Below are 219,480 nucleotides of genomic sequence, written 5' to 3' on the forward strand. Positions count from 1 at the left end.
GGCCATCCGCGCGACCTTGCGGCACTGGTCGCGCCGCACGAAGCCGTGTACTACGCCCGCGACGGGCAGGTCTCGCCCTGGCGTTTTCGCGAGGGCGACACGGAGGTGGAGGCCGCGCTGCCCTCGCGGTTGCGCTGCGACAGCGCCGAGGTGCTGCTGGAAGCCGCCATCGGCGGCATGGGCCTGGCGCGGTTGCCGGCCTGGCTGGCGGCCGACGCGCTCGCGGCCGGCACGCTGGTGCGCGTGTTCGACGAGCCCGAGCCCTTCGGTTTTCCGCTGCACGTGATCCGCACGCCGAGTCGCTACCTGCCGCTGAAGACGCGCGTGGTGATCGACTGGCTGGTGGAACATCTGCCGCCGCTGCTGGCGGCGCGCTGACCTCAAGCACCCAAGCCGGCGCTATCCTGCGCCTTCATACAACGTCGAACAACGAGGAGACCCGCCCATGCCTTCATTCGCCCCCCGGCACACCGTGCGTGCCCTTGCCACCGCCAGCCTGGGCACGGCGCTCCTGCTCGGGGCGTCGCAAGCCGCCGCGCAAGGCACCGTCAACGCGCTGTGCAGCACCGACGCGGGCTGGTGCGAGGCGGCCGCCACGGCCTTCACGCGCGAGACCGGCATCAAGGTGCAGCAGGCCCACAAGGGCACCGGCGAAATCGGTGCGCAGCTGCGCGCCGAAGCCGCCAACCCCAAGACCGACCTCTGGTGGGGCGGCACCGGCGACCCGTTCCTGCAGGCCGCCGAGCAGGGCCTGCTCGAGCCGTACCGGCCGGCCTACATCAACGACCTGCACGACTGGTCGGTGCGCCAGTACGCCATGTCGCAGAACATGGTGGGCGGCTTCTACACGAGTGCCATGGGCTTCGGCTTCAACACCGAGCTGCTGAAGAAAAAGAAGCTCGCCGAGCCCAAGTGCTGGGCCGACCTCATCAAGCCCGAGTACAAGGGCGAGATCGAAATTTCGCACCCCGCCACCAGCGGCACGGCCTACACCGTCATCGCGGGCCTGGTGCAGCAGATGGGCGAGGAGCCCGCGTTCGACTACCTGAAGAAGCTGCACAAGAACGTCACCAGCTACACGCGCAGCGGCCAGGCCCAGGCGCCCAACGTGGCCAAGGGCGAGGTGGCGATCGGCGTGAGCTTCATCTTCGGCTTCGAGCGCTGGCGGCACGACAAATTTCCGGTGAAGACCGCCGCGCCCTGCGAGGGCACGGGCTTCGAGATCGGCGGCATCGCGCTCGTGAAGGGCGCGCGCAACAAGGAGAACGCCAAGCGCTACTACGACTGGCTCATGAGCCCCGCGGGCCAGTCCATCGGCGCCAAGGCCGGCAGCCTGCAGTCGCCGGCCAACAAGACCTTCAAGCCCGATCCGCGCATTCCGTCGATGGAGAGCGTGAAGCTCATCAAGTACGACTTCGAGAAATACGGCAAGGCGGCCGAGCGCAAGCGGCTCATCGACCGCTGGACGCGCGAAGTCGAATCCCAACCGCGCTGAAAGCGCGGCGCTGAGCCGACAGCCGTGTGACAAAGTTCGCGCGGCCTTGCGCTCGTTGTTTTTTGGCGCGACAACCCCAGTTCATAAAGTTGGCAAGGCCGCCGCCCGTCGCGGGCGGCTCGCCTTAGAATTTTTTGGCTTCGATCCCTTTCTTTCCCATGGCTGATTCCTCCAATACCAAACTCCCGTTCCAGGCTGAAGTCGCGCAACTGCTGCACCTCGTCACGCATGCGCTGTACTCCAACAAGGAAATCTTCCTGCGCGAGCTGATCTCGAACGCGTCCGACGCGTGCGACAAGCTGCGCTTCGAGGCGCTCGACCACCCCGCGCTGTACGAAGACCAGCCCGACCTGGACGTGCGCCTGACGTTCGACAAGGCCGCGCGCACCCTCACCATCACCGACAAGGGCATCGGCCTGTCGCGCCAGGAAGCCATCGACAACCTGGGCACCATCGCCAAGAGTGGTACCAAAGACTTCATGAGCCGCCTCAGCGGCGACCAGAAGGCCGACGCACAGCTCATCGGCCAGTTCGGCGTGGGCTTTTACTCGGGCTTCATCGTGGCCGACAAGATCACGGTCGAGTCGCGCCGCGCGGGCCTGCCCGCCGACCAGGGCGTGCGTTGGGTGAGCGGTGGCGCCGGCGACTTCGAAGTGGCCGACATCACGCGTGCCGCGCGCGGCACCAGCATCACGCTGCACCTGCGCGACGATGCCGACGAATACCTCAACGCCTGGAAGCTCAAGCAGATCGTCGGCAAGTACTCCGACCACATCTCCCTGCCCATCCTGATGGAAAAGGAAGAGTGGAAAGACGGCGAGAACGACCAGCCCGGCGACATGGTGAAGACCGGCGAGTGGGAAACGGTGAACAAGGCCAACGCCCTGTGGAGCCGCCCCAAGAAGGACATCACCGCCGAGCAGTACGAAGAGTTCTACAAGAGCATCAGCCACGACTTCGAGGCGCCGCTGGCCTGGAGCCACAACCGCGTCGAAGGCAGCACCGAGTACACGCAGCTGCTGTACATCCCGTCCAAGGCCCCCTTTGACCTGTGGAACCGCGACAAGAGCGCCGGCGTCAAGCTGTACGTCAAGCGCGTCTTCATCATGGACGACGCCGAGGCGCTGCTGCCCAACTACCTGCGCTTCGTGAAGGGCGTGATCGACTCGGCCGACCTGCCGCTGAACGTGAGCCGCGAGCTGCTGCAGGAAAGCCGCGACGTGAAGGCCATCCGCGAAGGCAGCACCAAGCGCGTGCTGTCGATGCTCGAAGACCTGGCCAAGAAGCAGAAGACCGCGCCCGAGAGCGGTGAAGGCAAGGTCGACGTGGGCTCGGGCGAATCGGTGCCCGCCCCCGAGCCGACCGAAGGCGTGACCGACGTGGTCGACAAGAACACCACCCCCGCCGCCGAAGCTGCCGCCGAGTACGCCGACGAATCGGGCAAGTTCGCCAAGTTCTACGCCGAGTTCGGCGCGGTGCTCAAGGAAGGCCTGGGCGAGGACATGGGCAACCGCGACCGCATCGCCAAGCTGCTGCGCTTTGCCTCCACCACGAGCGACGTCGCGAGCGTGAGCTTCGCCGACTACAAGGCGCGCATGAAGGAAGGCCAGGACGCCATCTACTACATCACGGCCGACAACCTTGCCGCTGCCAAGAACAGCCCGCAGCTCGAAGTCTTCAAGAAGAAGGGCATCGAGGTGCTGCTCATGACCGACCGTGTCGACGAGTGGGCGCTGAACTACCTGAATGAGTTCGACGGCACGCCGCTGCAGAGCGTGGCCAAGGGCGCGGTCGACCTGGGCAAGCTGCAGGACGAAGCCGAGAAGAAGGCCGCCGAGGAAGCCGCCGAGTCGTTCAAGCCGCTGCTCGAGAAGCTGAAGGAGGCGCTCAAGGACAAGGCCGAAGACGTGCGCGTGACCACGCGCCTGGTCGACTCGCCCGCCTGCCTCGTGGTGGAAGACGGCGGCATGAGCACGCAGCTCGCGCGGATGCTCAAGCAGGCCGGCCAGCCCGCGCCCGACCTCAAGCCCGTGCTCGAAGTCAACGCCGAACACCCGCTGGTGAAGAAGCTCGAAGGCTCCGCGCATTTCGACGACCTCGCGAACATCCTGTTCGACCAGGCCCTGCTGGCCGAAGGCGGCCTGCCGGCCGACCCGGCCGCCTACGTGAGGCGCGTCAACGCGCTGCTGGTGTGAACGCCCGGCCGCGCATCGTTCGTCGCGCAGCGGCTGCCACCTCGGCGCTGCTGCTGTTGCTTCTGGTGGGCGGCTGTTCGCACTATCACATCGGCATTCCGCTGGTGCCCGGGCTCTCGCTCGGGCTCGGTGCCACGAAGGACGGCAATTTCTCCGTCGGCCTGAACACCGGCTGGGGCCCGCTCGGCGCGGGCGTGGCCCTGCACGACAACGGCGCCGTCACCGGCTCGGCCAGCGTCGGCGTGGGGGTCGGCGTCGGGCCGATCGGCACCGGCGTGGGCGTCGGCAAGAGCGTGGTGCTGCACAACCCGTACGAGACGGCGCCGGCAGCGCCCGGGCAGGCGACGCCTGGCGTGGTGGTGCCTGCTTCGGCAACGGCCACCGCGCCTGTCAGCGTCACCAAGGCCGGCGTCACGCGGCCCATGTCGCCGTCGCCACCGATCGCCGCCGCACCCGTGCCGGCGGCCCGCGTGTCCTACCGCCCCTCTGCTGCGAAAACGGCGGTCGTGGCCGGCGAAGCAGGCACGCCCGGCAATCCCATCGCGCCCTGATGGTCGCGCCCCTCCCACCCCTGACCGCGCCGCGGCCCGGCGCGAGGCTGCCCTTTCCATGAGTCTCAGTACCGAAGCCGTCCTCGCGCTCGCGCCGGACGACGCCTCCGCGAAGGCCGCCAAAGGCCTGCTCGCACCCGCCAAGTGGCCCACGCTCGGGCATTCCGACGACGCCGTCTGGGGCGAATGCCAGGGCAGCGGCAGCAAGCCGTACCAGACGCAGGTCGACCTGTCGGGCCCGGTGTTCCGCTGCTCCTGCCCGAGCCGCAAGTTCCCCTGCAAGCACGGCCTGGCGCTGATGCTGCTGCGCGCGCAAAGCGAAGCCATCTTCACCGCCGGCGCGCCGCCGCCGTGGGTGGCCGACTGGCTCGCCTCGCGCCGCGAGAAGGCCGAGAAGAAAGAAGCCCGCGCCGCCGAACCGGCGGCCGCGCCCGATCCCGCCGCGGCCGCCAAGCGCGACGCGCAGCGCTGGAAGCGCATCGAGGCCGGCGTGCAGGAACTCGCGCGCTGGCTCGACGACCAGACCCAGCGCGGCCTGGCCGCGCTCGGCAGCGAGCAGGCCGAAGGCTGGGCCGCCATGGCCGCGCGCATGGTCGACGCGCAGGCGCCGGGGCTCGGCCAGCGCATCACGCAGGCGGCCGAGCTGATCGGCGCCGGCGAAGGCTGGCCCGCGCGGCTGCTCGACCGGCTGGGCCGGCTGCAACTGATCGTCGATGCGGTGTCGCGCCGCGACAGCCTCTCGCCCGCCACGCGCGCCGACCTGCGCGCCGCCCTCGGCTGGCCGCAGGACCGCGAGGCGCTGCTGGCCGACGGTGAACGCGTGAGCGACCACTGGCTCGTGCTGGGCCAGTGCCTGGACGAGCGCGACACCAAGCTGGTCGAACGCCATGTGTGGCTGCAGGGCCGCGTGAGCGGACGCCGCGCGCTGCTGCTCGACTACTCGCACGGCGGACGCGGCTTCGAGACCGGCTGGGTCAGCGGCAGCGAACGCGCGGCCGTGCTGTGCTTCTATCCCGGCCACGCCTCGCAGCGCGCGGTGGTGGCCGAGTTGCCGGCCGAGGCCGCGTCGACCGCAGCGCCTGTCGCAGCCAATGACGAAGCCGGTGAATGGCAACGCATGGCGCAGCAGATCGCGGCGAACCCGTGGCAACCGCTGCTGCCCCTGGTGTGGGCCGATGCCGTGCCCGCGCGGCACGGCGACCAGTGGTGGCTGCGCCTGGGCGCCGCGTCGCAGGCCCTGCCGATGCAGCTGGCCGCGGCCGAAGCCTGGCAGCTGCTGGCGCATTCGGGCGGCGCGCCGCTGCGCGTCTTCGGCGAATGGGACGGCGAGCAGTTCGCGCCGCTCACGGCGTGGGCCGCCGAGGGCGCCGGCGCACCCGTCTGGACCCTGAGCGGAGCACGCACATGAGCCACTGGAACACCTTGCTGCAGACCGCCCTCGTCGGCACCGCACGTCAACCCATGCCGGCCGCCGACGGCATGGCCGGCGATTTCGGCGCGCTGCTCCAGGCGCTGCAACACCCTGCTGACAGCGCGCAGGGCGTGCTGCTGCGCGTCGCTGGGGCCGTGGCCGTGGGCCGGCGCGCAGGCTTCGTCGCGCCGGGCCTGCCTGCTGACGACGCACCGCCTGCCGCGAACGACACCTGCCCCGCGCTCGGCGACCCCGCCTTGCTCGCCGTGATCGCCGATGCACTCGCCAGCGGCCCGCAGCGCCTGCAGCACGAGGTGCTGGCCGTGCTCGCCACCGCCGGCTGGCGCTTGCCACCGAGCCTGCTGCCCGCCGCGCTCGATGCCGGCCGCCGCGACACTGCGCTGCGGCCCGCCGTCGTGCTCGCGCTCGGCGAGCGCGGGCGCTGGCTGGCCGCGCGCAACGACGACTGGCGCTACGCCGTCGGCGCCAGTGCGCAGGCCGACTCGCAGACCCGCTGGGACGAAGGCAGCATCGACCAGCGCCGCGCCGTGCTGGCCGAGCAACGCCGCGACGACCCGGCCGGCGCGCGTGAACGCCTCGCCGCCGAACTGCCGCAGCTGCCCGCCAAGGAGCGCGTCGAGCTGCTCGGCGCACTGGCCGAGAACCTCGGCCCCGACGACGAAGCGCTGCTCGAAGCCCAGCTGAAAGACCGCGCGCGCGACGTGCGCCAGACCGTGGTCGAGCTGCTGCAGCGCCTGCCGGCCAGCGCGCACGTGCGGCGCGTCGAAGCCTTCCTCGCGCCCTTGCTCTCATCGCAAGGCGCGACGTGGCAACTGAACGCCCCCGAGGCCGCCGACCCGCGCTGGAAGGACGACGCCATCGACGCCGCGCGCCCCACGCACGACAGCCTCGGCGAGCGCGCGTGGTGGCTCTACCAGCTGGTGCGCCAGATGCCGCTGGCCTGGTGGACCGCGCGCACCGGCCTGACGCCCGCTGCATTGCTCGACTGGGCCGCCAAGGGCGACTGGCACGACGCGCTGCTGCGCGGCTGGAACGAGGCCGTGCTGGCCGCGCCCGATTTCGACTGGTGCGACGCGCTGCTCGACCGCCCGCGCGGCCACCGCGGCGGCGTGGGCCCGCTGCTGGCGCTGCTTCCGCGCGAGCGCCGCGAGCGCCACTGGGCGACGCAGCTCGGCGATGCGGGGCAGGGCGTGCAGGACGTCGTCGCCTTTGCCGACCAGGCCTGCGCGCCCGGCGACACGCCCTCGGCCGCGCTGTCGCTGCGCATCGCCCAGGCGCTGCGCATGCGCGTCGAGCGCGGCGACCTCGTCAACGACTACGTGCTGCGCCAGGTGCTCGGCACCGCCGCCGCGCTGCTGCACCTGGATGCGCTGGCGCTGCTGGCCGACCTGCCGCGCGCGGCCGAGGAAAGCCCCGGCCTCGCCAACGCACTGGCCGACACCGCGCGCATCGTGCGCGCGCGCCGGCTGGTTGCCACGCTTCCTTCTTCTTCTTCTTCTTCTTCTTCACTTTCAACCTCTTCCCAAGGCCGTCCATGAGCAATGTCCTGCGCCAGCATGCCGAACAGCAATTCGCCGAAGAACTCGAAGCGCTCCAGAAGGTCGACGACCGCCAGCGCCCGGCCAACTGGAAGCTCTCGCCCTGGGCCGTGCTCACTTACCTGATGGGCGGCAAGCTGGCCAACGGCTTCGAGGTCAGCCCCAAGTACATCGGCAATTCGCGCCTGATGGAAATCGCCGTGTCCACGCTCGCCACCGACCGCGCGCTGCTGCTGTACGGCGTGCCGGGCACGGCCAAGTCGTGGGTGTCGGAGCACCTGGCTGCGGCCGTGAGCGGTGACTCGACGATGCTGATTCAGGGCACCGCCGGCACCAGCGAAGAACAGCTGCGCTACGGCTGGAACTACGCCGAGCTGCTGGCCCATGGTCCGTCGGAAAAGGCGCTGGTGCCGAGCCCGCTGGTGCACGCCATGCGCCTGGGCAAGATCGCGCGCGTCGAAGAACTCACGCGCATCCCGGCCGACGTGCAAGATTCGCTGATCACCGTGCTGTCGGAAAAGACCCTGCCCGTGCCTGAGCTCGGCACCGAGGTGCAGGCCACGCGCGGCTTCTCGGTGATTGCCACCGCGAACAACCGCGACAAGGGCGTGAACGAACTGTCGAGCGCGCTCAAGCGCCGCTTCAACACCGTGGTGCTGCCCGTGCCGTCGAGCGAGGCCGAGGAAGTGCAGATCGTCGTCAAGCGCGTCGGCGAGCTGGGCCGCGCGCTCGCGCTGCCGGCCGAGCCGCCCGCGCTGCAGGAAGTGCGCCGCGTGGTGCAGATCTTTCGCGAGCTGCGCAACGGCCAGACCGAAGACGGCAAGACGCGCATCAAGTCGCCCACCTCCACGCTCTCGACCGCCGAGGCCATCTCGGTCATCAACAGCGGCATGGCGCTGGCCGGCCACTTCGGCGACGGCGTGCTGCGCTCGGCCGACGTGGCCTCGGGCCTGATCGGCGCGGTCATCAAGGACCCGGTGCAGGACCAGGTGGTGTGGAAGGAATACCTGGAGACCGTCGTCAAGGAGCGGGCCGACTGGAAGGACCTCTACCGCGCCTGCCGCGAACAACTCTGACGCGAGCCAGCGCATGAGCACGAGCGCGGCGCCTTCGCCGCTGCACTACTTCGGCATCCGCCACCACGGCCCCGGCTGTGCGCGCAGCCTGCTGCGCGCCTTCGAGTCGCTGCAGCCCGACTGCATCCTCGTCGAGGGCCCGCCCGAGGCCGAGCCGCTGCTGTCCTTCCTGGCGCACGCCGACCTGCAACCGCCGGTGGCGGTGCTGATCCACGCGAGCGAGGACACCGGCCTGGCCGCGTTCTATCCTTTCGCCACCTTCTCGCCCGAATGGCAGGCGCTGCAGTGGGGCGCCGCGCGCGGCGTGCCCACGCGCTTCATCGACCTGCCGCAGGCGCACCGCATGGCGATCGAGCAGGCTGCGCGCACGGCCGATGAGGCCAAGGCCGCAGAGCCTGAAGACACACCACTCGGCGATGACGAGACCGACACGGTGCCCGTCGCCGAAACCGTCGACGAACCCGAGGAAGAACAGGCCGTCAACACGCTGCCCGACGACCCCTTCGACTGGCTCGCCCATGCCGCCGGCTATGCCGACGGCGAGAGCTGGTGGAACCACATGGTCGAGGAGCGCGGCGACGGCGAAGACCTGTTCGGCGCCATCGCCGAAGCCATGACCGCCGTGCGCGCCGAAACGCCCGAAGACCGGCGCGGCGTGCGCGCGATGGAACGCGAGCAGCGGCGCGAAGCCTTCATGCGGCAATCGATCCGCGAGGCCGTCAAGGCCGGCCACCAGCGCATCGCCGTCGTGTGCGGCGCCTGGCACGTGCCCGCGCTGCAGGGCGCGGCCACCGCCAAGGCCGATGCGGCGCTGCTCAAGGGTCTGCCCAAGCTCAAGGTGCTCGCGACCTGGGTGCCGTGGACCTACCGGCACCTCACGAGCGCCAGCGGCTACGGCGCGGGCATCGATTCGCCGGGCTGGTACGAACACCTGTGGCAGCAGGGGCACGAGGTGGCGGGGCGCAGCACCGGCTGGCTCGCCCGCGTCGCGCGCTTGCTGCGCGAGCACGACCTCGACTGCTCCTCCGCCCACCTCATCGAAGCCACGCGCCTGGCCGACACGCTGGCTGCATTGCGCGAGCGCCCCGCGCCCGGCCTGCCTGAGCTCGACGAGGCCGTGCGCAGCGTGATCTGCATGGGCGAGCAGGCGCCGCTCACGCTCATCCGCGAGCGCCTCACGGTCGGCGACCGCATGGGCCAGGTGCCGGCCGACGTGCCCACCGTGCCGCTGCAGCGCGACCTCGAACAGGCACAGAAGAGCCTGCGCCTGAAGCCCGAGGCCACCGCGAAGACGCTCGACCTCGACCTGCGCCAGCCCAACGACCTGGCACGCAGCCACTTGCTGCACCGCCTGCGCCTGCTCGACCTGCCGTGGGGCGAGGTCACCGCGGGCCAGCGCGCGAGCCGCGGCACCTTCCACGAGGTGTGGCAGCTGCAGTGGCAGCCCGAGTTCGCGCTGCGCGTCATCGAGGCCAGCCGCTTCGGTGCCACCGTGGCGCATGCCGCCAGCGCGCGCGTGATGGAAGGGCTCGCGGCCGAGACCTCGCTCACCGCACTGGCCGAGCAGGTCGACACCGTGCTGCTGGCCGACCTGCCCGTGGCCGTGCAGGCCGTGACCCGCGCGCTCGAAGACCGCGCCGCGCTCACCGGCGACGCCGTGCAGCTCATCGGCGCCGTGCCGCCGCTGGCCAACGTGTTCCGCTACGGCAGCGTGCGCCAGACCGACAGCGCGCTGCTCTCGCACGTGCTCGACAGCCTCATCGTGCGCGGCGCCATCGGCCTGCCGATCGCGTGCGGCGCGCTCGACGCCGAAGCCGCCGAGTCGCTGCGCACCCGCCTCATCGGCGCACACGACGCGGTGCGCCTGCGCGACGGCGAAGAAACGACCACCGCCTGGCGCAACGCATTGCGATCCATCGCCTTCGGCGAAACCGGCGCGCCGCTGCTGCGTGGCGTGAGCTGCCGGCTGCTGCTCGACGATGCGCAGATCGACAGCGATGGCGCCTCGCAGCAACTCGCGCGCAACCTCTCGGCCGGCGCACCGCCCACCGATGCGGCGGCCTGGCTCGAAGGCTTTCTCAACCGCAACGCGATGGTGCTGCTGCACGACGATGCCGTGTGGTCGCTGGTCGACGGCTGGCTCGCGGGGCTCGGCGAGGAGCACTTCGTGCAGGTGCTGCCGCTGGTGCGACGCAGCTTCGCGGACTTCTCGGGCGCCGACCGGCGCGCGCTCGGCGAACGCGCCAAACGCGGTGCGGTCGGCGGCACTTTGCCGTCCGCCGTGGCCGCCACCGACTGGGACGAATCACGCGCGGTGCTCGCGCTGCCGCTGCTGCGGGAACTGCTGGGAGTGAAGGCATGAGCGCGAATCCGATGGAAGACGACACCCTGCCGCCCACCGACCGCCTGCAACGCTGGCGCCTCGTGCTCGGCAGCGAGGCCAACGCCAGCTGCGGCGCCATCGAAGGCCGCGTGCGCGAGATCGACCAGGCGCTGGCCGCGCTCTACGAAGCCGACGGCCGGCGCGGCCTCGGCCAGGGCGGGCAGCGCGGCGGCCGGGGCGATTCGGCGCCCAGCGTGGCCCGTTGGCTCGGCGACATCCGCAAGTACTTTCCGAGCCAGGTGGTGCAGGTGATGCAGCGCGATGCGATGGAGCGCCTGAACCTGCGCCAGATGCTGCTGCAGCCCGAGATGCTCGAGAACGCGCAACCCGACGTGCACCTGGTGGCCAACCTCGTGGCGCTGGCGAGCGTGATCCCGGCCGGCACCAAGGACACGGCGCGCGCCGTGGTGCGCAAGGTGGTCGACGAGCTCATGAAGAAGCTCGAGGAACCGATGCGCAGCGCCGTGAGCGGCGCGCTCAACCGCAGCCAGCGCAACCGCCGCCCGCGCCATTCGGAGATCGACTGGCACCGCACCATCCGCGCCAACCTGCGCCACTGGCAGCCCGAATACTGCACGGTGGTGCCGCAGACGCTGGTGGGCTACGGGCGCAAGGCGCGCCAGCCGCAGCGCGAAGTGATCCTGTGCATCGACCAGAGCGGCTCCATGGCCGCGTCGGTGGTCTATTCGAGCATCTTCGGCGCGGTGATGGCGAGCCTGCCGGCGGTGTCGACCAAGCTGGTGGTGTTCGACACCGCCGTGGTCGACATGACCGAGCAGCTGCAAGACCCGGTCGACCTGCTGTTCGGCGTGCAGCTGGGCGGCGGCACCGACATCAACGGCGCCGTGGGCTACTGCCAGACGCTGGTGCGCGAGCCGCGCAACACCATCCTGATCCTCATCTCCGACCTGTACGAAGGCGGCGTGGAAGACGGCCTGCTGCGCCGCGCCCACCAGCTGGTGGAGGCGGGCGTGCAGTTCATCGCGCTGCTGGCGCTCAGCGACGAGGGCGCGCCCTCGTACGACCGCGACCTGGCCGCCAAGCTCGCGGCGCTGGGCGTGCCCTCGTTCGCCTGCACGCCCGATGCGTTCCCGGGCCTCATGGCCGCGGCCATCAAGCGCGAGGACGTGTCGACCTGGGCCGCGGGGCAGGGCCTGAAGACCAGCCGGGCCGCCCCGTGACGCCGCGCCGCCTGCCCGACCTGAAGCGACGGCGGCTGGCCGCGTCGCTGGGTCTGGTGGGTCTGGTGGCGGGCACGGCATGGGCGCAGCCCTCCGACGACACCGCGCGCCCGATCCGCTGGATCGTGCCCTTCCCGACGGGCGCGATTGCCGATGTCGTCGCGCGCGCCATCGGCGCCCAGCTCACCATCGACACGGGCCAGCCGGTGCAGATCGAGAACCGGCCCGGCGGCAACACCGCGCTCGCCGCCCTCGAGGCCGCGCGTGCGCCGGCCGACGGCCACACCGTGCTGTCGGCCGACAACGGCATGTGGGTGTTCAACCCGGCGCTGTACCGCAGCCTGAGCTACAGCCCGTCGCGCGATTTCACGCCGGTCACGCAGCTGGTGCGGCTGCCGATGGTGCTGCTGGTGGGCCCGGCCAGCGGCGTGCGCGATGCGCGTGCCTTCATCGAGGACGCGCGTGCCTTTCCGGGCCGCTTCAGTTTTGCGTCGGCCGGCAACGGCAGCGCGCAGCACCTCGCGATGGAATTGCTCGCGCGCGAGGCCGGGCTGGAGATGGTGCATGTGCCCTACCGCAGCGCCGGGCCCGCGCTGGTCGAGGTGGCGGGCGGGCAGTTGCCGTTCGCGATGGGCGAGCTCGCCACGGCGCGCCGCTTCATCCAGGGCGGCCGGCTGCGCGTGCTGGCGGTGGCGAACCCTGCGCGCCTGGCGCAATGGCCGGGCGTGCCGACCTTTGCGGAACTGGGCCTGCCGAAGGTCGAGGCTGCGATCTTCCACGGCCTCGTGGCGCCCGCGGGCACGCCGCCCGAGGTGGTGGCGCGGCTGCAGCGCGCGGTGGCCAGCGCCCTGCACAACCCGGCGGTGCAGCGCCGCCTCGCCGAGGCCGGCGTCGAGCCGGTGGGCGGCACGCCGGCCGAGTTCGAGACCCTGCTGGCGCGCGAGTCGGCGCGCTGGCACCCGCTGATCCGCGCGCTCAAGCTCTCGCTGGATTGAACAGGTCAGCGCGCTGCGCTGTCGTCGCTCGGCAGGAAGGAATCGCCCGGCGTCAGCGGCGCATGGCGGTAGCTGGCCGGCGTGCGGCTGAGCTTCACGGGCGCGCCGATGCCGCGGTAGCCGCCTTCCATCTCCACCACCATCTCGCGGTGCAGCGTGTGCGGATGCTGCAGCGCGGCCGCCACCGGCAGCACGGGCGCGGCGGGCACGCCGGCGGCCATCAGCTGGTCGACCAGCGTGCGGCCGTCGAAGGCGGCGAGCGCGGCTTCGAGTTGCTGCTTGAGGCCGTCGCGGTTCACCGAGCGCGCGCCGGCGGTGCGGTACAGCGGGTCGTCGGCCAGCGCGGGCAGGCCGATGCAGCGGCAGAAGCTCGCGAACTGGCGGTCGTTGCCCACGGCCACGAAGATCGGGTCGGTGCCCGTGGCCAGTGCGTCGTAGGGGTAGATGTTGGGGTGCGCGTTGCCGGTGCGGCGCGGCGCCGTGCCGTCCATGAACCAGTTGGCCGCGTGCGGGTGCAGCAGCGAGAGACCGCTGTCGTACAGCGCCGCCTCCACGAACTGGCCGCGTCCGCTGCGGTTGCGCTCCTGCAGCGCGAGCAGCACGCCGATCACCGCGTTCAACCCCGTCACCATGTCGACCACCGGCAGGCCCACGCGCAGCGGGCCGCCGTCGGCCTCGCCGTTGATGCTCATGATGCCGGTCATGGCCTGCACGGCGGCGTCGTAGCCCGGCAGCGCGCCCAGCGGGCCGTCGGCGCCGAAGCCCGACACGCGGCACCACACCAGGCGCGGAAAGCGCTGCGACAGCGTCTCGTAGCCGATGCCCCAGCGCTCCATCGTGCCGGTCTTGAAGTTCTCGATCAGCACGTCGGCCTCGGCCACGAGCGCCAGCAGCGCCTCGCGGCCTTCCTCGGTCGAGAAGTCCAGGTGCTGCACGCGCTTGTTGCGGTTCAGGCCGTGGTAGTACGAGGCCACGCCTTCCTTGAAGGGCGGGCCCCAGGTGCGCGTGTCGTCGCCCTGCGGCGGCTCGACCTTGAGCACGTCGGCGCCGTGGTCACCGAGGATCTGGCCGCAGTAGGGGCCGCCGAGGATGCGCGAGATGTCGAGCACGCGGATGCCCGCGAGGGCGCCGGTCGAAGAAGGGGCGGTGGTCATGGGGTGGACTCGGAAGAAGAGGGAGCGGTGCGCGGCACCAGCTTGAAGGTGCCGGTGGCCAGCGCGAGCAGCTCGCCGTCGGCGTTGCGCGCCTCGCCGCGCGCGAAGCACATCGCACGGCCGCGTCGCTCGCACACGGCGGCGGCGATCACGTCGCCGGCGCAGGGCGCGGTGTAGTGCACCGTGATGTCGACGGTGACCACGCCGAAGGCCGTGGGCGCGTGCGAGCGCACGGCGCTGGAGAGCGCGCAGTCGAACAGCACGGCGATCGCGCCGCCGTGCATGTCGCCGCGGCTGTTGGTGTGGTCGGCGCTGTAGGGCATGCGCACGCGCGCGCGCTCGTCGCCGATGGCTTCGCCGCGCAGCGCGAAGGCGCGCGCCATCGGCATGGGCAGGCCGAACAGCACGCCGGTCGGCTCGTCGATGAAAGCGGGGTCCTGCATGCGGCGCACTCCGTGATCAGTCGAGCAGGCCGCGCTGGCGCAGGCGCGCCACGCGCTCCTTCTCGCGCGCGGTGGTGGCCAGCGCGTAGCGGCGGTACTGCTCGGGGTCCATCGCGTTGGCCTGCTGGTTCAGCTGCTCCAGCACGCGCAGGCCGGCGGGCGATGCCAAGGCCTTGCGGAAGGCGTCGTGCACGGTCTTCACGCGCGCCGGGTCCATGCCGGCCGGGCCGGCGATGCCGTAGGGCGAATCGATGACCGCGTCCACGCCCTGTTCGCGCAGCGTGGGCACCTGCGGGTAGCGCTTGACGCGCTGCGGCGTGAGCATCACGAGGTAGCGCATCTTGCCCGCGTCGATGTGCGGCACGGCTACGCCCGAGAGCGGCGCGGCGTCGATGTGGCCGCCGAGGATGGCGTTGGTGACTTCGGCGTCGCCCTTGAAGGGCACCATGTTGAGCTGGACCTTCGCCATCTCGGCGGCCTCGTCCATCACGATGCGCGGCGTGCCGACCGCACCGGTGGCGCCCACGTTGAGCTTGCCCGGGCGGCGCGCGGCATCGGCCGCGAAGTCCTGCCAGGTCTTCCACGGTGCGTCGGCCTTCACGGCGAGGCCGAAGGTGTAGTCGGACAGCATCACCACGTACGAGAAGCTGCGCGCGGGGTCGAAGGCCACCTTGTTGATGAAGGGCTCGCGGTACACCGAGGCCGGCAGCACGGCCAGCGTGTAGCCGTCGGGCGCGGCGCGCACCAGCGCGGCGGCGCCGTTGGTGCCGCTCGCGCCGGGGCGGTTGTCGAGCACCACGGGCTGGCCGAGGGCCTTGCCGGCTTCTTCTGCCACGGCGCGCAGGTGCTGGTCGGTGGGGCCGCCCGCGGCGTACGGAACGATCAGCGTGACGGGGCGTTGCGGGTAGGTTTCGGCCATGGCGGCGCCGGCTGCGGTGAACAGCGCGGCGAGGGCGAGCAGGCGTGACAGCCGTTGCGTTTTCATCTTCTTGTCTCCTTATTTTTTCTTGTGCGTCGTGGCGGTCAGTCGAGCTGCGCGCCGGACTTCTTCACCACGTCCTTCCACTTGGCCGTTTCGCTGCCGATGAACTGCGCGAGCTTCTGCGGCGAGGTGTCCGCCGTGGCTTCCAGGCCCTGCGCGGCGAACATCTGCTTGACCTTCGGCGAGTTGAGCACCTCGGCGAACGCGTGGTTGAGTTTGGTCACGCGGTCGGCCGGCGTGCCGGCGGGCGCGACGATGCCGAAGAACACACTCACGTCGTAGGGCTTGTGCAACTGCTCGGTGAGGGTCGGCACCTCGGGCAGCGCCTGCGAGCGGGCCGAGGTGGCCACGCCGAGTGCGCGCAGCTTGCCGGCCTTGACGTAGGGCAGCGCGGTGAGGATGTCGGTGAAGGTCATGCTGACCTGGTTGCCCAGCAGGTCGTTGAGCGCCGGACCCGTGCCCTTGTAGGGCACGTGCAGCAGGTCGGTGCCGGCCACCGAGTTGAACAGCACGCCCGCCAGGTGCGACGAGGCGCCGTTGCCCGACGAGGCGTAGCTGAGCTTGCCCGGGTTGGCTTTGGCATAGGCGACCAGCTCGGCCACGTTCTTCACCGGCAGGGCCGGGTTCACCACCAGGATGTTCGGCAGGTAGCCGACCTGGATCACGGGCGCGAAGCTCCTGGTCGGGTCGTAGCTGATCTTCCGGTACAGGCTCACGTTGATGGCCAGCGGGCCCGAGGTGCCGAACAGCAGCGTGTGGCCGTCGGCCTCGGCGCGCGCCACGTAGTCGGCGCCGATGTTGCCGCCCGCGCCCGCGCGGTTCTCCACGATCATGGGCTGGCCGAGCTTGTCGCGCAGCTCGGCGGCCAGCGTGCGTGCCATCGCGTCGGTCGGGCCGCCGGGCGGGAAGGGCACGACCAGCGTCATGGGCTTGGTCGGGAAGGCGCCGGGCTGGGCCTGCGCGGCGGGCGTGGCTGCCAGCAGCAGCGCGGCGCAGGCGGTGCCCAGGAGGAGGCTGAGTCGTTGTCGCATGGGTGGTTGTCTCCGTTGTTCTCGAAAAAGGGGCTCAGGCGGCCGTGCGCACGAGCGCGGCATGCCAGTCGGCGGGCAATGCGTCGGGCGCCAGCGGATCGCGCGGCAGCACGCGGTGCAGCAGCACCAGCTGGGCCCAGCGCAGGCGCGCGGCGGAGCCGCCGGCCGAGGCCTCCCAGGCCATCGCGGCGGCGCTGGTGCAGTGGTACAGGGCCGAGGCGGCCTGGCGCGCGAGCACGTCGCCGCCTTCGCGCGCGGCGGTCTCGGCCAGGGCGCAGGCGCGCGCCATGGTGTCGCGCAGCGCGGCGGCAAAGGCCGGCGTGAGCTCGGTGGCGTTACTGATCAGTGACTCGACGTGCGCGCGCAGCACGGGCAGCGAGCCTTCGCGCTTCACGGCGCGGATCACGTCCAGCGCCACGATGTTGCTGGTGCCTTCCCAGATCGAGCCCAGGTGCGCGTCGCGCACGAGGCGCGGGTCGCTCCACTCCTCGATGTAGCCGCAGCCGCCGCGCACTTCCATCGCATCGCCCGTCACCTGGCGCGCATCGCGGCACGCGCGGAACTTGATGAGCGGCGTGAGGATGCGCAGCAGCGCATACGCATCGGGCTCGCCGGCGTCGGAGCGCGCGAGCGCCTGCGCGGTCTGGCAGACCATGGTGCGGGCCTGCTCGGACGGCACGCGCAGCTTGTCGAGCTGGCGCTGCATCAGCGGCATCTGCTCGAGCGCGCGCCCGAAGGCGCGGCGTTCGGAGGCGATGTACTCGGCCTCGGCCACCGCGCGGCGCATCAGGCCGGCGGAGCGCACGCCGTTGGACAGGCGCGAGTTGTTGACCATGTCGGCCATCTGCTGGAAGCCGCGGCCTTCCTCGCCCACGAGGTAGGCCACCGCGCCTTCGAGGCGGATCTCGCCGCTGGCCATCGAGCGCGTGCCCAGCTTGTCCTTCAGGCGGATGATGCGGTAGTGGTTGAGGCTGCCGTCGTCGAGTTCGCGCGGCAGCAGGAACAGCGACACGCCCTTCATGCCCGCGGGCGCGTCGTCGGCGCGCGCCAGCACCATCGCAAAGCCGGCGTCGGGGTTGGAGCAGAACCACTTGTCGCCGGCCAGGCGCCAGCTGCCGTCGGCCTGGCGCTGCGCGGTGGTGGCGGTGGCGGCGATGTCGGAGCCGGCGGCCTGCTCGGTCATGAACATCGCGCCCTGCGCGAGTTCGTCGAAGTCGAGCGAGGTCAGGCGCGGCAGGTACTTGGCGACCAGCTCGGGCGCGCCGAACTTCTTCAACGTGCGCGTGAGCGAGTCGGTCATCGAGACCGGGCAGCACAGGCCGAACTCGGCCTGCACGAACAGGTAGGTCAGCACGTACTTGACCAGCGGTGGCATCTTGCCGCTCCAGCCCAGCGTCTCGTCGCGGTGCGAGATGGCGGCCAGGCCGAACTCGCTGAGCGCCAGGCGCTCCATCTCGACATAGGCCGGGTGCTTGATGACCTTCTGCTCGTCGATGCCGGTGCGCGTGCGCTGCTTCAGCGTGGGCGGGTTGCGGTCGGCGGTGCCGGCCAGGTCGTCCAGCAGGCCGCCCGCCAGGCCGCCCAGGCGCTCGAAGTGCGGGCGCATGTGCGTGCGCAGGGCCTCGGGCAGGTACAGCGCGAGCAGCGTGTGCAGCTCGGTGTCGGTGGTGAAGAGGTTCTGGCCGTGGCGATCGGGGATCGGGTGCGCGGTGGGGTGCGCGGCGGCTGCGGCTGCGGATGTAGGCATGCGGGCGTCTCCTGGTTCGCCGCATTGTTGAGTTGGCAACGATCCGTGTCTAATATTGATTTGGTCTCGTACGATTTGATTTGACTATTCATGGAACTGCGGCACCTGCGCTACTTCTCCGTGCTCGCCGAAGAGCTGCACTTCGGGCGTGCCGCGCGGCGGCTGGCCATTTCGCAGCCGCCGCTGTCGGTGGCGATCCGCCAGCTCGAAGACTCGGTGGGCGCGCGCCTGTTCGAGCGCAACAGCAAGGAGGTGCGGCTCACGCCCGCGGGCGAGGCGCTGCGCGTGTCGGCGCGGCGCGTGCTGCTGCAGGCCGAAGAGGCCGCGCTGGAGGCGCGCGACGTGGCCACCGGCTCGGCGGGCCGGCTGCGCATCGGCTTCGTGGGCGCCATGCTCTACCGCGGCCTGCCGCCCGCGCTGCGCGCGTTCCAGGCGCGGCATCCGGCGGTGCGCATCACGCTCAGCGAACTCAATTCGGGCGTGCAGATCGCCGAGCTGCTGCACGACCGGCTCGACCTGGGCTTTGTCCACACCAGCCGCATGCCGGCCGAGCTGCAGCACCGGCTGCTGCTGTCGGAGCCCTTCGTGGCCTGCCTGCCCGCGGGCCATGCGCTGGCGCGCAAGCGCGTGCTGGCGCCGGCCGACCTGCGCGCGCAGCCCTTCGTGCTGTTCTCGCGCGAGGCCTCACCCGATTACCACGAGCGCATCCTGTCGATCTGCGCCGAGGCGGGTTTCTTGCCCGAGGTGCGCCACGAGGTGCGGCACTGGCTGGCCGTGGTGTCGCTGGTGTCGCAGGGCATGGGCGTGGCGCTGGTGCCGCAGGCGATGCGGCACTCGGCGCTGCGCGGCGCGGTGTTCCGCCCGCTCGACCGCGCGGTGGCGCAGTCGGAGGCTTACGGCGTGTGGCGCACCGGGCCGGTCAATGTGCTGGTCGAGCGGCTGCTCGAAGGCGTGGCGCAGAGCTTGGCCGCGAACGCCGCCGGGTGATCAGGCGTACAGGGGCTCTTCGGCCATCTGCTCGCACTGGTCTTCCAGCACGAGGATCTGGCCCTTCCAGTAGTCGCTGGAGCCGAACCACGGGAAGTTGATCGGGAAGATCGGGTCTTCCCAGCGCCGTGCCAGCCAGGCGCTGTAGTGGATGAGCCGCAGCGTGCGCAGCGGCTCGATGAGTGCCAGCTCGCGGCGGTCGAATTCGCGGAACTGCTCGTAGCCGTCGAGCAGGCCCGACAGCTGCGCCGTGCGCTGCGCGCGGTCGCCCGACAGCAGCATCCACAGGTCTTGCACCGCGAAGCCCGTGCGCGCGTCGTCCAGGTCGACGAAGTGCGGGCCGCCGCCGGGGCGGTCGGTGGGCGTCCACAGGATGTTGCCGGGGTGCACGTCGCCGTGCAGGCGCAGCTTGCGCGGCTTGAAGTCGGAGGCCGGCGGCTGCAGCGCCAGGGCGGTGGCGCGGACCATGTCCAGCGCCTCGTTGCAGATCTTTTCCCAGTCGCGCTGCATGTCGAGCGGGATCTTGTCGTTCTCCAGCAGCCAGTCGCGCGAGTCCAGCCCGAAGGTCTGCAGGTCGAGCGCGGGGCGGGCCTCGAAGGGCTGGGCGCTGCCCACCGTGTGGATGCGCGCCAGGAAGCGGCCCACCCATTCAAGCACCTCGAAGTTGTCCAGCTCGGGCGCGCGCCCGCCGCGGTAGGGGCTCACGCTGAAGGCAAAGCCGGCGTGGTGGTGCAGCGTCTTGCCGTCGAAGGCCAGCGGCGGCACGGCCGGCACTTCGCCGGCGGCCAGTTCGAGCGAGAAGGCGTGCTCTTCGAGGATCTCTGCCTCGCTCCAGCGGCCGGGGCGGTAGAACTTGAGCACCACCGCAGGATGGGGATTCGGGTCTTCCAGGAACACCTGGTAGACCCGGTTTTCATAGGAGTTCAGGCCGGTGAGGCGGCCATCGCCGTGCAGGCCGAGTGTCGCGAGCGCGTCGAGCACCACGTCGGGCGTGAGGCTCTCGTAAGGATGGGTGTTCGCGGGCGCGACAGAAGAAGGGGTCATGCGGCGATTGTCGCCACATGGGCCCCGTGCGGGTCAGCGAGCGCCCGCTTGTTTGTAAAGCGAAAGGATATGGCCGGTGCGCGGGTCGCCCTTGCCTGCCAGCACCTGCGCGTAGGCGGCCTGCACCGCCTCGCCGCCGTGGTGGTGCTCGGTGTGCAGCCAGGGGTTGCTGGTGTCGGTCACCGTGGCCAGGAAGCGGTGCCATGCGGCCACCATGCGCCGGCCGAACTCGTCGGCGCCCCATTCGGTGGTGCGCTTTTTTATCTGCGCCGGCGCAAAGAACAGCGTGGCGCGCGGGCCGGTCAGGCTCTTGCCCGCGCCCTTGGCGGCGAGCTGCTCCACGTGCGTGCCGCCGATCGAGCTGCTGTACTTGAGGTTCGTGAAGCGCTCGTGGATCGCGGTGCGCAGCTCGCCGTTGCCGGCGAAGTCGATGTACACGCACGGCGTGTCGGCCGCGATGGTGTCGAGCGCGTCGTAGGTCACCACGCGGTCGTAGCAGCCCAGGCTCTGGCAGAAGGCCACGTTGGCGGGCGAGGTGAGGCCGACCACCTCGATGCCGTCGCGCTGGTGCAGCTGGAAGGCCGTGCCGTAGGCCGTCTTGCTCGACGCGCTCGACAGCAGCATGGTGGTGGCGCCGAAGAAGTCGTTGTCGGCCATGAAGTCGTCGATCAGCCACGAGGTGATGAACAGCGGGCGCAGCAGCGCCTGCAGGTCTTCGGTGTCGGTGGTGTACAGCGGGTCGGCGTTGCAGCGGAAGTACTGGTTGTAGACCGCGGGCAGCTCGGCGCGGTGCGCCGCCGCGTCGGTGAAGCGCGAGGGCGAGAGCCGGTCGGGGCTGAGCACCGCGCTCGTGGACATCGGCCAGTAGCCGTAGATCCTTTCGCCCACGGCCACGCCCGGGTGCTGCGACTGCACCACGCTGGCGAAGCCCCACACCGGGATGCTGCCCCAGCCTTCTTCCTCGGAGGGAAAGAACTGCCAGTAGCTCATCGCATCGCCGAAGGCGGCGTAGGTGATGTTGTTGGAGGTGAGCGCAAAGCTGTCGATGCGCACGCGCACCTGGCCGTCGGCCAGCGGCCGGTCGGAGGTGTCGGTGTGCAGGCGCGTGGTGGCCAGCTGGTCTTTGCGGATCAGGAGGTGGGTGGTGCTCATGGGGTCGATCTCCACGGGTGTGTGTTGAAGACGGGGGGCGGGACGGGCGAGACGTGCGGCCACATTAGCCAAGCTTGGTGAAAGGCGCTATCTCGGCGTGCGTTTCGGCGTCACCCGTGAGACAGACATGAAAAAAGCGCCCGGGCTTGGGGCCGGGGCGCTTTCTTTCGTGAAACCGTCAGAGCGGAATCAGACGATGGTGAGTTCCACGTCGATGTTGCCGCGGGTGGCGTTCGAGTAGGGGCAGACCTGGTGGGCCGTGTCGACCAGCAGCTTCTTCTGTGCGTCGTCCAGGCCGGGCAGCGAGATCGCCAGTTGCACCGAGATGCCGTAGGCCGCGCCGCCGTTCGTCGGGCCGAGGGAGACCTTCGAGTCGATGGCGACTTCTTCCGGCACCTTGACGCTGATCTTCGGGCCGACGGCCTTCATGGCGCCGATGAAGCAGGCGGCGTAGCCGACCGCGAACAGCTGTTCGGGGTTGGTGCCGGGCTTGCCCGAGCCGGGCGAGCTCAGCTTGACGTCGATGGCGCCATCGCTGGACTTGCCTGCGCCGTCACGGCCGCCGACGGTGTGGGCTTCTGCGGTGTAGAGAACTTTGTCGAGCTTGGTGGTCATGGTGATTTCCTTTGGGCTTGGGGGGGTGAAAGGGCTTCCTGGGGAGGCCGGGGGAACTAACTCTGGCTGATTTGTGTGTCAGGCGGCTTTGCGGATGCGGTCGCGCAGGGTCTGGATCTGCTGCGTGAGGGCGATCAGCTCGGGGACGGAGCATTCGGCGGCGGCCATGAGGCACTCGGGGACGTTGGCAGCACGGGACTTGAGCTTGCGGCCTGCGGTGGTGAGCGTGATGTGGACGCGGCGCTCGTCTGCGACGTCGCGGACTCGGGCTACGTAGCCGTTGGCTTCGAGGCGCTTGAGGAGCGGGGTGAGGGTGCCGGAATCTAGCGAGAGACGCTCGCCTAGGGCGGAGACGGTGGGGCCGTCTTGCTCCCAGAGGGCGAGCATCACCAAGTATTGGGGGTAGGTGAGCTGGAGCTTTTCTAGCAACGGCTTGTAGAGACGGGTCATTGCCAAGGAGGCGGAGTAGACGGCGAAGCAGAGCTGGTTGTCTAGCTTGAGCAGGTCGTCTGTGTTGGGTTTCGTTGGCATGGGTTGAATTGTAGTTTGCAATTGAATTGTGTGCAATGTAGTTGTTTTGGATTGGTTTTGGGGGTTGCTTTCCGGGGCCGGGTCTCGCCCCGGCGGGCGACTCACTTTCTTTTGCTTCGCCAAAAGAAAGTAAGCAAAGAAAAGGCGACCCCACTGTCTGCGTCCCTCCGCTTCGCTACGGGCAACCTGCGGTGCTCGCGTTTCGCGGGGTCTCGCAGAACTCGCTTCGCTCAAACAGCTGCGAGCCCTGATCCGCGAAACGCTGCGCTCCTCGGCGCAGCCAGAGGGGCTTTGATACCGGGCGGGCCGTCGCTTCGCTCGGCCCGGGAATTTCCAACAGCCGGATGCAACGACTGTGCTCGTGCTCGTGCTCGTGCTCGTGCTCGTGGTGGCTGTGGCCGTGGTGGTGGGCACATCCGCATCTGTATGAACGCACACGCATGCGCTCATGCAAGGACCAACGCCATGACCAATCCCCGCCGCAGCAGGCGCGAAGCGCCTGCTGCGGCCCACTGGCCGAGCGAAGCGATGGCCCGAGGGGTTCCCCAATCCCTTCTGTATGCGCCGAGGAGCGCAGCGTTTCGCGGATCAGGGCTCGCCCTTGTTTGAGCGAAGCGAGTTTGGGCGAGACCCCGCGAAACGTGAGCACCGCAGGTTGCCCGTAGCGAAGCGGAGGGACGCAGACAGCAGGGTCGCCTTTCTTTTGCCTACTTTTCTTTGGCGAAGCAAAGAAAAGTAGGTCGGCCGCCGGGCCGAGACCCGGCCTCGGAACCCAAAAGAAACCCGACCCAACGAGCTACCCCCGAAACCTCTTCCGAGTCAAAGCCAACGCAATCCAGAAAGCCACAACCGCATACACAACCAACACACCCGCATGCACCCACCACCCTTCAGGCCACCGATCCATGAACAGTGGCCGCACCAAAGCAACAGCATTCGTCAAAGGCAACCAAGCCGCAACAGAACGCACCACAGAAGGCAACTGCTCCAGCGGAAAAAACACCCCACTCAAAAACATCATCGGCGTCATGAACAACGTGAAGTAGTACGTAAAAAAGTCATACCCCTTAGCCAACGCATTGAAGATCAACGCCACAGAAGAAAACGTGATCCCACACCCGATCAACACCATCCAGGCCACGATCAACTTCGGGCTGTGACTGATCCCAAGTCCAAGCATCACAAACAAGATCGCAGTCACAGTAAAAATCGACTTGAACGCCGCCCACAGCATCTCCGCAAGCACGATGTCATCCAGCCCCACCGGCGCATTCATGATCCCGTCCCAAGTCTTCTGCACATGCATCCGAGAAAACGCCGAATACAGCGCCTCGAAGCTCGCCGCATTCATCGCGCTCATGCAGATCGACCCACTCGCCAGGAACAGGATGTACGGCACCTGCGTGCCATCCACCGTCACCTGCCCGACGAGTGCGCCCATGCCGTAGCCAAACGCCACGAGCCAGATCAGAGGTTCCGCGATGTTCCCGATCAGGCTCGGCAAGGCAAGCTTGCGCCACACCAGCAGGTTGCGCAAAAACACCGGCCACCATCGCATCGACAGTTCAGGCGCGCGCCACACAGAGGGTGAAGGCGGCACAGGTGCCTCGGGAGAAACAGCAGCAGAAGAAGCAGTGGTTGTATTCATAAAGAAGGCCTAGCCATCCTGGCGAATCTGCCGGCCAGTGAGCTTGAGGAAAAGATCTTCCAGATTGGCCGGCCGATGGAAAGTGCGCAGCCCGCCGTGCTGCGTCAGCGCGTCGAGCAGACGCCGCGCATCCTGCGTATAGAAGAACACCGTCTCCCCGCTCACCTCCACGCGCGCAGCCAGCGCCTGCAGCTCGGCCGACCCCGCCAGCGACAGCGCCCCATTGCCGTACACCTCGACCACATCAGGCTCCAGGTGCTCGGCAATCAGGTCGCGCGGCCGGCCTTCGGCGATCTTGCGGCCATGGTCGAGCACCAGCAGCCGCGAACACAGGCGCTCGGCCTCGTCCATGAAGTGCGTGGTCAACAGGATCGACTTGCCCTGCTGCAACAGCACCTGCAACCGCTCCCACATCAGGTGCCGCGCCTGTGGGTCAAGGCCGGTGGTGGGCTCGTCGAGCAGCAACAACTTGGGATCGTTCACCAGCGCGCGCGCCAGCGACAGCCGCCGGCGCATGCCGCCCGACAGCTCGCCGGGCTTGGCGTCGGCCTTGTGCGAGAGCGCGGCGAACTCCAGCAGCTGCGGCACGCGTGCACGCACATGCGCCTTGCTGAAGCCGAAGTAGCGGCCGTACACCACGAGGTTCTCGGCGCAGCTGAAGTCGGGGTCGAGGGTGTCGAACTGCGACACCACGCCCAGCTGCGCCTTGATCGCCAGCGCGTCGCGCGGCATCTGCAGGCCCAGCGCGTCGATGCTGCCGCCGTCGGGCGCGGTGAGGCCCAGGCACATGCGGATGGTGGTGGTCTTGCCCGCGCCGTTCGGCCCGATCACGCCCAGGCACTCGCCGGGCGCGATCTCGAACGAGAGGTCGTCGACGACCGTGGTCTCGCCGTAGCGCTTGCGCAGCCCACGGACCTGGAACAACGGGGAAGATGACGAAGAAGAGGGCGAGGAGGGGGTGGTGTGGGATGGCACGCGGCCATTCTGACGCAGCCGGCCGATTGGCGCAGCAGCTACATGCGCAAGCCGCTGAACTCGCTTTTCATCCAGTCGATGAAGGCCCGCGTGCGCGCCGGCAGCAGCCGCGCGTTGGGGTAGATCACGCTCACGGGCCGGGGCGCGGGCTCGTAGTCTTCGAGCACCAGCTGCAGCCGGCCCTGCGCCACGTGCGGCAGCACCTGGTAGGAGAAGAAGGTGCCGAAGCCCATGCCCGCGGCGCAGGCCTCGATGGCGGGCGCGAGGTGGTTGAACTCCAGGCGGTTCTCGGGCGTCACGTGCACGGTCTTGCCGCCGTCGCGGAACGCCCATTGCGGCGGTGCGTCGATGCGCCCGCGCACGCAGGGCGCACCCGCCAGGTCGCGCGGATGACGCGGCACGCCGTGCTGCGCCAGGAAGGCGGGGCTGGCCACCACCACGCGGCGGATGGTGCCCAGCGTCTGCGCCACCAGCGACGAGTCTTCGAGCGGGCTGATGCGGATGCCGACGTCGATGCCCTCTTCGAGCAGGTTCACGGTGCGGTCGTGCAGCCGCACGCTGCAGCGCACCTTCTCGTGGCGCTGCATGAAACGCACGATGGCGGGCGCCACGTACATGTGGCCGAACAGCACCGGCGCGGTGATGACCAGCTGCCCGGCGGGCTCGCGCGCCTCGGCCTTCAGCGCTTGGTCGGCGGCGTCGGCTGCGAGCAGCACCTCGCGCGCGCTCGGCAGGTAGTGGCGGCCCTCCTCGGTGAGTGACAGGCGCCGCGTGGTGCGGTGAAACAGGCGCACGCCCAGGTGCGCCTCGAGCGCGGCGAGCGCGCGCACCACGGCGGGCAACGAACTGCCGAGCGCCTCGGCGGCGCGGGTCAGGCTGCCCTGGTCGGCAATCTGCACGAAGGTCTGCATGGCCTTGAAACGATCCATGGCGCGATTAAACCGGAAAACGCAGCAGTCAAATCCGGTAGAGGCTATTCATTCATTTGATGGAAGAGAGAAGAATCGAGGCCATACCCACCCGAAGGACTCTTCATGACCGAGAACACCACCACCGCCCGCCAGCCCGCCCGGCCCATCCAGCTCTTCGGCAGCGCCATCTCGGGCCACGTGCACCGCGTGCGCTTCTTCCTCTCGGTGCTGGGCCTGCCCTTCGAGATCGTCGAGCTCAACCTGCGCCAGCGCGAGCACCGCACGCCGGAGTTCCTGGCGCGCAACCCCTTCGGCCAGGTGCCGGTGATCGAGGACGGCGAGGTCACGCTGGCCGACTCCAACGCCATCCTCGTGTACCTCAACGAACGCTACGCCCCCGACCCGGCGCGCTGGATGCCGCGCGACCCGGTGGGCGCGGCGCGCGTGCAGCGCTGGTTCTCGGTGGCGGCCGGCCCGCTGGCCTACGGCCCGGCGGCGGCGCGCATCATGGTGCTGTTCGGCGTGGACGCCGACCGCACAGAGACCGTCAAGCGCTCGCACGCGCTGCTCGCGGTGATGGAGACCTGCCTGTCCGAGCAGCCCTTCCTCGCGGGCCCGTCGGCCACGCTGGCCGACATCGCGAACTACGCCTACGTGGCCCATGCGCCCGAGGGCAGCGTGTCGCTCGACGCCTACCCGCAGCTGCGCGCCTGGCTGGCGCGCGTGGAAGCCTTGCCCGGGTTCGTGCCGATGGTGCGTTCGCCGGTGGGCCTGGCGGTGGCGTCATGATCGCCGCGCCCTTCCACGCCGGCGAGCGCGCGCTGCAGTCGCTGGTGGGCGCGCGCGAGCAGATGGAGGCGGTGGGCCCGCGCGTGATCCGCGACTACATGCCCGACCAGCACCGCGAGTTCTTCGCGCTGCTGCCGTTCCTCGTGGTCGGCAGCCTCGACGCCGACCTGCAGCCGTGGGCCAGCATGCTCGCCGCGCCCGCCGGCTTTGCGCACTCGCCCGACGCGACCCACCTGCGCATCGATGCACTGCCGGGCGCCGGCGATCCGCTCACGGGCCAGCTCGCGCCCGGCGCCACGCTCGGGCTGCTGGGCATCCAGCCGCACACGCGGCGGCGCAACCGCATGAACGGCACGGTCGAGGCGCTCGACGCGGCGGGCTTCATGGTCGAGGTGCAGCAGAGCTTCGGCAACTGCCCGCGCTACATCCAGGCGCGCGAGCCGGTGTTCGCCGCACCGCCGGCCAACGAGCCCGCCGTGCAGTGGCTCGACACGCTCGACCTCGCGGCCGAACGGCTCATCGGCGCGTCCGACACGCTGTTCATCGCCACGGCGTACCCCGACGCGGTGGCGGTGGGCGACGCGGCCGATGCGCGCTCGCACGGCGTCGACGTGTCGCACCGCGGTGGGCGGCCGGGCTTCGTGCGCGTCGATGCGGGCGGCGTGCTCACGGTGCCCGACTTCAACGGCAACCGCTTCTTCAACACGCTCGGCAACCTGCAGGCGCACCCGCGCGCGGGCCTGCTGTTCGTCGACTTCGACACCGGCGAGCTGTTGCACCTGAGCGCCACGGCGGAGATCGTCACGGACGGCCCCGAGGTCGCGGCGTTCGAAGGCGCGGAGCGGCTCATGCGCTTTCACGTCACGCGCGCGCTGCGCCGTCCGGCCGCGCTGCCGCTGCGCTGGGGCGAGGCCGCGTTGTCGCCGCACCTGGCGGGCACGGGGCGCTGGGCCGCGCACTGACTAGTCGAAGACGGGAATGCGCCCGTTGACCGACGGGCGGTAGTGCCAGCCGAGCGCATCGAGGTCGGGCACGCGCTGCGAGTGCAGCAGTGCTTCGAGGCCCGCCGCAGCTAGCGTGCAGGCCAGCGCCTGTCCCGGACACGCGTGCATGCCATGGCCGAAGCCGAGCACGCGGCGTTGCGCACGCACGGGCATGAAGCGGTCGGGCTCGGGGTTGAACGCCGGGTCGCGCTGCGCCGAGGCCAGCAGCACCAGCACCGCGTCGCCCGCCGCCAGCGAGGTGCCGGCGATCTCGACGGGCTCGATCGCGAAGCGGCGCGTGTTCTGCACCGACGGGTCGTGGCGCGACGTCTCCTCCACGATGGCGAGCAGCCCGTCGCGCGTGCGTGCCAGCGGGCGCAGCGCGGGCTCGCGCACCAGCGCAACGAGGCTGTTGCCCAGCAGACCCGCCGTGGCGTCGCAGGTCTGCGAGAGCAGGCCCACGAGGTTCGCCAGCAGCGCGCGCGAGAGCGGCGCACTCGCCGCGCTTTCGGCCAGCACCGCCGCCAGCAGCGTGCCGTCGCGTGGTGAGGCGTTCGCGCTCAGGGCTTCGAAGCGGTTCATCAGCGCGCCGGCCGCCACGCTCGCCGCCTGCAGCTGGTCGGCGTTCGACAGCGGCGAAAGGCAGGCGACGAAGTCGCGCATCCAGCGGTCCACCTGCGGCAACGTCGCACCGTCGAACCCGAGCAGGTGCGCCATCGCCCGCACGGGCAGCGAGAACAACGCCTCGGACAGCGGCGCCTGTGCAGGCAGCTGTCGCGCCACGTCGAGCGCGGCGGCGTGCGCCGCCTGCAGGTCGAGCCCGGCCAGCGCGCGTTGCAACGCCGGCCGGTGCGCCTGGTGTGCGGGGCCGTCGTTCATGCGCACGAGGTGACCGAACACCTCGCCCGCCGGGCTGCCCACGATCGCGCGCGGCACGGGCTCGGCGGCGGGGCGCACGCGCAGCGCGCCGTGGGTCTGCAACACCTGCATGACGACATCGGCGCGGCTCGCGACCCAGACGCGCAAGCCCTCGTGCCACGCGAGCGCCGGGCCGTCGCGCAGCGTGGCGTAGTAGGGGTACGGGTCGGCATGCGTGGCGGCGGCGACCGGGTCGGCGGGATGAGTGAGCGTGGCGGTAGTCATGGCGCGCAGTGTGTGTTCGCAGGCGCCGGCACACTTCGGCCGCGAACGAAGTGTGGGATGCGGCGTCGCCTTAGGATGCCCGCATGGACGACACCACTGCTTCCGACTTCCAGCTCGCCCGCCTCGCCGGCGCCATCGCCGAACCGGCGCGCGCCCGCATGCTGAACTGCCTGATGGACGGCCACGCCCGCACCGCGACCGAGCTCGCCACGGTGGCCGAGGTGGCCGCCTCGACCGCGAGCGCGCACCTCGCGCGACTGAAAGAAGAGCGGCTGGTCGAGGTGCTCGTGCAAGGCAAGCATCGCTACTTCCGCCTGGCCAGCGACGACGTGGCCGCCGCGCTCGAAAGCCTCATGGTGGTGGCCGGCGCGCCGCGCCCTGCGGCCACCGCCTTCCAGCCCAACACACCGAGCCGCCTGCGCAGCGCCCGCACCTGCTACGACCACATGGCCGGCACCGCGGGCGTTGCGCTGCACGACCGGCTGCATGCGCAGGGCTGGCTCAGCGGCCTTGCGAGCGGCTCGTACGAACTCACGCCCGACGGCGCGATTGCACTGGAGAGCCTGGGCGTCGAGGTCGACGCCGTGCGCCGCTCGCGCCGCCGCTTCGCTTGCGCCTGCCTCGACTGGAGCGAACGCCGCCCGCACCTGGGCGGCGCGCTCGGGGCGGCGTGGCTGCAGCTGTCGCTACGGCGCGGCTGGGTGCGGCAGGAACTCGACGGGCGCGCGCTCACGCTCACGCTGAAGGCGCAGCGCGAGATGCCGGAGTTGTTCGCCTGAGGGCGAAGGCGATCAGGCCTTCAGCTTGAGCAGATAGATCAGCGGGCCGGCCATGGCGGTGTCGAGTTCGAGAAAGCTCTCGAAGTCCTTGCCCGCCATCCAGTACGGGTCCCAGTTGTTGCGCTTGATGGTCTTCTGCCAGAGGTCGTGTGTGGTGGCGCGCTGCACCGCTTCGAGCAGCTGGCCGCGGCGATAGGGCGGCACCTTCTTGCCGGTCATCACGCCGCGCCAGTTGGCCAGGTCGGCGTCCACGCCCTGCTGGCGCACCGAGGCGATCCCCTGGAACGGGTGCTTGGACGACACGCCGATGGCGCGCAGCTTGCCGTTGGCGATGTTCTCGGCGAACTCGCTGTAGCCCGAGATGCCGACCGCCGCCTTGCCCGTTTCGAGCGCCTCGACCACCTGCGCGCCACCCGGGTGCGGCTGGTAGTTCAGCGACGCCGAGGCGCCGGCCACGCGCGCCAGCATGCCGGCGAACATGTGGTCCACGCCGCCGGCCGATCCGCCCGCGATGACCGTGTTGGCGGCATCGGCGCGCAGCTGGGCGACGAGGTCCTTGGGGGTCTTGATGGGCGAGTCGGCCTTGACGGCGACCACCTCGTAGTCGCTGGTGAGGCGCGCCACGGGCGACACATGCGCCAGCGTGACGGCGGGCTTTTGCAGCGCCACCGCGCCGACCATCACCATGCCGCTGACCAGCAGCGCCTCGGGGTCGGCGTCGTACTTCTCGACGTACTTGGCCAACCCGATGGTGCCGCCCTTGCCGCCGATGTTCTCGTAGGTGACGGTGCCCACGGCGCCCGAGGCCAGCAGGGCGGCGCCGAGGGCGCGGCCGGTCTGGTCCCAGCCGCCGCCTTCGTTGGCGGGAATGACGATGCGCAGCTTGCTGCTCAGCGGCGCGTCGGCCGCGCGGGCGTTGCCGGCCCACAGCGCGGCCTGGCCCGCACCGGCGGCAGCGGCCGAGGCTGCCAGCCAGGTGCCGAAGCGGCGGCGGGACAGGGGAAGGGCGGCGGCAGGCGGCGAAGACGGGCGCATCGTGTTTCCAGTTGTGTACGTGACAGCCAATGATGTCCGCGAAACAAGGCAAACACGCCCTCGCCCGCACAGGGAGAAACCCTGAGGGGGAAAGAGGGGCGAAAGGCGTCGGAGCCTACTGGAAAGCCACTTCCGCGAAGCTTCGCAGCTTGCGGCTGTGCAGCCGGGTGGTGCCTTCCTGGCGCAGGATCTCGATGGCGCGCATGCCGATGCGCAGGTGCTGTTCCACGCGCTCGCGGTAGAAGTGGTTGGCCATGCCGGGCAGCTTGATCTCGCCGTGCAGCGGCTTGTCGCTCACGCACAGCAGCGTGCCGTAGGGCACCCGGAAGCGGAAGCCGTTGGCCGCGATGGTCGCGCTTTCCATGTCCAGCGCCACGGCGCGGCTCTGGCTGAAGCGGCGTTGCGGCTGGTTGCCGGGCAGCAGCTCCCAGTTGCGGTTGTCGGTGCTGGCCACGGTGCCGGTGCGCATGATCGTCTTCAGGTCGGGGCCCTCGCACTTCGTGACGTCGGCCACCGCCTGCTCGAGCGCCAGCTGGATCTCCGACAGCGCCGGAATCGGCACCCACAGCGGCAGTTCCTCGTCGAGCACGTGGTCCTCGCGCACGTAGGCGTGGGCCAGCACGTAGTCGCCCAGCTGCTGCGTGTTGCGCAGGCCCGCGCAGTGACCCAGCATCATCCAGGCGTGCGGGCGCAGCACGGCGATGTGGTCGGTGATGGTCTTGGCGTTGGCCGGGCCGACGCCGATGTTGGTCATGGTGATGCCGCTGTAGTCCTCGCGCACCAGGTGGTAGGCCGGCATCTGCGGCAGGCGCGGCGGCGCGGTGCCCTGGCTGCCGTCCAGCAGGTGGGCGAAGGTGTCGCTGTGGCCCGCGGCCAGCCCGCGCCGGCGCGTGATCACGTTGCCGGGCTCGATGAAGGCGATGTACTCGCTGTTCTCGTCGGCCATGGCCTCGTGGCCCAGGCGCACGAACTCGTCGATGTAGAACTGGTAGTTGGTGAACAGCACGAAGTTCTGGAACCACTCGGGCGCCGTGCCCGTGTAGTGGCGCAGGCGGTGCAGCGAGTAGTCGACGCGCGCCGCCGTGAACAGCGACAGCGGCTGCGGCTCGCCGGGCAGCGCCTCGAAGGTGCCGTTGGCAATGCCGTCGTCCATGGCGCCCAGGTCGGGCAGGTCGAACACGTCGCGCATGAGGGCGCGGCGCTCGGCGCTCATGGTGCCTTCGATGTGGTCGTTCTCGGCGAACGAGAAGTGGATCGGAATGGGCTGCGTGCTGGTGCCGACCTCGATCTCGACCTGGTGGTTTTCCAGCAGTAGGCGGAACTGGTCGAGGTAGTAGCGCGAGAACAGGTCGGGCCGCGTCAGCGTGGTCTCGTAGCGGCCGGGGCCGGCCACGAAGCCGTAGCTCAGGCCGGCGTTGGCCGGCGGCGTGTGGCGCGAGACGGTGTGCGTGTGCACCCGCACGAACGGGTAGCAGGCCCGCACCCGGCCCGGCAGCGCCTCGCCGGCGACAAAGCGCAGCATCGATTCGCGCAGGTGGGCCAGGCCGCCCTGGTAGATGGCTTTGACCTGGTCGAGCGCCTCGGCGGCGTCGGTGAAGCGGGCGGGAGCGACAAAGGTGGGCATGTAGGGCATGCCGTCATTGTGCAATGCGCCCGTGTCGATGGGGAGGCCAGACAGTCAGTCCAAAAGGCAGGCCAGCACCTTGGCCAGCATGTCGTCCACGTCCGTGGCCTGCACCGCGCCGGGCAGGGCGACGTCGCCGTGCATCACGAACACCGGCTTGCCCCATTTCAGGCCCATCGCCATCTCCGACAGCGTGCCCATGTTGCCGCCGATGGCGACCAGGCACACGCCGCTGCGCGCGATGATGCCGTTGCGCATCTCGCCCATGCCGGTGGGAATGGCCACGCTGAGCCATTCGTTGGCGTGGCGGTCGTCGTCCTCGGGCAGGATGCCCACGGCGATGCCGCCGGCTTCCACCGCGCCGCGCGAGGCCGCGGCCATCACGCCGCCGCGCCCGCCGCAGACCACCGCCATGCCCGCGCCGGCCAGCGCATGCGCCACCGCGTAGGCGGCCTCGCATTCGGCCGGGCCGCCGTCGCCCGGGCCGAGCATCGCCACCGGCTGGCGGTGGCGCTGCGGCCCCCACTGCCGTTGCGCCAGGCGCGTCAGCGCCTCAGTGACCGGCGCCGACAGCACCGCGCTCGCGCCTTCGTGTAAAGACATCGCCCACTCCCATCACGACCACACACACCACCATCAGCACCAGCGACAGGGCCGCCGCCACCGCGAAATCGGACCCGCCGTCGCCCACCTGCGCGAGCAGCATCAGCGGCAGGATGTTCAGCTGCGTGCCCACCAGCGCCAGCGCCGTGCCGTAGGTGCCCATGGCAATCGCGGCCACCATGCAGGCGTTCGACAGCACCGAGGGCAGCACCTCGGGCAGCACCGTGTCCCGGAAGGCGCGCGCCTTCGAGGCGCCCAGCGTGCGCGCCGCCTGCGCCGGGCGCAGGTCGAGGTTGGCGAACACGGGGTACAGCGACAGCGCCACGCGCGGGATCAGGTAGTAGGCATACGCCAGCCCCAGGCCCGACACGCTGTAGATCCAGCTGCCGATCACGGCCGGGTCGGCGCCCAGCCCCGCGAGCAGCTGCGTCACGAAGCCCGCGCGCCCGAACGCGAGGATGAAGCCGTAGGCGATCACCAGGCCCGAGAACGCGAGCGGCAGGCCCAGCAGCGTCATCATCCATTGGCGCCGGCCTTCGGGCTGGCGCGCCAGTTCGATGGCGATGCAGGTGCCCACCAGCGCCGAGATCGCACCCGCCGCCAGGCCCAGGCCCAGCGTGTTGCGCAGCGCGCCCAGGAACAGCGGGTTGCCGAACAGCCGCCCGAAGGCACTGCCGCCCTCGCCGAAGGCCTCGGGCAGCAGCGCCGCCAGCGGCACCGCGAAGAAGAGCGCCATGAAGGCCCAGGCGGGCCAGGCGCCAAAGCGTCGCATCACGGCCTCTTACTTGCCCAGCGCGGCCTGCGCCCAGAGCTTGTCGACCTCGGCCTTGCGCTCCGAGGCCTTCACCACGTCGAGCGGCTTGATCTGCGGCGCGGCCGGCATCTTGGCCGCGACGTCGGCCGAGAGCGGCGTGCCCGGCACGGCCGGTCGCACGAAGCCCTGCGCGAACAGCGACTGGCCGGCCTCGCTCATGATGAAGTTGAGCCACAGCTTGCCGGCGTTCGGGTTCGGGCCGTTCTTCACGAGGCTGATGGCGTACGGCGCGGCCACGCTGGCCTCCTTCGGGATCACGACCTCGACCGCATCGCCCATGCCGTCAACGTGCTTGGCCTTCAGGCCGTCGTTCTCGTAGCTGATCCACACCGGGATCTCGCCCTTGAGGAACTTGGCATACGGCGTGGTGCCTTCCACGCGCAGCACGTTGCCGGCCGCATGCAGCTTGCCCAGGTAGTCGGTGCCGGGCTGCACGTTGTCGACGCTGCCGCCGTTGGCGTAGGCCGCGGCAAAGGTCAGCACCTGGCCGATGCCGGTGGAGCGCGGGTCGAGGTAGACCACCGTGCTCTTGAACTCGGGCTTGAGCAGGTCGGCCCAGCCCGTGGGCACGTTCTTCACCAGCTTCTTGTTCACGAGGAAGGCGATGTTGAGCGTGTGGATGGTGAACCAGCGGCCCTCGGCCTCGCGGAACACCGGCGGCAGCTTGTCGAAGTTGACGGGCTTGAAGGGCGCGACCACGTCCTTCTTCGCGGCATCGACGGCCGAGGCGGCGAAGTAGTAGGCGGTGTCGGCCTGCGGGCGGCGCTTGGTCTTTTCGAGCGCGACCACGGTGGCGGCCGAGCCGATGTCGTTGTAGGTCAGCTCGATCTCGGGGTAGCGCTTCTTGAAGTCGCGGAACAGCGACTTCCAGTTGGCCCACTCGGGGCCGGTGTCGAAGGAGACGCACAGGCCTTCCTTCTGCGCTTCGGCGTACAGCGCCTTCTCGCCCGCGTAGAGCTCGGGGCCGTCGAAGGCGAAAGCGGTGCGCGCGAGCGACAGCACGGGCAGTGCGCCGGCGGCCTGGATCAGATGTCTGCGTTGCATGGAGGCTCCTTGAGAGGAAAGGTCAGTGGTCGAGCAGGCGAAGGTGTTCGGGGGCGATGGCAATCGCTTCGGCTGCCGGTGCGGCCGACTCGGCGAGGAAGGGCTTGCCCGCGCCCGCCACGTCGAAGTCGTAGCGCGTGAGCGCGCCCAGGTAGCGCTGCGCGCCGGTGCGGCCGGCCAGGCGGTTCACGCTGTCGGGCGCCGGGTCGGGCCGGATGTGTTCGGGCCGCACCAGCACATGCACCGCGGTGCCGAAGGGCCGGTTGCCGGTCTCGGCGAAGAGCTCGGCAAAGCCCATGTCGAGCCGGCCCGGCGACGCCACCTTGGCGGGCAGGATGGTCGAGAGCCCGACGAACTCGGCCACCGCGCGGCTGGCAGGGTGCTCGTAGATCTCGCGCGGCGTGGCGATCTGCAGCAGGCGGCCGTCTTTCAGCATCGCCACGCGGTCGGCCATCACCAGCGCTTCTTCCTGGTCGTGCGTGACCAGCAGCGTGGTCGCGTTGAAGCGCTGCTGGATCGAGCGGATCTGGTCGCGCAGGTGGCCGCGCACGCTGGCGTCGAGCGCCGAGAGCGGCTCGTCGAGCAGCAGCGCACGCGGGTCGATCGCGAGCGCGCGGGCCAAGGCCACGCGCTGCTGCTGGCCGCCCGAGAGCTGCGCCACGGCGCGCTGCGCGTGGTCGCCCAGCCCCACGATGTCGAGCAGTTCCTGCGCGCGCTGGCGGCGCGGGGCCGTGTCCACCTTGCGCAGCTTGAGCCCGTAGGCCACGTTGTCCAGCACGCTCAGGTGCGGAAACAGCGCATAGCTCTGGAACACCATGCCGATGTGGCGCTGGTGCACCGGCGTGCGCGACATGTCGTCGCCGCCGAGCACGATGCGGCCCGTGTGGCCGGTCTCCAGCCCTGCCACCAGCTTGAGCAGCGTCGACTTGCCCGAGCCGCTGGGCCCGATCACCGCGACGAGCTCGCCCGTGCGCACGTCGAGCGACACGTCGTGCAGGCCGTGCGCGCTGCCGGGGTAGTTGTAGCTGACGTTGTCGAGTAAGAGGCTCATGCGCGCTGCTTCACCAGAGAAGAGGAGAGAAGGGCCGACGCGCTCGCCAGCACGAGAAGGATGACGGTCGCCGCGCAGGCAAAGCCCGTCGCGCCGTAGAAGGCCTGCAGCAGCACCACCGGGTAGGTGCGGTTCTGGAAGCTCGTGAGCAGGTTCGACAACCCGAACTCGCCCACCGAGATGGCCGCCACCATCACCAGCCCGCTGATCAGGCTCTGGCGCAGGCTGGGCAGCACGATGCCGGTGAACTGCTGCCAGCCCGAGGCGCCGAGCGTGGCGGCGGCCTGCTCGAGCCGACCGAGGTCCAGGTGGCGCAGGTCGGTCAGCAGCGTGTTGGTGAGGTAGGGCAGCGTGAGGATCGCGTGCGCGGCGATCAGCAGCGGCATCGAGCCCAGCCACGGAGCGAGGTCGGTGTTGAACACGATCATGTAGCCGAAGGCCAGCGTGATGGTCGGCACCGCCACCGGCGTGGCGCTCACGATGCGCGCCGCGATGCTGCTGCCGCGCCGCGCGCCGTGGTACAGCGCATAGGCCAGCGGCAGCGCCAGCACCGTGTTGATCGCGCAGGCCGCCATCGCCACCACGAGGCTGCTCACGAAGGCCTTGCGGAACGAGGTGTCCAGCCACAGGTCGACATACCACTGCCCGGTGACGCCCGTGGGCAGCAGCGTGTTGGTCCAGTTGCCGCCGAAGCTGCCGATCGCCAGCAGGGCGATGGGCAGCAGCAGGTACAGGCCGTAGACGAGCGAGATGCCGCGAATCAAGGGGGTGTCTCCGAAGGTCTTGCGCACCCGGCATACTTTCCGGATGCTCTACTTTTTGCCCACGGCGGATTGCCGCGTTCCAGCGAATTCTAGGAAGCAGATGCACACTTATGGGTGAAAGTTGGATGACGACACTTGAGCAATCGGCAAGTGTTTTTCACACGACTTTCATCAACCGGAGCCAGGCATGAAACGCGACTGCCCCACCATCCAGGAACTGCTGGCCTTCGACGCCGTGGCGCGCCAGCAGAGCATCACGCTCGCGGCCGGCGCCCTGTGCATCACCGTGAGCGCCGTCAGCAAGCAGATCGCGGGGCTCGAGGCGTTCCTCGGCCGCGAGCTGTTGCAGAAGAACGGCCGCGGCGTGCAGCTCACGCCGCAGGGGCGCGTGTACTGGCAGAAGATCTCGGGCGGCCTGCGCGCCATCGAGACCGCGACCTTCGAGGCCCGCTCGGGCGATGCCGGCGCCGGCCTGCTCACGCTGGCCAGCGTGCCCACCTTCCTCACCAAATGGCTCATTCCGCGCCTGCCGGCCTTCAGCCAGAAGAGCCGCCACGTGATGCTGAGCTTCAGCCGCCACCTGGAGCCCAGCGACGGCATCCCGGCCGGCGTCGATGCCGCCATCCGCTACGGCCCTGACGGCTGGCCCGGTGTGGTGTCCGAATACATCGCGGGGCGCGAATTCGTGCTGATCGTGGCGCGGGCGCTGGTCGAGGGGCGCCACCGCATCGTGCAGCCCATCGACATCGTCGGCCACACGCTGCTGCACCACGAGGGCGCGCCCACCGCCTGGCGCCAGTGGGCCGCGCAGCACGGCGTGCCCGAGGTGCAGACCGTGGCCGGCCCGCGCTTCGCGCAGTACTCGGCGCTGATCCAGGCGGCGCTCAACGGGCTGGGCATCGGCCTCGTGCCCAAGCTGCTGGTGCAGGAAGAGCTCGCCGAAGGCGCGCTGCTGAGCCCCTGCGGCACGCCGGTGCGCGTGGACCAGGGCCACTACCTGTGCTATCGGCCCGACCGTCTCGACCTGCCGGCCTTCGCGGCGTTTCGCGAATGGATCATGGACGAAGGGCAGAAGTCGCGCGGCGTGGAGACCGAGGCATGAAACGGCCGTCTTCGCTACGCTCTGGCCACGGAACAACCAAGGAATCGAATCGATGAAAGTCGCAGTCATGGGTGCCGGCGCGGTCGGCTGTTACTACGGCGCCATGCTGGCGCGCGCGGGTCACGAAGTCGTGCTGATCGGCCGGCCTTCGCATGTGGAGGCGGTGCGTGCGAACGGGCTGCGGCTGGAGACCCAGGCCTTCGATGAACAGGTGCGCATCGAGGCCAGCACCGAAGCGGGCGCCGTGCAGGGCGCCGACCTGGTGCTGTTCTGCGTGAAGTCCACCGACACCGAATCGGCCGCCGCGCAGATCCAGCCGCACCTCGCGCCCGGCGCGCTGGTGCTCACGCTGCAGAACGGCGTCGACAACGACGCGCGCGTGCGCGCGGCGCTGCCGTCGCACGACGTGGCCGCCGCCGTGGTCTATGTGGCGACCGAGATGGCGGGGCCGGGCCATGTGAAGCACCACGGCCGCGGCGAGCTGGTGATCGCGCCCTCGCGCCGCAGCGACGAGGTGGCGCAGGCACTGATCGCGGCCGGCGTGCCCACGCAGATTTCCGACAACGTGCGCGGTGCGCTGTGGGCCAAGCTGGTGCTCAACTGCGCCTACAACGCGCTGTCGGCCGTGTCGCAGCTGCCGTATGGCGAGCTCGTGCAGGGCACGGGCGTGACCGACGTGATCCGCGACGTGGTCACCGAATGCCTCGCGGTGGCGAAGGCCGAGGGCGTGGTGATTCCGGGCGATGTCGATGCGGCGGTGCGCGGCATCGCGCAGTCGATGCCCTCGCAGTATTCGTCGACCGCGCAGGACCTCGCACGCGGCAAGCGCAGCGAGATCGACCACCTCAACGGGCTGGTCGTGCGACGCGGCGAGGCGCTGGGCGTGCCGACGCCGGCGAACCGGGTGTTGTTCGTGATGGTGAAGCTGCTCGAAGGAAAACAACAGCCTCGTTGATGACGTCTTCGCGCGGAACACCGCGGAACCGGCTTTGCCGGGCCGCTGGTGTTGCCCCCGGTAGGGGGTTGGCGAAGCGACACGAAGTGCGCGAAGACTGGGGGTGAGCCTTTATCCCGGCATCGGCTCGCGCATCGTCACGAACTCTTCGGCGGCGGTGGGATGGATGCCGATGGTGCTGTCGAACAGCGCCTTCGTCGCACCCGCGCGCATCGCCACCGCGAAGCCCTGCACCACCTCGCCCGCGTCCGCGCCCACCATGTGCAGGCCCACCACGCGGTCGCTCTTCTTGTCGACCACGAGCTTCATGAAGGTGCGCTCGCTGCGGCCCGAGAGGGTGTGGCGCAGCGACTTGAACTCGCTGGAGAACACGGTGACCTCGCCGAACTTCGCGCGGGCGTCGATCTCGCTGTAGCCGCAGGTGCCGATGTTGGGGTGGGTGAACACGGCGGTGGGAATGAACTCGTAGTCCATGCCGCGCTTGCCCTTGCCGAACAGCGCATCGACCACCACCATCGCCTCGGCCAGCGCCACGGGCGTGAGCTGCACGCGGGTCGACACGTCGCCCACCGCGTAGATCGACGGCACCGAGGTGCGGTAGTGCGCATCGACCGCGATGGCGCCCTTGTCGTCGAGCTTCACGCCCGCCGCCTCGAGGCCGAGGCCCTGCGTGTTGGGCACGCGGCCGGTGGCGAAGAGCACGGTGTCGGCCTCGATCTGCTGGCCGCGCGCGAGCGTGACCACGAGGCCGTCGGGGCCGCGCGCGATCGACGAGGCCTCGCAGTTCAGGCGCACGTCGACGCCGGCCTTGCCCATCTCGTTGGCCAGAAACTGGCGCACGTCGTCGTCGAAGCCGGTGAGCAGGTGGGCGCGGCGGTGCAGCTGCGTCACCTGGGAACCCAGGCCGTTGAAGATCGACGCGAACTCGCAGGCGATGTAGCCGCCGCCCACCACCAGCAGGCGCTTGGGGAACGGGTCGAGGTCGAACATCGCGTCGGAGGTCACGATGTGCTCGCGGCCTGGAATCTCGGGCACGAAGGGCGTGCCGCCGGTGGCCACCAGCAGGTGGCGCGCGGTGTGGCGCCTGCCTTCGATTTCCACCGTGTGCGCATCGACCAGCTGGGCCCAGCCGGTGACGAGCGTGACGCCTGAATTTTTCAGCAATGAGCCGTAGATGCCGTTGAGCCGGCTGATCTCCTTGGCGCGCTGGGCTTTGAGGTGCGCCCAGTCGAACTGCGGCGCCGACGGGAGCTTCCAGCCGTAGCCTTCGGCTTCCTCGAACGACTCGGCATAGCCGGCCGCATAGCTGTAGAGCTTTTTCGGGATGCAGCCCACGTTGACGCAGGTGCCGCCGAGCTCGGCGGCCTCGGCCAGCGCGACGCGCGCGCCGGTCTGCGCCGCCATGCGCGCGGCGCGCACGCCGCCGCTGCCGCCGCCAATGACGAAGAGGTCGAAATCGAATGGTTGCATGAGAAAGACGCTCCTTGCGGCCGACTGTAGCGGCGGGGCGGCGGCGGCGCTTTCGGCATGGGCATGGCCGTGAAGCACCGCGGCCTGCGAGGGTCTTTGGCGGGGGGGCGCTTGACCCTGAAGCTGCTTCAGGGAATCCACTGTCTGCAGGCCCGCGGGAATTCATCGCCATCGGCGACGTTGCCACTGGCCTGTTGCACGACGCAAGGGAGAAACACATGGGCATGCTGGAACGACTCTTCGGTGGACATGGCGGCGCGCGCCACGGCGGTGGTGGCGGGCACCACGGTTCGCAAGGCGGCTATGGGTATGGCCGCGACGCACCGCCGCCGCCACCCGGCGGCAGCGCCTGCCCGGCCTGCCGCGCGGTGAACACGGCCGGTGCACGCTTCTGCCAGCAATGCGGCACGTCGATGCTGCCCGCGGCCTGCCGGCAGTGCGGCACGGCGATGGCGCCCGGCGCGAAGTTCTGCGCGCAATGCGGCCAGTCGACGCAGGCGACGTAGCGCGGCTGACGCGAGAAAAAAGGGGCGGGCCGACAGCGAGAATTCGCGGTTGTCGGCAACAAGGCAGGGAGCCCCATGAAGAACGATTCCAACAGGCAGAAGAAAAAGGACGGCGCGGCACTGGCGTGGCTGCCGGTCCTGGCGCTGTGCGCGATGGCCGTCGCGCCGGCCGGCGCGCAGCTCGCGCGCAAGCCGTCGTACTACCAGCAGCAGAACCAGCCACAGCCCGAAGGGCCCGCCGCACAACTCGTGCCGCGCCCCGCCGTGCCCGCCTCGCTGCCGGCGCTGCGCAGCCAGGGCGATTTCGACACGCTGGCGCGCGTCTACGACGCCGGCACGCCGATGCAGCTGGCCCATGTGCTGTTCGCGATCGACCGGCAGGCGAAGCCGGCGCGCATGCACTACATCGACACGCCGCGCTTCCAGCTGCATGTGCGTTTTTTGCGCGACACGCGGCTCACGCCGAACACGGTCAAGCGCGAGATCGACCGCAACTACCTCGTGCCGGACCGCCGCTTCCTGTTCGGCACGCTGAGCTGGCAGCAGAACATCGGCACCTTCACCTACGAGTTCTGGGAAGGCGACCGGCTCACCGTGCCGCTGCTGCGCGAGGCCGAGGCGCAGGTGAAGGCCAGCTTCTTCGCGCCGGTGAAGTTCAAGACCAACTCCACGCTGCACGAGCGCATCGCGAAGGAGGCCGGCATCGACTTCGTGAGCCAGGAGGCGCTGATCCGCGAGCAGCCCTACCTGCCGATGAACCTGGGCACCGCCACCGGCCGCGTGCGCATCGTGAACGACGCCTCGGGCCTGAATGCGCTGTTGCCCGACGGCATCGCCGTACTGCGCGAGGTGCCGATCAACCTGCCGCCGGTGGCCGGCGTGCTCACCGAGCGGCCGTCCACGGCGCTGTCGCACGTCAACCTGCTGGCCAAGGGCTGGGGCATTCCGAACGCCTACGTGCGCGATGCCGCCACGGTGCTGAAGGCGCACGCGGGCCAGTGGGTGGCGCTGAAGGTGGCGGCCTCGGGCTACCAGCTGCGCCGCCTCACGCCGGAAGAGATCGCCGCGCTGCCGCCGCGCGCCGTGCGTGCCGCCGCCACCGGCGCGCTGCCCGGCAGCAAGGCCGCGAAGCCGGACCTGCGCGAGACGCGCCTGCTGCCGCTGGCCTCGCTGCGCGCGCGCCACAGCGTGCAATGCGGCTCGAAGGCGGCCAACCTCGGCGCCGTGCTGGCCGCGCGCATTCCCTCGACCACCGTGCCCGACGGCTTCTGCATTCCGTTCGCGCACTACGACCGCTTCATGCGATCGAACGGGCTGGCCGAGCGCATCGCGCGCATGCAGCAGCAGCCCGGCTTCGCCGGCGACCCGCAGGTGCGGCTGAAGGCGCTGGCGCAGCTGCGCGACGAGATCGTGCAATGGCCCGTCGAGCCCGCCACCGCGGCGGCCTGGCGCGCGGCGTGGCAGGCGCAGCTGGGCGGGGGCGGCGTGTTCGTGCGCAGCTCGTCCAACTCGGAAGACCTGCCGGGCTTCAGCGGCGCGGGGCTCTACACCACGGTGCCCAACGTGAAGACCGGCGACGCGCTCGAGCTCGCGGTGAAGAAAGTGTGGGCCTCGGTGTTCAACCCCGAGGCCTGGGAGGCGCGCAGCGCCGCGGGCTTCGGCGCCGAATCGGTGCTGATGGGCGTGTTCGTGCAGGCCGCCATCGACTCGACCAACGCCGGCGTGATGATCACGCGCGACCCCTTCGACGCGGGCCACCCGCACGTCACCTACATCTCGGCCAAGCGCGGCATCGGCATCCGCGTGGTCGAGGGCAAGCGCGTGGCGGAGCAGGTGATGTACTCGAGCTGGTCGAAAGCCATCCAGGTGCTCAGCCGCTCGGCCGAAGAGACGGCGCTGCAGCTGGACAAGGACGGCGGCGTGAAGGAAGTGCCCGTGGAAGTGGGCCGCCACGTGCTGACCGACGAGCTGGTGGTGCGGCTCGCGAACGTGGGCGCGGCGGTGAAGCGCACCTTCAATGCGGTCGACCAGGACATCGAGTGGGCGACCGTGGGCGACAAGATCGTGCTGCTGCAGGCGCGGCCGTATGTGGAGCGGCGGCGCTAGTTCACTGCGCCCTCAGCCCGGCGTGGCACGCGGGCGGTGGCCCGGCAGCGTGTTCAGCGGAATGCGCAGGTAGGCCACGCCGTTGTCGTCGGGCGGCGGCAGGCGGCCGCCGCGCACGTTGACCTGCATCGACGGCAGGATCAGCGTCGGCACTTCGAGCGTGGCGTCGCGCGCGGTGCGCATGCGCACGAACTCGTCTTCGCCGATGCCGTCGCGCACGTGGATGTTGTGGGCGCGCTGCTGCGCCACCGTGCTCTGCCAGCGCGGCTCGCGCGAGGCGGGCGGGTAGTCGTGGCAGACGTACAGCGTGGTCTCGGGTGGCAGCGCGAGCAGCCGACGCATCGAGCGGTAGAGCTCGCGCGCGTCGCCGCCCGGAAAGTCGGCGCGGGCGCTGCCCAGGTCGGGCATGAAGAGCGTGTCGCCGACGAAGACCGCGTCGTCCACGAGGTAGGCCATGTCGGCCGGCGTGTGGCCGGGCACGCGCAGGGCCTGCGCCTCGATCTCGCCGATGTGAAAGCGCTCGCCGTCCTTGAACAGGTGGTCGAACTGGCTGCCGTCGGGCAGGAAGTCGCGCTCCAGGTTGTAGAGGCTGCGGAAGGTGGCCTGCACCGTGCGGATGTGCTCGCCGATGGCGATGCGCCCGCCGGCCTGCGACTGTACATGGCGCGCGCCCGAGAGGTGGTCGGCGTGCGCGTGGGTCTCCAGGATCCAGTCGACCTGCAGCGCCTGCGCGCGCACGTACGCCAGCAGGCGGTCGGCCGAGGCGGTGTCGGTGTGGCTGGAGCGGAAGTCGTAGTCGAGCACCGGGTCGATGACGGCGGCGCGCTTCGTCGCACGGTCCCAGACCACGTAGGACACCGTGCCCGTCGCGGGATCGAAGAAGGCCTGGGTTGTGGCGCGTGGGGGCATGGGGGTCGGGGTCATCGGCGCTCCTTCTGCGGTGCCTGGAGGCCAGGCCGTCGTTCATTCAATCAAGCGACAAATATTATATGAATTAATATAATGTTATTTCGCGAACTGTCATTTCCCCATGAAGACCCCGACCCACGCCATCGACCCCCAACTGCTGCGCAGCGCCGCCGGCCAGGCCGTCGCCGTGCTCAAGCTGCTGGCCCATGAGGCCCGGCTGCTGCTGCTGTGCCAGCTCTCGCAGGGCGAGATGTGCGTGAGCGACCTCGAGAGCACGCTGGGCATCCGCCAGCCCACCCTGTCGCAGCAGCTGTCGGTGCTGCGCACCGAAGGCGTGGTGGACACCCGCCGCGAGGGCAAGAACATCTACTACCGCGTGGCCGATCCGGCCCTGCTCGAGATCCTGGCGGTGCTGTACCGCCTCTACTGCCCGAAGGAGAACTGAAGATGCCCACCATCGACTGGCCTCATTTCACGCCCTGGGCCGCACTGGCCGGCGGCGTGCTCATCGGACTTTCCGCCGCGATGTTCGTGCTGCTCAACGGCCGCATCGCCGGCGTCAGCGGCGTGCTGGGCGGCCTGCTGCGCCCCATGAAGGGCGACATGGCCTGGCGCGCGGCCTTCGTGCTCGGGCTGGTCGGTGCACCGCTCGTCTACGGGCTCTTCGCCGTGCTGCCCGCGGCGCAGATCGACGCGGGCTACGGCACGCTCGCGCTGGCCGGCCTGCTGGTGGGCGTGGGCACGCGCTACGGCGCGGGCTGCACCAGCGGCCACGGCGTGTGCGGGCTGGCGCGGCGCTCGCCGCGCTCGCTGGCCGCCACGGTGGCTTTCATCGCTGCGGGGGGCGCCACGGTGTTCGTGATGCGCCACCTTTTGAACCTGTCGTGAACCGGGAGATCTGCCATGTGGACCGCCATTGCTTCCTTGCTCGCCGGCCTTGTCTTCGGGCTCGGCCTCATCGTCTCCGGCATGGCCAACCCGGCCAAGATCCTGGGCTTTCTTGACGTGGGCGGCGCCTGGGACCCGTCGCTCGCCTTCGTGATGGCCGGCGCGGTGGCGGTGAGCACCATCGGCTTCCTGCTCGCGGGCCGTCGCAAGGAGTCGCTGCTCGGTGGGCCGCTCGCGCTGCCCAGCCTGCGCCACATCGACCGCCGCCTGGTCGGCGGCAGCCTGCTGTTCGGCGTCGGCTGGGGCATCGCGGGCTTCTGCCCCGGGCCCGCGCTGGTCTCGCTCGGCACGGGCGAGGTCAAGGCGCTGGTCTTCGTGGGCGCCATGCTGCTGGGCATGGGCCTGTTCGAACTGCTCGAGCGCCGCCGCTTCGCACGGCGCCCGGCCTCAGCCTGAGAAGGCGCGCGCGTTCAGCCGTACAGGTACTGCGGCAGCCACAGCGTCAGCCCCGGCCAGATGTACATGAACACCATGCACAGGATGACGATCAGCATGTACGGCATCATCCCCGCGAAGATCTGGTTGATCGTCACGTGTGGCGGCGACACCCCCTTCAGGTAGAAGGCCGACATCGCCACCGGCGGCGACAGGAACGCCGCCTGCAGGTTCACGAACACCAGCACGCCGAACAGCAGCGGATCGATCTGGAAGTGCGCCAGCAGCGGCAGGAAGATGGGCACGAAGATCACGATGATCTCGGTCCACTCCAGCGGCCAGCCCAGCACGAAGATGATCGCCTGCGACAGCAGCAAAAACTGCAGCGGCGACAGGTTCATGCTCAGCACCCACTCCTCGACGATGCGCTGGCCGCCCAGCAGCGCGAACACCGCCGAGAACAGCGCCGAACCCACGAACAGCCAGCAGACCATCGAGGTGGTCTTGAGCGTGAGGAACACCGCCTCCTTGATCTTCTTGAAGTTCAGCGTGCCGGCCTGCCATGCCATCAGGAAGGCGCCGGCCGCGCCGACCGCCGCCGACTCGGTGGCGGTGGTGATGCCGAACAGAATCACGCCCAGCACCACCAGCGTGAGCGTGGCCAGCGGCATCACCGACGACACCAGCATGCGCAAAATTTCGAACTGCTCCGCGTCCATGCGCCAGTAGTACCAGCCCAGCAGCGCGAGCGTGAAGAGGCAGGCCACCCAGAAGCCGGTGTAGAAGGCATCGGGCACCGCCGCGGTCTTGGGTGCCTCGACCGCGTCGCCCAGCTGCTGCAGGCCGCCTTCACCGGCAGGGGCGGCGGCGGGCTCGCTGCCCGGAGGCTCCTCGACGCCGCCGGGGGGCTCCTGCAGGCCGCTGCCTTCGGTGGTGTTCGCGGGTTCGTCGGTGCTCGGCGGCTCGGCCAGACCGGTGCCGGACGGCTCGGCGACGGCCGGCGCGGCGGCTGCGGGTTCGCCGGTCTTCTGCGTCGCCTGCTGCGTGGCCACCGGGGCGGCCGCGTTGTTGTCCTTTTGCGAGTAGATGGTCACGTACCACCACACCGAACCCAGCGTGACGGCGGCCAGCGCCAGCGGCACCAGCGCGCTCAGCAGGCCGCGCAGCAGCATCCACCAGCTCAGGCGCACGCCCTCGACCGCGCCGCGCAAGGCACGCCCCGGCGCCACCACGGCCGCGGCGAGCGCGGGCAGCATGCGCGGCGAGTAGCTGGCCGCGAGATGGGCCACCCACGGCGTGATGGGGGCACGCTGCTGGTCGATCGGCATCTTGGGCGCCACCTTCGGTTGCAGCACGGCCCAGCCGATCACGTAGATCAGGTACAGCAGGGCGAGGAAGAAGCCCGGGAACATCGCCGCTGCATAGAGCTTGACCACCGACTGCCCGGCCACGGCCGCGTACACGATGATCATCACCGAGGGCGGGATGAGGATGCCCAGCGTGCCGCCGGCCGTGATCACGCCGGCCGCCAGCCGCGTGTCGTAGCCCGCGTTGAGCATCGGGCGCATCGCGATCACGCCCATCAGCACCACCACCGCGCCCACCAGGCCGCTCGCGATGCCCCAGAAGGTGCACACGATGAGCGTGGTCACCGCCAGCGAGCCCGGCACGCGGCGGAAGGCGAGCTGCACGCTGTGGAACATCTTGTCGACCAGCGCGCCGCGCTCCATCACGTAGCCCATGAGCACGAAGAGCGGAATGGACAGCAGCGTCTCGTTGGTCATGGCCCCGAAGGCGCGCTGCACCATCAGGTCGAAGACCTTGTTGTCGAGCCAGGGCGAGGCGGGGTCGTAGAAGGCGATGAAGCCGAAGAACATGCCCAGCCCCATCAGCGTGAACGCCGTGGGGAAGCCGAGCATGATCACGAAGACGATCAGGCCCAGCATCAGCAGGCCGAGTGCCGGTTCGCTCATGCCGCGCCTCCCGTCGTGTCGCTCTTGCGCTGCTGCGCGGCCTGTTCGATGGCGTGGGCCTTCTCGATCACCTCGCGCTTGTCGGCCTCGTTCACGTAGCTGCTGCTGGCGAGCTGGTCGCCGACCACGTCCATTTCTTCCGCGTCTTTCAGGCGCGGCGTCCACACGCCGGTCTTCAGGCACAGCACGCAGCGCACCATCTCGGCGAGGCCCTGCACCAGCAGCACCGCGCCGGCCACGGGAATCACGAACTTGAAGGGGTACACCGGAATCGGGTCGGCGTTGAAGGTCTGTTCACGCATCGCGAGCGATTCACCGAAGTAGGTCCAGCCCGACCAGGTGAGTGCCACCACGCCGGGCAGGAAGAAAACCGCGAACAGCACGAGGTCGAGCGCGGCCTGCGTGCGCGGCTTCATGCTGCCGTAGAAGAAATCGCCGCGCACATGGCCGGCCTGCGAGAGCGTGTAGGCGCCACCCATCATGAACAGCGTGCCGTACAGCATGTTGTTGGCATCGAAGATCCAGGCCGTGGGCGCGTTCAGCGCATAGCGCTTGAACACCTCGCCGCACACCAGCAGCATCAGCGCGACGATGAGCCACGAGAAGGTCTTGCCCACCAGCATGCTGAACCGGTCGACGGCGTGGAGGAAGCGTTGGATGGTCATGGCGGCAGCAGCATGGGCGAGGCCCGTTCATGGAACACCGTGGCGCCAGCGATGCCGGGCCACCGGTGTTGCCCCCTGTGCGGGGGGAAGGCGCGCGCAGGAACGACGTGCGCGCCGACGGGAAGCATCAGCTCTTCTTTTTCCCGAAGTAGTGGTTGTAGGCCATCTTGAAGTCGACGCCATAGTCGTTCTGCCACTGCAGCGCACGCTCGGCGAACACGCGCTGCGACTCCAGCACCTTCTTGAAGAGCGGGTTCTCGCCGGCCTTCTTTTCCACCGTCTTGTCCCAGGCCGCGAGCTGCGCGCGCAGCACGGCGTCGGGCGTCTTGTAGAACTTGATGCCGGCCTTCTTCATGTCGGCGTAGTCCTGCGAGTTGCGCTGCACGGCCTTCCAGCTCATGTCGGCGCTGGCGGCCTGCACGGCGTAGTCGATGATGGAGCGCAGCTCCTGCGGCATGGCGGCGTACTTGCCCTTGTTGAACAGCACCTCGAACTGCTCGCCCGACTGGTGAAAGCTCTGCAGCATGCAGTTCTTCACCACGTCGGGAAAGCCCAGCACGCGGTCGCTCGAGGCGTTGTTGAATTCGGCCGCGTCGATCAGGCCGCGGTCCAGCGCGGGCACGATCTCGCCGCCGGGCAGCGGGTTCACCGCGGTGCCCATCTCGGTGAACATGTCCACGGCCAGGCCCACGGTGCGGAACTTCAGGCCCTTCATGTCCTCGACCTTGGCCACCGGCTTCTTGAACCAGCCCAGCGGCTGCGTGGGCATGGGGCCGTACAGGTACGACACCACTTCCATGTTCAGGCTCTTGTAGATCTCGTCGAGCAGCGCCTTGCCGCCGCCGTAGTTGTGCCAGGCCAGCACGGTGTTGGCGTCCATGCCGAAGCCGGGGCCCGAACCCCACAGCGCCAGCGCCGAGTTCTTGCCGTAGTGGTAGGCCACCACGCCGTGGCCGCCGTCGAGCGTGCCCTTGTTCACCGCTTCGAGCAGCTGGAAGGCGGGCACGACGGCGCCCGAGGGCAGCACCTCGATCTTCAGGCGCCCGCCGGCCATGTCGTTCACCTTCTTGGCGAAGTCGTTGGCGTACTCGTGGAAGATGTCCTTCGCCGGCCAGGTGCTCTGGAAACGCAGCGACGTGGTTTGGGCCATGCTGACCATCGGCGCGGACATCGCGCCTGCGGCCACTGCCGCGCCTTTGAGGAGGCTGCGACGGCGGGGCGATTTGCTGTCTGTCATGTGTCTCTCCATATAGTTCTCTGACCGGAACACCCAGGCCGTCGTCTTCACGTTATGGTTTCGACTGGCCGCGACCGCCATCTTTGGCGCGCCACACCTTGTGACAAACAGGGTTTTCACGAACCGGTGAAAAATTCCATCATCCGGCGTGCAGATCGATCGCCCCCAGCCGCCAAAGGCTCCGGGCTTACCCTAGAAATTCGAGAGAGAAAGCAACCATGAGTGAACCCGTTGGAGAAAAAGGCTACGCCGGCGACGTGACGCCCGAGCAGGCGGCGCAGTGGATGGCGAGCGGCGAGGCCGTGCTGGTGGACGTGCGCACCGACGCCGAGCGCGAGTGGGTCGGCTACGTGCCCGGCGCCGTGCCGCTGGCCTGGAAGCAGTGGCCGGGCATGGCGATCAACCCGGCCTTCGACGACGGCGTGCGCGCCGCCGCAGAGGGCGGCAAGAAGCTGGTGCTGCTGTGCCGCAGCGGCGTGCGCTCGATCGCCGCGGCGAAGCGGGCGACCGAGCTGGGTGCGCAGGCCTACAACATCCTCGAAGGCTTCGAGGGCAACCCGGACGAGAACGGGCACCGCGGATTGATCGGCGGCTGGCGCAAGCGCGGGCTGCCCTGGCGCCAGAACTAGAGCGCGCCGCGCGCCTCACTCGGCCGTGGCCGGGTCGATCACGCTGTACACCCGGTCCACGCGGTTGGCCGGGAAGCCACCGAGCTCCGCGTGCCGGCGCACGAGGGCCTCGTCGGTGGCCTGGTAGACGCAGTAGATCCGGTCGTCGGCCACGTAGCTGTGGATCCACTGGATGTCGGTGCCCATGCTGCTGAGCACGCCGCAGGATTTTTGCGAGATGGCTTTCAGGTCCGCCGCGGTGAACTGGCCGGCGCCGGGGATCTCTCGCTCGATGACGAACTTGGGCATGGCGGTACTCCTGTCTAGAATCGGTCGAAGGCGACCAGGACCTATGGTGCCGACGCGAAGCCGTCCTGTATTGCCCGTCTCGCCGGACTTGTTGTCCGGAACCCCGCCCTCGCTTGCCGGGAGGTGACCATGGATGTCTTGTCGGACGTGCTGCGGACCATCCGCCTGGAGGGCGCGCTGTTCCTGAACGGGGACATGTATGCACCCTGGTGCTTCAAGGTACCCAGGGGCGCGGACATCGCGCAAGTGCTCAGGCCCGGCGCGCAGCGCCTGGCCATCTGCCACCTCGTGCTGCAAGGCGAATGCTGGGCCCAGGTCGAAGGCGAGGCGCCGCTGCGCGCGCACGCCGGCGACGTGATCGCCGCGCCGCATGGCGATTCGCATGTGCTGGGCAGCGGCTTGCAGCATGCGGCGGTGGACATGTCGCATGTGGTGAGCCCGCGAGCGCCCGAACTGGCGCGCGTGCGCTACGGCGGCCAGGGCGACCGCACCTTGCTGGTGTGCAGCTGGTTCGCGTACGAAGGCGACGCGCCCAACCCCGTCATGGCGAACATTCCGCGCCTGTTCACCACGCCCTTGCGCAGCAGGCCGGCGGGCCCGTGGATCGAGCAGTCGGTCAATTTCGTGTTGGGTGATGCGGCTTCGCACACGCCCGGTTCGGAGATGGTGGCCGCGAAGGTGGCGGAAGTGCTGTTCACCGAAGTGCTGCGCGGCTACATCGAATCCATGCCCGCCAACAACCCGGGCTGGCTGGCCGGCCTGCGCGACCCCCACGTGAGCCGCTGCCTGGCGCTGATGCACGCCGAGCCCGCGCGCAACTGGACGGTCGATGCACTGGCGCAGGAAATCCACGTCTCGCGCAGCGTGCTGGCGGACCGCTTCACCGAACTGGTGGGCGCGCCGCCCATGCATTACCTGGCGCGCTGGCGCATGGTCCTGGCCGCCGGCATGCTGCGCAAGGACCAGGGCAACCTGGCGCGCATCGCCGAAGGCGTGGGCTACGAATCGGAAGCCGCTTTCAACCGCGCGTTCAAGCGCGAGTACGGCGTGTCGCCAGGGGCCTGGCGGCACAACGGCGCCTAGCGAGGCGCCGTTGCGGGGATCAGAGTGCCGGAATGCGCAGCTTCTGTCCCGGATAGATCTTGTCCGGGTGCGACAGCATCGGCTTGTTCGCTTCGAAGATCGCGTTGTACTTGTTGGCGTCGCCGTAGTACTTCTTCGAGATGGCCGAGAGCGTGTCGCCGCGCACCACGTCGTGGTACTGGGCGGGCGGTGCGGCCGGGGCGACGAGGTTGTTGTCCACGCTCGTCACGTTGGCCACGTTGCCCGCGGCGAGCGCGGCTTTCTCGCTGGCTTCCTGCGAGGGCGCCTGGCCCGCGAGGGTGACGACGCCGCTGCTGGCGGTGTAGGTCACTTCCAGTCCGGTGAGGCCGAGGTTCTGGGTCTCGATGTAGGTCTTGATGGCCGCGGCGGCTGCCGTGTTCGCATCGGGCGTGGCCGCCTGGGCCGACGAACCGCCGAACAGTTTTTCACCGGCTTCCTTGATGAAGCTGAGCAATCCCATGGTTTTCTCCTTGTGCCGTGGTGGATGGAAAAGGCGAATGTAGCGGCGGAACCGGGACGCTCCGCGTAGGCCCGCGCCGCGACTGTCAAAGAGGCGCCAGCAGGAATAACAACAAAGTCGCAATAATCGCGCGCATGTCTTCCCCCTTCCTCGCCATCGACATCGGCAACACCCGGCTCAAGTGGGCGCTTTACGAGGGGGCCTTCCCCGGTGCGGCACTGCAGGCCCATGGTGCCGAGTTTCTCGACCACATCGAACGCCTGGCCGATGGCCCCTGGGCCGAGCTGCCGGCGCCCGGTTCCATGCTGGGCTGCGTCGTGGCCGGCGACACGCTGCGGCGGCGCGCCGAAGAGCAGATCACCGAACGCTTCGACTGCGCTCCGCGCTGGGTGGTGTCGAGCGCGGGCGAGGCGGGCATCGTCAACGGCTACGACCATCCGACGCGGCTGGGCGCAGACCGCTTCGTGGCCATGATCGGCGCGCGCCACCGCATGCTGTCGCAGGGGCCCGAGCGGCCGATGGTGGTGGTGCTGATCGGCACGGCCGTCACCGTGGAGGCGATCGATGCCAGCGGCAAGTTCCTGGGCGGCCTGATCCTGCCGGGCCACGGCATCATGCTGCGCGCGCTCGAATCGGGCACGGCGGGCCTGCACGTGCCCACCGGCGAGGTGCGCGAATTTCCCACCAACACCAGCGACGCGCTGACCAGCGGCGGCACCTACGCCATCGCGGGTGCGGTCGAGCGCATGGTGCAGCACGTGCGCTCGCACTGCGGCGCCGAGCCGGCCTGCTTCATGACCGGCGGCGCGGGCTGGAAGATGGCGCCCGCCATGAACGGAGATTTCGAACTGGTCGAGAGCCTGATCATGGACGGCCTGCTCGTCATCGCGAAGGCACGGGCCCCGGCGGCGGCCGGCTGACCCGTCTTCCGTCTTCTCACCGCCTCATCAGGGCTCGGGCTTCATCAGCGCCTCGCCCATGGCCTGGAAGGCGGGCAGGGTGAGCGGGTCGTTGCCCGCGTTGGCGGCGATCGGGTGCGCGGCGTAGCGCACGATCACCATCTCGGCCTTCGGATCGACGTAGATGCTCTGGCCGTGGATGCCGCGCGCCATGTACGCGCCGTGCGGGTTGTGCGAGACCCACCACATGTTCCGGTAGCTCCAGCCCGGCAGCAGCGCGTAGCCGGCCTTCGCGAACTTCGCCGGATCGGCGCCGCGCTGGATGTCGTCGACCACCGCCTTGGCGATCGCCTGCTGCCCGTTGGGCGCGCGCCCGCCGTTGCGCAGCGTCTCGCCGAAGCGCGCGATGTCGCGCAGCACGGTGTTCAGGCCGCCGCCGCCCGACTCGGTGCCGATGCGGTCGACCATGAAGTACGCGTCCTGCTCGGCGCCGATGCGGCGCCAGATCTTCTCGCTCAGCAGGTCGGCCAGCGAGCGGTTGGACGCGCGGCGCACGATCCAGGCCAGCACCTCGGCGTTGACCGTCTTGTAGGCAAAGGCGTCGCCGTGCGTGCCTTCCTTCTTGAGCGTGGCCAGGAATTCGTAGAACGACTTCGGGCCCGCGTAGTTGGCGCCCTGCGTGAGCATGCCGCCGGCGCGCGCATAGTCCCAGACCTCGGCCTTCGGGTCGGCGTAGTTCTCGGAGTAGCGCACGCCGATGGTCATGTCCATCACCTGGCGCACGGTGGCGTCGCCGTAGGCCGTGTCCTTGAGCTCGGGCAGGTACTTGGTGACCGGCGCCGACGGGTCGAGCGTGCCTTCTTGCGCGAGGATGGCCGCCAGCGTGCCCACGAAGGACTTGGTGACCGACATCGCCAGGTGCGGCCGCTCGGGCGTGAGCGCGCCGAAGTACTTCTCGTAGACCACCTGGCCGCGGTGCAGCACCAGGATGCCGTCGGTGTAGGTGCGCGCGATCATCTGGCCGAAGGTCTGCGCCTCGCCACCGCCCATGGGCTGGAAGCGCACGGCCTCGATGTCGAACCGGGGCTTGGCCGCCGGCAGCGGGCTGGCGGCGCCGGGGCCGCGCCACACGTTGGCCGTGGGCACCGTCTCGCGCACGTGCGAGAAGCTCCAGCGGATGCGCGGGTACACGCCGCCGACCGGGTTGTCAAAGGTGATCTGCTTGTCGGGCGGCGGCGGAAAGCCCTGCATCCAGCCCAGCGCCTCGACCGAGGTGGCGGCGGGATCGGGCAGCGCGGGCGCCGGCGGGGTCTGGGCGAGGCTGGTGTTCACGGCAAGAAGGGTGAAGGCGGCGGCCAGCGCCGTGCGTTGAAAGAAGGGAAACGACGACACAGAAGAAGAGGGCATGCAACGGGCTCCAGTGGACGACAGAAACGGAACGGAAATCAACAGCCTCAGCGGCCGCTGAACCGCGCAGGCCGGCGCTCGATGAAGGAGCGCACGCCCTCGGCCGCATCCTCGCTGTTCGACAGGCGTTTCTGCGTCTCGATGAATTCCGCCACGGCCGCCAGCGGCCCGTGTTCGATCGCCTTGAGCACGTTGAGCCGCGTGGCCTGCACGGCCAGCGGCGCCTGGGCCGCGATGCGCTGCGCGATCTGCAGCGCCGCGTCGAGCTCCTGCCCGGCCGGCACCACCTTCTGCACGAAGTTCAGGCGATAGGCCTCGGCGCTGTCGAATTCGTCGGCCGTGAGCAGGTGCAGCATCGCGTTGCCCAGGCCCGCGCGCTCGGCCATGCGCAGCGTGGCGCCGCCCGTGGCCATGATGCCGCGCTGCACTTCCATCTGCGAGAAGCGGCAGTTGTCGGCCGCCACCACGATGTCGGCGCCCAGCATGAGCTCGATGCCCACCGTGAAGCAGATGCCCTTGACGGCCGCGACCATCGGCTTGGTGCGGCGGCGGTAGCCCTCCAGGCCGAAGTCGTGCGGCTCCACCAGCCCGGCCGGGATCGCCTTCTCGCCGCGCTTCATGTACTCGGTGACCGCCGGCAGGTCCAGGCCCGCCGTGAAGTGGTCGCCGAACGCATGCAGCACGCCCACGCGCAGGCTGGGGTCATCGTCCAGCCGCGTGTAGGCCTCGGCCAGCTGCTTGAACATCGGCGGCGTCCAGCCGTTGCGCTTGGCGGGGCGGTTGATGCCGATCAGCAGCACGTGGTCGAGCACCTGCGTGTCGATGCAGCCTTCGGCGGGCGGGATGGTGGGGGTCGCAGTCATCGGTCTTGTCTCCTTGTTGTTGTCGTCGTGGCGCTGCGGATCAGTAGGTGTAGACGCCGCGGCCCGTTTTACGGCCCAGCTGGCCGGCGGCGACCATTTCCTTCAGCAGCGGGCAGGGGCGGTACTTGGAATCGCCGAACTGCTCGAGGTACACCTCCATCACGGCCAGGCACACGTCCAGGCCGATCATGTCGGCCAGGGCCAGCGGGCCGATGGGCTGGTTGCAGCCCAGCTTCATGCCGGCGTCGATGTCCTCGGCCGTGGCCAGGCCTTCGGCCAGCACGAAGAAGGCCTCGTTGATCATCGGCACCAGGATGCGGTTGACCACGAAGCCCGGCGCGTTCTTCACCGTGATCGGCGACTTGCCCAGCTTCTCGGCCAGCGCCTTCACCGCGTCGTGCGTGGCGTCGCTCGTGAGGTAGCCGCGGATCAGCTCCACCAGCGCCATCATCGGCACCGGGTTGAAGAAGTGCATGCCGATGAAGCGGTCGGCGCGCGAGGTGGCGGCGGCCAGCTGCGTGATCGAGATCGACGAGGTGTTCGACGCGATGATCACCTCGGGGCCCACCAGCTCGTCCACCTGCTTGAGGATCTTGAGCTTGAGGGCGTGGTTCTCGGTGGCGGCCTCGATGACCAGCTGCGCGCCCTTCAGGTCGTTGTAGTCGGTCGAGCCCTTGATCAGCGCCAGCGCGGCGGCCTTCTGCTCGGCCGTGAGCTTTTCCTTCTTGATCAGGCGGTCGAGGCTGCCCGAGATGGTGGCGATGCCCTTGTCGACGGCGGCCTGGGCCACGTCGATCATCACCACGTTGACACCCGACACCGCGCAGGCCTGGGCGATGCCGTTGCCCATGGTGCCGGCGCCGATGATGCCCACAGTCTGAATCGTCATGAAAAATGCTCCTTGAAACAAAAAAAGAAAATCGGAGGCGAGGGCGGGCGCAAGGCCGCCGTCGCGCAATGGCGGTCATTGTGAATCAGCCCGGAGGGGCCGCCGTTCCCGTGGGCGACACCGGCCCGGGGTGGCTTACAGTGCTGCGATTGTTTTCAACCCCATTTTTTCGAGCCCTCGCATGACCACCCTCGGCACTCCCCTGTCCCCTTCCGCCACCCGCGTGATGCTGCTCGGCTCCGGCGAGCTCGGCAAGGAGGTGCTGATCGCCCTGCAGCGCCTGGGCGTCGAGACCATCGCCGTCGACCGCTACGAGAACGCCCCCGGCCAGCAGGTGGCGCACCACGCGCGCACCATCACCATGAGCGACCCCGAGCAGCTCAAGGCGCTGATCGAGGCCGAGAAGCCCACGCTGGTGGTGCCCGAGATCGAGGCCATCGCCACGCCCATGCTGCAGCAGCTGGAAGACGCGGGCGTGGTGCGCGTGATTCCCACGGCCCGCGCCGCCCGCCTCACGATGGACCGCGAAGGCATCCGCCGGCTGGCCGCCGAGACGCTGGGCGTGCCGACCAGCCCCTACAAGTTCTGCGACTCGCTGGCCGAGCTGCAGGCCGCGATCGACGCCGGCATCGGCTACCCCTGCATCGTCAAGCCCGTGATGAGCAGCTCCGGCAAGGGCCAGAGCAAGATCGACGGCCCGGCCGACGTGCAGAAGGCCTGGGACTACGCCATGGCCGGCGGCCGCGTGAGCCATGGCCGCGTCATCGTCGAGGGCTTCATCGACTTCGACTACGAGATCACGCTGCTGACCGTGCGCGCGAAAGACGCGGCGGGCGCCGTCGAAACGAAGTTCTGCGACCCCATCGGCCACGTGCAGGTCAGCGGCGACTATGTGGAAAGCTGGCAGCCGCACCCCATGGCACCGGCCGCGCTGCAGAAAGCCCAGCAGATCGCGCAGGCCGTCACGGCCGACCTGGGCGGGCAGGGCCTGTTCGGCGTCGAGCTGTTCGTGAAGGGCGACGAGGTCTGGTTCAGCGAAGTCAGCCCGCGCCCGCACGACACCGGCATGGTCACCATGGCCACGCAGTGGCAGAACGAGTTCGAGCTGCACGCGCGCGCCATCCTCGGCCTGCCGGTCGACACCTCGCTCAAGAGCCCGGGCGCCAGCGCCGTGATCTACGGCGGCGTGGACGCCACCGGCATCGCCTTCGACGGCGTGGCCGAGGCGCTGCAGGTGCCGGGCAGCGACATCCGCCTGTTCGGCAAGCCCGAGAGCTTCGTCAAGCGCCGCATGGGCGTGGCGCTGGTGCATGCGGCCGACACCGACACGGCCCGCAAGCTGGCCAAGGAAGCCGCTTCGCGCGTGAAGCCGCGCACGGCCTGAGCGTTCGAGTTCTCCGGGTGAACCCGCGAGCCGGGCCCCGGTAGCCAGTTTTCGCAAGCGACCCCGCAGCGGTGCGGGCATGGTGCGGGTCTTGTCGCCAGGACGCCGGTCGGGTGCGGGTGCATGCGGATAGCCCGCAGGCCCCCCGCCCTCCACACTGAGCGCTCCGTTCGATTCACCGGAGACACCATGCTGCATCCCCAGGCGCGCGCCTTGCTGGATTTCATCGAAGCGCGCGGCATTCCGCCGACCCACACCCTGTCGCCCGCCGACGCGCGGGCCTACTACCGCGAGCGCCGCACCGCCACGCAGCCGCTGCCGGCCGAGGTCGCCGAGGTGCGCGACCTCGCCGCCGACGGGCCGCACGGCACCATTGCGGTGCGGCTGTACAAGCCGCTCGGCGCAGGCCCGGGCCCGCTGCCCGTGCTGGTGTACTACCACGGCGGCGGCTGGGTCATCGGCGACCTTGACACGCACGACGTGCTGTGCCGCGAGCTGGCCAACGGCGCGGGCTGCGCGGTGGTCGCGGTCGACTACCGCATGGGCCCCGAGCACCGCTTTCCCACCGCCGTGGACGACGTGCTCGCCGCCACCCGCTGGGTGCGCCGCGAAGCCGCCGCGCTGGGGCTCGACGCGAGTCGCCTCGCGGTGGGCGGCGACAGCGCGGGCGGCAACCTCGCGGCCGTGGCGTCGATCGCCGCGCGCGATGCGGGCGACCTGCCGATCGTGTTCCAGCTGCTGATCTACCCGGCCACTGACATGCGCCGCGGCCATCCGTCGCACCAGGCGAACGGGCAGGGCTACCTGCTCACGCGCGACACGATGACCTACTTCCACGACCACTACATCACCGACGCGAAGCACGACCTCGACTGGCGCGCTTCGCCGCTGCTGCACACCGACCTGTCGGGCCTGCCGCCGGCGCTCGTGCTCACGGCCGGCTACGACCCGCTGCGCGACGAAGGCGCGGCGTATGCCGAGGCGCTCACGGCCGCCGGCAACCGCGCGAACTACGTGTGCTTCGAGCGCCAGATCCATGGCTTCATCACCATGGGCAAGGTGCTCGACGAGGCCCACACCGCCGTCGCGTTGTGCGCGGCGGAACTGCGCCGCGCGTTCGCGTCGGCCTAGGGAAAGTCCCCGCGCAAATGGATGCCGCGCGCAAGGCCCCCGCCGCTACGATCCAGCGAACACGACGCCACCCCCCGGTCGGACGTCGTCGACCGATGCAGGAGACAGACACCATGCAGCGAACCAGGACGTCGACGCCTTCGGGCGGCGATGCACGGCAGGGCGAACGCCTCATGTGGCTCACGCCGCAGCGCGTCTTCTACGCCGGGCTGCTCGGCGCCGCGGCCGAGCGCGCCATGGGCGGGCACGGCGTGTACGTGTCGCCCGCCGGTGCGCCGCCCAACCGCATCCGCATCGGCGGTGGGGCCTGGCAGAGCGGCGAATTCATCGTGGTGCCGCCGCACGTGCCGCACCAGGTCGAGAGCGCCTGCCCGCTGATCTTCAACCTGCTGATCGAATCGGAGTCGGTCGATCCCGCGCGCATGCCGGCCTTTTTGCAGCATTGCGGCCCGGTCGATGCGCCGGCCTTCGTGCAGCGCATGCGCGAGGTCCATGCCCACCTGCTGGCGGCCTCGGCGCGCGGCATCGACTTCGACGGCTTCGACTTCGACGCGCTGTTCTTCGACGGCCCGCTCGTGCCGCGCCCGCTCGACGCGCGCATCCGCAAGGTGGTCGACATGCTCGTGGCCGACCCGGCCGCGCCCGCTTCGGCGGAAGACTGCGCGGCCTCGGTGCACCTGTCGTTCTCGCGCTTTTTGCACCTGTTCAAGCAGGAGACGGGCATGGCCTTTCGCGGTTTCCGGGCCTGGAAGCGCGCGCGCAGCCTGCTGCGCTACGTGCACCAGAGCGGCACGCTGACCGACATCGCGCTGGACACCGGCTACCCCGACTCCACGCACTTCAGCCATTCGATCCGCCAGGTCTACGGGCTCAAGCCCAGCGACATCGTGGCGGGCTCGCGCCGCCTCGCGCTGCACGACGCGGCCGGCGGGTTCCGGCAGTAAGCGCAGGCGGGACGGCATCGCATGCAGATCCTCCAACTCCTGCTCTCGGGCATCGCGCAAGGGTGCATCTACGGCCTCATCGCGCTGGGCTTCGTGCTGATCTACAAGGCCACCGAAACGGTGAGCTTCGCGCAGGGCGACCTGATGATGCTGGGCGCGTTCGGTGCCTTCGCGGGCATGTCGCTCTTTGGCATGCCGTTCTGGCTTGCGGCGCTCCTGGCCGTAGTGGCCATGGCGGCCTTCGGCGTGCTGCTCGAGCTGGTGGTGATCCGCCCGATCCTCGGGCAGCCGCAGTTCTCGATCGTGATGCTGACCATCGGCATCGCCTACGTGGCGCGCGGCCTGATCACCATGGTGCCGGGCATCGGCACCGACACCCACACGCTGGCGGTGCCCTACAAGGACCAGATCTGGAAGCTCGGCGAGCTGGTGGTGAACCTGGAGCAGTTCGTGATCATCGTGGCCACCGCGATCCTGTGCGGCCTGCTGTACGCCATGTTCCGCTACAGCAAGCTGGGCATCGCGATGCAGGCCTCGTCGCAGAACCAGCTCGCGGCCTACTACATGGGCATTCCGGTGAAGCGGCTCAACGGGCTGGTGTGGGGGCTCGCCGCAGCGGTGGCCGCCATCGCCGGCATGCTGCTGGCGCCCATCACTTTCGTGCACGCCAACATGGGCTTCATCGGCCTGAAGGCCTTTCCGGCGGCGGTGGTGGGGGGCTTCGGCAGCCTGCCGGGCGCGATCGTCGGCGGGCTGGTGATCGGCATCGTCGAGTCGTTTGCGGGCTTTTACCTGCCCGACGGTTTCAAGGACACGGCGCCGTACATCGTGGTGCTGCTGATGCTCATGATCAAGCCGAACGGTCTGTTCGGCGAGAAGCTGCGCAAGAAGGTGTAAGTCTCATATGCGCTTCATCTTCAAGACCAGCTACGACCAGGACATCCGCCTTGCGCGGCACGGCGGCCACGTGCTCTGGTACAGCCTGCTCGTGGCCTTCCTGCTCGTCGCGCCGTGGGTCATCGACGAGTACTGGCTCGCGCAGCTGACCTTCGTGCTGATCTACGGCATCGTCGGCCTGGGGCTGATGCTGCTGGCGGGTTTCACGGGGCAGTTCTCCATCGGGCATGCGGCGTTCCTCGGAACGGGCGCGTACACGCAGGGCGTGCTGACGAACATGGGCGTGCCGTTCCCGCTCGCGCTGCTCGCGTCGGCCGCGCTGTCGGCGGCGGTGGGCGTGGTGGTGGCGATGCCGGCGCTGCGCGTGAAGGGCATCTACCTGGGCATCGCGACGCTGTCGTTCGGCTTCATCGTCGAGGAGGTGTTCGCGCGCTGGGAAAGCGTGACGGGCGGCAATGCGGGCCTGCATGTGAAGTCGCCGCAGCTGTTCGGCTGGTCGCTGGGCTCGGGCGAGGGCTTCTACTTTCTGTGCCTGGTGGTTGCGGTGGTGTCCACGCTGGGCATCCTGAACCTGCTGCGCTCTCCGACGGGGCGCGCCTTCGTGGCGATCCGCGATTCGGAGATTTCGGCGCAGAGCATGGGCATCCACCTGGCGCGCTACAAGACGATGTCGTTCGCGATCTCGGCCGCGCTCGCTGGCTTGGGCGGTGCGCTGTACGCGCACAAGCTGAGCTTCATCTCGCCGGACCAGTTCAACATCCTGCAGTCGATCGACCTGCTGCTGATGGTGGTGATCGGCGGGCTGGGCTCGGTGCACGGCGCGTTCCTCGGCGCCATCTTTCTCATCGCGATGCCGCAGCTGATCTCGATGGGCAAGGACTGGCTGCCGGCGGTGGTCGGCCAGGCGCCCGGCCTGCAGGGGCTGGTGTACGGGCTGGTGCTGATCGCCTTCGTGTTGTTCGAGCCGCTGGGGCTGTACGGGCGCTGGCTCAAGATCCGCACCTGGCTGCAACTCTTCCCGTTCTACCGCAAGGGGCTGTTCAAGCGGCAGAAGTCGTTCACCAAATCGGACCGGCTGAGATGAGCAACGACGTCCTTCTTTCCGCGAAAGACCTGAGCGTGCGCTTCGGCGGCGTGCTCGCGGTCAACAAGGTGAGCTTCGATGTTCGGCGCGGCGAGGTGTTCACGCTCATCGGCCCGAACGGCGCGGGCAAGACGACGGTGTTCAACCTCATCAGCCGCATCTACACGCCGACCACGGGCGAGATCACCTGGCATGGCGAGGCGGGCGGGGCGATCGCGCTCACGCAGCAGGCACCGCACGCGATTGCCGCACTGGGCATTGCACGCACCTTCCAGAACATCGAGCTGTTCGAGCATGCGACGGTGCTGCACAACCTGCTGATCGGGCGCCACACGCACCGGCAGACGGGCTTCTGGAGCGAGGTGTTCTTCACGCCGGCCACGCGCCGCGCCGAGATCGCGGCGCGCGAGAAGGCGGAGCAGGTGATCGACCTGCTCGACCTGCAGCACTACCGCGACTCGATGGTGGCGGGGCTGCCCTACGGCGTGCGCAAGGTGGTGGAGCTGGCGCGCGCGCTGTGCACCGAGCCCAAGCTGCTGTTGCTCGACGAGCCTTCCTCGGGGCTCAATGTCGAGGAGACGGCGGACATGGCGTTCTGGATTCAGGACATCCAGCATGAGCTGGGGGTGTCGGTGCTGATGGTCGAGCACGACATGTCGCTGGTTTCCAAGGTGTCGGATCGGGTGCTGGCGATGAATCAGGGCGAGGTGCTGGCTACGGGGTCTCCGCGTGAGGTGCAAGCCGATCCGCGGGTGATCGAGGCTTACCTTGGGACTGTGGATGACGTGAGCAGTTTGCGGAGGGTGGTGGCGTGACTTGCTTCTTCGTTACCCCTTTGGAGACGCCCGGTGCGCGGCACGGCGCGGTCGCCCCCACTGTGCCGGCCGCTTCGCGGCTCCCCTGCGGTGCTCGCGTTTCGCGGGGTCTCGCAGAACTCGCTTCGCTCAAACAGCTGCGAGCCCTGATCCGCGAAACGCTGCGCTCCTCGGCGGCACAGAGGGGGCGCCCACGCCGCACCGCACACCGGGCTTCGTGGTGGCGTGAGGGCTCTGGGCGTTCCGAATGTTGCGCCTTGAACCAGGGAGTGCGCGCATGAGCGACGTCGTACTCCAGCTGCTCAACGTCGAAAGCGCCTACGGCCCGATCAAGGCCATCCGGGGCGTGAGCCTGAAGGTGCGCAAGGGCGAGATCGCGACGGTGCTCGGCTCCAACGGCGCGGGCAAGACGACGATCCTCAAGACCATCTCGGGGATCATCGATCCGCGCAAGGGCAGCATCGAGTTCCAGGGGCAGGACATCACGGCGAAAGACCCGGCCTTCATCGTGCAGCAGGGGCTGAGCCACGTGCCCGAAGGGCGCGAGGTGTTTCCGCTGCTGTCGGTGAAGGACAACCTGCTGATGGGCGCCTACACGCGCAAGGACCGCGACGGCGTGGCGCGGGACATCGAGACCGTCTTCACCTACTTCCCGATCCTGCGCGAGCGCGCCACGCAGGACGCCGGCCTGCTCTCGGGCGGGCAGCAGCAGATGCTGGCCATCTCGCGCGCCATCATGGCGGCGCCGCACCTCATTCTTCTGGACGAACCCAGCCTGGGCCTGAGCCCCAAGCTCACCAAGGAAATCTTCGAGATCGTGGTGCGCATCAATCGCGAGCGCGGCACCACCATCCTGCTGGTGGAGCAGAACGCGAACATGGCGCTCAACGCCGCCGACCACGGCTACGTGCTGGAGAACGGCCGCATCGTGATGGAAGACTCGTGCGAACGTCTGCGCGAGAAGGACGACATCAAGGAGTTCTACCTGGGTGTCAAGGACGACGGCGTGCGCGGCGAGCGGCGCTGGAAAAAGAAGAAGACCTGGAGGTAGCCGTCGCCATGCAAGGACTCTGGGATCTGCGAACCATCGAACCCGGCCACGACATCCTCGTGCCCGGCGACACGCTCTCGGCCATGTTCTGGAACGCCGTGCGCCAGCGCGGCGACAACATCTGGATGCGGCAGAAGGAGCTGGGCATCTGGCGCAGCTGGAGCTGGCGCCAGACGGCCGAGGCCGTGCGCGAGATCGCGGCCGGGCTGCAGGCCATCGGCTTCACGCGCGGCGAGTGCGCGTCCATTCTTTCGAACACCGTCATCGAATGGGTGCTGGCCGACCTGGCCGTGCTCAGCTGCGGCGGCGTCTCCAACGGCATCTACCCGACCGACGCCGCCTCGCAGGTGCAGTACCTGTGCGAAGACTCGCGCACCACGGTGCTCTTCGTGGAAGACGACGAGCAGCTCGACAAGGCGCTCGAGGTGCGCGCCAGCCTGCCCGGCCTGCGCCGCGTGGTCGTGTTCGACATGGATGGCCTGCGCGAGCTCGATGACCCGGGCGTGATGAGCCTCGATGCGCTGCGCGCCCTCGGCCGCACGCACCTGGCGGGCGACCCGCAGGCGGTGGAGCGCAGCGTGGCGGCCTGCCGACCCGAAGACCTGGCGATTCTGGTCTACACCTCGGGCACCACCGGCAAGCCCAAGGGCGCCATGCACAGCCACGCGGGGCTGGTGTACACCGCGCGCGGCTACAACACGCTCATCGCGCAGGACGAGAAAGACGAGCGCATGTGCTTCCTGCCGCTGTGCCACATCGCCGAGCGCATGGGCGGCGAGTACTTCGCGATGTACACGGGCTCGATCCTCAACTTCGTCGAGAACCCCGAGACGGTGCCCGAGAACGTGCGCGAGATCGCGCCCACGGTGTTCACCGGCGTGCCGCGCGTGTGGGAGAAGTTCTATTCGGGCGTGATGATCGCGCTGAAGGAAGCCAGCCCGCTGCAGCAGGCCGCCTACCACTGGAGCATCGGCGTGGGCGAGACCATCGCCAACAAGGTGCTCGCGGGCCAGGAGATCGGCACGGGGCTGCGCCTGAAGTTCCGGCTGGCGCGGCTGCTGGCGCTGGACAACGCGCGCAAGCTCATCGGCATCCACCGCGCGCGCTTTCTCGTGACCGGCGCGGCGCCCATTTCGCCCGAGCTGGTCAAGTGGTACCTCGCGCTGGGCGTGCCCATGCTCGAGGTGTGGGGCATGACGGAGTCGTGCGGTGCCTCCACGGCCGTGCCCGTCACCCGCATCAAGCCCGGCTCCATCGGCCCGGCCACGGGCTACAACGAGGTGCGCATCGATCCGGCCACCAACGAGATCCTGGTGCGCGGCCCCAACGTCTTCATGGGTTACCTCAATCTGCCCGAGAAGACGGCCGAGACCATCGACGCCGACGGCTGGCTGCACACGGGCGACGTGGGCGTGATGGACGAGGACGGGTATTTCCGCATCACCGACCGGATGAAAGACATCATCATCACGGCAGGCGGCAAGAACGTGACCCCGAGCGAGCTGGAGAACGAGCTCAAGTTCAGCCTCTACATCACCGATGCCGTGGTGATCGGCGACAAGAGGCCCTACCTCACGGTGATCGTCATGATCGACCAGGAGAACGTCGAGAAATTCGCGCAGGACCACGACGTGCCGTTCAGCAACTACGAGAGCCTGACACGCACGCAGGAAGTGCAGGACCTGATCCAGGGCGAGATCGATCGCGTCAACGCCAAGTTCGCGCGCGTCGAGCAGATCAAGAAGTTCTTCCTGCTCGAGACGCAACTGAGCGCCGAGGACGAGGAGCTCACGCCCACGATGAAGCTCAAGCGCAAGCTGGTGCAGACCAAGTACGCGCAGCGCATCGACGCCATGTACCGCTGACCTCTTTTTTGCCAACCCGAGGAGACAACGCTATGACGAAGCTCAAGACATTGACGACGCTGGCCGTGCTGGGCTTGATCGCGACGCTCGCGTCCGCGCAGCAGCAGGGCGTGAGCAAGGACGAGATCCGCATCGGCACCATCCAGGACCTGTCGGGTCCGCTGGCGGGCTTCGGCAAGCAGGCGCGCAACGGCATGCAGCTGCGCGTGGACGAGCTCAACGAGCAGGGCACGCTCAACGGCCGCAAGCTCAAGCTCTTCGTCGAAGACTCGGGCTACGACCCGAAGAAGGCGGTGCTGGCGGCGCAGAAGCTGGTCAACCAGGAAAAGATCTTCATCATGGCCGGCCACATCGGCACGGCGCAGAACATGGCGGCGATGCCGGTGCAGTTCGACAAGAACGTCGTCAACTACATGCCCATCACGGCGGCGCGCGAAATGTACGAGCCGCTGAACCGGCTGAAGTACTCGTTCGCGGCCACCTATTACGACCAGATCCGCCTGGCGCTGCCCAAGATGATCAAGGACAAGGGCGCCAAGAAGGTCTGCACGATCTACCAGGACGACGAGTTCGGCCTCGAAGTGCAGCGTGGCGCCGAGGCCGGCCTGAAGGCCGCGGGCATGGAGCTGGCCGAGAAGACCTCGTTCAAGCGCGGCGCCACCGACTTCAGCTCGCAGGTCGCCAAGATGAAGGCCGCCAACTGCGACCTCGTGGTGCTCGGCACCATCATCCGCGAGACCATCGGCACGGTGGGCGAGTCGCGCAAGACCGGCTTCAACCCGACCTTCCTGGGTTCGAGCGCGGCGTATACCGACCTGATCCACAAACTCGGCGGCAAGGCCATGGACGGCGTGTACGCCACCATGACGGTGCAGAACCCCTACACCGACGAGCAGTCGCAGCCGCTGCGCTTCTGGGCCAACAAGTACAAGACCAAGTTCAACGAAGACCCGACCGTGTTCTCGGTGTACGGCTACGTGATCATCGACTCGTTCATCAAGGCCGCGACCAAGGCCGGCCCGAACCTGACGACCGACAGCTTCATCAAGGCGATGGACAGCATCACCTTCGAGCCCGACATGTTCGGCAGCCCGAAGAGCACCTACACCGCCACCAAGCGCCTGGGCAACGACCAGTCGCGGCTGTCGCAGATCAAGGACGGCAAGTGGGTCGTCGTCTCTGACTACGTGACGCCGTAAGCCAGCGCCGCCCCGGTACCGTGCTCGGGGCGAGCGGCTATATTCCGCGAAATCCCCTTCGCGAGACTGCCGCCATGCCCCAGTACTGGTTGATGAAATCCGAGCCCAACGAGGTCTCGATCGACGATGCCCTCGCCGCGCCCGATGCCACCGTGGCGTGGACCGGCGTGCGCAACTACCAGGCGCGCAACTTCATGCGCGACGGCATGAAGGTCGGCGACGGCGTGCTGTTCTATCACTCGAGCTGCCCCGAGCCCGGCATTGCCGGCATCGCGCGCGTGGCCTCGGGCATCCAACCCGACCCGACGCAGTTCGACCCCAAGTCGCCGTACTACGACGCCGGCGCGAAGAAGGAAGACCCGCGCTGGCTGCTGGTCGACGTGCAGGCGCTGCGCAAGACGCGGCTGCTGGCGTTGCCCGAGCTGCGCGCCAAGCCCGAGCTGGCCGATCTGGTCATCCTGCGCAAGGGCAACCGGCTGTCGATCACGCCGGTGGAGCCGGCGCACTGGAAGGTCATCGAGAAGATGCTGGCCTGAACCTGTTCAGGCGACTTTCGACAGGATCGGGAACAGCTTGCCGAGCCCGTCGGCCATCACCTCGACCGCGAGCGCCGCGAGGATCAGGCCCATCAGCCGCGTCATGATGTTGATGCCGGTCTTGCCGAGCACCCGCGCGATCGGCTGCGCGAGCGAAAACGCCAGTGCGGTCGCCAGCGCTACGACCACGCCATAGCCGACCAGCAGCCCCAGCTCCCACAGGTGCTGCGTCTTGTCGGCGTAGATCACTACGGTGGAGATGGCGGCCGGGCCGGTGAGCAGCGGAATCGTGAGCGGCACCACCGCGATGGAGGCGCCCATCGACGCCTTCACTTCGGTGGCGCGCAACTCATCGACGTTGGTCTTGCTCTCGGCCGGTTGCGCGTTGAGCATCGAGATCGAGCTCATGAGCAGCAGCAGCCCGCCGCCGACCTGGAAGCTCGCGATCGAGATGCCGAAGAAGGACAGCAGCTGCAGCCCGATGAGCGCGCTCACGGCAATCACCACGAAGGCGCTGAAGGCCGACATGCGCACCGTGCGCTTGCGCTGGGCGTCGGAGTAGTCCTGCGTGTAGTGGATGAAGAAGGGCACGATGGCCAGCGGGTTGACGATGGCCACCAGCGTGACCAGCGGCTTGATGAGGTCCATGGAGGTGCTCATGGCTCAGCGTCCTCCGGTCACGTCGAGCAGGGCCATGGTGGTATAGCTGGCCTCGGGCGAGAGCAGCCACAGGACGGCACCGGCAATTTCTTCGGCGGTGCCGCTGCGCTTCATCGGCACGCCTGGGCCCATCTCGGCGGCGCGGCCAGGCTGGCCGCCGGAGGCGTGGATGTCGGTGTCGATCACGCCGGGGCGCACCGCGTTCACGCGGATGCCTTCGTCGGCCACTTCCTTGGCCAGGCCGATGGTCAGGGTGTCGATGGCTGCCTTGCTGGCCGCGTAGTCGACGTACTGGCCGGGCGAGCCGATGCGTGCGGCGCCGCTGGAGATGTTGACGATGGCGCCGCCTTCGCCGCCGTGCTTCGTGCTCATGCGCTTCACCGCCTCGCGCGCGCAGACGAAGCTGCCGATCACGTTGATGCGGAACATGCGCTCCAGCCGCGCCACGCTCATCTCGTCGACGCGCGCCTGCACATCGACCACGCCGGCGTTGTTCACGAGCGCCGTGAGGCGCCCGAGCTTGGCGTCGACCTTCGCGAACATCGCGAGCACCTGGGCCTCGTCGCCCACGTCGGCCTGCACCGCCATGGCGGTGCCGCCGCCCGCGCGGATGGTGCGCACCACCTCGTCGGCGGCCAGCGAGTTGCTGGCGTAGTTCACGGCCACGGCATAGCCGCGCTTCGCGGCGAGCAAGGCCGTGGCGGCACCAATGCCGCGCCCACCGCCGGTGATCAAGAGCACCTGGTCCAAATCCCACCTCCTGCAGAGAAACTGTGCGTCAGTTAAAACCGACGGCCTGGATTACATCACCGAGGGCTGGCGCATGAGCACGAGCACCGCGCCGCGCCGCCCCAAGCCAGCTCGCACCGCAGTGCGCAGCACGGAGGTTACTGAATGCACAAGACCATCGACTATTACTTTGCGCCACAGAGCCCGTGGACCTATCTGGGGCATACCCGCTTTGCCGCCATCGCCGCGGCCGCCGGTGCCACCGTGCGCGTGCGGCCCATCGACATGGGCAGCGTGTTCCCCGTGTCGGGCGGGCTGCCGCTGGGCAAGCGCGCACCGCAGCGCCAGGCCTACCGGCTGCTCGAACTGGCGCGTTTCTCGAAGCACCTGGGCCTGCCGCTGAACCCGAAGCCGAAGTTCTTTCCGGTGGCCGGCGACGATGCGGCGCGGCTGATCATCGCGGTCGACATGCACGACGGCACCGAGGCCGCGATGCGCATCAGCGCGGCGGTGTTCGCGGCCGTGTGGGTGCAGGAGCGGAACATCGGCGACCCGAACCTGCTCGAAGCCCTGGTCGCGGAATGCGGGCTGCCGGCCAAGCGCGCCGAGCAATCGCAGAGCCAGGCGGTGCAGGAGCGTTACGAGGCTTACACGCAGGAAGCGATCGACATCCAGGTGTTCGGCGCGCCGAGCTACGTGATCGACGGCGAGATCTTCTGGGGCCAGGACCGGCTCGATTTCGTCGAGCGGGCGCTGCGCGCGTAACGGCGCAAGCCGACCCGCTTTTTCTTTTTCATTCCATCGTTTCAGGAGAACCCCATGGGCCAATTCATCGACCTCACCGCCAAGGATGGCTTCACCTTTCCCGCCTACGTGGCCGAGCCCGCGGGCACGCCGCGCGGCGCCGTGGTGGTGGTGCCGGAAATCTTCGGCGTGAACTCGCACATCCGCTCGGTGGCCGACGGCTATGCGGCCGACGGCTACCTGGCCGTGGCGCCGTCGACCTTCCACCGCGTCAAGCCCGGCGTCGAGCTGGGCTACAGCGACGACGACATGAAGACCGGCTTCGGCTACAAGACTGCGGTCGAGGCGCTGCCTGCGCCCGGCGTGCTGCAGGACCTCGAAGCCGCGATCGCCTACGCCTCGAAGGCGGGCAAGGTCGGCATCGTCGGTTACTGCTGGGGCGGCCTGCTGGTCTGGCGCGCCGCGGCCCTGCTGCCGGGCCTGGCCGCAGCCGCGCCCTATTACGGCGGCGGCATGACGACGCCGGAAGAAAGCGCGCGCCAGCCGAAGGTGCCGGTGCTCGCGCAGTTCGGCAACCGCGACCACTGGATTCCGCTGGACACCATCGAGGCCTTCAAGAAGGCGCACCCCGAGGTGGAAGTGCATGTCTACGAAGCCGACCACGGCTTCAACTGCGACCAGCGCGGCTCGTACAACGCCGAGGCGGCGAAGCCGGCGCGTGAGCGTGTGCTGGCCTTCTTTGCCAAGCACGTCGGCTGATCCGGCACGCTTCAAGCAAAAGCCCGGCAGTGCCGGGCTTTTTTCATTTCTATTTCTTGGCGCCGACCCGGGTCTGCAGGAAGTCGAGCAGCGCGCGCAGCGCTGCGCTGTTGTGGCGCCGCTGCAGGTAGGCGGCCGACAGCCACATGTCCTTGCGCGCATAGCCTTCGAGCACCGGCACCAGCTCGCCGCTGTCGATGTGCGACTGCACGAGCAGCGAGGGCAGGTAGATCACGCCGAAGCCGCGCATCGCGACGCGGATCAGCGGCGCGCCTTCGGTGCAGTCCATGCGGCTCTTGACCTGCACGTCCAGCGGCTGGCCGTTGTCATCGAAGCGCCACGCGGGCTGCGTGCCCAGCAGCGAATGGGTCAGCGCCTCGTGCTGGGCGAGCTCCTGCGGGTGCGCGGGCTTGCCGTGCTTCTTCCAGTAGACCGGCGAGGCGCAGACCACCATGTGGATGAGCCGCAGCTTGCGCACGATGAGGTTGGCGTCTTCCACCGGGCCGCTGCGGATGTCGACGTCGATGCCTTCCTCGGCGAGGTCGACGGTGCGGTTGGTCAGCTGCAGGCTGATGCTCACGTCGGGGTAGTGGCGCATGAAGTCGGCCAGCAGGTCGGGGAACTCGCCGTTGCCCATGCCGTGCGGCGCCGAGATGCGCAGCCGGCCGCCGGGCTGGCTGGCGCGCTCCTGCAACTCGGCCTGGGTGAGCTCGACCATTTCGAGCATCGGGGTGCTGCGCTCGAGCAGCAGCTGGCCGGCGTCGGTGAGGCTGACGGAACGCGTGGAGCGGTTGAGCAGGCGCACGCCGAAGCGGGTCTCGAGTTCGGCGACGTACTTGCTGACCGTGGCCTTCGACATGTCGAGCCGCTTGGCGGCCTGGGAGAAGCTGCCGTGCGAGGCGACTTCCCGGAAGGTTTTGATCAGATCGAGACTGTCCATGTCAGTGAAACCCGTTGTTTTTCGCGAGGGAGCGCGGTGTGTCGATTCTCGGGGGTTTTGCCGGATAGGACCGGCGCGGGGTTCTGGTGTAAGCCGGAAGCAGTCAGGCGGCGCGTGCCCGGTTTTTTTGCGTGCACGACTTTGTTGACTGATTGTTTCGCTACAGGAAACACCGTGTCTCTGAACCGAGTGTTTTCCCGAAGGAATTCCGGCTGACACTCGCCGCACAGGCGAGCCAACGTGCAAGCCTGGTGGACATCCCATCTAGCCGAACACAAGGAACAGACATGAAGACTTCGCACATTTTCGCAGCCGCCGCCCTGACCCTCCTGGCCGCCACCGGCGCCCAAGCCGAGACGTACCAAGGCGTGACCCAAGTGATCTCGTCCAAGAGCCGCGACGAAGTCAACGCCGAAGCCCAGCGCACCGCCGCAGCCCCGAACCAGAACGTCGTGCGCGGTTCGCGCGGCGCGGAAACCGTGGCCGTGTCGAAGGACCGTTCGATCGTCGAAGCCGAAGCCATCCGCACCGCCTACGCTCCCGACCAGAACGTGACCTCGGGTTCGCGCGTGAACAGCAAGGTCATCTCGACCATGGTGAACCCGATGGACGCACGCGTTCAAGCCCAGCAAGGTTCGGGCGCCGTCGCCAAGTAATTGGCCGCGAAGCCAGCCGCCTTCCGGGGCGGCCCGAGCTGATTAGAAAAGCCACGCATCTGCGTGGCTTTTTTCATGGGCGCTCGCGGGAGCGGGGAGGGCGCTCAGCGCGTGCGGGCCAGGTAGCGCTTGCGCCAGAAGATCAGGACCAGCAGCACCGCGATGACCAGCATGGCCGACATCGCGATCCAGAAGCCGTCCGCCTTGTGCACCAGCGGGATGAACTCGAAGTTCATGCCGAAGATGCCGGCGATGAGGTTGAGCGGCAGGAAGATGGCGGTGAGCACGGTCAGCACCCGCATGATGTCGTTGGCCCGGTGGCCCTGGACGCTGAAGTGCATCTGCACGGCGGTCTCGGCGTTCTGCTCGAGCCGGTGCACGTGGTGCACCACGCGCTGGATGTGCTCCAGCACGTCGCGGCTGCGCACCATGATCAGGTCGCGCTCGCGCTGCGCGGTCTCGCCCTGCGGCACGGGCAGGGTTTCGAGCGAATCGATCCAGTCCTGCATGGCGGCGCGCTGGTCTTCGCAGATCTCGTCGAGGCGGTGCAGCGACTGGCGCGCCTCCATCAGCGCGCTCCAGTTGGTGAAGCGGCTGCGCGGGTCGATGAGCTCGGTCTGCCAGTGGTCGAGCTGCTTCGTGAGCTCGCGCCGCATGTCGAGGTAGCCGTCGACGATCAGGTTGACGATGCGCAGCATCAGGTCGGCGGGGCTGGCCGGCAGGCGGGCCGAGGTGGCGCGCACGTCGAGCGCCGGCGTGCCGCGGTCGTCGGACGAGGCGGCCGCCAGCAGCCGGGCGGCGAAGGCGTCGCGCACCGTGCCGTCCTCGGGGTGCACCGAGAGCAGCACGCGGTCGAACACCGCGAAGCCGACGGGGCGGGTGTCGATGCGGCGCAGCACCGGCGGGCCGCCACGCGACGGGCGTTGCGGCAGCGAAGGCTCGCTGGTGTTGCCGGTTTCAGCGCCGTTGCCCGTGGCCAGGCGGCGGAACACCAGCACGTCGTACAGCGAGGTGTAGTCGTAGTGCGAGGGCAACTGGTCGTTGAGCAGGTCGGCCACGTGCAGGTCGACCAGCTGGGTCTGGCACAGCGTCTGCAGGATCTGCTGCACCTCGGGCTGGGCGGCGCGGAATTCGTCGCGCGTCAGCGAAATCCAGAGGTAGCTGGCGGCGGCGCAGGCGCCCGGCACGGCCAGCGGCGCCAGCGAGGCGTGCTCGCTGACCTGCGAGCGGCTGATTTCGAAGATGCGCATGGACACTCGCCCCCGGTGGTTCTTCTTCCACGCCAGAAGTGCCGTGGAGGTGCGGCAGGCATGCCGCAGTAGCTATTATTTTTGTAGCAACCGGGCGGCGTCAAGCGCGAAGTAGGTCAGCACGCCGTCGGCGCCGGCGCGCTTGAAGGCCAGCAGGCTTTCGAGCACCACGGCGTCGTGGTCGAGCCAGCCGTTCTGGGCCGCGGCCTTCAGCATGGCGTACTCGCCGCTCACCTGGTAGGCGAAGGTCGGCACGCGGAACTCGTCCTTCACGCGGCGCACGATGTCCAGGTAGGGCATGCCGGGCTTCACCATGACCATGTCGGCGCCTTCGGCGATGTCGATGGCGACCTCGCGCAGGGCTTCGTCGCTGTTGCCGGGGTCCATCTGGTAGACCTTCTTGTTGCTCTTGCCGAGCGTCGCGGACGAGCCGACAGCGTCACGGAAGGGGCCGTAGAAGGCGCTGGCGTACTTGGCGCTGTAGGCCATGATGCGCGTGTGGATGTCGCCTCGGGCTTCGAGCGCGGTGCGGATCGCGCCGATGCGGCCGTCCATCATGTCGCTCGGTGCCACAATATCGACGCCAGCTTGCGATTGTGTGAGTGCCTGCTTCACAAGCACTTCAACGGTCGCGTCGTTGAGGATGTAGCCGGTGTCGTCGAGCAGGCCGTCCTGGCCGTGGCTGGTGTAGGGGTCGAGCGCCACGTCGGTCATCACGCCCAGCTCGGGGAAGCGCGCCTTGAGGGCGGCCACCACGCGGGGAATCAGCCCGTCGGGGTTGAAGGCCTCGTCGCCCGCGGGCGTCTTGAGGCTGGCGTCGATCACCGGGAACAGCGCCATCACCGGGATGCCGGCCTGCACGCACTGCTCGGCCACGGGCAGCAGCAGGTCGAGGCTCAGGCGGTCCACGCCGGGCATCGAGGGCACGGCGTCGCGGCGCTTCTCGCCTTCCTGCACGAACACCGGGTAGATCAGGTCGTTCGTCGTCAGCGCATGCTCGCGCACCAGGTTGCGGGTGAAGGCATCGCGGCGCAGCCGTCGTGGGCGGCCGGCGGGGAACATCGCGAGCGGGGAAAATGGTGACGTCATATATCTAAAATTGTGCCTGAAGCGCGAAATCGCAGCCCAGCGCTGCTGGAGGCAAGTTGTCTGACAACTACGGAAATTAATAGAACTTAAGTTCTAGATTTTTGTTGTAAAAGTCAAAGAAACTGCCTCAATCGCTTGAAACCTTGTTTCGTCTTTGTTAAATTCTGAAGCGGGCGGCTTGCCGCTCCCCGCTTTTCCTCCCTGAGCGGGTGCCTTGATGTGTGACAGCAAAAGGGCTTCCCAGCCCGACGTGAAGACGTCGGGCTTTTTTTTGCCCGAAACCTTGGCAAAGGGCCCCGAAGAGGGGTCAGTGTGCAGCCACCACTAAACTGCCGCCATGCTCTGGGTCAAATCTCTTCACATTGTTTTCATTGCCAGCTGGTTTGCGGGGCTGTTCTATCTGCCGCGCATCTTCGTCAACCTGGCGATGGTGCCCCCCGAGTCGGTCGCGGAGCGTGAGCGCCTGCTCCTGATGGCGCGCAAGCTGCTGCGGTTCACCACCTTCCTGGCGGTGCCGGCGCTGGTGTTCGGCGCCTGGCTCTGGCTGGGCTACGGCATCGGGCGCGGCCCGGGCAACGGCTGGATGCACGCCAAGCTGGCCCTGGTGCTGGTGGCCATCGGCTACCACCATGGCTGCGGCGTGCTGCTGCGCCGTTTCGCGGCGGGCGGCAACCGTCGCAGCGACCGCTGGTACCGCTGGTTCAACGAGCTGCCCGTGCTGCTGCTGCTGGGCATCGTGATCCTGGTGGTGGTGAAGCCCTTCTGAGCCCGTGTCGACGGTAGACATGCCGCACAAGTCTGCCGCGCTCCCCCTGGCGCTGGCCTATGCGGCGCTGATCGTCTATGCCAGCCTGTACCCCTTCGCCGACTGGCGTGACCAGGGGATCGCGCCCTGGGCCTACCTGTCGGCGCCCTGGCCCAAGTACTGGACGGGTTTCGATTTCGGGGTGAACGTGGCGGGCTACGTGCCCTTCGGTTTTCTGTGTGCGCTGAGCGTGCTGCGCACGGGCAGCAGTCACAGTGTGTGGCGTGCGCTGTTGCGCGCCACGGTGGCAGGCGCGGCGATCGCCTTTGCCATGGAGACGCTGCAGAGCTATTTGCCGGCGCGCATTCCTTCCAATGTCGACCTGGGGCTGAACATCGCGGGCACGGTGCTCGGCGCGGTGCTGGCCGCGGCGCTGGAGCGGCTGGGGGCGATCGCCCACTGGAGCCGCGTGCGCTCGCAATGGTTCGTCGAAGACGCGCGCGGCGGCCTCGTGCTGCTCGCGCTCTGGCCCTTTGCGCTGCTGTTCCCCGCCGCCGTCACCTTCGGCCTCGGCCAGGTGTTCGAACGGCTGGAGGCGACGATTTCCGAGTGGCTGCTCGACACGCCCTTCATCGACTGGCTGCCGGTGCGCCAGTTCGAGCTGGAACCGTTGGTGCCGGCCGTGGAACTGCTGTGCGTGATGCTCGGGGCGCTGGTGCCGTGCCTGCTGGGCTACCTGGTGGCACGCAACGTGGTGCAGCGCGCGGTGCTGCTGCCGCTCATCCTGCTCGCGGGCGTCGCGGCCTCGGCGCTGTCGGCGGCCATGAGCTACGGCCCCGAGCATGCGTGGGCCTGGCTCGATCTGCCGGTGCAGGTCGGGTTGGCCGCGGCGGTGTTCGCGGGCGTGCTGCTGCTCTTTGCGCCGCGCCGGCTGTGCGGCGCACTGCTGCTCATGGGGCTCGTGCTGCAGCTGAGCCTGCTGAACCAGGCGCCCGAGAGCGCCTACTTCGCGCAGACCCTGGCCACCTGGGAGCAGGGCCGCTTCATCCGCTTCCATGGCCTGGCCCAGTGGCTGGGCTGGGGCTGGCCCTTCGCGGTGCTGGTCTACGTGGTGGCTGCGCTGTCGCGGCGCCGCCGTCCCGCGCTGCCCTGAGCACGCTCATAAAATCGGTCGATGCCCAGCACCACTCCCGCCGCGCCGTCCGGCTACTACGGCCGCCACATCTTCTTCTGCCTGAACGAACGCAAGAACGGTGAAGACTCCTGTGCCCTGCACAACGCGCAGGAAGGCTTTGACCGCTGCAAGGCCAAGGTGAAGGAGCAGGGGCTCGCCGGGCCCGGCAAGGTGCGCGTCAACAAGGCCGGCTGCCTCGACCGCTGCGCGGGCGGGCCCGTCGCGGTGGTCTATCCGGAGGCGGTCTGGTACACCTTCGTGGACGCCGAGGACATCGACGAGATCGTCGAGTCGCACCTGAAGAACGGCCAGGTCGTCGAGCGGCTGCTGCTACCGCCCGACGTCGGCCGCTGAACTTTCCTGCGGACCCCGTGCTCGTACCGTGCACGTTGCCGGCATCGCCGGCCCAGCCAACCCCAGCGCCATGAACTCCCAGACCGAAAAAATCAGCCTCCAGGGCGCCGCGGGCGTGATCGAGGTGCAGCGCGACCTGCCGTCCGGCGACGCGCGCGGCATCGCGGTGATCGCCCATCCGCACCCGCTGTTCGGCGGCACGATGGACAACAAGGTCGTGCAGACCCTGGCCCGCGCCTTCGTGTCCTGCGGCTGGACGGCCGTGCGCTTCAACTTCCGCGGCGTCGGCGCCAGCGAAGGCGCTCACGATGAAGGGCGCGGCGAGCTCGAGGACATGCTGCATGTCGTCGGCCAGCTCGCGCCCGAAGGCCAATTGGCCATTGCCGGCTTTTCCTTCGGTGCGTTCGTGGCCAGCTGCGCGGCCGAGAAGCTCTGGGCCGCGCGCGACGTGCGGCAACTGGTGCTGGTGGGCACGGCCGCCTCGCGTTTCTCGGTGGCCACGCTGCCGGCCGAGGCGCACGAGCGCGCGCTGGTGGTCCATGGCGAAGCCGACGACACCGTGCCTCTCGCCGCCGTGATGGACTGGGCGCGTCCCCAGTCACTCCCTGTCACGGTTATTCCCGGGGGCGGCCATTTCTTTCACGGACAATTGCCGCTGCTCAAAAGCCTGGTCGCCCGCCATCTGCGCGCGGGCACCGAATGAAAGCCTTTCAGGCTTGTTTCCGCCTCTTCCCACACTCTCCATGAATCGTTTTTTCACTGCGCTTCGCGCACTGGTGCTGACCGCTGCTGCCTCGGTTGGCGTGATCGCCGCCGCCCAGATGCCGGCCCCGCCTGAAATCGCCGCGCGCAGCTACCTGCTGCTGGACGTGACCGCGAACCAGATCCTGGCGCAGAAGGACATCGACAGCCCCGTCGAGCCGGCATCGCTCACCAAGCTGATGACCGCGTACGTCGCGTTCGATGCGCTGCGCGCCAAGAAGATCACGCTGACCCAGACCCTGCCGGTGAGCCCGCGCGCCTGGAAGATGCCCGGTTCGCGCATGTTCATCGATCCCAAGATGCAGGTGCCGGTGGAAGACCTGATCAAGGGCGTGATCGTGCAGTCGGGCAACGACGCCACGGTCGCGCTGGCCGAAGGCGTGGGCGGCACGGTGGAGCACTTCGTCGAGATGATGAACGCCCAGGCCAAGGTGCTGGGCATGAAGAACACCACCTACAAGAACCCCGAAGGCCTCACGGCGCCCGGCCACACCACCACCGCGCGCGACCTGAGCATCCTGGCCACGCGCCTGGTGCGCGACTTCCCCGAGGAAGCCAAGTACTACGCCATCAAGAAGTACCGCTACCCGGGCACCCCGTCGACCAACGACACCAACCGCAACCTGCTGCTGTTCCGCGACCCGACCGTCGACGGCCTGAAGACCGGCCACACCGACGCCGCCGGCTACTGCATGATCGCCACCGCCAAGCGCGATTTCCCGAACCTGACCGGCGGCCGCCGCCTGCTGTCGATCGTGCTGGGCGCCAGCAGCGAGGCCGTGCGCGCCAACGAGTCGCAGAAGCTGCTGAACTGGGGCTACACGGCCTACGACGCCGTGCGCCTGTTCGACGCCGGCCAGCCGGCCGCCACGCCCGCCGTCTGGAAGGGCAAGGCCAACGTGCTGAAGCTGGGCCGCCCCGAGGCCATCGTGGTCGCCGTGCCGACCGGTTCCGCCAGCAAGATCAAGACGCAGGTGTCGCGCCCCGATCCGCTGGTCGCGCCGTTCACCAAGTACCAGGCCGTCGGCTCGCTCAAGGTCACGCTGGACGACCAGCCCCTGGCGGACGTGCCGCTGGTCGCCCTGGAGCCGGTCGAGCAGGCCGGCGTCTTCGGCCGCGCCTGGGACGCTGTGCGTCTCTGGATCAAGTAAGAGGCGGGCAAAAAAGGCCTTGAAATGGGTGGTGGCGGGCGTCCAGGCGCCTGACATTGCCATTTCAGACCTGCCTGCTATACTCGTGGGCTTTTCGGAATTTTCCGAAGGGTTTCACGTTTTCGTTATTCCCGGCTTCCTTGAGTCACGACCAAGGGTGGTTTCACTACCAAAGTCGGGTTGTTTTGGGACTAATTCATTCATGCCAACCATCAATCAACTGGTGCGTCAGGGTCGAACGGTCGAAAAGATCAATTCGAAGAGCCCTGCCATGCAGAACTCGCCGCAACGTCGCGGTGTCTGCACCCGCGTCTACACCACGACGCCCAAGAAGCCCAACTCGGCGCTTCGTAAAGTTGCCAAGGTCCGTCTGACCAATGGCTTCGAAGTCATCTCCTACATCGGCGGCGAAGGCCACAACCTGCAAGAACACAGCGTCGTGCTGGTTCGCGGCGGTCGTGTCAAGGACTTGCCCGGTGTGCGTTACCACATCGTGCGCGGTTCGCTCGACCTGCAAGGCGTGAAAGACCGCAAGCAGTCGCGTTCCAAGTACGGCGCGAAGCGTCCCAAGAAGGCTTAAGCCTTTCTGTCAGAAAACAAGCGGTGTTCGATGGCCTTGGCGGGCTTGTCGAACGAAGTGACCCAATGTCGGGTCGAGTAAGTGAGAGTCCTGACTGGCTCTCGCGGTATCGGAAACGATGCCAACTGAAGCAAAGAGGTTAGAAAAATGCCACGTCGTCGCGAAGTCCCCAAACGTGAAATCCTGCCGGATCCCAAGTACGGCAATGTCGAGCTGTCCAAATTCATGAACGTGATCATGGAAGGCGGCAAGAAGGCTGTTGCCGAGCGCATCATTTACGGTGCCCTCGACTTCATCGAGAAGAAGAACCCGGACAAGGACCCCCTCGAAGCGTTCACCGTTGCCATCAACAACGTGAAGCCGATGGTCGAAGTGAAGTCGCGCCGCGTCGGTGGTGCGAACTACCAGGTGCCGGTCGAAGTCCGTCCTGTCCGTCGCCTCGCCCTGTCGATGCGCTGGATCAAGGAAGCTGCCCGCAAGCGCGGTGAGAAGTCGATGGCCCTGCGTCTGGCCAACGAACTGATGGAAGCCACGGAAGGCCGTGGCGGTGCCATGAAGAAGCGCGACGAAGTGCACCGCATGGCAGAAGCCAACCGCGCCTTCAGCCACTTCCGCTTCTAAAAAACACACGTCTCTTGAGCGTTGGGGGTTGAGTACCGGGCGAAATCGCCCGTACTCGACGCCCAGCGCTCAACGCATTTAAACCCGAAAGTACATCATGTCCCGCAAGACCCCCATCGAGCGCTACCGCAACATCGGTATCTCCGCGCACATCGACGCCGGCAAGACCACCACCACCGAACGTATCCTGTTCTACACGGGCGTGACCCACAAGCTCGGCGAAGTGCACGATGGCGCGGCAACGACCGACTGGATGGAGCAGGAACAAGAGCGTGGCATCACGATCACCTCGGCTGCCGTGACCTGCTTCTGGAAGGGCATGGACCACTCGCTGCCCGAGCACCGCATCAACATCATCGACACCCCCGGCCACGTGGACTTCACCATTGAAGTCGAGCGCTCGATGCGCGTGCTGGACGGCGCCGTCATGGTGTACGACTCGGTCGGCGGCGTGCAGCCCCAATCGGAAACCGTCTGGCGCCAGGCCAACAAGTACAAGGTGCCGCGTCTGGCGTTCGTCAACAAGATGGACCGCATCGGCGCCAACTTCTTCCGCGTTCGCCAGATGATGGTCGACCGCCTGAAGGCCAACCCCGTGCCGATCGTGATTCCGATCGGTGCCGAAGACAAGTTCCAGGGCGTGGTCGACCTGCGTCTGATGAAGGCGATCTTCTGGGACGAAGCCTCGCAAGGCATGAAGTTCGAAACGCGCGAGATCCCCGCCGAGCTGGTCGAGCTGGCCAAGGAATGGCGCGAGAAGATGGTCGAAAGCGCGGCCGAAGCTTCGGAAGAGCTGATGAACAAGTACCTTGAAGAAGGTGACCTGACGCTCGAAGAAATCACCCACGGTCTGCGCACGCGCACGATCGCCGGCGAAATCCAGCCGATGCTGTGCGGCAGCGCGTTCAAGAACAAGGGCGTGCAGCGCATGCTCGACGCCGTGATCGAACTGATGCCTTCGCCGCTGGACATTCCTCCGGTGCACGGCACGGACGACGACGAGCAAGACGTGACCCGCAAGGCCGACGACGGCGAGAAGTTCTCGGCGCTGGCATTCAAGCTCATGACCGACCCCTACGTCGGCCAGCTGACCTTCGTGCGCGTGTACTCGGGCGTTCTGAGCAAGGGCGACACCGTCTACAACCCGGTCAAGGGCAAGAAAGAGCGTATCGGCCGTATCGTGCAGATGCACGCCAACGAACGTCTCGAAATCGAAGAAATCCGTGCCGGCGACATCGCCGCTTGCGTGGGCCTGAAGGACGTCACCACGGGCGAAACCCTGTGTGACCCGAACGCCATGATCACGCTGGAACGCATGGAATTCCCCGAGCCCGTGATCTCGCAGGCCGTCGAGCCCAAGACCAAGGCCGACCAGGAAAAGATGGGCATCGCCCTGCAGCGCCTGGCTTCGGAAGATCCGTCGTTCCGCGTGCGCACCGACGAAGAATCCGGCCAGACCATCATCTCCGGCATGGGCGAACTGCACCTCGAAATCATCGTGGACCGCATGAAGCGCGAATTCGGCGTGGAAGCCAACGTGGGCAAGCCGCAAGTGGCTTACCGCGAAACGATCCGCAAGACCGTCGAAGAAGCCGAAGGCAAGTTCGTTCGCCAGTCGGGTGGTAAGGGCCAGTACGGTCACGTCATCCTGAAGATCGAGCCGCAGGAAGCCGGCAAGGGCTTTGAGTTCGTCGACGCCATCAAGGGCGGTGTGGTTCCTCGCGAATACATCCCCGCAGTGGAAAAGGGCGTTGTGGAAGCACTGACGCAAGGCGTGCTGGCGGGCTACCCCGTCGTCGACGTCAAGGTCACGCTGCACTTCGGTTCGTACCACGACGTGGACTCGAACGAAATGGCGTTCAAGATGGCCGCGATCTTCGGCTTCAAGGAAGGCGCCCGCAAGGCCAGCCCGGTCATCCTCGAGCCGATGATGGCCGTGGAAGTCGAAACGCCTGAAGACTACGCCGGCAACGTGATGGGCGACCTGTCCAGCCGTCGCGGCATGGTGCAGGGCATGGACGACATGATCGGTGGCGGCAAGCTCATCAAGGCTGAAGTCCCGCTGTCGGAAATGTTCGGCTACTCGACGACGCTGCGCTCGGCCACGCAAGGCCGCGCCACCTACACGATGGAGTTCAAGCACTACGCTGAAGCTCCGCGTAACGTCGCTGAAGCCATCGTGGCCGCTCGCTCGAAGTAAGTTTCAAGAATGTGGGGCCGCGCAGTGCGCGGCCCTTCTTGTCTGCGATCCGGTGCCGCCCTGTTCCCGTGCGGGGCGAACCAGCAATCGGATGCAGACATAAAACCAACACACGGGACATGCTCTTTCAAGGATTGAAAAATGGCAAAAGGTAAATTCACCCGCACCAAGCCGCACGTGAACGTGGGCACGATCGGTCACGTTGACCACGGCAAGACCACGCTGACGGCTGCGATCGCCACCGTGCTGTCGGCCAAGTTCGGCGGCGAAGCCAAGGCTTACGACCAGATCGACGCAGCGCCTGAAGAAAAGGCCCGCGGCATCACGATCAACACCGCGCACGTCGAGTACGAAACGGCCAACCGCCACTACGCACACGTGGACTGCCCCGGCCACGCCGACTACGNGAAGAAGCGCATCAAGGCCAGGGAGCAGACCCGCAAGACAGGCGCCAAGGCCGATCCAACCGACGCCACCGATTGACGACTACTGCTCGTAGCAAGGCGCTACGGGCTACGCCCTTCGCGCCTTATGAGTTCGATCACAAGAAGCGAAAGGAGGTCACAGAACAAGGCAAGACATACACTTATCCACAGTCGACCATTGCTGCGTCGGCTTCCACCCCTGGCTCACGATTCAAGCGGCGCGGTGGCTCAGTTCTACTTCGGCGCGGACAGCCTGCAGCCCTTCGGGTCCTTGCGCGATGGCGGTCACCACATGGATCATCGTCTCGCGTCGTTGTGCGACGGTAAGGAAATCGAAATTTCTCGTCGGCGAGCCGTTTCCTTCGGCATGTACCACCCGTTTTCTAATCGCGCTGACCAGCATGCGCAAGCCGTTGAAGAACAGGATCGAGTGCACGCCCTCGCGTGCACCCCAGCCGATGTAGCCGTCGCGACTGGCAGCGAGAAGCCGTGACGTCCACTCCGTCAGCAGCGGCTGGGCAGCGCTGGATGCCGTCTTGCGCAGATCGTGTCCGCAGGCGGGGCAATAGACGATCCGGTCTGGTCCAGGCACGAAGCCGTTGGGTCCGATGTCCACGCGATGTGGCGCGAGCGGGGCCGAGCACTCAGGGCAGGCGTCCAACAACTCCACCCCATGGCCAGGGCAGACCGTCGCGAAGGATAGGCGCCAGGTACGGCGAAAATACGGAATGCTATCGCTGGCCAAGCAGGCGGGGCAGTAGCTCAGGCCTGGACTCTTCCGAGTCCGGTGGTAGATGTGAAGGGGCACGACCCAGCAGCTGCCGCCTTGCGCGTTGAAGTAGTCGGAGATGTACCCTTCGAAGGAGTGCAGGCTCGCCGCATCCAGTTGGGCATCGGTGATGCCGGTCACTCGTTTGAGTGCATCCCTCAGGAGCGGGGACTGAAACTTGTCGACGTCCGAGTTCCACAGCCGGCGACCGCGGCCGAGCAGCATGGTGCACAGCTGCTCCACCTTGTAGCCGTGCGCGTGAGCCAGGCGTATGAGCCAGATGCTCAGCAGTTCATCTTCAAGTGGCTTGAAGTGAAATGGCCAGAGCGAGATCTGCACTTCGATTTCCGACATGTCCACATTGGCCCCCGCCCGTGTGACAGCGGCTCGGGCCGCTCGCGTTGGCTCCCTGAGGGGCGATCAGTCGGCGATGGTGTTCTCCTCGAGGCCATTTGTCCAACTTGGAGCCCGCCTCGCCGGCATCGCACGTCCTGAACGTGGAGCCGAGCCTAGTCTCTCGTAAACCGGCCAACTCATCTTGGTAGAGGCCGACTGACTGACCAGCATGGTGTCCACCAACGACCGACGGGTGGGTGCCATAGAAGACGCCCAGAAACTCAGCGTTCAGCCATGGCTTCCTAGAAAGGCTGAGGCTGTATGCGTCAGCGACAAGGTTGCAGGCATTTCCATGCCTCGCCCCTGCTTCGCCAGTTCACGGCACAATCTGGTGCAAATTGTTTCGCGCGGGGCTGCCCCGGATCGCGCCAAGGGAGAACGATCGATGGGGCTGCTAGACGTCTTCAGTTCGCTGTTTCAGGCGTTGCAGGCATCCGTCCCCACCTCGGGTTCCCCCGAAACGTCCCCCCGACCGTCACCGCACGCGGCTCGGAACTTGATGCCCGGCGACGTCCACAAGGGCACCGTCCGGTACGTCGGGTCGAAACATGCGAACATCGACGCCAGCGGCTTCCAGGCCGTGGTGTTCCTGGGCGAGATGGCGCCCCACTTCGTCCAGGACGCCACTGAAGTCGTGTCGATCGGCGACACCGTCGAGTTCGTGCTGATCTCGCCAAGCGACCGCGGTGGCTGGATCGCCAGCCTATCCGCCGTGGACGAGGCCCGCGTTCGCGAGGCCATGGCGCACCTGAAGCCGGGCGATGAACTGGACGGCACGGTGATCGCTCTGGAAGCCCGGCATGCGGTGCTCGCATGCGATGGTTTCAAGACCCATGTGCCGCTCGCGGAGATGTCGTGGGGCCGCGTCCGCCGGCCAGGCGACGTGTTGAGCCTGCACCAGTCGCACCGGGTGCGGGTGCTTGACGTGCGCATGCCGGACCTGTGGCTGAGCCATAAGAACGCGCGCAGGGCGCATGTCATCGCCAGCCTGCGGGACTGCCAACCCTGCCCCGAGTCACCTCGCATCCGGATGCCGTTCAGTGCACTACCCTTCCGGCTGTGGGCCGAACCCCGCAAGCCGCGCACCTGCGATCCAGCCATGCTGTACCTGCTGGACGAACTCGACCGGGGCACCCCCATGGCCGCGATCCGCGACTCGACCGGCCTGCTCGAGCGTGCACTGGCACGCATGCTCGCAGTGCTGGAGGGAGAAGGCCTAGTCAGCGGCGACCTGCTGACCGGGCGGGGGCGCGCGCTCGCTGCGTCGCTGGCCCGTGCAAGTTCGCACAACAGGAAGCCGCTGCGCGGCCTGTTCGTCAGCGCAGCACCCGGGCAGCAGCAATTCCTGCCGCCCGCCACGTCGACAGCGGAACCGGACTACCCCCGGTCGTGGCCCTGCCCGCCACATGCCCGCAGGTCCGAGGACGGCTTCCTCCAGTCCGTGGGCGATGCCCTGCCGGTGGCGTCCCTGCGCGCCGTGATCGACGCCCCCGCGCAGTCGCAGCTCGCGGTGCTACTGGACGATCACGGCCTCGTGGTACTTGCGCAGCGCGACGGCAGGAAGCCTTCACGAACTGTGTGGCTCGATGTGCCGGAACACTGGATCCTGGCAGGCCTCTGGTCCGCCTTCGAGCCACTCGGACCCACACCCTTCTGTCCCGCCGACGTGGCCGACCATGCCCACCAGCTGCTTATGGTGAAACTGACCGCTGCAGCGCCGGACGCGCCGATCGAGCGGACGGTGTATCTGGAGCCCTGGACCCGGACCTGCTGGACAAGGCGGCCGGACGGTCGCACACGCGAATTCGCACGCGACGGGACCGACTTCCCGCCGCTGCCCGAACCCTCTTTGCTGGGCGGCCACGTCTCTGCCTGCACGTGGGTCGTCCTCGAGATCAGATCATGACCACACCGACTCCAAAGCACGCCCTGCGGTTCATGGCCGGCATCGCACAGGAAGCGCAGAAGCTGGGCCTTCGCAAGGGGATGGGCGCCGCCGCAGCGAAGGCGAACCCAGTAGTCATGCTGCTCGAGGCGGTATCCGCCGTCGCCGGGGTCGTCGACTCGATCCTGCAGTACCGCACCGCCGTGGCGCACCGCGACGGGCTGCGCGACCTACTTCCGGCCGAAGCCGGGCGGCTGGAGGCCGAACGCGCGCAACTGAAGCTGCAGATCGAACGGGCCCAGGCGGACATGGCCCAACGCCAGCAGGTGCGGGACCGACTGGCGCAACTGGTCAAGGCCTGCGTCGGTGCCGTCCTGCTGACCTGGGACGAACTGGCCCGCCTGCGGGACCACGACTTGCCCGATCTCGACCGCATCGATGCGATGACCGCCGAACTCGACGACGTCTGGCGCCAGTTCCAGGCCGCGTTGGAATACCACCATCAGACCACCTACTGAATCAAGGAGCACCCATGGCCCCGCTCAAAATCAACTTGCCCGCGAACGGTACCTCTGCGTCAAGCCGTGACGGCGACCCCAAGATCGTCCTCGAGCAGATCAAGGCGGACGCCGCCCGCGACAAGGGCCGGCTGGACATCATCAAGGAAGCCATCGGCGTCGTGGACTCGATCTTCGGCGTGATCAAGTCGTACCAGGAACTGCAGAGCAAGCGGGTGGAGTGGATCGGACGTGTTGGCGTGGCCCGGTCAGACCTGACCAAGGCCGAACTCGAATTGAAGAAGGAGCAAGCCACGACGCTCCAGCATCTTGCGTCGCTGCAGACGATCAACAGGGCGCAGGAGAAACTGCTGGGCCTGTTCGATCTGCTGATGGCCGAATTGACGTCCGATCAGGTCGACGCGCAGGTGCGTCGGGACACCCGCCAGGATTTGCTGAGGTTGTCCGAGCAACTGGTCAAACTGAGCAAATGAGCGTCAGATGATCTGGCTCCTGCTCTCGACCGGCGTCACGCTGACGGCCACCGCCGTGTCCTGGTGGAACCACCGTCGCACCGCCGAAGTCGATGCGGAGATCGCGCGGCTGAACGGGCAGCATGCGCAACTGCAGCAAGTCGACGCGGCGGCACGCCGACAGTTGCTCGCGGGCTACCTCGAATCGTTCGCGCGGCTGGTCGCCAGCGAGCTAACCGTGCGCAAGACCGTAGAAGCCGACCTGACGCGGTGCCTCGAAAAGGCTCGTTCCGTTCGCCGACAACGCTTTGGTCCCCGGGAGGGTGTGCCCTTGCAGCGGGCCACGTTGGAGCTGGAGTTGGCGCTGGGGCGCGTGGCCGCAGAGCGGGTGCACCTGGAGGCCCTGCAAGGTTCGCTTGCAGACCATGACGATGCCGGCGGACTCCCGGACACAGACAAGCTGCAACTCCCTGGCAACTTTCCGCGGTGGGGCGCCTGCATCGACGCCGTTGACGGTGGCACGCTGCCTCGTTCGCTGCACGGCTACGCGGTCCGGACACTCGACGGCGAAGGCGGTGACCCGGGTCGCGCTATGGTGGTCGCCGTCGACCATGTCGCCCGCACCGTGGCACTGTCGACGCGCCGCCGACCGCTGCTGGAAGCCAATCTGTCGGATGGACGAGAGCCATTGAAGGCGGTGGTGCAACGCCGCGACGCCAATGACGTCTATCTGGAAGCCCACGGCGTACCGTTGCTGCTGCACGCCGGGCGCGATGTCGACGCGGCGGACCTGCTGCCTGGCCAGCAGGTCGATGTCTATCCGGAGGTGTGGACGCTCAGCGACCTGTGCCAGTCCGGCGGCGCACAGGCGCTCCACGTCCAGTTGAACCCAAGTGTCCATGGAAACCGGAGCCGCTGGTCGGAGATCCGCTTGGCAATCCAGCAAGCGCAACTCGCGCAGCTGACCGTGGCCTCCGAGCGCCTCGCGGCGCACCCGGAGACCGACCCGCCCTGGCGCCTGCATGAAATGGATTCTGGACGGCTCGCGTTCTCGATCGGCGACGTGACGCTGGAGACCGAACCCAGCCTCGCACTGATGGCCTTCGAGTTGAAAGCCGTCCACCTGCACGCCGAGCCCGCTCCGCCGCTGTCGATGCGTGTGCACGCGGAACTGTGTGCCTTTGTCTCCGGCACGGATGACGACGCCCAACTTGGTGGCTCGCAGTTCGTGCCGTTCCTCGACGCCATCCGCGACGAACTCGGCAGCTTGCAGTCGCGCACGTTGCAGCAGCGCACAGCGCTGCGACTGCGCAAGCTGTCCATGATCTACCAGGACCAGGAGGAACACCTGCGCACCAGCCGCTCCATCGGCGTGGTGGTGACCGAGCAGAAGCGCCAGGGCCGGCTCCTGACGGTACTTCTGGTGGGCGGAAAGACGCCTTCGTGGTTGTCTGCTTCGCTGCAGACCCCGGCCGGCTCCCGCTTGAGGGCCTGTCACTCGCACGCCGCCTGGGACGTGGCGTCAGCCCGATGGATCGACCCGAAGCTCGGGCTGCTGACGCTGGAACTATCGGTGCCGCCACAGGCCTCAATGCGCGAAGTCGCGCCGTTCGAAATTCACTGGCTGGAACTGGCCCATGAAGGGGCGCAACAGCAGACCCTGTCGCGTGCCCTGGAGCGCACGATCCAGGGACGCTTCGCATCGACGGGTGTCCACACCACGCTGATGGGGCTGCCCGGCGAGACGGTTCCCAACGAAACACTCGGCAGCGAGGCGGTCGCGCAGCTACTTGCGACGGACACCGACGTCGTGGCCATCTGGGGACCGCCTGGCACGGGCAAGACTACGACCCTCGTCAAGTGGCTGCTGTCTATCTTCCCGGAAGGCGACGAGTCCGCGTGGCCGACCATCCTGATGACCGCCCCCACGCACGTGGCGGTCACCAAGCTGCTCGGCGACCTGCTGGAGAAGGCGCCCTGGCTGGAGGCGGGGAGCGTACGCTATGCGGGGGTGGAGCGCATCCAGGGTTCGGGGCTCGAAACCATCTGGCACCAAGCCTTGATCGGTGCGCTCGATCCGGGCGCGCGTGGGCTGCCCACCGACGAGGGCCCGGGTGCGCGATGGGCCGCGGTGCTGCGCACGCCGGAAGGCCGGCAAGCCGCTTCGCGCTGGTTGCTGGGCTCACGCCATGTGCATGCGGTCACCTGCGTCGGCATGGCCCGGCGCGACTACGCGCTGTGGGACCGCTCGTTCGACATCGCCATCATCGACGAGACCGGCAAGGCCTTCGGTGCGGAGCTGATGATCCCGTGTTCCGTTGCACGCCGCGTGGTGATGGTGGGGGATCACAACCAGTTGCCGCCCACCGTGACCAGCGAAGCGCTGGATCCCCACATCGGCTACCGACTGCCTTTCGACGAAGTGAAGGACTTGCTGGCGCGCAACACCTTTCAGGATCTCTTTGAACAGCTGCCCGTCCACAAGAAGGGCATGCTGACGCAGCAGCACCGCATGCATGCCGACATTGGTGACCTTGTTGGCCACCTGTTCTACGAAGGCCGCCTTACCTCGGCGCGGCACGGCGGACGCTGGCGCCTGACACGTCGCCGGGTCATGTTCCTCGACTTCTCCCGCGTCCAGGACTACCGCCACGTTCAAGCCGAAGGGTCAAGTTCGCAGGAGAACGTCACCGAGCGCGAGGCGCTGCTGGCCCTGCTCCAGCGCCTGAGCGCGCTCAACCGGAAGCAGATTCGCCACGCCCTGGTCATCTGTCCCTACGAAGCTCAGCGCAAGGCAGTGCAGCATGCGCTGCAGGGCACTCGGCAAACCTTCGACTTGGAAGTCACCACAGTCGACGCCGTGCAAGGCGGCGAAGCCGACGCCGTGATCTTGATGATGACCCGCAGTGGTGGCGGGGTGCAATTCCTGCTTGACCGACACCGCCTGAACGTCGCGTTGTCGCGGGCTCGCGAGGCAGTGATCGTGCTGGGCCATCGACGGGCGTTGAGCCCGGGGCGCGGCGGCCCAGTCCACGCATTGATCCAGGAAGGCAAGCGTCGCGGAACTCTCGAATGTGTCGAGGTTCAATCCGACGACCCCGGCTGGCGCCGGCTTGCCGATTGGGTCATCTCCTGATCCTTTATCAGCTCGAGCCCACCACCAGCGCCGTTGCGTTGACTCCCATGCCCTCGCTCAAGCAGTTCAGGATGGCAACGCGGTCTTGGGTGGTGAGGCGATTCAGCAATAACGGTGGCAAAGAAGACGCCCAACCGGACCGAGCGAAAGGCGCGCTGAAGCTCGCCGCGAAGATGACGCCAGAGCAAAAGGCTGAGCGCGCCCGCAAGGGCGCGCTTGCTCGCTGGGGCAGGCTGCCCAGTGTCACCCACAAGGGCCGCTTCAAAGAAGACTTCGGCCTGGATGTTGATTGCTACGTTCTCGACGACCAGAGCAAGACCGCTGTCATGAGCCAGCGCGACATGGGGCCGCACTGGGCCTGACGACCAGTGGTCAATCGTTCATCCGCTTCACACCAGGGAAGACGATTGCTCCGTACCTTGGTGCTGGAGTGCGGGTGAAAATCGAAAATCCTCTTGAATATCAATGGGTTTCACGTGGTGCCGAAAAACACCCGCCGGGTGAATTCAACGGCTACGACGGTGCCGATGCTGACGCTTAACAGGCGCCTTCTTTGCCGCACTTACCTTGCGCCCGCTTTCCTCCCGTTTGATGGGGGCGGGCGCTGTGCTGGGCGCTGACCGGACCCTAGGCTCTCGATATAGCGGCGACGTCGGAGGCGGCCCGCAACAACCGGATCAGCGCATCGGCATGGCGGTCCGTGCCATCCCAGACTTCCGCGATGGTCTGGCGCAGTCGTTCGCTCGCTACCAGAGACGGGGGATCTTCCCTCAATGTGATATTTGCATATTTGCATAGACGTCGGTGCGTATTCGTAATGCGACGAGGCGCACGCAATGCGCGACTGAGTGTCGGCTGAGGAATGCCGGTCAATCGAGAAAGCTCTATCTGTGTGAGTCCGTGCTCATCCATGTAGTTCTCGATCTGCCGGACTGCAACATTGACGGTCATGCACTAAGTATTGCATATTGCATGAATGAACTACCTCTGCTCTTCGTACATGGGGCTGCCGCTGGATACGTGGTCCGTCGCCTCGGACTGCCAGTTGCGGGCGCTCTTGAAGCGAAGTGGGCTGATCGCCGCCGATGCTTTGGTCGTCGACGAGCTCTGCCTACCAGGCAACACGGTTCGAGCGGACCTTGCCGCGGCTGGAGAAGAGCTCGTGGGCTACGAGATCAAGGCCGGCGCTGACCGCCTGACGCGGCTGCCTCGCCAGATCGCAGGCTATGGCAAAGTATTCGCGAGGGTGAATATCGTCACAGTGCCTGCTCACTTCGATGCTGTGCTCGAGCTGGTGCCGGCGTGGTGGGGCGTTATGCTCCCGACGGGCCGTCGCACTGATCTGCAGTTGCACCAGGCCCGAGCCGCGGGGCTCAATCCCGATCGCAGCGTTCATGCCATGTGCTCTCTGCTTAGCCGCGAGGAACTGACGGCGAAGCTCAAACAAGGGGGCGCGGCGCGCGGGCTGAGCGGCTGGAGCAAGGCGGCGATGCTCGAGGCTGTCGTCAGCATGCTCTCCGTGGAGGAGGCGGATTCCTATCTGTGCGCCTGCCTAAGAGCGCGTACTCGCCTCGTTGCAAAGCCCGAGCCTCGGGAGCCAACCATCGACTGGAACCTCGCTCGCAAGAACTTCGGGCTGTCGTTGAATCCGATGTACTGAGTAGGGCGCATCGTTTGGTGATGGTTCTACGCCCAACGCGACAGACAAGGCGATATTTTCCATGGGCAGATGTTGGCGGTCTGCCTGCCTGGATCTGTGTCCGTGCGAATCCAGGCATGTTGTCGACGGGGGTGTTCGCGAACGTTGACGTTGTGCCTCTTCGCGATTGCCTCGACTAGTGCAAAAGCATATAAACAAGCGAGGCATAGTCGGAGGGGGACGCATGCACAAATTCAAGGCGCTTGGGTACAAGGCAAGAAAAATACTGCTGCATTTGGCGATGGGCTGTGGAGTGCTCGCTGGCAGTGGTCACGCGTGGGCGTTCAGTACGACCAATCCGTTCACCTCTCTTGTTCGTGGCCTGTACACGCTCAATGACGGTCAAAGTGCGATCTTCGCTGCTTTTGAGAGCGGTTCGTTTAACGATGTTTTCTCCAAACTAGAGGGTTTGGGAACAGTCACAGTCACTCGATTTCTCAAAGCTCCTCAAGAAGTTAATCTCGAGAAGGTCAGGAAGCACATCGATGACGTCTACCCTGAACTCCCCCCGGAAACGCGTCAGCTACTTGCCGCCCGAATGGCGGAGACATTGAAGGCGGACGCCATTCTTCAGGCTCGCATGAATGAGCCCGCGATCGGCGACGATCTGATGCTGATGTTTGCGCAGGAACGTAAGCGACTGCACACTAGCTTTTTCGAGTATCAGTCAAAAATTGTTGACGAACATCAGCAACTCGTGAAGCCTGCGGCTTACGCTCGGTTCCGGCAAGAGGCTGGGGATAGAGCGTTGGAATTCGATGATTTGGTCCAATGCGAACTTTATCAATGCAACACTGACTCTGCGGACGTTCTTGCGCGAATCCAGGAAAACCTGAGATCTCGCCCCGAGAATCTTGAGAGGTTGCTTAGGAGCCCGGTGGAAGTAACAAAGCCAACCGAGGCCGATGTCCGCATTTTCATGCAGGCGACTCAATCGGCGGGCCGGTCCTTGGACCAATATCTATCGAGTCTTTACTCCCCGCAGCCATGAGTGGTTCTCTTCATCCGAGGAATCTCACCGGGGTGATCGTTTTTCATAGAAGGAGTGAGAAATATGCAAACTAGCAAAAGCTGGGGGACGTGCAGTGCCCGCATTGGCAAGCGCCTTGCTGTGCTGATGGTGATTGGCCTAGCGGCATGCGAAACCACGTCCGTCGTTCGGGAGTTGAATGTGGCAGGCCAGAAGGTCCGCTACACCATGCAGTCATGCAAACCGGGAATCAAGTGGGATGGGTTGAACGTGACCCTTGAAGGTTTGCAGGTTCCGAATCTCAGCAAGGGGGATCTGTCTTTCAATATCGGGAAGCTCAACTACAGCGACAAAGCGATTCGTGAGATTCGCGACACCGTCTTTTTCTATGAGGGGCTCCTCAACCAGACCTGTGCGACGCTAGTTCGCTTGGAAGGTCAAGATGCCATCGAGCGGTACTCGCTCCACCGCGACACGTTGCTGTCGGGGCTGGCAACCACGTTGTCAAATGTGCAGCAGGCGAAATCTGAGTCCGCAGCAGAGGCCGCCGTTCGTGCCGGGAGAGCTACCGGTCAGGCTGAAGGTGCCACTCCCAAGACCGCTGAAGCAAAGAAGTAAGAGGGCTCGTAGGAAGGCCTGGTCTATTGACACTCCTTTTAGGGCTTGGCTGTTCCACCGAGACTCCGGGTCAAGCGGTGAGCGGAGTCTCGGATGACTGAAGTTGGTTTCGCCCAGCGCTACTATTAGCGCAGCATGAGGGACGAATAAGGGCTGCGATGAGTGTTTACGACTGTCTAGCGCGTCAGGACGGCGCCGCGCTTCGCATCGATTGGTTTGGCAACGTCGACAACTCTCTGCAGTTCGGGCCTGAGCAGCGCACACTGAAAGTGTCATGCTCGCTCTGGCGTCCCGGTCTGGAATGGATGCTGCGCAGTAGCGACGAGCGCCAGGAGATCGAAATCCCGATCGCGGTCCTACCGCACATTCGTCTCGGGGAGGTCTGGAAGGATGGAGCTCGTGTCGAGTCGGCGCCGTTGACGCGCATGCTCTTCAAGGAAATGGCCGTCGACGAACAAACCTCCGAGGTCCTGCCTTCGGGTCTCCCGTATTCGCCTGCGGGAGGTTCGACCTCGTACCTCCTTCCCTTCAATGCGTTCAACGCCCACAACGAACATACGCGGTCCTGGGTCGCCCGTGTCCAGGTCGATCCCGACACCGTGCTGGTCGTGCCGAGCCTGGAGTTGTTTCGCTTCTACTTCGGCGCGACAAGCTCGGTACTCGAGGGCGTCATGTCAGGCGGCGACGCGGAGCAGAGGCTCTATCACGCCGCGTACATCAGCCGAGTCAGCAATGCGGCGAACGTTGTTCTGGGGATGGGGATGCCGGCGGCAGCTGCGCCGACGGTGGCACGCATCGCACTGGACGACGAGGCCAAGAAGGCATTCTTCACATTGGTCAAAGGCGGGCGCATCGCCGGGCTGAACAAAACCGACTGGCAGCCTCGGATGGGCTTTCCCTTTACGGGCAAGACGAACTTCACCGTCGACGGGCTTTGGCTGGATACGCCTGGGCAGCGAACCTTCGTCGCGCTGCGCCTGATCAGGTGCACCTACCCTCATCCCTTCGAGCGACTCAACTACAGCATCGATGATGGTCTTCTGCGGACTCGGCCGCCGGTGTCGGAGGAACGCAAGGAGCGCGGGCCAGGTGAGAAGAAGGAGAAGAAGCCGAAGATCGTGAACCAATGGGCGGACAGGAGCCAGGCGGCTCTTGAGGTTTACAGCGACGACGATGACGGGGATCCCTTTCCGTATCTCAAGAGAACCTCGATTCACCGAACGTCGCATGCGTCTTTTCACGCCAATCGGTCCGCTGCCGAAGGTGAGGACGCGGATCTCTATGCGATCGGTCCCTCGGACGCTGCAGGATTGCCGCCGGCGGAGATCATGGGAGCTCAGAGTGACAGCGATGAACGCAGACTTGAGCCGTCATTCTTGGCCGCCTTGCGCCAAGCGTTGCCCGCCTGCCTGCCCGGGTGGGAGTTCTGTCCGTTCGAGGACGGTGAGGTCTCACGTCGCATGGCCGTACCGGCACCGGCCGGTGTCGCGTCGTGGTCTGACCTTTGGGTTTGGCTCTCCACGATCGTCGAATACGGGGCGACCGGAGGCGTCATGCGATGTGCGGCCCTGGGTGTTGCTGAGTTCCCGGAAGGTCAGATCAGCGTGGAGGTGGTGGCGCAGCACTTGGGGGCCGGAGAGCCGGCCATCGAGCAAGTTGGGAAAATGCTATTCGAGCCCTGCTGGACTTCTCCCATGCCTTCCGAGGTAAACCGAGACACGGGTGCGACGATCGCCTATTGGACGACGGACGAGTTGAACGCGCTGGCCGACGAGTTGAGTCCTCAGGAGATTGCCGCCAGGGTCTTGAGCGAGTTCAAGAGGCGCATCCTGGCGGAGTAAAGCGGCTCTCAGGATTCGCTGGGGCTTTCCTGAAAAGCACTAGATCCATCGCATCGCCAAAGCGCTATTGCATGGTAGGCGTACGGCGAAGTCATCTTGATTACCTGAGAGTCGGCAGGCATCGTGTCCGCGATGAATGATGTGGACGCAATAGATGGTGTGGTTAAGCGGGCGACCCGTCGCAAGCACAGCGCGTGGTTCAAGTCGGAGGTCGTTGAGGCGTGCCGGCAGCCGGATGCTTCTGCCGCGGCGATCGCGAGGCTGTACAACCTGAATGCGAACGTGGTGTACCGGTGGCGTGCCGACGATCGCAAGGCTGCGTCGCCGAAGACGAATGACGTTCCAACCTTGCCGACGCCCGACTTCATCGCGCTCGATGTGCAGCCCGAAGCCGAGACGCCAGCCCGTGACATCCGCATCGAACTGAAGCGAGGCAGCGCTACCGCAGTGGTGCACTGGCCGGTGGAATCAGCGTCGTCGTGCGCAGCCTGGCTGCGCGAGTGGCTGCGTTGATCCGCGTCGATGCCGTGTGGCTGGCCGCCGAGCCGATCGACATGCGAGCTGGCACCGAGTCGGCGCTCGCGCGCGTCGTGAAGGTGTTCGGCGCCGCGCATCCGCACCACGCTTACTTGTTTGCCAATCGACGCGCCAACCGCATGAAGGTCCTCGTGCACGACGGCATCGGCATCTGGCTGTGCGCACGTCGGCTGAACCAGGGCCGATTCCTCTGGGCCAACGCGAGTCTGGGCACGCAGATAGCGATGACGCGTGAGCAGCTCGACGCGCTTTTGCTCGGATTCCGACGCAGCTGCATAGCCGCATCGACGAGCTGTTGCCGCACCGCTGGCAGGCCTTCGCGCACGGTTGAGCTACTACACTCACTCGTGTGGCAGACAGTCTGTTCATCCCCATCTCGCAACCGCCCACCGACGTCTTGGAGGTTGAGTCGCTCGTCGCCGAGGGGTTCCGCGAACTTGGGAGAGCGCCTCCGCGGTTGTCTCTGCGCAGAAATGATGACGTCCCAGCTACCAGCCTGATGACCTCCTTCCTCATGTTCGAGGGAGAAGGCCCTGACGACTTCTGTTGGGCTTCCATCAGCGAGGCGCCGATAGAGATCACAGAAGATTCCAGTCGACCCTACATGGTCAACGTCACCACCCGCGGCGACTGGATGTTCGGAGGCACCGTTGCTTATGCATTCTGCAAGCGCGAGGGAAGCTGTGTGTTCAACGATTCAGGAGTGCTCGATGGCTCACCTCGATTCGACCCTGATTCGCTGCAAGACGCACTGCTAGCTGATCCGCCCTGACACGGTCAAGATGGTATCGCTGAACGCCTACCCTTTTTCAGGGCGGCTGTGCGTTTTGCTGCCACAAATAAGCACCATTTGCATGATGCTTTCTCGGCAGGGCCTTGCTAGCCGTCCCGCGGATCGATCGCGTCGCTGTCGTACAAGTCCCGTTCGAACTGCGTCATGCCTTGCCGGATTTTTGCGTATCGCCTAGCCGCTGATCGATCCACTTCATTTCTTATGTTGCCCAAGAACTGCGCCTGAGTCCTGAGTTGAATAAATAGCGCTTCGTACTCAGCTGCGGTTTCTCCGACAAGTTGGATGTAATACAAGCGCTCCTTTTTAGCCAGAGCCTCTTTGATAAGAGTGTTGCCGCGGCCTCGTGCGTGCGAGCTCAAGCGCCCACGCATACCGCTACTCCTCGATAGAGAATTCCCTACGTAAAGAGGAGTGATGCCGTCAGGCCAATTCTCAAGCAAGTAGTCATCTTTAACCCCATTGCCCTTGAGCTTCGTGCCCTTTACCGACGGTCGCCCGATCAGATACAGGCCAATTCCTCGTATCGCGTACTTGTAGTCTTTTAGTTCCCGTGGCTCAGTCCAGCGCATTCGTTGCTCCACTGTTGAAAAAGAAACTGCTCGCCTGCAATTTTGGGGCGAGCAGCGCGCGATCAAGGGAATTATCCCCAGTCAGCAATGAATTGGACCACGGAGGCATGAACACGCCGAGTCTCGTCTGGGACGATCGAACATTGGATTGCCGCGCGGCCGAGTTGGCCACCATAGAGATGATGGCGGCGATCATCGGTTTTCCTTCAGCGCGTCGTCGCGCGCTTGGTTGAGTTCGGCCAGCCCCAATATCTACTCGAGGTGGGACGGCTGGCCGCTTACATTGCATGGTCGCCGAAGTACCATGCATCTGTACTCAGTGCTCTGGCGGCAAAAGATGGAACATTTCGACGATCTACCAAAACGTCACAAGAACCATGCAACGGGAAGCAAGGCTGTAGCCGCATTCGAGAAGTTGCTATCGAATTCCAGCGACTTTGTCTTGCAGGCTTCGGATCGAGAGGACTATGGGGCTGACTGTCAGATCGAGGTCGTCGATCGCGAGTGTGCGACCAATGTCAGGATCCATGTCCAGTTGAAGGGAACAGAAGGGGCACCAAACGCGGACGGTTCGATCAGTGTCGAGATCCAACGGTTCAATCTCAACTATCTGCTGGCGCAGCCCTATTCCTTCTTCGTCTGCTATCACGTTCCGACCGATACGCTACGGTTCTGCTTCGCCGATGCCGTATTGCGTCAATACGAGCACAGCGGGAAGAGTTGGACTCAGCAGCAAACGCTCACGGTGGTTTTTTCGGAGACCCTTACTCATGAACGCCTGGAGTCTCTTGCAGCTTTGGCAAGGGCGGGGGCGGCGTCATCTCGAGACGCGCGGATCGCACAAACAATCGCGCGTCCCCAGGATCTGCCTGGCATCGTGAAAGCGATCCGTCCAGACCTGCATGTTCCGGAAAGTGTTGTGCAGGCCGATGCAATGCTTCGAAAGCTGTATCACCGCGATGCGAATGATGTGATCAGCGCCGCATTTGAGAAGTTCGCGGCCGTCCTTCAGGATCATGATGCGATGATCTACTGCTACATGGCCGAGATCAATCTCGGTATGGCGGGATTGAGTTGCAATGTAGCCCGCATCCAGGATGGAATTTCACTTTTTTCGTCCCTGATCGATGCTGGCCGCTTTCAAAAGGGGAGTATTCACTACACCATAGGAAACGGATTTTCCTCACTCGGACGTGAAGAGGAAGCCGCTAAGGCATATGAAACAGCGCTTCAGCACTTGACTCCCGACCAAGACACATCACTGCTCGCGCAGTGCTACAAGAATCTCGGTTCCAGCTACGAGAAGCTTGGTCACGGAGAGAAGGCCGGCGAGTCTTTCCGTGAGGCGCTGCGATACAACCCCCAACTCCCAGAAGCGCATTGCGCCCTAGGACACCATTGCCTTCGAAACGGGGAGTATGAAAAGGCGCTCGCACACTTCGATCAGGTGGTCTTTGCCGAGGGCACGCTTGGAAAACAGACTTCGGTAATGGGTTGGCGAATAAATGTCCTATTCAACCTGGGCGATGCAAGGGCTGCATTTCGTGAAATCAATACGCTGCTCGGCGATGCGGGAAACGAGGCTTGGATTTGGCCATGGTGTGCTCGGCAAGTTGCCAGCTTTGGTCGCTCTGCGCCGGAGAACGCAAAGCTGAGCATCCCGTTCTGGGACCGATATCTGAAGGCGCATCCGGACTGTCCCAGCGGAGCGGGAGAGCGGTTGCTGAGCAAGCTGTACCTCCGGTCGGAAGGCCGAGCAGCAGACATGACCTATCAGGCGTTCAAGACTGAATTCGAGACCGGTATCCGGCATCAGCAGGGCGAGGCCGCCGCCCTCCTGTGGGATCGTCTGGGGCACTGGGCGCAGGAAGACGAAAACTGGGAGGAGGCGCAGCGGTGCTTTCAGATCGCATATGAACTCGCGGGTGGGCACTACGGCTACTGCCTCGGCACGGCGCTGAATGTCCTCGATCGTCCCGAGGAGAGCTTGCCGCTTCTGTTGGCACAAGCTGAGACGATTCAACCGGATGATCTGAGTTGGTGCCAGGTTGCAGTAGCCTATGAGAAATTGGGACGCATTCGCGAGTCAATCGATGCCTACTTGCGGAGCATTGCGCTGAATCCCAACCGCGCATCGGCTTGGTTCGACATGGGCGGCGTGCATTGGAACGCCGGAGAGTCGGAGGAGGCAAGTCGTGTGTGGAGGGCGGCAGTGGGCAGATTTCCAGATCACGAGCTAGCGGTTTTACTCCGCCGCGATTTCCCCTCAGTCCTTCGCTAGCGTAGCCGGAAGGCCACTCTAGAACACTCGAATCTGTATGTTTAGACAGAACCTGGGCCCGGTTTTGGAGGCCTCTGCCGAGGCAGTTCTCACTTAAATCCCGAAAAAACCGCAGATTCGCATTTATTTAAATGCGTTCGCGTTTTTCGACCGCGCTTACACCGCCGCCCACCAGCGCCACCGCACTCGCCGTGTGGTGCGGCGTGGCCGTCGGGCGGCTCATCCATCGCTCGGGCGCCAGCCGGCCGTCGAGGCTGGCGATGGCCGCGCTTTCCAGTGCCTCGTCCACGTTCATCGGCGGCAGCAGGCCGGCGAAGCGGTGCGCGAGCATCGACTTGCCCGAGCCCGGCTCGCCCACCATGAGCAGGCTGTGGCCGCCGGCCGCGGCAATCTCGAGGGCGCGCTTGGCGCCGGTGTGGCCCTTGACGTCGGCCAGGTCGGCATAGCGCGGGGCGCCGTCGCCGGGCGCGGCGCGCACGCGGGTCCAGCCGTCGTCGGTTGCGTCGACGGGCCCGCCGCCGCTGGCGACGAACTGGCGCACCACGTCGAGCAGGTGCTTGGCGCCGTACACCTGCGCGCCGGGCACCAGCGCGGCCTCCTGGGCGCTGTCCAGGGGCAGCACCAGCCGCACGGCCGAGCCCTGGGTGTAGGTGGCCACGGCCATCGCGAGCGCACCGCGCACGGGGCGCAGTTCGCCCGACAGCGACAGCTCGCCGGCGAACTCATGGCCGGCCAGCCGGGCGTTCTCGATCTGCCCGCTGGCCGCGAGGATGCCCAGCGCGATGGGCAGGTCGAAGCGGCCCGAGTCCTTCGGCAGGTCGGCCGGGGCGAGATTCACCACGATCTTCTTGTTGGTCGGAAATTCGAGCCCGGCGTTCTGGATCGCCGAGCGCACGCGCTCGCGCGCCTCCTTGACCTCGGTCTCGGCCAGCCCGACCAGCGTGAAGCTCGGCAGGCCGTTCGCCAGATGCACCTCGACCGTGACGGCGGCGGCCTCCAGGCCGAGCAAGGCGCGGCTTTGCACCAAAGACAGACTCATTTTTCTCCCTCTCCCCAAGTTGGTGCGCCTGCGACGTGCAAGCCCAGGACCGTGCAGCGTGCAAGCGTGTGCAACCGCCGGAAACAGGGCTTGTAACGATTTGGCGCTCATCGCCGGACACCTGCGCCCTCTGGCCGGGGCGGTATTCGTGCAGTTTGGCACGCTCCCTGCTTTGAGGGTGCTCAGGTCCAACAACACACTTGCGAGGAGTTCCCTGATGACGCACCGTACCGCCGCCCAGGCGTTGATCGTTCTGGCCACTGCACTGACCGCCTCGGGCGCCGCCATGGCCCAGGCCGCCGACGCCGCCGCACCGGCGCCCGCGCCCCTGCTCACGGGCAATGTCTCGCTGACCACGAACTACAAGTTCCGCGGCCAGGACCAGGACATGATCGGCAAGAACGACTACGCCAAGACCAAGGGCTTCAAGCCCGCCATCCAGGGCGGTTTCGACTACGCCTTCGGCGACAGCGGCTTCTACGTCGGCAACTGGAACTCCAGCGTCAACTGGCTCAAGGGCAACAGCATCGAGAGCGACCTGTACGGCGGCTACAAGTTCAAGGCCGGCCCGGTCGACATGGACGTCGGTGCGCTCACCTACATCTACCCGGGCAACTCGGTGGGCAACACCACCGAGCTGTACGTGGGCGCCACCTACGCCAACGACAGCTTCGGCTCGTTCACGGCCAAGTACTCGCACACGGTGTCCAAGGACTACTTCGGCTACGCCGGCGCCAAGACGGGCTCGGGCCTGAAGGGCCGCAACACCGGTTACCTGAACCTGGCCTACAGCAAGGAGATCGTGCCCAAGGTCACGCTCAAGGCCGCCGTCGGCTTCACCAACATGTCCAGCGACATCCGCAGCCTGGGCTACAAGAGCTACGTGGACTACAACATCGGTGCCACCTACGACTTCGGCAGCGGCCTGACGCTCACGGGCTCGGTGCAGGGCGCCAACAAGAAGTCCAACTACCAGGTCGTGGCCTACCCGGGCATCGAGATCCCCGACTTCGGCACCTTCGGCACCACCTACTACTCGCCCAACAAGGCACGCTTCATCCTCACGCTGACGAAGACGCTGTAATCGACACAACAACCAGGCGCGGCCCACGTTGCCGCGCCGCCTTTCATCCATCCAGAAGGAGCAACTCATCATGAAGCTGGTCACAGCCATCATCAAACCGTTCAAGCTCGACGAGGTGCGCGAAGCGCTCTCGGCCATCGGCGTGCAGGGCATCACCGTCACGGAAGTGAAGGGCTTCGGTCGCCAGAAGGGCCACACCGAGCTGTACCGCGGCGCCGAGTACGTGGTCGACTTCCTGCCCAAGGTGAAGATCGAGGCGGCCATCTCCGACGAGCTGGTCGACCGCGTGATCGAGGCGGTGGAAGGCGCCGCGCGCACCGGGAAGATCGGCGACGGCAAGATCTTTGTCTACAACCTCGAGCAGGTCGTGCGCATCCGCACCGGCGAAACGGGCCGCGAAGCCCTCTGATCGAGTCCTGGCCCGAAAGAACAACGACTATGAAAAAACTTCTTGTCTCTCTTGCGCTCGGCTTGAGCGTCTTCGTCGCCGGTACTTCGGCGCTGGCCCAGGCACCCGCCGCCACCCCTGAGGCACCGGCTGCATCGGCACCTGCCGCTGCTGCGCCCGCGCCTGCAGCGGCTCCCGCGGCTGCCGCACCCGCAGCCGCCGAGGCCGCACCCGCCGCACCGGCCGCCGCCCCCGCGCCCAAGGTCGACTCCGGCGACACCGCCTGGATGCTCACCTCGACCCTGCTCGTGATCCTGATGACCATTCCCGGCCTGGCGCTGTTCTACGGCGGCCTGGGTCGTTCCAAGAACATGCTGTCGGTGCTGATGCAGGTCTTCGTGATCTTCTCGCTCATCAGCCTGCTGTGGGCCATCTACGGCTACAGCCTGGCCTTCACGGGCGACGGCAACTTCTTCGGAAGCTTCGACAAGATCTTCATGAAGGGCATCACGCAGGAGACCTTCGGCGCGCTGACCACGATCCCCGAATACGTGTTCTTCGCCTTCCAGGGCACCTTCGCGGCCATCACCGTGGCGCTGATCGTCGGCGCCTTTGCAGAACGCGCCAAGTTCTCGGCCGTGCTGCTGTTCTCGGTGATCTGGTTCACCTTCAGCTACGTGCCCATGGCCCACATCGTGTGGGGCGGCGGCCTGCTGGGCAAGGACGGCGCGCTGGACTTCGCCGGCGGCACCGTGGTGCACATCAACGCCGGTATCGCCGGCCTGGTCGGTGCCTACATGGTCGGCAAGCGCGTGGGCTACGGCAAGGAAGCCTTCACGCCGCACTCGCTCACGCTCACCATGGTCGGCGCCTCGCTGCTGTGGGTCGGCTGGTTCGGCTTCAACGCCGGCTCGGCAGGTGCGGCCAACGCCGCCGCCGGCCTGGCCTTCGTGAACACGGTGCTCGCCACCGCCGCCGCGGCCCTGTCGTGGATCCTGGGTGAGAGCCTGCACAAGGGCAAGGCCTCGATGCTGGGCGCCGCATCCGGTGCCGTGGCCGGCCTCGTGGCCGTCACGCCCGCCGCCGGTTTCGTCGGCCCGATGGGCTCGATCGTGATGGGCCTGCTGGCCGGCCTGGTCTGCCTGTGGGGCGTGGGCGGTCTCAAGCGCATGCTCGGCGCGGACGACGCGTTCGACGTGTTCGGCGTGCACGGCGTGGGCGGCATCCTGGGTGCCATCCTGACCGGCGTGTTCGCTGCCAAGGGCCTGGGCGGCACCGGCGGCCTGACCCCCGACACCTTCTCGATGGGCGCGCAGGTCTGGATCCAGGTCAAGAGCGTGCTGTTCACCATCGTGTGGTCCGGTGTGGTTGCGTTCATCGCCTACAAGATCGCCGACCTGACCCTCGGCCTGCGTGTGTCGGAAGAAGAAGAGCGCGAAGGCCTCGACATCTCCTCGCACGGCGAAACGGCTTACAACCGCTGATTCGCACACAGACAGCGGGTGGCCCGGCACGGCGCCGGCCCCCGCTCCTCCAAGACCACCACCACCCTTTTCGATACAAAGAAGAACAACAGCTCCCGGTTTTTTCAGGCGAGTCTCCTTTGGATGTTCAGCCCGCGAGCGCTTCGGCGTCAGCGGGCTTTTTTTTGCCCGCGGCCCGCGTGGCCGGGGGCACAATCGCCCCACCATGTGGACCTCCATCGAAGACAGCCTCTGCGAGCTGGGTGAATCACCGTTCTGGCATCCGCACGAACGCGCGCTCTACTGGCTCGACATCCCGGGCCGCGCCGTGCTGCGCACGCGCGGCGAGATCGGTTCGCCCACGGCCACGGTTGAGCGATGGGCCTTGCCCACCGAGCCCGGCTGCATGGCGCCGGCACGCAGCGGCGGCCTCGTGATCGCGCTGCGCGACGGCATCTACCGGGCCCGCGAGTGGGGCGGCAGCCTCGTCGCGATGGCACGCGCGGAGCACGACGTGCGCACCATGCGCTTCAACGACGGCAAGTGCGACGCGCTCGGCCGCTTCTGGGCCGGCTCGCTTAACGAGGCCAAGGACCGCGCCAACGCCGCGCTCTACTGTTTCGACGCACGGCCGGGGGACGTCTCGCCCACCATCACGTCGATGCTGGAACACGTCACCACCGCCAACGGCCTGGCGTTCTCGCCCGACAACCGCACCCTGTATTGGGCCGACACCGCCGCGCACGTGGTGCGCGCCTGGGACTGGGACGCCGAGGCCAACACGCTGTCGCATGCGCGCGTGTTCCAGCAGTTCGATCCCAAGCCCGCGGGCTGGGTACCCAGCACGCCCACGCACTACGACGGCCGTCCGGACGGCGCCACCGTCGACGCCGCCGGCCACTACTGGGTCGCGATGTTCGAAGGCGCGCAGCTGCTGCGCTTTGCGCCCACGGGCGAGCGCGTGGCGGCCATCGCGGTGCCGGTGCAGTGCCCGACCATGCCCTGCTTCGGCGGCGACGACCTGCGCACCCTGTTCGTCACCAGCGGGCGCAAGGGCCGCCCGGCCGACGAGCTGGTGCAGCGCCCGGCCTCGGGCACCGTGCTCTCGATGCGCGTTGACACGCCGGGCCTGCCGGTGAATTTCTTCGAAGACTGAGTCGGTCCGCTGCCGAGGATGGCTCTGCACCACATCCCCCCGATCCAATGCCTGCTGACCTTCGAGGCCGTCGCGCGCCTGCGGCATGCGGGCCGCGCGGCCGACGAGCTGTGCGTGACGGCCAGCGCCGTGAGCCACCGCATCCGCCAGCTCGAGGCGCACGTGGGCTTCAAGCTCTTCGGGCGCAGCGACTTCAGCCTCACGGCCGATGGCGCGGCCTACCTGGCGAACGTGCGCGTCGGCCTGGCCGCGCTGCAGCAGGCCACGCCCGGCAGCCGTGACGCGGCGCTGCGCGCACCGCGCCTGAGCGTGGCGGTCACGCCCACCTTCAGCCGCCAATTCCTGATGCCGCGGCTGGAGCTCTTTCGCAACATCTACCCCGACATCGAGCTGGCGCTGCATGTGTCGATCCCGCTGCTCGATGTCACGGCCGAGCAGACCGACCTGCAGGTGCGCTACGGCATCGGCGCGTATGCCGATTGCGAGCACCGCCTGCTCATCGCCGAGGACGTGGTGCCCGCCTGCAGCCCGAGCTACCTCAACGAGTTCGGGCCCTTCGACGGCTTTCGCACCGCGGCCGAGATCGCCAGCGCGCGGCTGATCCGCAGCCCGCTCGAGCCCTGGGGCACCTGGTTCGCGAGCTGCGGCATCGACCAGCCCGAGCCGCACCTAGGCGCGCAGTTCAACGACCTGGGCCTGGTCTACGACGCGGCCGCCAGCGGCTTCGGCGTGGCGCTGGTGCGACAGAAACTGGGCGCCGCCTGGTTCGAATCGGGGCGGCTGGTGGCGCTGTCGGAACGCCCCGTGCCCTCGCCGCACCGCCACTACATCTGCTGGCAGCCGGGCACGCTGGAGCGCTGGGAGTGCGCAGCCTTCGTCGACTGGATCGTTCAGACGCTGCACTGACCGACACGCCGGCCCGACAAATTTTTATCAAGGTCCGGGCAAAAAACCTTCAATCCGGACGGCGCGCTTCTCCCTAGAGTGCGGGGCACAACAACAGCCTCCCCGGAGACAACGCATGACCTGGCAGCAGATCTACGACCCGTTCGGCAACATGATCATTTCCACCGCGCTCGCCGCGATCCCGGTGGTGGTGATGCTTGCGTGCCTCGGCTTCTTCCACATCAAGGCCCACATCGCCGCCGGCCTCGGCCTGCTGGCGGCCCTGGCCGTCGCCGTGTTCGCCTACGGCATGCCGGCCGAGATGGCCGGGCGCGCCGCGCTGTTCGGCGGCTTCACGGGCCTGCTGCCGATCGGCTGGATCGTGCTGAACATCATCTTCCTGCAGCAGCTGGCCGAACAGAACGGCAGCTTCAAGGTGCTGCAGGACTCGCTCTCGGGCATCACCGAAGACCGCCGCATCCAGCTGCTGCTGATCGCCTTCTGCTTCGGCGCGTTCTTCGAGGGCGCGGCGGGCTTCGGCACGCCGGTGGCGGTCACGGCCGGCATCCTGATCGGGCTGGGCTTCTCGCCGCTGGCCGCCTCGGGCCTCTCGCTGATCGCCAACACCGCGCCGGTCGCTTTCGGCGCGCTCGGCACGCCGGTGATCACGCTGGCCAAGGTGCACGGCTACGACCTGATGGAAGTCACCGCGATGATCGGCCGGCAGCTGCCGTTCTTCTCGCTGCTGGTGCCGTTCTGGCTGGTCTGGGCCTTCGCCGGACGCAAGGCGATGATGGAAGTGTGGCCGGCCATTCTGGTCACGGGGGTGTCGTTCGCGGTGCCGCAGTACCTGGTGTCGAACTTCATCGGCCCCGAGCTGGTCGACATCATCGCGGCCATCGTGTCGATGGCCAGCCTGGTGCTGTTCCTGCGTGTGTGGCAGCCGAAGAATGTGTGGCGCTCGCCCTCGCTGCGCGGCAAGGACGTGAGCGCGCACGAGGCCAAACCGCCGGCCGCCATCGTCGTGCACAGCCGCGAAGCGCTGGTGCGCGCGTGGATGCCCTGGGTGATCCTCTCGGTGTTCGTCTTCATCTGGGGCCTGCCCTCGGTGAAGACCGCGCTCAACGGCGTCTTCGCGCCCTCGTTCCCGATGGGCGGGCTGCACAACCTGATCGAGAAGATGCCGCCGGTGGTGACGGCGCCCACCAAGGAAGGCGCGGTGTACGTGCTGAACCTGCTGTCGGCCACGGGCACCGGCATTCTCTTGTCGGCGATCGTGAGCGCGCTGTTCATGAAGTACAACCCGATCGAGATCGTGCGCACCTTCTTTCGCACGCTCTGGATGGTGCGCTACTCGCTCATGACCATCGTGCTGATGCTCGCGCTGGGCACGCTCACGCGCTACTCGGGCACCGACACCACGCTGGGCCTGGCCTTCGCCAACACCGGCGTGTTCTATCCCTTCTTCGGCACGCTCATGGGCTGGATCGGCGTGGCCATGACGGGCTCCGACACGGCCTCGAACGTGCTGTTCGGCGGCATGCAGAAGGTCGCGGCCGAGCAGCTCGGCCTGGCGCCTAACCTCATGGGCGCGGCCAACAGCTCGGGCGGCGTGATGGGTAAGATGATCGACGCCCAGTCGATCGTGGTGGCCTCCACCGCCACGCGGTGGTTCAATCACGAAGGCGACATCCTGCGCTACGTGTTCTTCCACTCGATCGCGCTGGCCTCGCTGGTCGGCCTGTACGTGACGCTGCAGGCCTATGTGTGGCCATTCACCCTGATGGTCGTCCGCTGAAAGTTGTTCCCGCCATGAATGCTCCCGTCACGACCGACCAGCACACGCAGCTGTCGAAGGCGGAGCGCCAGGCGCAGGTGGTGCGGGCGCTGCAGGCGCACCTGCCCGCGCATGCGCTCATCTGGCACGCCGAAGACACCACGCCCTACGAGTGCGACGGCCTCACGGCCTACCGCCAGCGCCCGCTGGTGGTGGCCCTGCCCGAGACCGAGGCGCAGGTGGCCGCCGTGCTGCGCGCCTGCCATGCGCTGGCCGTGCCCGTGGTGGCGCGCGGCGCCGGCACGGGTCTCTCGGGCGGCGCCATGCCGCACGCGCTGGGCGTGACGCTGTCGCTGGCCAAGTTCAACCGCATCCTGAAGGTCGACCCCGTGAGCCGCACGGCCGTCGTGCAGTGCGGCGTGCGCAACCTCGCCATCAGCGAGGCCGCCGCGCCTTTCAACCTGTACTACGCGCCCGACCCGTCGAGCCAGATTGCCTGCACCATCGGCGGCAACGTGGCCGAGAACTCGGGCGGCGTGCACTGCCTGAAGTACGGCCTCACGCTGCACAACGTGCTGCGCGTGCGCGGCTTCACGGCCGAGGGCGAAGCGATCGAGTTCGGCGGCGAGGCGCTCGATGCGCCGGGGCTCGACCTGCTCGCGCTGGCCATCGGCAGCGAAGGCATGCTGGCCGTGACCACCGAGGTCACGGTCAAGCTCGTGCCCAAGCCGCAGCTGGCGCGCTGCATCATGGCCAGCTTCGACGACGTGCGCAAAGCCGGCGACGCGGTCGCGGCGGTGATCGCGGCGGGCATCATCCCGGCGGGCCTGGAGATGATGGACAAGCCCATGACCGCCGCCGTCGAAGACTTCGTGCATGCGGGCTACGACCTCGACGCCGCCGCCATCCTGCTGTGCGAATCGGACGGCACGCCCGAAGAGGTCGAAGAAGAAATCGGCCGCATGACCGACGTGCTGCGCGGTTGCGGCGCCACCGCCATCGCCGTGAGCACGAGCGAAGACGAGCGCATGAAATTCTGGAGCGGCCGCAAGAACGCCTTTCCGGCGTCGGGCCGCATCAGCCCCGACTACATGTGCCTGGATTCGACCATCCCGCGCAAGCGGCTCGCCGACATCCTGCTGGCGATCCAGGAGATGGAGAAAAAATACAACCTGCGCTGCTGCAACGTGTTCCACGCGGGCGACGGCAACCTGCACCCGCTGGTGCTGTTCGATGCCAACGACCCCGACGAGCTGCACCGCTGCGAGCTGTTCGGCGCCGACATCCTCGAGACCAGCGTCGCCATGGGCGGCACCGTCTCGGGCGAGCATGGCGTGGGCGTGGAAAAACTCAACAGCATGTGCGTGCAGTTCACCGCGGCCGAGAACGAGCAGATGTTCGGCATCAAGCGCGCCTTCGACCCCGCCGGGCTGCTCAACCCCGGCAAGGTGATTCCCACGCTGCAGCGCTGCGCCGAGTACGGCAAGGAAGTGGTGCGCGGCGGCCGGCTGGCGCATCCCGACCTGCCGAGATTCTGAGAGCTTCAATGAACACGGATACCGCCCTCCAGCAGGTCGTCGAGCGCGTGCGTGCCGCCGCGGCCGATGCCACGCCGCTGCGCCCGCGCGGCGGCGGCACCAAGGATTTCTACGGCCAGCCGCCGCGCGGCGAGCTGCTCGATTTACGCGCGCTCAGCGGCATCACGAGCTACGAACCGAGCGAGCTGGTCGTCACCGTGCGTGCCGGCACGCCGCTGGCCGAGCTCGAGGCCGCGCTCGCCGAACAAGGCCAGTGCCTGCCCTTCGAGCCGCCGTGCTTCGATGCCGGCGGAACAGTGGGCGGCATGGTCGCCGCCGGCCTCAGCGGCCCGTCGCGCGCCAGCGTGGGCGCGGTGCGCGACTACGTGCTCGGCACCACGCTCGTCAACGGCCGCGCCGAGGTGCTGAGCTTCGGCGGCCAGGTGATGAAGAACGTCGCCGGCTACGACGTCTCGCGCGTGCTGGCGGGCTCGCTCGGCACGCTGGGCGTGATCGCCGAAGTGAGCCTCAAGGTGCTGCCCGTGGCGCCCGCCGAGGCCACGCTCGCCTTCGCCTGCAGCCAGGCCGATGCGCTGCGCCTGCTCAACGAGTGGGGCGGACGCCCGCTGCCGCTGAACGCGAGCAGCTGGTTCGAACACGCGCCCGGCGCGGGCGTGCTGCGCCTGCGGCTGCGCGGCGCCGTGGCGGCCGTCGAAGCCGCCTGCGCGCAGCTCGGCGGCGAGCGCCAGGACCCGGTGCGCGCGGCCGCCGGCTGGGCCGCGCTGCGCGACCAGCGCATGCCGTGGTTCGCACTCGACGAAGCCGGGTTGCTGGCGCTGTGGCGGCTGTCGGTGCCGCAGACCGCGCCGGTGATCGCCATCGACGGCTGCGCCGCGCCGCTGGTCGAATGGCACGGCGGGCAGCGCTGGTACCTCGCGCCGCCCGCGCAGGCGGCGCGCCTGCGCGAAGCCGCGCGTGCCGCCGGTGGCCACGCGACGCTGTTCCGTGTGCCCGCGGCTCAATCAGCTGATTGCGACGTGCCGCGCTTCGACGCACTGAGCGCGCCGGTGGCACGCATCCATCGCGCGCTGATGCAGGAGTTCGACCCGCACGGGGTCTTCGACCGCGGCCGGCTCTTCGCAGGCGACCAATAAGAAAAGAAACGACACCCCCGCGATGCAAACCGAACTAGCCCCCGAATTCCGCGACACCGACGCGGGCCGCGAAGCCGAAGCCATCCTGCGCAAGTGCGTGCACTGCGGCTTCTGCACCGCCACCTGCCCGACCTACCAGCTGCTCGGCGACGAGCTCGACGGGCCACGCGGGCGCATCTACCTCATCAAGCAGGTGCTCGAAGGCCACGCGCCCACGCGCAGCACGCAGCTGCACCTCGACCGCTGCCTCACCTGCCGCAATTGCGAAAGCACCTGCCCGAGCGGCGTGCAGTACGGGAACCTGGTCGACATCGGCCGCAAGATCGTCGACGAAAAAGTGCCGCGCCCCGCCATGGAGTCGGCCACGCGCTGGCTGCTGAAGGAAGCGCTGCCGTCGCCGCTGTTCGGCCCCGCGATGGCGCTGGGCCAGTCGGTGCGCGGCCTGCTGCCCGAAGCACTGAAGGCCAAGGTGCCCGCCCAGCAGGACGCCGGCCGCTGGCCCACCGCCACGCATGCGCGCAAGGTGCTGATGCTCGCGGGCTGCGTGCAGCCGTCGATGGCGCCGAACATCAACAGCGCGACCGCACGCGTGCTCGACGCCGCCGGTATTCAAGCGGTGATTGCGCCCAAGGCGGGCTGCTGCGGCGCCGTGAAGTTCCACCTCAACGACCAGGACGGCGGCAAGGCGCAGATGCGCGTCAACATCGACGCATGGTGGCCCTTTGTCGAACACAACGAGGTCGAGGCGATCGTGATGAACGCTTCGGGCTGCGGCGTCACCGTGCGCGAGTACGGCCACCTGCTGCAGCACGACGCGGCCTATGCCGCCAAGGCCGCACGCATCAGCGCGCTCACGCGCGACCTGAGCGAGCTGCTGCCCGAGCTCGTGCCCGCGCTGCAGGGCCGCGTGTGCGCACCCGAAGGTGTGGTCGCCTACCACCCGCCGTGCACGCTGCAGCATGGCCAGAAGCTGCGCGGCGGTGTCGAGACGCACCTGCGCGCGCTCGGCTTTGATGTGCGCGTGGCGATGAACGAATCGCACCTGTGCTGCGGCTCGGCCGGCACCTACTCGGTGCTGCAGCCCGAGCTGGCCTACCCGCTGCGCGACCGCAAGCTCGGCCACCTGAAGCAGCTGCAGCCCACCACCATCGCCTCGGCCAACATCGGCTGCATCACGCACCTGCAAAGCGGCAGCGGCGACACGCCCGTGCGGCACTGGGTCGAGCTGCTCGACGCGGCGCTGCAGACGCCCGCAGGGTAGGGCGCGCGCGCACGGCAGGGTACGTTGCCGTCCGACGTGCGCACCACGCGTCGGGGCGCATCATGGCGAACCGAAGACGCTGCAAGGAGTTCGTGCCATGTCTTTCGTTTCTGCTTTTTCGCTGCGCCGCGCATTGCTGGCCGCCGCCTGCATCGCAGGCACCGTCGCCGCGCAGGCACAGCAGCCGCCCTCGGCCCTGCCGCCCTGGCAGGGCATCGGCGCCACGCGCTATGTGTGCGGGGGCATCGGCTCCGACGAGTCGAACGCCATGCGCGCCGCCATGAAGAACCACCCGCTGTCGCTGCTGTTCGCGCGCGCCGACGGCGCCTACCTGGCCAACCTGAATGTCGCGATCAAGGGCGGCGACGCGAACTCGTCCGCCGCCATGGCCTTCACCGCCACCGGCCCGGTGTGCCTCATCGACGTGCCGGCGGGGCGCTATGTGATCGACGTGAGCACGTCGACGGGCGAAACCAAGAGCCAGACCGTGACGGTCGGCGGCGCGCCGAAGAGCGCCGATTTCCGCTTCTGAATTCAGCCGGCGGCCAGCGCCGCCTCGATGTCGCGCGTGAGCGAAGCCGGCGTGTCCAGCGGCGCATAGCGCTTGAGCACCGCGCCGTCGCGCCCGACCAGGAACTTGGTGAAGTTCCACTTGATGGCCGTGCTGCCCAGCAGGCCCGGCTTTTCCTTGGTGAGCCACTGGTACAGCGGCAGCGCGTTGCTGCCGTTGACGTCGATCTTCTCCATCATCGGGAAGCTCACGCCGTAGTTGGTCATGCAGAAGGCGCCGATTTCCTCGTTGGTGCCCGGGTCCTGCCCGCCGAACTGGTTGGAGGGAAAGCCCAGCACCGCGAGGCCCTGGCCGGCGTACTTTTCGTGCAGCGCTTCCAGGCCTTCGAACTGCGGCGTGAAGCCGCAATTGCTCGCCGTGTTGACGATCAGCAGCACCTTGCCGCGGAAGGTCGAGAGCTTCACCGGCTTGCCGTCGATGCGGGTGGCCTGGAAGTCGTAGACGCTGGTCATGGAGAGAGCTCCTCAGGTGGACGCGGAAACGCCATCATCGCGCGCGGGCGGGGTTCGCGCAAACGCCGACCACACCGCGCCCAGCACGATCAGCGCGCCGCCGACCAGGATGCGCGAGTTCATGGTGGACGCGCCCAGCGCCACCGACGAGACACTGGCGAACAGCACTTCCGACAGCATGATCACCGAGGTCGCGCTGGCCGCCAGCTTCGGCGCGCCGTACTGCAGGCACACGTTGGCGACGATGAAGCCCGTGCCCAGCAGCGCGGCCCAGCCCAGCCAGCCCGGCGAGGCGAGCAGCGGTGAATCGATGCCGCCGAACGCGGTGCCGCTCACCGCGCCGACGCCCGCCACCACCGTGCAGCCCCAGAACATGGCCAGCGCGCGCGACTCGCCCGGCGCATGCCGCAGGTGGCGCAGCACGATGTTGGTCACGGCAAAGCCGAAGCCCGCCGCCACGCCCAGCCAGTCGGGCAGGCTCGAGGGCACCGGCCAGTCGGTGCCCGGCGCCTTCAGCACCACCACCACGCCGGTGAGCGCCAGCGCCACGCGCATCAGCGCGCCGCCCGTGGGCCGTTCGCCCAGCAGCAGCCAGGCCAGCAGCACGCTCCACAGCGGCATCAGATAGAACAGCAGCACCACGCGCACCACGTCGCCCTGCGTCACGGCCCAGTTGAAACCCACGTTGGTGAAGCCCGCCGCCAGGCCCAGAGCCACCAGCATCGGGAACGCGGCAAAGGCCTTCCAGGCGTGCCGGCGCACGAGGCCCATCGCCGTGGCGATGACGAGGTAGATCAGGCAGGTGGTCCACAGCGGATGCAGGCCGTGGCTGGCGATCTGGCGGAACGGAATCCACGAAACGCCCCACACGAAGGCGTTGAACATCAGGGCGAGGGCGGGCATGGGGCGTTGGAGTGGGGGCGCTCGGCGCGCCGGCCATTGCACCAACGCGGTCGCGCGAAATCAGTGGTGCTTGTCGCTGCGGGCGATCGCGAGGAGGTGCTCGACTTCCTCAGGATACTTCTTGAGGTTGTTCTCGTGCCAGCGCTTGATGATCCACATGCAGCCCGCCACCACGAGGCCGAAGGCGCTGATGGCACCGTAGGCCGACAGGCCCAGGCCCGTGCACACGCTGTAGAAGCCGCCCAGCAGAAGGATGCAGGCCTGCTCGTTGAAGTTCTGAACGGCGATGGAGCGGCCCGCGCCCATCAGGTTGTGGCCGCGGTGCTGCAGCAGCGCGTTCATCGGCACCACCAGGAAGCCGCCCAGGCCGCCCAGGATGATCAGGAACGGCACCGCCAGCCAGACGTTGCCGATGAAGTTCATGCAGATCACCATGAGGCCCATCGCGATGCCCATGGGGATCACGCGCGTGGCCATGTCCAGCCGCATGTACATCGAGGCCACGATGGCGCCCACCGCGGTGCCGATGGTCACCACGCCGGTCAGCGCCGAGGCCTGGGTGGTGTTGTATTCGAGCGCCACGGCGGCCCAGGCCAGCACGATGTACTTGAGGTTGCCGCCCGCGCCCCAGAACAGCGTGGTGGTCGCCAGCGAGATCTGGCCCAGCCGGTCGCGCCACAGGCGGGCGTTGCAATGCCAGAAGTCGGGCAGCAGGCCGGCCAGGTTGCGCACCATGCTCTGCTCGGGGTTGGAGCGCAGCGGGCGCATCTCGACGCCGGTGTGCGGGATGCGGGTGTTGAACCAGGCCGCGAGCACGTAGACGAAGATCAGCACCGCAATGGCGGCTTCGGCCGGCGAGTCGATGCCGGTGTCGATGAACGGCAGGTCGATGAGCAGCAGCTGGCTGGACACCGCATGGCCCACCAGCATGCCGCCGAGCACGATGCCCAGCAGGATCGAGGCGATGGTCAGCCCTTCGATCCAGCCGTTGGCCTTGACCAGCTGCGACGACGGCAGCAGCTCGGTGAGGATGCCGTACTTGGCCGGGGAGTAGGCCGCCGCGCCCAGGCCGACGATGGAATACGACAGCAGCGGGTGCGAACCGAACAGCATCATCAGGCAGCCCACGACCTTGATCGCGTTGCTGATGAACATCACCTTGCCCTTGGGCAGCGCGTCGGCAAAGGCACCCACCAGCGGGGCCAGCACCACATAGAAGACCGCGAAGATCGGCACCAGGGCGGCCCGCTGCCATTCGGGGGCGCCCGAACTTCGCATGAGATCGACGGCAACGACGAAAAGCGCTTGGTCGGCCAGCGACGAAAAGAACTGGGCCGACATGATCGTGTAAAAACCGCGCTTCATCGATGGGCTGGCTGGCCAGAGGGTCTGCTGGCGGTAGTGAAAAAGTGTCGCGTCAGGCGCGAATGGGCGGTTATAGCATGGGGGTACGACGCGAATTCAGGCATCCCCACGGGATTCGACCCCATTCCCGAAGATGCTAAAACGTGGTCTGAAACCACCCCAACACCCGCCATGCCGCGCCCCATTCTCGCCACCGTCCACACCGCCGCCCTGCGCCACAACCTCGACCGCGCCCGCCGCTCGGCCGTCGACGCCCGTGTCTGGGCCGTGGTCAAGGCCAACGCCTACGGGCACGGCATCGAGCGTGTCTTCGAAGGCCTGCGCGGCGCCGACGGCTTCGCGCTGCTCGACCTGGCCGAGGCCGAGCGCGTGCGCGCGCTGGGCTGGCGCGGCCCGGTGCTGCTGCTCGAAGGCGTGTTCGACGCGCGCGACCTGGAACTGTGCTCGCGCCTGGACCTGTGGCATTCGGTGCACTGCGACGAGCAGATCGACATGCTCGCGGCCCACAAGACCCTCAAGCCGCAGCGCGTGTTCCTGAAGATGAACTCCGGCATGAACCGCCTGGGCTTCTCGCCCGAGCGCTTCGGCTCGGCCTGGACGCGCCTCAATGCGCTCCCGCAGGTCGACGAGATCTCGCTCATGACGCACTTCAGCGACGCCGACGGCCCGCGCGGCATCGAGCACCAGCTCGAGGTGTTCGAGCGCGCCACGCGCGACCTGCCCGGCGAGCGTTCCATCGCCAACAGCGCCGCCACGCTGCGCCATGCGCCGCGCACGCGCGGCGACTGGGTGCGCCCCGGCATCGTGCTGTACGGCAGTGCCCCCGACTTCCCCGAACACGACGCGGCGCACTGGCAGCTGCAGCCGACCATGACGCTGTCGACCCGGCTCATCTCGGTGCAGACGCTGAAGGCCGGCGACACCATCGGCTACGGCTCGCGCTTTGCGGCCGAGGGCCCGCTCACCATCGGCATCGCGGCGGTCGGCTATGCCGACGGCTACCCGCGCCACTGCGACACCGGCACCCCGGTGCTGGTGAACGGCGTGCGCACCCGCATGGTGGGCCGCGTGAGCATGGACATGATCACCGTCGACCTCACGCCCGTGCCCGATGCCGCCTTCGGCGCCGAGGTCACGCTGTGGGGCCGCTCGGCCCTGACCGGCGCGGTGCTGCCCATCGACGAGGTGGCCCAGGCCGCCGGCACCGTCGGCTACGAACTCATGTGCGCGGTCGCGCCGCGGGTGCCCTTCGCACCTGCCGACGAATGACGTGAAGGTTCTTTCCAACTGGCGCTCCGTGCGCCTGTGGGAAACCCAGGTCGAACGCGACCTGCACCGCGATCACAGCCTGCGCACGCACGGCCTGCTGATCGGCACTTTCACGCTGCTGCTGATGTGGGGCGTGTCGGCGCTGCAGATGCACCTGCTGCATGTCGAGTCGCTGGCCGTGCGCTACCTCGTCACGCTGGGCGTGGGCTATGTCGGGTATCTGTGCGTGCTGCGCTGGTGGGCGCAACGGCTGGTGGAGCGGCGCACCGAGATCGAGGCGCCCGAAGACCTGGGCGGCACCACGGAAGGCGCTGACGATCCGGGGTGCGCGACCGACGCCACCGACGGCGGCAGCGGGCTCTCCGATGTCGCCAGCGGCGCGCTCGACGCCGCGGGCAGCGCCGACGAGGGCGCGATCATCGTCGTGCCGGTGCTCGCCATCTTCCTGCTGTGCGTGGCCGTCGTGCTCGGCGCGGGCTCGCTGGTGCTGCTGTACTTCAGCTGGGACGCGCTGCTGGCCGTGGCGATCGAGGTCGCCTTCTCCTATGTGTCGGCCCGCGCCGCGGTGCGCGTGGCGCGCGAAGGCTGGCTCATGGCGGCGGTGCGGCTCACCTGGAAGCCGCTGCTGGGCGCGGTGGTCTGCGCGGTGGCGTTGGGCGCGCTCATCGACCACTTCATGCCGCAGGTCCACTCGCTGCCCGAGGCCGTGCGCGTGCTCACGGGGAAGGCACCGCGCTGAGCAGGTGCTCGACCAGCACCCGGCACTTGGGCTGCAGGTAGCGGCTGGGCGGGTACATCAGCCACGCGTGCCCCTGGTAGGCGCCCTGCAGCGCCCAGTCGGGCAGCACGCGCACCACGCGGCCCTCGTCCAACGCCTCGCGCGCCGTGAAGGCCGGCACGCAGGCCACGCCCAGGTCCGCGAGCGCGCCGTCGAGCCGCATCTCGCTGTGGTTGCAGACGTAGCGGCCGTCCACCACCACCTCGACCTCGTCTTCACCGTCTTTTCGAAAGCGCCAGTGGTTGTCGCGCTCGTGCTCGCCCAGCGACAGGCAGCTGTGCGCGCGCAGCTCGTGCGGGTGCGCGATGGCGCCGTGGCGTGCCAGGTAGGCCGGCGTGGCGCACAGGATGTGCTCGACCGCCATCAGCCGCCGCGCCACCAGCCCCTCGGGTGGCGCCGTGGTCAGCCGCACCACGAGGTCGACGCCTTCGCGGATCGGGTCGATGTCGCGGTCGGCCACGATCAGCTGCACGTCCACTTCCGGATAGGCGCGCAGGAAGTCGAGCAGGTGCGGGTGCAGCACGCGCCGCGCAAAGGCCTTCGGCGCGCTCAGGCGCACCCGGCCGGCCGGCGTGCGCGCGAACTGCGCGCCGATGTCCATCGCGCCCTGCGCCGCCGCCACCAGCTCGCGGCAGCGCGCAAAAGCCTCGGCGCCGGGCTCCGTGAGCCGCAGCTGGCGCGTGGTGCGCTGCAGCAGCTGCACGCCGATCTCCTGTTCGAGCCGCTTCACCTGCCGGCTCGCGGCCGAGGGCGTGATGCCCAGCAGGTCGGCCGCGGCCGAGAAGCTGCCCAGTTCGGCGACCCGCACGAAGGTGACCATCTCGGGCAGCACCTTGAGAAATGAATTCGTTCCGACCACGCAAGAGTCCTGTTCCGGCCGACGGCTGTGCGGCCCTGGTGCCGCCCGGAACAATGCGCCTTCTCTTCTTCTTTCAGGCGCCCCGGGCCGCGGGCAGACAGTATGGATTCAAAGGCGTTGCAAGGTGCGGTCCCGGCAGGGCGCGGGTCGTGGACGGCCGGCTTCGGCCCCGCCGAACTCATGCTGCTGCTCGTGGCGGCGGTCTGGGGCGGCAGCTACGCGGTGGCCAAGCAGGCGACGCAGCAGCTGCCGGTGCTCGAGTTCGTCGCGCTGCGCTTCGGCCTCACCTTTCTCGTGCTGCTGCCTGCGCTGCGGCCGCTGTGGCGCGACCCGCAGTGGCGCCAGGGGCTCGCCGTGGGCGGCCTGCTGGGCGCCAACCTGCTCGCCATCTTCCTGTGCGAGACGTTCGGCGTCTCGCTGACCCTGGCGAGCAACGCCGCCTTCCTCATCAGCCTGTGCGTGGCGATCACGCCGTTCGTCGAATGGTGGCTGCTGGGCCGGCGGCCCGCGCGGCGCGTGTTCTGGGCGGCCGGGCTCTCGGCCGTGGGCGCGGCCCTGCTCTCGGCGCCCTCGCTCGCCAATCTGTCGATGGGGTGGGGCGACGCCCTCATGCTCGCCGCCGCCTTCCTGCGCGCCGTCATGGTGTGCCTCACGCGCCGCCTGGCGGGCCGCCACAACCTGCCGGCGCTCACGCTGACGGCCGTGCAGTCCGGCGTGATGGCGCTGGGCGCGGCGGCGCTGTCGCTGTTGGCCGCGTCGGGCGGGCGCGCCTGGCACCTGCCGCCCGCCACGGCCGGCTTCTGGTGGGGCATGGCGTACCTCGTGCTGCTGTGCACCGTGTTCGCCTTTTTCGCGCAGAACCACGCGGCCTCGCGCAGCAGCCCGAGCCGGGTGTCGCTGCTCATGGGCAGCGAGCCGGTGTTCGGCGCGGCCATCGCGGCCCTCGGGCTGGGCGAGCGCATCGGCGCCTGGGGCTGGGCCGGCGGCCTGCTGATCGTGGGCGCCGCCCTGTGGGTGAGCCTGGCGCCGGAGGAGGGCGGGCAGACGGGGCGCCCCTGACGGCGGAAGGGGGCCGGCTGGGCGCGGCCCCCGGCTCGTGGCATCCTCGGGGGCTGCGGCGTTTCGCCGCCCCCCACAACACCAAGGAATGCAGACATGGGCGCGCAATGGAAAGCCAAGCACAAGGACGTGGCCGCGAATGCCAAGGGCCGGTTGTTCGGCAAGCTGGCCAAGGAAATCATGATCGCCGCGCGCAACGGCGCCGATCCGGCCTCGAACGCACGGCTGCGGCTGGTCGTCGAGCAGGCCCGCAAGGTCTCGATGCCGAAGGACACGCTCGACCGCGCCATCAAGAAGGGCGCCGGCCTCACGGGCGAGGCGGTGCACTTCGACCACGTCATGTACGAGGGCTTCGCCCCGCACCGCGTGGCCGTGATGGTCGAGTGCCTGACCGACAACGTGAACCGCACCGCGCCTGAAATGCGCGTGCTGTTCCGCAAGGGCCAGCTCGGCACCTCCGGCTCGGTTTCGTGGGACTTCGACCACCTCGGCATGATCGAAGCCGAGCCCGCCAGCAAGGACGCCGACGCCGAAGTGGCCGCCATCGAAGCCGGCGCGCAGGACTTCGAGCCGGGCGCCGAAGACGGCACCACCCTGTTCCTGACCGAGCCCGCCGACCTCGACCTGGTGAGCCGCGCACTGCCGGCCCAGGGCTTCACCGTGCTGTCGGCCAAGCTGGGCTACCGGCCGAAGAACCCGGTCGATCCGGCGAGCCTGAGTGCTGCTGACCTGGAAGAGGTCGAGGCGTTTCTTGCCGCCATCGATGCGAATGACGACGTGCAGAACGTGTACGTCGGGTTGGCGGGTTGAGCGCCTGATACTCAGAGCGACGCTCCCGCCGACGGGGAGCCTTGCTCCGCGAATGTCCTCCGCCCTTCGGGCTCCCCCTTAATTTCGCTGCGCAAGGCACCCCATCGGCGTGAGCGTTGGGCAGTGCAGTCGTTGATCGGCCGCACACCACCGCTGCGTCCCGTGCGCGGGACACTGGGTGCTTCCCGCAGCGAAATCAAGGAGGAGGGCGAAGCCCGGGGGACATTCGCGGAGGGAAGTACCCGGTGGCCTGTGCACACGCCCTGAACCTCCCCGCATGAACTGAGCACGCCGCCGGAGACAATCCGCGCCGGAGGAAAACAGTTCAATGACCCATTCGACGAAGAAACGAGCGCCGTCGCGTGCCACACGGCATGCCCTCGGCCTGGCACTGGCCATCGCCGGCTTCTCGGCGCAGGCCCAGACCGAAGCGGCTGCACCGCCCATGGCCGCAGCCTCGACACCCGCCGAAGCCACCCCAGCCGCAACCCCATCTCAAACCCGCGTGCGCTACCTGCGCATGCCCCAGCAGAGCGGCGCCGACCACCTGCGCGTGGTGCGCCGCGAAGACACGGTGGGCCGCGTGGCCGGCCAGGTCGCGCTGAACGTCGCGTTCGCCGTGCTCGGCACCGGCGCGGCCGTGCAGGGCTTCTCGAAGGACGGCCTCGGCGGCACCACGCTCGAAGCGCTGCGCGACGACCCGGTGAGCGTCAACCCGGCGATGAGCGACCTGCAGGAGGCCTTGAGCAAGATCGCCACCGACATCTACCGCCGCCGCACCGAGACCGCGCTCGCCACCGCGCTGACCGACGGCTCGACGCCCGAAGAGATCGAGGCCGCGCGCCAGACGCCGAAGGAGGCCGACTCGCCGCTGGTCCCGGGGTCGTGGCACCTCGTCTACGAAAACCTGATGGGCTCGGACGAACTGTTCCGGCTCAAGTACGGCGCCTCGCTGGGACGCGCGGGCTTCATGCGTCCGCCGATCGGCTGCAGCTACGAATCGGAGCCGCTGGCCTGGACCCAGTGGCAGGCCGACGGCTGGCAGCGGCTGCGCGAGGAACGCGTGAAGATCGTGGCCCGTTGCGTCGAGGCCATCGGCGCCGCGCCCGAAAACCGCTGGTAATCAGCGGCAGGCGGCTCAGTACAACCCGAGCTGCCGCGTTCGCAGCCGCGCCAGCCCCAGCAGCGCGTCGGTGAACGGCGTGGCCACGCCCGTCAGCTCGCCCAGCTCGCGCACCACGGTGACGAGCGCGTCGAGCTCGACCGAACGGCCCGCCTCCACGTCCTGCAGCATCGAGGTCTTGAACGCGCCGAGCTTCATCGTCACCGCATGCCGGTCCTCGGGGCTCTGCGTGATCTCGATGCCGATGCGCCGGCCGATCTCCTTGGCCTCGAGCATCACCGCCGAGATGAAACCGCGCACGTAGTCGTCGCCCATGATCAGGTCGGTGGTGGCGCCGGTGAGCGCGCTGATCGGGTTCACCGTCATGTTGCCCCACAGCTTGAACCACACGTCCTTCTGGATCTGCGGCGACAGCGTGGTGTCGATGCCCGTGCTCTTGAGCAGCTCGACCAGCTTCTGCACGCGCGGCGTGGCCTCGCCCGAAGGCTCGCCCACGATCAGCCCGTTGCCGAAGTGGTGCCGCACCACGCCCGGCCCGTCGAGCGAGCAGCTGGCGTGCACCACGCAGCCGATCACGTTGCGCGAGGGAATGGCCTTGGCAATGGCGCCTTCAGGGTCGACCGCTGCGAGGCGGTGCCCCGTGATCTCGCCGCCGAAACCGCCTTCGAGGAACCACCACGGCACGCCGTTCATGGCCACCAGCACGATCGTGTCGGGCCCGATCAGCGGCCCGATGCGTTCGGCCACGCCGGCCAGCGCGGGGGCCTTCACGGCGATCACCACCAGGTCTTGCACGCCCAGTGCCTCGGGGTCGGCCACCGCGTTCACCGGCACGCGCGTGCGCACGTCGCCGCGCATCAGCGAGAGGCCGTCCTTCTGCAGTGCGTCGAGCGTGGCGCCGCGCGCCACCACGTTCAGGCGCTGGCCTGCCTGTGCGAGGCCAACGCCGATCCATCCGCCGATCGCGCCGGCGCCGTAGATGCAAATCTTCATGGGAACAGGCGCCTCAGTTGCGGTAGCTCGGGTCGATGCGGTCCACCTGCCGCACCAGCGCATTGAACACGTCCTGCCCGGCGCCGTGCGCGGGGCTGAACTGCAGCGCGTCGCGCGTGCAGCGCTGCGCGATCTCTTCGCTCACCGGAATCGCGGCGCCCATCGAGAAGGTCGCCATCTGGATCTCGCAGGCGCGCTGCAGCGTCCACAGGATCGCGAAGGTCTGCGGCAGCGTCTGGCCCCAGGCCAGCAGGCCGTGGTTGCGCAGGATCACCGCGTTGCGATCGCCGATGCTCTTGAGCAGGCGCGGGCCTTCGTCGGCATGGATCGTGATGCCCTCGAAGTCGTGGTACGCCACCATGCCGTGCAGCTGGGCGGTATAGAAATTGGTCTGCTGCAGGCCGCCCTGCAGGCAGGCCACGGCCACGCCGGCCGTGGTGTGCGTGTGCATCACGCAGTGCGCGCCGGGCAGGCCGTCGTGGATGGCCGCATGCACCACGAAGCCGGCCGGGTTCACCGGGTAGGTCGAGCCGTCGAGCACCTTGCCCTGCAGGTCGATCTTCACCAGGTTGCTGGCCGTCACCTCGCTGTAGTGCAGGCCGAAGGGGTTGATGAGGAACTGCTTCTCGCCACCGGTCACGCTGTCGGGCAGCCGCACCGTGATGTGGTTGTAGATCATCTCGGTCCAGCCCAGCATCGCGAACACGCGGTAGCAGGCCGCGAGCTCCTCGCGCGCGGCGCGCTCGTCGGGATGGATCGAGGGATGGACCAGCGCCGACGGCGCGGTGGCGAGTGTGTTCATGGCAGTTCCTTCATGTGATCAACCTTCAGCCGTGAAGCCGACCTCTTTCACGATCGGCGCCCACTTGGCGGTGTCCTTCTTCAACAGATCGGCCAGCTCGGCCGGCGTGGAAGACATGGCTTCCAGGCCGAAAGTGCCGAGGCCGTCGACCACGTCCTTCTGTGCGAGCGCGTTCTTCATCGCCGTGTTGAGCTTCGTCACCAGCTCGGGCGAGGCCTTGGCCGGCAGGAAGAAGGCGAACCATTCGCTGTGCGCCATGTTCTTGATGCCCTGCTCGCCGAAGGTCGGCACATCGGGCGCGAAGCGGCTGCGCTTGGCACCCGACACGCCCAAGATGCGCACCTTGCCCGACTGCAGGTGCTGCGTGATGTCGCCGATGGGGCCCGACACCGCCGAGATGTTGCCGCCCAGGAGGTCGAGCATGGCCGGCTGCGTGCCGCGGTAGGCCGCGTGCTTGAGCTCGACGCCGGCCTGCTTGCCCAGCAGCGCGCCGATGAAGTGCGGCGTGGAGCCCGCGGCCGGCGAGCCGTAGTTGGCGCCGGCCGGGTTGGCCTTGGCCCAGGTGAGGAACTCGGGCACCGTCTTGATCGTGGCCGGCACGGCCGGACCGACCGCGAAGCCGAAGTCGAAGATGCAGGCCAGGCTCACGGGCGTGAGGTCGACCATCGGGTCGTAGGGCAGCTTCTTGTAGATGTGCGGGTAGATCGTGAGGATCGACGTGGGCGTCTGCAGGATGGTGGTGCCGTCGGCCGGACGGCCCTTCACGTAGCTCACGGCGATCTGGCCGCCCGCGCCGGTGCGGTTCTCGACCACGGCGGTCTTGGCGTAGTCGGGGCTCAGCTTCAGCGCCAGGCGCCGGCAGGTGGTGTCCGAGGTGCCGCCGGCCGCGAAGCCGGTGACGATGGTGGCGTTCTCGAGCGCGGCAGCCTGCGCAAAGGCCTGCTGGCCGAGGCTGGCGAGCAGCGCCGAAGCGCCGGTGGACTGCAGCATGTGGCGGCGGGTGAAGGTCATGTCTGTCTCTTTTCGGGTGGGTGAGGAGGGAACAGGATCACGACTCGTCGCGCAGCCAGGTGACCGCGCCCGAGTGGGTCACGGCGCCCTGGTGGGCAGGGCGCACGGTGAGCGCGTATTTTTCCAACAAACCACCGTGCGCCGCCCCCGCGTTTACCTCACGTCCGGCCAGCCGCGACGCGATTTCTTCAGCGCTCAGTTCGACCGAGATGCTGCGCGCCGCGGCGCGTGCATCGATGGCCACCATGTCGCCGTCGCGCAGCACCGCGATCGGCCCGCCGTCGGCCGCCTCGGGCCCCGCGTAGCCGATGCACAGGCCGCGCGTGGCGCCCGAAAAGCGCCCGTCGGTGAGCAGCGCCACCTTGTCGCCCATGCCCTGGCCGTACAGCAGCGCGGTGATGCCCAGCATCTCGCGCATGCCGGGGCTGCCCTTGGGGCCTTCGTTGCGGATGACGATCACGTCGCCCGCTTCGTAGCGGCGGTTCTGCACCGCCGTCTGCGCTTCTTCTTCCGAATTGAAGACGCGCGCAGGGCCGCGGTGCACCAGCGTCTTCAGGCCCGCCGTCTTGAGCAGCGCGCCGTCGGGGCAGAGGTTGCCCTTGAGCACCGCGAGCCCGCCGTCGCGCGTGATCGGGTTGCCCGCTTCGCGCACCACGCGGCCGTCGGGCGCGGCGGCGTCGGCCACTTCCTCGGCCAGCGTGCGGCCGGTGAAGGTGAGGGCGTCGCCGTGCAGGAAGCCCTGCTCCAGCAGCGTGCGCAGGATCACGCCCGCGCCGCCGATGTAGTACACGTCGCGCGCCAGGTACTGGCCACCCGGGCGCAGGTCGGCAATGAGCGGCGTGCGCGCGAAGATCTCGGCCACGTCGTCCAGGTGGAACTTGATGCCGGCCTCGTGCGCGATCGCCGGCAGGTGCAGCGCGGCGTTGGTCGAGCCGCCCGTGGCCGAGACCACGGCGCAGGCGTTTTCGAGCGCCTTGCGCGTCACGACGTCGCGCGGCAGCGGGCCGTCGCCCATCACCGCCTTCATGAGCTGCTTCGCGGCGCGGCGCATCAGCGGCGCGCGTTCGCTGAACACCGCGGGCACCATGCTCGAGCCGATGGGCGCCAGGCCCAGCGCCTCCGACACCATGCCCATGGTGTTGGCCGTGAACTGCCCCGCGCAGGCGCCGGCCGTGGGCAGGCAGGCGCGGCTCATGGCGTCGAGCTCGTCGTGCGTGGCCGTGCCGGCCAGCACCTTGCCAATGGTCTCGTAGGTGTCGACCACGTTCAGGTCGCGCCCGTCGGGTCCGGGCATCTGCCCCGGCAGGGCAGAGCCGCCATGCACGAACACGCTCGGCACGTTGCAGCGGACCATGCCCATCATCAGCCCCGGCAGGTTCTTGTCGCAGGCGCCGATGGCGAAGATGCCGTCCCACTGGTGGCCGCGCGTGGACGCTTCCACGCTGTCGGCGATGAGCTCGCGCGAGATCAGCGAGAAGCGCATGCCCGAGTGCGCCATCGTCAGGCCGTCGCTCACCGACACCACGGGGCATTCGTGCGGCGTGCCGCCGCCCGCGTAGATGCCGGTCTTGGCGTGCTGCGCCTGCTCGCGCAGGTTGAGGTTGCACGGGCTCATCTCGCCGCCCGTGTGGAACACGCCGACGTGCGGGCGCGCGATGTCCTCGTCGTCCTGGCCCAGCGCGTGCAGGAAGCTGCGCGTGGTCGCGCGGATCGTGCCCTCGCGGATGGTCGCGGAGCGGAAGCGTTTCGTGGGGTCGGTGGGCGTGGTCATGCGGCTGGCGAAGGCTGGCTCGTGGAAGGGCGGGGCGTCAGAACATGCCGTTCTTGTTCGCGGCGGTCTCGGGCACGGGTTGCACCACGTCCCAGTGCTCGACGATCTTGCCGTTCTCGAGCTTGAAGATGTCGACGATGGCGCTGCCGCGCGTGCCCGGCTCGCGCACCGCGTTCACATGCAGGATCACGTAGTCGCCGTCGACGAAGCTGCGCTTGATCTCGCTGTGCGACTTCGGAAACTTCTCGCGCAGGAAGGCGATGAACTTGCGAAAGCCCTCGGGCCCATCGGCCGCCGTCGGGTTGTGCTGCACGTAGCGGTTGCCCACGTACTGCAGCGCCGCGTCGGCGTCCTTCTGGTTCAGGCCTTTCTCGTAGAAGGCGAGCACGGTCTGGCGGTTGGCTTCCTGCCGGGCCTGCGAGGTCGAGGCCGGGCCCGTCTGGGCGCAGGCGCCCAGAAGCAGGGCGGCGGCAGCGGCGAAGGCCGCGAGGGTGGTGCGTCGCATCGAAAGTTCCTTGAAAGGGGATCAGTAGCCGTTGGGCGCGGTGGCGCCCGGCGCGGCCTTGTACTTCGCAAGCAGCTGCTTCGCGGCGGCCGCGAGCAGGATGGTGTCGACACCCACGGCCACGAACAGCGCGCCGGCCGCGAGCCACTTGCGCGCCTGCTCCTCGGTGGTCGACAGGATGCCGGCCGCCTTGCCGGCCTTGCGGATGCGCGCGATGGCGTCGGCGATCGCGGCCTGCACCTCGGGGTGGTTGGGCTGGCCCACGAAGCCCATCGAGGCCGACAGGTCGGCCGGGCCGATGAACACGCCGTCCACGCCCGGCGTGGCCGCGATGGCGTCGATGTTCTTCATCGCCTCGACCGTCTCGGCCTGCACCAGCAGGCAGGTCTGCGCATTGGCTTCGTGCAGGTAGTTCGGGTAGGCCTGCCAGCGCGAGGCGCGCGCCAGCGCACTGCCCATGCCGCGGATGCCTTCGGGCGGGTAGCGCATGCCCTGCACCAGTTGCGCGGCCTGCTCGGCGGTGTCGACCATCGGCACCAGCAGCGTCTGCGCGCCGATGTCCAGGTACTGCTTGATCAGCGTGGTGTCGCCGACCGGAATGCGCACGACGGGATGCGAGCGCTGCGCATCGGGCTGCGCCGACCACGCGCTGGAGATGCCCTGCAGCTGCGCGAGCACCGAGCGCACGTCGTTGGGCGCGTGCTCGCCGTCGACCAGCAGCCAGTCGTAGCCGGTGCCGGCCAGCAGCTCGGCCACGTAGCCGTCGCCCAGGCCGACCCACAGGCCGATCTGGGGTTGGCCGGCCTGCAGGGCCTGCTTGAAGGTGTTGAGTGGGGTGTGCATGAAAAAACTCGTCAGACGAAACGGAAGGCGATGGAGCCCAAGGGGCCGTAGTCGGCGTGGAAGGTATCGCCCGGCACGGCGTTGGTGGGGCGCGTGAACGAACCGCCCAGCACGATCTCGCCGGCTTCGAGGCATTCGTCCCACGGCGCGAGTTTGTTCGCGAGCCAGGCCACGCCGGTGGCCGGGTGGTTGAGCACGGCCGCGGCCACGCCCGACTCCTCGATCACGCCGTTCTTGTAGAGCAGCGCGCTCACCCAGCGCAGGTCGACCGCGTCGGGCTTCACCGGACGGCCGCCGAGCACGATGCCCGCATTGGCCGCGTTGTCGGCGATGGTGTCGAACACCTTGCGCATGGCCTTGGTGTGGCGGTCGAACTGCTCGATGCGCGCGTCGATGATCTCGATGGCGGGCACCACGTAGTCGGTGGCGGCCAGCACGTCGAAGATGGTCACGCTCGGCCCCTGCAGCTTCTTGCCGAGCACGAAGGCCAGCTCGACCTCGATGCGCGGCGCGATGAAGCGCGTGAACGGGATGTCGCCGCCCTGCTCGAAGAACATGTCGTCCAGCAGCGTGCCGTAGTCGGGCTCGGTGATCTGGCTGGCCTGCTGCATGGCGCGCGACGTGAGGCCGATCTTGTGGCCCTTCACGATGCGGCCTTCGGCAATCTTGTGCTTCACCCATTCGCGCGAGATGGCGTAGCCGTCCTCGATGGTCATCTCGGGAAAACGCTTGGAGAAGTGCTCGACCTGCACGCGCGACTTCTCGCTCTCGTGCAGTTCGGCGGCCAGTTGGGCGATGGTGGCGGTGGAGAGCATGGGGCTCGCTTCTTTTTTATGATTTGTTGAACAGGGGATGCAGGTTGCTGTGCTTGCCGTCGTACACCTGCCCCGGCGCTTCGTCGATCTGCAGGGTGATGCCGATGTGGCGCTGCGTGAAGACGGGTTCGAAATGCGCGCGCACGGCGGCCAGCAGCTCGTCGCCGGCTTTCTTCTTCACCGCCTCGGAACGGCCCGAGGCCATGCGCAGGTTCAGGTACACGAAGGCGTAGTCGGCTTGGCCGTCGGCCACCGCATAGTGCGCGGCGGGGTAGGCCAGCACGCGCGTGCCGCCCGTGGGGAACACCGGCTTGCCGGCCTCGTCGCGCTGTTCGAGCATGGTGTCGGCCAGCGTGCGGCACAGCGCCGACACGTCGGTCTCGGCCTCGATGTTGGGCGTGTACAGGATCACCAGGTGCGGCATGGTCGTGCTCCGTTCAAACCACCGACATCGTCGCGGCCGTGCAGGTCACCGCGAAGATCGGAATGGCTTTCATGTGGAAGATCTCGCCCTTGCCGCGCGCGGCCGCGGCCACGCTCAGGAAGGTGCGGATCTCGAAGCCGCCCTGGCCCGCTTCGCGGTACGTGGCCTCGTCGCCGTAGTCGGCCTGCGAGAGCAGCGCCTCGCGGTCGTTGGCGCACCAGCGGCGCATGAACTCGGCGTCCCACTCGGCATTGACCTTGCCCGAGTCGGGCGTGGCCGGCCAGTGCGAGATGCCGCCCGTGCCCACCAGCGCGATGCGCTCGGGCACCTTGTCGCAGGCACGGCGCAGGGCTTCGCCGAAGGCCCACGCGCGGTGCAGCGGCGTGAGCGGCGGGCCCTGGCAGTTGATGTTCACGGGAATGACCTTGGTGTCGAAGTTCGGCGTGAGGAAGTTCAGCGGCACCATGATGCCGTGGTCGAACTTCCATTCTTCCGCGTAGGCCACGTCCACCGTCTGCATCACCTCGCGGATCAGGCGCTGCGACAGCGCGGCATCGCCGGGGATGGTGTGCTTCTCGATGCCCAGCCACTTCGGGTCTTCGATCGGGCCCTCGTAGCTGTCGGCCATGCCGATCGCATAGGCCGGCATGTTGTTCATGAAGAAGTTCGCGAAGTGCTCGGCCGCGATGACGATCACCGCGTCGGGTTTGGTCGCGCGCATCGCCTCGCCGAAGCGATGGAACTGCGCGTGGAACTCGTCCTTGACCGCCGGGTCGGCCAGGTGCGCGCGGCCGGTGATGCCGGGGGCGTGGCTGCACACGCCTGCGAATACGAGACTCATACGCCTGCCACTTTCTCGTCAGTGCCTGTTGTCATTGCGTAGATGCCGGCGCGCACGGGCCCGTACTTGCGCACGCCTTCGCGCATTGCTTCCAGGTAGTCCGCCCATGCCACGCCGAGCAAGGGCGCGAAGTGCATCAGCAGCTGGCCGTTGCACCCGAGCACGTAGAGTTTGCCGATGTCGCCGCTGCCGATGGCTTCGCGCTCTTCGTCGTTCAGGTCGTAGCCGGCCAGCAGCGTGGCGCGCGTGTCGCCGCCTTCGCCGAAGCGGCGCTGCACGTCCGCGTCGCGGTTCAGCGCGAACAAGAATTTCTGCATCGCATAGAGGCTCATGGGTCAGCCCTCGATCTGGATGTTGGCCTTGCGGATCACGTCGCCGTACTTCGCGATCTCGCTGCGGATGAACTCGGCAAAGCGCTCGGGCGTGCCCGACAGCGACGCGATGCCGCCCTTGTGGAAGGCCTCGGTCACCGCCGGCGATGCCAGGGCGCGGTTCACCTCGGCGTTCACGCGTTGCACGATGGCGTCAGGCGTGCCGGCCGGAGCCAGCAGGCCGTTCCACGAATTGGACTCGATGGCCACGCCCTGTTCGGCCAGTGTGGGTATCGCGGGCGCGTACTGCGAGCGCTGCGCGGTCGCCATGCCCAGCGCCACCAGCTTGCCGGCCTGCACATGGCCGCGGAACTCGGGCCAGTTGCCGAACATCACGGTCACCTGCCCGCCGAGCAGGTCGGCCAGCGCGGGGCCCTGGCCCTTGTAGGGCACGTGCACGATGTCCAGGCCCATCTGCAGCTTGAGCATCTCGCCCGACAGATGCGCCGAGGTGCCGTTGCCGAAGGAGGCGAAGCTCAGCGTGCCGGGCTTGGCTTTGGCCTGGCTGCGCAGGTCGGCCAGCGTCTTCAGGCCGCTGCCCGGGTGCGTGGCGAGCACGTGTTCCGACATGCCCATGAGCGCGACCGGGCGCAGGTCTTTCAGCGTGTCGTAGGGCAGCTTGCGCACCAGGGTGGGGTTGGCCGTGAAGCTGTTGGCCACGCACACGAAGCTGTAGCCGTCGGGCGCCGACTTGGCGACCGCATCGACGCCGATCACCGTGCCGGCGCCGGGCTTGTTCTCGACGATCACCGGCTGGCCCAGCGCCTTGCCGAGTTCGAGGCCGACGAGGCGCGCGACGAAGTCGGTGGTGCCGCCGGGCGTGAAGGGCACGACGATGCGCACCGGCTTGGCGGGCCACGCCGTTTGCGCGCGTGCCAGTGCGGGCAGGGCCGCGAGGGCGGCCGCGCCTTGCAGGAGCGCGCGGCGCTGCAGCGTCATGCCACGCCCCAATGCGGAATGTGGTGCGAGCCCATCGACACCGCGATGTTCTTCGGCTCGCAGAACACTTCGTAGCTCCAGGTGCCGCCTTCGCGGCCCGTGCCCGAGGCCTTGGTGCCGCCGAAGGGCTGGCGCAGGTCACGCACGTTCTGGCTGTTGACGAAGCACATGCCGGCTTCCACGGCGGCGGCCACGCGGTGCGCCTTGCCGATGTTCTCGGTCCACACGTAGCTGCTCAGGCCGTAGGCGATGTCGTTGGCCAGCTCGATGGCGTGCGCCTCGTCCTTGAACGGGATCAGGCAGGCGACCGGGCCGAAGATCTCGTCCTGTGCGATCTTCATGCGGTTGTCGACGTCGGCGAACACGGTGGGCATCACGTAGTTGCCGCGCTGAACGCGGTCGGGCAGGTTCGACGGTGCCTCGAGGCCGCCGCACAGCAGCGTCGCGCCTTCCTTCGGACCCAGCTCGATGTAGCTGCGCACCTTGGCCAGGTGGGCCTGCGAGATCATCGGGCCGACGATGGTCTTCTCGTCGAGCGGGTCGCCCACGGTGATGCGCTTCGCGCGCTCCGCGAACTTCGCGGCGAAGTCGGCGTAGATCGACTGCTGCACCAGGATGCGCGAGCCGGCCGTGCAACGCTCGCCGTTGTTGCTGAAGATCATGAACACGGCCGCGTCGAGCGCGCGGTCGAGGTCGGCATCTTCGAAGATCACGAAGGGGCTCTTGCCACCGAGCTCCATGCTGAACTTCTTCAGGCCCGCGCTCTTCACGATGCGGTTGCCGGTGGCGGTGGAGCCGGTGAACGAAATGGCGCGCACGTCGGGGTGCGCCACCAGCGGCTCGCCGGCTTCCTTGCCGTAGCCGTGCACCAGGTTCAGCACGCCGGCCGGAATGCCCGCTTCGAGTGCCAGCTCGCCCAGGCGCGCGGCCGTGAGCGGCGAGAGCTCGCTCATCTTCAGCACGGCCGTGTTGCCGAAGGCCAGGCAGGGCGCGACCTTCCAGGTGGCGGTCATGAAGGGCACGTTCCACGGGCTGATGAGCGCGCACACGCCCACCGGATGGAACAGCGTGTAGTTCAGGTGCGTGGGCGTGGGGTAGGTGTGGCCGTCGACGCGCGTGCACATCTCGGCGAAGTAGTAGAAGTTGTCGGCCGCGCGCGGAATGAGCTGCTTGCCGGTCTGCGCGATCACCTGGCCGCAGTCGTTGGTTTCGGTCTGCGCGATCTCGGGCACGTGCTTCGCGATGAGGTCGCCGAGCTTGCGGATGAGCTTGGCGCGCTCGGGTGCGGGCAGGCCGGCCCACTTGGGGAAGGCGGCCTTGGCGGCGGCCACGGCGGCGTTCACTTCGGCCTCGCCGCCCGAGGCGACTTCGGCCAGCACTTCCTGCGTGGCGGGGTTGACGGTTTCGAAGTAGTCGGTGCCTTGGACTGGCTTGCCGTCGATGAGGTGATGGATCTGTTGCATGGGCGTGAAGGTGTTGCGGCCTTGCGGCGGTGTGTCGTCAGTCGAGCTTGATGTCGCGCGCCTTGATCAGCGCGTGCCACTTCTTGCGTTCGGTGTCCACGAAGCGGGCCATCTCGGCGGCGTCCGTGGGGCGGGCTTCCCAGCCGGCGTCGTAGAGCTTCTGCTTCACGCCGGTGTCGTTCATGCTTTTGAGCAGGTCGGCGCCGATGCGCGCCTGGATGTCCTTGGGCGTGGCGGCCGGTGCCACCAGCCCTTGCCAGGTGTAGGCCTCGACGGCGTAGCCCAACTCCTTGGCCGTCGGCAGCTGGGGCAGCTGCGGCACGCGCTCGGTCGACATGGCCAGCAGCGGAATGACCTTGCCGGCCTTCACGGCGCTGATGCCGCTGGGCAGGTCGAGCATCATCAGCGGCACCTGGTTGCCCATGAGGTCCTGCAGCGCGGGCGCGCCGCCCTTGTAGGGAATGTGCAGCAGCGACACGCCGGCTTCGCGCTGGAACAGCTCGTAGGCCAGGTGGTGCGGGCTGCCGGTGCCCGGCGTGGCGATGCTGTACTTGCCCGGCGAGGCCTTGAGCGCGGCGATGAGCGCCTTGGCGTCGCTGAAGCCCGCGCCCGGCGCGGCCGTGATGATGAGCGGCGAGCGGCCCATCATGCCGAGCAGCGCGAAGTCTTTCTCGGCGTCGTAGGGCAGCTTCTTGTAGAGCGCGGGGTTGTAGACCAGCACGCCGTTGTCGGCCGAGAACACGGTGTAGCCGTCGCCCGGCGAACGCGCCACGTTTTCCGACGCGATGATCGCACCCGCGCCGGGGCGGTTGTCCACGGTGACGGGCTGTGCGAGCTGCTGCGAGAGCTGCGCGCCGGCCGTGCGCGCGAGGTAGTCGGTGCCGCCGCCGGCCGGGTAGCCCACGACCCAGCGCACGGGCTTGGTCGGGTAGGTCGAGGCGGTCTGTGCCGTTGCCGCGGGTGCGAGCAGCAGCGTGGCGGCGCTGGCCGCCACGAAGGCGGCAGCAAGGCGGAAGGTCCGGGTTCTGGCGGTCGTCATGGCGGTGTGTCTCCGTTTTCTTGAAAGGGGTGCAGTCAGTCCGTCAGCGCGCGGCGATGGTGTTGACCAGCGCGCCGATGCCGTCGATCTCGGTCACGACCACGTCGCTCGGCTGGCAATCGACCACGCCGTCGGGCGTGCCGGTGAGGATCAGGTCGCCCGGCGACAGCGTCATGAAGCGGCTGAAGTACTCGATGAGGAAGGGCGCGTCGAAGATCATGTCGCGCGTGTTGCCCTGCTGCGTGACGGTGCCGTTCACCGTGGTGCGCAGCGCGAGCGTCATCGGGTCGGCCACGTCGGCCGCATCGACGAACCACGGGCCCAGCGGCGTGCAGGTGTCGCGGTTCTTCACGCGCAGGTTGGGGCGGTACCAGTTCTCGAGGTAGTCGCGAATGGCGTAGTCGTTGGCCACCGTGTAGCCGCCGATGAAGTCGTAGGCGTCGTCGCGCTTCACGTGCTTCGCGGTCTTGCCGACCACGATGGCGAGCTCGCACTCGTAGTGCATGAACTTCACGTCGGCCGGGCGGTGCGTGAGCTGGCGGTGGCCGATGAGCGTGCTCTGGCCCTTGACGAACACCAGCGGTTCCTCGGGCGCCTTGAACTCGAGTTCTTTCGCGTGGTCGGCGTAGTTCAGGCCGAGCGCGAGGATGGTGCGCGGGCGCGCCGTGGGCGCAAGCGGCGGCAGCCACACGAGCTGTTCCTGCGGCACGACGCGGCCGTCGGCCAGCCGCACGGCGGCGTCGGCCTGGCCGTTGAATTCGTGCGCGGTGCCGGTGTGCTCGCGGCCTTCGAAGATGACGCGTGCGTGCTTCATGCCGTTGCTTCCTTCACCAGCGTGTTGCTCAGGGTCTCGAACCCCGGCGCGGAAATGTCGATGCGGTCGCCCGCGCGGGCCAGCGGACGGCCCAGGTCGCAGCCGAGCATCAGCACGTCGCCGTGCGCCAGCGTCATGAACTCGCCCACGTCGGCCAGCAGCTGCGGCGCGGGGCGCACGAGCTGCGAGAAATCGATCGATTGCTTCAGTTCGCCGTTGATGCGCACCTCGACGCGGAACTGCGCCGGGTCGGCCACCTCCTGCGCGTCGCGCAGCGCCGGGCCGATGCCCAGGAAGCCGTCGACGCACTTGAACTTCACCGGCGGGCGGAAGAAGCTCGCATGCGGAATCGACAGGTCGTTCAGCAGCACGAAGCCTTCGATGTCGCCCTCGGCGCCGATCACCATGCCGATGCTGGCGCCGACTTCCACGTCGGACACCGCGGCGGGCACGGTGACGGTGCTGCCGTGCGGGCTCCAGGTGTTGGCCGTCTTCACGTAGAGCACGGGCGCCTTCGGCGGTGCCTTGTAGGGCGCCTCGGCCATCTGCGGCGCGAGCGCCGCGGCCTCGGCGCGGAAGTTCAGCAGCGTGCCGTACACGGTGCCGGTGGGGAGAAAGGAGGTGGTCATGGTTCGGGTTGCTCCAGCGCGATCAGTTCGTCCAGCAGGCCGTAGAGCTGCGTCAGCTTGGCCTTGCCCAGCGACTGTTCCATCCAGTCGTAGTGCGCCTCGATGCTGGTGCCCAGGCGCTTCACGAGCTTCATGCCGTGCGGCGTGGCCTCGACCACGGTGCGGCGCTGGTCGGCCGGGTCGCGGGCGCGGGTGATGAGGTTGTCGCGCTCCATGCGTGCCAGCACGCCCGTGAGGCTGGGGCCGAGGATGAAGGCCTCGCGCGCGACGCGGCCGGTGTCGACCGCGCCGTGCTCGCCGAGCACGCGCAGCACGCGCCATTGCTGGTCGGACAGCGCGTGCTCGCGCAGGCTGGGCCGCGTGTGGGCCATCACGGCTTCGCGGGCCTGCAGCAGCAGGCGCGGCAAATTGCGGTGCGTGAAGGTGGTGCTCAAAAGCTGTGCCTCTCAGAATTATTTAACATGTTAAATGAATGCCGAGAAAACACGCCTGCGGGATAACCCTTGCGGGCCGTCGGGTGCTCAGTCGATCGTCGTGCCGGAGGCGCGGATCACCCGCCCCCAACGTTCGGTTTCGCTGCGGATATAGGCGGCCAGCTGCTCCGGCGCGCCCGCGCCGTGCGCCCCCGGCGCGGCCGGCTCGAAGCCTTCGTTCTCGAGCTTCTGGCGCAGCGCGGGCTGCGCGACGAGGCGGGCGATCTCCTGGCTGCAGCGGTCGATGAAGGCCTTGGGCGTGCCCGCGGGCGCGACCACGCTCTGCCACGCCACCGCCTCGAAATCGGCGGTGCCCGCCACGCCCGACTCGGCCACGGTCGGCACGGCGGGGAAGGTCGGCTGGCGCTTGCGCGAGGTCACGGCCAGCGCGCGCAGCTTGCCGCTGCGCACGTGCTGCAGGGCCGGTGCGATGTCGGTGAACATGAGCTGCAGCTGGCCGCCGAGCAGGTCGGTCAGCGCGAGCGCGCTGCCCTTGTAGGGCACGTGCACCATGTTCGCCGCGGTCGCGACCTTGAACATCTCCGCGCCCAGGTGCTGCGGGCTGCCGTTGCCGGCGGAGCCGTAGCTCAGCGCGTCGGGGCGCGATTTGGCGAGCGCCACCAGCTCGGCCAGCGTGTTCGCCGGCACCGACGGATGCACCACCACCATCAGAGGCACCGCGCCGATGAGGCCGACGGGCGCGAAGTCTTTCGCGGGGTCGTACGAGAGCTTCTTGTAGAGCCAGGGGTTGATGGCGAGCGTGGTGCTGGTCGCGACCAGCAGCGTCGAGCCGTCGGGCGCCGCGCGCGCCACCTGCGAGGCGCCGATGGCGGTGCCGGCGCCCGGCCGGTTGTCGACGATCACGGTGCGGCCCAGCGCGGTGCCCAGCTGCTGCGCGATGAGCCGCCCGAGCATGTCGGTCGTGCCGCCGGGCGCGTAGGGCACGACGATGGTGATGGGCTTGTCGCTTTGCGCCCGCACGAGGGCGGGACCTGCGGCGCAGGCGGCGGCGGACAGCGCGCCCAGATGGCGCAAGGCATGGCGACGGTTCATTGGCTTGTCTCTCTTTCTTTTTCGGATGTCGGTGCGGCCACTGCAGTGGCGCCGCGCAGCAGGTCGACCAGCGCGAGCGCGTCGGACGGCACGGCATGTCCGCGCCAGGCCACGTGCTGGTCGGGGCGCGAGAGGACGAGCGGCCGGTCGTACACGGCGGTGGCGGCCGAGGCGCGGATGTCGAGCGTGCGCAGCGGCAGGCCGCGCGCCGCGGCGGCGGCTTCGAGCGGCGCGACATCGATCGCGGGGTCCAAGCGCAGCAGCGTGTAGCCCTCGCCGGGCATGGCCATCGCGTCGTACAGCGAGCGGCCGTCGTCCAGCCACAGGTGCGGCGTGCGGCAGCCCGGCACCGTCGAAGGCGTGAACTCGTACATCGTGTAGGCGGGCGCGGCCTCGCCGTCGTAGGCGATGAGCGGCGAGCCGTCGTAGAAGTAGCCGAAGTTGAGGCCGCCGCAGCAGTACTGCTGCACGTTCAGGTCGTACAGCGCCTGGCCGCGCGCGGCGCGCAGCGCGTCGCCCTCGGGCCCGGGCGCCTCGATGTCCTCGGGCACGCCTTCGCGCTGGCGCTGGAGCGCGAGCGCGTGGTTCATCGCGAACCGCGACACCTGCTCGGTGATCGGCTGGCGCTCGGCCTCGTGCGCCGCGAGCGCGCCCTCGGCCAGCCAGCCGTGCAGCCGGCCCGCGAGCAGCCACGAGAGGTTCATCGCATCGGCGATGCCGGCGTTCATGCCGTAGCCCGCCATCGGAATCCACAGGTGCGCCGCGTCGCCGCAGATGAACACGCGGCGGTCGCGGAAGCGATCGGCCACGAGCCGGCGGCCGACCCAGTCTTCGTTGGAGATCACTTCGTACTCGAAGTCCTCGCCCACGCCCAGGATCTGGCGGATCGCCCAGTCGCGGTCGATCGAGTCGAAGTCGGTCTCCTCGGGCAGCAGGTAGTTGTGCAGCAGCCAGGTCTCGCGCCCGTCGATGGCGTACACGTTGCCGCAGCGGCGCGGGTTCAGCGCGAAGGTGGCCCAGGCCGGCGGGTGCTTCAGCAGGCCCAGCAGCGCGGGCGCGCGAAAGTAGGTCGACTGCACGCGGCCCACCACGTCGGTGCCGTGCAGGCTGGCGCCGATCTTCTTGCGCACCGTCGAGCGGCTGCCGTCGCAACCGACGAGGTACTGGCAGCGGATGCGCACCGCGCGGCCGTCGTCCAGGTCCACGCCCGTGGCCCACACGCCCTCGTCGTCCTGCTCGAAGTCGTCGATGCGCGTGCGGTTGCGGATGCGCAGGCCGGGCGTGCCCTCGGCATGCGCGAACAGCACTGGCTCGAGAAAGATCTGGTTGATGCGGTGCGGCGGCTCCGCCGTGGGCCACCAGGTGTCGGGGCCGCCGGTGGCGGTGTAGCGCTCGCGGCGCGCGGGGATCGGAATGCGCGACAGCTCCATGCCCGTCACGGCCGTGCGGTAGGCCACGTCGTTGGGGTAGTCGGCCGGCAGGCCCGCGTCGCGCAGCGCCTGTGCCACGCCCAGGCGGCGGAACACCTCCATCGAACGCGCCGCCACGTGGTTGCACTTCACGTTGGGCGGTTCGCCGCGGTGGCGGATCTCGGTCATCAGCACGTCGATGCCGCGTTGCGCCAGGTCGATGGCCAGCGTCAGCCCCACGGGGCCGGCGCCGACGATCAGCACCTGGGCTTGCAGTTGCTCGGTCATGGGTCGCTTGTCTCCAGATTCTTGTGAGGCGCCATTACAGTGCCGAACCGGCTCACGGAAAAAGTGAAACTTTCATGGCCATTCATAAAAAACCACTATCAATGCGCGGCGTGCCTTCTGTGCGGCAGTTGCGCGCGTTCGCGGCCGTGTACCACAGCGGCCAGCTGTCGAGCGCGGCGGCTGCGCTGTCGCTGACGCAGCCGGCCGTCAGCGTGCTGCTGCGCGAGCTCGAAGCGCGGCTCGGCGTGCGCCTGTTCGACCGCACCACGCGTTCGCTGCAACGCACCGAGGCGGCGAACGAGGCCATCGCCTACGCCGAGCGCGTGCTCGCCGAACTCGATGCGCTGGGCACCGGCATGGCCGAGCTGGCGGCGGGTCGGCGCGGGCGCGTGCGCATCGCGGCCACGTCCACCATCGCGCAGACGCTGATGCCCAAGGCCCTGCGCCGCTACCTCGACCTGCATCCCGACGTGAAGGTGGCCATCGAAGACTGCGCGCCCGGGCAGTTCGTGGAGAAGGTGCTCGGCGAGCAGGTCGACTTCGGCGTGGGCACGCTGCAGGCGCGCACGCCGGGGCTGGACCAGCGCGTGTTCGTGCACGACCACCTGGCGGTGATTGCCGACCGCGACCTGCGCCTGCCCGGCACCGACCGCATCACCTGGCGGCAGCTCGCGGGCCATCCGCTGATCACGGTCAAGCCCGGGTACGGCGTGCGCAGCAGCATCGACATCGCCGCCGCAACCGCCGGCGTGCGGCTGGACATCGCCTACGAGGTGACGCTCTTGACCACGGCGCTCGCGATGGCGGCCAGCGGGCTCGGCCCGGCGCTGTTGCCGGCGTCGATCCTCGCGCACGCCGACCACACGCGGCTGGTCGCGCGGCGGCTCATGCGCCCGACGGTGGCACGCAACATCGCGGTCGTGACGCGGCAGGGCCGTTCGCTCTCGCCGGCCGCGGCGGCGTTCGCGGACCTGCTGGTGCGCGAATTCGCCATCACCTGAACCGCGCCCCCTAAACTCGCTGCATGGCCAAGGACAAAACAACTTTCGTCTGCAGCGAATGCGGCGGCACCAGCCCCAAGTGGCTCGGCAAATGCCCGAGCTGCGGTGCATGGAACACACTCATCGAACAGGTCGCCGGCGCGGCCAACGGACCGGCCAACAACCGCTTCGGCACGCAGTTCGCGTCGCTCGCGGGCGCGTCCGAACTCGCCACGTTGTCGGAAATCGAAGCGACCGACATTGCACGCACGCCCACCGGCATCGACGAGCTCGACCGCGTGCTCGGCGGCGGCATCGTGTCGGGTGGCGTCACGCTGATCGGCGGCGACCCGGGCATCGGCAAGTCGACGCTGCTGCTGCAGGCGGTCGATGCGTTGCAGCGCGCGGGGCAGAACGCGCTGTACGTCACCGGCGAGGAAAGCGGCTCGCAGGTGGCGCTGCGCTCCCGGCGGCTCGGGCTCGACCACTCGCAGGTGCAGGTGCTGGCCGAGATCCAGCTCGAAAAAATCATCGCCACGCTCGACGCCACGCGCCCGGCCATCGCAGTGATCGACTCGATCCAGACCGTGTACTCCGACCAGCTCACCTCCGCGCCCGGTTCGGTGGCGCAGGTGCGCGAATGCGCGGCGCACCTCACGCGCTTTGCCAAGACCAGCGGCACGGCCGTGGTGCTGGTGGGGCACGTCACGAAAGAGGGCGCGCTGGCCGGCCCGCGCGTGCTCGAGCACATGGTCGACACGGTGCTGTACTTCGAAGGCGACACGCACTCGAGCTTTCGCCTCGTGCGCGCCATCAAGAACCGCTTCGGCGCGGTGAACGAGATCGGCGTGTTCGCCATGACCGAGCGCGGCCTGAAGGGCGTGACCAACCCGAGCGCGATCTTCCTGAGCCAGCATGCCGAGCCGGTGCCCGGCAGCGTGGTGCTGGTCACGCTCGAAGGCACGCGGCCGATGCTGGTCGAAATTCAGGCGCTGGTCGACAACGGCGGGCCGAGCCCGCGCCGGCTGTCGGTGGGCCTGGACCGCGACCGCCTCGCGATGCTGCTGGCCGTGCTGCACCGCCACGCGGGCGTGGCCTGCATGGACCAGGACGTGTTCGTCAACGCGGTGGGCGGCGTGCGCATCAGCGAGCCTGCGGCCGACCTGGCCGTGATGTTGGCCATCACCTCCAGCCTGCGCGGCAAGCCGCTGCCCAAGGGCTTCATCGCCTTCGGCGAAGTGGGCCTGGCCGGCGAGGTGCGGCCTGCGCCGCGCGGCCAGGAGCGCCTGCGCGAAGCGGCCAAGCTCGGCTTCAGCGTGGCCGTGGTGCCGAAGGCCAACGCGCCGCGCAAGGGCACGAAGGAGATCGAGGGCCTGACCATTCACCCGGTCGACCGCATCGAGGAAGCGATGGACGTGGTGCGACGGCTCGACTGACGCGCACCCGCACGACAACACCCCCACCAGGAGACCCCCCATGCAACTCATCGTCTCCGCCGGGCTGATCGCCGTGGTCGTGCTGTGGGGGCTGGTGTCTCCCGCGTCGCTCGATCGCGTGTTCAGCACCGCGCTCGCCGACATCACGCGCAACTTCGGCTGGTTCTACCTGTGGGTGGTGCTCGGGCTGGTGGTGCTGGCCTTCTTCCTGGCGTTCAGCCGCTTCGGCGACCTGAAGCTGGGCGACGAGGACGACGAGCCCGAGTTCTCCATCGGCGCCTGGTTCGCGATGCTGTTCGCGGCCGGCATGGGCATCGGCCTGGTGTTCTGGGGCGTGGCCGAGCCGATCTCGCACTACGCGAACCCGCCGCCGGGCGTGATCCCCGGCACGCCCGATGCGGCCGGCGTGGCCATGCGCTACGCCTTCTTCCACTGGGGGCTGCACCCCTGGGCGATCTACGGCATCGTCGGCCTGTCGATTGCCTTCTTCAGCTTCCGCCGCAAGGCGCTGCCGCTGGTCAGCTCGGCCACCGAGGCGCTGCCGTGGCGCTTCGTGCAGCGGCTGTCGCCGGCCTTCAACGTGCTGGCCGTGGTGGCCACCGCCTTCGGCGTGGCGGCCTCGCTGGGCATGGGCGCCACGCAGATCAACAGCGGGCTGCACGCGGCCTTCGGCACGGACATCGGCCGCTGGACGCAGGCGGTGATCATCGTGGTGACGACGGTGCTGTTCATCACCTCGGCGGTCACGGGCGTCGAGCGCGGCGTGAAGTGGCTGTCGATGGGCAACCTGGTGCTGGCGGCGCTGCTGGCGCTCACGGTGCTGGTCGTGGGGCCGACCATCGCCATCGTCGAGACCTTCACCAACACGCTCGGTTCGTACCTTGCCGAGTTCGTGCGCATGAGCCTGCGCATGAACCCGTTCCGCAACAGCTCGTGGGTGGCCGACTGGACGCTCTTCTATTGGGCCTGGTGGCTCGCGTGGTCGCCGTTCGTGGGCCTGTTCATTGCGCGCGTGTCGCGCGGCCGCACGATCCGCCAGTTCATCCTGGGCACGGTGATCGCGCCCACGCTGGTGGGCTTCGCGTGGTTCTCGGTGTTCGGCGGCGCGGCGCTCAATTTCGAGATCTTCCAGGGCGTGCCGCTGGTCGAGTCGGTGAAGGCCGACGTGTCGACCACCATGTTCGTGATGTTCAAGGCCATGCCCATGGGCGGGCTGCTGTCGATCGTGGCGACGCTGCTGGTGTTCGTGTTCTTCGTGACCTCGGGCGATTCCGCGACGCTGGTGCTGGGCATCATGAGCACGAAGGGAAATCCGAACCCGCCTGCCCGCGTCAAGATCACCTGGGGCGTGCTGGTGGCGGCCATTGCGCTGAGCCTGCTGTTCGCGGGCGGCATCAAGGCGATACAGACGGCGACCATCGTGTTCGCGCTGCCCTTTGCGTTCGTGATCCTGCTGATGGCGCTGTCGGTCACGCTGGCCATCCGCGACGACTGGAACGCCGAGCAGAAACGCGAACGCGAGCTGCGACGCAAGATGCGGCAGCTCGTGAACTGGTAGGACGGACAAAAAAACGCCCGGCGCGCGGTGGACACGCGCCGGGCCTACCCTCCCTACCTTCCCTGGCCTCCCTGGCCTTCTCTGATTCTTTGCTTAGCTTCCGATGTGCATCGTGAACGCCGGCCCGTTGTTGAGCACGCACTGGCCGCTGCCCAAGGTGGCGGAGTTCATCGTGTACTGGCAACTCAGGTTGCCGCCGCGACTGCCGGTGGCGTTCGCCACGCCGGTGGTGCGCGAGCCGGCCACGCGGGTCGCCTCTCCCTGAAACTGTTCGGCACCGATCTGTGCACTGAAGTGGCCGCGGCCGTTCATGTCGTTGGTCACCGTGCCCCCGACGGCGCCGTAGCGCGCAGCTTCGGCGTTCGACGGATACAGCCGCGCGCTGAAGGTCTGTGACACCGGCCCCGGTGCCACGGCGTAGCTTTGCTGCGACGGCGCGACGGGAGCGGGTTGACCGAGCGGCACCACGTAGCAACCGCTGAGGACGGTGCCCGCGAGTGCGGCGGCAAGGGTGAGTCGAACGAAGGTGACGGAACGCGGGATGTTCATGCGTTTCTCGGTGGCCCGGGCAGATGCCCGTGCGGCGAAATGTGCCCGCACCCGCCCCGGCACCGTGTGCCTTTCGCCGGGAGTACCGCTTTCTGCGCCCGGCGGTAGCCACGGCGGCTACTGCGGCGGGGTCGGGGCCGCACAATCGCGGGCCGTTTCCCGCTGCCGCCGAATGAAATCCACCGCACCGCCCATTGCCGCCGTCATGGTCCACGTCACCGATGTGAACGCCGCACTGCACTGGTACGCCGACGCCTTCCCCGATGCGGTGCCGATGTCGATCGGCTCGCCGGCCTTCGAGTGCCTGTCGGTCCACGGCGTGCTGCTGGAGCTCGTGCAGGCCGACGCGAAGGTCGGCGCCGGTGCCTTCGGCTCGGTCGTGTACTGGAACGTGGCCGACTTCGATGCGGCGCTGGCCCACTTCGAGGCCTGCGGCGCGCCGCTGTACCGCGGCCCCTTGCGGCTCGAGGGCGACGAACACATGGCGCAGGTGCGTGACCCTTGGGGCAACTGCATCGGCCTGCGGGGGCCTTCCACCGGGCGGCGACAATGCGCCCCATGAATTTCCAGAAATTGCTGGTGCCCGTGGGGGCCGTCGTGCTCCTCGGCCTGTCGTGGCACCAATACGGATGGGGCGGCGTGGCGTTTGCCGGCGGCGCCATCGTGATGTTCCTGCTGATGCACTTCAACCGCACGATGCAGGTGCTCAAGCGGGCCGCCGACCGGCCCATCGGCACGGTGGCGAGCTCGGTGATGCTGAATGCCAAGCTCAAGCCCGGCGTGACGCTGATGCACGTCATCGCGATGACGCGCGCGCTCGGCGAGCAGCGCTCGCCCGAGAACGAGCAGCCCGAGCTGTACCGCTGGACCGATGCCGGCGGCTCCTACGTCGATGCCGTGTTCAACGGTGGCAAGCTGCAGAGCTGGACGCTCACGCGGCCCGAGACGCCGGCCGACGAAGAAACGCCCGCGGCCTGAAGGCGGCGCGGGCGCTTCGCCTTAGCCTTACTTAGAACGGCGCGTCTTCTTCTTCGGGCGTGTCGGCCTGAGCCGCAGGTGCGGTGGCCGCAGCCTTCGGCGCTTCATCCGGCGGTGCCGCCGAGAACGCCGCCTCGCCGCCCAGCGCGTCGAGCAGCGCCGGCACCAGCTGGCCGAGTTCGCCGGTGGCAATGGCCACGTCGGCGTCGAAGTTGTCTTCCTTCTTGCCACCCGCCGCGCCGTCGCCCGTGCCTTCGAGGAAGGTGATCTTGCGGATCAGCAGGCCGTGCGTGAGCTCGAAGGACACGCGGTCGTCCCAGGTGAGCGCCAGGCGCGTCGGGCGCTTGCCGTCGGTGATGTGCTGCTTGACCTCGTCGATGTCCAGCGCGTGCTTGGCGTAGCGCACCACGGCCTTGGAGTCGTCCGAGGCCTTGAGCTCGCACTCGCGGTCGATGCTGAAGCCGGCCGGCGGCTCCTGCGTCAGCAGCCAGTTGGCCATGGCGGCGGCCGGCTCGATCTGCGTGTTGATCAGTGCCACGGCAAAGCCGTCGAGCGACTTCACGAGGCTGGTGACCACTTCGTCGGCGCGGGCGGCATTGCCGCAGTTGATCACGAGGCGGTTCTCCGCCTTGTCGATCCACACCGTGACGCGCGCGCTGCGCGTGAAGGCCATGGGCAGCAGCTCCAGGGTGATGTCTTCCTTGAGCTCCTTCTTTTCCTTCTTGCCGGGCTTGCGGCCGGTGGTGGTCTCGATCTGGGCGCAGCGCTCGTCGAGCTTGCGGCGCACCACGGAGCCGGGGACCTGCTTGCTCTCGATCATGTACTCGACCAGCCACTGGCCGTCGATGGACTCCACCAGCGGGCCGTTGGCCTCGCCGCGCGGCTCGACCCAGCCGGCGGACTTTTCCTGCGAGGGGCCGCAAGGCACGAAGCGTTGCTTGCCGAGCCCTTCTTCTGCCTCGGTCAGTGATTGGGACCAGGCAGGTTCGATGCGATAGACGATGACGTTCTTGAATACGGACACGGGAACCCTTTTTCCACTGGTTGGCACAACCAGCCATTGTCGGGCACCCGGTTCCGGGCTCGGCCGTAAAATCGAAAGCTTTTGCGACTTCCCAGTGGGTCGCACCCCCACACCGCTCCCAAAGGAATCAGGAAATGAGCTCGATCCCCCCCTCGCTGGACGACCGTGACGGCAAGATCTGGATGGACGGCGAACTCGTGGACTGGCGCGACGCCAAGATCCACGTGCTGAGCCACACGCTGCACTACGGCTGCGGCGCCTTCGAGGGCGTGCGCGCCTACAAGACGGCCGACGGCGCCACCGCCATCTTCCGCCTGGCCGAGCACACCGAGCGCCTGTTCAACAGCGCCAAGATCCTGCGCATGAAGATCCCGTTCTCGCAGGAACAGCTGAACGAAGCCCAGAAGCAGGTCGTGCGCGAGAACAAGCTCGAAAGCTGCTACCTGCGCCCCCTCATCTGGATCGGCTCCGAGAAGCTGGGCGTGAGCCCCAAGGGCAACAAGATCCACGCCATGGTCGCGGCCTGGTCCTGGGGCGCCTACCTCGGCGAAGAGGGCATGCGCCGCGGCATCCGCGTGAAGACCTCCAGCTACACCCGCCACCACGTCAACATCACGATGACGCAGGCCAAGACGGTGAGCAACTACACCAACTCGATCCTCGCCAACATGGAAGCGCTGGACGACGGCTACGACGAAGCACTGCTGCTCGACGCGAGCGGCTTCGTGTCCGAAGGCGCGGGCGAGAACGTGTTCGTGGTCAAGGGCGGCGTGGTCTACACGCCCGACCTGTCGGCCGGCGCCCTGAACGGCATCACGCGCAACACCATCCTGCACATCTGCAAAGACCTGGGGATCGAGCTGGTGCAAAAGCGCATCACGCGCGACGAGGTGTACGTGGCCGACGAGGCCTTCTTCACCGGCACCGCCGCTGAAGTGACGCCCATCCGCGAACTCGACCGCATCGAGATCGGCAACCGTGGCGACGGCGGCGCGCGCGGCCCGGTCACCGAGAAGATCCAGTCGGCCTTCTTCGACATCGTGAACGGCAAGAACCCCAAGTACGCCCACTGGCTCACGAAGGTCTGAGAGAAAACATGTCCACCAATGCAGTCGTCGAACTCCTCGCGAAGGAGCTCAACCACCAGGGCGGCGTGTTCTGCCCCAGCCCCAAGGCCGACATGAAGCTCTGGAACAGCCACCCGAAGGTCTATCTCGACGTGGCGCGCACCGGCGAAGCCAAGTGCCCGTACTGCGGCACGGTGTACCGCCTGAAGGCGGGCGAGACCGTGTCCAGCCGCCACTGAGCGGCCAGGCGGAAAAAAGAAACCGGCCCTTGCGGCCGGTTTTTTCGTTTCAGCCTGGCCGGGCCCTCGGCCACAGGCCGCGCCACGGATCGGGGTCCTGCGATTCCTGCGCCAGCCGCAGGTAGACCATCGCGATCCACAGCACGGCCAGCCCGATCTGCGCGTCGCGCATTGCCGAGTTCACGCTCGACGCGATGAGCGCGATGAGCGTCGCGGCCAGCGCGTAGCGGCCGGCGATGTCGGGCCGGCGCCAGGCCTGCCAGACGGCGACCAGCATGATCGCCAGCAGGCTCAGGATGCCGGGGATGCCGCTTTGCGCGCCGACCCAGAGGAAGTCGTTGTGCGGCATGTTGGAATCGGCGAACAGCGCCGGGCCGCGTTTGTGCCACTGGTCGGTCCAGCCGCCGATGCCCCAGCCCGCGACGGGCTGGTCGGCGATCATGGCGCCGGTGTCGCGGTACATGTAGTAGCGGATGATCCAGCTGCCGTGGAACACGGCGCCGGTCTGCGCCTTCTCGAGCTCCTCGATGCCGGTCTCGACCTTCTGCTGCAGCTGCGGCAGCTGGTACAGGCTTGCGCCGATCACCACCGCGCCCAGGATCAGCGCGGCCGACAGCGCCTTCAGGTGGTTCTTCCACTGGTGCAGGCAGACCACCGGAATCACCAGCAGCAGCGCGAGCACCGAGGTGCGCGACGTGAGCGGCAGCGCGACGACGGCGCCCAGCCCGAGCACGAGCGCGAAGGCCGCCAGTGCGCGCAGGGGCCGGTGTCCCGTGATCTGCGACAGCCCGTAGACCGCGGCGCTGGCCGCGACGATGCTGAACAGCAGCGCGTTGCTGATCGACTTGTTGCCCACTTCCATCACCACGCCGCGCAGCGCGCCCGGCACCGGAAAGCCCAGGCTGTAGTGCAGCACGATGAGCACGATGTTGAGCGCCGCGATCAACAGGAAGCCGCGCAGTGCCCACAGCGCCTCCTCGCGCGTGAGCGCCATCGCCATCAGGAAGGTGAAGGCGATGCGCAGCCCGTGGAACAGGTTGGAGGGGGTCTCGGGATAGTGCGGCCGCACGGCCAGCACGATGAAGGTCCACGCCACGTAGGCGACCACCGGCCACCACAGCGGGTTGGCGCGCAGCCGCGCATAGCGCTCGCGCAAGCCGCCGCCCACCAGCAGGGCAAGCAGCAGCACGATGGCCGACAGGTAGGTGACGCCGACCGGCATGAACACCACCAGCCCCCAGAACATGGCCGCGGGCCGAACGATGTGCGATCTCTGCATAGGGCCGGGATTTTAGGTGCGGCCCCTCGGCCGAACCTGACTTGTCCCTGCGCACCCGAAGGCGCTCAGTGCGCTGCGGCGGCAGGGCCTTTGGCCGGCAGGCGGATCACGAAGCTGGCGCCCCCGCCCGGCCGGTCTTCGCACTGCACCGAGCCGCCGTGGCGCTCGGCGATCGACTTCACCAGCGCCAGCCCCAGGCCGACGCCGCCATTGCGCTCGCTGGCGCCCGGCAGGCGGTAGAAGGGCTCGAAGATGCGTTCGCGCAGCGTCGCCGGCACGCCCGGCCCGCGGTCGTTGACGCGCACCGTGGCGTAGCCGCCGGCGCTGCCGAGTTCGACGCTGATCTCGCCGGCGCCGTAGCGGCGGGCGTTCTCGAGCAGGTTGCGGATCGCGCGGCGCAGCAGGCGCGACACGCCCGGCACGGTGAGCGTGGCGTTGTCGGTGCCTTCGGCCAGGTCGAGTTCGGCGTTCACCTGCGCGCACTCTTCGGCGGCCAGGCCGGTCAGGTCGACGGCTTCGATGGTGCCCATGTCGGCCTCGCTGGCGTCGAGCCGGCTGGCCAAGAGGATCTCGTCGATCAGCTGGTCGAGTTCGCCGATGTTGCGCGAAATCTCTTCGCGCGCCGCCGGGCTGGGCTGGTCGCCCATGAGCTCCAGGCCCATGCGGATGCGGGTGAGCGGCGAGCGCAGCTCGTGCGAGGCGTTCGCCAGCAGCGACTTGTGGGAACGCACGAGCTGCTCGATGCGTTCGGCGGAGGCATTGAATCGCTTGGAGAGATCGGCCACTTCGTCTTGTCCTTCCTCGATCACGCGCGCCGAGAGGTCGCCCTCGCCCCAGCGCTGCACGCCGCGTTGCAGGGTCTCGAGCCGCTGGGTGATGCGCCGCACGATCGGGTAGACGCCCAGCGCCACCGCCACGCCCACGAGCGCAATCATCCAGCCCAGCCCGAACGGGGTGCGCCAGGGCGCGAAGCCGCCGGTGCCGGTGGGGCGCTCGCGCGGCGCCACGCGCAGCGTCATGTCGCGGCCGTCGCTCAACTGCACGTCGAACTCCAGCCCCTGGCCCGGCACGCGCATGGCCTTGCCGGTGCCGATGGTGCGGTCCTGGCTGTCGAGCACGACCACCTCGCGCGGCACGGGCGCCAGGCGCTCGCGCTCGGCCTCGGCGGCCACGCGCACGATCCAGTTGGCCATCAGCGTGAGGATGACCACGCCGCCGACCACCGCGAGCCAGATGCGGACGTAGAGGTGGCGGCGGTAGAGGCTGCGCAGCATCGCGGGGCGGTCCTGTCAGGTCAGTCTTGCTGCTTGGCGAACACGTAGCCCACGCCGCGCACGGTCAGGATGCGCTTCGGGTTCTTCGCGTCGACCTCGATGGCCGCGCGGATGCGGCCCATGTGCACGTCGATCGAGCGGTCGAAGGCCTCGAGCTCGCGGCCGCGCACGGCTTCCATGATCTGGTCGCGCGTGAGCACGCGGCCCGCGCGTTCGGCCATCGCCACCAGCAGGTCGAACTGGTAGGAGGTGAGGTCGGCCAGCGCGCCGGCCACCGACACGGTGCGCGCGTTGCGGTCGATCTCCAGCGTGCCGAAGCGCATCACCGTGGAGGCTTCGGCCTCGGTGGCGTTCTCGCTGCGCCGGCGCAGCACGGCGCGGATGCGCGCCAGCAGCTCGCGCGGCTCGAAGGGCTTGGGCAGGTAGTCGTCGGCGCCGATCTCCAGGCCGATGATGCGGTCCATCGGGTCGCCCTTGGCCGTGAGCATCAGCACCGACACCTTGGCCAGTGGGCCGGGCAGGGCGCGGATGCGGCGGCAGACCTCGAGCCCGTCGGTGTCGGGCAGCATCAGGTCGAGGATCACCAGGTCGGGCGCGTGCTGCTGCAGCTGCTCCAGGCCGGTGGCGCCGTCGCCGGCGTGGTTGAAGGCGAAACCCGACTGCGTCAGGTACTCGCCCACCATCTGCGCCAGGCGGGCGTCGTCTTCGATCATCAGGAGTTGGGGGGTGCTCATGCGCTTCATGGTCGTTCACCGGGAGCAAGCGGGCTTGAACGCTCCGTAAAGTTGGGTAAACGCAGCATCGCCCTGTCAACCTGGATCGCTGCGAAAAACATAGCGCCTCGCCCAGGTTGCGTGGGCGCCATGCGGCAATGATGACGTACCGGGGCGCGGTTGCGTGTGTCAACACGCACCGCCGCCCCCCGGCGCAGGCCGGTCAGCCCGCGGCCTGCAGGCGCAGCCGCAGGGCCAGCGCGGCCGACAGCGGCAGGTCGATGGGCGCGTTGGCGCTGCCCGGGGCCTGGGCCAGCGCCTCGAACAGGGGCAGGGCGTCGGCCATCGGGTTGATGTCCTTCAGCGTGGCGGCGGCGGCCGAGCGCGGCGCTGTTGCCGTGCCGGCGGCATCGCCGACCAGCGACCAGTCGAGGCTGGCCACCGTGCGGGCCGTGCGCTCGGGCGCGATCACCAGCGCCACGGCCAGCAGGCCGCGGCTGTCGGTCACCGAGGCCAGTGCGCCGACCGTGGGGGCGTCGTAGCCCACCAGCAGCACCGGCGTCTGGTCGGCCGCGCACTGCACGGCCGCTTCGAGCAGGCCGGCGGCAAAGCTGTGGCCGTAGGCCGAGACGGCGTTGCTGGCCGCCATGCAGCCGGTGCCGATGGTCCAGTAGCCCACGGCCGCGTTGTGCACCGAGTTGTGGAACTTGGTGGGCGACAGCATCTTCGGGTCGCCCGCGAGCGTGCTGCACATGTAGTCGTTGATCGACAGGTCGCCGTGCGCCGAGGTGAACACGCAGGGCACGTCGGCCGCGGGCCGGTCGGCGCCCGCGATGGCCGCGGCGGCCACTTCGAGCGCCAGCGCCACGGTGTCGGGCGCGCGGCGTCGCTCGGCCGGGGCCAGCACCTGCGGCGAGGGCCGCTTGGCGGGCGGATCGGCCAGCGCGCCTTCGCCGCGGAAGGCCGCGCGCGCGGCCTCCCAACCGGGCAGCGTGGGGGTCCAGAAGGCGGGGCCTTCGATGTAAAGCGTCGGAGGCGTGTTCATGCGGCCACCGCCTTGCCGAAGACCAGCGCGCAGTTGTTGCCGCCGAAACCGAAGGAATTGGAGAGCGCGTAACGCACCTCGCCCGTCGCGGGTTCGAGCTTGATCTGCGGGCCGAAGCCTTCGTCCAGCGTGCGCGTGTTGACCGTGCCCGGCATCAGGCCGCGCTCGATCGCCAGGAGGCAGACGACGGCCTCGACGATGCCCGCGGCGCCCAGCGTGTGGCCCATGAAGCCCTTGGTCGAGCTGGCATGCGTGCGCGCCGGGAAGCGGCGCGCCACCAGCGCGCCCTCGACCTCGTCGTTCTTCTGGCTCGCCGTGCCGTGCATGTTGATGTAGTCGATGGCGTCGGCGGCCAGGCCGGCGCGCGCCAGCGCGTCGTCGAGTGCGCGCTCGGCGCCCAGGCCCTCGGGGTGCGGCGTCGACATGTGGTGCGCGTCGCTGGCTTCGCCGTAGCCCAGCAGCTGCGTGGCGTTGTCACCGGCCTGCACGCGCTCGACCAGCGCGAAGCCCGCCGCCTCGCCCAGGCTGATGCCCTTGCGGTCGGCGTCGAAGGGGCGGCAAGGCTCGGTGGAGACCAGCTCCAGCGAGTTGAAACCGAACAGCACGCTGCCGCACAGCGTGTCGGCGCCGCCGACCACGGCCGCGTCGGCCAGACCCAGGCGGATCAGGCGCTCGGCCGAGGCGAACACCTTGGCGCTGGACGAGCAGGCGGTCGAAATCGTCTCGCTCGGGCCGTCGATGCCCAGCACCTGCTGCACGAACATGGCCAGCGAATGCGGCGTGTGGACGGCCGCGCGGCGCTGGTCCGGCGGAAAGTTGCCGTCGGCGTCGAGCTGCGTGTAGGCCAGCTCGGTCTCGCCGATGCTGGCCGTGGAGGTGCCGAGCACCAGCGCGATGCGCGTGGCACCGTACTTCTGGCGCGCGGCCGCGACCGCCTCGAGGAAGCCGTCGGCCTGCAGGCCCAGCCAGGCCAGCCGGTTGTTGCGGCAGTCCCAGAACGCGGCCGATTTGGGCAGGCGGACGTCTTCCAGGCCGTCGACGCGGCCGATCCAGGTCGGCAGCGGCGCCTCGCCGAAGTCGTTGGCGCGCAGGCCGCTGCGCGAGTGCGCGAGTGCGTCGGCGTGCGCTTCCTTGCCGACGCCGACGGCCGAGGTGGCCGTGTAGGCACTGATTTGAAGGGGAGAAATTCGGGACGGCACGATGGATGTGGGGGCAGGCGACAGGCGAAAGGGCGTCGGCGACAGAAGAAAAAGCGGGAAAGCGCAATTTTCACGCAATGAATGTCGCAGCCTACCAGCGTTGCGTATCAGGTTGCGTCGGCTGTTTCCTATAGATGACAGCTCCGGCGCAGGCCCTATTGACGCTCGCCGTCGCCTGTGCGGGCCGCCATGCGCGAGGCCAGCGCCACCAACAGCAGCACCGGCACGCCCAGCAGCGCGGTGGCGGTGAAGAAGGTGCTGTAGCCGTAGGCGTCGACAAAGGCGCCCGAATAGCCGGCGATGAACTTCGGCAGCAGCAGCATCAGCGAGCTGAACAGCGCGTACTGCGTGGCCGAGTAGCTGATGTTGGTCAGGCTCGACAGGTAGGCGATGAAGGCCGCCGAGGCGATGCCGCCGGCCAGGTTGTCGGCCGAGACCACCGCGATCAGCGCCGTCAGGTCGTGCCCGCGCGTGGCCAGCCAGGCGAACAGCAGGTTGCTCGCGGCGCTCAGCACCGCGCCCAGCATCAGCACCCGCATCACGCCCAGGCGCATCGACAGCACGCCGCCCACGAAGGCGCCCACCAGCGTCATGATCACGCCGTAGATCTTGCTGACCGTGGCCACCTGGTCCTTGGTGAAGCCCATGTCCACATAGAAGGGGTTGGCCATGATGCCCATCACCACGTCGCTGATGCGGTAGATGGCGATCAGCGCCAGGATCAGCGCCGCCTGCCACTTGTAGCGGCGGATGAAGTCGGCAAAAGGCTCGATCAGCACGCTTCGCAGCCATTCGGCGGCGTTCTTCGCCTTCGGCAGCACGCGCCGCACCGGTTCGGGCGACAGCAGCACCGTGAGCACGCCGACCGCCATCGAGGCCGCCATGACGAGGTAGGCCGTCTTCCAGGCGCCGTTCTGGTAGGCCGCCGCGCCGGTGACCGCCACGGCGGGCGCCACCTCGGCCCAAGCCGCGACCCACAGCACGCCGGCGCCGGCCCAGATCATCGCCAGTCGGTAGCCCGTTTGATAAGCGGCGGCCAGCGCGGCCTGCTTGCGCGTCTCGGCCGATTCGATGCGGAAGGCGTCCAGCGCGATGTCCTGCGTGGCCGAGCCGAAGGCCACCAGCAGCGCGCACCAGATCAGCGGCTGCAGCCCCAGGCGCGGGTCGTTCATCGCCATGCCGACCAGCCCGACGATCACCATGCCCTGCGCCAGCAGCAGCCAGCCGCGCCGGCGCCCGAGCAGCGTGGTGAGCGGCGGCAGCGGCAGCCGGTCGACCAGCGGCGCCCAGACCCACTTGAAGCCATAGGCCAGCCCGACCCAGCTCAGGTAGCCGATGGTGGTGCGGTCGATGCCCGCCTCGCGCAGCCGGAAACTCAGCGTGCCCAGCACCAGCAGCAGCGGCAGGCCGGCCGAGAAGCCCAGCGCGAGCATGCGCAGGGTGGCGGGTTCGAGGTAGACCTTGAGCGCGTCGCGCCAGGGCAGCGCGGCGCTCGCGGGGGCTTGGGTGGGTTCGGCGGGCGGTGCGGACATGAGGGGGGGATTGTCCATGAGCCACCGGGGACATCGGTGCGCCCGCTCGTCTCCATTTGTTCCTATCATCCGGGCACCTATGTGCACACGATGCGAACGCCCCCTTTCCGTCCTCTCCGAAGCCTCGGCATGGAACCCGCGCCGGGCCTTCCTGCTGGCCGCCGCCGGCGCGGCGCTGAGCGCGCCGGCGCTGGCGCAGGTCAATGTCGGCAATGCCTCGGTGGCGCGCAACCTCGTGCCCGCCGACCAGATCGAGGCGGCCGGCGTGCAGCAGTACGGCCAGCTGCTCGAACAGGCACGCGCCAAGGGCGCGCTGGCCGGCGACGGCAACCCGCAGCTGCAACGCCTGCGCACCATCGCGCAGCGGCTCATTCCCTTCGCCCTGCCGTGGAACACCCGCGCGCGCGAATGGAAGTGGGAGGTGAACCTGATCGGCAGCAAGCAGATCAACGCCTTCTGCATGCCCGGCGGCAAGATCGCCTTCTTCACCGGCATCCTCGAGCAGCTCAAGCTGAGCGACGACGAGGTCGCGATGGTCATGGGCCATGAAATGGCGCACGCGCTGCGCGAACACGCCCGCGCCCGCATGGCCAAGAGCGTCGGTACCGGCGCGGCGCTGTCCATCGGCGCGCAGCTGCTGGGGCTCGGCCAGGTGGGCGACCTCGCGGCGCGCGCCGGCACGCAGCTCATCACCCTGAAGTTCAGCCGCAGCGACGAAACCGACGCCGACCTCGTGGGCCTCGAACTCGCCGCGCGCGCGGGCTACGACCCGCAGGCTTCGGTGTCGCTGTGGAAGAAGATGGCCACCGCCTCCAAGAACCAGGGCGGCCTGAGCTTCTTGTCGACCCACCCGAGCGGGCCGGACCGCATCGCCAAGCTCGAGGCGAACGTGCCGAAGGTCGAAAACCTGTACCGGGCGGCTGCGCGCAAGTAGCCGCGCTGCGCCTCCCGCCGCGCTCAGTCGGCGGTGATGTTCCCCTTCTTCACCACCGTCGCCCAGCGCTGCGCGTCCTTCTGGATCAGCGCGCCGAACGCCGCCGGCGTCGAGCTGGCGGGCACCATGCCCTGCGACTCGAAGGACTTCGCCACCTCGGGCGACTTCAGCACCGCGGCGATCTCCGTGTTGAGCCGCGCCACCACGTTGGCCGGCGTGCCCTTGGGCGCGAGCACGCCGTACCACATGTCGACGTTGTCGGCGGTCACGCCGGCCTCGGCCAGGGTGGGCACGTCGGGCAGCTGCGGCAGGCGGTGGCCGCTGCCGGTGGCGAGCGCCTTGAGCTTGCCGGCCTGGATGTGCTGCAGCGCCACGTGCACCGGCAGGAACATCGCGTCGATGCGCCCGCCGAGCAGGTCGGTGACGGCGCCGGCCGTGCCCTTGTAGGGCACGTGCAGCAGGTCGGTGCCGGTGCCCTGCATCAGGAGTGCCATCGACAGGTGGTGCGGCGTGCCGACACCCGGCGTGGCGTAGGTCAGCTTGCCGGGGTTGGCCTTGGCGGTGGCCACCAGCTGCGCGAGCGAGCCCGCCTTCTGGGTGGACGGGTTGGTCACCAGCAGCAGCGTGCCCCACGAGGTCTGCGACACCGGTGTGAAGTCGGCCACCGGGTCGTAGGCGAGCGACTTGTACAGGCCCTTGTTCATCACCAGCGTGTTGACCTGCACCAGCAGCGTGTAGCCGTCGGGCTTGGCGCGCGCCACCTTCTCGCTGCCGATGTTGCCGCTCGCGCCGGCCAGGTTCTCCACGATCACCGGCTGGCCGAGCACGGCGGGCAGGCGGGCCGAGAGCTGGCGTGCGATCAGGTCGATGCCGGTGCCGGGTGTGTAGGGCACCACCAGCGTCACCGGCTGGTCGGGCCAGGCGTGGGCCGCGGCGGCGCTGGCCGCAACCAGCAGGGTGGCGAAGGTCTTGCGCAGAAATCTCATGGGGTCTTGTCTCCGTCTTGTTCGGTGAATGTGCCGGCGCTCAGAGGTACGACGCACGCGCCTTCAGCGCCGCCGGGTCGTAGCCGGCCACGCGCTTGTAGTGGTCCGAGATCGCCTGCAGTTCCTGCTGCGTGACGAGCTCGTCGAGGTTCTCGACGCGCTGGCCGCCCGAACGCTCGAACACCTCGCGCAGGATGGTGTCGGGCGGGTTGGTGCGGTTGGTCAGCACCACGTCGGTGGTGGCCTTCACGCGCACGCGGTCGTAGGTCTCGAGCGCTGCGATGCCCGCGCCTTCGCGCTTCATCGCGCCCGCCAGGAAGCGTGCGTCGATGATCGCCTGGCCCGCGCCGTTGGAGCCGCGCGGCACCATCGGGTGCGCGGCGTCGCCCAGCAGCGTGAGGCGGCCGTGGCTCCAGCGCGGCAGCGGGTCCTGGTCGACCATCGGGTACTCCAGGATGGTGTCGGAGGCCAGGATCAGCGCGGGCACGTCGAGCCAGTCGAAGTGCCAGTCGGCGAAGGCGGGCAGGAAGTCCTCGAGGCGTCCGGCGCGGCTCCAGTCGCGCATCGCGGGCTGGGGCGCGTGGATCTCGGCCACCCAGTTCACGAGCTGGCGGCCCTGTTCGTCGATGTCGTTGCGGATCGGGTAGATCACCATCTTGCCGACGGTGAGCCAGCCCGCGCGCACCATGCTGCCGCCCGAGAGAAAGGGCTTCCAGGCCGCGGTGCCGCGCCACATGTTGATGCCCGAATAGCGCGGCGCGCCCTCGTTCGGATACAGCTGCTTGCGCAGCGCCGAGTGGATGCCGTCGCAGCCCACCGCGACCGCGCCGCGCACCGGCGCGCGGCCGTCGGCGAAGTGCACCGTCACGCCGTCGGCATTCTGTTCGACGCCGGTGCAGCGGTGGCCGCACTGCACGCTGTCGGGGCCCAGGCGCTTCAAGGTTTCGTTCAGCAGCACGGTCTGCAGGTCGCCGCGGTGGATCGAGTACTGCGGCCAGTCGTAGCCCGCGTGCTGGCCGGCGGGCTCGCGGAATACCAGCTGGCCGTGCTCGGTGAAGAAGACCGCCTCCTGCGTGCGCACGCCCACCGCGTCGAGCGCGTCGAGCAGGCCCAGCTCGGACAGCTCGCGCACCGCATGCGGCAGCAGGTTGATGCCCACGCCGAGCGGGCGCAGCTCGGGCACGGCCTCGTACACGCGGCAGGCGATGCCGGCCTGGTGCAGGCTCAGGGCGAGGGTCAGGCCGCCGATGCCGGCGCCGAGGATGATGACTTCGTTAGGTGCGGTGCTCATGGGGTCCGTATTGGGACCGCAAACGAGGCATATGGGAAATTTAGATGTGATATGGATTTATCATGAATCCTTATGAACCTGACCACGCGCCAGATGCGCGCCTTCCTGCAGGTGGCGCGCATCGGCAACTTCACCCGCGCGGCGGAGCAGGCGCACATCACCCAGGCCGGCCTGAGCATCCTGATCCGCGAGATGGAGAAGCAGCTCGGCTGCCGCCTGTTCGACCGCACCACGCGCATGGTGAGCCTCACGCCGGCCGGGCGCCGCCTGCTGCCGGTGGTGGAACGGCTCGTCACCGATCTCGATGACGTGGCAGCCGAACTCGGCGCCGAGGGCGACGCGGCGCGCCAGACGCTGCGCATCGCGGCCACGCCGCTGGTGTCGTCGCACCTGCTGCCCTGGGTGTTCGCGAGCTTTCGCGCCGCGCATCCGCAGGTCGTGCTGCGCCTCTTCGACGCCGACCTGCGCGACGTGGAAGCGATGGTGGCCGCGGGCGAGGCCGACCTCGGCCTGGGCTTTTTCTTCAAGGCCGCGGCGGGGCTCGACCGCACGCCCGTGGGGCGCTTCGAGCTGATGCGCGTCACGCAGGCCACGGCCGACGGCGAACCGGTCGGCACCGCGCCCTGGTCCGCGCTGCGCGGCGCCACGCTGATCGGCCTGCCGCCCGGCAACCCGATCCAGAAGGTGATCGAGCGCCAGCTCGGCGAGATCGGACTGGCCGATGCGCAGCGGCCCGCCTTCAACTTCTTCGGCACGCTGATCTCGATGGTCGAGGCCGGCTTCGGCACCGCCGTGATGCCCACCTTCGCGCTCGCGGCCTGCCGCCGTCACCGCGTGAAGACCGACGTGCTGCTGAAGCCGCGCGTGGGCATGGACTTCTTTCGCCTGACCAAGCGCGGCACGCACGAGACCGAGGCGATGCGCGCCTTCAGCGAGACGCTGGCCAAGGCCTTGCCGGCGTTGTCCCGCTAGCCGTTACACCATCGCGTTGTCGCCGCCCGGGATCTCGTGCGCCTTGATCTGCCGGCGCGTGAGCTTGTAGAGCATGGACGACAGGAAGCCGTCCTGGTGGGTGTTCTTGGTCACGTTCACCACGAACTCGTCCTCGGGCGCCACGGCCTGCGCGCCCATGATCCAGCGCACGCTCTCGCGGTAGTTGTAGAGCACCTTGTCGTTGGCGTCGGCCAGCAGGGTCGACAGCGTGGCCATGGCGATGGCGTCGCCGTTGGTGGCGTGCTCGCGCACGAAGTCCAGGTGGCGGTGGCGCACGGGGATGTCGGACAGGTCGCTGATGAACATCAACGCGCCCTCGGTGGCGTCGTCGTGGCCCAGCTCGCGGGCTTTCAGCATGGCCTCGACCGCCTGCGCCTGCAGCGCGGGGCGCTGCGCCGCGGGCGTGGCGTTTTCCCAGGCCATGTCGTGGCAGAGGTAGCCCAGCTTGTAGGCTGCGACGCTGTTGCCGGCCTGTGCCGCCTGGCCGTAGCAGTGCATCGCCTGTTGCCGGTCCTTGGTGCCGTGCTCGCCGCCCGCGTGGAAGATGCCGAGCGTGAGCAGGCATGAGGTGTCGCCGGCGGCCAGCCCCATCTCCAGGATCTCGAAGGCTTCCTGGTTGCGCGGCACGCGCCACAGTGCGCGCGCCAGGTCGTCCCAGTTCTCGGTGCCGGCGTTGCGTTCGCGCGCGGCCGCCAGCCAGGCGTTGCCGGTCGCCGCGTTGGGCACGAAGCCGAAGGCGCCCTTCAGGCTGCAGTAGCCGTGCAGGATCAGCGCGGTGTTGCATTCGTAGGCGTTGGCGCTGTTGCAGATGGCCTGGCCCAGCCACTGGCCGTCGGGGTCCTGCTCCAGGGCGACGTGCACCGCCATGTTCATCGCGTAGTCGTCGTCGATGGGATGGTGGCTCTCGGCCTCGCGCAGGCAGGCCAGCGCTTCGGCGTGCTGGTCGAGCATGTAGTGGCTCACGGCCAGCCAGCGCAGGGTTTCCCAGCGGTGGTAGGGGTAGAGCGCCTCCTGGGCGCGCTGGCGCGTGGCGGTCATGCGCCGCTGGGCTTCGGCCGGGTCTTCGTCCTTGTCGACGCTGTTGCCCTGGTAGTCGTCGCGCCAGATCTCGTGGCGCAGCCGGTCTTTCTCGACCTCGCTCAGGTGGGCGCAGGCGGGCGAGGCGATGAAGGCGCGCACGCGCTCGTGGCTGCCGCCCCAGCGCGGCTGCTGGAACCAGACGCACTGGCGCATGAAGAAGAACAGCCGCGGGTGCACGTGCAGCGTGGCGTGGATCCAGTAGGACGTGCCGCTGATCACCTTGCGGCCCTGCACGGGCGAGGGCAGGGCGGTGGGCACGGCCTGGGGGCAGGCGACGCGCTCGTCGTGCGCCAGGCCGGAGCGCGCGAGCTGCGCCAGCAACTCTTCGCGGGTGGCCGCATCGTCGTCCAGCGAAAAGTCGTGCTGCAGCGGCTTGTCGGGCCAGCGGCCGCTGCGCACCAGCTCGGTCAGCCAGTCGGGCTCGTTGAAGGCCGAGGTGCTCTGCAGCAGCAGGGCGCAGGCGGTCCACATCGTGGGCGCGAGCGTCAATGCGCGCAGGGCGGCCACGGCGCAGCGCGTGGCGCAGGCATGGGCGCATTCCCAGCCGAGCGCGGTGACCGTGCTGGCCCAGCCCGAGCCGCGGTACTCGTAGGCCCAGTGGTACCAGTAGTGCGCTTCGCACAGCCAGGCGTGGGCCGATTGCGGGCGGGCGGCCTGCCACGCGGCCAGGCGGGCCAGCCCTTCGGCGCCGTCGGCGGTGCAGCCGGCCAGGTCGTCGGGCAAGGCGCCGTAGTAGCGCTCTTCCTCGTCGCGGTCTTGAAAGCTGGCGGCCAGCGCGTCGTCGAGCCGCTGGTCGAGTGCGGCGTAATCGCCGGCGCGCAGCAGGGCGTCGATGTCGCAGAGCTTCCAGCGCGCGGGCGCGGGGGGAATCACGGTCGCTGCGGCGGGGGGCGTGTGGGTGGTCATGGGCGGGGCTCGCGCGTCAGGCCGACGCGGCAGGGGCGAGAGTGACGGGTTGGGGATCGAAGATGCGGTAGCGCTTCCAGGGCAGCGTGAGCCAGTTGCCCTGGGTGTTCTGCAGGTGCTCCTGCACTTCCAGCGTGGCGCGCGACGAGGCGGGGCCGTCCTGGCTGCTGATGCGCAGCCAGTGCAGCCGCGCCCGCGCATAGGCGTGGCCGAAGTCTTCCCAGCTCTCGAAGCTGTCTTGCGCGCGCTGCGCGTTGAGGAACAGCACCAGCCAGGCCTGCGACTCGGGCACCCAGCCCAGCAGCGCGATGCAGCGCACCAGGAAGGCGGTGCGCGCGCAGTCGAAGGCCAGTGCGTCGCGCACCTGGCCTTCGGCTGCGAGCTGTTCGTAGAAGTTGGCGTGGGTGCGGCCGAGCCCGCCGACCCAGCCGACCAGCGCGGCCTGCATCTGCGTGGCGATGTCGCGCTCGGGCAGGTCGGCGGCCATGTTCATTTCGCGCAGCACCTGCCTGGCCAGCCGCTGGCGCTGCTCGGCGGGCACGTCGAGCGCCAGCGTGTCGCTGTCGCAGCGCAGGCCGTTGCGCAGCAGCAGGATGTCGCCGAGCGCCAGCGCCCAGCGGCGGCGGTTGGGCGCCACCTTGCCGGCGTCGGCCTTGGCCTGCGCCGCGCGCACTGCAAGGTCGGCGTTGGCCTTTTCCATGTGGCCGATCGCCGTGCCCGAGCCGTGCACGACGATGCGGAATGCCGTGCGCACGACGAACCACGCGATGCGCACCCCCAGGTACAGCAGGCCCAGGAACACAACGATGACGATGGCCTGCGTCATGGCAATGCCGCTCCCAGCGGTGGCGCGCACACGGCGGCGCTCAGCGAGATGCCTTCGATCTCCAGCATCGCGGCGGACGTCGGCGTGGGGGCCGCCTGCAGCGCCGGCGGCAGCCGGTTCGGGGGCAGCGTCAGCCGGGCGGCGGCGGCCACCGCCACGTCCATCTGCCGCAGCCGCACCAGCTCGTGCGGCGCGATGCGCAGCAGCAGCCATTGCAGCGCCGGCGGCGGCTGCTCGAAGTGCTCGATCAGGTGGAAGTTGCCGCTCATCACGCTGAGCAGGAAGTCGGGGCTCTGAACGTCGGTGACGAACTTCCATTCGCCCCGGGCGGCGTCCGAAGCCTCGGGCTCGAACACCAGGCCCATGCCCTCGCAGTCGCTGTGGCGCTCGCCGCGCGGCGGCAGCGTGCGCAGGAACTGCAGCACATCGTCGGCGTACTTGCGGATCGGGTGGCGGTTCTGCTTGCCCTTGATCTGGTCGACGCGCAGCCCGTCCGGATGCACTTCGAGGCTGATGGTCACGTGCGGCAGGTTGCCCGCGCTGCGCAGCGTGAACAGGCGCAGCCGGCCGCTCTGCGCGGCGCTGGCGTACTGTTCTCCGTAGCCGCCATTGAGCTTCTTGATGTTGGCGAACTGGCCCAGGCAGTGCTGCATGTGGAACGACTCGTAGGCCATTTCCTCACGCAGCGCCGCATGGCTGCCGATGAACTCGAAGATCACGCCGTTGGGCGTGCGCAGCACTTCCTTCAGCGCCAGGCCGCTGCTGGGCACCCAGCCCTTGTTGCGCTTGGCCTGCATGCGCTGGTGCTCCTGCTCCCACAGGGCCATGGCCATGAAGCAGGTGATGCGCTGCAGCTTCTGTTCGAGCCGCGTGCCGCGCCGCGAACGCAAAAATTCGACCAGCATGCGTTCGCGGTCGACCAGCAGCAGGTGATCGGGGTCGAGGTAGTAGAAAGTTTTCGGGCCGGCTTCGGCGGCGGGCGATTCGGCCGTGTTGCCCTTGTTGCCCTTGTTGCCCTTGGACTTTTCCTTGTCCTGTGCGGACGCCGCGTTCACCGCGACAGGCGCACGCGGCTGCAGCTGCCTGGCCAGCCACTCGGGCAGCGGCTTGTCGGGCCCGGCCGCGGCCAGGTAGTCGGCGGGCGACTGCACCGTCAGCACGTTGCCGAAGCTGCCGATGGCCCAGCGGAAGAAGTGGTTCAGCAGCCAGGCCGTCATGTCGGCGTCGTCGCCGCGCGCGGCGCTGCGGCGCGCAATCGCGGCCTTCACCTCGGGCGCGTTCACCACGTCGCGCGGCAGGTACACCGCCGTCGCCGCGGTCGTGGGCGGCGAGGACGGGGTCGTGGATGGAGACGGAGTCGGGATCGGCATCGACGGGCGGGCGACTTACAGCGTGAAGTCGTACTCCACCGTGATCGGCGCGTGGTCGCTGAACTTGACCGTCTTGTAGATCGCCTCGGTGCGCGCCAGCGCGCCCATCGCCGGCGTGGCCAGGTGGTAGTCCAGCCGCCATCCCACGTTGTTCGCGTAGGCCTGGCCCCGGTTGCTCCACCAGGTGTAGGCGTCGCCCGTGGTGTCGGGCTTGAGGCGGCGGTACACGTCCACCAGGCCCGCGCCTTCGGTGCCGGCGTCGAGCAGGCGCGTCATCCAAGCGCGCTCTTCGGGCAGGAAGCCGCTGTTCTTCTGGTTGCCGCGCCAGTTCTTCAGATCGATTTCCTGGTGCGCGATGTTGATGTCGCCGCACAGGATGAACTCGCGCTCCTTCTTCAGCGCCAGCAGGTGTGGGAAGAAGCCCTTCAGGAAGCGGAACTTGGCGGCCTGGCGCTCTTCGCCCGAGCTGCCGCTCGGGAAGTAGCAGCTGATCACCGAGAACTTGCGCTTGGGCGTGTCGAAGCGCAGCTCGAGGTAGCGGCCTTCGGCGTCGAATTCGGGATCACCCCAGCCCACCACCACGGCGCTGGGCGCATGCTTCGTGTAGATGGCGGTGCCCGCGTAGCCTTTTTTCTCGGCAAAGTGGAAGTGGCCCTGCAGGCCCGCCATCTGCTCGAAGCGGCCCTCGACATCGCTGGCCTGGACGCGGATCTCCTGCATGCAAATACAATCCGGCGCGAGTTCGGCCACCCAGTCGGCGACGCCCTTGGTGGCCGCCGAGCGCAGGCCATTGAGATTGAGACTGGTCAGTTTGAACACAAGGAATTTCCAATGGCTGTAGACGGTCAGACAAGCAGCGCGGTGGCACAGGACTTCGTCCAGTTCGCGCTCGACGCCGGCGTGCTTCGCTTCGGCGAATTCAAGACCAAGGCCGGTCGCATGAGCCCGTATTTCTTCAATTCGGGCCTCTTCGACGACGGCGCCAAGATCGCGCGGCTCGCCGGATTCTATGCAGACCGCCTGGTCGAAAGCGGCCTCGAGTTCGACATGATCTTCGGCCCCGCCTACAAGGGCATCCCGCTGGGCGCCACCGTGGCCGCCGAGCTGGCCCGGCGCGGGCGCAACTACCCCTTCGCCTACAACCGCAAGGAAGCCAAGGCGCACGGCGAAGGCGGCAATCTGGTGGGCGCGCCGCTGAAGGGCCGCGTGCTCATCGTCGACGACGTGATGTCGGCCGGCACCGCGGTGCGCGAATCCATCGCCGCGATCCAGGCCGCGGGCGCCACGCCGCATGCCGTGGCCATCGCCCTGGACCGGCAGGAAAAAGCCACCGAGAACGGCGTCGACGTGGACCACAGCGCCGTGCAGTACGTGCGCAACCAGCTCGGCCTCGCGGTGGTGCCCATCGCCACGCTGGACGACCTACTGAGCTACCTCTCGGGCAACGCCGCCGCCGACCTCGGCGCGCACCGCGAGCGCGTGCTGGCCTACCGCACGCGCTACGGCGCCTGAGACGCAGCGCCGATGCGACGCCCCGCGCGCGATCCCTCTTCTGCTGCCGCCGTGGCGTCGCTGTGGCTGGGCCTGGCGGCCCTGTCGTCGTGCGCAACGGCGCTGGCCCAGCCCGCCAAGACGGACGGGCCCGGTGTCGGCATCTACACCTGCGTCGACGCGCGCGGGCGCACGCTCACGGCCGACCGGCCGATCGCCGAGTGCAGCGACCGCGAGCAGCGCGAACTGAGCCCGAGCGGCACGGTGCGCCGCAAGTTGGAGCCGACCTACACGGCGCGCGAGCAGCAGGAGCGCGAGGACCGCGCGCGCGAAGCCGCCATCCAGGCCGCACGGCTCATCGACGAGCGCCGCCGCGAGCGCGCGCTGCTGGTGCGCTATCCCAACGCCACCACGCACGACCGCGAGCGCGTCGAGGCCCTGTCGCAGATCGACGCCGTGATCCAGGCCGCGAAGAAGCGCCTCGTCGAGCTCGCTGACGACCGCAAGAAGATCGACGAAGAGCTTGAGTTCTACAAGCAGGACACGAGCAAGGCGCCCGGCGCCGTACGCCGCCGCATCGAGGACAACACGCAGAGCGTGGCCGTGCAGAACCGCTTTATCACGGAGCAGGAAGAAGAGAAGAAGCGCGTGAATGCGCGCTTCGACGAAGAGCGCGGGCGCCTGAAGACGCTCTGGTCGCCGCAGAACGGCGGCAACCCGCGCTGAACGAACTCGCCGGGGCCTGGCGCAAGGCCCCCGGGGCTCGTTCGTGATCAGCCCAGCTTGGCTTTCAGCAGCTCGGTGACCTGTGCAGGGTTGGCCTTGCCCCCGCTGGCCTTCATGACCTGCCCCACGAGGCCGTTGAGCGCCTTCTCTTTGCCGCCGCGGTATTCCTCGACGTTCTTCGCGTTCTTGGCAATCACCTCGTCGAGGATCTTGTCGAGCGCGCCGGCGTCGTTCATCGGCTTCAGGTCTTTCGCTTCGATGATCGCGTCGACATCGCTGCCTTCGCCGCTCCACAGCGCTTCGAACACCTGGCGCGCGGCGTTGTTCGGCAGCGTGCCGTCGGCGATGCGCGTCACCAGTTGCGCGAGCTGCGCGGCCTTCACGGGCGCGGCCTCGATGCCGATCTCGGCGGCGTTCAGGCGGCGTGCCATCTCGCCGGTGATCCAGTTGCTGGCCAGCTTGGGCGCCGCGCCGGCGTTCACCGCGTCGTCGAAGTAGCGGGCCAGCGCCGCGCCCTGCGTGAGCTGCGCGGCGTCGTATTCCGACAGGCCGTGGTCGCGCACATAGCGCTCGGCCGTGGCACGCGGCAGCTCGGGCATGGTGGCGCGCACGCGCTCGATCCACTCGGCGGCCACCACCAGGGGCGGCAGGTCGGGATCGGGGAAGTAGCGGTAGTCGGCCGCGTCTTCCTTGGTGCGCATGGTGCGCGTCTCGCCGGTGGCGGGGTCGAACAGCACGGTGGCCTGCTCGATGGCACGGCCCTCTTCGAGCTCGTCGATCTGCGAGTTGATCTCGTAGTCGATCGCCTGCTGCATGAACTTGAAGCTGTTCAGGTTCTTGATCTCGCGGCGCGTGCCGAGCCTCTCGCCGGGCTTGCGCACCGACACGTTGGCGTCGCAGCGAAAGCTCCCTTCCTGCATGTTGCCGTCGCAGATGCCGATCCAAGTGACGATCTTGTGCAGTTCCTTCGCATAGGCCACGGCCTCGGCGGTGGAGCGCATGTCGGGCTCGGTCACGATTTCCAGCAGCGGCGTGCCGGCGCGGTTCAGGTCGATGCCGCTCTGGCCGATGAAGTCTTCGTGCAGCGACTTGCCCGCGTCTTCCTCGAGGTGGGCGCGCACGAGGCGCACGGTCTTCTTTTCTTCGCCGAGGAAGAACGACACCGCGCCGCCTTGCACCACCGGGATCTCGAACTGGCTGATCTGGTAGCCCTTGGGCAGGTCGGGGTAGAAGTAGTTCTTGCGCGCGAACACGCTGCGCGGCGCGATGTGCGAGCCCAGCGCCAGGCCCAGCTTGATGGCGCGTTCGACCGCGCCCTTGTTCATCACGGGCAGCGTGCCGGGCAGTGCCAGGTCGACCGCGCAGGCCTGCGTGTTGGGCTCGGCGCCGAAGGCCGTGGAGGCGCGGCTGAAGATCTTGCTTGCGGTCGACAGTTGCGCGTGCGTCTCGAAGCCGATGATGACTTCATAGCCGCGCACCAGCGGGCCGGTCGGGCGGCCTTGTTGTTGTGCTTCGAATGTGTTCACGGTCTCGCTCATGTCAGAAGCCCTCCGGCGTGCGCGTGTGCCAGTCGGTGGCTTGCTGGAAGCGGTGCGCTGCGTTGAGCAGCTTCGCTTCGCCGAAGTAGTTGCCGATCAGCTGCAGGCCCACGGGCATGCCGCCGTCGAAGCCTGCAGGCACGCTCATGCCCGGAAGGCCTGCGAGCGAGGCGGGCAGCGTGAAGATGTCGGCGAGGTAGTCGGCCACGGGGTCGTCGCCGTGTTCGCCGATCTTCCAGGCGGTGGTCGGTGCGGCGGGGCCGGCGATCACGTCGCACTGCGTCAACGCCTGCTGGAAATCGTCCGCGATCATGCGGCGCACCTTCTGCGCCTGCAGGTAGTAGGCGTCGTAGTAGCCGTGCGAGAGCACGTAGGTGCCGATCATGATGCGGCGCTTCACCTCGTCGCCGAAGCCTTCGGCGCGCGTGCGTTCGTACATCTCGGCCAGGTCCTTGTACTGCCTGGCGCGGTGGCCGAACTTGACGCCGTCGAAGCGGCTCAGGTTGCTCGAGGCCTCGGCCGCGGCCAGGATGTAGTACACGGGAATCGACAGCTCGGTGCGCGGCAGCGAGACCTCGACGCGCTTGGCGCCGAGCTTCTCGTACTGCGCGAGCGCCGCGTCGATGGCGGCGCGCACGCCGGGCGCCACGCCGTCGCCGAAGAACTCCTTGGGCACGCCGATGCGCAGGCCCTCGAGCGAGTCGTTCAGCGAGCGGCCGAAGTCTTCGGCGGGCTTGTCGAGCGAGGTCGAGTCGCGGTCGAGGTCGGGGCCGCAGAAGGCCGACAGCAGCAGCGCGCAGTCTTCGGCCGAGCGGGCCATCGGGCCGGCTTGGTCGAGGCTCGATGCGAAGGCCACCATGCCGTAGCGTGAGGCGCGGCCGTAGGTGGGCTTGATGCCGGTGACGCCGCAGAACGAGGCGGGTTGGCGGATCGATCCGCCGGTGTCGGTGCCGGTGGCCGCGGGTGCAAGGCGCGCGGCCACGGCCGCCGCGCTGGCACCCGACGAACCGCCCGGAATGCGTTCGAGGTTCCAGGGGTTGCGCACCGGCACGGCTTGGTCGTGGCCCACGGCGGGCACGGCGACGTTCTCGTTGGCCGAGCCCATCGCGAACTCGTCGCAGCTGAGCTTGCCCAGCGTGACCGCGCCGGCTTCGGCCAGGCGGCGCACCACGGTCGCGTCGAAGGGCGAGCGGTAGCCCGCGAGCATCTTCGAGCCGGCGGTGGTGGCGAAATCGGTGGTGACGAAGATGTCCTTGTGCGCAATGGGCACGCCGGCCAGCGCGGGCGCGTTGCCCTTGGCGATGAGCGCGTCGGCCGCGCGGGCCTGGGCCAGCGTGACTTCTTCGTTGACGTCGACGAAGGTGCCGAGCGATTCGTGGGCCTTCATGCGGCCGAGAAACGCCTGTGAGGCTTCGACGGCCGAAACCTTGCGCTCGGCCAGGGCCTTGGCCAGGGCGACCACGCCCATCTGGTGCAGTTGCTCGCCGCTCATCATTCGATCACCTTGGGCACGAGGAACAGGCCGGCTTCGACGGCCGGGGCGCTCTTCTGGTTGGCTTCGCGGTTGTTCGGCTCGCTCACGACGTCGTCGCGCAGGCGCAGCGTCACGTCTTCGAGCGCGGCCACGGGGTGCGCCAGCGGCTCGACGCCGGTGGTGTCGACCGCGCGCATGCGTTCGACCAGATCGAAGAAGCCGTTGATTTGAGTGAGCATGCGCTCGCTTTCATCTGGGGCAAGCTGCAGCCGCGCCAGGGAGGCGATGCGTGCAATATCGGAAGCGGAAAGAGACATAGATGGCTGACGGGTCGAAAAAACCGGAGGCAATCGCACGCCGAAGAGGGTGCCGACACGGGATTCAGAGGGGATTCGGTTATTATCCCGCCTTTGCCGCAACCCCCGCGAACGCGCCGGCTTTTGCGCCAAAAACGATCAATTCACCCCGTCAAACGACCCAAAAATAGAGCGACGACCTGCCGATGCGCAGGCCGTGCTCAGAGGATTCCGCACATGTTTGGAGCTTTCCGTCGGTACTTCTCCACCGACCTGGCGATCGACCTCGGCACCGCCAACACCCTGATCTTCGCCCGCAACAAGGGCATCGTGCTGGACGAGCCCTCCGTGGTCGCGATCCGCCACGAAGGCGGTCCCCATGGCAAGAAGGTGATCCAGGCCGTCGGCCGCGAAGCCAAGGCCATGCTGGGCAAGGTGCCCGGCAACATCGAGGCCATCCGCCCGATGAAGGACGGCGTCATTGCCGACTTCGTGATCACCGAGCAGATGATCAAGCAGTTCATCAAGATGGTGCACCCGCGCACGCTGCTCACGCCGAGCCCGCGCATCATCATCTGCGTGCCCTGCGGCTCGACCCAGGTCGAGCGCCGCGCCATCAAGGATGCGGCCGAAGCCGCAGGCGCCACCGCCGTCTACCTCATCGAAGAACCCATGGCCGCGGCCATCGGCGCCGGCCTGCCCGTCAGCGAAGCCTCGGGCTCGATGGTGGTGGACATCGGCGGCGGCACCACCGAAGTGGGCGTGATCTCCCTGGGCGGCATGGTCTACAAGGGCTCGGTCCGCGTGGGCGGCGACCGCTTCGACGAAGCCATCATCAACTACATCCGCCGCAACTACGGCATGCTGATCGGCGAGCCGACGGCCGAAGTCATCAAGAAGAACATCGGCTCGGCCTTCCCCGGCTCCGAAGTCAAGGAAATGGAAGTCAAGGGCCGCAACCTTTCCGAAGGCGTGCCGCGCAGCTTCACCATCAGCAGCAACGAAGTGCTGGAAGCCCTGACCGACCCCCTGAACAACATCGTCTCGGCCGTGAAGAACGCGCTGGAACAGACGCCTCCCGAACTGGGCGCCGACATCGCCGAGCGCGGCATGATGCTCACCGGCGGCGGCGCGCTGCTGCGCGACCTCGACCGCCTGCTCGCCGAGGAAACCGGCCTGCCGGTGCTCGTGGCCGAAGACCCGCTGACCTGCGTGGTGCGCGGCTGCGGCATCGCCCTGGAGCGCATGGACCGTCTGGGCAGCATCTTCACGAGCGAGTAAAAGGCGAAAGCCATCATCGGCCGGCCTCTGCTTGCGCAGGCCGGCTTTTTGTTATTTGATGCCGCACCACCGCCGGGTCTGACTACATGCCTCTGGGCACGCTCGATCGCACAGCGCCACCCCTGTTCAACCAGGGGCAATCGGCACTCAGCAAGCTGATCTTCTTCGGCGCGCTCTCGCTCTTCCTCATGGTCGCCGACGCCCGCTTTCACCTCGTGAAGCCGATCCGCTCGGCCATCGGCGCGGTGCTCTATCCGGTGCAGATGGCGGCGCTCAAGCCGGTCATGCTGGTGATGGGCGGCAGCCGCTACTTCGAAGAGCTGCAGACCGCGCAGCGCAACGAAGACGAGGCCCGCAAGGCCCTGATGCTGCAGGCCGAGACCGCCAGCCGCGCCGACACGCTCGCACAAGACAACGCCCGCCTGCGCGAGCTGCTCGAGCTGCGCCAGACCACCACCACGCCGGGCCGCCCGGCCGAGGTGCTGTACGACGCGGCCGACCCCTACACGCGCAAGATCGTCATCGACCAGGGCCTCGCCCAAGGCGTGGCCGCCGGCTCGCCGGTGATCGACGCGCGCGGCGTGCTGGGCCAGGTGACGCAGGTGCTGCCCTTCACGAGCGAGGTCACGCTGGTGATCGACCGCGACCTGGCCATTCCTGTGCAGAACACCCGCACCGGCGTGCGCAGCGTGGCCTTCGGCGACGCCTCGGCGCACGGCGGCGGCATGGAGCTGCGCTTCATGGCGGCCAACGCCGACCTGCAGGAGGGCGACCTGCTGTCCACCAGCGGCGTCGACGGCATCTACCCGGCCGGCCTGCCGGTGGCCAAGATCGAACGCATCGAGCGCCGCGCCGACTCGGCCTTCGCGCGCATCTACTGCGTGCCGCTGGCCCGCGTGACCGCGGCACGCTACGTGCTGGTGCTCGAGCCCTCCGGCGCCCCGGTGGCGCCGCCGCACGTCGAGGCCGCGTCCACCCAGCGCAAGCGCCCCGAAGGCAAGCCGGGCGCCGGCAAGAACGAGAAGAAACCGTCGGGAGCCACGCGATGATCAAGCGCCCCGGCCAGCAGCAGCTGTTGCTGCCCGTCAGCCCCGTCTTCATGTGGACCAGCCTGCTCGTGGCGCTGCTGGTCAACATGATCCCCATCGGCCGCGCCGCCTGGATGCCCGACCTGCTGGCGCTGGTGATCGTGTTCTGGGGCGTGCACCAGCCCGCGCGCGTGGGCATCGGCGCGGCCTTCATGTTCGGCCTGCTCATGGACGTGCACCAGTCGTCGATGCTGGGCCAGCATGCGCTGTCCTACACCACGCTGGGCTTCTTCGCGATCATGATCCACCGGCGCCTGCTGTGGTACCCGGTGCTCTCGCAGGCGCTGCAGGTGCTGCCGCTGTTTGCGCTGTCGCAGTTCATCGAGGTGATCACGCGCATGATCGGCGGTGGCGTGTTCCCGGGCTGGGGCGTGCTGGTCTCGCCGGCGCTCGAGGCGGCGCTGTGGCCGCTGGCCACCGCGCTGCTGCTGGCACCCCAGCGCCGCACGCCCGAACCCGACGAGAACCGCCCCCTCTAGTCATGGTGCCCCCCGGCTTTTCACTTCGCTTCGCTGCGTGTAACTCCACCCCCCGAGGGGGAGGTGCGGCCCGCCTTGGGGCGGCCCGGCGGCGGCCGCCCGTCGCATTTGCCATCGCTCCTGCGCACGCCTAAGCTTCCTGACGCCATGACCGAAATCCGCAACGTTGCCGCCGACCTGGCGCGCTTCAAGCGCCGCGTGATCGTCATCGGCCTGGCGGTGCTGTTCGCCTTCAGCCTGCTGGGCTCGCGGCTGGTCTACCTGCAGGTCGTGCGCCATGCCGACCTGGCCGAGCAGGCCGAGAGCAACCGCACGGCCGTGGTGCCGGTGGTGCCGAACCGGGGGCTCATCCTCGATCGCAACGGCATCGTGCTGGCCTCCAACTACTCGGCCTACACGCTGGAGATCACGCCCTCGAAGGTCGGCGACGTCGAGGAGACCATCAACAGCCTGACCAGCGTGCTCGAGGTGTCGCCGCGCGACCGCCGCCGCTTCAAGCGCCTGCGCGAAGACTCGCGCAGCTTCGACTCCATTCCGATCCGCACCCGCCTGAGCGACGAGGAAGTGGCGCGCTTCGCGGCGCAGCGCTACCGCTTCCCGGGCGTGGAGATCAAGGCGCGCCTGTTCCGCAACTACCCGCAGGGCGAGCTGGCCTCGCACGTGCTGGGCTACATCGGCCGCATCAACCAGCGCGAAAAGACCGCGATGGAAGACTGGGACGAGGAAGACCAGGCCAACTACAAGGGCACCGACTACATCGGCAAGCTGGGCATCGAGCAGAGCTACGAGAAGATGCTGCACGGCCAGACCGGCGTCGAGCAGATGGAAACCTCGGCCGGCGGGCGTGCCGTGCGCCGGCTCGCGAGCCACCCGGCCACGCCGGGCAACACCGTCATGCTGTCGCTGGACATCAAGCTGCAGAAGCTGGTGGAAGACATGTACGGCGACCGGCGCGGTGCGCTCGTGGCCATCGACCCCAAGACCGGCGAGGTGCTGGCTTTCGTGAGCAAGCCCACCTTCGATCCCAACCTCTTCGTCGAAGGCATCGACACCGAGAGCTGGCAGGCGCTCACCGAATCGATCGACAAGCCGCTGCTCAACCGCGCGCTGCGCGGCACCTACCCGCCGGGCTCCACCTACAAGCCCTTCATGGCGCTGGCGGCGCTGCAGACCGGCAAGCGCGCCGCGAGCGTGGTGGTGAACGACCCCGGCTATTTCAACTTCGGCGGCCACCGCTTCGGCAGTCCCGAGGGCTACCTGGGCGGCGTCGACATGCGCCGCTCGATCCAGGTGTCGAGCAACATCTACTACTACTCGCTGGCCAACGAGATGGGCGTGGACCTGATCCACGACTTCATGAAGCCGATGGGCTTCGGCCAGATCACCGGCATCGACCTGGGCGGCGAGGTGCGCGGCGTGCTGCCCAGCACCGAGTGGAAGCGCAACGCCTACAAGCGGCCCGAGCAGAAGAAGTGGTACGCGGGCGAGACCATCTCGCTGGGCATCGGCCAGGGCTACAACGCCTTCACCATGCTGCAGCTGGCGCAGGCCACGGCCATCGTGGCCGACGGCGGCATGAAGCACCGGCCGCACCTGGCGCTGGCGATGCGCAACACGGTCAGCGGGCAGGTCGTGCCGCTGCCCCAGCCGCCGGCCGAGAACCTGGGCTACACGGCGGCCAACGTGGCGGTGATCCGCGAGGGCCTGACCAGCGTGGTCACCAGCGGCACCGCGCGCGGCGTGTTCGCGGGTGCGGGCTACCAGGCGGCCGGCAAGACCGGCACGGCACAGGCCGTGACGCAGGCCAAGAACACCAAGTACAACGCGCGCGCACTCGAAGAACACCAGCGCGACCACGCGCTGTTCATGGCCTACGCACCGGCCAACAACCCGAAGATCGCGCTCGCCGTCATCGTCGAGAACGCCGGCTGGGGTGCGGGCGCCGCGGCGCCGCTGGCGCGCCGCGTGTTCGACTACTGGCTCATGGACCAGTACCCGAGCGAGGCCGACATGGCCGCTGTGCGCATCGGCCGCGCGGGCGCGCCGATGGGCAAGCCGCGCGTGGCCAGCGAGGTGGCTTGGCCCGCGGCGGCCGCGGTGCCGGCACCGGCGGGCGCGGCATCGTCGGCGGCGCCGACGCCCTGAAAGATGCGCCCCTCGGGGCGCACCGTCGCTCAGACCAGGGTCAGACCACCGTCCCGGCGACTTCACCCAGGCCGATGCGCACCGCGCCTTCGCGCTCGCACCAGCCGCGCATCACCAGCGTGTCGCCGTCTTCCAGGAAGGTGCGCTTCTCGCCGTTCGGCAGCGTGACCGGCTGCTTGCCGCCCAGCGTGAGTTCCATCAGCGAGCCGGCCTGGTCGGGCTGCGGGCCCGACAGCGTGCCCGAACCCAGCAGGTCGCCGGGCTGCAGGTTGCAGCCGTTCACCGTGTGGTGCGTGATGAGCTGCGCGGCGGTCCAGTAGGCGGCCTCGGTGGTGTTGCCGAGCGTGAGGCGCACGGGCGCCACGCCGTCGGCGCGCATCTTCGCGGTCTGCAGCAGCACTTCGAGCGTGATGTCGAGCGCGCCGCTGGCGCGGTTCGACGGGGCGTCGAGGTAGGGCAGCGGTTGCGGGTCTTCGGCGGGGCGCTCGAACTTCGCGCGGAACGGCGCCAGCGCTTCGGTCGTCACGATCCAGGGCGACAGCGTGCTGGCGAAGTTCTTCGCCAGGAACGGGCCCAGCGGCTGGTATTCCCAGGCCTGCAGGTCGCGCGCCGACCAGTCGTTGAGCAGGGTCACGCCGAACAGGTGGTCTTCGGCGTCGGCGATGGCGATGGGTTCGCCCAGCGCATTGCCGCGGCCCACGAGGAAGCCCAGCTCCAGTTCGTAGTCCAGCCGCTTCGAGGGGCCGAAGCTCGGCGCCACCGCATCGGGTGCCTTGGTCTGGCCTTGCGGGCGCTTGAAGACCTGGCCGCTCACGCCGATCGACGAGGCGCGGCCGTGGTAGCCGATGGGCACCCACTTGTAGTTGGGCATCAGCGGCTGGTCGGGGCGGAACAGCTTGCCGATGGTGGTGGCGTGGTGGATGCCCGTGTAGAAGTCGGTGTAGTCGCCGATGCGGCAGGGCACGGTCATCTCGGCCTGGGCTTGCGCGAGCAGCGCCTTCGACCACGCGGCCTGCTGGCCGCTGCCTTCGGCCAGGCCGGCGGAGATCGCGGCGCGCAGCGCCTGGCGGTCTTTCACCGAGGCGTTCATCAGCACGTTCATGTCGTCGGTGTCGATGAGGCCGGTGGCGCGCAGGTCGAGGATCTGGTCGCCGATGGCCACGCCGATGCGGAAGGCCTCGCTGCTGCCGGCGGTGCGGAAGCGGCCGAAGGGCAGGTTCTGGATCGGGAAGTCGGTGCCGGCCACGTTGGCGGCGGCGACCCAGCTGCGCAGCTTCGGGTCGTGGGTGGCGTTGAGTGCGGTCATGGAGGTCTTTCGTTGAATCGGATCAGTCTGCGGTCATGCCCGCTTTTTTGGCGACGTCGCCCAGGCGCTTGTATTCGGTGTCGGTGAGCGTGGTGAGCTCCTGCGCGCTCGAGCCGCGCGGCGAGAAGCCGGCCTGCTGCAGCTTGGCCTTCACGTCGGGCATCGCGAGCGCTTCGACGAACGCTTCGTTCAGCGCCTTCACGATCGGCGCCGGCAGCTTTGCCGGGCCATACACGCCGAACCACGGCTCCAGCGCATAGCCCTTGAGGCCCGCTTCGGCCATCGTCGGCACGTCGGGCAGCGAGGGCGAGCGCGTGGAGCCCGCCACGGCCAGCGCGCGCAGCTTGCCGGCCTGGATGTGCGGCAGCGACGCCGGCAGGTTGTCGAACATCACGCCGATGGTGTTGCCCAGCATGTCGGTGATGGCCGGGCCGCTGCCCTTGTAGGCCACGTGCGTGAGCTCGGTGCCGGTCATCTGCGCGAACATCACGCCGGCCAGGTTCATCGAGGTGCCGGCGCCCGCGGTGGCGTAGGGCAGGCCGGGGTTCTTCTTCGCGGCGGCGATGAGCTCGGGCACGGTCTTGATGGCCGAACTTGCGGGCACTTCGAGCACGATGGTCGACATGCCCAGCAGGCTGATGGCCGTGAAGTCCTTGCGCGGATCGAAGGCCATCGACTTGTAGATGTGCGGGTTCAGCGCGTTGGTCGAGATCGCGCCGAAGCCGATCGTGTAGCCGTCGGGCGCGGCCTTGGCCACGGCGTCCATGCCGATGTTGCCGCCCGCGCCGCCGCGGTTGTCGATGAGCACCGGCTGGCCCAGCTTCTCCGACACCTTCTGGCCCACGGTGCGCGCCACCAGGTCGGTGGTGCCGCCGGCCGTATAGGGCACGATGAACTTGATGGGCTTGGACGGAAAGTCGGCCGCGTGCGCCAGCAAGGGCGCGGCCAGCAGCGCGAGGGCCGCGGCGCGGCGGGTGAGGGTGAGAGCGTGCGTCATGCCTTGAATTGGTCCTTGAGACCGGCCCAGCAGTCGGTGTAGTCGGTGTCGAGCGCCGGGCTTTGCAGCGCGAAGTTCGTCGGGATGAAACGGTAGCGGCTCTCGAACATGAAGGCCAGCGTGTTGTCCAGCTTGTGCGGCTTGAGGTCGGCGTGGGTGGCCTTGTCGAAGGCTTCCTCGTCCGGGCCGTGCGGCACCATGCAGTTGTGCAGGCTGGCGCCACCGGGCTTGAAGCCGCCCGGCTTGGCGTCGTACTCGCCCAGCACCAGGCCCATGAACTCGCTCATGAGGTTGCGGTGGAACCAGGGCGGGCGGAAGGTGTTTTCCATCACCATCCAGCGCGGCGGGAAGATCACGAAGTCGCAGTTGGCCGTGCCGGGCGTGTCGCTGGGCGAGGTCAGCACGGTGAAGATCGACGGATCGGGATGGTCGAAGCTGATCGAGCCGATGACCATGAAGTTCGCCGTGTCGTACTTCACCGGCGCGAGGTTGCCGTGCCAGGCGACCACGTTGAAGGGCGACTGTTTGGTCGGTGCGGTCCAGAAGCGGCCGCCGAATTTCTTCACCAGCTCGTAGGCGCCGCCGTCTGCCTCGAAGGCTGCGACGGGCGCCTGGAAGTCGCGGGCATTGGCCAGGCCGTTCGAGCCGATCGGGCCGAGCTCGGGCAGGCGGAAGTGCGCGCCGTAGTTCTCGCACACGTAGCCGCGCGAAAGTCCGTCGGGCAGTGCGACCTTGAAGGCCATGCCGCGCGGCAGCACCACGATTTCGCCGGGCTTGACGTCGAGCACGCCGAGTTCGGTCGTGACGACGAGGCGGCCTTGTTGGGGCATCACCAGCATCTCGCCGTCGGCGTTGACGAAGGCGCGCTGCTCCATCGAACGGCCCGCCAGGTACATCAGCGAGCCGATGCCGACCTGCGACTCGGCATCGCCGTTGGCGGCCAGCGTGTGCATGCCGTCGATGAAGTCGACGTCGGCCGCGCCGTCCAGCGGCAGCGGGCCCCAGCGCATCGGCTCTGGCGGCAGCGCGATCTCGCGGTCGGCGCCGGTGGTCCAGTGCGCCTGCGCGTAGGGCTGGTAGCGGCCCGACACCACCGAGGGCTGGCGGCGGTACAGCCAGGTGCGGCGGTTCTCATGGCGCGGCGCGGTGAAGGCGGTGCCCGAGAGCAGCTCGGTGTACAGGTCGAAGGGGCCGCGCTGCGGGTTGTTGCGGCCTTGGGGCAGCGCACCGGGCACGGCCTCGGAGGCGTACTCGTTGCCGAAGCCGCTCTGGTAGCGCCGTTCGGCGGCGGGTGTTGCTTGGGTCATGGGCTTGTCTTTCGAAAGTCGCGATGAGGTGGGAGCGTGCGGCCGTTCAGCCGGCGCGCGCCGCGTCGAAGGCTTCGCGCAGCACGGCCAGCGAGCCGACGTGGTTGGCCAGCACGAGCACGAGCCGTGCGTTGAAGGCGTGGCTTTCCTCGGTGGAAAGCCCCTGGTGGGCCTCGATGAGCGCCTCGTAGAAATCGTCGGGCGCTTCGAGGTTCGGCGTGGTGATCAGTTGCGGTTGCATCGGGGTCATGCCTTTGCCAGTGCGTGGTCGAGGGCCGCGCGAAGGTTCGCTGCCGTGGGCTGCCGCCAGCGCGCGCACACGTGCTGGTCGGGCCGCAGCAGGTAGACGGTGCCGGGCTGCGCGTCGTAGCGCTGCGTGGCGAGCTCGGCGTCGGCGCCGGTGCCTTCCACGCGCACGACGTGCAGCGCGAGGTCGCTGCTTTTCAGCGCCTGCAGGCTGCGCTCGGCGGCGTCGCCGGTGCCGAACACCAGCGCGGTGAAGCGCGCCACATGGCATTCGCGCAGCAGCCAGCCGGTGCTGCCGTCGGCGCGCCGCACGGGCGCGTCGGCCGCGGCGGCGCCGGGCACCATCGCGCCGGCGAAGGTGTCGGCGTCGGGCGTGTTGAGCGGCGAGTCGCGCAGCACCGTGGCCACCGACAGCCGCCCGCTGTTGACCAGCGAGCGCGCGAAGGCGTGGCGCTTGGTCAGCTCGAGCACCGCGTCGCGGAAGAGGCGGCTCACCTCGCTCTTGGGCGTGATGAAGTCGGTGGCGCGCGTGGAGTTGCGGATGTTCTCGTCGGCCGCGAATTCGCGTTCGCTGGCATAGCTGTCGAGCAGCGCGTCGGGCGCGTCGCCGGCCAGCACGGCCGCGAGCTTCCAGGCGAGGTTGTCGGCGTCCTGCACGCCCGAGTTGGCGCCGCGCGCGCCGAAGGGCGACACGCCGTGCGCCGAGTCGCCCGCGAACAGCACGCGGCCATGGCGGAAGCGCTCCATGCGCTGGCAGGCGAAGGTGTAGACGCTGGCCCAGCCGATCTGGAACTGCACGCCTTCGAAGCCGATGCTGTCCAGCAGCGCGCGCACGCGCGGCGTGATGCGCTCGGGCTTGCGTTCTTCCACCGGGTCGGCGTCCCAGCCGAGCTGGAAGTCGACGCGCCACATGCCGTCGGCCTGCTTGTGCAGCAGCACGCTCTGGCCGGGGTGGAACGAGGGGTCGAACCAGAAGCGGCGCTCGGTGGGCAGCTGCGCGTCCATCGTGATGTCGGCGATCAGGAAGCGGTCGCGGAACACGCGGCCCTTGGCTTCCTGCCCCAGCATCTGGCGCAGGTTGGAGCGCGAGCCGTCGCAGGCGGCGACGTAGCCGGCCTGCAGGCGGTACTCGCCCTCGGGCGTCTCCACGGTCAGCACCGCGCCGTCGTCGCCTTGCTCGATGCCGGTGACCTTGTTGTTCCAGCGCAGGTCGATCAGCGGCAGCGCCGCGGCGCGTTCGACGAGGTAGCCCTCGACGTAGTACTGTTGCAGGTTGATGAAGGCCGGGCGCTCGTGGCCGGGCTCGGGCAGCAGGTCGAAGCGGTAGACCTGCTCGTCATGGAAGAACACCTTGCCGACGTTCCACGACACGCCCTTGTCCACCATGCGGTCGCCGCAGCCGAGGCGGTCGAACACCTCGAGCGTGCGCTTGGCGAAGCAGATCGCGCGCGATCCGCTGGACAGGCTGTTGTCGTTGTCGAGCAGCACCACGGGCACCTGCCGCAGGGCGAGGTCGATGGCGAGCGTGAGGCCCACCGGGCCGGCACCCACGACCACCACGGGGTGGCGGGCGGGCGCGGCGGCGTCCTGGTCGGCGTGGCGGGTGTAGTCGAAGCGCAGGCTTTGATAGTCGATCACGTGATGTCTCCGTGTCCTTGTCGTTTCCGTCGCCTTCCCCGCGCGGGGGAAGGTCGCGGCGCGATCAGCCTTCCAGGGCCTTCCACATGTCGATGTCGCGCTGGGCCGTCCACACGCGCGGGTCGGCGTGGCCCGAGGCCTCGTCGTAGGCGCGGCTCACGTCGAAGGGCATGCAGTGGTCGAAGATGACCCACTGCTTGTACTTGGGCTGCAGCTTCGCGTAGGTTTCCTTGTAGACCGCGTTCAGGTCGCGCCCGGCCTTCACGCCTTCCTGCACGCTGGCGTACACGTCGGAGATGAAGGCGCGCGTGCCGTTCAGGCCCTCGGCCACGGCTTCGGGCGTGGTCAGCGCGGCGCCGCGGCCCGGCACCAGGGCCAGGGGCTTCAGGGCGGCGATGTTGTCCAGCGTCTGCGGCCAGTCCTGGAAGTAGGCGTCGCCCGCGTACGGCGTGGCGCCGAACTCGACCAGGTCGCCCGACAGCAGCGCGCGCTCCTGCGGCAGCCAGACGACCGTGTCGCCCTTGGTGTGGCCGCGGCCCAGCTGCAGCAGCTGCACTTCGAGCTTGCCCAGCCACAGCGTCATCTTGCCGGTGAAGGTCATGGTGGGCCAGGTCAGGCCCGGGGGCACGGTCTCGACGTTCTGGAACAGGCGCGGGAAGCGGCCGATTTCGCTGGCCTTGTCTTCCTCGCCGCGCTCCACGATCAGGTCGCGCGTGTCCTGGCTGGCCAGGATGTGTTCGGCGCCGTAGCCTGCCGCGCCCAGCACGCGCACCGCGTGGTAGTGGGTGAGCACCACGTACTTGATGGGCTTGTCGGTCACTTCGCGGATGCGGCGCACCACGTCGGCGGCCATGGCGGGCGTGGCCTGGGTGTCGGCCACCAGCACGCAGTCGTCGCCGATGATGATCCCGGTGTTCGGGTCGCCCTCGGCCGTGTAGGCCCAGGCGTGCTCCGAGATCTGGCTGAAGGTGATCTTCTTTTCTTCCAGGTCGGCCTGGCTGGCGAATTTCTTGGCTTGGCTCATCGTGTGTCTCCGGTGGGGTGGTTTTGGGATTCGCCTGATTCGTTTAAGGCGAACGAGTTTGCAGATAACGAATGCGCGGAGTGTAAGCCCGAGATCAGTTCATGTCTAATGCCTTCTTCATGAACGAACAACCAGACGGCAAGGCGGCCATGGCAGCGACTGACACCGACCGCGCCCAGCGCGGCATCCAGAGCATCGAAGTCGGCGGGCAGCTGCTGCGCGCGCTGGTGCACCACGGCCGCCCGATGGCGCTCAAAGACCTTGCCCGCGAAGCGGACATGACGGCCGCCAAGGCCCACCCGTACATGGTGAGCTTCGGCCGGCTGGGCCTCATCGAGCAGGACCGCGCCAGCGGCCACTATCTGCTCGGCCCGCTGGCCTTGCAACTGGGGCTGATCAGCCTGCAGCAGGCCGACCCGGTGCACATCGCCACGCCGCTGATCGGCCAGCTCGCGCAGCAGATCGGCCACACCGTGGCACTGGCCGTGTGGGGCGCGCGCGGCGCGACCATCGTGCGCACGGCCGAGTCGCCCTCGCCGGTGCACGTGAACATGCGCCACGGCACGGTGTTCTCGCTCACCAACACGGCCTCGGGCCGCGTGTTTGCCGCCTACCTCGACCCGGCGGTGGTGCGCGCGCAGCTCGAGGACGAGCGCCAGCGCCAGAAGCAGCGCAAGGGCGCCGCCGAGCCCGCGCCGCCGGCCGGCATGCCGCCGGTGCAGCCGCTGCCCTCGTGGAGCGACTTCGAGCGCCAGTGCCAGGAAGTGCGCGACCACGGCATCAGCCGCTCCGACGGCGAGGTGATCGAGGGCGTGAGCGCCATGGCCGCGCCCGTGTTCGACCACACCGGCGCCATCGTGCTGGCCGTGACCGCCATCGGCCCGGCCGGCATCTTCCACACCGCCTGGGACGGCGAGATCGCGCGCGCGCTCAAGGCCTGCGCGGGCACGGTGTCGCAGCGCCTGGGCGCGAGCGCCACCGGCGCCGTGGTGCCCTCCGTTTCCGATCGATGACCCTGTTTTCTTCCGCCTTGTCTTCCACGTCTTCTTCTTCCTCCGACGACCTCGCGCTGCGCATTGACCGCACCGTGGCGCTGCTGCGCGGCGCGCGGCGCATCGTGGTCTTTTCGGGCGCGGGGCTGTCCAAGGCCTCGGGCATCCCGACCTACCGCGACGCCGACGGCCTGTGGATGAGCCAGAACGCGCTCAAGTTCTCGCATGCCGAGGACCTCGCGCGCGACCCGGGCGGCTTCACGAAGTTCTGGGCCCAGCGCCTGGCGCTGATCGAGACCGCATCGCCCAACCCCGGCCACCTCGCGCTCGCACAGCTGCAGCGGCTGCGCCCCGCGACCCGGCTCATCACGCAGAACGTCGACGGCCTGCTCGGCAAGGCCGGCGGCCAGGATGTGCTGGAGCTGCACGGCTCGCTGCGCCGCTGGCGCTGCGACCACTGCGGCAACCGCAGCGGCCCGTGGCCCTTCCACCGCTGCCTGCGCTGCGGTTCGCACGCGCGGCCCGACGTGGTCATGTTCGGCGAGATGCTGAACGCCGGCGTGCTGCTCGACGCCCAGGTGGCGGCGCAGGAGTCCGACCTGTTCCTGGTGGTCGGCAGCACCACCATCGTCTACCCGGCGGCCGAGCTGCCCAAGCTGGCGATGGCACGGGGGGCGCGGCTGGTCACGCTGAACATCGAGCCGCTGCCGCACCTGGACGATGCGGCGGCGGTGGTGTTGCGGGGGGCGTCGGAAGACCTGTTGCCGAAGTTGGTCGCCGGGATGGCCGGCGACTGAAGCGCTAGCCGGCCCGCATCTTCTCGCGCAGCACGCGCCAGCGCGCGAGGCTTTCGGCGGGCCAGTAGTCCTTGCGGTCGTAGTACTCGTGCACCGCCGCTGCGCCGGCCGGCAGCACCACCCACGGCTGCTTGGACATCGTGAAGATGTGCAGATCCGGCGGCAGCCGGTCGGGCGTGTCGAGCGTGCCCACGCGGATGAAGCTCACGGCGTCGCCGGCGCCGGCGTAGTGGCTCCACAGCGCGACATGGCAGGCCGGGCAGCGTGCGTATTTCTGGCCGCGTCCGCTGGCCGAGGGCGTGAGCACGAGATCGACCGCGCCCTGCAGCACCTGCACGTGTTCCGGTTCGATGAGCGCGTTGAGCGCGAAGGACGAGCCCGTCTCGCGCTGGCACCAGCGGCAGTGGCAGCAGTGCACGAAGAGCGGCGGGGCGTTCAGGCGGTAGCGCACCTGCCGGCAGGTGCAGCCGCCTTCCAGCGGCACGAAGGCGTCGGCCATGGCGGTGGTCGACGGGCGCTCAGCCCTTCTTGCCACCCAGCAGCACCAGCGCGCCGCCCACCACGATCGCCGCCACGCCGGCCCAGGCCGGGATGTTGATGGTCTGTTTTTCCTTCACCGAGAACTCCAGCGGGCCCAGCTTGGCCTGATGCGTTTCCTTGGTGAAGCTGAAGCCGCCCAGGCCGAGCCCGGCGATGCCGGCCACGACCAGCAGGATGCCGACGATGCGCGTTGCGTTCATGGGACGGGTCTCCTCAGGGTTGGTTGGAAGGAAGAGAGAGCAGGTCGCCGGCCGTTCAGCGCCGCGGCGCGGCCGTGCGCGGCTGCGGCGGCTCCTGCTGCTGCAACTGGTCGACCCATTGCACGACCTCGGCCATGGCCGCGTCGCTCGCCGCGATGAGCGCCTTCACGCCGCCGGGCGCGTCGGCGCTGGCGGCGGGGCGGCGCACGGTGAAGGTCCGCTGGCCCATCACGCGGTCGCCGCCGGTGGCGGTGCGGACCAGCGTGGCGCGCAGGCGCACCAGGCCCGTGCTGCTGGCGGGCGCATCGAAGTAGTGGCTGAACTCGTCGAGCGAGATGCGCAGCGTGTCGGGCACGATGCCCTCGGTGCGCGCGAGCGTCGCGCTTTCTTCGGGGCCGAGCACGGTGCGGCGCTCGGCCAGCGTGTCGCGCAGCCGCTGGCGCAGCAGCTGCGCGGGCGGCAGGCTCCAGCGCGACTGGCCGTAGGGGCGCAGCTCGTTGGCGTCGGCGTAGCCCAGGCGGTACAGGATCTGCGTGCCGTCCAGGCGCGTGTTGCTGTCGAACTCCGCGAGGGACAGCGCCGGCAGCGCGGTGGCCGGCGCGGCAGCGGCGGCAGGTGCGGCGGCCGAAAGACCGGGGCCGAAGTCGTACAGCGTGGCGCGCGCCGGCTTGTCGGGCAGCATGCCGCAGCCGGCGACCAGCAGCACGCAGCCGAGGCTGGCGAGGGCGGGGAGGGTGTTCTTCATGCGCATGGTGTGTCTGCTCCCGGTCAGTGGCGTGCGGCGGGCGCAACGAAGCCGGGCTCGCCCGGGCCCGCGGCCGCGCCGCCGTTGCCGAACAGCAGCGATTGCGGGTTGTCGTTGATGCTGTCGGCCGCGCGGCCCAGGCGGCGCACCGCGTGGGCGGTGTCGTCGGCCACGCGGTTCACGCGCGGCAGGGTGGCGGCGTTGAACGAATCGACCGCCTGCGCCAACGCCTTGGTGCCCTCGCTCAGGCGCTCGACCGGGCCGTCGGGTGCGTTGAGCTTGCCCACGGTCGAGTTGAAATTGTTGGCCACGCGCGAGACGTCGCCGGCCGCCTTCTTCACCGTCGACAGCGTCTCGGGCATGGCGGCCAGCGTCGGGTTCAGGCCGGTCTTGACGGTGTTGTCGAGCTGCTTGAGCAGCGTGTTGGCGCTGGCCGAGGCGGCCGCGATGTTCTCCAGCGCGTCGGCCACGCGCTTCTGGTTGGCGTCGGCCAGCAGCGCGTTGGCGCGCTTGGTCACTTCTTCCACCTGGTCGATGATTTCCTCGCCGCGGTCCTGCAGCTTCGCGAGCATCGAGGGCTTGAGCGGAATGCGCGGCGGGTTGTCGTTGTTCGGCTTGAGCGCGACGGTCGATTCGCCCTCGTCGTCCAGCGCGATGAAGGCCAGGCCGGTCACGCCCTGGTAGCTCAGCGTGGCGAAGCTGGAGGTGGTGAGCGGCACGCGCTCGTCGACCGTGATGCGCACGCGCACGTTGCCCTTGGTTTTTGGGTCGAAGTCGATCGAGGTCACCTTGCCGACCGAGATGCCGCGGTAGCGCACCTGGGCCTGCGGCTGCAGGCCGCTCACGGCGTCGCGGGTGGAGAGTTCGTACACGTTGCGCACGGTGTTGTCGCGCGTGAACCAGACCACCAGCGCGACGAGCGCGGCGATCAGGCCGAGCACGAAGGCGCCGGCGGCGAGGGCATGGGCCTTGTTTTCCATGAGGGGACCTACCTTTCGTCAGCGCGCGCGGCCTCGGGCCGCGGCGCGGATGGTTGTTTGCCGGCGGCGGGCTTGTCGTGCAGCGCCTCCAGGGCGCGCTGGCCGCGCCCGCCGAGAAAGTATTCGTGGATGAAGGGATGCGGGTAGGCGATGACTTCGCGCGCCGTGCCGCTCACGATCACCTTCTGGTCGGCCAGCACCGCGATGCGGGTGCTCAGGTCGAACAGGGTGTCCAGGTCGTGCGTGACCATCACGACCGTCAGGCCCAGCTCGCGGTGCAGGCCGCGCAGCAGGTCGCAGAAACTGTCGGAGGCCTCGGGGTCGAGGCCGGCCGTGGGTTCGTCGAGCAGCAGCAGCGGCGGGTCCATGATGAGCGCGCGCGCCAGCGCCACGCGCTTGATCATGCCGCCCGACAGGTCCGACGGGCTCTTGTTCGCATGCTGCGGCTCCAGCCCCACCATCTGCAGCTTCACGAGTGCGGCGTTGCGGATCAGCTCGTCGGGCAGCAGCTTGAGTTCGCGCAGCGGGAAGGCGATGTTCTCCAGCACGCTGAAGGCCGAGAACAGCGCCCCGTGCTGGAACAGCATGCCCACGTTGGCCGCGCCGGCCGCGCTGAGTTCGCCCGGCGCCCGGCCCAGCACCTCGACCGCGCCCTTCGTGGGCTTCTGCAGCCCGAGGATCTGGCGCAGCAGCACCGTCTTGCCGGTGCCCGAGCCGCCGACCAGCGACAGCACCTCGCCGCGGTCAAGGTGCAGGTCGAGGTCGCGGTGCACCACCTGTTCGCCATCGGGGCTCTTGAACACGGTCCAGAGCTTGCGGATGTCGACCACGGTGTTCGACGGGGACGTCACGGCGGCGTTCATCCGCGGAATCCTATGCCCTTGAAGAGCACTGCGAAGAGCGCATCGACCAGGATCACGGCGGTGATCGAGGTCACGACCGACGACGTGGTGCCGCGCCCCAGGCTCTCGGTGTTGGGCTTGACCTTCATGCCGAAGTAGCAGCCGATCAGCGCGATCAGCACGCCGAACACCGCCGACTTCGCCAGGGCCAGCCAGAGGTTGGAGATGGGCACCGCGCGCGGCAAGGCCGACAGGAAATACGACGGCGAGATGCCCAGCGCCGCATCGGCCGCGAGCATGCCGCCGGCCAGCGCCGCCATCGAGGTCCACAGGCTGATCAGCGGCATCGCGATGGCCAGCGCCAGCACGCGCGGCATCACGAGACGGAAGCCGTGCGGGATGCCCATCACGCGCATCGCGTCGAGCTCTTCGGTGACGCGCATCACGCCGATCTGCGCCGTGATCGCCGAGCCCGAGCGGCCCGCGATCAGCACGGCGGCCAGCACCGGCCCGAGCTCGCGGATCAGCGACAGCCCGAGGATGTTCACCACGAAGGCCTCGGCGCCGTAGTTGCGCAGCTGCTGGGAGATCAGGTACGCCAGCACCACGCCGATCAAGAGGCCGACCAGCGCCGTGATGTGCAGCGCCGTGGCGCCGAACTGATAGAGGTGGCCCGAGAAGTCGCGCCACGGCGCGCGGTGCGGCGCGCGCGCCAGCGTGCACAGGTCGAGCGCGAGCTGGCCGATGAGGCCCACGAAGTCGTGCAGCACGACCATCGCGCGCGGGCCGTGGTGGGCCAGTGCGTGCAGCCGGTCGCTCAGCGATTTGGGCGGCTCGTCGGGCGTGGCCACCGTGAACTTCGCCACCTGGTCGAGCACCGCCTGGTGCTGCGGCGACAGCTCGATCGTGGCCGGCCAGGCCTGGCGCCAGTGCTCCCACAGCAGCTGGGCGCCGATGTGGTCGAGCTGGCCGATGGGGCGCAGGTCCCAGGCCCGGTCGTCCGCGGGCGGCAGCGCCGCGAGGTCCCTGGCCAACGCCTCCCAGGCCGGGCGCGTCGACATCGCCAGCGTGGTCCAGCAACCGCTGGCCACGGCCCAGGTGCGGCCGTCCACGTCCTGCGTCTGCGCGCGCGGCGGCGCGAAGGCGTCGTCGGTGGCGGGGGCGTCAGCGGGCGACGGGGTGGGCGACATGGGCAAAGGTGCGGGACAAAACGTAAACAAAGGTCCAAGCGAGAGCGCGCATCGTAACCGCGTGCATCCGGGGCTTGTGTGCGTCTGGCCCTTCGTTTGCGTAGGGCCAGACGCCGTTTTTTTCAGCCAATCTTCAGCTCCAGGCCCGGGCCAGCGCATCCCAGGCGCTGGCGATCACGGGCTCGTCGCGCCGCGCGGCCAGCGAGACGAAACGCAGCGCGCAATCCAGCCGCACGCGGTCGGCCAGCACGAGGCCGTGGGCCTGGCTTTCGCGGATGGCGATCGAGTCGCGCACCAGGCTCAGGCCCACGCCCGACTTCAGCAGGTCGAGCATCGAGGCCTCCTGGTCGACCAGCGCCACGCGCCGGGGCGCCAGGCCGAGCGGGCCGAACACGCGTTCCAGCAAACGGTGGTGCGCCGACTCGGGTGGCGTGGCCAGCCAGGGCAGGGCGGCCAGCGCCTTCCAGTCGCGCCCCAGCACCTGCGGGCCCCAGCCGGCCGGCGCGACCACGCGGTAGCTGAAGCGGGTGAGGGTGCGCACCGCGAGCGGCGCCGGCGCGGCGTCGTCGGATTCATCGCCGGGGTCGAGGTGAAAGCCCACGTCGAGCTCGCCGCGCAGCACCTGCGCCAGCACGCTGCCGCTCATGCCGTGGCGCAGCTCGGTCTCGATCTGCGGCGCGGCCTCGACCAGCTCGCGCAGGAACACGCCCAGCCGCGTGAACTCGGGGTCGAGGATGGTGCCGATGCGCAGCGCCCCGCGCACCGTGACCTGCAGGTTGCGCGCGGCCTGCTGCAGGTCGCCCACGGCTGCCAGCACGCGCTCGGCCTGCGGCAGCATGGCCGCGCCGTCGGCCGTGAGCGCCAGCCCGTGGGGCGTGCGGGTGAACAGCACCAGCCCGGTTTCTTCCGCGAAACGCTTGAGCTGCAGGCTCACCGCAGGCTGCGTCAGGTGCAGCTTCTCGGCGGCGCGCGAGACGTTGCCCTCGCGCGCCGCCAGGATGAAGGCGCGCAGAATCTGGAGGTCCATCGATGACGTAGTCATATAAGACTGATTTATAGCGCCTTCGACGCGAATTCATTGGCTTTCTCTTTGTGGATTGGGCCAAATTGCCTTCAGGAGACCCGCACATGTCCATCAGCACCCGAAATATCGATCACCACATCGCCGGCGCCCCCGCCGCCAACACCTCCGGCCGCACGCAGGACGTGACCAACCCCGCCACCGGCGCCGTCACCGGCAAGGTCGGCCTGGCCGACGCCGCGCAGGTGGGGGCCGCCGTGGCCGCTGCCCAAGCCGCGTTCCCGGCCTGGGCCGACACGCCGCCGATCCGCCGGGCGCGCGTGATGTTCAAGTTCCTGGAGCTGCTCAACCAGCACAAGGACGAGCTCGCCCACCTCATCACCGCCGAGCACGGCAAGGTCTTCACCGACGCGCAGGGCGAAGTGAGCCGCGGCATCGACATCGTCGAGTTCGCCTGCGGCATTCCGCAGCTGCTCAAGGGCGACTTCACCGACCAGGTGAGCACCGGCATCGACAACTGGACGCTGCGCCAGCCGCTGGGTGTGGTGGCCGGCATCACGCCCTTCAACTTCCCGGTGATGGTGCCGATGTGGATGTTCCCGGTGGCCATTGCCGCGGGCAACACCTTCGTGCTCAAGCCCAGCCCGACCGACCCGAGCCCGTCGCTGCTGATGGCCGAGCTGCTCAAGAAGGCCGGCCTGCCCGACGGCGTGTTCAACGTGGTGCAGGGCGACAAGGCCGCGGTCGACGCGCTGCTGGAGCACCCCGACGTCAAGGCCGTGAGCTTCGTGGGCTCCACGCCCATTGCCAACTACATCTACGAGACCGGCGCACGCCACGGCAAGCGCGTGCAGGCGCTGGGCGGCGCGAAGAACCACATGGTCGTCATGCCCGACGCCGACATCGACCAGGCCGTGGACGCGCTGATCGGCGCCGGCTACGGCTCGGCCGGCGAGCGCTGCATGGCGATCAGCGTCGCGGTGCTGGTGGGCGACGTGGCCGACCGGCTGCTGCCCAAGCTCATCGAGCGCACGAAGACGCTGAAGGTGCTCGATGGCGAGAACCTCGCGGCCGAGATGGGCCCGATCGTCACGCGCGCCGCGCACGAGCGCATCACCGGCTACATCGCGCAGGGCGAGAAGGAAGGCGCGAAGCTGCTGGTCGACGGCCGCAGCTTCGACGGCAACAAGGCTGGCGAAGGTTGCGGCGACGGCTTCTGGATGGGCGGCACGCTGTTCGACCACGTCACGCCCGAGATGCGCATCTACAAGGAAGAAATCTTCGGCCCCGTGCTGGGCTGCCTGCGCGTCGCGACCTTCAAGGAAGCCGTCGACCTCATCAACGCGCACGAGTTCGGCAACGGCGTGAGCTGCTTCACGCGCGACGGCAACGTGGCGCGCGAGTTCGGCCGCCGCATCCAGGTCGGCATGGTCGGCATCAACGTGCCGATCCCGGTGCCGATGGCCTGGCACGGCTTCGGCGGCTGGAAGAAGAGCCTGTTCGGCGACATGCACGCGTATGGCGAAGAGGGCGTGCGCTTCTATACGAAGCAGAAGTCGATCATGCAGCGCTGGCCCGAGAGCATCGGCAAGGGCGCAGAGTTCGTGATGCCCACGGCGAAGTAAAGGTAAAAGGGGGCGCCGCACGCGCGGCGCTTCGCATCCGAAGAACAACGAGAGACAAAAGCCAGCCGCCATGAGCGACACCACCTTCGACTACATCATCATCGGCGCCGGCACCGCCGGCTCGCTCATCGCCAACCGCCTGAGCGCCGACAAGACCAAGCGCGTGCTGCTCATCGAGGCCGGCCGCAAGGACGACTACCACTGGATCCACATTCCGGTGGGCTACCTGTATTGCATCGGCAACCCGCGCACCGACTGGCTCTACAACACCGAGCCCGACGCGGGCCTGAACGGCCGCACGCTGCGCTATCCGCGCGGCAAGACGCTGGGCGGCTGCTCCAGCATCAACGGCATGATCTACATGCGCGGCCAGTCGCGCGACTACGAGCACTGGGCTGAACTCACGGGCGACGAGGGCTGGCGCTGGGAAAACGTGCTGCCGGCCTTTCGCAAGCACGAAGACTTCTACCTCGGCGCCGACGAGATGCACGGCGCGGGCGGCGAATGGCGCGTCGAGAAACAGCGGCTGCGCTGGGACATCCTCGATGCGTTCGCCGATGCGGCCGTGCAGGCCGGCGTGCCGCACACCGCCGACTTCAACCGCGGCAGCAACGAAGGCGTGGGCTACTTCCAGGTCAACCAGAAGAACGGCTGGCGCTGGAACACCGCCAAGGCCTTCCTGCGGCCCACCTGCTACGGCCGCCCCAACTTCGAACTGTGGACCGGCGCGCAGGTGTCGCGCCTGCTGTTCGAGACGCTGCCCGACGGCACGAAACGCTGCACCGGGGCGCAGGTGTGGGACGGCACCGAGATGACCACGGCGCACGCCGAGTGCGAAGTGATCCTCAGCGCGGGTGCCATCGGCTCGCCGCAGATCCTGCAGCTGTCGGGCGTCGGCCCGGCCGATCTGCTGCGCCAGCACGGCATCGAGGTGGCGCTGGACGCGCCCGGCGTCGGCGCCAACCTGCAGGACCACCTGCAGATCCGCGCGGTCTACAAGATCGAAGGCGCGCCCACGCTCAACGTGCTGGCCTCGTCGCTGGTCGGCAAGGCGAAGATCGGCCTCGAATACCTGCTCAAGCGCAGCGGCCCGATGAGCATGGCGCCATCGCAGCTCGGCGCCTTCACGCGCAGCTCGCCCGACCGCGCGTGGCCCAACATCCAGTACCACGTGCAGCCGCTGTCGCTCGACGCCTTCGGCGAGCCGCTGCACAGCTTTCCGGCCTTCACCGCGAGCGTGTGCAACCTGAACCCGACGAGCCGGGGCACGGTGCGCATCAAGAGCGCGCGTTTCGAAGACGCGCCCGCCATCGCGCCCAACTACCTGAGCACCGAGGAAGACCGCAAGGTCGCGGCCGATTCGCTGCGCGTGACGCGCCGCATTGCGCAGCAGCCCGCGCTCGCGAAGTACAAGCCGCAGGAGTGGAAGCCCGGCGTGCAGTACCAGACCGACGACGACCTCGCGCGGCTGGCCGGCGACATCGCCACGACCATCTTCCATCCGGTCGGCACCACGAAGATGGGCGCCGACGGCGACCCGATGGCGGTGCTCGATGCGCGCCTGCGCGTGCGCGGCGTGCGCGGCCTGCGCGTGGTCGATGCGGGCGCGATGCCCACCATCACGAGCGGCAACACCAACAGCCCGACGCTGATGATGGCGGAGAAGGCGGCGGGCTGGATCCTGGAAGACAACCGCAACCGCTGAGGCGGCTCAGCGGCGCGGCTTGGCGCTGCGCTGGGTGTCAGCCGCCAGGCGCGCCTTCGCGCCTTCGAGCATGAGGTCCACGCCGACCTCGAACATCGCATCGGGGCCGGCCTTGCGGTAGCTGGCGAAGGCCTCGGCCAGCAGCGGGCGCGAGGCCGCGGCGGCATCGAGCGCCTGCTGCCGGATTTCCGCATCGGGCGGTGCCGCCTGCTCCTCCAGCCCACGGCGCAGGGCTGGCCGGCGCCGTGCTCTATCTGTTGTGCCTGCCGGTGATGCTGCGCAGGTCGCCGGCGGCGGGGGGCTAGCTCTCGAAGAACGCCAGCTTGCGCGCGCGGGGCAGCGCCTTGAGCGCGATCTCCGCCCGCAGCGCGGCGCCCTTGTCGGGGTACTGGCGCGCCGCCAGCACGCGCTGGGGCGGACGCGCGCGCGTGAACTTGGCGCCCAGTCCGAAGACATGCTGGAAGAAGCGCTGCTCCACGTCGAGCGCGATGCCCGCGTAGTACACGCCGCCTTCGCATTCCAGCAGGTAGAGCCAATAGGGTGGGGGCGGCGAGGGGGCGGGCGGTTTTCGGGGCACGCGCGCATTGTGCGGGCAGGCGCTTATCGTGCGTTGAAGGAAGGTGTCACCACGAAGTTCGTTCGCAAAACGCACCAAGTCCTTCCAATTTTTCGCTAGGCAAGGGCGCGGGTTTCGCACATATTGGCCCGTTCCTGCTGTCGCATTTCTTCTTCTGTCCTTCCTTCTCCCTGGAGCGTCCATGCCAGAAGCCCAGACCCCCGTGTCCCTTCCCGCCGAGGTTGACCAACTGCTGCATCGCCTGGGCGTGCCCCGCACCGCCCACACCCGCGGCGACCTCACGGTGCGCTCGCCGGTCAGCGGCGAGGTGATCGCGCAGGTGCCGCAGACCACGGCCGTGGAAGCCACCGGCGCCATCGGCCGCGCCCACGAGGCCTTCAAGGCCTGGCGCCTGGTGCCGGCGCCGCGCCGAGGCGAGCTGGTGCGCCTGCTGGGCGAAGAGCTGCGTGCCGCCAAGCGCGACCTGGGCCGCCTCGTCACGCTGGAGGCCGGCAAGATCCCGTCCGAGGGCGCGGGCGAGGTGCAGGAAATGATCGACATCTGCGACTTCGCGGTCGGCCTCTCGCGCCAGCTCTACGGCCTCACGCTGGCCACCGAACGCGCCGAGCACCGGATGATGGAAACCTGGCATCCGCTGGGCGTGTGCGGCGTGATCTCTGCCTTCAACTTTCCCGTGGCCGTGTGGTCGTGGAACGCGGCGCTCGCGCTGGTGTGCGGCGATCCGGTGGTGTGGAAGCCGTCCGAGAAAACACCGCTCACCGCGCTGGCCGTGCACGCCATCGCGCAGCGCGCCATCGAACGCTTCGGCGACGCGCCCGAAGGCCTGCTCGGCCTGCTGCTGGGCCCGCGCGACATCGGCGAGGTGCTGGTGGACGACCCCCGCGTGCCGATCCTCTCGGCCACCGGCTCCACGGCGATGGGCCGGCAGGTCGGTCCGAAACTGGCGGCGCGCTTCGCCCGCGCGATCCTCGAACTGGGCGGCAACAACGCCGCCATCGTCACGCCCTCGGCCGACCTGGACCTCACGCTGCGCGGCATCGCCTTCGCGGCCATGGGCACGGCGGGCCAGCGCTGCACCACGCTGCGGCGCCTGTTCGTGCACGAGAGCGTGTACGACCAGCTCGTGCCCAAGCTCGTGAAGGTCTACGGCAACGTGCAGGTGGGCGACCCGCGCGAGGCCGGCACGCTGGTCGGTCCGCTGATCGACCGCGCCGCCTTCGACGGCATGCAGAAGGCCCTGAACGAAAGCCGCGAGACCGGCGCCACGGTGCACGGCGGCCAGCGCGTCGAGGGCATCGGCACGCAGGACGCGTTCTATGTGCGCCCCGCGCTGGTCGAACTGACGTCGCACGCCGGCCCGGTGCTGCGCGAGACCTTCGCGCCCATCCTCTATGTGGTGCGCTACAGCTCGCTCGACGAAGCCATCGAATGGCACAACGCCGTCGGCGCGGGCCTGTCGTCGTCGATCTTCACGCTCAATGTGCGCGAGGCCGAGCGCTTCATGTCCAGCGCAGGTTCGGACTGCGGCATCGCCAACGTCAACATCGGCCCGAGCGGCGCCGAGATCGGCGGCGCCTTCGGTGGCGAGAAGGAAACCGGCGGCGGGCGCGAAGCGGGCTCGGACAGCTGGAAGGCCTACATGCGCCGCGCGACCAACACCATCAACTACTCGACGGCATTGCCCTTGGCTCAAGGCGTGACCTTCGACATCGGCGACTGAACAACCCCGGCCCGTGGTGCCTGCCGCGCGGCATTTCGCCGCAGCGGCCAGGCAGCGGCCGCACCTATCCCCCCAGAAAAACCACCAGGAGACAGCAAAGATGAAGATGCAACTGAAGACCCTCGCCACCGCCGTGCTGCTTGCGCTCGCCTTCGGCACCACCGCCACCGCGCAGCAGGCGCCCACGGGCGGCACGCTCGACAAGATCAAGGCGAGCGGCAAGGTCGTGCTCGGCGTGCGCGAAGCCTCGCCGCCCATGGCCTACATGCTGGGTGCGGGCGAGAAGTACGTGGGCTACCACGTCGAACTCTGCGAGCGCGTGCTGAAGGACATCACGCCCAACGCCAAGCTCGAGTACATGGCCGTGACCGCGCAGAACACCATCCCGCTGGTGCAGAACGGCACGCTGGACATCGGCTGCGGCCCCACCACCAACAACACCGCGCGCCAGCAGCAGGTGGCCTTCGCGCTCACCACGTACGTGAGCGAAGTGCGCATGGCGACCAAGGTCGACTCGGGCATCACCACGCTCGACCAGCTCGCGGGCCGTAACGTGTCGGCCTCGACCGGCACCACCGCCGTGCAGCTGCTGCGCAAGCGCGAGCGCGCACAGAACGTCTCGTACAACACGATGCTCGGCAAGGACCACCTGGAGAGCTTCCTCCTCATGGAGTCGGGCCGCGCCGATGCCTTCGTGCTCGACGACAACCTGCTCGCCGGCATCATCGCGAACTCGAAGAACCCCACGGCCTACCGCATCACCGGCGAGGCGCTGGGCTCCGAGCCGATCGCGCTGCTGTTCCGCAAGGACGACCCGGCCTTCAAGGCGGCGGTGGACGATTCGCTGCGCAAGCTCATGAAGAGCGGCGAGCTCGAGAAGATCTACACCAAGTGGTTCGTGGCCGCGATCCCGCCGAAGAACACCAGCCTCAATCTGCCGATGAGCCCCGCGCTCAAGCAGCTGATCCTCGAACCCAACGACAAGCCACTGGAAGCCTACGCCAAGTGACAGACGCCGCCGTGTTCTCGCCGGCGCAACGCGTGCGCGCCATCCACGTCTCGGAGATCCTGCGCATCACCGATCATGCGCAGGCGCTCAAGCGCGCCGGCCGCCCGGTGATCGTGCTGGGCGCGGGCGAGCCCGACTTCGACACGCCCGAGAACATCCGGCATGCGGCCTCTCAGGCCATTGCGCGCGGCGACACGCGCTACACGGTGCTCGACGGCAGCCCGGCGATGAAGGCGGCGGTGCAGCTGAAGTTCAAGCGCGACAACGCGCTGGACTTCGCGCTCGACGAGATCAGCGTGAGCGCGGGCGCCAAGCAGGTGATCTTCAATGCGCTGATGGCGAGCCTGAACCCGGGCGACGAGGTGATCCTGCCCGCGCCGTACTGGACCTCGTACGCCGACATCGTGCAGATCTGCGGCGGCGTGCCGGTGTCGGTGGCGTGCGGTGAGGAGAACGGCTTTCGCCTGACCGCGACGCAGCTGCAGGCGGTCATCACGCCGCGCACGCGCTGGCTGTTTCTCAACTCGCCGTCGAACCCGAGCGGCGCGGCCTACAGCGCGGCCCAACTGAAGCCGATCACCGACGTGCTGCTCGATCACCCCCACGTCTGGGTGCTGGCGGACGACATCTACGAACACATCCTCTACGACGGCCTCGCGTTCGCAACGCCGGTGGCGGTGGAGCCGCGCTTGCGCGAACGCACGTTGACGGTGAACGGCGTGTCGAAGGCTTACGCGATGACCGGCTGGCGCGTCGGCTACGGCGCAGGACCGCGCCCGCTGATCGCCGCGATGGCCGTGGTGCAGAGCCAGTCGACCTCGTGCCCGTCGTCGGTGAGCCAGGCCGCGGCGATCGAGGCGCTCACCGGCCCGCAGGGCATCGTGGCCGAGCGCTGCGCATCCTTTCAACAGCGCCGCGACTTCGTCGTGGCCGCGCTCAACCGCACGCCGGGCCTGCATTGCCGCGTGCCCGAGGGCGCCTTCTACACCTTCGCAAGCTGCGCCGGCGTGCTCGGCAAGCGCACCGCCAGCGGCGCGCTGCTGCAGACCGACAGCGACTTCTGCCGCTACCTGCTGCAGGAATTCGAGGTGGCGGTGGTGCCGGGCAGCGTGTTCGGGCTCGCGCCGTATTTCCGCATCTCGTATGCGACGTCGATGGCGCAGCTCGAAGAGGCGTGCGCGCGCATCGCCGCCGCCTGCGCCGCGCTTTCCTGACCTTTCCTCTTCATTCCACTGGAACCCTCATGACTTCCTCCCGCACCGGCGGCCAGATCCTGGTCGACCAGCTCATCACCCACGGCGTCCGGCAGCTCTTCTGCGTGCCCGGCGAAAGCTTCCTGGCCGTGCTCGACGCGCTGCACGACGCATCGATCGACGTGACGGTGTGCCGGCAGGAAGGCGGCGCGGCGATGATGGCCGAGGCGCAGGGCAAGCTCACGGGCCAGCCCGGCATCTGCTTCGTCACGCGCGGCCCCGGCGCCACCAACGCGGCGGCGGGCGTGCACATCGCGCACCAGGACTCGACGCCGCTCCTGCTGTTCGTCGGCCAGGTCGCGCGCGACGCGATGGGCCGCGAGGCCTTCCAAGAGCTGGACTACGGCGCGGTTTTCGGCACGATGGCCAAGTGGGTCGTGCAGATCGACGACCCGGCGCGCGTGCCCGAGCTGGTGTCGCGCGCCTTCCATGTCGCGACCTCGGGCCGGCCTGGGCCGGTGGTGATCGCGCTGCCCGAAGACATGTTGACCGAAGCCGCCGTGGTAGCCGATGCGCTGCCGTACGCCGTCACCGAAACGCATCCGGGCGCGGTGCAGATCGCCGAGCTGCAGCAGCGCCTGTCGCAGGCGCAGCGGCCGGTCGTCATCCTGGGCGGCAGCCGCTGGTCCGAAGCCGCGACGCAGCAGTTCGCGCAGTTCGCCGAGGCGTATTCGCTGCCCGTGTACTGCTCGTTCCGCCGCCAGATGCTGATGTCCGCCGAGCACCCCTGCTACGCGGGCGACCTGGGGCTCGGCGCGAACCCGCGCATGCTGGCGCGCATCCGCGATGCGGACCTGGTGCTGCTGGTCGGCGGGCGCCTGTCGGAAGTGCCGTCGCAAGGCTATGAGCTGTTCGCGATTCCGCAGCCGAAGCAGGCGCTGGTCCATGTGCACGCCGATGCCGACGAGCTCGGCAAGCTCTACCGCCCGACACAGGGCATCCACGCCACGCCGCAGGCGTTCGCCGAAGCGGTGTCCACGCTGCGTCCCGCATCACCGCCCGTGTGGCAGGCCGAGACGAAGACCGCGCGCGAAGACTTCCTGCGCTGGAGCGACCCGGCCGCGGTCCGCATTCCCGGCCCGCTGCAGATGGGCGAGGTCATGCAGCACCTGCGCGAGGTGCTGCCCGCCGACACCATCTTCTGCAACGGCGCGGGCAACTTCGCGACCTGGGTGCACCGCTTCTGGCCGTTCCGCGCGTTCGCGAGCCAGCTCGCGCCGACCAGCGGCTCGATGGGCTACGGCCTGCCGGCCGGCGTCGGCGCCAAGCGGCTGTGGCCCGAACGCGAGGTGGTCGTGTTCGCGGGCGACGGCGATTTCATGATGCACGGCCAGGAGTTCGCCACCGCCGTGCAGTACGGCCTGCCGATCCTCGTGGTGCTGCTGGACAACGGCATGTACGGCACGATCCGCATGCACCAGGAAAAGCACTACCCCGGCCGCATCAGCGCCACGCAGCTGAAGAACCCCGACTTCCGCGGCTACGCCGAGGTGTTCGGCGGCCACGGCGAACGCGTGACCACGACGGAGGAATTCGGCCCGGCACTCGCGCGTGCGCGTGCCAGCGGCAAGCCGGCGATCCTGCATTGCCTGCTGGACCCGGAGGCGATCACGCCCGCGAGCACGCTGGCGTCGATCCGCAAGGCGGCGCTGGCCGCGAACTGAGGCGTCGTCAGCGCAGCCCGCCGACGTAGCGCGGCGGCGGCGTGGGCGGCAGGCCGTCGGGCTGGCGCGCCGCCAGCCGCGCGGCGCGGGCCAGCGGTTCCATGGCCTGCTCCAGCCGCGTGGCGAGTTGGTCGAGTTCGTCGTCCTTGGTTTCGGCGGCGTGCTGGCGCGTCATGCGCACGATCTCGGCGGCGTACTCGGCATTGGTGGCCATCCATTCGGTGTCGGTCACGCGCCCGTGCTTGCGCCGCAGCGCCACGTGCAGGCGGGCGGCGAGGGCGATGCGTTCGCTTTCGGACATGGAGGGCATGGCGGGTCTCCGTCTTTGAATCAGGCTCCCAGGTGTTCTTTGTGTTGAGCAAGATCGAGGCCCACGAGTTCGCTCTCGGGGTCGACGCGCAATCCGACCAGCACATGCACGAGGAACAAGACGATGGCTGTGCCCGCCGCGCTGTAGATCGCCACACTGGCGACCGCGATCGCCTGCGTCAGCACATTGCCCGCCGCGCCCGAGATGCGCGGGTCGGCGAACACGCCCGTGAGCAGCGCGCCCACGATGCCGCCGATGCCGTGCACGCCGAACACGTCGAGCGAGTCGTCCGCACCGAGCAGGTGCTTCAGGCCCGTGGCGCCCCAGTAGCAGGCCAGCCCGGCGATGGCGCCGATGGCCAGCGCCGACAGCGGCGTGACGAAGCCGGCCGCCGGCGTGATCGCCACCAGCCCGGCCACGAGGCCGGAGCACAGGCCCAAGAGCGAGGGGCTGCGGCGCACGATCCATTCGCCGATCATCCAGCTCATGGCGCCGGCCGCCGCCGCGATGTGCGTCACCAGCATCGCCAGGCCGGCGCGCCCGTCGGCCGCCACCGCCGAGCCGGCATTGAAGCCGAACCAGCCGACCCACAGCAGGCCCGCGCCCGTCATGGTGAGCGCCAGGCTGTAGGGCTCGAAGGCCTCGCGCCCGTAGCCCCGGCGCGGCCCGAGCGCATAGGCGCACACCAGCCCCGCGATGCCCGCGTTGACGTGCACCACCGAGCCGCCCGCGAAGTCGAGCGCGCCCATCTGCGCGAGCCAGCCGCCCGGCTCCCACACCCAGTGCGCGACCGGTGCGTACACGAGCACGCTCCACAGCAGCGCGAACCACAGCAGCGCCGAGAAGCGCATGCGCTCGACAAAAGCGCCGAGCACCAGCGCGGTGGTGATGATCGCGAAGCTCAGCTGGAACATGGCGTAGACCGATTCCGGCACGTTCGGCGCCACGTGGCTCACGGCCACCTGGCCGGCCTCCTTCAGGTACTCGAAACCTGAAAAACCGATGCGCGAGAGCTTGCCCAGCCAGGGCCAGCCGGGGGTGAAGGCCAGCGAGTAGCCGAGCGCGAACCAGGTCAGCGAGACCACCGCGGCGATCGCCACCACCCCGGCCATGGTGGCCAGCACGTTCTTGCGTCGCACCATGCCGGCATAGAAGAGCGCGATGCCGGGCAGCGTCATCAGCAGCACCAGCGCGGTCGAGGTCATCATCCAGGCGGTGTCGGCCGCGTTCAGGGAGGCTTGGGGTGCCAGCAGGGCCATGACCGTTTCTTCTTGGAGTGGTGGACAAGAGGCCTGTGTGCACGAGTCATGCCATCTTGTTAACTGACTGAAACACTTTGGTTTCCCAACCGGGAGGTCGAAGTAACACGAAGCGGGTAATTCCTAATGCACCGGGCGGGTGCGCGCTTGCACAATCTGCGCACTCGCGACGGGCCCTGCTCGTACTGCCGAGGGTCCGAGGAGACAAGCTTCCGATCGATCAACAAGAACATTCTTCAAAGGCTCCGTACGAGATGCCTGTCTGATATTTGAAAAGCGCCGCTGGTCGGCGCTTTTTTTTGCCTCTTCGCAGCGCGGACGCGGGCGCTTTCCTCCAAGCCAAACAAGCCTCCTGGCCAGCCGGCACCGGCCACCACAGCTATCGTTTCGATAGCGATTCCGGTGAGACAATCGCCCGCATGGAAATGCTGGTGGTCACGGGCGCCTCACTGCTCGCGGGTTTTATCGATGCGATCGTGGGCGGCGGCGGGTTGATCCTGGTGCCGGCCCTCTTTGCGGTGTTTCCGGGCGCGCCGCCCGCCACGCTGCTGGGCACCAACAAGAGCGCGTCCATCTGGGGCACGGCGGCCTCGGCGGCCCAGTTCAGCCAGCGGGTGCAGATGCGCTGGGGCGCGATGTGGCCGGCCGCGCTGCTGGGTTTCGGCGGCTCGATGCTCGGCGCCTGGACCGTCACGGTCTTCCCGGGCGACTTCCTGCGCCGGGCGCTGCCGGTCATCCTGCTGGGCGTGCTGGTCTACACGCTGGCACGCAAGGACATGGGCCGGCTGCACGCACCGCGCTTCAGCGGCCGCGCCGAGACGCTGGCGGCCAGCACCATCGGCCTGACCATCGGCTTCTACGACGGCTTTTTCGGGCCGGGCACGGGCAGCTTCCTGGTGTTCCTGTTCGTGCGCTGGATGGGCTACGACTTCCTCAACGCCTCGGCCTCGGCCAAGGTCATCAACACGCTGACCAACGCCGCCGCGCTGATCCTGCTGGCCGCCAAGGGCCACGTCTGGTGGCACTACGGGCTGGTGATGGCGGTGGCCAACGTGGCCGGCAGCCTGGTCGGCACGCGCGTGGCGCTGAAGCACGGGGCGGGCTTCGTGCGGATCGTGTTCATCGTGGTGGTGAGTGCGCTGATCCTGAAAACCGCCTATGACGCGTTCCTGAAATAAAAAAAACCCCTGGAGCAACAGGCTCGCCCCCAGTCTTCGCGCACTTCGTGTCGCTTCGCCAACCCCCTACCGGGGGCAACACCAGCGGCCCGGCAAAGCCGGTTCCGCGGTGTTCCTGGAAGGAGCCTCCAGCTCAATCCTCAACGAAGGCTTCTTCGCGCTTCGCCTTGATTGCCGGCAGCAGCACGATGGCCAGCAGCAAGGCTGCGGCAATCAGCAGCCCTGCCGACAGCGGCCGCGTCACGAACACGCTCCACGCCCCGCGCGACAGCAGCAGCGCGCGCCGCAGGTTCTCTTCCATCATCGGCCCGAGGATGAAGCCCAGCAGCAGCGGGGCCGGCTCGGTGCGCAGCTTCAGGAACAGGTAGCCGATGAAGCCGAAGATCGCCACCATCCACACGTCGAAGGTGTTGTTGTTGGTCGAGTACACGCCGATCGCGCAGAACAGCACGATGGCGGGGAACAGGAACTTGTAGGGCACCGTCAGCAGCTTGATCCACATGCCGATGAGCGGCAGGTTCAGGATGATCAGCATCGCGTTGCCGATCCACATCGAGGCGATCAGGCCCCAGAAGAGCTCCGGGTTGCTGGTCATCACCTGCGGGCCGGGCTGGATGTTGTGGATGGTCATCGCGCCCACCATCAGCGCCATCACGGCGTTGGGCGGAATGCCCAGCGTCAAGAGCGGAATGAAGGAGGTCTGCGCGCCGGCGTTGTTGGCCGACTCGGGCGAGGCCACGCCGCGGATGTTGCCCTTGCCGAAGGGCACTTCGCCGGGGCGCATCTTGATCTTCTTCTCCAGCGCATAGGCCGCGAAGGCCGCCAGCAGCGCGCCGCCGCCGGGCAGGATGCCCAGGGCCGAGCCCAGCGCCGTGCCGCGCAGCACGGCGGGTGTCATGCGCTTGAAGTCGTCCTTGGTGGGCCACAGGCCCTTGACCTTGTGCGTGAACACCTCGCGCTCGTCGTCGGGCTGCGAGAGGTTGCCGATGATTTCGCCGTAGCCGAACACGCCCATGGCGATCACCACGAAGCCGATGCCGTCGGTGAGCTCGGGGATGTCGAAGCTGAAGCGCGCGACGCCCGAGTTCACGTCGGTGCCCACGATGCCCAGCAGCAGGCCCAGCACGATCATCGCCACCGCCTTGAGCAGCGAGCCCGAGGCCAGCACCACCGCGCCGATCAGGCCCAGCACCATCAGCGAGAAGTACTCGGCCGGGCCGAACTTGAAGGCCAGCTCGGTCAGCGGCGGCGCGAAGGCGGCCAGGATCAAGGTGCCGACGCAGCCCGCGAAGAAAGAGCCCAGGCCGGCCGCGGCCAGCGCGGGGCCTGCGCGGCCCTGCCTTGCCATCTGGTAGCCGTCGATGCAGGTGACCACCGAGGACGACTCCCCGGGCAGGTTCACCAGGATGGCCGTGGTCGAGCCGCCGTACTGGGCGCCGTAGTAGATGCCGGCCAGCATGATCAGCGCCGACACGGGCGGCAGCGCATAGGTGGCGGGCAGCAGCATCGCGATCGTCGCGACCGGGCCGATTCCGGGCAGCACGCCGATCAGCGTGCCCAGGATGCAACCGACCAGGCAGTACAGCAGGTTGGTGAAGGTGAAGGCGACGCCGAAGCCGGTCGCCAGGTTGTGGAACAGTTCCATGGCGGTGTGCTCCTCAACCCGAAATGAACGTGGGCCAGACCTGGATCTGCAGCTTGAGCGCCCAGATGAAGGCCACATAGCTGCCGGCCGCCAGGATGGTGGAGAGCACCAGCACGTCGCGCAGCTTGAAGTGCTCGCCGGCCATGCTCGAGATGATCGTCAGCGCGTAGATCGCGATGATCATGCCCATCGCCGGCAGCCCGACGCTGGGCAGGCCACCCAGCAGCACGCCGAAGGCCAGGTTGGCGCCGAGCACGAAGGCCAGCGGCTTCCAGGCCCATTTGCCGATCTTGTCGCCGTCGGCGCTCTCGACCACCATGGCCTGGAACATGATCAGCGCCCCCAGCAGCGCCAGCAGGATGCCCAGCATCAGCGGAAAGTACCCCGGCCCCATGCGGGCGCCGTCGCCGATGGTGTAGGTGGTGGCGCCGATGGCGAACGCGCCACCGACGGCGGCGAACATGACTCCTGAGAAGAAGTCCGCCTGTCTCTTGATTTTCATTGTCTCGACCCTCTGTTTTCGAAGGGACGAGGGTCGTCGCCAGCGGCTGACCGTCGGCTGACCAGCGCGGTACGGACAAATGCTTACAGGGAAAGTACGGGCTCTCCCCCAGGCTTCGCGCACTTCGTGTCGCTGTTCCCCGAAGGGGGCGGGTGGGTTGTAGGGCCAGAAACGAAAAAAGCTCCCGAAGGAGCTTTTCATTCATTCAGAGCGCCGAGGCGCTCATGAGTGTGTGGGGGAGGGCTTAGTAGCCGCCGCGGCCACCGCCGCCGCCGCCGTAACCACCGCCGCCACCGCTACGGCCGCCACCGCCGCCGCCGTAACCGCCGCCGCCGCCACCACCGTAGCCGCCGCCGCCACCACCGCCGTAGCCGCCACCACCGCCGGTGCGGGGGGGACGTGCTTCCATCGGACGGGCTTCGTTCACCGTCAGGGCGCGGCCCTGCAGCGATGCGCCGTTCATGCCTTCGACAGCTGCGAGTGCTTCAGCGTCCGTGCCCATTTCGACGAAGCCGAAGCCCTTCGAACGGCCGGTGTCACGTTCCATCATGACCTTGGCGCTGACGATCGAGCCGAACTCGCCGAAAGCCTGTTCCAGGTCGTTGTCACGCACGGAGTAGGCGAGGTTGCCCACGTAAAGTTTCTTGCCCATGGAGGGACTCCTAATTCAAACCAAAAAAACACAAAGCGATGGAGTCCCAGAATCACAACAAACTAATGCGCTGTGGCGCGAAACTGACCGATCACCAAATTACGTGCACGGGAGCCGAAGCTCGCAGACACGTGAGCCGGATTATCCGGCCCGATTTCCGAAAAAAGGGGGGAAATCTTGTGTTATCGAGAAACATTCCGACCCGACGGGCGGTTTCGCAACGGTTTCAGGAGGTCGGACAGGCCGTTGTGGTCTATTTCATGCATCAAAGCGAGCAGCCGGCCAATTTTTCCCGCGGGAAAACCCTCGCGCGCAAACCAGGTCAGGTAATTTCCGGGCAAATCGGCAATCAGCGTGCCCTTGTGCTTGCCAAAAGGCATTTCGAGCGTCACCAGGCGCTGCAGGTCTTCGGGGTTCATGCGTGCTTCAGCCGCCTGCGCGCTTGACCGTGTGGCCCTGCTTCACGAGGGCGGCGATGACGACCTCGCGGTGATCGCCCTGGATCTCCACGGTGCCATCCTTCACCGTACCGCCCGTGCCGCAGGCCGCTTTCAGCTGCTTGCCCACGGCCGCCAGCGCCGCCGCGCCGAGCGGCAGGCCCTTGACCACGGTCACGCCCTTGCCCTTTCGGCCCTTGGTCTCGTGCGATACGCGGACAATGCCGTCCGTGGCCGCCGTGCGGGCCTTCGCGAATTCCTTGCAGCGGCATTGCGCCATCGGGGCGCCGCAGTCGGGGCACATGCGCCCGCCCGCCTCGGTGGAGTACACCAGCGTGCTGCCGGTGCGGCTGTTCTTCATCGTTCCCATTCGATCCGTCTTTCTTTCGATCTCTCTCTTTTCCCGGTGCCCGTTCCATGCCATTCGATACCCTGGGCCTGACCCCCGCGCTCGCGCAAGCGGCCGCCGCGAGCGGCTTTGCCGCGCCGACCGCCATCCAGGCGGCGGCCATCCCTGCCATTTTGCAGGGCCGCGACCTGCGGGGCTCGGCACAGACCGGCTCCGGCAAGACGGCCGCATTCTCCCTGCCGCTGCTGCAGCGCCTGGCCGCCGAACCCGCCTCGTCGGCGTCGCGCCGGCTGCGCGCGCTGGTGCTCGTGCCCACGCGCGAACTCGCGGCCCAGGTCGGCGAGACGCTGGAAGATTTCGCCCGGCACCTGCCCGAGCGCCTGAAGATCGTCGTCGCGGTCGGCGGCATCTCGATCAACCCGCAGATGATGCGGCTGCGCGGCGGCGCCGACATCGTGGTCGCCACGCCCGGCCGGCTGCTCGACCTGGTCGAACACAACGCGCTCGCGCTCGACGCCGTGTCGACGCTCGTGCTCGACGAGGCCGACCGCCTGTTCGACCTGGGCTTTGCCGAGGAGCTGCAGCGCATCCTGGCGCTGCTGCCGGCGCGGCGCCAGAACCTGCTCTTTTCGGCCACCTTCCCGATCGCCATCCAGGCGCTGGCCGACGACATGCTGCACGACCCGGCCCTGGTCGACGTGCAGGGCGAGCCCGGCACCCGGCCCGACATCGTGCAGCGCGCCATCGAGGTCGACGCCGCCCGCCGCACCCAGCTGCTGCGCCAGCTGCTGAAGGACAACGAAGGCACCTGGGACCGCGTGCTGGTGTTCGTCGCCACGCAGCACGCCGCACAGACCGTGGCCGAGAAGCTGTACCGCAACGGCATCTACGCCGTGCCCTTCCACGGCGACATCGCCCAGGGCACGCGCCGCGACATCCTGGCGCAGTTCAAGCAGAGCCGCTGGGACGTGGTGATCGCCACCGACCTGGCGGCGCGCGGCCTGGACATCGCGCAGCTGCCCGTGGTCATCAACTACGACCTGCCGCGTTCGCCCACCGACTACATCCACCGCATCGGCCGCACCGGCCGCGCGGGCGCGAGCGGGCTGGCGATCAGCTTCGTGAGCCCGGCCACCGAGGCGCACTTCCGCCTGATCGAGAAGCGCCAGGGCCAGCGCGTGCCGCGCGAGCGCATCGCGGGCTTCGAGCCGATCGAGACGGCGCCGGTGGTGGTCGACACCTCGGGCAACGGCGGCATCAAGGGCGCGCGGCCGAGCAAGAAGGACAAGCTGCGCGCGGCGGCCGCGCTGGCCGCACAGGCGGGCGGAGGGGAAGACGCGGACTGACGCGCGTCAGGCGTCAGCCGGCATGAAAGGAGGCCGGTGGGTGCTTTGCCAGTTCCGCAAGCAGCAACGTCCAGGCCCGCGTCCCTTGCTGGATCGAGGCCAGCCGGAAGAACTCATTCGGCGCATGCACGTCTTCATCGGGCAGGTTGAAGCCGAACATCAGCGTGTCGATGCCCAGCATCTCCTTGAAGATCGATGTGACCGGCACGCTCGCGCCGAGCCGCACGTGAACGGGGCGCCGGCCGCTCTCGCGTTCGAGCACCGCTTCGGCCGCGCGCACCAGCGGGTGGTCCGGCGCGAGGGTGGAGGCGGGCGAGCCGTCGTTCAGGGCCACCACGTCGAGCGTGCAGCCGGGCGGGCAGTGCCGCTGCAGGTGGCGCAGCACCGCGTGGATCACGGCGCGCGGGTCCTGCCCCGCGACCACGCGCGTGGTGAGCTTGGCCTGCGCCTCGCAGGGCACGATGGTCTTGCCGCCGCCGCCCGTGTAGCCGCCCCACAGGCCGTTGACGTCGAGTGCGGGCCGCAGCGTGATGCGCTCGCGGGCGGTGTATTCGGGCTCGCCGTGCGCGCCGGCGCCGACATCAGAAAAGAACGCGGCTTCGTCGTAGGGGAACGCCGCGGTATCGGCACGCTGCCTGGCGTTGAGTGGCAGCACGCCCTCGTAGAAGCCTTCGACCGCCACGCCGCCATCCGCGTGGTGCAGCGATGCGACCAGCCGCGCCATCTCGTGCAGCGCATTGCGCACGCCGCCGCCGTAGCGGCCTGAATGCAGGTCCTTGTGCGCGGTGCGCAACCGCACCTCGAGCTGTGAGTTGCCGCGCGCACCGGTGTTGATCGTCGGCACCTGCGCGCTCGCGCGCCCGCCGTCGGCTGACAGCACCGCATCGGCCTGCAGCAGCGCCCGGTGGCGCTCGACGAGGGTTCGCAGCGAGGGGCTGCCCGTTTCCTCCTCGCCTTCGAGAAACACCTTGATGTTCACCGGGCACCGGCCTTGCACCGCGAGGAACGAGGCGATCACCTCGAGTGCGATGGTGGTCGAGCCCTTCACGTCGGAGGTGCCTCGGCCGTAGAGCCGGTCGTCCACTTCCGTGGGTTCGAACGGCGGCGTGCGCCATTGCGCGACGGGATCGGCCGGCTGCACGTCGTAGTGGCCGTAGACCATCAGCGTGGGTTGGCCGGGCGCGCCATTCCATTCGCCGTACACGGCGGGCTCGCCGTCGCCGTCGAGCAGGCGCACGCCGGCCAGGCCGATCTGCTGCAGCCGCTCGACGAGGAAGCGCCGCGCCTCGTGCATGCCGGGCGCGAAGGCCGGGTCGGCGCTCACGCTCGGGATGCGCAGGAAGTCCTTGAGCCAGGCCACGATCTGCGGCTGGCGGGCGTCGAGGTGGTCGATGACGTGTTGTTCGTTCATGGAGGGTGGAGTGAATGCGGTGGGTTCGTCAGTACAGCGGCGGGAACACGTCCGGCCCCCACAGCGTGTCGCACTTGTGCGTGTGCTCGAACGCGTTGCTCGATGTCTTGACGGTGGGGTAGGTGAACTCCATCAGCGCGCGGCCCGACGGCCCCATGGAGCGCGGCCAGCGCGTCGTGACGTTGCGGCCGTCGCCGTTCGGGTCGCCGTGCTTCGCGAAGTTGAGGAGGTAAGCGACCATCTGCGCCGACAGCGCCTTGCGCTGTGCGGTGGTGGTTGCGTCGGGCGTGGCGCTGCCCGGGTCGAAGTACGGGTACGTGGGCAGCGCGTCGACCGTGCCGGTCAGGTAGTAGCTGTCCATGCCGTGCGCGGTGCCGTAGAAGAAGGCCGTGGGGCTCGTCGGAAACGACAGCTGCGGATCGGTCATCTCCCAGCCGTACACCGGCACCCAGGCCGCGAGCGCATCGCGCCGCGCGCTGTTGCCGCAGGCGTACATCGCGTCGCCCATGGCGCGCGCGATGCCTTGCGCCGGCAGGGCGTAGTTGCCGATCGGGTAGGCCGCCTCGATGGCCGTGGTGTCGTAGCCGGCCGGCGCGAGCCCGCGCAGGTACAGCGGGTAGTAGGTGGCGCTCAGCTTCGTGTCGACGAACAGCGTGCCCTCGTCGTGCACGCCGCCGATCATCACGGGCACCTGGTTGAAGTTGCCGGTCGCGAAGGCGCGTGCGGGCACCTGCGTGAGGACCTGCGCGTCCACGGTGGGCCGCCACTTGAGCCCGCCCTGGGCCAGCAGCGCCGACACCGGCAGCGCGCGCAGGCAGGCGACCACGTCGGCGGCGCCGCTGCATCCGAGGTTCTGCACGGCGGTGTCGCCGACAGCGAGCGAGGTGTCCATGCTCGGGTTCGAGTACTCGGCCGCGCCGCCGCTTTGCATCACCGCGCGCTGGAACAGCCCCTTGGCCTTCGGCGACTGCAGCAGCGAGAAGCTCTGCGTCGCGCCTGCCGAGGTGCCCCACAGCGTGACGTTGCCTGCATCGCCGCCGAAGGCCGCGATGTTCTTCTGCACCCAGCCGAGCGCGGCCAGCTGGTCCATCACCGCGAAGTTGCCGAGGCTGCCGTCCTTGTTGGCCGCGCGCAGTGCCTTGTTCGCGAGGTAGCCGAGCGCGCCGAGCCGGTAGTTGAGGCTGACGACGACCACGCCGCGGCTCGCCAGCGGGCTCGGGCCCATCTCGCCCGAACCCAGCGTGAACGCGCCGCCGTGGATGTAGAAAATCACCGGCAGCTTGTCGCCGGGCTTCGTGCCTGCGGGCTTCCACACGTTGAGATAGAGGCAGTCTTCGGCGATCGGTGACGACACCGCGCCGGGGGCTTGCGGGCACGCATGGCCGAAGGCCCTGGCCTGCAGCGTGGCCGCGTGTGCGGCCGGCGGTTGGGGCGGCGCCCAGCGCAGCGCGCCCACCGGCGGCTGCGCGTAGGGAATGCCGAGGAACGACACCATGTCCGAGCCGGCGCTGCCCGCGACCTTGCCCTCGGTGGTGACCGCGACCGTGAGGTCGTCCGGCGCCGGCGCGGGGGCCTCCGGTGCGGGGCTCGCGGCCGGCGGCAGCGCGATGCCGCCGCCGAACCCGGCGCCGCTGCCACCACCACCGCCGCACGCCGAGAGCGACAGCGCGATCATCAGCGCCAGGCCGTTGAGTTGTCTCGTCTTCATGAATGCACCTCTTGTTCTTGCGTGGACCGGGAGCTCAGGGCGACTCGTAGCCGATGGCCTTGACGAGGTCGCGGTAGCGCGCGATCTCGGCGGCGTAGAACTGCTCGCCCGCCTCCAGGCTCATCGGCTCGAAGACGGTCTTGGCCTGCGATTCCAGCTGCGCGCGCGCCTGCGGGTTCTTCAGCGCGGCGGTGATCGCGGCGTTGAGCCGCTCGGCCACCGGCCGCGGCGTGCCCTTGCGCACCACGTACGAGGTCCAGATGCTGAAGTCGAAGTCCTTCATGTCCTTGCTCTGCGCGCTGGTCTGCACCGTGTCGAACGGCGCGGGCAGGCGCTTGCCGGGCGACAGCGAGCCGATCACGCGCAGGCGGCCCTGCTTCACGTAGTCGGCATAGAAGGCCTGGTACGGCATGAACGCGAAGTCGATCTGCCCGCCGATCAGGTCCTGCAGGAGGGGCGCGCCGCCCTTGTAGGGCACGTGCGTGGCAGGCGCGCCGGTGCGTTTGGTGAAGAGCTCGCCGAGCAGGTGATACAGCGTGCCGGCGCCCGGCGTGCCGTAGCTCAGCGGTGCGCCCTTGCGCGAGCGCGCCAGCGCCACGAACTCATCGAGCGAGTGCGCCGGCAGCTGGTTGTTGACCATCAGCACCAGCGGCGAGGTGGCCACCGGCGCGATCCACTGGAAGTCCTCGGGCTTGTAGCGCGTGCTCTTGTTGACCAGCCCCGACAGGATCAGCTCGTTGGGCGAGCCCTGGAACAGAAAGTGGCCATCGGCCGGCGCCGCCAGCACCTTGCCCGCGGCGATGGCGCCGCTCGCGCCACCGAGGTTCTCGACGATCACCTGCCCGCCGAGCGCCTTGCCGACCAGGTCGTTCAGGGCCCGCGCGGTGAAGTCGCTGGCGGCGCCCGCCGGGTAGGGAACCATCATCGTGACGACCTTCGAGGGGTAGGGCCCCTGCGCTTGTGGCTGCGCCATCGCCGCCGTGCCGCAGCCTAGAAAAGCCAGCGCGCAAAGCCATTGACCGAACCGCTTCATGGGGAAATTCCTTGGTCCAAAGTAGTACGCGATGGATGCTAGGAATCGCATGAATATCTGTCCAATGCATTGTTTTTGTCATTACCATGAGCGCGCCTCATGCGTATGACAAAGAGCGGCCCGCCATGAACCTCCAGCAACTCGACCACCTGCTCGCGCTCGCCGAAACCGGCTCCTTCAGCCGCGCGTCCGAGAAGGTGCACCTGACGCAGCCGGCGCTCAGCCGCAGCATCCAGATGCTCGAGCAGGAGCTCGGCATGCAGCTCGTCGACCGCATCGGCAAGCGCAACGAGCTCACGCCGTTCGGCGCCATAGTGCTGGCGCGCGCCAAGCGCATCTCGATGGAGACGCATGAGCTCAAGCGCGCCGCCGCGCTGCTGGCCGACGGGCAGGCCGGCTCGGTGCGGCTGGGGCTCGGTGCCGCACCGGGCGCCTTGTTCTCGTCGCCGTTGCTGATCCACATGCTGCGCCACCACCCACGTGTGGGCCTGCAGCTGCACGGCGGCGGGCCCGACCTGCAACTGGCGGCACTGCGCGCACGCACGCTCGATGCGCTGGTGCTCACCTACCGCGCGGTGTCACCGCGGGAAGACCTGCACATCGACGTGCTGCCCACGCTGCGCTCCGGCTTCGTCTGCCGGCGCGGTCATCCGCTGCTTGCGAAGGGCCGCGGCACGCCGGTGGGCTTCGACGACCTCGTGCGCTACCCGGTGGTCTCGACGATGGTCAGCGACGACGTGGCGCGCATCCTGGTCGAGCGCTACGGCAGCGACGCGAGCCCGCAGCGCTGGCTGCATGTGTCGTCGGAAGACATCGGCGCGCTGATCGATGCCGTGCGCAACACCGACGCGATCTTCCTGGGCGTGCTCGCGGCCACCCGCGCGCTGCAGGACAGCGGCGAACTGGCCGAGTTGACGGTGGCGCCCGCGGCGGGGCTCAGTGCGCAGTTCGCCTTCGTCACACTCGAAGGCCGCACCGAGGCCCCTGCGCTGCGGTTGGTGCGCGATTTCTGCGTCGGGCTCGCGCAGGCCGGTGCCGATCCATCCGCGGCGCCATCGACCTGATCTGCCCGCGCAGCGATTCGAACCGGCGCCGGGACCACCGCCGTTGCAGGCTATGCGTGCTGCTTGCCGAGAAAGCTCGCCATCAGGTCCACCGGCAGCGGAAACACGATGGTCGTGTTCTTGTCCGCGCCGATCACCGTGAGCGTCTCCAGGTAGCGCAGCTGGATGGCCTGCGGCTCCTGCGCCAGCACGCGCGCGGCCTGGAACAGCTTCTCGGACGCCTGCAGTTCGCCCTCGGCATGGATCACCTTGGCGCGGCGTTCGCGTTCCGCCTCGGCCTGCCGCGCGATGGCGCGGATCATGGATTCGGTGAGGTCGATCTGCTTGATCTCGACGTTCGACACCTTGATGCCCCATGACGCCGTCTGCACGTCCAGCGATTCGCGCACATCCAGGTTGAGCTTCTCGCGCTCGGCCAGCATGTCGTCCAGCTGGTGCTTGCCGAGCACCGAGCGCAGCGTGGTCTGGGCCAGCTGGCTGGTCGCGTTGAAGAAGTCCTTGACCTCGATGATGGCCTTGGCCGCATCGACGATGCGGAAGTAGACGACCGCGCTGACCTTCACCGACACGTTGTCGCGCGAGATCACATCCTGCGTCGGCACTTCGAGCACCACGGTGCGCAGGTCGACGCGCACCACCTGCTGGATGGCCGGGATCACGAACACCAGCCCGGGCCCTGCCACCTTCGAGAAGCGCCCCAGGGTGAACACGATGCCGCGCTCGTACTCCCGGAAGATCCATATCGCCGAAAAGAGCAGCGCCGCCAGCAGGACCAGGGCGACGGCGCCGATGCCATAAGTGAAAGAGAGCATGGTGATCTCCCGCGACTCAGCAAAGGTGCTGAACGGTTGGACACCTGCTGCGCAGCGGCGTTCCGGCCGGGCCGGAATAAAGGCCGGTGCCGCCGCTACACCCACCCGAGTTGGCGCGCCGCCAGCTCCTTCATGATCTCCTCGGCCCCGCCGCCGATCATCATCACCTTGACCTCTCGGTAGACGCGCTCGCTCACGGTGCCGCGCATGAAGCCCATGCCGCCGAGGATCTGCACCGCCTGGTCGGCGCAGAACTGCATGGTCTGCGTGGCGTGGTTCTTGAGCAGGCAGACCTGCGCCACCCACTCGGGCGCGTTGATGCGGCCCGCTGCCTCGTGCGCGTCGCCCTCGGCGGACACGGCCTCGAGCCAGGCCTCGGTCGAGGCGATGCGCATCTGCATGTCGACCAGCTTGTGGCGCACGGCCTGGTGTTCGATGAGCGCGGCGCCGAAGGTCTTGCGCTCGCGCGACCAGGCCAGCGCCTCGTCCAGGCAGGCCTGCGCGAAGCCCAGCGCGCCGGCCGCGAGCCCGACGCGCTCGCCGTTGAAGTTGCCCATGACCATGCGGAACCCGCCGCCTTCTTCGCCGAGCAGGTAGCGCGCGGGCACGCGCACGTGGTCGAAGTGCAGCGTCGCGGTGTCGGAGCACAGCCAGCCCATCTTCGCGAGCCGTGTGCGCGAAAGGCCGGGCGCGTCGCCCGGCACCAGCAGCATCGAGAGCCCGCCCGCGCAGCGGCCTTCGCCGGTGCGCACGGCCACGGTGATCCAGTCGGCGCGCATGCCCGAGGTGATGAAGGTCTTCTCGCCGTTGAGCACGTAGTGGTCGCCGTCGCGCTTGGCCGTCGTGCGCACCGCGGCCACGTCGGAGCCGCCGCCGGGTTCGGTGATCGCGAGCGCGGCGATCTTCTCGCCGCGCAGCACGCCCGGCACGACCTCGCGGCGCACCGCGTCGCTGGCATGCAGCACCACGGGTGGCAGGCCGATGTTGTGCGAGAACAGACTCGCGAGCACGCCGCCGCTGTGGCCGTGGCGCGCGAGCGCGACCCACGCCGGCAGCTTCAGCGCATACGAGGCGGGCGTGCCGCCGAGTGCTTCCGGATAGCCCAGGCCCAGCAGGCCCAGTTCGGCCGCGCGGGTGTACAGCGCGCGCGGGAATTCGCCGGCCTCGTCCCAGGCCTGCACGTTCGGTGCGATCTCGGTCTGGGCGAAGCGGCGCACCGTGTCGGCGAGCGCCGCACGGTCGGCCTGCAGTTCAGCGTCCATGCCGGTCAGCCGCGCGGCGGGCGCTTGGCGATGCCCATGGTCTTGGCGAGGATGCCGAGCATCACCTCGTCGGCGCCGCCGCCGATCGAGCCCAGGCGGCCGTCGCGGTACAGGCGCGAGACGCGGTTCTCCAGCGTGAAGCCCATGCCGCCCCAGAACTGCAGGCAGGTGTCGGCCACCTGGCGCGTGAGGCGGCCGGTCTTGAGCTTGGCCATCGACGCGAGCTCGAGCACGTCCTCGCCCTTCACATGCAGGTCGCAGGCGCGGTAGGTGAGGGCGCGCAGCGCCTCCACCTCGGTCTTCAGTTCGGCCAGCTTGAACTGCACCCACTGCTGGTCGGCCAGCGTGGCGCCGAACATCTGGCGTTGCTGCGCCCATTCGATGGTCTGCGTGATGCAGTCGTCCATCGGCGCGAGCGAACTGGCCGCGCACCACAGGCGCTCTTCCTGGAACTGCTGCATCTGGTAGACGAAGCCCTGGCCTTCCTCGCCGATGCGGTAGCGCTGCGGCACGCGCACGTTGTCGAAGTAGATGAGGCCGGTGTCGCTCGAGTCCATGCCGATCTTGCGGATCTTCTTGGCCTTCTCGATGCCGGGCAGGTTCATCGGCACCATCACGAGCGACTTGTTGCGGTGCACCGGGCCCTCGCTGGTGTTGACCAGCATGCACATCCAGTCGGCCTGCAGGCTGTTGGTGATCCACATCTTCTGGCCGGTGATGAGGTAGTCGTCGCCGTCCTTCTTCGCGTAGGTCTTCAGGCCCGCCACGTCGCTGCCCGCGCCAGGCTCGCTCACGCCGATGCAGCCGACCGTATCTCCGGCGATGGCGGGCACCAGGAACTCGCGGCGCAACTCGTCGCTGCCGAAGCGTGCGAGTGCGGGCGTGCACATGTCGGTCTGCACGCCGATGGCCATCGGCACGCCGCCGCAGCTGATGTGGCCCAGCCCCTCGGCGAAGGCCATCGCGAACGAGTAGTCGAGCCCGGCGCCGCCGAAGGCCTCGGGCTTGTTCAGGCCCAGCAGGCCGAGGTTGCCGAGCTTCTTGAAGACCTCGTGCGCGGGAAAGATCTCGGCCTCTTCCCATTCGTCGACGCGGGGGTTGATCTCCTCGTCGATGAACCGGCGCAGGGTGTTCTGCATCTCGAGGTGTTCATGGGTGTACTGCATGGCGGGTCTCCGTTCGTTCGTTCGCTCGTTACTTGTCCTGGAACACGCGCGGTGTCTGCGCGAGGTGAAAGCCGTCGTAGGGCCGCACCGCGGGGCGCTGCTGCGCCTGCGCGTCGGGCAGCGCCATCGGCCAGCCCATGCGCGCCTGCGGGCGTGCGCCGTCCACGCGCAGCACGGTGCCGCTGATGAAGGCGGCGGCCGGGCCCAGCAGGAAGGCGATGGCGGCGGAGGTCTCGGCCTCGTTGCCGAAGCGGCCTGCGGGCACGGTCTTGCGCATGGCGCGCAGCATGTCGCCGGCCTCGGGCGGGTAGTGGTCCATGCCGCTGGAGGCGATGTAGCCCGGCGCCACGGCGTTCACGCGCACGCCGCTCACGGCCCATTCGGCGGCGGCGGTCTCGGTGAAGCTCACCATGCCGGCGCGCGCGGCGCCGCTGTGGCCCATGTTCGGCATCGACCCCCAGATGTCGGCCACGATGTTGACGATGGCGCCGCCGTTCGCCTGCATGCTTTGCAGGTAGCACTCGCGCGCCACCAGGAAGCCGCCCGTGAGGTTGGTGTGGATCACCGCCTCCCAGCCCTTGGCCGAGATGGCCGCCAGCGGCGTGATGTACTGGCCGCCCGCGTTGTTGACCAGTCCGTCGATGCGCCCGTGCGCCGCGACGATGGCCTTCACGGCCTCGCGCACGGCGTCCTCCTGGCGGATGTCGAAGGCCTGTGTGCTGGCGTTGCCGCCGGCTGCTTCGATCTCGGCGCGCACCGCGTCGAGCTTCTCGGGCTTGCGCCCGACCAGCACCACGTGGGCGCCGAGCGAGGCCAGTTCGTGCGCGGTGCAGCGGCCGATGCCCGAGCCGCCGCCGGTGACGACGATGCATTGCCCGGCGAACAGGCCGGGCGCGAAGACGGAGCGGTAGTGGGATGCGTTCATTCGACAGGTTCTCGAAAAAAGGGGGGGGGGGCCTTCAGGCCTCGGCGATCTCGGCCACGATGTGGCGCGCGGCCACCTGCGTGCCCACGGCCACATGCAGCGCCGCGACGCGGCCCGCGCGCGGCGCGCAGTGCACGTGTTCCATCTTCATGGCTTCGAGCGTGACCAGCGGCTGGCCTGCCGAGACGGTGTCGCCCTCGGCGGCCAGCAGCGCGACCACGCGGCCGTTCATCGAGGCGCGCAGCAGGCCGTCACCGCCGCCCGCGCCGGCGCGCGGGACGGCCACGTGCGTGAGGTCGTCGAGGCGGTGGGCGAGGCCGTCGAAGTGGAGGTCCGTGCGTTCGCCGCGCCGCACGACCCATGCCTGCGCGGCCACGCCGTTGCAGGCAAAGCGCACCGGGCCGTCGTCCGGCAGCGCCAGCAGCGCGAGCGTGGCCGGCGCGGCGTCGTCCAGCACGACCTCGAAATGCGCCGCGCCGCGCGGCGTCACGCGCGCCGTGTGCACCGCCCCGTCGAGCGCAAAGCGCAAGGCGTTGGGCAGCGTGTGTGCCAGCGGCGAGGGCCAGCCGCGCGCGCCGGTCTGCAGCAGCAGGGCCGCGAGCAGGGCGGCGCGCGTGTCGGCTGCCGCGTCGGCGGCGAGCAGCGCGTCGAGGTGGTCGCCGATGAAGGCGGTGGTCGCTCCGCCGCTCGCGAACACCGGGTGCGCGAGCGCGCGCTGCAGCAATGCCTGGTTGGTCGGCAGGCCCAGTGCGATGGTGTCGCGTAGGCCCGCCAGCAGCCGCTGTCGCGCTTCGTCGCGCGTGCGGCCCGACGCGATGAGCTTGGCGATCATCGAGTCGTAGAAGGGCGGCACTTCGGCGCCGTCGCGCAGCGCGTGCTCGGTGCGCAGCGTAGGCGACGGACGCCACGCCGTGAGCGTGCCGCTCTGCGGCAGGAAGCCCTGCTGCGGGTCTTCGGCGCACAGGCGCACCTCGATTGCATGGCCGGTGATGCGCACGTCGTCCTGCGTCAGCGGCAGCGGCTCGCCGGCGGCCACGCGCAGCTGCAGCTCGACGAGGTCCAGCCCCGTCACCGCTTCGGTCACAGGGTGCTCCACCTGCAGCCGCGTATTCATCTCCATGAACCAGTACTGGCCCTGTGCGTCGAGCAAAAACTCCAGCGTGCCCGCGCCTTCATAGGCGATGGCTTTTGCGGCGGCCACGGCGGTGGCGCCCATGCGCGCGCGCAGCGCGGCATCGACGGCCGGCGAGGGTGCTTCCTCGATCACCTTCTGGTGGCGCCGCTGCACCGAGCAGTCGCGCTCACCGAGGTGGATCGCATGGCCGTGGCGGTCGGCAAACACCTGGATCTCGATGTGGCGCGGCGCGACGATGGCGCGCTCCAGGATCACGGTGGCGTCGCCGAAGGCATGCAGCGCCTCGGACTGCGCGCTCTGCAGCTGCTCGGCGAAGGCGCCGGCCGCGGTCACGAGCCGCATGCCGCGCCCGCCGCCGCCGGCCGTGGCCTTGATCATCACGGGCCAGCCGATGCGCTCGGCCTCGGCGGCCAGCGTGGCGGTGCGTTGATCGTCGCCCTGGTAGCCGGGAATGCAGGGCACGCCGGCCGCCTGCATCAGCCGCTTGGCACCGGCCTTGTCGCCCATCGCGACGATGGCTTCGGGCGACGGGCCGATGAAGACCAGCCCCGCATCGCGGCAGGCCTGTGCGAAGGCCGCGTTCTCGGCGAGGAAGCCGTAGCCCGGATGCACCGCGTCGGCGCCGCTGGCGCGGGCCGCGGCAACGATCGCGTCGATGTTCAGGTAGCTCTGCGCGGGCAACGGCTCGCCGATGCACACGGACTCGTCGGCCTGGCGCACGTGCTCGGCGTCTGCATCGGCGCGGGAGTACACGGCGACCGTGCGGTAGCCCATGGCGCGTGCGGTGCGCATCACGCGCACGGCGATCTCGCCGCGGTTGGCGATCAGGATCTTGTGAAAGGTGCTCATGGCCGTGCCACCGAAAACTGCATGGGTTGCGGCGCGCGCGCCTCGGCGTCGCGGCAGATCGACAGCGCCTCGGCCAGCACGGCGCGCGTGTCGCGCGGGTCGATCACGCCGTCGTCGAGCAGCAGCGCGCTGGTGGTGAAGACGCTCATCTGGCGCTCGAAGCGCTCGACGATCTGGCGTTGCATCGCGTCGATCTTCTCGCGGTCGACAGCACCCTTGCGCGCCATGCCGGCCTCCATGACGATGGCCATGGTCTGCGCGGCCTGCTCGCCGCCCATCACGGCGGTGCGTGCGTTGGGCCAGCTGAAGCAGAAGCGCGGCGCAAAGCCGCGACCGCACATGCCGTAGTTGCCCGCGCCGTACGAGGCGCCGCAGTGCAGCGTGATCTGCGGCACGTTGGCGCTGGTCACGGCCTGGATCATCTTGGCGCCGTGCTTGATGATGCCGGCCTCCTCGTGCGCGCGGCCCACCATGTAGCCCGTGATGTTCTGCAGGTAGACGATGGGCGTGCGCGACTGGCAGCAGGCCTGGATGAAGTGCGTGGCCTTGGTGGCGCCGTCGGAGTCGATCGGGCCGTTGTTGGTGATGATGCCCACCGCGTGGCCTTCGAGCCGGATGTGGCCGCAGACCGTGGCGCTGCCGTAGTGCTCGCTGAAGGCCAGGAACTCCGAGCCGTCGGCGATGCGCGCGATGACCTCGCGCATGTCCACCGGCCGGCGGCCGTCGGTGGGCATGAGGCCCATCAGCTCCTCGGCGTCGTGGCGCGGCGGCGCGAAGGTGCGCGGCGCCTCGTCGCGTGCCCAGTCGATGCCGCCGAGGATGGCGCGCGCGATGCGCAGCGCGTCGCGGTCGTCCTCGGCCAGGTAGTCGCCCAGGCCCGAGATGTGGGTGTGCATGACGGCGCCGCCCAGTTCTTCCTCGGTGGCGATCTCGCCGGTGGCGGCCTTCAGCAGCGGCGGCCCGGCCAGGAAGGCCCGCGTGCGGTCGCGCACCATCACGATGTAGTCCGACAGGCCCGTCTGGTACGCGCCGCCCGCGGTCGACGAGCCGTGCGTCACGGTCACCACCGGCAGCCCCGCGGCCGAGAGCCGCGCGAGGTTGCGGAAGATGTTGCCGCCGCGCACGAAGTCCTGCACGCGGTACTGCATGAGGTTGGCGCCCGCGCTTTCCACCAGCTGGATGAAGGGCAGCTTGTTCTCCAGCGCGATCTCGTGCAGGCGCAGCTGCTTGTCCAGTCCCATGGGCTGCAGCGCGCCGGCGTCGATGCCGGAGTCGGAGGCGCTGATCATGCAGCGCACGCCGGCCACGCGCCCGATGCCGGCGATCAGGCCGCCGCCGGGCACGCTTTTCGAAAGGTCGGGGTTGTCCTGGCCCAGGCCCGCCAGCGTGGCCAGCGGCAGGAAGGGCGCGCCGGTGTCCAGCAGCAGCGCGAGGCGCTCGCGCGGCAGCAGCTGGCCGCGCTTGGCGAAGCGTTCGGCCGAGGCGCTGGAGGCGGCCACGGCGCGGGCTTCGTGGGACCGGACCTGGTCCAGCAGCGAGAGCATGCTGGCGCGGTTGGCCTGGTAGGCGTCTCCGGCGGTGTGCAGCCGGGATTCGAGGAAGGGCATGGGGGTCTGTGCGGTGCGCGCGTGTCGTTTCGCACAGACTTTAGGAGGCGGGCCCCCGGCCCGCTTGCGCCAACTAGCTGGGGCGCACGCGCCGTTGTGCGGCGGGGGCGGCGTCGAGGCTGCTGCCCGTGACCACCCAGTAGATGAAGATCAGCACCGCGCCGGCCGTGCCGAACACCGTGAGGCCCATGTAGCTGCCGCCCAGCGAGAGCGCGTCGACCGGGGCGGCCGCCGTGCAGATCATGCTGGCCGCGCTCATGCCCACGTAGTGCATGGTGCACACCGCCACGCCCATCACGGCGGCGGCGGCCACCTGGTGGCTCAGCTTGCGCAGGTTGAAGGCCAGCCACAGCGCCGCGGCGGCGGCCGTGATGGCGATGACCACCGACAGCGCGACCATGCTGAAGTCGAAGCTCATCGTGGCCCGCATGTTCATCGCGAACATGCCCATGTAGTGCATCACGCACACGCCCAGGCCCGCCAGCAGGCTGCCCGCCAGCCAGCCCGAGCGGCTGAACTTGGCGCGCCCGCCCGCCAGGTACAGCGCAATGCCCGAGATCAGGATGGCCGCCACCAGCGACACGATGGTCAGCGGCATGTTGTACGCGATGCCGAAGGGCAGCCGGTAGGCCAGCATGCCGATGAAGTGCATCGACCAGATGCCGATGCCCCCCAGCGCCACCGCGGCGCAGGCCACGATGGCCAGGTTGGGTTTGCCGTCGGCGCCGACCATGCGCCCGGCACAGATCAGGGCCACCAGCGAGCCGAAGAAGGAAATGACGAACGAAAGCGCGACCAGCCCCAGGGAGTATTCGGGCGATAGCACTTGGCCTACGACGAGTGGAGTCATGCGATGTCCCTTCGGAAAGAGCGCTTCGCAGACCCCGACTGCCCTATGCGATCGGAACGCTGCGACGCGTCCCGACCAGTTTGTAATATGTGTTTATAAAAGTAAACAGAAACTTGTACTAATTGTTACCCTGAATGACAGGCCGAATTCGATAGATCGAATTGTTCCTGTCGGCCGCCACGTAGACCGTGCCGTCGCGGCCCACGGCCACGCCCGTCACCACGTAGGGCGGGGGCAGGCCGGGCCCGGCGGCCAGGCCGATGGGCAGGTTCTCGGCGACGGTGCGGCGGGTGCCGGTGGCCGGGTCGATCTCGACCAGCCGGCGCGCCGCGCTCTCGGCCACGATGAAGCTGCCCCACGGCGTCTGGGCCAGGCCCTCGGGCAGCGCCAGCCCGTCGGCCACGGTGCGCAGCGGCGCGCTGGCGTCCAGCGGAATGCGCAGCAGCTTGCCGGCGGCCTCGGTCACGTAGAGCGCGCCGTCCTGGCCGACCACCAGTTGCACCGGGCCGTTCAGCCCGCTAGCCAGCACTGACTTCTCTGCAAACTTCGGCCCGCTGGCGCGGGTGATGCTGCCGGTGGCGAGCTCGGCGTAGATCACGCTGCCGTCGGGCATCGGCAGCGCGTCGAACGGCGCCTTCAGGCCGTGGATCGTTTCGACCGTCTTCAGGGTCTGTCGGTCGACCAGCTGCACCGAGCCCGTGAACCACGAGGTCAGCGCGAACAGCTTGGGCGACAGCCCGACCGCGAAGGGGTAGTCGAGCTCGGGGTCGCGCTGCATGCGGAACACGTCGCGCACCTCGCCGGTGCGCACATCGACCTGCCGGAAGCCGAAGACGTCGGCCACCCACAGGTCGTTGCCGTCGATCTTCAGGCCCGCGGGCACCGCCATCTTGCCGCTGGTGAGCGTGCGCAGTTCGCCGGTGGCGGGGTTGAAGGCCTGCACCTCGTTGTTGGCCATGTTGGAGACGTAGATCGTCCCGTCCGGCGCGATGGCCAGGTTGTCGAGCGACGGACGCAGCTGCTTGGCGACGGTCTTGCGGCCCGAGGCCAGGTCCACCTTCACCAGCTCGCCGCTGCGCGCATCGACCACCCACAGGTTGCCTTTGCCGTCGAGGTTGGCGGCGGCCGGGATCTTGAAGCCGTCGGCGATCACGGTCAGGTTGCCGTTCGCCGGGTCGATCTTCACGACCTGGCCCTTGAACCACAGCGGGCCGTAGAGCAGGCCGTCGGGCCCGACCTCGAAGCCGTTGAAGCCGCCCATGTCCTTCTTGATGAGCCGGGGCGGCTGCTTGCCTTCGCGGTCGATTTCCCACAGCGCGTCGCCCAGGAACACCTGCGAGGCGTAGAGCTTGCCGTTCTTGCGATCGAAGTCGAGCGAGTTCAGGCCGGGCAGGTCCTTGGCGAGCACGCGCAGCGGCGCGCTGTCGTTCTCGCGGTAGCGCAGCATGCCCATGAGGTAGTTGGTCCAGGCCAGCTCGCCCTTCGGGCCGACCGCGATGTCGTCGGCCTGGCCTTCGGGTGCGTCGATCAGCACCTTGGCGGCGCCGGTCTGGCGGTCGACCTCCCACAGCGTGTTGCCGAGCACGGAGCCCGCCAGCAGCCGGCCCTTCGCATCGATGGCCAGGCCGTGCACGCCCGCGAAGGCCGACGGGGCCACGAGCACCTCGGGCGCCGCCCAGGCGGCGGGGCGCTTGGGCGGTGGCGACAGCGAGCTGCAGGCGGCGAGCAGGGCGAGGGCGGCGGTCAGCGCGGCAGCGCGGATCGTGCGACGGGGCATGGCGATCTCCTCTGGGTTGGCGTTGTGACAGATGCGGCAGTGCGCCCGCAGTCTAGGAGCCGGAGGAGGTCGCGCAGTCGCTCGCGGGACAAGAGGCGGACTTTCGTCCGCTGCGGATAACCCGCAGCACCAGACGATGGTTCAGCCGCGCAGCAGCTGCGTCGCCGTGTGGATCAGCAGCCCGACCAGCCCACCCACCAGCGTGCCGTTGATGCGGATGAACTGCAGGTCGCGCCCGATGTGGCGCTCGAGCTCGTCGGTCATCTCGTGCGCGTTCCACTCGCCCACGCGCTCTTCGATGTAGCGGCGGATGTCCTCGCGGTAGCGCTCGATGGCCGCCGGCGCGGCGGCTTCGAGCTGCTCGTTGATCCAGGCACGGATCGCCGCATCGCTCTGCAACCGCTGGCCCAGCGCACCGGCCATCGACGCGATGCGCTGACGGATGGTCGAGTCGGGGCGCCCGAGGTCGTCGTGCAGCCAGCCCAGCAGCTCGCCCCACAGGCCGTGCAGGTAGTCGCCCAGCGCGGGGTGCGCAATGAGCTCGGCGCGGATCTGCTCGCCGCGCTGCTGGAATTCGGGGTCGAGCTTCAGGCGCACCACGAAGTCGTCCACGAAATGGTCGAAGCGCTTGCGCATCGGATGGTCGGGCTCGGCCGCCAGCTCGGCCAACGTGCGTGCGATGGCGGCCACGATCTTGCGCGTGGCGAGCTTGGCCGCCACCTGGTCCAGGCCGACATAGCGCAGCGTCTTGATCTCGCGCGCGATGGCCTCGGTGATGTGCGCCTGCACCTCGTCGCCGTCGAGCAGCTCGGCCACCTGCTGCAGCACGTCGTCGAGCAGCGCCTGGTGGCGCCCGCCGGCCGTGAGCGCATCGAGCGCCTGGCCGGTGAGGCGCGAGAGGTCGATCTTGGCCAGCCCGGCCGCGGCGGCGCGGCCCATGAAGTCGCGCACCCGTTCGTCGTCGAAGGCGGCCAGGCCGTAGCGCGTGGCGGCCACGCCCCATTCGCCGAGCCGCTCGCCGCTGGCGGGCCGGGCCAGCCACTCGGCGATGCGCCCCGCCGCATCGAACTGGCGCAGCTTGGCCAGCACCTGGGCGGTGCTCAGGAAGTTGTCGCAGATGAAGCCCGCGAGCTTGGCGCCGATGCGGTCCTTGTTGCTCGGGATGATCGCCGTGTGCGGAATCGGCAGGCCCAGCGGGTGGCGAAACAGCGCCACCACCGCGAACCAGTCGGCAATGGCGCCGACCATCGCAGCCTCGGCAAAAGCCGCCACGTAGCCCCAGGCCGGGTGCTGGCCGTGCAGCGCGCTGGCCAGCGCATACAGCGCCGCCGCCGCGCACAGCAGGCCGAGCGCGACGCGTTTCATGCGTTGCAGTGCGCCGCTGCCGTGGTCTTCAGCCAATGGTGTGCGAGGTCGCGAGGCGCTCCATGAACAGCTCGCAGCGCGCGAGCTGCTCAAGACTCACGAACTCGTCGGGCTGGTGCGCCTGCTCGATGCTGCCGGGGCCGCACACCACCGTGGGGATGCCGGCGTTCTTGAACAGGCCCGCTTCGGTGCCGAAGGCCACCAGCGTGGTGCGGTCTTCGCTGGCCAGGCGCTGCGCGAGCAGCGTGACCGGGTCGCCGGCCGCGCCCAGGAAGCTCGGGATCTCGCAGATCGTTTCGAACTTGAAGCCCGCGTCGGGCGCCACCTTCTTCATGGCGGGCTCGATGCTCGCGGCGTACGCCAGCACGTCGGACTGCATGCGCCTGGCGTCGGCCGTGGGCAGGTCGCGGAATTCGTAGCGGAACTCGGCGTCGCGCGGCACCACGTTGTCGGCGATGCCGCCGTGGAACTGGCCCACGCTGGCGGTGCTGAAGGGCACGTCGAAACCGTCGTAGCGCGGCTCGCTGCGCTCGAAGTCTTCGGCCATGTCGCGCACCTTGCCGATCACGCGCGCGGCCATCTCGATGGCGTTGACCGATTTCGGCGTGAGCGACGAATGCGCCTCCTTGCCGCGCACGCAGCACTTGTAGCGGTACACGCCCTTGTGCGCGATGGCCGGCACCATGCTCGTGGGCTCGCCCACGATGCAGGCCAGCGGCTTGATGCCGGCGTCGCGCATGTCGGCGATGAGTTCGCGCACGCCGAAGCAGCCGATTTCTTCTTCGTAGGTGAAGGCGAAGTGCACGGCGAAGGGCGCGTCGCCGTCGAGGAAGCGCTGGGCATTGGCCAGCGCGATCGCGATGTAGCTCTTCATGTCGGCCGAGCCGCGGCCGTACAGGCGCTCGTTCTGCACCACAGCCGACAGCGGGTCGACGCTCCAGGCCTGGCCGTCCCAGGGCACCGTGTCGGTGTGGCCCGAGAGGATCACGCCGGCCGGCTTGCCCTCGCCCAGCGTGGCGAACAGGTTCGCCTTGGTGCGCTCGGCGTTGTAGGTGATGCGGCTCTTCACGCCGAGGGCCGCGAGGTGCGCCTGGGCGAAGTCGATCAGCTCGAGGTTGCTGTTTGCGCTCACCGTGTTCATGCGAACCAAGGTTTGCGCCATCAAGAGGCTCTGGGGAGAAAGCGTGTGCTGCATGCAACAGATTGTCCGGGAAGTTGAACGCCCGCGCAGATGGGTATCGGCGTTGTCACGCGCAGCGGGTAGCCTGCCTCCTCTTTTTTCTTTGTTTGGATGGAGAAGACAACATGCGCATGTCCCTGCAGATCACCCTGACCGCCGCGGCCGCCCTGAGCCTGGCCGCCTGTGGCACCACCGGCCCGGCGGCGAACAAGCTGCTCACGCTGGACGGCAACCCGCCGCTGGTCATCGCCCACCGCGGCGCCTCGGGCTACCTGCCGGAACAGACGCTGGAGTCGTACGCGCGCGCCATCGAACTGGGCGCCGACGTCATCGAGATGGACCTGGTCTCCACCAAGGACGGCGTGCTCATCGCCCGCCACGACCCCAACCTGGCGATCAGCACCGACGTGGCCAAGCACGCGCGCTTCGCCTCGCGCAAGAAGACCATCCAGGTCGACGGCGAAACCCAGACCGGCTGGTTCAGCAACGACTTCACGCTGGCCGAGATCAAGACCCTGGGCGGCATCTCGACCGACCCCGAGCGCCCGCAGGAATTCAACGGCAAGTTCAAGGTCGTGACCTTCCAGGAGATCATCGATTTCGCCAAGGCCAAGTCGAAGGAAACCGGCCGCACCATCGCGATCTACCCGGAAACCAAGAACCCGACCTACTTCCGTGACCTGGGCATGCCCATGGAAGACAAGGTCATCGCCGCCATCAACGCCGCCGGCTGGAACAGCAAGACCGCGCCCATCTACGTGCAGTCCTTCGAGCCCGGCAGCCTCAAGTACATGAAGAGCAAGGGCCTGAACACCCGGCTCATCCAGCTGATCGACGGCGACGGCATCGACATGAAGACCGGCGCCATGACCTACGCCGTGCCGGTCGACCGCCCCTACGAGTGGACCAAGGCCGGCGACAAGCGCAACTTCGACGTCATGGTCACGCCCGCCGGGCTGGCCGAGATCAAGACCTACGCCGACGGCATCGGCCCCTGGAAGCGCTACATCGTGAGCGTCAAGGGCACCGTGGGCGCCGACGGCAAGGTGGTGGACGTCAACAAGGACGGCAAGATCAACGACGCCGACGCCACCTCGACGGCCCCCACCACGCTGATCGCCGACGCCCACAAGGCGGGCCTGTTCGTTCACCCCTTCACGTTCCGTAACGAGTCGCGCCGGCTCGCGTCCGACTACAACAAGGACGGCAAGAACGAATACGCGGTCTATTACAAGCTCGGCGTCGATGGCGTGTTCACCGACTTCACCGACACCGCGCTGGCCGCGCGCGCCGAGTACCTCAAGAGCATCGGCCGCTGAGGGTTTGCCCGGCACGGTCTTTGCGGCGCATTCCGCAAAGCCTAGACTGTGCCTTATGAAACTCATCGACTCGCTCGTCACGCAGGCGGCCGGCATCGC

General features: G+C 68.5%; 213 protein-coding genes and 2 pseudogenes (2 of these 215 only partly in view). 102 read left to right on the forward strand and 113 right to left on the reverse strand.

The window, feature by feature from the left end; translation table 11 throughout:
- The 10 genes from AC57B8_RS10325 to AC57B8_RS10370 form a co-directional block, all read left to right on the forward strand.
- A protein-coding gene (locus AC57B8_RS10325; protein WP_496479563.1) for a LysR substrate-binding domain-containing protein crosses the window boundary here: on the forward strand, positions 1 to 378 show its 3' end. 531 nt of this gene lie to the left of the window's left edge; 378 of the gene's 909 nt are visible here — the last part of the coding sequence; the start codon falls outside the window, past its left edge; the stop codon is at positions 376 to 378.
- Between the two features lie 67 nt (positions 379 to 445).
- Positions 446 to 1,495 (forward strand): ABC transporter substrate-binding protein, encoded by a 1,050-nt coding sequence (locus AC57B8_RS10330; protein WP_496479564.1) that lies wholly within the window; start codon positions 446 to 448, stop codon positions 1,493 to 1,495.
- A gap of 158 nt (positions 1,496 to 1,653) precedes the next feature.
- Positions 1,654 to 3,690 carry a molecular chaperone HtpG gene (gene htpG, locus AC57B8_RS10335; RefSeq protein ID WP_062480665.1) on the forward strand — a complete coding sequence of 679 codons (2,037 nt, stop codon included), beginning with the start codon at positions 1,654 to 1,656 and terminating at the stop codon, positions 3,688 to 3,690.
- Positions 3,687 to 4,241: a hypothetical protein gene (locus tag AC57B8_RS10340; protein ID WP_139700473.1), complete on the forward strand. Its 555-nt coding sequence runs from the start codon at positions 3,687 to 3,689 to the stop codon at positions 4,239 to 4,241. Before htpG ends, AC57B8_RS10340 begins: the two co-directional genes overlap by 4 nt.
- Positions 4,242 to 4,299: 58 nt before the next feature.
- Positions 4,300 to 5,649: an SWIM zinc finger family protein gene (locus tag AC57B8_RS10345; protein WP_496479565.1), complete on the forward strand. Its 1,350-nt coding sequence runs from the start codon at positions 4,300 to 4,302 to the stop codon at positions 5,647 to 5,649.
- Positions 5,646 to 7,211: a DUF5691 domain-containing protein gene (locus AC57B8_RS10350; RefSeq protein WP_496479566.1), complete on the forward strand. Its 1,566-nt coding sequence runs from the start codon at positions 5,646 to 5,648 to the stop codon at positions 7,209 to 7,211. Before AC57B8_RS10345 ends, AC57B8_RS10350 begins: the two co-directional genes overlap by 4 nt.
- The gene (locus tag AC57B8_RS10355; RefSeq protein ID WP_062482644.1) at positions 7,208 to 8,287 is read left to right on the forward strand and encodes an AAA family ATPase; all 1,080 of its coding nucleotides are present in this window, start codon (positions 7,208 to 7,210) and stop codon (positions 8,285 to 8,287) included. Before AC57B8_RS10350 ends, AC57B8_RS10355 begins: the two co-directional genes overlap by 4 nt.
- Before the next feature lie 13 nt (positions 8,288 to 8,300).
- Positions 8,301 to 10,649, forward strand: coding sequence for a DUF5682 family protein (locus tag AC57B8_RS10360; RefSeq protein WP_496479567.1), 2,349 nt, complete (start codon positions 8,301 to 8,303; stop codon positions 10,647 to 10,649).
- On the forward strand, positions 10,646 to 11,851 hold the full coding sequence (locus AC57B8_RS10365; protein ID WP_496479568.1) for a VWA domain-containing protein: 1,206 nt from the start codon (positions 10,646 to 10,648) through the stop codon (positions 11,849 to 11,851). The genes AC57B8_RS10360 and AC57B8_RS10365 overlap by 4 nt, the downstream gene beginning before the upstream one ends.
- Entirely contained in the window at positions 11,848 to 12,846 is a 999-nt protein-coding gene (locus tag AC57B8_RS10370; protein WP_496479569.1) for a Bug family tripartite tricarboxylate transporter substrate binding protein, read from the forward strand. Before AC57B8_RS10365 ends, AC57B8_RS10370 begins: the two co-directional genes overlap by 4 nt.
- A gap of 5 nt (positions 12,847 to 12,851) precedes the next feature.
- On the opposite strand, the gene AC57B8_RS10375 is transcribed toward AC57B8_RS10370, so the two are convergent.
- The 5 genes from AC57B8_RS10375 to AC57B8_RS10395 are packed head-to-tail and all read right to left on the reverse strand — an operon-like array spanning position 12,852 to position 18,203.
- A complete protein-coding gene (locus AC57B8_RS10375) occupies positions 12,852 to 14,000 on the reverse strand; it encodes a CaiB/BaiF CoA transferase family protein (protein ID WP_139700467.1) in 1,149 nt (382 codons plus the stop codon).
- Entirely contained in the window at positions 13,997 to 14,443 is a 447-nt protein-coding gene (locus AC57B8_RS10380) for a PaaI family thioesterase (RefSeq protein ID WP_496479570.1), read from the reverse strand. Before AC57B8_RS10380 ends, AC57B8_RS10375 begins: the two co-directional genes overlap by 4 nt.
- Before the next feature lie 16 nt (positions 14,444 to 14,459).
- Positions 14,460 to 15,428 (reverse strand): tripartite tricarboxylate transporter substrate binding protein, encoded by a 969-nt coding sequence (locus AC57B8_RS10385; RefSeq protein ID WP_496479571.1) that lies wholly within the window; start codon positions 15,426 to 15,428, stop codon positions 14,460 to 14,462.
- A gap of 38 nt (positions 15,429 to 15,466) precedes the next feature.
- Entirely contained in the window at positions 15,467 to 16,456 is a 990-nt protein-coding gene (locus AC57B8_RS10390) for a tripartite tricarboxylate transporter substrate-binding protein (protein ID WP_492683637.1), read from the reverse strand.
- A gap of 34 nt (positions 16,457 to 16,490) precedes the next feature.
- Positions 16,491 to 18,203, reverse strand: coding sequence for an acyl-CoA dehydrogenase family protein (locus tag AC57B8_RS10395; protein WP_496479572.1), 1,713 nt, complete (start codon positions 18,201 to 18,203; stop codon positions 16,491 to 16,493).
- Positions 18,204 to 18,293: 90 nt separating this feature from the next.
- On the opposite strand from AC57B8_RS10395, the gene AC57B8_RS10400 reads away from it, so the two are divergent.
- Positions 18,294 to 19,190, forward strand: a complete 897-nt coding sequence (locus AC57B8_RS10400) for a LysR family transcriptional regulator (RefSeq protein ID WP_496479573.1) — start codon at positions 18,294 to 18,296, stop codon at positions 19,188 to 19,190.
- On the opposite strand, the gene AC57B8_RS10405 is transcribed toward AC57B8_RS10400, so the two are convergent.
- From AC57B8_RS10405 to AC57B8_RS10435, 7 genes are all read right to left on the reverse strand, one after another.
- On the reverse strand, positions 19,191 to 20,234 hold the full coding sequence (locus AC57B8_RS10405; RefSeq protein ID WP_496479574.1) for a serine/threonine protein kinase: 1,044 nt from the start codon (positions 20,232 to 20,234) through the stop codon (positions 19,191 to 19,193).
- A 33-nt stretch (positions 20,235 to 20,267) separates the two neighbouring features.
- The gene (locus AC57B8_RS10410) at positions 20,268 to 21,386 is read right to left on the reverse strand and encodes a DUF2855 family protein (protein ID WP_095950337.1); all 1,119 of its coding nucleotides are present in this window, start codon (positions 21,384 to 21,386) and stop codon (positions 20,268 to 20,270) included.
- A 189-nt stretch (positions 21,387 to 21,575) separates the two neighbouring features.
- On the reverse strand, positions 21,576 to 22,001 hold the full coding sequence (locus tag AC57B8_RS10415) for an organic hydroperoxide resistance protein (protein ID WP_062481095.1): 426 nt from the start codon (positions 21,999 to 22,001) through the stop codon (positions 21,576 to 21,578).
- Between the two features lie 78 nt (positions 22,002 to 22,079).
- Positions 22,080 to 22,532 (reverse strand): MarR family winged helix-turn-helix transcriptional regulator, encoded by a 453-nt coding sequence (locus AC57B8_RS10420; RefSeq protein WP_095950280.1) that lies wholly within the window; start codon positions 22,530 to 22,532, stop codon positions 22,080 to 22,082.
- Between the two features lie 796 nt (positions 22,533 to 23,328).
- Entirely contained in the window at positions 23,329 to 24,180 is an 852-nt protein-coding gene (locus AC57B8_RS10425; protein ID WP_369645486.1) for an ABC transporter permease, read from the reverse strand.
- 9 nt (positions 24,181 to 24,189) lie between these two features.
- Complete coding sequence (locus tag AC57B8_RS10430; RefSeq protein ID WP_235926963.1) at positions 24,190 to 25,155, reverse strand: ATP-binding cassette domain-containing protein; 966 nt, start codon at positions 25,153 to 25,155, stop codon at positions 24,190 to 24,192.
- Between the two features lie 38 nt (positions 25,156 to 25,193).
- Positions 25,194 to 26,084 (reverse strand): LysR family transcriptional regulator, encoded by an 891-nt coding sequence (locus AC57B8_RS10435; protein WP_496479575.1) that lies wholly within the window; start codon positions 26,082 to 26,084, stop codon positions 25,194 to 25,196.
- Between the two features lie 105 nt (positions 26,085 to 26,189).
- Between AC57B8_RS10435 and AC57B8_RS10440 the strand changes: the two genes are divergently transcribed.
- Entirely contained in the window at positions 26,190 to 26,855 is a 666-nt protein-coding gene (locus tag AC57B8_RS10440; protein WP_159279525.1) for a glutathione S-transferase family protein, read from the forward strand.
- Positions 26,852 to 27,817: a flavin-nucleotide-binding protein gene (locus AC57B8_RS10445; RefSeq protein ID WP_496479576.1), complete on the forward strand. Its 966-nt coding sequence runs from the start codon at positions 26,852 to 26,854 to the stop codon at positions 27,815 to 27,817. The genes AC57B8_RS10440 and AC57B8_RS10445 overlap by 4 nt, the downstream gene beginning before the upstream one ends.
- Here AC57B8_RS10445 and AC57B8_RS10450 read toward each other — a convergent pair whose 3' ends face one another.
- Positions 27,818 to 28,981: a cytochrome P450 gene (locus AC57B8_RS10450; protein ID WP_496479577.1), complete on the reverse strand. Its 1,164-nt coding sequence runs from the start codon at positions 28,979 to 28,981 to the stop codon at positions 27,818 to 27,820.
- 83 nt (positions 28,982 to 29,064) lie between these two features.
- Between AC57B8_RS10450 and AC57B8_RS10455 the strand changes: the two genes are divergently transcribed.
- Positions 29,065 to 29,760 carry an ArsR/SmtB family transcription factor gene (locus tag AC57B8_RS10455; RefSeq protein ID WP_496479578.1) on the forward strand — a complete coding sequence of 232 codons (696 nt, stop codon included), beginning with the start codon at positions 29,065 to 29,067 and terminating at the stop codon, positions 29,758 to 29,760.
- A 12-nt stretch (positions 29,761 to 29,772) separates the two neighbouring features.
- Here AC57B8_RS10455 and AC57B8_RS10460 read toward each other — a convergent pair whose 3' ends face one another.
- The 7 genes from AC57B8_RS10460 to AC57B8_RS10490 form a co-directional block, all read right to left on the reverse strand.
- Positions 29,773 to 30,795: a Bug family tripartite tricarboxylate transporter substrate binding protein gene (locus AC57B8_RS10460; RefSeq protein WP_174250308.1), complete on the reverse strand. Its 1,023-nt coding sequence runs from the start codon at positions 30,793 to 30,795 to the stop codon at positions 29,773 to 29,775.
- 115 nt (positions 30,796 to 30,910) lie between these two features.
- A complete protein-coding gene (locus AC57B8_RS10465; protein ID WP_062481401.1) occupies positions 30,911 to 32,428 on the reverse strand; it encodes an AMP nucleosidase in 1,518 nt (505 codons plus the stop codon).
- 45 nt (positions 32,429 to 32,473) lie between these two features.
- Positions 32,474 to 33,022 carry a TIGR00725 family protein gene (locus AC57B8_RS10470; RefSeq protein ID WP_062481403.1) on the reverse strand — a complete coding sequence of 183 codons (549 nt, stop codon included), beginning with the start codon at positions 33,020 to 33,022 and terminating at the stop codon, positions 32,474 to 32,476.
- Positions 32,973 to 33,794 (reverse strand): ABC transporter permease, encoded by an 822-nt coding sequence (locus tag AC57B8_RS10475; protein ID WP_062481405.1) that lies wholly within the window; start codon positions 33,792 to 33,794, stop codon positions 32,973 to 32,975. Before AC57B8_RS10475 ends, AC57B8_RS10470 begins: the two co-directional genes overlap by 50 nt.
- A gap of 9 nt (positions 33,795 to 33,803) precedes the next feature.
- A complete protein-coding gene (locus tag AC57B8_RS10480) occupies positions 33,804 to 34,880 on the reverse strand; it encodes an extracellular solute-binding protein (RefSeq protein ID WP_070061856.1) in 1,077 nt (358 codons plus the stop codon).
- A gap of 22 nt (positions 34,881 to 34,902) precedes the next feature.
- Positions 34,903 to 35,931 carry an ABC transporter ATP-binding protein gene (locus AC57B8_RS10485; RefSeq protein WP_496479579.1) on the reverse strand — a complete coding sequence of 343 codons (1,029 nt, stop codon included), beginning with the start codon at positions 35,929 to 35,931 and terminating at the stop codon, positions 34,903 to 34,905.
- On the reverse strand, positions 35,928 to 36,695 hold the full coding sequence (locus AC57B8_RS10490; protein ID WP_070061918.1) for an ABC transporter permease: 768 nt from the start codon (positions 36,693 to 36,695) through the stop codon (positions 35,928 to 35,930). Before AC57B8_RS10490 ends, AC57B8_RS10485 begins: the two co-directional genes overlap by 4 nt.
- A 187-nt stretch (positions 36,696 to 36,882) precedes the next feature.
- On the opposite strand from AC57B8_RS10490, the gene AC57B8_RS10495 reads away from it, so the two are divergent.
- Positions 36,883 to 37,797: a LysR substrate-binding domain-containing protein gene (locus tag AC57B8_RS10495; protein ID WP_070061858.1), complete on the forward strand. Its 915-nt coding sequence runs from the start codon at positions 36,883 to 36,885 to the stop codon at positions 37,795 to 37,797.
- 52 nt (positions 37,798 to 37,849) lie between these two features.
- Complete coding sequence (locus tag AC57B8_RS10500) at positions 37,850 to 38,752, forward strand: ketopantoate reductase family protein (RefSeq protein ID WP_496479580.1); 903 nt, start codon at positions 37,850 to 37,852, stop codon at positions 38,750 to 38,752.
- A 111-nt stretch (positions 38,753 to 38,863) separates the two neighbouring features.
- Here AC57B8_RS10500 and gorA read toward each other — a convergent pair whose 3' ends face one another.
- Positions 38,864 to 40,222 (reverse strand): glutathione-disulfide reductase, encoded by a 1,359-nt coding sequence (gene gorA, locus AC57B8_RS10505; RefSeq protein WP_496479581.1) that lies wholly within the window; start codon positions 40,220 to 40,222, stop codon positions 38,864 to 38,866.
- Positions 40,223 to 40,446: 224 nt separating this feature from the next.
- On the opposite strand from gorA, the gene AC57B8_RS10510 reads away from it, so the two are divergent.
- On the forward strand, positions 40,447 to 40,728 hold the full coding sequence (locus AC57B8_RS10510; protein WP_306301677.1) for a double zinc ribbon domain-containing protein: 282 nt from the start codon (positions 40,447 to 40,449) through the stop codon (positions 40,726 to 40,728).
- A 75-nt stretch (positions 40,729 to 40,803) separates the two neighbouring features.
- Positions 40,804 to 42,834, forward strand: coding sequence for a PEP/pyruvate-binding domain-containing protein (locus AC57B8_RS10515; RefSeq protein WP_496479582.1), 2,031 nt, complete (start codon positions 40,804 to 40,806; stop codon positions 42,832 to 42,834).
- A 12-nt stretch (positions 42,835 to 42,846) separates the two neighbouring features.
- Here the strand turns inward: AC57B8_RS10515 and AC57B8_RS10520 are convergent, their stop codons facing one another.
- On the reverse strand, positions 42,847 to 43,758 hold the full coding sequence (locus tag AC57B8_RS10520; protein WP_496479583.1) for an MBL fold metallo-hydrolase: 912 nt from the start codon (positions 43,756 to 43,758) through the stop codon (positions 42,847 to 42,849).
- Between the two features lie 106 nt (positions 43,759 to 43,864).
- On the opposite strand from AC57B8_RS10520, the gene AC57B8_RS10525 reads away from it, so the two are divergent.
- From AC57B8_RS10525 to AC57B8_RS10535, 3 genes are read left to right on the forward strand one after another with little or no spacing between them, the layout of a single operon-like run.
- A complete protein-coding gene (locus AC57B8_RS10525) occupies positions 43,865 to 44,188 on the forward strand; it encodes an ArsR/SmtB family transcription factor (RefSeq protein WP_062478840.1) in 324 nt (107 codons plus the stop codon).
- 2 nt (positions 44,189 to 44,190) lie between these two features.
- Positions 44,191 to 44,631 (forward strand): YeeE/YedE family protein, encoded by a 441-nt coding sequence (locus tag AC57B8_RS10530; RefSeq protein ID WP_496479584.1) that lies wholly within the window; start codon positions 44,191 to 44,193, stop codon positions 44,629 to 44,631.
- Between the two features lie 15 nt (positions 44,632 to 44,646).
- Positions 44,647 to 45,087 (forward strand): DUF6691 family protein, encoded by a 441-nt coding sequence (locus AC57B8_RS10535; RefSeq protein WP_390348135.1) that lies wholly within the window; start codon positions 44,647 to 44,649, stop codon positions 45,085 to 45,087.
- Positions 45,088 to 45,101: 14 nt separating this feature from the next.
- Here the strand turns inward: AC57B8_RS10535 and AC57B8_RS10540 are convergent, their stop codons facing one another.
- The 3 genes from AC57B8_RS10540 to AC57B8_RS10550 all read right to left on the reverse strand — a co-directional run bounded on the left by AC57B8_RS10540 (position 45,102) and on the right by AC57B8_RS10550 (position 48,941).
- Positions 45,102 to 47,039, reverse strand: a complete 1,938-nt coding sequence (locus tag AC57B8_RS10540; RefSeq protein ID WP_495266508.1) for a TRAP transporter large permease subunit — start codon at positions 47,037 to 47,039, stop codon at positions 45,102 to 45,104.
- The gene (locus tag AC57B8_RS10545) at positions 47,036 to 47,704 is read right to left on the reverse strand and encodes a TRAP transporter small permease subunit (RefSeq protein WP_095747756.1); all 669 of its coding nucleotides are present in this window, start codon (positions 47,702 to 47,704) and stop codon (positions 47,036 to 47,038) included. Before AC57B8_RS10545 ends, AC57B8_RS10540 begins: the two co-directional genes overlap by 4 nt.
- A 127-nt stretch (positions 47,705 to 47,831) precedes the next feature.
- Positions 47,832 to 48,941, reverse strand: a complete 1,110-nt coding sequence (locus AC57B8_RS10550; RefSeq protein ID WP_070061869.1) for a TRAP transporter substrate-binding protein — start codon at positions 48,939 to 48,941, stop codon at positions 47,832 to 47,834.
- A 218-nt stretch (positions 48,942 to 49,159) separates the two neighbouring features.
- Here AC57B8_RS10550 and AC57B8_RS10555 point away from each other — a divergent pair, with 218 nt between their 5' ends.
- Positions 49,160 to 49,570 (forward strand): rhodanese-like domain-containing protein, encoded by a 411-nt coding sequence (locus tag AC57B8_RS10555; RefSeq protein WP_369630479.1) that lies wholly within the window; start codon positions 49,160 to 49,162, stop codon positions 49,568 to 49,570.
- A 15-nt stretch (positions 49,571 to 49,585) separates the two neighbouring features.
- On the opposite strand, the gene AC57B8_RS10560 is transcribed toward AC57B8_RS10555, so the two are convergent.
- Positions 49,586 to 49,858, reverse strand: coding sequence for a DUF4242 domain-containing protein (locus AC57B8_RS10560; RefSeq protein ID WP_095950262.1), 273 nt, complete (start codon positions 49,856 to 49,858; stop codon positions 49,586 to 49,588).
- Positions 49,859 to 49,987: 129 nt separating this feature from the next.
- Here AC57B8_RS10560 and AC57B8_RS10565 point away from each other — a divergent pair, with 129 nt between their 5' ends.
- Positions 49,988 to 50,941 carry an AraC family transcriptional regulator gene (locus tag AC57B8_RS10565; protein ID WP_496479585.1) on the forward strand — a complete coding sequence of 318 codons (954 nt, stop codon included), beginning with the start codon at positions 49,988 to 49,990 and terminating at the stop codon, positions 50,939 to 50,941.
- Positions 50,942 to 50,960: 19 nt separating this feature from the next.
- Here the strand turns inward: AC57B8_RS10565 and lysM are convergent, their stop codons facing one another.
- Positions 50,961 to 51,422 (reverse strand): peptidoglycan-binding protein LysM, encoded by a 462-nt coding sequence (gene lysM / locus AC57B8_RS10570; protein ID WP_062478819.1) that lies wholly within the window; start codon positions 51,420 to 51,422, stop codon positions 50,961 to 50,963.
- A 134-nt stretch (positions 51,423 to 51,556) separates the two neighbouring features.
- On the opposite strand from lysM, the gene AC57B8_RS10575 reads away from it, so the two are divergent.
- Positions 51,557 to 52,342, forward strand: coding sequence for a type III pantothenate kinase (locus tag AC57B8_RS10575; RefSeq protein ID WP_062478816.1), 786 nt, complete (start codon positions 51,557 to 51,559; stop codon positions 52,340 to 52,342).
- Between the two features lie 27 nt (positions 52,343 to 52,369).
- Here the strand turns inward: AC57B8_RS10575 and AC57B8_RS10580 are convergent, their stop codons facing one another.
- Genes AC57B8_RS10580 through AC57B8_RS10590 form a run of 3 tightly spaced genes read right to left on the reverse strand, consistent with a single transcriptional unit; the run spans position 52,370 to position 55,480 of the window.
- Positions 52,370 to 53,728 carry a serine hydrolase domain-containing protein gene (locus tag AC57B8_RS10580; RefSeq protein WP_496479586.1) on the reverse strand — a complete coding sequence of 453 codons (1,359 nt, stop codon included), beginning with the start codon at positions 53,726 to 53,728 and terminating at the stop codon, positions 52,370 to 52,372.
- Between the two features lie 47 nt (positions 53,729 to 53,775).
- Positions 53,776 to 54,591, reverse strand: a complete 816-nt coding sequence (locus AC57B8_RS10585; RefSeq protein WP_496479587.1) for a crotonase/enoyl-CoA hydratase family protein — start codon at positions 54,589 to 54,591, stop codon at positions 53,776 to 53,778.
- Positions 54,592 to 54,631: 40 nt separating this feature from the next.
- Positions 54,632 to 55,480: a 3-hydroxybutyryl-CoA dehydrogenase gene (locus tag AC57B8_RS10590; RefSeq protein ID WP_062478806.1), complete on the reverse strand. Its 849-nt coding sequence runs from the start codon at positions 55,478 to 55,480 to the stop codon at positions 54,632 to 54,634.
- A 181-nt stretch (positions 55,481 to 55,661) separates the two neighbouring features.
- Here AC57B8_RS10590 and purT point away from each other — a divergent pair, with 181 nt between their 5' ends.
- The 10 genes from purT to AC57B8_RS10640 all read left to right on the forward strand — a co-directional run bounded on the left by purT (position 55,662) and on the right by AC57B8_RS10640 (position 66,386).
- A complete protein-coding gene (gene purT / locus AC57B8_RS10595) occupies positions 55,662 to 56,864 on the forward strand; it encodes a formate-dependent phosphoribosylglycinamide formyltransferase (protein ID WP_095950256.1) in 1,203 nt (400 codons plus the stop codon).
- 189 nt (positions 56,865 to 57,053) lie between these two features.
- Positions 57,054 to 57,995, forward strand: a complete 942-nt coding sequence (gene lipP1, locus AC57B8_RS10600) for a LipP1 family hormone-sensitive lipase (protein ID WP_062478799.1) — start codon at positions 57,054 to 57,056, stop codon at positions 57,993 to 57,995.
- 113 nt (positions 57,996 to 58,108) lie between these two features.
- The gene (locus tag AC57B8_RS10605; RefSeq protein ID WP_369645464.1) at positions 58,109 to 58,939 is read left to right on the forward strand and encodes a helix-turn-helix domain-containing protein; all 831 of its coding nucleotides are present in this window, start codon (positions 58,109 to 58,111) and stop codon (positions 58,937 to 58,939) included.
- A 21-nt stretch (positions 58,940 to 58,960) separates the two neighbouring features.
- Positions 58,961 to 59,836: a branched-chain amino acid ABC transporter permease gene (locus tag AC57B8_RS10610; protein ID WP_070061875.1), complete on the forward strand. Its 876-nt coding sequence runs from the start codon at positions 58,961 to 58,963 to the stop codon at positions 59,834 to 59,836.
- A gap of 7 nt (positions 59,837 to 59,843) precedes the next feature.
- The gene (locus AC57B8_RS10615; RefSeq protein ID WP_062478791.1) at positions 59,844 to 60,920 is read left to right on the forward strand and encodes a branched-chain amino acid ABC transporter permease; all 1,077 of its coding nucleotides are present in this window, start codon (positions 59,844 to 59,846) and stop codon (positions 60,918 to 60,920) included.
- A complete protein-coding gene (locus tag AC57B8_RS10620; RefSeq protein ID WP_062478788.1) occupies positions 60,917 to 61,735 on the forward strand; it encodes an ABC transporter ATP-binding protein in 819 nt (272 codons plus the stop codon). The genes AC57B8_RS10615 and AC57B8_RS10620 overlap by 4 nt, the downstream gene beginning before the upstream one ends.
- A 277-nt stretch (positions 61,736 to 62,012) precedes the next feature.
- Positions 62,013 to 62,786 (forward strand): ABC transporter ATP-binding protein, encoded by a 774-nt coding sequence (locus AC57B8_RS10625; protein WP_056576626.1) that lies wholly within the window; start codon positions 62,013 to 62,015, stop codon positions 62,784 to 62,786.
- 8 nt (positions 62,787 to 62,794) lie between these two features.
- Positions 62,795 to 64,651 (forward strand): AMP-dependent synthetase/ligase, encoded by a 1,857-nt coding sequence (locus AC57B8_RS10630; RefSeq protein WP_496479588.1) that lies wholly within the window; start codon positions 62,795 to 62,797, stop codon positions 64,649 to 64,651.
- Between the two features lie 32 nt (positions 64,652 to 64,683).
- Positions 64,684 to 65,850, forward strand: a complete 1,167-nt coding sequence (locus AC57B8_RS10635; RefSeq protein ID WP_062478783.1) for an ABC transporter substrate-binding protein — start codon at positions 64,684 to 64,686, stop codon at positions 65,848 to 65,850.
- Positions 65,851 to 65,924: 74 nt separating this feature from the next.
- Complete coding sequence (locus tag AC57B8_RS10640) at positions 65,925 to 66,386, forward strand: EVE domain-containing protein (protein WP_496479589.1); 462 nt, start codon at positions 65,925 to 65,927, stop codon at positions 66,384 to 66,386.
- Positions 66,387 to 66,392: 6 nt separating this feature from the next.
- Here AC57B8_RS10640 and AC57B8_RS10645 read toward each other — a convergent pair whose 3' ends face one another.
- A complete protein-coding gene (locus AC57B8_RS10645) occupies positions 66,393 to 67,046 on the reverse strand; it encodes a MarC family protein (protein ID WP_099793548.1) in 654 nt (217 codons plus the stop codon).
- Positions 67,047 to 67,049: 3 nt separating this feature from the next.
- A complete protein-coding gene (locus AC57B8_RS10650; RefSeq protein WP_159279502.1) occupies positions 67,050 to 67,796 on the reverse strand; it encodes an SDR family oxidoreductase in 747 nt (248 codons plus the stop codon).
- A 144-nt stretch (positions 67,797 to 67,940) separates the two neighbouring features.
- On the opposite strand from AC57B8_RS10650, the gene AC57B8_RS10655 reads away from it, so the two are divergent.
- Entirely contained in the window at positions 67,941 to 68,540 is a 600-nt protein-coding gene (locus AC57B8_RS10655) for a 2-hydroxychromene-2-carboxylate isomerase (protein WP_062478772.1), read from the forward strand.
- 54 nt (positions 68,541 to 68,594) lie between these two features.
- A complete protein-coding gene (locus AC57B8_RS10660; RefSeq protein WP_070061880.1) occupies positions 68,595 to 69,278 on the forward strand; it encodes a dienelactone hydrolase family protein in 684 nt (227 codons plus the stop codon).
- A gap of 49 nt (positions 69,279 to 69,327) precedes the next feature.
- Here the strand turns inward: AC57B8_RS10660 and AC57B8_RS10665 are convergent, their stop codons facing one another.
- Entirely contained in the window at positions 69,328 to 70,218 is an 891-nt protein-coding gene (locus tag AC57B8_RS10665) for a LysR family transcriptional regulator (RefSeq protein WP_062478766.1), read from the reverse strand.
- A gap of 287 nt (positions 70,219 to 70,505) precedes the next feature.
- Between AC57B8_RS10665 and AC57B8_RS10670 the strand changes: the two genes are divergently transcribed.
- Positions 70,506 to 70,874, forward strand: coding sequence for a hypothetical protein (locus tag AC57B8_RS10670; protein WP_062478764.1), 369 nt, complete (start codon positions 70,506 to 70,508; stop codon positions 70,872 to 70,874).
- A gap of 104 nt (positions 70,875 to 70,978) precedes the next feature.
- Here AC57B8_RS10670 and AC57B8_RS10675 read toward each other — a convergent pair whose 3' ends face one another.
- Complete coding sequence (locus AC57B8_RS10675) at positions 70,979 to 72,124, reverse strand: magnesium transporter CorA family protein (protein ID WP_496479590.1); 1,146 nt, start codon at positions 72,122 to 72,124, stop codon at positions 70,979 to 70,981.
- 75 nt (positions 72,125 to 72,199) lie between these two features.
- Positions 72,200 to 73,213 (reverse strand): porphobilinogen synthase, encoded by a 1,014-nt coding sequence (gene hemB / locus AC57B8_RS10680; RefSeq protein ID WP_235944285.1) that lies wholly within the window; start codon positions 73,211 to 73,213, stop codon positions 72,200 to 72,202.
- Positions 73,214 to 73,550: 337 nt separating this feature from the next.
- Here hemB and AC57B8_RS10685 point away from each other — a divergent pair, with 337 nt between their 5' ends.
- From AC57B8_RS10685 to AC57B8_RS10725, 9 genes and pseudogenes are all read left to right on the forward strand, one after another.
- A complete protein-coding gene (locus tag AC57B8_RS10685) occupies positions 73,551 to 73,979 on the forward strand; it encodes a CopD family protein (RefSeq protein WP_062478845.1) in 429 nt (142 codons plus the stop codon).
- 19 nt (positions 73,980 to 73,998) lie between these two features.
- Entirely contained in the window at positions 73,999 to 75,111 is a 1,113-nt protein-coding gene (locus AC57B8_RS10690) for a VanZ family protein (RefSeq protein ID WP_496479591.1), read from the forward strand.
- Between the two features lie 21 nt (positions 75,112 to 75,132).
- Positions 75,133 to 75,486 carry a (2Fe-2S) ferredoxin domain-containing protein gene (locus tag AC57B8_RS10695; RefSeq protein WP_062478851.1) on the forward strand — a complete coding sequence of 118 codons (354 nt, stop codon included), beginning with the start codon at positions 75,133 to 75,135 and terminating at the stop codon, positions 75,484 to 75,486.
- A 70-nt stretch (positions 75,487 to 75,556) separates the two neighbouring features.
- Positions 75,557 to 76,189 (forward strand): alpha/beta hydrolase, encoded by a 633-nt coding sequence (locus AC57B8_RS10700; RefSeq protein ID WP_070061889.1) that lies wholly within the window; start codon positions 75,557 to 75,559, stop codon positions 76,187 to 76,189.
- A gap of 40 nt (positions 76,190 to 76,229) precedes the next feature.
- Entirely contained in the window at positions 76,230 to 77,399 is a 1,170-nt protein-coding gene (locus AC57B8_RS10705) for a D-alanyl-D-alanine carboxypeptidase family protein (RefSeq protein WP_070061890.1), read from the forward strand.
- A 202-nt stretch (positions 77,400 to 77,601) separates the two neighbouring features.
- Complete coding sequence (gene rpsL / locus AC57B8_RS10710) at positions 77,602 to 77,979, forward strand: 30S ribosomal protein S12 (protein WP_013543948.1); 378 nt, start codon at positions 77,602 to 77,604, stop codon at positions 77,977 to 77,979.
- 147 nt (positions 77,980 to 78,126) lie between these two features.
- Positions 78,127 to 78,600 carry a 30S ribosomal protein S7 gene (gene rpsG, locus AC57B8_RS10715; protein WP_007829591.1) on the forward strand — a complete coding sequence of 158 codons (474 nt, stop codon included), beginning with the start codon at positions 78,127 to 78,129 and terminating at the stop codon, positions 78,598 to 78,600.
- 97 nt (positions 78,601 to 78,697) lie between these two features.
- Positions 78,698 to 80,800 carry an elongation factor G gene (gene fusA / locus AC57B8_RS10720; protein ID WP_062478855.1) on the forward strand — a complete coding sequence of 701 codons (2,103 nt, stop codon included), beginning with the start codon at positions 78,698 to 78,700 and terminating at the stop codon, positions 80,798 to 80,800.
- A 141-nt stretch (positions 80,801 to 80,941) separates the two neighbouring features.
- A pseudogene (locus AC57B8_RS10725) lies at positions 80,942 to 81,235 on the forward strand (GTP-binding protein); the annotation flags it as partial.
- A gap of 201 nt (positions 81,236 to 81,436) precedes the next feature.
- Here AC57B8_RS10725 and AC57B8_RS10730 read toward each other — a convergent pair.
- Positions 81,437 to 82,348, reverse strand: coding sequence for a TniQ family protein (locus AC57B8_RS10730; protein ID WP_496479592.1), 912 nt, complete (start codon positions 82,346 to 82,348; stop codon positions 81,437 to 81,439).
- Positions 82,349 to 82,889: 541 nt separating this feature from the next.
- On the opposite strand from AC57B8_RS10730, the gene AC57B8_RS10735 reads away from it, so the two are divergent.
- Genes AC57B8_RS10735 through AC57B8_RS10755 form a run of 5 tightly spaced genes read left to right on the forward strand, consistent with a single transcriptional unit; the run spans position 82,890 to position 88,743 of the window.
- Positions 82,890 to 84,296, forward strand: coding sequence for a hypothetical protein (locus AC57B8_RS10735; RefSeq protein WP_496479593.1), 1,407 nt, complete (start codon positions 82,890 to 82,892; stop codon positions 84,294 to 84,296).
- Positions 84,293 to 84,793 carry a hypothetical protein gene (locus tag AC57B8_RS10740; protein ID WP_496479594.1) on the forward strand — a complete coding sequence of 167 codons (501 nt, stop codon included), beginning with the start codon at positions 84,293 to 84,295 and terminating at the stop codon, positions 84,791 to 84,793. Before AC57B8_RS10735 ends, AC57B8_RS10740 begins: the two co-directional genes overlap by 4 nt.
- Before the next feature lie 14 nt (positions 84,794 to 84,807).
- Positions 84,808 to 85,266: a hypothetical protein gene (locus AC57B8_RS10745; protein WP_496479595.1), complete on the forward strand. Its 459-nt coding sequence runs from the start codon at positions 84,808 to 84,810 to the stop codon at positions 85,264 to 85,266.
- A gap of 7 nt (positions 85,267 to 85,273) precedes the next feature.
- A complete protein-coding gene (locus AC57B8_RS10750) occupies positions 85,274 to 88,381 on the forward strand; it encodes a DEAD/DEAH box helicase (RefSeq protein WP_496479596.1) in 3,108 nt (1,035 codons plus the stop codon).
- A gap of 47 nt (positions 88,382 to 88,428) precedes the next feature.
- Positions 88,429 to 88,743 carry a hypothetical protein gene (locus AC57B8_RS10755; protein WP_496479597.1) on the forward strand — a complete coding sequence of 105 codons (315 nt, stop codon included), beginning with the start codon at positions 88,429 to 88,431 and terminating at the stop codon, positions 88,741 to 88,743.
- Positions 88,744 to 89,008: 265 nt separating this feature from the next.
- Here the strand turns inward: AC57B8_RS10755 and AC57B8_RS10760 are convergent, their stop codons facing one another.
- Complete coding sequence (locus tag AC57B8_RS10760; RefSeq protein ID WP_496479598.1) at positions 89,009 to 89,332, reverse strand: helix-turn-helix domain-containing protein; 324 nt, start codon at positions 89,330 to 89,332, stop codon at positions 89,009 to 89,011.
- A 25-nt stretch (positions 89,333 to 89,357) separates the two neighbouring features.
- Here AC57B8_RS10760 and AC57B8_RS10765 point away from each other — a divergent pair, with 25 nt between their 5' ends.
- The 7 genes from AC57B8_RS10765 to AC57B8_RS10795 all read left to right on the forward strand — a co-directional run bounded on the left by AC57B8_RS10765 (position 89,358) and on the right by AC57B8_RS10795 (position 94,818).
- Positions 89,358 to 90,041 carry a sce7726 family protein gene (locus AC57B8_RS10765; protein WP_496479599.1) on the forward strand — a complete coding sequence of 228 codons (684 nt, stop codon included), beginning with the start codon at positions 89,358 to 89,360 and terminating at the stop codon, positions 90,039 to 90,041.
- A 223-nt stretch (positions 90,042 to 90,264) separates the two neighbouring features.
- On the forward strand, positions 90,265 to 91,071 hold the full coding sequence (locus tag AC57B8_RS10770; RefSeq protein WP_496479600.1) for a hypothetical protein: 807 nt from the start codon (positions 90,265 to 90,267) through the stop codon (positions 91,069 to 91,071).
- Positions 91,072 to 91,134: 63 nt separating this feature from the next.
- Positions 91,135 to 91,668 (forward strand): hypothetical protein, encoded by a 534-nt coding sequence (locus AC57B8_RS10775; RefSeq protein WP_496479601.1) that lies wholly within the window; start codon positions 91,135 to 91,137, stop codon positions 91,666 to 91,668.
- 158 nt (positions 91,669 to 91,826) lie between these two features.
- Positions 91,827 to 93,509, forward strand: coding sequence for a hypothetical protein (locus tag AC57B8_RS10780; RefSeq protein ID WP_496479602.1), 1,683 nt, complete (start codon positions 91,827 to 91,829; stop codon positions 93,507 to 93,509).
- Between the two features lie 132 nt (positions 93,510 to 93,641).
- Complete coding sequence (locus tag AC57B8_RS10785; protein ID WP_496479603.1) at positions 93,642 to 94,022, forward strand: transposase; 381 nt, start codon at positions 93,642 to 93,644, stop codon at positions 94,020 to 94,022.
- A 14-nt stretch (positions 94,023 to 94,036) separates the two neighbouring features.
- Positions 94,037 to 94,546, forward strand: coding sequence for an IS66 family insertion sequence element accessory protein TnpB (gene tnpB / locus AC57B8_RS10790; RefSeq protein ID WP_496479858.1), 510 nt, complete (start codon positions 94,037 to 94,039; stop codon positions 94,544 to 94,546).
- Positions 94,546 to 94,818 carry a hypothetical protein gene (locus AC57B8_RS10795; protein WP_496479604.1) on the forward strand — a complete coding sequence of 91 codons (273 nt, stop codon included), beginning with the start codon at positions 94,546 to 94,548 and terminating at the stop codon, positions 94,816 to 94,818. The genes tnpB and AC57B8_RS10795 overlap by 1 nt, the downstream gene beginning before the upstream one ends.
- Before the next feature lie 107 nt (positions 94,819 to 94,925).
- Here AC57B8_RS10795 and AC57B8_RS10800 read toward each other — a convergent pair whose 3' ends face one another.
- Together AC57B8_RS10800 and AC57B8_RS10805 are read right to left on the reverse strand one after the other, a co-directional pair.
- A complete protein-coding gene (locus tag AC57B8_RS10800) occupies positions 94,926 to 95,408 on the reverse strand; it encodes a hypothetical protein (RefSeq protein WP_496479605.1) in 483 nt (160 codons plus the stop codon).
- On the reverse strand, positions 95,395 to 95,604 hold the full coding sequence (locus tag AC57B8_RS10805) for a hypothetical protein (RefSeq protein ID WP_496479606.1): 210 nt from the start codon (positions 95,602 to 95,604) through the stop codon (positions 95,395 to 95,397). The genes AC57B8_RS10800 and AC57B8_RS10805 overlap by 14 nt, the downstream gene beginning before the upstream one ends.
- Positions 95,605 to 95,745: 141 nt before the next feature.
- Here AC57B8_RS10805 and AC57B8_RS10810 point away from each other — a divergent pair, with 141 nt between their 5' ends.
- On the forward strand, positions 95,746 to 97,689 hold the full coding sequence (locus tag AC57B8_RS10810) for a DUF4365 domain-containing protein (RefSeq protein WP_496479607.1): 1,944 nt from the start codon (positions 95,746 to 95,748) through the stop codon (positions 97,687 to 97,689).
- A gap of 160 nt (positions 97,690 to 97,849) precedes the next feature.
- On the opposite strand, the pseudogene AC57B8_RS10815 reads toward AC57B8_RS10810, so the two are convergent.
- Positions 97,850 to 98,728 (reverse strand): annotated as a pseudogene (locus tag AC57B8_RS10815) (YifB family Mg chelatase-like AAA ATPase); the annotation flags it as partial.
- A gap of 217 nt (positions 98,729 to 98,945) precedes the next feature.
- On the opposite strand from AC57B8_RS10815, the gene AC57B8_RS10820 reads away from it, so the two are divergent.
- From AC57B8_RS10820 to AC57B8_RS10865, 10 genes are all read left to right on the forward strand, one after another.
- A complete protein-coding gene (locus AC57B8_RS10820; RefSeq protein WP_095949830.1) occupies positions 98,946 to 99,812 on the forward strand; it encodes a TorF family putative porin in 867 nt (288 codons plus the stop codon).
- Positions 99,813 to 99,882: 70 nt separating this feature from the next.
- Positions 99,883 to 100,221, forward strand: a complete 339-nt coding sequence (gene glnK / locus AC57B8_RS10825; RefSeq protein ID WP_056583732.1) for a P-II family nitrogen regulator — start codon at positions 99,883 to 99,885, stop codon at positions 100,219 to 100,221.
- A 29-nt stretch (positions 100,222 to 100,250) separates the two neighbouring features.
- On the forward strand, positions 100,251 to 101,684 hold the full coding sequence (locus AC57B8_RS10830) for an ammonium transporter (protein ID WP_496479608.1): 1,434 nt from the start codon (positions 100,251 to 100,253) through the stop codon (positions 101,682 to 101,684).
- Between the two features lie 205 nt (positions 101,685 to 101,889).
- On the forward strand, positions 101,890 to 102,819 hold the full coding sequence (locus tag AC57B8_RS10835) for an SMP-30/gluconolactonase/LRE family protein (RefSeq protein WP_307589546.1): 930 nt from the start codon (positions 101,890 to 101,892) through the stop codon (positions 102,817 to 102,819).
- An 18-nt stretch (positions 102,820 to 102,837) separates the two neighbouring features.
- A complete protein-coding gene (locus tag AC57B8_RS10840; protein WP_062482020.1) occupies positions 102,838 to 103,725 on the forward strand; it encodes a LysR substrate-binding domain-containing protein in 888 nt (295 codons plus the stop codon).
- Between the two features lie 115 nt (positions 103,726 to 103,840).
- The gene (locus tag AC57B8_RS10845; protein WP_496479609.1) at positions 103,841 to 105,502 is read left to right on the forward strand and encodes an L-lactate permease; all 1,662 of its coding nucleotides are present in this window, start codon (positions 103,841 to 103,843) and stop codon (positions 105,500 to 105,502) included.
- 14 nt (positions 105,503 to 105,516) lie between these two features.
- Positions 105,517 to 107,019, forward strand: a complete 1,503-nt coding sequence (locus tag AC57B8_RS10850) for an FAD-linked oxidase C-terminal domain-containing protein (protein ID WP_495267918.1) — start codon at positions 105,517 to 105,519, stop codon at positions 107,017 to 107,019.
- A gap of 8 nt (positions 107,020 to 107,027) precedes the next feature.
- Positions 107,028 to 108,152 (forward strand): glycolate oxidase subunit GlcE, encoded by a 1,125-nt coding sequence (glcE, locus tag AC57B8_RS10855; RefSeq protein ID WP_496479610.1) that lies wholly within the window; start codon positions 107,028 to 107,030, stop codon positions 108,150 to 108,152.
- A 22-nt stretch (positions 108,153 to 108,174) separates the two neighbouring features.
- Positions 108,175 to 109,413, forward strand: coding sequence for a glycolate oxidase subunit GlcF (gene glcF / locus AC57B8_RS10860; protein ID WP_496479611.1), 1,239 nt, complete (start codon positions 108,175 to 108,177; stop codon positions 109,411 to 109,413).
- Positions 109,414 to 109,510: 97 nt separating this feature from the next.
- Entirely contained in the window at positions 109,511 to 109,945 is a 435-nt protein-coding gene (locus AC57B8_RS10865; protein WP_496479612.1) for a carboxypeptidase regulatory-like domain-containing protein, read from the forward strand.
- A gap of 2 nt (positions 109,946 to 109,947) precedes the next feature.
- Here the strand turns inward: AC57B8_RS10865 and AC57B8_RS10870 are convergent, their stop codons facing one another.
- The 3 genes from AC57B8_RS10870 to lplT are packed head-to-tail and all read right to left on the reverse strand — an operon-like array spanning position 109,948 to position 112,704.
- A complete protein-coding gene (locus tag AC57B8_RS10870) occupies positions 109,948 to 110,436 on the reverse strand; it encodes a glutathione peroxidase (protein ID WP_070063522.1) in 489 nt (162 codons plus the stop codon).
- A gap of 12 nt (positions 110,437 to 110,448) precedes the next feature.
- Positions 110,449 to 111,339: a DMT family transporter gene (locus AC57B8_RS10875; RefSeq protein WP_062476897.1), complete on the reverse strand. Its 891-nt coding sequence runs from the start codon at positions 111,337 to 111,339 to the stop codon at positions 110,449 to 110,451.
- A gap of 60 nt (positions 111,340 to 111,399) precedes the next feature.
- Complete coding sequence (lplT, locus tag AC57B8_RS10880; protein WP_062476894.1) at positions 111,400 to 112,704, reverse strand: lysophospholipid transporter LplT; 1,305 nt, start codon at positions 112,702 to 112,704, stop codon at positions 111,400 to 111,402.
- A gap of 171 nt (positions 112,705 to 112,875) precedes the next feature.
- Between lplT and alr the strand changes: the two genes are divergently transcribed.
- Positions 112,876 to 113,973 carry an alanine racemase gene (gene alr / locus AC57B8_RS10885; RefSeq protein ID WP_070063521.1) on the forward strand — a complete coding sequence of 366 codons (1,098 nt, stop codon included), beginning with the start codon at positions 112,876 to 112,878 and terminating at the stop codon, positions 113,971 to 113,973.
- A 1-nt stretch (position 113,974) separates the two neighbouring features.
- Complete coding sequence (locus AC57B8_RS10890; RefSeq protein ID WP_496479613.1) at positions 113,975 to 114,712, forward strand: hypothetical protein; 738 nt, start codon at positions 113,975 to 113,977, stop codon at positions 114,710 to 114,712.
- Here AC57B8_RS10890 and AC57B8_RS10895 read toward each other — a convergent pair.
- Positions 114,690 to 115,571 (reverse strand): LysR family transcriptional regulator, encoded by an 882-nt coding sequence (locus tag AC57B8_RS10895; RefSeq protein WP_496479859.1) that lies wholly within the window; start codon positions 115,569 to 115,571, stop codon positions 114,690 to 114,692. The genes AC57B8_RS10890 and AC57B8_RS10895 overlap by 23 nt on opposite strands.
- A gap of 141 nt (positions 115,572 to 115,712) precedes the next feature.
- Between AC57B8_RS10895 and AC57B8_RS10900 the strand changes: the two genes are divergently transcribed.
- The 3 genes from AC57B8_RS10900 to AC57B8_RS10910 all read left to right on the forward strand — a co-directional run bounded on the left by AC57B8_RS10900 (position 115,713) and on the right by AC57B8_RS10910 (position 118,602).
- Positions 115,713 to 116,669 carry a DMT family transporter gene (locus tag AC57B8_RS10900; protein ID WP_496479614.1) on the forward strand — a complete coding sequence of 319 codons (957 nt, stop codon included), beginning with the start codon at positions 115,713 to 115,715 and terminating at the stop codon, positions 116,667 to 116,669.
- A gap of 96 nt (positions 116,670 to 116,765) precedes the next feature.
- On the forward strand, positions 116,766 to 117,479 hold the full coding sequence (locus AC57B8_RS10905) for a YebC/PmpR family DNA-binding transcriptional regulator (RefSeq protein WP_095949820.1): 714 nt from the start codon (positions 116,766 to 116,768) through the stop codon (positions 117,477 to 117,479).
- A gap of 328 nt (positions 117,480 to 117,807) precedes the next feature.
- Complete coding sequence (locus AC57B8_RS10910; protein ID WP_496479615.1) at positions 117,808 to 118,602, forward strand: hypothetical protein; 795 nt, start codon at positions 117,808 to 117,810, stop codon at positions 118,600 to 118,602.
- 15 nt (positions 118,603 to 118,617) lie between these two features.
- Here the strand turns inward: AC57B8_RS10910 and AC57B8_RS10915 are convergent, their stop codons facing one another.
- The 18 genes from AC57B8_RS10915 to AC57B8_RS11000 all read right to left on the reverse strand — a co-directional run bounded on the left by AC57B8_RS10915 (position 118,618) and on the right by AC57B8_RS11000 (position 135,085).
- On the reverse strand, positions 118,618 to 119,595 hold the full coding sequence (locus AC57B8_RS10915) for a 2-dehydropantoate 2-reductase (protein WP_070063517.1): 978 nt from the start codon (positions 119,593 to 119,595) through the stop codon (positions 118,618 to 118,620).
- Between the two features lie 13 nt (positions 119,596 to 119,608).
- On the reverse strand, positions 119,609 to 120,397 hold the full coding sequence (locus AC57B8_RS10920; protein ID WP_070063516.1) for a class II aldolase/adducin family protein: 789 nt from the start codon (positions 120,395 to 120,397) through the stop codon (positions 119,609 to 119,611).
- An 18-nt stretch (positions 120,398 to 120,415) separates the two neighbouring features.
- Positions 120,416 to 121,408: a Bug family tripartite tricarboxylate transporter substrate binding protein gene (locus AC57B8_RS10925; RefSeq protein ID WP_496479616.1), complete on the reverse strand. Its 993-nt coding sequence runs from the start codon at positions 121,406 to 121,408 to the stop codon at positions 120,416 to 120,418.
- A 37-nt stretch (positions 121,409 to 121,445) separates the two neighbouring features.
- A complete protein-coding gene (gene ilvD / locus AC57B8_RS10930) occupies positions 121,446 to 123,179 on the reverse strand; it encodes a dihydroxy-acid dehydratase (RefSeq protein ID WP_354345255.1) in 1,734 nt (577 codons plus the stop codon).
- 37 nt (positions 123,180 to 123,216) lie between these two features.
- Positions 123,217 to 123,684, reverse strand: a complete 468-nt coding sequence (locus AC57B8_RS10935; RefSeq protein ID WP_070063514.1) for a nuclear transport factor 2 family protein — start codon at positions 123,682 to 123,684, stop codon at positions 123,217 to 123,219.
- 21 nt (positions 123,685 to 123,705) lie between these two features.
- The gene (gene hpaI, locus AC57B8_RS10940) at positions 123,706 to 124,527 is read right to left on the reverse strand and encodes a 4-hydroxy-2-oxoheptanedioate aldolase (protein ID WP_062476863.1); all 822 of its coding nucleotides are present in this window, start codon (positions 124,525 to 124,527) and stop codon (positions 123,706 to 123,708) included.
- Positions 124,528 to 124,538: 11 nt separating this feature from the next.
- Positions 124,539 to 125,342 carry a 2-oxo-hept-4-ene-1,7-dioate hydratase gene (gene hpaH, locus AC57B8_RS10945; RefSeq protein ID WP_496479617.1) on the reverse strand — a complete coding sequence of 268 codons (804 nt, stop codon included), beginning with the start codon at positions 125,340 to 125,342 and terminating at the stop codon, positions 124,539 to 124,541.
- Between the two features lie 16 nt (positions 125,343 to 125,358).
- Positions 125,359 to 125,766 carry a 5-carboxymethyl-2-hydroxymuconate Delta-isomerase gene (locus tag AC57B8_RS10950; protein WP_492733347.1) on the reverse strand — a complete coding sequence of 136 codons (408 nt, stop codon included), beginning with the start codon at positions 125,764 to 125,766 and terminating at the stop codon, positions 125,359 to 125,361.
- Between the two features lie 13 nt (positions 125,767 to 125,779).
- Positions 125,780 to 126,607 carry a DODA-type extradiol aromatic ring-opening family dioxygenase gene (locus AC57B8_RS10955; RefSeq protein ID WP_062476853.1) on the reverse strand — a complete coding sequence of 276 codons (828 nt, stop codon included), beginning with the start codon at positions 126,605 to 126,607 and terminating at the stop codon, positions 125,780 to 125,782.
- Positions 126,604 to 126,939 carry an aromatic ring-opening dioxygenase subunit LigA gene (locus tag AC57B8_RS10960; protein ID WP_159273489.1) on the reverse strand — a complete coding sequence of 112 codons (336 nt, stop codon included), beginning with the start codon at positions 126,937 to 126,939 and terminating at the stop codon, positions 126,604 to 126,606. Before AC57B8_RS10960 ends, AC57B8_RS10955 begins: the two co-directional genes overlap by 4 nt.
- Positions 126,940 to 126,942: 3 nt before the next feature.
- Positions 126,943 to 127,917 (reverse strand): tripartite tricarboxylate transporter substrate binding protein, encoded by a 975-nt coding sequence (locus AC57B8_RS10965; RefSeq protein WP_496479618.1) that lies wholly within the window; start codon positions 127,915 to 127,917, stop codon positions 126,943 to 126,945.
- Positions 127,914 to 129,380, reverse strand: a complete 1,467-nt coding sequence (gene hpaE, locus AC57B8_RS10970; protein WP_496479619.1) for a 5-carboxymethyl-2-hydroxymuconate semialdehyde dehydrogenase — start codon at positions 129,378 to 129,380, stop codon at positions 127,914 to 127,916. Before hpaE ends, AC57B8_RS10965 begins: the two co-directional genes overlap by 4 nt.
- A 37-nt stretch (positions 129,381 to 129,417) precedes the next feature.
- On the reverse strand, positions 129,418 to 130,419 hold the full coding sequence (locus AC57B8_RS10975) for a Bug family tripartite tricarboxylate transporter substrate binding protein (protein ID WP_496479620.1): 1,002 nt from the start codon (positions 130,417 to 130,419) through the stop codon (positions 129,418 to 129,420).
- A gap of 43 nt (positions 130,420 to 130,462) precedes the next feature.
- The gene (locus tag AC57B8_RS10980) at positions 130,463 to 131,233 is read right to left on the reverse strand and encodes a fumarylacetoacetate hydrolase family protein (protein WP_496479621.1); all 771 of its coding nucleotides are present in this window, start codon (positions 131,231 to 131,233) and stop codon (positions 130,463 to 130,465) included.
- Complete coding sequence (locus AC57B8_RS10985) at positions 131,230 to 131,862, reverse strand: fumarylacetoacetate hydrolase family protein (protein ID WP_496479622.1); 633 nt, start codon at positions 131,860 to 131,862, stop codon at positions 131,230 to 131,232. The genes AC57B8_RS10980 and AC57B8_RS10985 overlap by 4 nt, the downstream gene beginning before the upstream one ends.
- Positions 131,859 to 132,296, reverse strand: a complete 438-nt coding sequence (hpaR, locus tag AC57B8_RS10990; protein ID WP_056583837.1) for a homoprotocatechuate degradation operon regulator HpaR — start codon at positions 132,294 to 132,296, stop codon at positions 131,859 to 131,861. The genes AC57B8_RS10985 and hpaR overlap by 4 nt, the downstream gene beginning before the upstream one ends.
- An 87-nt stretch (positions 132,297 to 132,383) precedes the next feature.
- Positions 132,384 to 133,388: a tripartite tricarboxylate transporter substrate binding protein gene (locus tag AC57B8_RS10995; protein WP_496479623.1), complete on the reverse strand. Its 1,005-nt coding sequence runs from the start codon at positions 133,386 to 133,388 to the stop codon at positions 132,384 to 132,386.
- On the reverse strand, positions 133,385 to 135,085 hold the full coding sequence (locus AC57B8_RS11000) for an FAD-dependent oxidoreductase (RefSeq protein WP_496479624.1): 1,701 nt from the start codon (positions 135,083 to 135,085) through the stop codon (positions 133,385 to 133,387). Before AC57B8_RS11000 ends, AC57B8_RS10995 begins: the two co-directional genes overlap by 4 nt.
- A 101-nt stretch (positions 135,086 to 135,186) precedes the next feature.
- Between AC57B8_RS11000 and AC57B8_RS11005 the strand changes: the two genes are divergently transcribed.
- From AC57B8_RS11005 to AC57B8_RS11015, 3 genes are read left to right on the forward strand one after another with little or no spacing between them, the layout of a single operon-like run.
- The gene (locus AC57B8_RS11005) at positions 135,187 to 136,086 is read left to right on the forward strand and encodes a LysR family transcriptional regulator (RefSeq protein ID WP_496479860.1); all 900 of its coding nucleotides are present in this window, start codon (positions 135,187 to 135,189) and stop codon (positions 136,084 to 136,086) included.
- A 23-nt stretch (positions 136,087 to 136,109) separates the two neighbouring features.
- Complete coding sequence (radA, locus tag AC57B8_RS11010; protein WP_307696501.1) at positions 136,110 to 137,501, forward strand: DNA repair protein RadA; 1,392 nt, start codon at positions 136,110 to 136,112, stop codon at positions 137,499 to 137,501.
- Between the two features lie 40 nt (positions 137,502 to 137,541).
- Positions 137,542 to 139,059 (forward strand): BCCT family transporter, encoded by a 1,518-nt coding sequence (locus tag AC57B8_RS11015; protein ID WP_354345277.1) that lies wholly within the window; start codon positions 137,542 to 137,544, stop codon positions 139,057 to 139,059.
- Between the two features lie 93 nt (positions 139,060 to 139,152).
- Here the strand turns inward: AC57B8_RS11015 and AC57B8_RS11020 are convergent, their stop codons facing one another.
- Positions 139,153 to 139,608: a hypothetical protein gene (locus AC57B8_RS11020; protein ID WP_095743210.1), complete on the reverse strand. Its 456-nt coding sequence runs from the start codon at positions 139,606 to 139,608 to the stop codon at positions 139,153 to 139,155.
- A 172-nt stretch (positions 139,609 to 139,780) separates the two neighbouring features.
- Between AC57B8_RS11020 and AC57B8_RS11025 the strand changes: the two genes are divergently transcribed.
- Both AC57B8_RS11025 and AC57B8_RS11030 read left to right on the forward strand, forming a co-directional pair.
- Positions 139,781 to 140,170, forward strand: a complete 390-nt coding sequence (locus AC57B8_RS11025) for a VOC family protein (RefSeq protein ID WP_492733358.1) — start codon at positions 139,781 to 139,783, stop codon at positions 140,168 to 140,170.
- Positions 140,158 to 140,586, forward strand: a complete 429-nt coding sequence (locus tag AC57B8_RS11030; protein ID WP_062476811.1) for a hypothetical protein — start codon at positions 140,158 to 140,160, stop codon at positions 140,584 to 140,586. The genes AC57B8_RS11025 and AC57B8_RS11030 overlap by 13 nt, the downstream gene beginning before the upstream one ends.
- Before the next feature lie 31 nt (positions 140,587 to 140,617).
- On the opposite strand, the gene AC57B8_RS11035 is transcribed toward AC57B8_RS11030, so the two are convergent.
- Entirely contained in the window at positions 140,618 to 141,610 is a 993-nt protein-coding gene (locus AC57B8_RS11035) for a recombination-associated protein RdgC (RefSeq protein ID WP_492686601.1), read from the reverse strand.
- A gap of 134 nt (positions 141,611 to 141,744) precedes the next feature.
- Between AC57B8_RS11035 and AC57B8_RS11040 the strand changes: the two genes are divergently transcribed.
- The gene (locus AC57B8_RS11040) at positions 141,745 to 142,698 is read left to right on the forward strand and encodes a branched-chain amino acid transaminase (RefSeq protein ID WP_095949799.1); all 954 of its coding nucleotides are present in this window, start codon (positions 141,745 to 141,747) and stop codon (positions 142,696 to 142,698) included.
- An 8-nt stretch (positions 142,699 to 142,706) separates the two neighbouring features.
- Entirely contained in the window at positions 142,707 to 142,916 is a 210-nt protein-coding gene (locus tag AC57B8_RS11045; protein ID WP_007836801.1) for a zinc-finger domain-containing protein, read from the forward strand.
- A gap of 49 nt (positions 142,917 to 142,965) precedes the next feature.
- Here the strand turns inward: AC57B8_RS11045 and AC57B8_RS11050 are convergent, their stop codons facing one another.
- The 6 genes from AC57B8_RS11050 to AC57B8_RS11075 form a co-directional block, all read right to left on the reverse strand.
- Positions 142,966 to 144,195, reverse strand: a complete 1,230-nt coding sequence (locus AC57B8_RS11050) for an O-antigen ligase family protein (protein WP_496479625.1) — start codon at positions 144,193 to 144,195, stop codon at positions 142,966 to 142,968.
- Positions 144,196 to 144,260: 65 nt separating this feature from the next.
- Complete coding sequence (locus AC57B8_RS11055) at positions 144,261 to 145,469, reverse strand: ATP-binding protein (protein ID WP_070063495.1); 1,209 nt, start codon at positions 145,467 to 145,469, stop codon at positions 144,261 to 144,263.
- A 20-nt stretch (positions 145,470 to 145,489) separates the two neighbouring features.
- On the reverse strand, positions 145,490 to 146,212 hold the full coding sequence (locus AC57B8_RS11060; protein WP_062476797.1) for a response regulator: 723 nt from the start codon (positions 146,210 to 146,212) through the stop codon (positions 145,490 to 145,492).
- A gap of 193 nt (positions 146,213 to 146,405) precedes the next feature.
- Positions 146,406 to 147,227 (reverse strand): beta-ketoacyl synthase chain length factor, encoded by an 822-nt coding sequence (locus AC57B8_RS11065; RefSeq protein ID WP_159273501.1) that lies wholly within the window; start codon positions 147,225 to 147,227, stop codon positions 146,406 to 146,408.
- Positions 147,224 to 148,426, reverse strand: a complete 1,203-nt coding sequence (locus AC57B8_RS11070) for a beta-ketoacyl-[acyl-carrier-protein] synthase family protein (RefSeq protein ID WP_496479626.1) — start codon at positions 148,424 to 148,426, stop codon at positions 147,224 to 147,226. The genes AC57B8_RS11065 and AC57B8_RS11070 overlap by 4 nt, the downstream gene beginning before the upstream one ends.
- Before the next feature lie 155 nt (positions 148,427 to 148,581).
- Positions 148,582 to 149,976 (reverse strand): AmpG family muropeptide MFS transporter, encoded by a 1,395-nt coding sequence (locus AC57B8_RS11075; RefSeq protein WP_496479627.1) that lies wholly within the window; start codon positions 149,974 to 149,976, stop codon positions 148,582 to 148,584.
- A gap of 61 nt (positions 149,977 to 150,037) precedes the next feature.
- Between AC57B8_RS11075 and AC57B8_RS11080 the strand changes: the two genes are divergently transcribed.
- Positions 150,038 to 150,892: a M48 family metallopeptidase gene (locus tag AC57B8_RS11080; protein ID WP_496479628.1), complete on the forward strand. Its 855-nt coding sequence runs from the start codon at positions 150,038 to 150,040 to the stop codon at positions 150,890 to 150,892.
- Between the two features lie 23 nt (positions 150,893 to 150,915).
- Here the strand turns inward: AC57B8_RS11080 and AC57B8_RS11085 are convergent, their stop codons facing one another.
- Positions 150,916 to 151,878, reverse strand: a complete 963-nt coding sequence (locus tag AC57B8_RS11085) for a tripartite tricarboxylate transporter substrate-binding protein (RefSeq protein WP_495262070.1) — start codon at positions 151,876 to 151,878, stop codon at positions 150,916 to 150,918.
- A gap of 40 nt (positions 151,879 to 151,918) precedes the next feature.
- On the reverse strand, positions 151,919 to 153,169 hold the full coding sequence (locus AC57B8_RS11090; protein ID WP_496479629.1) for a flavin-dependent oxidoreductase: 1,251 nt from the start codon (positions 153,167 to 153,169) through the stop codon (positions 151,919 to 151,921).
- A 72-nt stretch (positions 153,170 to 153,241) separates the two neighbouring features.
- On the opposite strand from AC57B8_RS11090, the gene AC57B8_RS11095 reads away from it, so the two are divergent.
- Positions 153,242 to 154,141 (forward strand): LysR family transcriptional regulator, encoded by a 900-nt coding sequence (locus AC57B8_RS11095; protein WP_062472705.1) that lies wholly within the window; start codon positions 153,242 to 153,244, stop codon positions 154,139 to 154,141.
- Positions 154,142 to 154,144: 3 nt separating this feature from the next.
- Here the strand turns inward: AC57B8_RS11095 and AC57B8_RS11100 are convergent, their stop codons facing one another.
- Genes AC57B8_RS11100 through AC57B8_RS11115 form a run of 4 tightly spaced genes read right to left on the reverse strand, consistent with a single transcriptional unit; the run spans position 154,145 to position 159,163 of the window.
- Entirely contained in the window at positions 154,145 to 156,148 is a 2,004-nt protein-coding gene (locus AC57B8_RS11100) for a DUF4034 domain-containing protein (RefSeq protein ID WP_496479630.1), read from the reverse strand.
- Between the two features lie 16 nt (positions 156,149 to 156,164).
- Positions 156,165 to 157,004, reverse strand: a complete 840-nt coding sequence (locus AC57B8_RS11105; RefSeq protein WP_496479631.1) for a DUF1266 domain-containing protein — start codon at positions 157,002 to 157,004, stop codon at positions 156,165 to 156,167.
- A complete protein-coding gene (locus AC57B8_RS11110) occupies positions 156,971 to 158,344 on the reverse strand; it encodes a hypothetical protein (protein ID WP_496479632.1) in 1,374 nt (457 codons plus the stop codon). The genes AC57B8_RS11105 and AC57B8_RS11110 overlap by 34 nt, the downstream gene beginning before the upstream one ends.
- A 15-nt stretch (positions 158,345 to 158,359) precedes the next feature.
- Entirely contained in the window at positions 158,360 to 159,163 is an 804-nt protein-coding gene (locus AC57B8_RS11115; protein ID WP_062472711.1) for an exodeoxyribonuclease III, read from the reverse strand.
- Positions 159,164 to 159,175: 12 nt separating this feature from the next.
- Here AC57B8_RS11115 and pyrE point away from each other — a divergent pair, with 12 nt between their 5' ends.
- The gene (gene pyrE, locus AC57B8_RS11120) at positions 159,176 to 159,856 is read left to right on the forward strand and encodes an orotate phosphoribosyltransferase (RefSeq protein WP_056583914.1); all 681 of its coding nucleotides are present in this window, start codon (positions 159,176 to 159,178) and stop codon (positions 159,854 to 159,856) included.
- Positions 159,857 to 159,868: 12 nt separating this feature from the next.
- A complete protein-coding gene (locus AC57B8_RS11125; RefSeq protein WP_496479633.1) occupies positions 159,869 to 160,561 on the forward strand; it encodes a DUF4124 domain-containing protein in 693 nt (230 codons plus the stop codon).
- A gap of 47 nt (positions 160,562 to 160,608) precedes the next feature.
- On the opposite strand, the gene gatB is transcribed toward AC57B8_RS11125, so the two are convergent.
- From gatB to gatC, 3 genes are read right to left on the reverse strand one after another with little or no spacing between them, the layout of a single operon-like run.
- Positions 160,609 to 162,099: an Asp-tRNA(Asn)/Glu-tRNA(Gln) amidotransferase subunit GatB gene (gene gatB, locus AC57B8_RS11130; protein WP_496479634.1), complete on the reverse strand. Its 1,491-nt coding sequence runs from the start codon at positions 162,097 to 162,099 to the stop codon at positions 160,609 to 160,611.
- Between the two features lies 1 nt (position 162,100).
- On the reverse strand, positions 162,101 to 163,591 hold the full coding sequence (gene gatA, locus AC57B8_RS11135; RefSeq protein ID WP_496479635.1) for an Asp-tRNA(Asn)/Glu-tRNA(Gln) amidotransferase subunit GatA: 1,491 nt from the start codon (positions 163,589 to 163,591) through the stop codon (positions 162,101 to 162,103).
- Entirely contained in the window at positions 163,591 to 163,890 is a 300-nt protein-coding gene (gene gatC, locus AC57B8_RS11140; RefSeq protein ID WP_056583926.1) for an Asp-tRNA(Asn)/Glu-tRNA(Gln) amidotransferase subunit GatC, read from the reverse strand. The genes gatA and gatC overlap by 1 nt, the downstream gene beginning before the upstream one ends.
- Positions 163,891 to 164,106: 216 nt before the next feature.
- Between gatC and AC57B8_RS11145 the strand changes: the two genes are divergently transcribed.
- From AC57B8_RS11145 to mrdA, 4 genes are all read left to right on the forward strand, one after another.
- Entirely contained in the window at positions 164,107 to 165,150 is a 1,044-nt protein-coding gene (locus AC57B8_RS11145) for a rod shape-determining protein (RefSeq protein ID WP_056583929.1), read from the forward strand.
- A gap of 86 nt (positions 165,151 to 165,236) precedes the next feature.
- Positions 165,237 to 166,199: a rod shape-determining protein MreC gene (gene mreC / locus AC57B8_RS11150; RefSeq protein ID WP_062472719.1), complete on the forward strand. Its 963-nt coding sequence runs from the start codon at positions 165,237 to 165,239 to the stop codon at positions 166,197 to 166,199.
- Positions 166,196 to 166,717, forward strand: coding sequence for a rod shape-determining protein MreD (mreD, locus tag AC57B8_RS11155; protein ID WP_062472721.1), 522 nt, complete (start codon positions 166,196 to 166,198; stop codon positions 166,715 to 166,717). The genes mreC and mreD overlap by 4 nt, the downstream gene beginning before the upstream one ends.
- Before the next feature lie 147 nt (positions 166,718 to 166,864).
- Positions 166,865 to 168,862: a penicillin-binding protein 2 gene (gene mrdA / locus AC57B8_RS11160; protein ID WP_062472723.1), complete on the forward strand. Its 1,998-nt coding sequence runs from the start codon at positions 166,865 to 166,867 to the stop codon at positions 168,860 to 168,862.
- A gap of 40 nt (positions 168,863 to 168,902) precedes the next feature.
- Here mrdA and fahA read toward each other — a convergent pair whose 3' ends face one another.
- From fahA to AC57B8_RS11190, 6 genes are all read right to left on the reverse strand, one after another.
- Positions 168,903 to 170,168, reverse strand: coding sequence for a fumarylacetoacetase (fahA, locus tag AC57B8_RS11165; RefSeq protein ID WP_496479636.1), 1,266 nt, complete (start codon positions 170,166 to 170,168; stop codon positions 168,903 to 168,905).
- Between the two features lie 22 nt (positions 170,169 to 170,190).
- Positions 170,191 to 171,165 (reverse strand): Bug family tripartite tricarboxylate transporter substrate binding protein, encoded by a 975-nt coding sequence (locus AC57B8_RS11170; protein WP_307589465.1) that lies wholly within the window; start codon positions 171,163 to 171,165, stop codon positions 170,191 to 170,193.
- The gene (gene hmgA, locus AC57B8_RS11175) at positions 171,162 to 172,472 is read right to left on the reverse strand and encodes a homogentisate 1,2-dioxygenase (RefSeq protein ID WP_139703990.1); all 1,311 of its coding nucleotides are present in this window, start codon (positions 172,470 to 172,472) and stop codon (positions 171,162 to 171,164) included. The genes AC57B8_RS11170 and hmgA overlap by 4 nt, the downstream gene beginning before the upstream one ends.
- A 46-nt stretch (positions 172,473 to 172,518) precedes the next feature.
- Complete coding sequence (locus tag AC57B8_RS11180; protein ID WP_062472729.1) at positions 172,519 to 172,713, reverse strand: DUF2783 domain-containing protein; 195 nt, start codon at positions 172,711 to 172,713, stop codon at positions 172,519 to 172,521.
- A gap of 5 nt (positions 172,714 to 172,718) precedes the next feature.
- Positions 172,719 to 174,356: an FAD-dependent monooxygenase gene (locus tag AC57B8_RS11185; RefSeq protein ID WP_493195512.1), complete on the reverse strand. Its 1,638-nt coding sequence runs from the start codon at positions 174,354 to 174,356 to the stop codon at positions 172,719 to 172,721.
- 64 nt (positions 174,357 to 174,420) lie between these two features.
- Positions 174,421 to 175,380 carry an MBL fold metallo-hydrolase gene (locus AC57B8_RS11190; RefSeq protein ID WP_159278856.1) on the reverse strand — a complete coding sequence of 320 codons (960 nt, stop codon included), beginning with the start codon at positions 175,378 to 175,380 and terminating at the stop codon, positions 174,421 to 174,423.
- A gap of 149 nt (positions 175,381 to 175,529) precedes the next feature.
- Here AC57B8_RS11190 and AC57B8_RS11195 point away from each other — a divergent pair, with 149 nt between their 5' ends.
- Both AC57B8_RS11195 and AC57B8_RS11200 read left to right on the forward strand, forming a co-directional pair.
- Entirely contained in the window at positions 175,530 to 176,393 is an 864-nt protein-coding gene (locus AC57B8_RS11195) for an IclR family transcriptional regulator (RefSeq protein ID WP_062472735.1), read from the forward strand.
- Entirely contained in the window at positions 176,390 to 177,169 is a 780-nt protein-coding gene (locus AC57B8_RS11200; RefSeq protein WP_496479637.1) for an SIR2 family NAD-dependent protein deacylase, read from the forward strand. The genes AC57B8_RS11195 and AC57B8_RS11200 overlap by 4 nt, the downstream gene beginning before the upstream one ends.
- Before the next feature lie 4 nt (positions 177,170 to 177,173).
- On the opposite strand, the gene AC57B8_RS11205 is transcribed toward AC57B8_RS11200, so the two are convergent.
- From AC57B8_RS11205 to AC57B8_RS11235, 7 genes are all read right to left on the reverse strand, one after another.
- Positions 177,174 to 177,668, reverse strand: a complete 495-nt coding sequence (locus AC57B8_RS11205) for a GFA family protein (protein WP_496479638.1) — start codon at positions 177,666 to 177,668, stop codon at positions 177,174 to 177,176.
- Positions 177,669 to 177,687: 19 nt separating this feature from the next.
- Positions 177,688 to 177,909 carry a hypothetical protein gene (locus AC57B8_RS11210; protein ID WP_070063477.1) on the reverse strand — a complete coding sequence of 74 codons (222 nt, stop codon included), beginning with the start codon at positions 177,907 to 177,909 and terminating at the stop codon, positions 177,688 to 177,690.
- A 55-nt stretch (positions 177,910 to 177,964) separates the two neighbouring features.
- Entirely contained in the window at positions 177,965 to 178,654 is a 690-nt protein-coding gene (locus AC57B8_RS11215; RefSeq protein ID WP_235926907.1) for an ABC-type transport auxiliary lipoprotein family protein, read from the reverse strand.
- A 23-nt stretch (positions 178,655 to 178,677) separates the two neighbouring features.
- Positions 178,678 to 179,634 carry an MlaD family protein gene (locus tag AC57B8_RS11220; RefSeq protein WP_159278852.1) on the reverse strand — a complete coding sequence of 319 codons (957 nt, stop codon included), beginning with the start codon at positions 179,632 to 179,634 and terminating at the stop codon, positions 178,678 to 178,680.
- 8 nt (positions 179,635 to 179,642) lie between these two features.
- On the reverse strand, positions 179,643 to 180,497 hold the full coding sequence (locus AC57B8_RS11225; protein ID WP_496479639.1) for an ABC transporter ATP-binding protein: 855 nt from the start codon (positions 180,495 to 180,497) through the stop codon (positions 179,643 to 179,645).
- On the reverse strand, positions 180,494 to 181,666 hold the full coding sequence (locus AC57B8_RS11230) for an MlaE family ABC transporter permease (protein ID WP_496479640.1): 1,173 nt from the start codon (positions 181,664 to 181,666) through the stop codon (positions 180,494 to 180,496). Before AC57B8_RS11230 ends, AC57B8_RS11225 begins: the two co-directional genes overlap by 4 nt.
- 133 nt (positions 181,667 to 181,799) lie before the next feature.
- Complete coding sequence (locus AC57B8_RS11235) at positions 181,800 to 182,708, reverse strand: LysR family transcriptional regulator (RefSeq protein WP_070063473.1); 909 nt, start codon at positions 182,706 to 182,708, stop codon at positions 181,800 to 181,802.
- 86 nt (positions 182,709 to 182,794) lie between these two features.
- Between AC57B8_RS11235 and AC57B8_RS11240 the strand changes: the two genes are divergently transcribed.
- Positions 182,795 to 184,312, forward strand: a complete 1,518-nt coding sequence (locus AC57B8_RS11240) for a CoA-acylating methylmalonate-semialdehyde dehydrogenase (protein WP_496479641.1) — start codon at positions 182,795 to 182,797, stop codon at positions 184,310 to 184,312.
- A 70-nt stretch (positions 184,313 to 184,382) separates the two neighbouring features.
- Positions 184,383 to 186,017, forward strand: coding sequence for a GMC family oxidoreductase (locus AC57B8_RS11245; RefSeq protein ID WP_496479642.1), 1,635 nt, complete (start codon positions 184,383 to 184,385; stop codon positions 186,015 to 186,017).
- A gap of 301 nt (positions 186,018 to 186,318) precedes the next feature.
- Here AC57B8_RS11245 and AC57B8_RS11250 read toward each other — a convergent pair whose 3' ends face one another.
- Positions 186,319 to 186,594: a GIY-YIG nuclease family protein gene (locus AC57B8_RS11250; RefSeq protein ID WP_496479643.1), complete on the reverse strand. Its 276-nt coding sequence runs from the start codon at positions 186,592 to 186,594 to the stop codon at positions 186,319 to 186,321.
- Positions 186,595 to 186,775: 181 nt separating this feature from the next.
- Between AC57B8_RS11250 and amaB the strand changes: the two genes are divergently transcribed.
- From amaB to AC57B8_RS11270, 4 genes are all read left to right on the forward strand, one after another.
- Positions 186,776 to 188,314, forward strand: a complete 1,539-nt coding sequence (gene amaB / locus AC57B8_RS11255) for an L-piperidine-6-carboxylate dehydrogenase (RefSeq protein ID WP_496479644.1) — start codon at positions 186,776 to 186,778, stop codon at positions 188,312 to 188,314.
- 100 nt (positions 188,315 to 188,414) lie between these two features.
- On the forward strand, positions 188,415 to 189,323 hold the full coding sequence (locus AC57B8_RS11260) for an amino acid ABC transporter substrate-binding protein (protein ID WP_496479645.1): 909 nt from the start codon (positions 188,415 to 188,417) through the stop codon (positions 189,321 to 189,323).
- Positions 189,320 to 190,537 (forward strand): pyridoxal phosphate-dependent aminotransferase, encoded by a 1,218-nt coding sequence (locus tag AC57B8_RS11265; protein ID WP_496479646.1) that lies wholly within the window; start codon positions 189,320 to 189,322, stop codon positions 190,535 to 190,537. The genes AC57B8_RS11260 and AC57B8_RS11265 overlap by 4 nt, the downstream gene beginning before the upstream one ends.
- Positions 190,538 to 190,566: 29 nt before the next feature.
- Positions 190,567 to 192,240 (forward strand): thiamine pyrophosphate-binding protein, encoded by a 1,674-nt coding sequence (locus AC57B8_RS11270; RefSeq protein WP_496479647.1) that lies wholly within the window; start codon positions 190,567 to 190,569, stop codon positions 192,238 to 192,240.
- Between the two features lie 7 nt (positions 192,241 to 192,247).
- Here AC57B8_RS11270 and AC57B8_RS11275 read toward each other — a convergent pair whose 3' ends face one another.
- Positions 192,248 to 192,550 (reverse strand): hypothetical protein, encoded by a 303-nt coding sequence (locus AC57B8_RS11275; protein ID WP_082818034.1) that lies wholly within the window; start codon positions 192,548 to 192,550, stop codon positions 192,248 to 192,250.
- 20 nt (positions 192,551 to 192,570) lie between these two features.
- Positions 192,571 to 193,809 carry an ammonium transporter gene (locus tag AC57B8_RS11280; protein WP_062472770.1) on the reverse strand — a complete coding sequence of 413 codons (1,239 nt, stop codon included), beginning with the start codon at positions 193,807 to 193,809 and terminating at the stop codon, positions 192,571 to 192,573.
- Positions 193,810 to 194,228: 419 nt separating this feature from the next.
- Here AC57B8_RS11280 and AC57B8_RS11285 point away from each other — a divergent pair, with 419 nt between their 5' ends.
- Positions 194,229 to 194,987 carry a sulfite exporter TauE/SafE family protein gene (locus AC57B8_RS11285; RefSeq protein WP_070063465.1) on the forward strand — a complete coding sequence of 253 codons (759 nt, stop codon included), beginning with the start codon at positions 194,229 to 194,231 and terminating at the stop codon, positions 194,985 to 194,987.
- A gap of 133 nt (positions 194,988 to 195,120) precedes the next feature.
- Here the strand turns inward: AC57B8_RS11285 and AC57B8_RS11290 are convergent, their stop codons facing one another.
- The 5 genes from AC57B8_RS11290 to AC57B8_RS11310 all read right to left on the reverse strand — a co-directional run bounded on the left by AC57B8_RS11290 (position 195,121) and on the right by AC57B8_RS11310 (position 198,593).
- Positions 195,121 to 196,632, reverse strand: a complete 1,512-nt coding sequence (locus AC57B8_RS11290; protein WP_062472774.1) for a tripartite tricarboxylate transporter permease — start codon at positions 196,630 to 196,632, stop codon at positions 195,121 to 195,123.
- A 13-nt stretch (positions 196,633 to 196,645) separates the two neighbouring features.
- On the reverse strand, positions 196,646 to 197,134 hold the full coding sequence (locus tag AC57B8_RS11295) for a tripartite tricarboxylate transporter TctB family protein (protein ID WP_070063464.1): 489 nt from the start codon (positions 197,132 to 197,134) through the stop codon (positions 196,646 to 196,648).
- Positions 197,135 to 197,378: 244 nt separating this feature from the next.
- Entirely contained in the window at positions 197,379 to 197,786 is a 408-nt protein-coding gene (gene rbp, locus AC57B8_RS11300; protein ID WP_095950733.1) for an RNA-binding regulator, read from the reverse strand.
- Positions 197,787 to 197,968: 182 nt separating this feature from the next.
- On the reverse strand, positions 197,969 to 198,205 hold the full coding sequence (locus tag AC57B8_RS11305; RefSeq protein WP_496479648.1) for a DUF3820 family protein: 237 nt from the start codon (positions 198,203 to 198,205) through the stop codon (positions 197,969 to 197,971).
- Between the two features lie 7 nt (positions 198,206 to 198,212).
- Positions 198,213 to 198,593, reverse strand: a complete 381-nt coding sequence (locus AC57B8_RS11310) for a translation initiation factor Sui1 (RefSeq protein WP_496479649.1) — start codon at positions 198,591 to 198,593, stop codon at positions 198,213 to 198,215.
- A gap of 47 nt (positions 198,594 to 198,640) precedes the next feature.
- Here AC57B8_RS11310 and AC57B8_RS11315 point away from each other — a divergent pair, with 47 nt between their 5' ends.
- Entirely contained in the window at positions 198,641 to 199,918 is a 1,278-nt protein-coding gene (locus AC57B8_RS11315; RefSeq protein ID WP_496479650.1) for a DEAD/DEAH box helicase, read from the forward strand.
- Positions 199,919 to 199,931: 13 nt separating this feature from the next.
- Here the strand turns inward: AC57B8_RS11315 and AC57B8_RS11320 are convergent, their stop codons facing one another.
- From AC57B8_RS11320 to AC57B8_RS11330, 3 genes are read right to left on the reverse strand one after another with little or no spacing between them, the layout of a single operon-like run.
- On the reverse strand, positions 199,932 to 201,329 hold the full coding sequence (locus AC57B8_RS11320; RefSeq protein WP_492733409.1) for a dipeptidase: 1,398 nt from the start codon (positions 201,327 to 201,329) through the stop codon (positions 199,932 to 199,934).
- Positions 201,330 to 201,357: 28 nt separating this feature from the next.
- Positions 201,358 to 203,037, reverse strand: a complete 1,680-nt coding sequence (locus AC57B8_RS11325; protein WP_496479651.1) for a carboxylesterase/lipase family protein — start codon at positions 203,035 to 203,037, stop codon at positions 201,358 to 201,360.
- 34 nt (positions 203,038 to 203,071) lie between these two features.
- Positions 203,072 to 204,070: a Bug family tripartite tricarboxylate transporter substrate binding protein gene (locus tag AC57B8_RS11330; protein ID WP_496479652.1), complete on the reverse strand. Its 999-nt coding sequence runs from the start codon at positions 204,068 to 204,070 to the stop codon at positions 203,072 to 203,074.
- Between the two features lie 125 nt (positions 204,071 to 204,195).
- On the opposite strand from AC57B8_RS11330, the gene AC57B8_RS11335 reads away from it, so the two are divergent.
- Entirely contained in the window at positions 204,196 to 205,134 is a 939-nt protein-coding gene (locus AC57B8_RS11335) for a LysR family transcriptional regulator (RefSeq protein ID WP_496479653.1), read from the forward strand.
- A 50-nt stretch (positions 205,135 to 205,184) separates the two neighbouring features.
- Here AC57B8_RS11335 and AC57B8_RS11340 read toward each other — a convergent pair whose 3' ends face one another.
- The 10 genes from AC57B8_RS11340 to argE all read right to left on the reverse strand — a co-directional run bounded on the left by AC57B8_RS11340 (position 205,185) and on the right by argE (position 218,077).
- Positions 205,185 to 205,946, reverse strand: a complete 762-nt coding sequence (locus tag AC57B8_RS11340) for a slipin family protein (protein WP_062472784.1) — start codon at positions 205,944 to 205,946, stop codon at positions 205,185 to 205,187.
- A gap of 95 nt (positions 205,947 to 206,041) precedes the next feature.
- Positions 206,042 to 207,208 (reverse strand): acyl-CoA dehydrogenase family protein, encoded by a 1,167-nt coding sequence (locus tag AC57B8_RS11345; protein WP_496479654.1) that lies wholly within the window; start codon positions 207,206 to 207,208, stop codon positions 206,042 to 206,044.
- A 5-nt stretch (positions 207,209 to 207,213) separates the two neighbouring features.
- The gene (locus AC57B8_RS11350) at positions 207,214 to 208,374 is read right to left on the reverse strand and encodes an acyl-CoA dehydrogenase family protein (protein WP_062472787.1); all 1,161 of its coding nucleotides are present in this window, start codon (positions 208,372 to 208,374) and stop codon (positions 207,214 to 207,216) included.
- 28 nt (positions 208,375 to 208,402) lie between these two features.
- Positions 208,403 to 209,299: an SDR family oxidoreductase gene (locus AC57B8_RS11355; protein WP_496479655.1), complete on the reverse strand. Its 897-nt coding sequence runs from the start codon at positions 209,297 to 209,299 to the stop codon at positions 208,403 to 208,405.
- A gap of 34 nt (positions 209,300 to 209,333) precedes the next feature.
- A complete protein-coding gene (locus AC57B8_RS11360; protein WP_496479656.1) occupies positions 209,334 to 211,283 on the reverse strand; it encodes an acetyl/propionyl/methylcrotonyl-CoA carboxylase subunit alpha in 1,950 nt (649 codons plus the stop codon).
- Positions 211,280 to 212,890, reverse strand: a complete 1,611-nt coding sequence (locus AC57B8_RS11365; protein ID WP_496479657.1) for an acyl-CoA carboxylase subunit beta — start codon at positions 212,888 to 212,890, stop codon at positions 211,280 to 211,282. The genes AC57B8_RS11360 and AC57B8_RS11365 overlap by 4 nt, the downstream gene beginning before the upstream one ends.
- A 73-nt stretch (positions 212,891 to 212,963) precedes the next feature.
- Positions 212,964 to 213,740, reverse strand: coding sequence for an MHYT domain-containing protein (locus tag AC57B8_RS11370; RefSeq protein WP_062472795.1), 777 nt, complete (start codon positions 213,738 to 213,740; stop codon positions 212,964 to 212,966).
- A gap of 118 nt (positions 213,741 to 213,858) precedes the next feature.
- A complete protein-coding gene (locus tag AC57B8_RS11375) occupies positions 213,859 to 215,517 on the reverse strand; it encodes a Vgb family protein (RefSeq protein ID WP_496479658.1) in 1,659 nt (552 codons plus the stop codon).
- Positions 215,518 to 215,658: 141 nt separating this feature from the next.
- On the reverse strand, positions 215,659 to 216,918 hold the full coding sequence (locus tag AC57B8_RS11380; protein WP_496479659.1) for a DUF445 domain-containing protein: 1,260 nt from the start codon (positions 216,916 to 216,918) through the stop codon (positions 215,659 to 215,661).
- Complete coding sequence (gene argE, locus AC57B8_RS11385) at positions 216,911 to 218,077, reverse strand: acetylornithine deacetylase (protein WP_070063454.1); 1,167 nt, start codon at positions 218,075 to 218,077, stop codon at positions 216,911 to 216,913. Before argE ends, AC57B8_RS11380 begins: the two co-directional genes overlap by 8 nt.
- A gap of 110 nt (positions 218,078 to 218,187) precedes the next feature.
- Between argE and AC57B8_RS11390 the strand changes: the two genes are divergently transcribed.
- Entirely contained in the window at positions 218,188 to 219,381 is a 1,194-nt protein-coding gene (locus AC57B8_RS11390; protein WP_307636149.1) for a glycerophosphodiester phosphodiesterase, read from the forward strand.
- 55 nt (positions 219,382 to 219,436) lie between these two features.
- On the forward strand, positions 219,437 to 219,480 hold the 5' portion of the coding sequence (locus AC57B8_RS11395; protein ID WP_496479660.1) for a M20 aminoacylase family protein. The gene runs 1,159 nt beyond the window's last position; 44 of the gene's 1,203 nt are visible here — the first part of the coding sequence; its start codon is at positions 219,437 to 219,439; its stop codon lies beyond the right edge, outside the window.

The organism is Variovorax sp. BGA-UO-ETr-C22 (genome assembly GCF_059567965.1).

What these genes read in the sequence shown, in the direction of transcription:
- AC57B8_RS10330 (WP_496479564.1), top strand. Translation starts at nt 446, where the DNA reads ATGCCTTCATTCGCCCCCCGGCACACCGTGCGTGCCCTTGCCACCGCC.
- htpG (WP_062480665.1), top strand. Translation starts at nt 1,654, where the DNA reads ATGGCTGATTCCTCCAATACCAAACTCCCGTTCCAGGCTGAAGTCGCG.
- AC57B8_RS10345 (WP_496479565.1), top strand. Translation starts at nt 4,300, where the DNA reads ATGAGTCTCAGTACCGAAGCCGTCCTCGCGCTCGCGCCGGACGACGCC.
- AC57B8_RS10350 (WP_496479566.1), top strand. Translation starts at nt 5,646, where the DNA reads ATGAGCCACTGGAACACCTTGCTGCAGACCGCCCTCGTCGGCACCGCA.
- AC57B8_RS10355 (WP_062482644.1), top strand. Translation starts at nt 7,208, where the DNA reads ATGAGCAATGTCCTGCGCCAGCATGCCGAACAGCAATTCGCCGAAGAA.
- AC57B8_RS10360 (WP_496479567.1), top strand. Translation starts at nt 8,301, where the DNA reads ATGAGCACGAGCGCGGCGCCTTCGCCGCTGCACTACTTCGGCATCCGC.
- AC57B8_RS10365 (WP_496479568.1), top strand. Translation starts at nt 10,646, where the DNA reads ATGAGCGCGAATCCGATGGAAGACGACACCCTGCCGCCCACCGACCGC.
- AC57B8_RS10375 (WP_139700467.1), bottom strand. Translation starts at nt 14,000, where the DNA reads ATGACCACCGCCCCTTCTTCGACCGGCGCCCTCGCGGGCATCCGCGTG.
- AC57B8_RS10380 (WP_496479570.1), bottom strand. Translation starts at nt 14,443, where the DNA reads ATGCAGGACCCCGCTTTCATCGACGAGCCGACCGGCGTGCTGTTCGGC.
- AC57B8_RS10385 (WP_496479571.1), bottom strand. Translation starts at nt 15,428, where the DNA reads ATGAAAACGCAACGGCTGTCACGCCTGCTCGCCCTCGCCGCGCTGTTC.
- AC57B8_RS10390 (WP_492683637.1), bottom strand. Translation starts at nt 16,456, where the DNA reads ATGCGACAACGACTCAGCCTCCTCCTGGGCACCGCCTGCGCCGCGCTG.
- AC57B8_RS10395 (WP_496479572.1), bottom strand. Translation starts at nt 18,203, where the DNA reads ATGCCTACATCCGCAGCCGCAGCCGCCGCGCACCCCACCGCGCACCCG.
- AC57B8_RS10400 (WP_496479573.1), top strand. Translation starts at nt 18,294, where the DNA reads ATGGAACTGCGGCACCTGCGCTACTTCTCCGTGCTCGCCGAAGAGCTG.
- AC57B8_RS10405 (WP_496479574.1), bottom strand. Translation starts at nt 20,234, where the DNA reads ATGACCCCTTCTTCTGTCGCGCCCGCGAACACCCATCCTTACGAGAGC.
- AC57B8_RS10410 (WP_095950337.1), bottom strand. Translation starts at nt 21,386, where the DNA reads ATGAGCACCACCCACCTCCTGATCCGCAAAGACCAGCTGGCCACCACG.
- AC57B8_RS10415 (WP_062481095.1), bottom strand. Translation starts at nt 22,001, where the DNA reads ATGACCACCAAGCTCGACAAAGTTCTCTACACCGCAGAAGCCCACACC.
- AC57B8_RS10420 (WP_095950280.1), bottom strand. Translation starts at nt 22,532, where the DNA reads ATGCCAACGAAACCCAACACAGACGACCTGCTCAAGCTAGACAACCAG.
- AC57B8_RS10425 (WP_369645486.1), bottom strand. Translation starts at nt 24,180, where the DNA reads ATGAATACAACCACTGCTTCTTCTGCTGCTGTTTCTCCCGAGGCACCT.
- AC57B8_RS10435 (WP_496479575.1), bottom strand. Translation starts at nt 26,084, where the DNA reads ATGGATCGTTTCAAGGCCATGCAGACCTTCGTGCAGATTGCCGACCAG.
- AC57B8_RS10440 (WP_159279525.1), top strand. Translation starts at nt 26,190, where the DNA reads ATGACCGAGAACACCACCACCGCCCGCCAGCCCGCCCGGCCCATCCAG.
- AC57B8_RS10445 (WP_496479576.1), top strand. Translation starts at nt 26,852, where the DNA reads ATGATCGCCGCGCCCTTCCACGCCGGCGAGCGCGCGCTGCAGTCGCTG.
- AC57B8_RS10450 (WP_496479577.1), bottom strand. Translation starts at nt 28,981, where the DNA reads ATGACTACCGCCACGCTCACTCATCCCGCCGACCCGGTCGCCGCCGCC.
- AC57B8_RS10455 (WP_496479578.1), top strand. Translation starts at nt 29,065, where the DNA reads ATGGACGACACCACTGCTTCCGACTTCCAGCTCGCCCGCCTCGCCGGC.
- AC57B8_RS10460 (WP_174250308.1), bottom strand. Translation starts at nt 30,795, where the DNA reads ATGCGCCCGTCTTCGCCGCCTGCCGCCGCCCTTCCCCTGTCCCGCCGC.
- AC57B8_RS10465 (WP_062481401.1), bottom strand. Translation starts at nt 32,428, where the DNA reads ATGCCCTACATGCCCACCTTTGTCGCTCCCGCCCGCTTCACCGACGCC.
- AC57B8_RS10470 (WP_062481403.1), bottom strand. Translation starts at nt 33,022, where the DNA reads ATGTCTTTACACGAAGGCGCGAGCGCGGTGCTGTCGGCGCCGGTCACT.
- AC57B8_RS10475 (WP_062481405.1), bottom strand. Translation starts at nt 33,794, where the DNA reads ATGCGACGCTTTGGCGCCTGGCCCGCCTGGGCCTTCATGGCGCTCTTC.
- AC57B8_RS10480 (WP_070061856.1), bottom strand. Translation starts at nt 34,880, where the DNA reads ATGCAACGCAGACATCTGATCCAGGCCGCCGGCGCACTGCCCGTGCTG.
- AC57B8_RS10485 (WP_496479579.1), bottom strand. Translation starts at nt 35,931, where the DNA reads ATGAGCCTCTTACTCGACAACGTCAGCTACAACTACCCCGGCAGCGCG.
- AC57B8_RS10495 (WP_070061858.1), top strand. Translation starts at nt 36,883, where the DNA reads ATGAAACGCGACTGCCCCACCATCCAGGAACTGCTGGCCTTCGACGCC.
- AC57B8_RS10500 (WP_496479580.1), top strand. Translation starts at nt 37,850, where the DNA reads ATGAAAGTCGCAGTCATGGGTGCCGGCGCGGTCGGCTGTTACTACGGC.
- gorA (WP_496479581.1), bottom strand. Translation starts at nt 40,222, where the DNA reads ATGCAACCATTCGATTTCGACCTCTTCGTCATTGGCGGCGGCAGCGGC.
- AC57B8_RS10510 (WP_306301677.1), top strand. Translation starts at nt 40,447, where the DNA reads ATGCTGGAACGACTCTTCGGTGGACATGGCGGCGCGCGCCACGGCGGT.
- AC57B8_RS10515 (WP_496479582.1), top strand. Translation starts at nt 40,804, where the DNA reads ATGAAGAACGATTCCAACAGGCAGAAGAAAAAGGACGGCGCGGCACTG.
- AC57B8_RS10520 (WP_496479583.1), bottom strand. Translation starts at nt 43,758, where the DNA reads ATGACCCCGACCCCCATGCCCCCACGCGCCACAACCCAGGCCTTCTTC.
- AC57B8_RS10525 (WP_062478840.1), top strand. Translation starts at nt 43,865, where the DNA reads ATGAAGACCCCGACCCACGCCATCGACCCCCAACTGCTGCGCAGCGCC.
- AC57B8_RS10530 (WP_496479584.1), top strand. Translation starts at nt 44,191, where the DNA reads ATGCCCACCATCGACTGGCCTCATTTCACGCCCTGGGCCGCACTGGCC.
- AC57B8_RS10535 (WP_390348135.1), top strand. Translation starts at nt 44,647, where the DNA reads ATGTGGACCGCCATTGCTTCCTTGCTCGCCGGCCTTGTCTTCGGGCTC.
- AC57B8_RS10540 (WP_495266508.1), bottom strand. Translation starts at nt 47,039, where the DNA reads ATGAGCGAACCGGCACTCGGCCTGCTGATGCTGGGCCTGATCGTCTTC.
- AC57B8_RS10545 (WP_095747756.1), bottom strand. Translation starts at nt 47,704, where the DNA reads ATGACCATCCAACGCTTCCTCCACGCCGTCGACCGGTTCAGCATGCTG.
- AC57B8_RS10550 (WP_070061869.1), bottom strand. Translation starts at nt 48,941, where the DNA reads ATGACAGACAGCAAATCGCCCCGCCGTCGCAGCCTCCTCAAAGGCGCG.
- AC57B8_RS10555 (WP_369630479.1), top strand. Translation starts at nt 49,160, where the DNA reads ATGAGTGAACCCGTTGGAGAAAAAGGCTACGCCGGCGACGTGACGCCC.
- AC57B8_RS10560 (WP_095950262.1), bottom strand. Translation starts at nt 49,858, where the DNA reads ATGCCCAAGTTCGTCATCGAGCGAGAGATCCCCGGCGCCGGCCAGTTC.
- AC57B8_RS10565 (WP_496479585.1), top strand. Translation starts at nt 49,988, where the DNA reads ATGGATGTCTTGTCGGACGTGCTGCGGACCATCCGCCTGGAGGGCGCG.
- lysM (WP_062478819.1), bottom strand. Translation starts at nt 51,422, where the DNA reads ATGGGATTGCTCAGCTTCATCAAGGAAGCCGGTGAAAAACTGTTCGGC.
- AC57B8_RS10575 (WP_062478816.1), top strand. Translation starts at nt 51,557, where the DNA reads ATGTCTTCCCCCTTCCTCGCCATCGACATCGGCAACACCCGGCTCAAG.
- AC57B8_RS10580 (WP_496479586.1), bottom strand. Translation starts at nt 53,728, where the DNA reads ATGCCCTCTTCTTCTGTGTCGTCGTTTCCCTTCTTTCAACGCACGGCG.
- AC57B8_RS10585 (WP_496479587.1), bottom strand. Translation starts at nt 54,591, where the DNA reads ATGACTGCGACCCCCACCATCCCGCCCGCCGAAGGCTGCATCGACACG.
- AC57B8_RS10590 (WP_062478806.1), bottom strand. Translation starts at nt 55,480, where the DNA reads ATGACGATTCAGACTGTGGGCATCATCGGCGCCGGCACCATGGGCAAC.
- purT (WP_095950256.1), top strand. Translation starts at nt 55,662, where the DNA reads ATGACCACCCTCGGCACTCCCCTGTCCCCTTCCGCCACCCGCGTGATG.
- lipP1 (WP_062478799.1), top strand. Translation starts at nt 57,054, where the DNA reads ATGCTGCATCCCCAGGCGCGCGCCTTGCTGGATTTCATCGAAGCGCGC.
- AC57B8_RS10605 (WP_369645464.1), top strand. Translation starts at nt 58,109, where the DNA reads ATGCAGCGAACCAGGACGTCGACGCCTTCGGGCGGCGATGCACGGCAG.
- AC57B8_RS10610 (WP_070061875.1), top strand. Translation starts at nt 58,961, where the DNA reads ATGCAGATCCTCCAACTCCTGCTCTCGGGCATCGCGCAAGGGTGCATC.
- AC57B8_RS10615 (WP_062478791.1), top strand. Translation starts at nt 59,844, where the DNA reads ATGCGCTTCATCTTCAAGACCAGCTACGACCAGGACATCCGCCTTGCG.
- AC57B8_RS10620 (WP_062478788.1), top strand. Translation starts at nt 60,917, where the DNA reads ATGAGCAACGACGTCCTTCTTTCCGCGAAAGACCTGAGCGTGCGCTTC.
- AC57B8_RS10625 (WP_056576626.1), top strand. Translation starts at nt 62,013, where the DNA reads ATGAGCGACGTCGTACTCCAGCTGCTCAACGTCGAAAGCGCCTACGGC.
- AC57B8_RS10630 (WP_496479588.1), top strand. Translation starts at nt 62,795, where the DNA reads ATGCAAGGACTCTGGGATCTGCGAACCATCGAACCCGGCCACGACATC.
- AC57B8_RS10635 (WP_062478783.1), top strand. Translation starts at nt 64,684, where the DNA reads ATGACGAAGCTCAAGACATTGACGACGCTGGCCGTGCTGGGCTTGATC.
- AC57B8_RS10640 (WP_496479589.1), top strand. Translation starts at nt 65,925, where the DNA reads ATGCCCCAGTACTGGTTGATGAAATCCGAGCCCAACGAGGTCTCGATC.
- AC57B8_RS10645 (WP_099793548.1), bottom strand. Translation starts at nt 67,046, where the DNA reads ATGAGCACCTCCATGGACCTCATCAAGCCGCTGGTCACGCTGGTGGCC.
- AC57B8_RS10655 (WP_062478772.1), top strand. Translation starts at nt 67,941, where the DNA reads ATGCACAAGACCATCGACTATTACTTTGCGCCACAGAGCCCGTGGACC.
- AC57B8_RS10660 (WP_070061880.1), top strand. Translation starts at nt 68,595, where the DNA reads ATGGGCCAATTCATCGACCTCACCGCCAAGGATGGCTTCACCTTTCCC.
- AC57B8_RS10665 (WP_062478766.1), bottom strand. Translation starts at nt 70,218, where the DNA reads ATGGACAGTCTCGATCTGATCAAAACCTTCCGGGAAGTCGCCTCGCAC.
- AC57B8_RS10670 (WP_062478764.1), top strand. Translation starts at nt 70,506, where the DNA reads ATGAAGACTTCGCACATTTTCGCAGCCGCCGCCCTGACCCTCCTGGCC.
- AC57B8_RS10675 (WP_496479590.1), bottom strand. Translation starts at nt 72,124, where the DNA reads ATGCGCATCTTCGAAATCAGCCGCTCGCAGGTCAGCGAGCACGCCTCG.
- hemB (WP_235944285.1), bottom strand. Translation starts at nt 73,213, where the DNA reads ATGACGTCACCATTTTCCCCGCTCGCGATGTTCCCCGCCGGCCGCCCA.
- AC57B8_RS10685 (WP_062478845.1), top strand. Translation starts at nt 73,551, where the DNA reads ATGCTCTGGGTCAAATCTCTTCACATTGTTTTCATTGCCAGCTGGTTT.
- AC57B8_RS10690 (WP_496479591.1), top strand. Translation starts at nt 73,999, where the DNA reads ATGCCGCACAAGTCTGCCGCGCTCCCCCTGGCGCTGGCCTATGCGGCG.
- AC57B8_RS10695 (WP_062478851.1), top strand. Translation starts at nt 75,133, where the DNA reads ATGCCCAGCACCACTCCCGCCGCGCCGTCCGGCTACTACGGCCGCCAC.
- AC57B8_RS10700 (WP_070061889.1), top strand. Translation starts at nt 75,557, where the DNA reads ATGAACTCCCAGACCGAAAAAATCAGCCTCCAGGGCGCCGCGGGCGTG.
- AC57B8_RS10705 (WP_070061890.1), top strand. Translation starts at nt 76,230, where the DNA reads ATGAATCGTTTTTTCACTGCGCTTCGCGCACTGGTGCTGACCGCTGCT.
- rpsL (WP_013543948.1), top strand. Translation starts at nt 77,602, where the DNA reads ATGCCAACCATCAATCAACTGGTGCGTCAGGGTCGAACGGTCGAAAAG.
- rpsG (WP_007829591.1), top strand. Translation starts at nt 78,127, where the DNA reads ATGCCACGTCGTCGCGAAGTCCCCAAACGTGAAATCCTGCCGGATCCC.
- fusA (WP_062478855.1), top strand. Translation starts at nt 78,698, where the DNA reads ATGTCCCGCAAGACCCCCATCGAGCGCTACCGCAACATCGGTATCTCC.
- AC57B8_RS10730 (WP_496479592.1), bottom strand. Translation starts at nt 82,348, where the DNA reads ATGTCGGAAATCGAAGTGCAGATCTCGCTCTGGCCATTTCACTTCAAG.
- AC57B8_RS10735 (WP_496479593.1), top strand. Translation starts at nt 82,890, where the DNA reads ATGCCCGGCGACGTCCACAAGGGCACCGTCCGGTACGTCGGGTCGAAA.
- AC57B8_RS10740 (WP_496479594.1), top strand. Translation starts at nt 84,293, where the DNA reads ATGACCACACCGACTCCAAAGCACGCCCTGCGGTTCATGGCCGGCATC.
- AC57B8_RS10745 (WP_496479595.1), top strand. Translation starts at nt 84,808, where the DNA reads ATGGCCCCGCTCAAAATCAACTTGCCCGCGAACGGTACCTCTGCGTCA.
- AC57B8_RS10750 (WP_496479596.1), top strand. Translation starts at nt 85,274, where the DNA reads ATGATCTGGCTCCTGCTCTCGACCGGCGTCACGCTGACGGCCACCGCC.
- AC57B8_RS10755 (WP_496479597.1), top strand. Translation starts at nt 88,429, where the DNA reads ATGCCCTCGCTCAAGCAGTTCAGGATGGCAACGCGGTCTTGGGTGGTG.
- AC57B8_RS10760 (WP_496479598.1), bottom strand. Translation starts at nt 89,332, where the DNA reads ATGACCGTCAATGTTGCAGTCCGGCAGATCGAGAACTACATGGATGAG.
- AC57B8_RS10765 (WP_496479599.1), top strand. Translation starts at nt 89,358, where the DNA reads ATGAACTACCTCTGCTCTTCGTACATGGGGCTGCCGCTGGATACGTGG.
- AC57B8_RS10770 (WP_496479600.1), top strand. Translation starts at nt 90,265, where the DNA reads ATGCACAAATTCAAGGCGCTTGGGTACAAGGCAAGAAAAATACTGCTG.
- AC57B8_RS10775 (WP_496479601.1), top strand. Translation starts at nt 91,135, where the DNA reads ATGCAAACTAGCAAAAGCTGGGGGACGTGCAGTGCCCGCATTGGCAAG.
- AC57B8_RS10780 (WP_496479602.1), top strand. Translation starts at nt 91,827, where the DNA reads ATGAGTGTTTACGACTGTCTAGCGCGTCAGGACGGCGCCGCGCTTCGC.
- AC57B8_RS10785 (WP_496479603.1), top strand. Translation starts at nt 93,642, where the DNA reads ATGAATGATGTGGACGCAATAGATGGTGTGGTTAAGCGGGCGACCCGT.
- AC57B8_RS10795 (WP_496479604.1), top strand. Translation starts at nt 94,546, where the DNA reads ATGACCTCCTTCCTCATGTTCGAGGGAGAAGGCCCTGACGACTTCTGT.
- AC57B8_RS10800 (WP_496479605.1), bottom strand. Translation starts at nt 95,408, where the DNA reads ATGCGCTGGACTGAGCCACGGGAACTAAAAGACTACAAGTACGCGATA.
- AC57B8_RS10805 (WP_496479606.1), bottom strand. Translation starts at nt 95,604, where the DNA reads ATGATCGCCGCCATCATCTCTATGGTGGCCAACTCGGCCGCGCGGCAA.
- AC57B8_RS10810 (WP_496479607.1), top strand. Translation starts at nt 95,746, where the DNA reads ATGGAACATTTCGACGATCTACCAAAACGTCACAAGAACCATGCAACG.
- AC57B8_RS10820 (WP_095949830.1), top strand. Translation starts at nt 98,946, where the DNA reads ATGACGCACCGTACCGCCGCCCAGGCGTTGATCGTTCTGGCCACTGCA.
- glnK (WP_056583732.1), top strand. Translation starts at nt 99,883, where the DNA reads ATGAAGCTGGTCACAGCCATCATCAAACCGTTCAAGCTCGACGAGGTG.
- AC57B8_RS10830 (WP_496479608.1), top strand. Translation starts at nt 100,251, where the DNA reads ATGAAAAAACTTCTTGTCTCTCTTGCGCTCGGCTTGAGCGTCTTCGTC.
- AC57B8_RS10835 (WP_307589546.1), top strand. Translation starts at nt 101,890, where the DNA reads ATGTGGACCTCCATCGAAGACAGCCTCTGCGAGCTGGGTGAATCACCG.
- AC57B8_RS10840 (WP_062482020.1), top strand. Translation starts at nt 102,838, where the DNA reads ATGGCTCTGCACCACATCCCCCCGATCCAATGCCTGCTGACCTTCGAG.
- AC57B8_RS10845 (WP_496479609.1), top strand. Translation starts at nt 103,841, where the DNA reads ATGACCTGGCAGCAGATCTACGACCCGTTCGGCAACATGATCATTTCC.
- AC57B8_RS10850 (WP_495267918.1), top strand. Translation starts at nt 105,517, where the DNA reads ATGAATGCTCCCGTCACGACCGACCAGCACACGCAGCTGTCGAAGGCG.
- glcE (WP_496479610.1), top strand. Translation starts at nt 107,028, where the DNA reads ATGAACACGGATACCGCCCTCCAGCAGGTCGTCGAGCGCGTGCGTGCC.
- glcF (WP_496479611.1), top strand. Translation starts at nt 108,175, where the DNA reads ATGCAAACCGAACTAGCCCCCGAATTCCGCGACACCGACGCGGGCCGC.
- AC57B8_RS10865 (WP_496479612.1), top strand. Translation starts at nt 109,511, where the DNA reads ATGTCTTTCGTTTCTGCTTTTTCGCTGCGCCGCGCATTGCTGGCCGCC.
- AC57B8_RS10870 (WP_070063522.1), bottom strand. Translation starts at nt 110,436, where the DNA reads ATGACCAGCGTCTACGACTTCCAGGCCACCCGCATCGACGGCAAGCCG.
- AC57B8_RS10875 (WP_062476897.1), bottom strand. Translation starts at nt 111,339, where the DNA reads ATGCCCGCCCTCGCCCTGATGTTCAACGCCTTCGTGTGGGGCGTTTCG.
- lplT (WP_062476894.1), bottom strand. Translation starts at nt 112,704, where the DNA reads ATGAAGCGCGGTTTTTACACGATCATGTCGGCCCAGTTCTTTTCGTCG.
- alr (WP_070063521.1), top strand. Translation starts at nt 112,876, where the DNA reads ATGCCGCGCCCCATTCTCGCCACCGTCCACACCGCCGCCCTGCGCCAC.
- AC57B8_RS10895 (WP_496479859.1), bottom strand. Translation starts at nt 115,571, where the DNA reads ATGGTCACCTTCGTGCGGGTCGCCGAACTGGGCAGCTTCTCGGCCGCG.
- AC57B8_RS10900 (WP_496479614.1), top strand. Translation starts at nt 115,713, where the DNA reads ATGGATTCAAAGGCGTTGCAAGGTGCGGTCCCGGCAGGGCGCGGGTCG.
- AC57B8_RS10905 (WP_095949820.1), top strand. Translation starts at nt 116,766, where the DNA reads ATGGGCGCGCAATGGAAAGCCAAGCACAAGGACGTGGCCGCGAATGCC.
- AC57B8_RS10910 (WP_496479615.1), top strand. Translation starts at nt 117,808, where the DNA reads ATGACCCATTCGACGAAGAAACGAGCGCCGTCGCGTGCCACACGGCAT.
- AC57B8_RS10915 (WP_070063517.1), bottom strand. Translation starts at nt 119,595, where the DNA reads ATGAAGATTTGCATCTACGGCGCCGGCGCGATCGGCGGATGGATCGGC.
- AC57B8_RS10920 (WP_070063516.1), bottom strand. Translation starts at nt 120,397, where the DNA reads ATGAACACACTCGCCACCGCGCCGTCGGCGCTGGTCCATCCCTCGATC.
- AC57B8_RS10925 (WP_496479616.1), bottom strand. Translation starts at nt 121,408, where the DNA reads ATGACCTTCACCCGCCGCCACATGCTGCAGTCCACCGGCGCTTCGGCG.
- ilvD (WP_354345255.1), bottom strand. Translation starts at nt 123,179, where the DNA reads ATGACCACGCCCACCGACCCCACGAAACGCTTCCGCTCCGCGACCATC.
- AC57B8_RS10935 (WP_070063514.1), bottom strand. Translation starts at nt 123,684, where the DNA reads ATGCGACGCACCACCCTCGCGGCCTTCGCCGCTGCCGCCGCCCTGCTT.
- hpaI (WP_062476863.1), bottom strand. Translation starts at nt 124,527, where the DNA reads ATGCACACCCCACTCAACACCTTCAAGCAGGCCCTGCAGGCCGGCCAA.
- hpaH (WP_496479617.1), bottom strand. Translation starts at nt 125,342, where the DNA reads ATGCTCTCCACCGCCACCATCGCCCAACTGGCCGCCGAACTGCACGAG.
- AC57B8_RS10950 (WP_492733347.1), bottom strand. Translation starts at nt 125,766, where the DNA reads ATGCCGCACCTGGTGATCCTGTACACGCCCAACATCGAGGCCGAGACC.
- AC57B8_RS10955 (WP_062476853.1), bottom strand. Translation starts at nt 126,607, where the DNA reads ATGAGTCTCGTATTCGCAGGCGTGTGCAGCCACGCCCCCGGCATCACC.
- AC57B8_RS10960 (WP_159273489.1), bottom strand. Translation starts at nt 126,939, where the DNA reads ATGAGCCTCTATGCGATGCAGAAATTCTTGTTCGCGCTGAACCGCGAC.
- AC57B8_RS10965 (WP_496479618.1), bottom strand. Translation starts at nt 127,917, where the DNA reads ATGACGCTGCAGCGCCGCGCGCTCCTGCAAGGCGCGGCCGCCCTCGCG.
- hpaE (WP_496479619.1), bottom strand. Translation starts at nt 129,380, where the DNA reads ATGCAACAGATCCATCACCTCATCGACGGCAAGCCAGTCCAAGGCACC.
- AC57B8_RS10975 (WP_496479620.1), bottom strand. Translation starts at nt 130,419, where the DNA reads ATGACGACCGCCAGAACCCGGACCTTCCGCCTTGCTGCCGCCTTCGTG.
- AC57B8_RS10980 (WP_496479621.1), bottom strand. Translation starts at nt 131,233, where the DNA reads ATGAAGCACGCACGCGTCATCTTCGAAGGCCGCGAGCACACCGGCACC.
- AC57B8_RS10985 (WP_496479622.1), bottom strand. Translation starts at nt 131,862, where the DNA reads ATGACCACCTCCTTTCTCCCCACCGGCACCGTGTACGGCACGCTGCTG.
- AC57B8_RS10995 (WP_496479623.1), bottom strand. Translation starts at nt 133,388, where the DNA reads ATGAACCGTCGCCATGCCTTGCGCCATCTGGGCGCGCTGTCCGCCGCC.
- AC57B8_RS11000 (WP_496479624.1), bottom strand. Translation starts at nt 135,085, where the DNA reads ATGACCGAGCAACTGCAAGCCCAGGTGCTGATCGTCGGCGCCGGCCCC.
- AC57B8_RS11005 (WP_496479860.1), top strand. Translation starts at nt 135,187, where the DNA reads ATGCGCGGCGTGCCTTCTGTGCGGCAGTTGCGCGCGTTCGCGGCCGTG.
- radA (WP_307696501.1), top strand. Translation starts at nt 136,110, where the DNA reads ATGGCCAAGGACAAAACAACTTTCGTCTGCAGCGAATGCGGCGGCACC.
- AC57B8_RS11015 (WP_354345277.1), top strand. Translation starts at nt 137,542, where the DNA reads ATGCAACTCATCGTCTCCGCCGGGCTGATCGCCGTGGTCGTGCTGTGG.
- AC57B8_RS11020 (WP_095743210.1), bottom strand. Translation starts at nt 139,608, where the DNA reads ATGAACATCCCGCGTTCCGTCACCTTCGTTCGACTCACCCTTGCCGCC.
- AC57B8_RS11025 (WP_492733358.1), top strand. Translation starts at nt 139,781, where the DNA reads ATGAAATCCACCGCACCGCCCATTGCCGCCGTCATGGTCCACGTCACC.
- AC57B8_RS11030 (WP_062476811.1), top strand. Translation starts at nt 140,158, where the DNA reads ATGCGCCCCATGAATTTCCAGAAATTGCTGGTGCCCGTGGGGGCCGTC.
- AC57B8_RS11040 (WP_095949799.1), top strand. Translation starts at nt 141,745, where the DNA reads ATGAGCTCGATCCCCCCCTCGCTGGACGACCGTGACGGCAAGATCTGG.
- AC57B8_RS11045 (WP_007836801.1), top strand. Translation starts at nt 142,707, where the DNA reads ATGTCCACCAATGCAGTCGTCGAACTCCTCGCGAAGGAGCTCAACCAC.
- AC57B8_RS11050 (WP_496479625.1), bottom strand. Translation starts at nt 144,195, where the DNA reads ATGCAGAGATCGCACATCGTTCGGCCCGCGGCCATGTTCTGGGGGCTG.
- AC57B8_RS11055 (WP_070063495.1), bottom strand. Translation starts at nt 145,469, where the DNA reads ATGCTGCGCAGCCTCTACCGCCGCCACCTCTACGTCCGCATCTGGCTC.
- AC57B8_RS11060 (WP_062476797.1), bottom strand. Translation starts at nt 146,212, where the DNA reads ATGAAGCGCATGAGCACCCCCCAACTCCTGATGATCGAAGACGACGCC.
- AC57B8_RS11065 (WP_159273501.1), bottom strand. Translation starts at nt 147,227, where the DNA reads ATGAACACGCCTCCGACGCTTTACATCGAAGGCCCCGCCTTCTGGACC.
- AC57B8_RS11075 (WP_496479627.1), bottom strand. Translation starts at nt 149,976, where the DNA reads ATGGACAATCCCCCCCTCATGTCCGCACCGCCCGCCGAACCCACCCAA.
- AC57B8_RS11080 (WP_496479628.1), top strand. Translation starts at nt 150,038, where the DNA reads ATGTGCACACGATGCGAACGCCCCCTTTCCGTCCTCTCCGAAGCCTCG.
- AC57B8_RS11085 (WP_495262070.1), bottom strand. Translation starts at nt 151,878, where the DNA reads ATGAGATTTCTGCGCAAGACCTTCGCCACCCTGCTGGTTGCGGCCAGC.
- AC57B8_RS11090 (WP_496479629.1), bottom strand. Translation starts at nt 153,169, where the DNA reads ATGAGCACCGCACCTAACGAAGTCATCATCCTCGGCGCCGGCATCGGC.
- AC57B8_RS11095 (WP_062472705.1), top strand. Translation starts at nt 153,242, where the DNA reads ATGAACCTGACCACGCGCCAGATGCGCGCCTTCCTGCAGGTGGCGCGC.
- AC57B8_RS11100 (WP_496479630.1), bottom strand. Translation starts at nt 156,148, where the DNA reads ATGACCACCCACACGCCCCCCGCCGCAGCGACCGTGATTCCCCCCGCG.
- AC57B8_RS11110 (WP_496479632.1), bottom strand. Translation starts at nt 158,344, where the DNA reads ATGCCGATCCCGACTCCGTCTCCATCCACGACCCCGTCCTCGCCGCCC.
- pyrE (WP_056583914.1), top strand. Translation starts at nt 159,176, where the DNA reads ATGGCTGTAGACGGTCAGACAAGCAGCGCGGTGGCACAGGACTTCGTC.
- AC57B8_RS11125 (WP_496479633.1), top strand. Translation starts at nt 159,869, where the DNA reads ATGCGACGCCCCGCGCGCGATCCCTCTTCTGCTGCCGCCGTGGCGTCG.
- gatB (WP_496479634.1), bottom strand. Translation starts at nt 162,099, where the DNA reads ATGAGCGAGACCGTGAACACATTCGAAGCACAACAACAAGGCCGCCCG.
- gatA (WP_496479635.1), bottom strand. Translation starts at nt 163,591, where the DNA reads ATGAGCGGCGAGCAACTGCACCAGATGGGCGTGGTCGCCCTGGCCAAG.
- gatC (WP_056583926.1), bottom strand. Translation starts at nt 163,890, where the DNA reads ATGTCTCTTTCCGCTTCCGATATTGCACGCATCGCCTCCCTGGCGCGG.
- AC57B8_RS11145 (WP_056583929.1), top strand. Translation starts at nt 164,107, where the DNA reads ATGTTTGGAGCTTTCCGTCGGTACTTCTCCACCGACCTGGCGATCGAC.
- mreC (WP_062472719.1), top strand. Translation starts at nt 165,237, where the DNA reads ATGCCTCTGGGCACGCTCGATCGCACAGCGCCACCCCTGTTCAACCAG.
- mreD (WP_062472721.1), top strand. Translation starts at nt 166,196, where the DNA reads ATGATCAAGCGCCCCGGCCAGCAGCAGCTGTTGCTGCCCGTCAGCCCC.
- mrdA (WP_062472723.1), top strand. Translation starts at nt 166,865, where the DNA reads ATGACCGAAATCCGCAACGTTGCCGCCGACCTGGCGCGCTTCAAGCGC.
- fahA (WP_496479636.1), bottom strand. Translation starts at nt 170,168, where the DNA reads ATGACCGCACTCAACGCCACCCACGACCCGAAGCTGCGCAGCTGGGTC.
- AC57B8_RS11170 (WP_307589465.1), bottom strand. Translation starts at nt 171,165, where the DNA reads ATGACGCACGCTCTCACCCTCACCCGCCGCGCCGCGGCCCTCGCGCTG.
- hmgA (WP_139703990.1), bottom strand. Translation starts at nt 172,472, where the DNA reads ATGACCCAAGCAACACCCGCCGCCGAACGGCGCTACCAGAGCGGCTTC.
- AC57B8_RS11180 (WP_062472729.1), bottom strand. Translation starts at nt 172,713, where the DNA reads ATGCAACCGCAACTGATCACCACGCCGAACCTCGAAGCGCCCGACGAT.
- AC57B8_RS11190 (WP_159278856.1), bottom strand. Translation starts at nt 175,380, where the DNA reads ATGAGCCAAGCCAAGAAATTCGCCAGCCAGGCCGACCTGGAAGAAAAG.
- AC57B8_RS11195 (WP_062472735.1), top strand. Translation starts at nt 175,530, where the DNA reads ATGGCAGCGACTGACACCGACCGCGCCCAGCGCGGCATCCAGAGCATC.
- AC57B8_RS11200 (WP_496479637.1), top strand. Translation starts at nt 176,390, where the DNA reads ATGACCCTGTTTTCTTCCGCCTTGTCTTCCACGTCTTCTTCTTCCTCC.
- AC57B8_RS11205 (WP_496479638.1), bottom strand. Translation starts at nt 177,668, where the DNA reads ATGGCCGACGCCTTCGTGCCGCTGGAAGGCGGCTGCACCTGCCGGCAG.
- AC57B8_RS11210 (WP_070063477.1), bottom strand. Translation starts at nt 177,909, where the DNA reads ATGAACGCAACGCGCATCGTCGGCATCCTGCTGGTCGTGGCCGGCATC.
- AC57B8_RS11215 (WP_235926907.1), bottom strand. Translation starts at nt 178,654, where the DNA reads ATGAAGAACACCCTCCCCGCCCTCGCCAGCCTCGGCTGCGTGCTGCTG.
- AC57B8_RS11220 (WP_159278852.1), bottom strand. Translation starts at nt 179,634, where the DNA reads ATGGAAAACAAGGCCCATGCCCTCGCCGCCGGCGCCTTCGTGCTCGGC.
- AC57B8_RS11225 (WP_496479639.1), bottom strand. Translation starts at nt 180,497, where the DNA reads ATGAACGCCGCCGTGACGTCCCCGTCGAACACCGTGGTCGACATCCGC.
- AC57B8_RS11230 (WP_496479640.1), bottom strand. Translation starts at nt 181,666, where the DNA reads ATGTCGCCCACCCCGTCGCCCGCTGACGCCCCCGCCACCGACGACGCC.
- AC57B8_RS11235 (WP_070063473.1), bottom strand. Translation starts at nt 182,708, where the DNA reads ATGACTACGTCATCGATGGACCTCCAGATTCTGCGCGCCTTCATCCTG.
- AC57B8_RS11240 (WP_496479641.1), top strand. Translation starts at nt 182,795, where the DNA reads ATGTCCATCAGCACCCGAAATATCGATCACCACATCGCCGGCGCCCCC.
- AC57B8_RS11245 (WP_496479642.1), top strand. Translation starts at nt 184,383, where the DNA reads ATGAGCGACACCACCTTCGACTACATCATCATCGGCGCCGGCACCGCC.
- amaB (WP_496479644.1), top strand. Translation starts at nt 186,776, where the DNA reads ATGCCAGAAGCCCAGACCCCCGTGTCCCTTCCCGCCGAGGTTGACCAA.
- AC57B8_RS11260 (WP_496479645.1), top strand. Translation starts at nt 188,415, where the DNA reads ATGAAGATGCAACTGAAGACCCTCGCCACCGCCGTGCTGCTTGCGCTC.
- AC57B8_RS11270 (WP_496479647.1), top strand. Translation starts at nt 190,567, where the DNA reads ATGACTTCCTCCCGCACCGGCGGCCAGATCCTGGTCGACCAGCTCATC.
- AC57B8_RS11275 (WP_082818034.1), bottom strand. Translation starts at nt 192,550, where the DNA reads ATGCCCTCCATGTCCGAAAGCGAACGCATCGCCCTCGCCGCCCGCCTG.
- AC57B8_RS11280 (WP_062472770.1), bottom strand. Translation starts at nt 193,809, where the DNA reads ATGGCCCTGCTGGCACCCCAAGCCTCCCTGAACGCGGCCGACACCGCC.
- AC57B8_RS11285 (WP_070063465.1), top strand. Translation starts at nt 194,229, where the DNA reads ATGGAAATGCTGGTGGTCACGGGCGCCTCACTGCTCGCGGGTTTTATC.
- AC57B8_RS11290 (WP_062472774.1), bottom strand. Translation starts at nt 196,632, where the DNA reads ATGGAACTGTTCCACAACCTGGCGACCGGCTTCGGCGTCGCCTTCACC.
- AC57B8_RS11295 (WP_070063464.1), bottom strand. Translation starts at nt 197,134, where the DNA reads ATGAAAATCAAGAGACAGGCGGACTTCTTCTCAGGAGTCATGTTCGCC.
- rbp (WP_095950733.1), bottom strand. Translation starts at nt 197,786, where the DNA reads ATGGGCAAGAAACTTTACGTGGGCAACCTCGCCTACTCCGTGCGTGAC.
- AC57B8_RS11305 (WP_496479648.1), bottom strand. Translation starts at nt 198,205, where the DNA reads ATGAACCCCGAAGACCTGCAGCGCCTGGTGACGCTCGAAATGCCTTTT.
- AC57B8_RS11310 (WP_496479649.1), bottom strand. Translation starts at nt 198,593, where the DNA reads ATGGGAACGATGAAGAACAGCCGCACCGGCAGCACGCTGGTGTACTCC.
- AC57B8_RS11315 (WP_496479650.1), top strand. Translation starts at nt 198,641, where the DNA reads ATGCCATTCGATACCCTGGGCCTGACCCCCGCGCTCGCGCAAGCGGCC.
- AC57B8_RS11320 (WP_492733409.1), bottom strand. Translation starts at nt 201,329, where the DNA reads ATGAACGAACAACACGTCATCGACCACCTCGACGCCCGCCAGCCGCAG.
- AC57B8_RS11325 (WP_496479651.1), bottom strand. Translation starts at nt 203,037, where the DNA reads ATGAAGACGAGACAACTCAACGGCCTGGCGCTGATGATCGCGCTGTCG.
- AC57B8_RS11330 (WP_496479652.1), bottom strand. Translation starts at nt 204,070, where the DNA reads ATGAAGCGGTTCGGTCAATGGCTTTGCGCGCTGGCTTTTCTAGGCTGC.
- AC57B8_RS11335 (WP_496479653.1), top strand. Translation starts at nt 204,196, where the DNA reads ATGAACCTCCAGCAACTCGACCACCTGCTCGCGCTCGCCGAAACCGGC.
- AC57B8_RS11340 (WP_062472784.1), bottom strand. Translation starts at nt 205,946, where the DNA reads ATGCTCTCTTTCACTTATGGCATCGGCGCCGTCGCCCTGGTCCTGCTG.
- AC57B8_RS11345 (WP_496479654.1), bottom strand. Translation starts at nt 207,208, where the DNA reads ATGGACGCTGAACTGCAGGCCGACCGTGCGGCGCTCGCCGACACGGTG.
- AC57B8_RS11350 (WP_062472787.1), bottom strand. Translation starts at nt 208,374, where the DNA reads ATGCAGTACACCCATGAACACCTCGAGATGCAGAACACCCTGCGCCGG.
- AC57B8_RS11355 (WP_496479655.1), bottom strand. Translation starts at nt 209,299, where the DNA reads ATGAACGCATCCCACTACCGCTCCGTCTTCGCGCCCGGCCTGTTCGCC.
- AC57B8_RS11360 (WP_496479656.1), bottom strand. Translation starts at nt 211,283, where the DNA reads ATGAGCACCTTTCACAAGATCCTGATCGCCAACCGCGGCGAGATCGCC.
- AC57B8_RS11365 (WP_496479657.1), bottom strand. Translation starts at nt 212,890, where the DNA reads ATGCCCTTCCTCGAATCCCGGCTGCACACCGCCGGAGACGCCTACCAG.
- AC57B8_RS11370 (WP_062472795.1), bottom strand. Translation starts at nt 213,740, where the DNA reads ATGACTCCACTCGTCGTAGGCCAAGTGCTATCGCCCGAATACTCCCTG.
- AC57B8_RS11375 (WP_496479658.1), bottom strand. Translation starts at nt 215,517, where the DNA reads ATGCCCCGTCGCACGATCCGCGCTGCCGCGCTGACCGCCGCCCTCGCC.
- argE (WP_070063454.1), bottom strand. Translation starts at nt 218,077, where the DNA reads ATGCAGCACACGCTTTCTCCCCAGAGCCTCTTGATGGCGCAAACCTTG.
- AC57B8_RS11390 (WP_307636149.1), top strand. Translation starts at nt 218,188, where the DNA reads ATGCGCATGTCCCTGCAGATCACCCTGACCGCCGCGGCCGCCCTGAGC.